This window comes from Thermaerobacter sp. PB12/4term, from assembly GCF_003403315.2.
Lineage (GTDB): Bacteria > Bacillota > Sulfobacillia > Thermaerobacterales > Thermaerobacteraceae > Thermaerobacter.
The window spans coordinates 1,554,346-1,785,031 of record NZ_CP048407.1; the positions used below are offsets into that span (position 1 = coordinate 1,554,346).

188 protein-coding genes, 2 pseudogenes and 2 riboswitches (2 of these 192 running past the window's edge) are annotated in these 230,686 nt (G+C 73.0%); of the genes and pseudogenes, 66 read left to right on the forward strand and 124 right to left on the reverse strand.

Annotation, left to right across the window (positions count from 1 at the left end; translation table 11 throughout):
- On the forward strand, window positions 1–58 hold the 3' end of the coding sequence (locus tag DYI95_RS06470; RefSeq protein WP_243149657.1) for an MFS transporter. It extends 1,361 nt beyond the left edge of the window; only the last 58 of its 1,419 coding nucleotides appear in the window; the start codon falls outside the window, past its left edge; it ends in the stop codon at window positions 56–58.
- A 339-nt stretch (window positions 59–397) separates the two neighbouring features.
- Entirely contained in the window at window positions 398–1,522 is a 1,125-nt protein-coding gene (locus DYI95_RS06475; RefSeq protein ID WP_006903846.1) for a citrate synthase, read from the forward strand.
- 251 nt (window positions 1,523–1,773) lie between these two features.
- On the opposite strand, the gene DYI95_RS06480 is transcribed toward DYI95_RS06475, so the two are convergent.
- From DYI95_RS06480 to DYI95_RS06495, 4 genes are all read right to left on the reverse strand, one after another.
- Window positions 1,774–2,622, reverse strand: a complete 849-nt coding sequence (locus DYI95_RS06480; RefSeq protein ID WP_116900594.1) for an ABC transporter ATP-binding protein — start codon at window positions 2,620–2,622, stop codon at window positions 1,774–1,776.
- A gap of 22 nt (window positions 2,623–2,644) precedes the next feature.
- Window positions 2,645–3,742: an iron ABC transporter permease gene (locus tag DYI95_RS06485; protein ID WP_116900657.1), complete on the reverse strand. Its 1,098-nt coding sequence runs from the start codon at window positions 3,740–3,742 to the stop codon at window positions 2,645–2,647.
- A gap of 389 nt (window positions 3,743–4,131) precedes the next feature.
- Window positions 4,132–5,181, reverse strand: a complete 1,050-nt coding sequence (locus DYI95_RS06490) for an ABC transporter substrate-binding protein (RefSeq protein WP_116900593.1) — start codon at window positions 5,179–5,181, stop codon at window positions 4,132–4,134.
- Between the two features lie 129 nt (window positions 5,182–5,310).
- Window positions 5,311–5,519: riboswitch (cobalamin riboswitch) on the reverse strand.
- 280 nt (window positions 5,520–5,799) lie between these two features.
- Complete coding sequence (locus DYI95_RS06495) at window positions 5,800–6,843, reverse strand: NADH:flavin oxidoreductase/NADH oxidase (protein ID WP_116900656.1); 1,044 nt, start codon at window positions 6,841–6,843, stop codon at window positions 5,800–5,802.
- A gap of 137 nt (window positions 6,844–6,980) precedes the next feature.
- On the opposite strand from DYI95_RS06495, the gene DYI95_RS06500 reads away from it, so the two are divergent.
- Both DYI95_RS06500 and DYI95_RS06505 read left to right on the forward strand, forming a co-directional pair.
- On the forward strand, window positions 6,981–8,234 hold the full coding sequence (locus tag DYI95_RS06500) for a M24 family metallopeptidase (RefSeq protein WP_243149658.1): 1,254 nt from the start codon (window positions 6,981–6,983) through the stop codon (window positions 8,232–8,234).
- Window positions 8,235–8,260: 26 nt separating this feature from the next.
- Window positions 8,261–9,049, forward strand: a complete 789-nt coding sequence (locus DYI95_RS06505) for an enoyl-ACP reductase (protein WP_116900590.1) — start codon at window positions 8,261–8,263, stop codon at window positions 9,047–9,049.
- 242 nt (window positions 9,050–9,291) lie between these two features.
- On the opposite strand, the gene DYI95_RS06510 is transcribed toward DYI95_RS06505, so the two are convergent.
- From DYI95_RS06510 to DYI95_RS06525, 4 genes are all read right to left on the reverse strand, one after another.
- Window positions 9,292–12,417, reverse strand: a complete 3,126-nt coding sequence (locus DYI95_RS06510; protein WP_116900563.1) for an efflux RND transporter permease subunit — start codon at window positions 12,415–12,417, stop codon at window positions 9,292–9,294.
- Complete coding sequence (locus tag DYI95_RS06515) at window positions 12,414–13,898, reverse strand: efflux RND transporter periplasmic adaptor subunit (protein WP_243149659.1); 1,485 nt, start codon at window positions 13,896–13,898, stop codon at window positions 12,414–12,416. Before DYI95_RS06515 ends, DYI95_RS06510 begins: the two co-directional genes overlap by 4 nt.
- 257 nt (window positions 13,899–14,155) lie before the next feature.
- Entirely contained in the window at window positions 14,156–14,890 is a 735-nt protein-coding gene (locus tag DYI95_RS06520; RefSeq protein ID WP_116900562.1) for a TetR/AcrR family transcriptional regulator, read from the reverse strand.
- A gap of 447 nt (window positions 14,891–15,337) precedes the next feature.
- Window positions 15,338–16,549 (reverse strand): NADH-quinone oxidoreductase subunit D, encoded by a 1,212-nt coding sequence (locus DYI95_RS06525; RefSeq protein ID WP_116900561.1) that lies wholly within the window; start codon window positions 16,547–16,549, stop codon window positions 15,338–15,340.
- A 304-nt stretch (window positions 16,550–16,853) separates the two neighbouring features.
- Between DYI95_RS06525 and DYI95_RS06530 the strand changes: the two genes are divergently transcribed.
- The 8 genes from DYI95_RS06530 to DYI95_RS06565 all read left to right on the forward strand — a co-directional run bounded on the left by DYI95_RS06530 (window position 16,854) and on the right by DYI95_RS06565 (window position 27,808).
- Complete coding sequence (locus DYI95_RS06530) at window positions 16,854–17,486, forward strand: DNA-3-methyladenine glycosylase (protein ID WP_116900560.1); 633 nt, start codon at window positions 16,854–16,856, stop codon at window positions 17,484–17,486.
- A 319-nt stretch (window positions 17,487–17,805) separates the two neighbouring features.
- Window positions 17,806–18,882 carry a BMP family protein gene (locus tag DYI95_RS06535; RefSeq protein WP_116900559.1) on the forward strand — a complete coding sequence of 359 codons (1,077 nt, stop codon included), beginning with the start codon at window positions 17,806–17,808 and terminating at the stop codon, window positions 18,880–18,882.
- Between the two features lie 141 nt (window positions 18,883–19,023).
- Window positions 19,024–20,553 carry an ABC transporter ATP-binding protein gene (locus tag DYI95_RS06540; RefSeq protein ID WP_116900558.1) on the forward strand — a complete coding sequence of 510 codons (1,530 nt, stop codon included), beginning with the start codon at window positions 19,024–19,026 and terminating at the stop codon, window positions 20,551–20,553.
- Window positions 20,550–21,794 carry an ABC transporter permease gene (locus tag DYI95_RS06545; protein WP_116900557.1) on the forward strand — a complete coding sequence of 415 codons (1,245 nt, stop codon included), beginning with the start codon at window positions 20,550–20,552 and terminating at the stop codon, window positions 21,792–21,794. Before DYI95_RS06540 ends, DYI95_RS06545 begins: the two co-directional genes overlap by 4 nt.
- Window positions 21,781–22,695 (forward strand): ABC transporter permease, encoded by a 915-nt coding sequence (locus DYI95_RS06550; RefSeq protein ID WP_006903831.1) that lies wholly within the window; start codon window positions 21,781–21,783, stop codon window positions 22,693–22,695. The genes DYI95_RS06545 and DYI95_RS06550 overlap by 14 nt, the downstream gene beginning before the upstream one ends.
- Window positions 22,696–23,062: 367 nt before the next feature.
- A complete protein-coding gene (locus DYI95_RS06555; protein WP_116900556.1) occupies window positions 23,063–24,814 on the forward strand; it encodes an ABC transporter ATP-binding protein in 1,752 nt (583 codons plus the stop codon).
- A gap of 117 nt (window positions 24,815–24,931) precedes the next feature.
- Window positions 24,932–27,115: an ABC transporter ATP-binding protein gene (locus DYI95_RS06560; RefSeq protein WP_116900555.1), complete on the forward strand. Its 2,184-nt coding sequence runs from the start codon at window positions 24,932–24,934 to the stop codon at window positions 27,113–27,115.
- Window positions 27,116–27,133: 18 nt separating this feature from the next.
- Window positions 27,134–27,808 carry a TIGR00725 family protein gene (locus DYI95_RS06565; protein ID WP_116900554.1) on the forward strand — a complete coding sequence of 225 codons (675 nt, stop codon included), beginning with the start codon at window positions 27,134–27,136 and terminating at the stop codon, window positions 27,806–27,808.
- A gap of 232 nt (window positions 27,809–28,040) precedes the next feature.
- Here DYI95_RS06565 and DYI95_RS06570 read toward each other — a convergent pair whose 3' ends face one another.
- Complete coding sequence (locus DYI95_RS06570) at window positions 28,041–28,379, reverse strand: hypothetical protein (protein WP_116900553.1); 339 nt, start codon at window positions 28,377–28,379, stop codon at window positions 28,041–28,043.
- Between the two features lie 188 nt (window positions 28,380–28,567).
- On the opposite strand from DYI95_RS06570, the gene DYI95_RS11960 reads away from it, so the two are divergent.
- A complete protein-coding gene (locus DYI95_RS11960) occupies window positions 28,568–29,371 on the forward strand; it encodes a methylated-DNA--[protein]-cysteine S-methyltransferase (protein WP_203530586.1) in 804 nt (267 codons plus the stop codon).
- Window positions 29,368–30,504 (forward strand): metallophosphoesterase, encoded by a 1,137-nt coding sequence (locus DYI95_RS06580; RefSeq protein ID WP_116900552.1) that lies wholly within the window; start codon window positions 29,368–29,370, stop codon window positions 30,502–30,504. Before DYI95_RS11960 ends, DYI95_RS06580 begins: the two co-directional genes overlap by 4 nt.
- Before the next feature lie 89 nt (window positions 30,505–30,593).
- Here DYI95_RS06580 and DYI95_RS06585 read toward each other — a convergent pair whose 3' ends face one another.
- The 4 genes from DYI95_RS06585 to DYI95_RS06600 form a co-directional block, all read right to left on the reverse strand.
- The gene (locus DYI95_RS06585) at window positions 30,594–31,247 is read right to left on the reverse strand and encodes a TenA family protein (protein WP_243149660.1); all 654 of its coding nucleotides are present in this window, start codon (window positions 31,245–31,247) and stop codon (window positions 30,594–30,596) included.
- A 139-nt stretch (window positions 31,248–31,386) separates the two neighbouring features.
- Complete coding sequence (locus DYI95_RS13085) at window positions 31,387–34,158, reverse strand: ATP-binding cassette domain-containing protein (protein WP_305849848.1); 2,772 nt, start codon at window positions 34,156–34,158, stop codon at window positions 31,387–31,389.
- Window positions 34,159–34,174: 16 nt separating this feature from the next.
- Entirely contained in the window at window positions 34,175–34,771 is a 597-nt protein-coding gene (locus DYI95_RS06595; RefSeq protein ID WP_116900549.1) for an ECF transporter S component, read from the reverse strand.
- A gap of 166 nt (window positions 34,772–34,937) precedes the next feature.
- A riboswitch (TPP riboswitch) is annotated at window positions 34,938–35,057 on the reverse strand.
- 264 nt (window positions 35,058–35,321) lie between these two features.
- Window positions 35,322–36,098: an SDR family oxidoreductase gene (locus tag DYI95_RS06600; RefSeq protein ID WP_006903821.1), complete on the reverse strand. Its 777-nt coding sequence runs from the start codon at window positions 36,096–36,098 to the stop codon at window positions 35,322–35,324.
- 178 nt (window positions 36,099–36,276) lie between these two features.
- Here DYI95_RS06600 and DYI95_RS06605 point away from each other — a divergent pair, with 178 nt between their 5' ends.
- The 3 genes from DYI95_RS06605 to DYI95_RS06615 all read left to right on the forward strand — a co-directional run bounded on the left by DYI95_RS06605 (window position 36,277) and on the right by DYI95_RS06615 (window position 39,173).
- Window positions 36,277–37,470 (forward strand): acyl-CoA dehydrogenase family protein, encoded by a 1,194-nt coding sequence (locus DYI95_RS06605; RefSeq protein WP_116900548.1) that lies wholly within the window; start codon window positions 36,277–36,279, stop codon window positions 37,468–37,470.
- Window positions 37,467–38,585 carry a phosphotransferase family protein gene (locus tag DYI95_RS06610; RefSeq protein WP_116900547.1) on the forward strand — a complete coding sequence of 373 codons (1,119 nt, stop codon included), beginning with the start codon at window positions 37,467–37,469 and terminating at the stop codon, window positions 38,583–38,585. The genes DYI95_RS06605 and DYI95_RS06610 overlap by 4 nt, the downstream gene beginning before the upstream one ends.
- A gap of 87 nt (window positions 38,586–38,672) precedes the next feature.
- Window positions 38,673–39,173 (forward strand): DinB family protein, encoded by a 501-nt coding sequence (locus DYI95_RS06615; protein WP_116900546.1) that lies wholly within the window; start codon window positions 38,673–38,675, stop codon window positions 39,171–39,173.
- 46 nt (window positions 39,174–39,219) lie between these two features.
- On the opposite strand, the gene DYI95_RS06620 is transcribed toward DYI95_RS06615, so the two are convergent.
- The 16 genes from DYI95_RS06620 to DYI95_RS06695 form a co-directional block, all read right to left on the reverse strand.
- On the reverse strand, window positions 39,220–40,251 hold the full coding sequence (locus DYI95_RS06620) for a biotin-dependent carboxyltransferase family protein (protein ID WP_116900545.1): 1,032 nt from the start codon (window positions 40,249–40,251) through the stop codon (window positions 39,220–39,222).
- Window positions 40,248–41,051, reverse strand: a complete 804-nt coding sequence (gene pxpB, locus DYI95_RS06625; protein ID WP_116900544.1) for a 5-oxoprolinase subunit PxpB — start codon at window positions 41,049–41,051, stop codon at window positions 40,248–40,250. Before pxpB ends, DYI95_RS06620 begins: the two co-directional genes overlap by 4 nt.
- 83 nt (window positions 41,052–41,134) lie before the next feature.
- A complete protein-coding gene (locus DYI95_RS06630; protein WP_116900543.1) occupies window positions 41,135–41,917 on the reverse strand; it encodes a LamB/YcsF family protein in 783 nt (260 codons plus the stop codon).
- Complete coding sequence (locus DYI95_RS06635) at window positions 41,914–45,612, reverse strand: M14 family metallopeptidase (RefSeq protein WP_116900542.1); 3,699 nt, start codon at window positions 45,610–45,612, stop codon at window positions 41,914–41,916. Before DYI95_RS06635 ends, DYI95_RS06630 begins: the two co-directional genes overlap by 4 nt.
- A gap of 113 nt (window positions 45,613–45,725) precedes the next feature.
- Window positions 45,726–46,625: an ABC transporter permease gene (locus DYI95_RS06640; protein ID WP_116900541.1), complete on the reverse strand. Its 900-nt coding sequence runs from the start codon at window positions 46,623–46,625 to the stop codon at window positions 45,726–45,728.
- Window positions 46,622–47,560 carry a nickel ABC transporter permease gene (gene nikB, locus DYI95_RS06645; protein WP_116900540.1) on the reverse strand — a complete coding sequence of 313 codons (939 nt, stop codon included), beginning with the start codon at window positions 47,558–47,560 and terminating at the stop codon, window positions 46,622–46,624. Before nikB ends, DYI95_RS06640 begins: the two co-directional genes overlap by 4 nt.
- A 99-nt stretch (window positions 47,561–47,659) precedes the next feature.
- Window positions 47,660–49,264 (reverse strand): ABC transporter substrate-binding protein, encoded by a 1,605-nt coding sequence (locus DYI95_RS06650; protein WP_116900588.1) that lies wholly within the window; start codon window positions 49,262–49,264, stop codon window positions 47,660–47,662.
- Window positions 49,265–49,392: 128 nt separating this feature from the next.
- Window positions 49,393–50,424: an ABC transporter ATP-binding protein gene (locus tag DYI95_RS06655; RefSeq protein ID WP_116900539.1), complete on the reverse strand. Its 1,032-nt coding sequence runs from the start codon at window positions 50,422–50,424 to the stop codon at window positions 49,393–49,395.
- Complete coding sequence (locus DYI95_RS06660; protein WP_116900538.1) at window positions 50,421–51,407, reverse strand: ABC transporter ATP-binding protein; 987 nt, start codon at window positions 51,405–51,407, stop codon at window positions 50,421–50,423. The genes DYI95_RS06655 and DYI95_RS06660 overlap by 4 nt, the downstream gene beginning before the upstream one ends.
- Window positions 51,382–52,278 (reverse strand): IclR family transcriptional regulator, encoded by an 897-nt coding sequence (locus DYI95_RS06665; RefSeq protein WP_243149662.1) that lies wholly within the window; start codon window positions 52,276–52,278, stop codon window positions 51,382–51,384. Before DYI95_RS06665 ends, DYI95_RS06660 begins: the two co-directional genes overlap by 26 nt.
- Before the next feature lie 245 nt (window positions 52,279–52,523).
- Window positions 52,524–54,167, reverse strand: coding sequence for a thiamine pyrophosphate-binding protein (locus DYI95_RS06670; protein WP_116900536.1), 1,644 nt, complete (start codon window positions 54,165–54,167; stop codon window positions 52,524–52,526).
- A 93-nt stretch (window positions 54,168–54,260) separates the two neighbouring features.
- Complete coding sequence (locus DYI95_RS06675; protein ID WP_116900535.1) at window positions 54,261–55,925, reverse strand: long-chain fatty acid--CoA ligase; 1,665 nt, start codon at window positions 55,923–55,925, stop codon at window positions 54,261–54,263.
- A gap of 87 nt (window positions 55,926–56,012) precedes the next feature.
- Window positions 56,013–56,819 carry a coenzyme F420-0:L-glutamate ligase gene (locus DYI95_RS06680; RefSeq protein ID WP_116900534.1) on the reverse strand — a complete coding sequence of 269 codons (807 nt, stop codon included), beginning with the start codon at window positions 56,817–56,819 and terminating at the stop codon, window positions 56,013–56,015.
- Window positions 56,807–57,619: a hypothetical protein gene (locus DYI95_RS06685; RefSeq protein ID WP_116900533.1), complete on the reverse strand. Its 813-nt coding sequence runs from the start codon at window positions 57,617–57,619 to the stop codon at window positions 56,807–56,809. Before DYI95_RS06685 ends, DYI95_RS06680 begins: the two co-directional genes overlap by 13 nt.
- 261 nt (window positions 57,620–57,880) lie before the next feature.
- Window positions 57,881–58,543 carry an N-acetylmuramoyl-L-alanine amidase gene (locus tag DYI95_RS12560; RefSeq protein ID WP_243149663.1) on the reverse strand — a complete coding sequence of 221 codons (663 nt, stop codon included), beginning with the start codon at window positions 58,541–58,543 and terminating at the stop codon, window positions 57,881–57,883.
- A 681-nt stretch (window positions 58,544–59,224) separates the two neighbouring features.
- Window positions 59,225–59,692, reverse strand: coding sequence for a pyruvoyl-dependent arginine decarboxylase (locus DYI95_RS06695; protein WP_116900531.1), 468 nt, complete (start codon window positions 59,690–59,692; stop codon window positions 59,225–59,227).
- 592 nt (window positions 59,693–60,284) lie between these two features.
- Here DYI95_RS06695 and DYI95_RS06700 point away from each other — a divergent pair.
- The 3 genes from DYI95_RS06700 to DYI95_RS06710 all read left to right on the forward strand — a co-directional run bounded on the left by DYI95_RS06700 (window position 60,285) and on the right by DYI95_RS06710 (window position 63,629).
- Window positions 60,285–60,515 carry an aspartyl-phosphate phosphatase Spo0E family protein gene (locus tag DYI95_RS06700; RefSeq protein ID WP_158556046.1) on the forward strand — a complete coding sequence of 77 codons (231 nt, stop codon included), beginning with the start codon at window positions 60,285–60,287 and terminating at the stop codon, window positions 60,513–60,515.
- Window positions 60,516–60,609: 94 nt separating this feature from the next.
- Window positions 60,610–61,476, forward strand: a complete 867-nt coding sequence (locus DYI95_RS06705) for an HAD hydrolase family protein (protein WP_243149664.1) — start codon at window positions 60,610–60,612, stop codon at window positions 61,474–61,476.
- Between the two features lie 65 nt (window positions 61,477–61,541).
- Window positions 61,542–63,629 (forward strand): adenine deaminase C-terminal domain-containing protein, encoded by a 2,088-nt coding sequence (locus DYI95_RS06710; RefSeq protein ID WP_116900528.1) that lies wholly within the window; start codon window positions 61,542–61,544, stop codon window positions 63,627–63,629.
- Here DYI95_RS06710 and DYI95_RS06715 read toward each other — a convergent pair.
- The 3 genes from DYI95_RS06715 to DYI95_RS06725 all read right to left on the reverse strand — a co-directional run bounded on the left by DYI95_RS06715 (window position 63,589) and on the right by DYI95_RS06725 (window position 67,595).
- Complete coding sequence (locus DYI95_RS06715; protein ID WP_116900587.1) at window positions 63,589–64,566, reverse strand: ketopantoate reductase family protein; 978 nt, start codon at window positions 64,564–64,566, stop codon at window positions 63,589–63,591. The genes DYI95_RS06710 and DYI95_RS06715 overlap by 41 nt on opposite strands.
- Window positions 64,567–64,736: 170 nt before the next feature.
- Entirely contained in the window at window positions 64,737–65,675 is a 939-nt protein-coding gene (locus DYI95_RS06720; protein ID WP_116900527.1) for a fumarylacetoacetate hydrolase family protein, read from the reverse strand.
- A gap of 330 nt (window positions 65,676–66,005) precedes the next feature.
- The gene (locus DYI95_RS06725) at window positions 66,006–67,595 is read right to left on the reverse strand and encodes a hypothetical protein (RefSeq protein WP_116900526.1); all 1,590 of its coding nucleotides are present in this window, start codon (window positions 67,593–67,595) and stop codon (window positions 66,006–66,008) included.
- A 430-nt stretch (window positions 67,596–68,025) separates the two neighbouring features.
- On the opposite strand from DYI95_RS06725, the gene DYI95_RS06730 reads away from it, so the two are divergent.
- Together DYI95_RS06730 and DYI95_RS06735 are read left to right on the forward strand one after the other, a co-directional pair.
- Window positions 68,026–69,219 (forward strand): YeeE/YedE family protein, encoded by a 1,194-nt coding sequence (locus DYI95_RS06730; RefSeq protein WP_116900525.1) that lies wholly within the window; start codon window positions 68,026–68,028, stop codon window positions 69,217–69,219.
- 32 nt (window positions 69,220–69,251) lie between these two features.
- On the forward strand, window positions 69,252–69,584 hold the full coding sequence (locus DYI95_RS06735; protein ID WP_006903794.1) for a sulfurtransferase TusA family protein: 333 nt from the start codon (window positions 69,252–69,254) through the stop codon (window positions 69,582–69,584).
- Between the two features lie 306 nt (window positions 69,585–69,890).
- Here the strand turns inward: DYI95_RS06735 and DYI95_RS06740 are convergent, their stop codons facing one another.
- The 3 genes from DYI95_RS06740 to DYI95_RS06750 form a co-directional block, all read right to left on the reverse strand.
- Window positions 69,891–71,456: a HAMP domain-containing sensor histidine kinase gene (locus tag DYI95_RS06740; RefSeq protein WP_116900524.1), complete on the reverse strand. Its 1,566-nt coding sequence runs from the start codon at window positions 71,454–71,456 to the stop codon at window positions 69,891–69,893.
- Between the two features lies 1 nt (window position 71,457).
- Window positions 71,458–72,156 (reverse strand): response regulator transcription factor, encoded by a 699-nt coding sequence (locus DYI95_RS06745; protein ID WP_116900523.1) that lies wholly within the window; start codon window positions 72,154–72,156, stop codon window positions 71,458–71,460.
- A gap of 296 nt (window positions 72,157–72,452) precedes the next feature.
- A complete protein-coding gene (locus tag DYI95_RS06750; protein ID WP_116900522.1) occupies window positions 72,453–73,037 on the reverse strand; it encodes a sulfite oxidase-like oxidoreductase in 585 nt (194 codons plus the stop codon).
- 163 nt (window positions 73,038–73,200) lie between these two features.
- On the opposite strand from DYI95_RS06750, the gene DYI95_RS06755 reads away from it, so the two are divergent.
- On the forward strand, window positions 73,201–73,989 hold the full coding sequence (locus DYI95_RS06755) for a CBS domain-containing protein (protein WP_116900521.1): 789 nt from the start codon (window positions 73,201–73,203) through the stop codon (window positions 73,987–73,989).
- A gap of 308 nt (window positions 73,990–74,297) precedes the next feature.
- On the opposite strand, the gene DYI95_RS06760 is transcribed toward DYI95_RS06755, so the two are convergent.
- From DYI95_RS06760 to DYI95_RS06775, 4 genes are all read right to left on the reverse strand, one after another.
- Window positions 74,298–74,603, reverse strand: a complete 306-nt coding sequence (locus DYI95_RS06760) for a hypothetical protein (protein WP_116900520.1) — start codon at window positions 74,601–74,603, stop codon at window positions 74,298–74,300.
- A 50-nt stretch (window positions 74,604–74,653) separates the two neighbouring features.
- A complete protein-coding gene (locus DYI95_RS06765; protein ID WP_116900519.1) occupies window positions 74,654–76,522 on the reverse strand; it encodes an AarF/ABC1/UbiB kinase family protein in 1,869 nt (622 codons plus the stop codon).
- Window positions 76,523–76,559: 37 nt separating this feature from the next.
- Window positions 76,560–77,462, reverse strand: coding sequence for an adenine nucleotide alpha hydrolase (locus DYI95_RS06770; protein WP_116900518.1), 903 nt, complete (start codon window positions 77,460–77,462; stop codon window positions 76,560–76,562).
- A 93-nt stretch (window positions 77,463–77,555) separates the two neighbouring features.
- On the reverse strand, window positions 77,556–78,854 hold the full coding sequence (locus DYI95_RS06775; RefSeq protein WP_116900517.1) for a M20 family metallopeptidase: 1,299 nt from the start codon (window positions 78,852–78,854) through the stop codon (window positions 77,556–77,558).
- Window positions 78,855–79,039: 185 nt separating this feature from the next.
- Between DYI95_RS06775 and bshA the strand changes: the two genes are divergently transcribed.
- The 4 genes from bshA to DYI95_RS06795 all read left to right on the forward strand — a co-directional run bounded on the left by bshA (window position 79,040) and on the right by DYI95_RS06795 (window position 83,117).
- Window positions 79,040–80,233, forward strand: a complete 1,194-nt coding sequence (gene bshA / locus DYI95_RS06780) for an N-acetyl-alpha-D-glucosaminyl L-malate synthase BshA (protein WP_116900516.1) — start codon at window positions 79,040–79,042, stop codon at window positions 80,231–80,233.
- Between the two features lie 31 nt (window positions 80,234–80,264).
- Window positions 80,265–80,627 (forward strand): S1 RNA-binding domain-containing protein, encoded by a 363-nt coding sequence (locus DYI95_RS06785; RefSeq protein ID WP_006903783.1) that lies wholly within the window; start codon window positions 80,265–80,267, stop codon window positions 80,625–80,627.
- Between the two features lie 254 nt (window positions 80,628–80,881).
- The gene (locus DYI95_RS06790; protein WP_116900515.1) at window positions 80,882–82,498 is read left to right on the forward strand and encodes an oligosaccharide flippase family protein; all 1,617 of its coding nucleotides are present in this window, start codon (window positions 80,882–80,884) and stop codon (window positions 82,496–82,498) included.
- A 193-nt stretch (window positions 82,499–82,691) separates the two neighbouring features.
- Window positions 82,692–83,117 carry a methylglyoxal synthase gene (locus DYI95_RS06795; RefSeq protein WP_116900514.1) on the forward strand — a complete coding sequence of 142 codons (426 nt, stop codon included), beginning with the start codon at window positions 82,692–82,694 and terminating at the stop codon, window positions 83,115–83,117.
- A 268-nt stretch (window positions 83,118–83,385) separates the two neighbouring features.
- On the opposite strand, the gene DYI95_RS06800 is transcribed toward DYI95_RS06795, so the two are convergent.
- Window positions 83,386–83,646, reverse strand: a complete 261-nt coding sequence (locus tag DYI95_RS06800) for an alpha/beta-type small acid-soluble spore protein (protein WP_006903780.1) — start codon at window positions 83,644–83,646, stop codon at window positions 83,386–83,388.
- Window positions 83,647–83,985: 339 nt separating this feature from the next.
- Here DYI95_RS06800 and DYI95_RS06805 point away from each other — a divergent pair, with 339 nt between their 5' ends.
- The 3 genes from DYI95_RS06805 (at window position 83,986) to DYI95_RS06815 (ending at window position 87,717) form a co-directional block, all read left to right on the forward strand.
- Complete coding sequence (locus DYI95_RS06805) at window positions 83,986–85,761, forward strand: 2-oxoacid:acceptor oxidoreductase subunit alpha (RefSeq protein ID WP_116900513.1); 1,776 nt, start codon at window positions 83,986–83,988, stop codon at window positions 85,759–85,761.
- A gap of 3 nt (window positions 85,762–85,764) precedes the next feature.
- Entirely contained in the window at window positions 85,765–86,643 is an 879-nt protein-coding gene (locus tag DYI95_RS06810; RefSeq protein ID WP_116900512.1) for a 2-oxoacid:ferredoxin oxidoreductase subunit beta, read from the forward strand.
- Between the two features lie 501 nt (window positions 86,644–87,144).
- On the forward strand, window positions 87,145–87,717 hold the full coding sequence (locus tag DYI95_RS06815) for a DinB family protein (protein ID WP_116900511.1): 573 nt from the start codon (window positions 87,145–87,147) through the stop codon (window positions 87,715–87,717).
- A 66-nt stretch (window positions 87,718–87,783) separates the two neighbouring features.
- On the opposite strand, the gene yjjX is transcribed toward DYI95_RS06815, so the two are convergent.
- From yjjX to DYI95_RS06840, 5 genes are all read right to left on the reverse strand, one after another.
- Window positions 87,784–88,341, reverse strand: a complete 558-nt coding sequence (gene yjjX, locus DYI95_RS06820; RefSeq protein WP_243149665.1) for an inosine/xanthosine triphosphatase — start codon at window positions 88,339–88,341, stop codon at window positions 87,784–87,786.
- A 66-nt stretch (window positions 88,342–88,407) separates the two neighbouring features.
- Window positions 88,408–89,226: a response regulator transcription factor gene (locus DYI95_RS06825; protein ID WP_116900510.1), complete on the reverse strand. Its 819-nt coding sequence runs from the start codon at window positions 89,224–89,226 to the stop codon at window positions 88,408–88,410.
- Complete coding sequence (locus DYI95_RS06830; RefSeq protein WP_116900585.1) at window positions 89,219–90,451, reverse strand: ATP-binding protein; 1,233 nt, start codon at window positions 90,449–90,451, stop codon at window positions 89,219–89,221. The genes DYI95_RS06825 and DYI95_RS06830 overlap by 8 nt, the downstream gene beginning before the upstream one ends.
- Before the next feature lie 355 nt (window positions 90,452–90,806).
- Window positions 90,807–91,133: an AzlD domain-containing protein gene (locus DYI95_RS06835; RefSeq protein ID WP_116900509.1), complete on the reverse strand. Its 327-nt coding sequence runs from the start codon at window positions 91,131–91,133 to the stop codon at window positions 90,807–90,809.
- The gene (locus DYI95_RS06840) at window positions 91,100–91,768 is read right to left on the reverse strand and encodes an AzlC family ABC transporter permease (RefSeq protein WP_243149666.1); all 669 of its coding nucleotides are present in this window, start codon (window positions 91,766–91,768) and stop codon (window positions 91,100–91,102) included. Before DYI95_RS06840 ends, DYI95_RS06835 begins: the two co-directional genes overlap by 34 nt.
- 451 nt (window positions 91,769–92,219) lie before the next feature.
- Between DYI95_RS06840 and DYI95_RS06845 the strand changes: the two genes are divergently transcribed.
- The 3 genes from DYI95_RS06845 (at window position 92,220) to DYI95_RS06855 (ending at window position 95,208) form a co-directional block, all read left to right on the forward strand.
- On the forward strand, window positions 92,220–93,011 hold the full coding sequence (locus DYI95_RS06845; RefSeq protein ID WP_116900507.1) for an NUDIX hydrolase: 792 nt from the start codon (window positions 92,220–92,222) through the stop codon (window positions 93,009–93,011).
- A 2-nt stretch (window positions 93,012–93,013) separates the two neighbouring features.
- Window positions 93,014–94,393 carry a M20/M25/M40 family metallo-hydrolase gene (locus DYI95_RS06850; RefSeq protein ID WP_203530776.1) on the forward strand — a complete coding sequence of 460 codons (1,380 nt, stop codon included), beginning with the start codon at window positions 93,014–93,016 and terminating at the stop codon, window positions 94,391–94,393.
- Window positions 94,394–94,497: 104 nt separating this feature from the next.
- Complete coding sequence (locus DYI95_RS06855) at window positions 94,498–95,208, forward strand: hypothetical protein (protein ID WP_116900505.1); 711 nt, start codon at window positions 94,498–94,500, stop codon at window positions 95,206–95,208.
- On the opposite strand, the gene DYI95_RS06860 is transcribed toward DYI95_RS06855, so the two are convergent.
- The 7 genes from DYI95_RS06860 to yfmH all read right to left on the reverse strand — a co-directional run bounded on the left by DYI95_RS06860 (window position 95,205) and on the right by yfmH (window position 101,104).
- On the reverse strand, window positions 95,205–95,756 hold the full coding sequence (locus tag DYI95_RS06860) for a hypothetical protein (RefSeq protein ID WP_116900504.1): 552 nt from the start codon (window positions 95,754–95,756) through the stop codon (window positions 95,205–95,207). The genes DYI95_RS06855 and DYI95_RS06860 overlap by 4 nt on opposite strands.
- Before the next feature lie 75 nt (window positions 95,757–95,831).
- Window positions 95,832–96,653, reverse strand: coding sequence for a PIG-L deacetylase family protein (locus tag DYI95_RS06865; RefSeq protein WP_116900503.1), 822 nt, complete (start codon window positions 96,651–96,653; stop codon window positions 95,832–95,834).
- Window positions 96,646–97,416, reverse strand: a complete 771-nt coding sequence (gene tatC / locus DYI95_RS06870; protein ID WP_116900502.1) for a twin-arginine translocase subunit TatC — start codon at window positions 97,414–97,416, stop codon at window positions 96,646–96,648. Before tatC ends, DYI95_RS06865 begins: the two co-directional genes overlap by 8 nt.
- 15 nt (window positions 97,417–97,431) lie before the next feature.
- Window positions 97,432–97,878 (reverse strand): twin-arginine translocase TatA/TatE family subunit, encoded by a 447-nt coding sequence (locus tag DYI95_RS13090; protein WP_116900501.1) that lies wholly within the window; start codon window positions 97,876–97,878, stop codon window positions 97,432–97,434.
- 214 nt (window positions 97,879–98,092) lie between these two features.
- Window positions 98,093–98,464, reverse strand: coding sequence for a hypothetical protein (locus DYI95_RS06880; protein ID WP_116900500.1), 372 nt, complete (start codon window positions 98,462–98,464; stop codon window positions 98,093–98,095).
- Window positions 98,451–99,806: an EF-P 5-aminopentanol modification-associated protein YfmF gene (yfmF, locus tag DYI95_RS06885; RefSeq protein ID WP_116900499.1), complete on the reverse strand. Its 1,356-nt coding sequence runs from the start codon at window positions 99,804–99,806 to the stop codon at window positions 98,451–98,453. The genes DYI95_RS06880 and yfmF overlap by 14 nt, the downstream gene beginning before the upstream one ends.
- Window positions 99,803–101,104 carry an EF-P 5-aminopentanol modification-associated protein YfmH gene (gene yfmH, locus DYI95_RS06890; RefSeq protein WP_116900498.1) on the reverse strand — a complete coding sequence of 434 codons (1,302 nt, stop codon included), beginning with the start codon at window positions 101,102–101,104 and terminating at the stop codon, window positions 99,803–99,805. The genes yfmF and yfmH overlap by 4 nt, the downstream gene beginning before the upstream one ends.
- A gap of 229 nt (window positions 101,105–101,333) precedes the next feature.
- On the opposite strand from yfmH, the gene DYI95_RS06895 reads away from it, so the two are divergent.
- The gene (locus DYI95_RS06895; protein ID WP_116900497.1) at window positions 101,334–101,597 is read left to right on the forward strand and encodes a DUF3243 domain-containing protein; all 264 of its coding nucleotides are present in this window, start codon (window positions 101,334–101,336) and stop codon (window positions 101,595–101,597) included.
- A gap of 243 nt (window positions 101,598–101,840) precedes the next feature.
- Here DYI95_RS06895 and DYI95_RS06900 read toward each other — a convergent pair whose 3' ends face one another.
- Window positions 101,841–102,704 (reverse strand): substrate-binding domain-containing protein, encoded by an 864-nt coding sequence (locus DYI95_RS06900; RefSeq protein ID WP_116900496.1) that lies wholly within the window; start codon window positions 102,702–102,704, stop codon window positions 101,841–101,843.
- Window positions 102,705–102,856: 152 nt separating this feature from the next.
- Between DYI95_RS06900 and DYI95_RS06905 the strand changes: the two genes are divergently transcribed.
- A complete protein-coding gene (locus DYI95_RS06905) occupies window positions 102,857–103,366 on the forward strand; it encodes an SH3 domain-containing protein (RefSeq protein WP_116900495.1) in 510 nt (169 codons plus the stop codon).
- Between the two features lie 286 nt (window positions 103,367–103,652).
- Here the strand turns inward: DYI95_RS06905 and DYI95_RS06910 are convergent, their stop codons facing one another.
- The 8 genes from DYI95_RS06910 to DYI95_RS06945 all read right to left on the reverse strand — a co-directional run bounded on the left by DYI95_RS06910 (window position 103,653) and on the right by DYI95_RS06945 (window position 110,926).
- A complete protein-coding gene (locus DYI95_RS06910; protein ID WP_006903756.1) occupies window positions 103,653–104,048 on the reverse strand; it encodes a response regulator in 396 nt (131 codons plus the stop codon).
- Between the two features lie 315 nt (window positions 104,049–104,363).
- Complete coding sequence (locus DYI95_RS06915) at window positions 104,364–105,860, reverse strand: acyl-CoA carboxylase subunit beta (RefSeq protein WP_116900584.1); 1,497 nt, start codon at window positions 105,858–105,860, stop codon at window positions 104,364–104,366.
- Window positions 105,861–105,944: 84 nt separating this feature from the next.
- Entirely contained in the window at window positions 105,945–106,157 is a 213-nt protein-coding gene (locus tag DYI95_RS06920; protein WP_116900494.1) for an acetyl-CoA carboxylase biotin carboxyl carrier protein subunit, read from the reverse strand.
- 92 nt (window positions 106,158–106,249) lie between these two features.
- Window positions 106,250–106,855: a 30S ribosomal protein S4 gene (rpsD, locus tag DYI95_RS06925; RefSeq protein WP_006903753.1), complete on the reverse strand. Its 606-nt coding sequence runs from the start codon at window positions 106,853–106,855 to the stop codon at window positions 106,250–106,252.
- A gap of 85 nt (window positions 106,856–106,940) precedes the next feature.
- On the reverse strand, window positions 106,941–108,749 hold the full coding sequence (locus tag DYI95_RS06930; RefSeq protein WP_116900493.1) for a PLP-dependent aspartate aminotransferase family protein: 1,809 nt from the start codon (window positions 108,747–108,749) through the stop codon (window positions 106,941–106,943).
- Between the two features lie 145 nt (window positions 108,750–108,894).
- A complete protein-coding gene (gene folE / locus DYI95_RS06935) occupies window positions 108,895–109,485 on the reverse strand; it encodes a GTP cyclohydrolase I FolE (protein WP_116900492.1) in 591 nt (196 codons plus the stop codon).
- Window positions 109,486–109,728: 243 nt separating this feature from the next.
- Window positions 109,729–110,196, reverse strand: a complete 468-nt coding sequence (locus DYI95_RS06940) for a CopD family protein (protein WP_116900491.1) — start codon at window positions 110,194–110,196, stop codon at window positions 109,729–109,731.
- Window positions 110,197–110,371: 175 nt separating this feature from the next.
- Window positions 110,372–110,926 carry a hypothetical protein gene (locus DYI95_RS06945; RefSeq protein WP_116900490.1) on the reverse strand — a complete coding sequence of 185 codons (555 nt, stop codon included), beginning with the start codon at window positions 110,924–110,926 and terminating at the stop codon, window positions 110,372–110,374.
- Between the two features lie 141 nt (window positions 110,927–111,067).
- On the opposite strand from DYI95_RS06945, the gene DYI95_RS06950 reads away from it, so the two are divergent.
- Window positions 111,068–111,925, forward strand: a complete 858-nt coding sequence (locus DYI95_RS06950) for a co-chaperone YbbN (protein ID WP_116900489.1) — start codon at window positions 111,068–111,070, stop codon at window positions 111,923–111,925.
- Window positions 111,926–112,123: 198 nt separating this feature from the next.
- Here DYI95_RS06950 and aceB read toward each other — a convergent pair whose 3' ends face one another.
- The 6 genes from aceB to DYI95_RS06980 all read right to left on the reverse strand — a co-directional run bounded on the left by aceB (window position 112,124) and on the right by DYI95_RS06980 (window position 122,092).
- Complete coding sequence (gene aceB, locus DYI95_RS06955) at window positions 112,124–113,719, reverse strand: malate synthase A (protein ID WP_116900488.1); 1,596 nt, start codon at window positions 113,717–113,719, stop codon at window positions 112,124–112,126.
- Between the two features lie 386 nt (window positions 113,720–114,105).
- Window positions 114,106–115,578 (reverse strand): Nramp family divalent metal transporter, encoded by a 1,473-nt coding sequence (locus DYI95_RS06960; protein WP_164581346.1) that lies wholly within the window; start codon window positions 115,576–115,578, stop codon window positions 114,106–114,108.
- Between the two features lie 421 nt (window positions 115,579–115,999).
- On the reverse strand, window positions 116,000–117,439 hold the full coding sequence (locus DYI95_RS06965; protein ID WP_116900487.1) for an FAD-binding oxidoreductase: 1,440 nt from the start codon (window positions 117,437–117,439) through the stop codon (window positions 116,000–116,002).
- Window positions 117,440–117,516: 77 nt separating this feature from the next.
- Window positions 117,517–118,908 carry a (Fe-S)-binding protein gene (locus tag DYI95_RS06970; protein ID WP_116900486.1) on the reverse strand — a complete coding sequence of 464 codons (1,392 nt, stop codon included), beginning with the start codon at window positions 118,906–118,908 and terminating at the stop codon, window positions 117,517–117,519.
- A 56-nt stretch (window positions 118,909–118,964) separates the two neighbouring features.
- A complete protein-coding gene (locus DYI95_RS06975; RefSeq protein ID WP_116900485.1) occupies window positions 118,965–120,527 on the reverse strand; it encodes an FAD-binding protein in 1,563 nt (520 codons plus the stop codon).
- Complete coding sequence (locus tag DYI95_RS06980; RefSeq protein WP_243149667.1) at window positions 120,524–122,092, reverse strand: FAD-binding oxidoreductase; 1,569 nt, start codon at window positions 122,090–122,092, stop codon at window positions 120,524–120,526. The genes DYI95_RS06975 and DYI95_RS06980 overlap by 4 nt, the downstream gene beginning before the upstream one ends.
- Before the next feature lie 206 nt (window positions 122,093–122,298).
- Between DYI95_RS06980 and DYI95_RS06985 the strand changes: the two genes are divergently transcribed.
- A complete protein-coding gene (locus tag DYI95_RS06985; RefSeq protein ID WP_116900483.1) occupies window positions 122,299–124,137 on the forward strand; it encodes a glycerophosphodiester phosphodiesterase family protein in 1,839 nt (612 codons plus the stop codon).
- Between the two features lie 259 nt (window positions 124,138–124,396).
- Window positions 124,397–125,575 (forward strand): lactate 2-monooxygenase, encoded by a 1,179-nt coding sequence (locus DYI95_RS06990; RefSeq protein WP_116900482.1) that lies wholly within the window; start codon window positions 124,397–124,399, stop codon window positions 125,573–125,575.
- Window positions 125,576–125,852: 277 nt separating this feature from the next.
- Here the strand turns inward: DYI95_RS06990 and DYI95_RS06995 are convergent, their stop codons facing one another.
- The 7 genes from DYI95_RS06995 to DYI95_RS07025 all read right to left on the reverse strand — a co-directional run bounded on the left by DYI95_RS06995 (window position 125,853) and on the right by DYI95_RS07025 (window position 132,949).
- On the reverse strand, window positions 125,853–126,752 hold the full coding sequence (locus DYI95_RS06995; protein ID WP_116900481.1) for an SDR family oxidoreductase: 900 nt from the start codon (window positions 126,750–126,752) through the stop codon (window positions 125,853–125,855).
- 116 nt (window positions 126,753–126,868) lie between these two features.
- The gene (locus tag DYI95_RS07000; protein WP_116900480.1) at window positions 126,869–128,065 is read right to left on the reverse strand and encodes a xanthine dehydrogenase family protein subunit M; all 1,197 of its coding nucleotides are present in this window, start codon (window positions 128,063–128,065) and stop codon (window positions 126,869–126,871) included.
- A complete protein-coding gene (locus DYI95_RS07005; RefSeq protein ID WP_116900479.1) occupies window positions 128,062–130,545 on the reverse strand; it encodes a xanthine dehydrogenase family protein molybdopterin-binding subunit in 2,484 nt (827 codons plus the stop codon). The genes DYI95_RS07000 and DYI95_RS07005 overlap by 4 nt, the downstream gene beginning before the upstream one ends.
- Window positions 130,529–131,188 carry a (2Fe-2S)-binding protein gene (locus tag DYI95_RS07010; protein WP_116900478.1) on the reverse strand — a complete coding sequence of 220 codons (660 nt, stop codon included), beginning with the start codon at window positions 131,186–131,188 and terminating at the stop codon, window positions 130,529–130,531. Before DYI95_RS07010 ends, DYI95_RS07005 begins: the two co-directional genes overlap by 17 nt.
- A 17-nt stretch (window positions 131,189–131,205) precedes the next feature.
- Window positions 131,206–132,006: an enoyl-CoA hydratase-related protein gene (locus DYI95_RS07015; protein WP_116900477.1), complete on the reverse strand. Its 801-nt coding sequence runs from the start codon at window positions 132,004–132,006 to the stop codon at window positions 131,206–131,208.
- A 366-nt stretch (window positions 132,007–132,372) separates the two neighbouring features.
- Window positions 132,373–132,591 (reverse strand): HEPN domain-containing protein, encoded by a 219-nt coding sequence (locus DYI95_RS13260; RefSeq protein WP_158556045.1) that lies wholly within the window; start codon window positions 132,589–132,591, stop codon window positions 132,373–132,375.
- Between the two features lie 58 nt (window positions 132,592–132,649).
- The gene (locus tag DYI95_RS07025; protein WP_158556044.1) at window positions 132,650–132,949 is read right to left on the reverse strand and encodes a nucleotidyltransferase domain-containing protein; all 300 of its coding nucleotides are present in this window, start codon (window positions 132,947–132,949) and stop codon (window positions 132,650–132,652) included.
- A gap of 426 nt (window positions 132,950–133,375) precedes the next feature.
- Here DYI95_RS07025 and DYI95_RS13095 point away from each other — a divergent pair, with 426 nt between their 5' ends.
- On the forward strand, window positions 133,376–135,412 hold the full coding sequence (locus DYI95_RS13095; protein ID WP_305849849.1) for a hypothetical protein: 2,037 nt from the start codon (window positions 133,376–133,378) through the stop codon (window positions 135,410–135,412).
- A 255-nt stretch (window positions 135,413–135,667) separates the two neighbouring features.
- Here the strand turns inward: DYI95_RS13095 and DYI95_RS07035 are convergent, their stop codons facing one another.
- The 5 genes from DYI95_RS07035 to DYI95_RS07055 all read right to left on the reverse strand — a co-directional run bounded on the left by DYI95_RS07035 (window position 135,668) and on the right by DYI95_RS07055 (window position 139,772).
- Window positions 135,668–136,018, reverse strand: coding sequence for a hypothetical protein (locus tag DYI95_RS07035; protein WP_116900473.1), 351 nt, complete (start codon window positions 136,016–136,018; stop codon window positions 135,668–135,670).
- Complete coding sequence (locus tag DYI95_RS07040) at window positions 135,978–136,835, reverse strand: cobalamin-binding protein (RefSeq protein ID WP_116900583.1); 858 nt, start codon at window positions 136,833–136,835, stop codon at window positions 135,978–135,980. The genes DYI95_RS07035 and DYI95_RS07040 overlap by 41 nt, the downstream gene beginning before the upstream one ends.
- Window positions 136,836–136,945: 110 nt before the next feature.
- Window positions 136,946–137,515, reverse strand: coding sequence for an HD domain-containing protein (locus DYI95_RS07045; protein ID WP_116900472.1), 570 nt, complete (start codon window positions 137,513–137,515; stop codon window positions 136,946–136,948).
- A gap of 170 nt (window positions 137,516–137,685) precedes the next feature.
- Window positions 137,686–138,768 carry a GTP 3',8-cyclase MoaA gene (moaA, locus tag DYI95_RS07050; RefSeq protein ID WP_116900471.1) on the reverse strand — a complete coding sequence of 361 codons (1,083 nt, stop codon included), beginning with the start codon at window positions 138,766–138,768 and terminating at the stop codon, window positions 137,686–137,688.
- A gap of 107 nt (window positions 138,769–138,875) precedes the next feature.
- Window positions 138,876–139,772, reverse strand: a complete 897-nt coding sequence (locus tag DYI95_RS07055) for a polysaccharide deacetylase family protein (protein WP_116900470.1) — start codon at window positions 139,770–139,772, stop codon at window positions 138,876–138,878.
- Between the two features lie 314 nt (window positions 139,773–140,086).
- Between DYI95_RS07055 and DYI95_RS07060 the strand changes: the two genes are divergently transcribed.
- The gene (locus tag DYI95_RS07060) at window positions 140,087–140,713 is read left to right on the forward strand and encodes a TetR/AcrR family transcriptional regulator (protein ID WP_116900469.1); all 627 of its coding nucleotides are present in this window, start codon (window positions 140,087–140,089) and stop codon (window positions 140,711–140,713) included.
- A gap of 69 nt (window positions 140,714–140,782) precedes the next feature.
- On the opposite strand, the gene DYI95_RS07065 is transcribed toward DYI95_RS07060, so the two are convergent.
- The 18 genes and pseudogenes from DYI95_RS07065 to purE form a co-directional block, all read right to left on the reverse strand.
- Entirely contained in the window at window positions 140,783–141,022 is a 240-nt protein-coding gene (locus DYI95_RS07065) for a hypothetical protein (protein ID WP_006903727.1), read from the reverse strand.
- A gap of 93 nt (window positions 141,023–141,115) precedes the next feature.
- Window positions 141,116–142,339, reverse strand: coding sequence for a Ger(x)C family spore germination protein (locus DYI95_RS07070; RefSeq protein WP_116900468.1), 1,224 nt, complete (start codon window positions 142,337–142,339; stop codon window positions 141,116–141,118).
- 3 nt (window positions 142,340–142,342) lie between these two features.
- Window positions 142,343–143,572: an endospore germination permease gene (locus DYI95_RS07075; RefSeq protein WP_116900467.1), complete on the reverse strand. Its 1,230-nt coding sequence runs from the start codon at window positions 143,570–143,572 to the stop codon at window positions 142,343–142,345.
- A gap of 22 nt (window positions 143,573–143,594) precedes the next feature.
- Window positions 143,595–145,169, reverse strand: coding sequence for a spore germination protein (locus DYI95_RS07080; RefSeq protein WP_116900466.1), 1,575 nt, complete (start codon window positions 145,167–145,169; stop codon window positions 143,595–143,597).
- Between the two features lie 149 nt (window positions 145,170–145,318).
- Window positions 145,319–145,792 (reverse strand): 6,7-dimethyl-8-ribityllumazine synthase, encoded by a 474-nt coding sequence (ribH, locus tag DYI95_RS07085; RefSeq protein WP_116900465.1) that lies wholly within the window; start codon window positions 145,790–145,792, stop codon window positions 145,319–145,321.
- Window positions 145,793–145,795: 3 nt separating this feature from the next.
- Window positions 145,796–147,835 (reverse strand): 3,4-dihydroxy-2-butanone-4-phosphate synthase, encoded by a 2,040-nt coding sequence (gene ribB, locus DYI95_RS13265; protein ID WP_116900464.1) that lies wholly within the window; start codon window positions 147,833–147,835, stop codon window positions 145,796–145,798.
- Between the two features lie 232 nt (window positions 147,836–148,067).
- Window positions 148,068–148,325, reverse strand: a pseudogene (locus tag DYI95_RS07095) (bifunctional diaminohydroxyphosphoribosylaminopyrimidine deaminase/5-amino-6-(5-phosphoribosylamino)uracil reductase RibD); the annotation flags it as partial.
- Between the two features lie 818 nt (window positions 148,326–149,143).
- Entirely contained in the window at window positions 149,144–150,442 is a 1,299-nt protein-coding gene (gene purD / locus DYI95_RS07100; protein ID WP_116900463.1) for a phosphoribosylamine--glycine ligase, read from the reverse strand.
- Window positions 150,443–150,530: 88 nt separating this feature from the next.
- A complete protein-coding gene (gene purH, locus DYI95_RS07105) occupies window positions 150,531–152,369 on the reverse strand; it encodes a bifunctional phosphoribosylaminoimidazolecarboxamide formyltransferase/IMP cyclohydrolase (protein ID WP_116900582.1) in 1,839 nt (612 codons plus the stop codon).
- Window positions 152,366–153,058 carry a phosphoribosylglycinamide formyltransferase gene (purN, locus tag DYI95_RS07110; protein ID WP_116900462.1) on the reverse strand — a complete coding sequence of 231 codons (693 nt, stop codon included), beginning with the start codon at window positions 153,056–153,058 and terminating at the stop codon, window positions 152,366–152,368. Before purN ends, purH begins: the two co-directional genes overlap by 4 nt.
- Window positions 153,043–154,170 carry a phosphoribosylformylglycinamidine cyclo-ligase gene (gene purM / locus DYI95_RS07115; protein ID WP_116900461.1) on the reverse strand — a complete coding sequence of 376 codons (1,128 nt, stop codon included), beginning with the start codon at window positions 154,168–154,170 and terminating at the stop codon, window positions 153,043–153,045. Before purM ends, purN begins: the two co-directional genes overlap by 16 nt.
- Before the next feature lie 143 nt (window positions 154,171–154,313).
- Entirely contained in the window at window positions 154,314–155,972 is a 1,659-nt protein-coding gene (locus tag DYI95_RS07120) for an amidophosphoribosyltransferase (RefSeq protein ID WP_243149668.1), read from the reverse strand.
- Window positions 155,973–156,106: 134 nt separating this feature from the next.
- Complete coding sequence (locus tag DYI95_RS07125; RefSeq protein ID WP_305849850.1) at window positions 156,107–158,815, reverse strand: AIR synthase related protein; 2,709 nt, start codon at window positions 158,813–158,815, stop codon at window positions 156,107–156,109.
- A 5-nt stretch (window positions 158,816–158,820) separates the two neighbouring features.
- Window positions 158,821–159,969 carry a phosphoribosylformylglycinamidine synthase I gene (gene purQ, locus DYI95_RS07130; RefSeq protein WP_243149669.1) on the reverse strand — a complete coding sequence of 383 codons (1,149 nt, stop codon included), beginning with the start codon at window positions 159,967–159,969 and terminating at the stop codon, window positions 158,821–158,823.
- Between the two features lie 77 nt (window positions 159,970–160,046).
- Window positions 160,047–160,664 (reverse strand): phosphoribosylformylglycinamidine synthase subunit PurS, encoded by a 618-nt coding sequence (gene purS, locus DYI95_RS12595; RefSeq protein WP_116900460.1) that lies wholly within the window; start codon window positions 160,662–160,664, stop codon window positions 160,047–160,049.
- Window positions 160,661–161,575: a phosphoribosylaminoimidazolesuccinocarboxamide synthase gene (locus DYI95_RS07140; RefSeq protein ID WP_116900459.1), complete on the reverse strand. Its 915-nt coding sequence runs from the start codon at window positions 161,573–161,575 to the stop codon at window positions 160,661–160,663. Before DYI95_RS07140 ends, purS begins: the two co-directional genes overlap by 4 nt.
- Before the next feature lie 27 nt (window positions 161,576–161,602).
- On the reverse strand, window positions 161,603–162,913 hold the full coding sequence (purB, locus tag DYI95_RS07145; protein ID WP_116900458.1) for an adenylosuccinate lyase: 1,311 nt from the start codon (window positions 162,911–162,913) through the stop codon (window positions 161,603–161,605).
- The gene (gene purE, locus DYI95_RS12600) at window positions 162,910–163,638 is read right to left on the reverse strand and encodes a 5-(carboxyamino)imidazole ribonucleotide mutase (protein ID WP_116900457.1); all 729 of its coding nucleotides are present in this window, start codon (window positions 163,636–163,638) and stop codon (window positions 162,910–162,912) included. Before purE ends, purB begins: the two co-directional genes overlap by 4 nt.
- A gap of 474 nt (window positions 163,639–164,112) precedes the next feature.
- Between purE and DYI95_RS07155 the strand changes: the two genes are divergently transcribed.
- From DYI95_RS07155 to cimA, 3 genes are all read left to right on the forward strand, one after another.
- Complete coding sequence (locus DYI95_RS07155) at window positions 164,113–164,460, forward strand: antibiotic biosynthesis monooxygenase (RefSeq protein ID WP_116900456.1); 348 nt, start codon at window positions 164,113–164,115, stop codon at window positions 164,458–164,460.
- Window positions 164,461–164,786: 326 nt separating this feature from the next.
- Entirely contained in the window at window positions 164,787–165,245 is a 459-nt protein-coding gene (locus DYI95_RS07160; RefSeq protein ID WP_116900455.1) for a DUF4395 domain-containing protein, read from the forward strand.
- A gap of 588 nt (window positions 165,246–165,833) precedes the next feature.
- Window positions 165,834–167,705, forward strand: coding sequence for a citramalate synthase (gene cimA, locus DYI95_RS07165; RefSeq protein ID WP_116900454.1), 1,872 nt, complete (start codon window positions 165,834–165,836; stop codon window positions 167,703–167,705).
- Between the two features lie 83 nt (window positions 167,706–167,788).
- Here cimA and erpA read toward each other — a convergent pair whose 3' ends face one another.
- From erpA to DYI95_RS07205, 8 genes are all read right to left on the reverse strand, one after another.
- Window positions 167,789–168,163, reverse strand: coding sequence for an iron-sulfur cluster insertion protein ErpA (erpA, locus tag DYI95_RS07170; protein WP_116900453.1), 375 nt, complete (start codon window positions 168,161–168,163; stop codon window positions 167,789–167,791).
- 371 nt (window positions 168,164–168,534) lie between these two features.
- Window positions 168,535–169,395 (reverse strand): 2-oxoacid:ferredoxin oxidoreductase subunit beta, encoded by an 861-nt coding sequence (locus DYI95_RS07175; RefSeq protein WP_116900452.1) that lies wholly within the window; start codon window positions 169,393–169,395, stop codon window positions 168,535–168,537.
- Window positions 169,388–171,181 (reverse strand): 2-oxoacid:acceptor oxidoreductase subunit alpha, encoded by a 1,794-nt coding sequence (locus DYI95_RS07180; protein ID WP_243149670.1) that lies wholly within the window; start codon window positions 171,179–171,181, stop codon window positions 169,388–169,390. Before DYI95_RS07180 ends, DYI95_RS07175 begins: the two co-directional genes overlap by 8 nt.
- Before the next feature lie 718 nt (window positions 171,182–171,899).
- Window positions 171,900–173,114 (reverse strand): NAD(P)/FAD-dependent oxidoreductase, encoded by a 1,215-nt coding sequence (locus DYI95_RS07185; protein ID WP_116900450.1) that lies wholly within the window; start codon window positions 173,112–173,114, stop codon window positions 171,900–171,902.
- Between the two features lie 283 nt (window positions 173,115–173,397).
- Window positions 173,398–174,126: an amino acid ABC transporter ATP-binding protein gene (locus DYI95_RS07190; protein ID WP_116900580.1), complete on the reverse strand. Its 729-nt coding sequence runs from the start codon at window positions 174,124–174,126 to the stop codon at window positions 173,398–173,400.
- A 298-nt stretch (window positions 174,127–174,424) separates the two neighbouring features.
- Window positions 174,425–175,552, reverse strand: a complete 1,128-nt coding sequence (locus tag DYI95_RS13100; protein ID WP_203530591.1) for an amino acid ABC transporter permease — start codon at window positions 175,550–175,552, stop codon at window positions 174,425–174,427.
- A complete protein-coding gene (locus tag DYI95_RS07200; protein WP_116900449.1) occupies window positions 175,553–176,731 on the reverse strand; it encodes an amino acid ABC transporter permease in 1,179 nt (392 codons plus the stop codon).
- Window positions 176,732–176,983: 252 nt separating this feature from the next.
- Entirely contained in the window at window positions 176,984–178,093 is a 1,110-nt protein-coding gene (locus DYI95_RS07205) for an amino acid ABC transporter substrate-binding protein (protein ID WP_243149671.1), read from the reverse strand.
- Between the two features lie 919 nt (window positions 178,094–179,012).
- Between DYI95_RS07205 and proC the strand changes: the two genes are divergently transcribed.
- The 4 genes from proC to DYI95_RS07225 all read left to right on the forward strand — a co-directional run bounded on the left by proC (window position 179,013) and on the right by DYI95_RS07225 (window position 182,579).
- Entirely contained in the window at window positions 179,013–179,966 is a 954-nt protein-coding gene (gene proC / locus DYI95_RS07210; RefSeq protein ID WP_116900447.1) for a pyrroline-5-carboxylate reductase, read from the forward strand.
- Between the two features lie 169 nt (window positions 179,967–180,135).
- The gene (locus tag DYI95_RS07215) at window positions 180,136–180,456 is read left to right on the forward strand and encodes a 4a-hydroxytetrahydrobiopterin dehydratase (protein WP_116900446.1); all 321 of its coding nucleotides are present in this window, start codon (window positions 180,136–180,138) and stop codon (window positions 180,454–180,456) included.
- On the forward strand, window positions 180,453–181,142 hold the full coding sequence (locus DYI95_RS07220; protein WP_116900445.1) for a PaaI family thioesterase: 690 nt from the start codon (window positions 180,453–180,455) through the stop codon (window positions 181,140–181,142). Before DYI95_RS07215 ends, DYI95_RS07220 begins: the two co-directional genes overlap by 4 nt.
- Before the next feature lie 153 nt (window positions 181,143–181,295).
- On the forward strand, window positions 181,296–182,579 hold the full coding sequence (locus DYI95_RS07225; protein ID WP_158556043.1) for a class I SAM-dependent rRNA methyltransferase: 1,284 nt from the start codon (window positions 181,296–181,298) through the stop codon (window positions 182,577–182,579).
- A gap of 77 nt (window positions 182,580–182,656) precedes the next feature.
- Here the strand turns inward: DYI95_RS07225 and DYI95_RS07230 are convergent, their stop codons facing one another.
- A complete protein-coding gene (locus DYI95_RS07230; protein WP_116900444.1) occupies window positions 182,657–183,631 on the reverse strand; it encodes a TIGR01777 family oxidoreductase in 975 nt (324 codons plus the stop codon).
- 433 nt (window positions 183,632–184,064) lie between these two features.
- Here DYI95_RS07230 and DYI95_RS07235 point away from each other — a divergent pair, with 433 nt between their 5' ends.
- From DYI95_RS07235 to DYI95_RS07250, 4 genes are all read left to right on the forward strand, one after another.
- Complete coding sequence (locus DYI95_RS07235; protein ID WP_116900443.1) at window positions 184,065–185,537, forward strand: MFS transporter; 1,473 nt, start codon at window positions 184,065–184,067, stop codon at window positions 185,535–185,537.
- Window positions 185,534–186,055 carry a DUF2089 domain-containing protein gene (locus DYI95_RS07240; protein WP_116900442.1) on the forward strand — a complete coding sequence of 174 codons (522 nt, stop codon included), beginning with the start codon at window positions 185,534–185,536 and terminating at the stop codon, window positions 186,053–186,055. Before DYI95_RS07235 ends, DYI95_RS07240 begins: the two co-directional genes overlap by 4 nt.
- Window positions 186,052–187,320 (forward strand): DUF4097 family beta strand repeat-containing protein, encoded by a 1,269-nt coding sequence (locus DYI95_RS07245; RefSeq protein WP_116900441.1) that lies wholly within the window; start codon window positions 186,052–186,054, stop codon window positions 187,318–187,320. Before DYI95_RS07240 ends, DYI95_RS07245 begins: the two co-directional genes overlap by 4 nt.
- A gap of 157 nt (window positions 187,321–187,477) precedes the next feature.
- On the forward strand, window positions 187,478–187,843 hold the full coding sequence (locus tag DYI95_RS07250) for a hypothetical protein (protein WP_116900440.1): 366 nt from the start codon (window positions 187,478–187,480) through the stop codon (window positions 187,841–187,843).
- Between the two features lie 106 nt (window positions 187,844–187,949).
- Here DYI95_RS07250 and DYI95_RS12610 read toward each other — a convergent pair whose 3' ends face one another.
- The 13 genes and pseudogenes from DYI95_RS12610 to fdhD all read right to left on the reverse strand — a co-directional run bounded on the left by DYI95_RS12610 (window position 187,950) and on the right by fdhD (window position 205,373).
- On the reverse strand, window positions 187,950–188,282 hold the full coding sequence (locus DYI95_RS12610; protein WP_243149672.1) for an SgrR family transcriptional regulator: 333 nt from the start codon (window positions 188,280–188,282) through the stop codon (window positions 187,950–187,952).
- Between the two features lie 219 nt (window positions 188,283–188,501).
- Complete coding sequence (locus DYI95_RS07260; protein ID WP_116900438.1) at window positions 188,502–188,966, reverse strand: ArsI/CadI family heavy metal resistance metalloenzyme; 465 nt, start codon at window positions 188,964–188,966, stop codon at window positions 188,502–188,504.
- Window positions 188,967–189,117: 151 nt separating this feature from the next.
- A complete protein-coding gene (gene trpA, locus DYI95_RS07265; protein ID WP_116900437.1) occupies window positions 189,118–190,056 on the reverse strand; it encodes a tryptophan synthase subunit alpha in 939 nt (312 codons plus the stop codon).
- Between the two features lie 254 nt (window positions 190,057–190,310).
- Window positions 190,311–191,540, reverse strand: a pseudogene (gene trpB / locus DYI95_RS07270) (tryptophan synthase subunit beta); the annotation flags it as partial.
- Between the two features lie 94 nt (window positions 191,541–191,634).
- Entirely contained in the window at window positions 191,635–192,531 is an 897-nt protein-coding gene (locus tag DYI95_RS07275) for a phosphoribosylanthranilate isomerase (protein WP_243149673.1), read from the reverse strand.
- Between the two features lie 148 nt (window positions 192,532–192,679).
- The gene (locus DYI95_RS07280; protein ID WP_116900435.1) at window positions 192,680–193,522 is read right to left on the reverse strand and encodes an indole-3-glycerol-phosphate synthase; all 843 of its coding nucleotides are present in this window, start codon (window positions 193,520–193,522) and stop codon (window positions 192,680–192,682) included.
- Window positions 193,519–194,574, reverse strand: coding sequence for an anthranilate phosphoribosyltransferase (trpD, locus tag DYI95_RS07285; protein ID WP_116900434.1), 1,056 nt, complete (start codon window positions 194,572–194,574; stop codon window positions 193,519–193,521). Before trpD ends, DYI95_RS07280 begins: the two co-directional genes overlap by 4 nt.
- Window positions 194,575–195,291, reverse strand: a complete 717-nt coding sequence (locus tag DYI95_RS07290) for an aminodeoxychorismate/anthranilate synthase component II (protein WP_116900433.1) — start codon at window positions 195,289–195,291, stop codon at window positions 194,575–194,577. It abuts the gene before it with no gap.
- The gene (locus DYI95_RS07295; protein WP_116900432.1) at window positions 195,288–197,081 is read right to left on the reverse strand and encodes an anthranilate synthase component I family protein; all 1,794 of its coding nucleotides are present in this window, start codon (window positions 197,079–197,081) and stop codon (window positions 195,288–195,290) included. The genes DYI95_RS07290 and DYI95_RS07295 overlap by 4 nt, the downstream gene beginning before the upstream one ends.
- 619 nt (window positions 197,082–197,700) lie before the next feature.
- Window positions 197,701–199,173, reverse strand: coding sequence for a S1C family serine protease (locus tag DYI95_RS07300; protein ID WP_116900576.1), 1,473 nt, complete (start codon window positions 199,171–199,173; stop codon window positions 197,701–197,703).
- Window positions 199,174–199,816: 643 nt separating this feature from the next.
- Window positions 199,817–202,168: an FdhF/YdeP family oxidoreductase gene (locus DYI95_RS07305; protein ID WP_116900430.1), complete on the reverse strand. Its 2,352-nt coding sequence runs from the start codon at window positions 202,166–202,168 to the stop codon at window positions 199,817–199,819.
- Window positions 202,152–204,392, reverse strand: a complete 2,241-nt coding sequence (locus DYI95_RS07310; RefSeq protein WP_116900429.1) for a molybdopterin-guanine dinucleotide biosynthesis protein MobB — start codon at window positions 204,390–204,392, stop codon at window positions 202,152–202,154. Before DYI95_RS07310 ends, DYI95_RS07305 begins: the two co-directional genes overlap by 17 nt.
- A 108-nt stretch (window positions 204,393–204,500) precedes the next feature.
- Window positions 204,501–205,373, reverse strand: coding sequence for a formate dehydrogenase accessory sulfurtransferase FdhD (gene fdhD, locus DYI95_RS07315; protein ID WP_116900428.1), 873 nt, complete (start codon window positions 205,371–205,373; stop codon window positions 204,501–204,503).
- A gap of 387 nt (window positions 205,374–205,760) precedes the next feature.
- Here fdhD and DYI95_RS07320 point away from each other — a divergent pair, with 387 nt between their 5' ends.
- The 13 genes from DYI95_RS07320 (at window position 205,761) to DYI95_RS07380 (ending at window position 220,191) form a co-directional block, all read left to right on the forward strand.
- Window positions 205,761–206,477 (forward strand): molybdenum cofactor guanylyltransferase, encoded by a 717-nt coding sequence (locus tag DYI95_RS07320; RefSeq protein ID WP_116900427.1) that lies wholly within the window; start codon window positions 205,761–205,763, stop codon window positions 206,475–206,477.
- A gap of 528 nt (window positions 206,478–207,005) precedes the next feature.
- On the forward strand, window positions 207,006–207,353 hold the full coding sequence (locus tag DYI95_RS07325) for a hypothetical protein (RefSeq protein WP_116900426.1): 348 nt from the start codon (window positions 207,006–207,008) through the stop codon (window positions 207,351–207,353).
- 507 nt (window positions 207,354–207,860) lie between these two features.
- Complete coding sequence (locus tag DYI95_RS07330) at window positions 207,861–209,186, forward strand: phenylacetate--CoA ligase family protein (protein ID WP_116900425.1); 1,326 nt, start codon at window positions 207,861–207,863, stop codon at window positions 209,184–209,186.
- Between the two features lie 68 nt (window positions 209,187–209,254).
- The gene (locus DYI95_RS07335; protein WP_116900575.1) at window positions 209,255–209,674 is read left to right on the forward strand and encodes a hotdog fold thioesterase; all 420 of its coding nucleotides are present in this window, start codon (window positions 209,255–209,257) and stop codon (window positions 209,672–209,674) included.
- 26 nt (window positions 209,675–209,700) lie between these two features.
- Window positions 209,701–210,684 (forward strand): NAD(P)H-quinone oxidoreductase, encoded by a 984-nt coding sequence (locus tag DYI95_RS07340; protein ID WP_116900424.1) that lies wholly within the window; start codon window positions 209,701–209,703, stop codon window positions 210,682–210,684.
- 250 nt (window positions 210,685–210,934) lie between these two features.
- A complete protein-coding gene (locus tag DYI95_RS07345; RefSeq protein ID WP_116900423.1) occupies window positions 210,935–211,777 on the forward strand; it encodes an IclR family transcriptional regulator in 843 nt (280 codons plus the stop codon).
- An 85-nt stretch (window positions 211,778–211,862) separates the two neighbouring features.
- The gene (locus DYI95_RS07350; RefSeq protein ID WP_116900422.1) at window positions 211,863–213,506 is read left to right on the forward strand and encodes an ABC transporter substrate-binding protein; all 1,644 of its coding nucleotides are present in this window, start codon (window positions 211,863–211,865) and stop codon (window positions 213,504–213,506) included.
- Window positions 213,507–213,655: 149 nt separating this feature from the next.
- Window positions 213,656–214,612 carry an ABC transporter permease gene (locus tag DYI95_RS07355; protein WP_116900421.1) on the forward strand — a complete coding sequence of 319 codons (957 nt, stop codon included), beginning with the start codon at window positions 213,656–213,658 and terminating at the stop codon, window positions 214,610–214,612.
- Entirely contained in the window at window positions 214,612–215,538 is a 927-nt protein-coding gene (locus tag DYI95_RS07360; protein WP_116900420.1) for an ABC transporter permease, read from the forward strand. Before DYI95_RS07355 ends, DYI95_RS07360 begins: the two co-directional genes overlap by 1 nt.
- 116 nt (window positions 215,539–215,654) lie before the next feature.
- On the forward strand, window positions 215,655–216,182 hold the full coding sequence (locus tag DYI95_RS07365) for a chromate transporter (protein ID WP_006903652.1): 528 nt from the start codon (window positions 215,655–215,657) through the stop codon (window positions 216,180–216,182).
- 57 nt (window positions 216,183–216,239) lie between these two features.
- On the forward strand, window positions 216,240–217,973 hold the full coding sequence (locus DYI95_RS07370; RefSeq protein ID WP_116900419.1) for a gamma-glutamyltransferase family protein: 1,734 nt from the start codon (window positions 216,240–216,242) through the stop codon (window positions 217,971–217,973).
- Window positions 217,974–218,008: 35 nt separating this feature from the next.
- On the forward strand, window positions 218,009–219,151 hold the full coding sequence (locus tag DYI95_RS07375) for an ABC transporter ATP-binding protein (protein ID WP_116900418.1): 1,143 nt from the start codon (window positions 218,009–218,011) through the stop codon (window positions 219,149–219,151).
- Entirely contained in the window at window positions 219,148–220,191 is a 1,044-nt protein-coding gene (locus tag DYI95_RS07380) for an ABC transporter ATP-binding protein (protein ID WP_371731859.1), read from the forward strand. The genes DYI95_RS07375 and DYI95_RS07380 overlap by 4 nt, the downstream gene beginning before the upstream one ends.
- 91 nt (window positions 220,192–220,282) lie before the next feature.
- On the opposite strand, the gene arcC is transcribed toward DYI95_RS07380, so the two are convergent.
- From arcC to DYI95_RS07400, 4 genes are all read right to left on the reverse strand, one after another.
- A complete protein-coding gene (gene arcC, locus DYI95_RS07385; RefSeq protein ID WP_243149674.1) occupies window positions 220,283–221,341 on the reverse strand; it encodes a carbamate kinase in 1,059 nt (352 codons plus the stop codon).
- A 59-nt stretch (window positions 221,342–221,400) separates the two neighbouring features.
- Window positions 221,401–222,198 (reverse strand): cyclase family protein, encoded by a 798-nt coding sequence (locus DYI95_RS07390; RefSeq protein ID WP_116900417.1) that lies wholly within the window; start codon window positions 222,196–222,198, stop codon window positions 221,401–221,403.
- A 105-nt stretch (window positions 222,199–222,303) separates the two neighbouring features.
- A complete protein-coding gene (locus tag DYI95_RS07395) occupies window positions 222,304–223,371 on the reverse strand; it encodes a DUF2877 domain-containing protein (protein WP_116900416.1) in 1,068 nt (355 codons plus the stop codon).
- 148 nt (window positions 223,372–223,519) lie between these two features.
- Entirely contained in the window at window positions 223,520–224,863 is a 1,344-nt protein-coding gene (locus tag DYI95_RS07400) for a uracil-xanthine permease family protein (protein ID WP_116900415.1), read from the reverse strand.
- Window positions 224,864–225,195: 332 nt separating this feature from the next.
- On the opposite strand from DYI95_RS07400, the gene DYI95_RS07405 reads away from it, so the two are divergent.
- Window positions 225,196–227,202 carry a protein FdrA gene (locus DYI95_RS07405; protein WP_116900414.1) on the forward strand — a complete coding sequence of 669 codons (2,007 nt, stop codon included), beginning with the start codon at window positions 225,196–225,198 and terminating at the stop codon, window positions 227,200–227,202.
- Window positions 227,203–227,329: 127 nt separating this feature from the next.
- Entirely contained in the window at window positions 227,330–228,613 is a 1,284-nt protein-coding gene (locus DYI95_RS07410; protein WP_116900413.1) for a DUF1116 domain-containing protein, read from the forward strand.
- Window positions 228,614–228,738: 125 nt separating this feature from the next.
- Here the strand turns inward: DYI95_RS07410 and DYI95_RS07415 are convergent, their stop codons facing one another.
- Window positions 228,739–230,686: the 3' portion of a xanthine dehydrogenase family protein molybdopterin-binding subunit gene (locus DYI95_RS07415; RefSeq protein WP_116900412.1), read on the reverse strand. The gene runs 404 nt beyond the window's last position; only the last 1,948 of its 2,352 coding nucleotides appear in the window; its start codon lies off the right edge, out of view — the gene reads right to left on this strand; it ends in the stop codon at window positions 228,739–228,741.

Sequence of the window (230,686 nt, forward strand, 5' to 3'; positions counted from 1 at the left end):
GCGCCGGCGGTCGAGCTCTCCCGTGCGCCAGCCGGGTGCCCACCGGGCCGGCGACTGAGGAGCCGGGCCCATGGGAGGAGAGCCGGCCGGCAAAACCGAATTGCCTGACGGGCGTCACCCTGCAGGTGACCCCACCCGGGCTTCCGGTGCCGGGTGCGAGGCGGCGGGCCCCCCTGCCGGTGGCCATCCTGGTGCGACAACCCGCACCCCCCGGCCGCGGCCGCCCCGCGGTGCCGCGGCGGCCGGGCACCGGCCGGGGCCGCGGCGGCCGGCTGCGACGCCGACCCGGCGACTCTCACCAGGCACCGCCATCCCGCCCCGGGCGCCGCCCGTGCCAGGGCTCCAGCCGGTTCGTCCCCGGGGCAGGTCCATCTTCATGGCAGGAAGGGGATGTGGCATGACCCAGCCGAATCCCGCCGGTCTGGAAGATGTGGTGGCGGGGACTTCGGAGATCTGCTTCATCGACGGCAAGGAGGGGCGGCTCCTCTACCGCGGCTACGACGTCCGCGACCTGGCCGAGCACGCCTCCTTCGAAGAGGTGGTCTACCTCCTCTGGCATGGCCGGCTGCCCAACCGGGCCCAGCTGGACGCCTTCGTCCAGCAGCTGCGGTCGGTCCAGGCGCTGCCCGGCCAGGTGCTGGACCTGATCCAGCGCATCCCGCCGGCCACCCATCCCATGGCCGCCCTGCGCACGGCCGTCTCCTACCTGGGGACCCTGGACCCCGATCAGGAAGACCAGTCCCAGGAGGCGAACCTGCGCCGGGCGACGCGGCTGGTGGCCCAGTTCCCCACCCTGGTGGCGGCCATCGAGCGGGTGCGCCAGGGCAAGGAACCGGTGGCGCCGCGGCGCGACCTGCCCCTGGCGGCCAACTTCCTGTACATGCTGCGGGGGGAGGAACCCAGCCCGCTGCACGCCGAGGTCATGAACGTGGCCCTGGTGCTCCACGCCGACCACGAGCTGAACGCCTCCACCTTCGCCGCGCGGGTGGTGGCCGCCACCCTGTCGGACATGTACTCGGCCATCACCGCCGCCGTCGGCGCCCTGAAGGGCCCGCTCCACGGCGGCGCCAACGAGCAGGTGATGCGCACCCTGCTGGCCATCGGTTCGCCCGACAAGGCGGAAGCTTGGGTCAAGGAGGCGCTGGCGGCCAAGAAGCGGATCATGGGCTTCGGTCACCGGGTGTACAAGACCGAAGACCCGCGGGCCACCATCCTGCGCCGGCTCTCCCGCAAAGTGGCCGAGGCGGCAGGCGACACCCGCTGGTTCGAGATCTCCCAGGCCGTGGAGAAGGTGGTGGCGGCGGAGAAGGGGCTCTACCCCAACGTCGACTTCTACAGCGCCTCCACCTACTACGTGATGGGCATCCCCTTCGAGCTGTACACGCCCATCTTCGCCGTCAGCCGCATCTCGGGCTGGACCGCCCACGTGCTGGAGCAGTTCGCCAACAACCGGCTGATCCGGCCCCGGGCCGAGTACACCGGGCCCACCCGCCGGGAGTGGGTGCCCCTGGACCAGCGCTAGCGCGGTCCATCCCGGACCCCGACGCGCGGGGGGCGGCACAGGACGGAAGACAGCAGGGGCGGGCGGTGCCGGGAGGATTCCGCAACCGCCCGCCCTTGTCTTGCCTCCAAGGGCGTTTGGCCTCCCCGGGGGAGGCGCCATCGCCCCACGACCCGGGCCACGCCGGCAGCAGGCTTCGGCTCAGGCGGGCCCGGGCTCTTCCGGGATCCCGCTGAGGCTTTCGCGCTCAGGTCCCGCTGAACCGTTCGCGCTCAGGCCCCCTGCGCCGCGGCTGGTTTGGCCGCCGGGGACGAACCGGCCCCCGGGCCGCCCGGCCCCCCGGGCAGCAAAGCCACCTGGGGCACTTCCAGCTGGGGGTGGGGCACCACCAGCACGGAGCAGCCATAGACCCGGCTCAGGATCTCGGGGCGCATGACCCGGGCCGGCTCGCCCGCCGCTGCCACCCGGCCGTCCTTCACCAGCACCAGGCGCTGGCAGTACAGGGCCGCCAGGTTCAGGTCGTGCAGCACGGCCACCAGGGTAAGCCCCAGGTGCCGGCGCAGGCGATCCAGAAGATCCATGATCTCCACCTGGTGCCGCAGGTCCAGGTGGCTGGTGGGCTCGTCCAGCAGCAGGACCACCGGTTCCTGGGCCAGGGCCCGGGCCAGCAACGCCTTCTGCCGCTGGCCGGCGCTCAGGGTGGCCAGGGGGCGGCCCGCCAGAGCCTCGAGGCCCACCCACGCCAGGGCCCGGGTCACCGCCTCCCGGTCCCGCGCGCTTTCCCAGGCCCAGAGGCCCTGCAGGTGGGGGGTCCGTCCCAGGGCCACGTACTCTTCCACCGTCAGCGACAGGGTCGAACCGGCCTCCACCCCGGCCACCGCCAGGCGCCGCGCCCGCCGGTCCGGCCGCCAGGCGCCAAGGGCCGTGCCGTCCAGCAGCACCTGCCCCGCCCAGGGTTTGAGGTACCCCGACAGGGTGCGCAGCAGCGTGGTCTTGCCCGACCCGTTGGGTCCGGCCACCCCCAGCCACTCGCCCCGCCGCACCTCCAGGGTCAGGCCGTCCAGCACGGGATCGGCGGCGTAGCCGACCCGGACCCCCCGCACCTCCAGGGCGAACCCCACGGCCCTGCACCTCCGTCCGGCGTCAATGGTCGCGGCCGGCAGCATGCCGGCGCAACAGCCAGAGAAACCACGGCGCACCCGCCAGGGCCGTCACCACCCCCACCGGCAGCTCGGCCGGCGCCACCACCACCCGGGCCACCGTGTCGCAAAGGATCAGGACCGTGGCGCCGGCCAGAACCGCGCCCGGCAGCAGGCGCCTGTGGTCGGCTCCAACCAGCATCCGCACGCCGTGGGGGACGATGAGTCCGACAAACCCGATGACACCGCTGACGCTGACGGCGGTGGCGGCCAGCAGGGCTCCAGCCGCCACCAGCCGGCGCTTCACGGCCTCCACGTCGACGCCCAGGTGGTGGGCCGGTTCTTCACCCAGCCAGAGGGCGTTGAGGGCGCGCACCTGGGCCGCCAGGACGCCCAGCCCCGCCGCCATGGCCACGGCCAGCACCAGCACGTCCTGCCAGCCCGCGCCGGACAGGCTGCCCAGCAACCAGAAGACCAGGGGGCGAAGGCGCTCGCCGCTCAGGAAGACCAGCAGGGAGACCAAGGCCCCCAGCAGGGAGGCCACCGCCACCCCCGCCAGCAGCAGGGTGCCCACCGCCAGGCGGCCCCCTACCCGGGCCAGCCGGCTCACCACCAGCACCGCCGCCACCGCGCCGGCGAAGGCGCAGGCCGGCACCAGCCCAAAGCCGGCGGCCCGGGACGCCGCCGCCGCCAGGCTCGACAGCCCGCCGCCGCCGGCCGGCCAGGAGCCCACCGGACCCCTACCTGATCCGCCGCCTGCGGCCAGCGCCAGGGCCAGGTGGGCTACCGCCGCCCCCAGCGCACCGCCGCTGGATACCCCCAGCACGTAGGGGTCCGCCATGGGGTTGCGGAAGAGGGTCTGGAAGGCGCTGCCCGCCGCCGCCAGGGAAGCGCCCACCATCCCCGCCAGCACCACCCGCGGCAAGCGGATCTGCAGCAGGATGCGGTCTGCGGCAGAGCCGGCACCGGCTCCACCGTCGGGCCAGCCGGCCACCGCGCCGGCCAGCACCCGCAGCACCTGCCCGGGCGGAACATGGACGGCCCCCAGCCCGGTGGCCACCACCAGCGACACGACCAGGGCCAGCCCGAGGAGCCCCAGCACGGCGGCCCCCCGCCGGGCAGGCCGGGCCGGGGCCCCGGGCCTGGAGCCCGCGGCGGCAGGCGAAACCTGGCGCCGGTCTTCTTCCCTGCGGGGACCAGCCGTCCCAGGGTCCGGCGGCACCCCGCTCCCGCCCCGCCGCCGGGCTGCGCCCGGGCCCGCCCCTGGAACGGCCCGGCGCTGCCGGCGAGCGGCCCCGGCGGGCCCCCCGCCGGGGTCAAGGCGGGTGGACCCGTCCCGGCCGGCGGCTTGGCCCGCCACCGGTTGGGCCGCAGCCGGTCCACCGGTCGCTGCCGCGCCAGCGGCCGCGCCGCCGGCGGGTTCGCCCGCAGCCAGCCGGCCGGGCGGCCGGGACCCCCAGGGCACGTCCGTCCCCCCCACCGGGCCTCCCCTCACTGGAACCGGTCGGGGTAGAACCAGCGGGCCAGCTGCTCCAGCCCCTCCACCAGGCGCGGCCCCGGCCGGCTGATCAGGTTGTCGTCGATCAGGTAGATCCGGCCTTCCTTCACCGCGGTGATGCCCTCCCAGCCCGGGCGGCTGCCCTCCTTGAGCTGATCATAGGAGCTCTTCAGGGAGTCGGGCACCACGATCACCTGCGGATCCTGCCGGACCACCTCTTCCAGGCTGATTTGCGGCCAGGGCTGGCTCGTGCCCTCGGCCACGTTGACCCCCCCGGCCGCCACGATGACGTCGTGGATGAACCCGCCCGGCCCGACGGTCATGAGCGGATCGTTCCATACCTCGTAGAAGACCCGCACCCGCTCCGCCTGGGGGATCGCCGCCACCTCCTGGCGCACGGCGTCGATGCGGGCCTTCATGTCGGCCACCACCTGCCGGGCGCCCGCCTGGGCGTCCACCAGCTCGCCGATGCGCTGGATGCGGTCCAGCACGTCGTCCAGGGTGGCGGGCTGGATCACGGCCACGGGAATTCCCAGCTCCTCCAGCTTCTTGACCTGCTCCTCGGTGCCCCCGATGGTCAGGGCCAGGTCAGGCTCCAGGGCGACGATCTGCTCGTAGTTGGTGTCCGTCAGGCCGCCCAGCTTGGGCAGGTCCTTGACCTCGGCGGGGTAGTCGCTGAAGGAGTCGACGCCCACCACCCGGTCCCCGGCGCCGATGGCGAAGAGGATCTCGGTGTTGCTGGGCGCTAGGGAGATGATGCGCTCGGGCCGGGCCTCCAGGGTGACCTGCCGCCCGGCGTCGTCGGTGAAGGTGTAGGGATAGGTCGTCGCAGCGGCCGCTTCGTGGTCCGCCCCTGCGCCGGACGAACCGGCCTGGGCGCCGGCCTGTCCCTGCTCCGTCCCGGCGGGCGCCTGGCCGGCGCCGCCGCAGCCGGACGCCAGCAGGGCCAGGATCAGCAGGGTGGCCAGCAGGGCCAGGCTGCGGCGACCGGCCCCGCGGGGCCGGGTTCGACCCCAAATCCTATGCAGGAAGATGCGACTCATGGCCCGATCTCCTCTCCCGGAATGGGTTGCGGCATCCATAAAAAGGAAACCCCGGCCTTGGCGTCAGCAGGCCGGGGCTCAGGTTCCCCTCCACGGGTGCACCCGGTACGTACCTCCTTTCCGCCGAAGGCGTACGTACACGGTCCAGGCAGGTCTCCTGGCTCCCGGATCATGGCCGCCGCCCGGCCTTCCCGCACCCCCACCCGCTGGGCGGGGGATCCGCAGTGGCACGCGAGGGGCTGCGACTACCCGGTCACAGTGGCGGGACCGCGCCGGATTCGCACCGGACTTCCCTATTCTCCCCCGTCTCCGGGGGCACCTGGACCGTCACGCAGATTCGGTTGTCCGCAACCATTCTAGCAGGGCCTGGCAGGGGGAACAACGGAAGCCGGCACCGAGGCCGCCGCGCCGGGGGCGGCCTCGGCTCCCGGATGGCCCGCGTCCAGGGCCCGGCACCGGGGGCACCCGCCGCCGCCGTCCGGCGGGTGCCCGGGGACGCCCGTGCCGCCCCTCCCGGGCCTGCCCGGGAAGGCCCACACCCCGTTCCCAGTGCCGGTGCCACCCGGGCCGGGGGCACCATGCCGGCGGCTCCAGCCCACGGCCCCCCGCCGCCGCGCCTCAGGTCCGGGCCCTCAGGTACTGGCGCGGCCAGGGCACCTCCACGCCCAGTTCCCTTGCGGCCCGCAGCGGCCAGTAGGGTTCCCGCAACAGTTGCCGGGCCAGCAGGACCACGTCGGCCTGGCCCGTGCGGATGATGTGGTCGGCCTGGGCAGGCTCGGTGATCAGCCCCACGGCCCCCGTGGCGACGCCCGCCCGCCGCCGCACCTCGGCGGCAAAGGCCGTCTGGTAGCCGGGGCCCTGGGGGATGGGCTCGGGCGGCACCACCACCCCGCCCGAGCTGCAGTCCACCAGGTCGACGCCGCGCTCCCGTAGCGCCCGGGCCACGGCCACGGTGTCCTCCAGGGTGATGCCGCCGGGGGCCCAGTCCACCGCCGAGAGCCGCACCCACAAGGGCCGGTCGGCAGGCCACGCGGACCGCACGGCCTCCACCACCTCCAGCAGCAGGCGCATGCGCCCGGCCAGATCGCCGCCGTAGCCGTCGGTGCGCCGGTTGCTGAGGGGCGAGAGGAACTGGTTGAGCAGGTACCCGTGGGCGGCGTGGATCTCGATCAGGTCGAACCCGGCCCGCTGGGCCCTGCGGGCGGCCGCCACGAAGGCCTCGACGATGCGGGGAACGTCCGCGGCGGCCAGCTCCTGGGGCACCGGCCAGCCTTCGGCGAAGGGGATGGCCGAGGGCGCCACCGCCGGCTCCGGTCCCACGCCCTTGTTGGGCGACCAGGCCTTGCGCCCGGCGTGGCCCAGCTGGATGCCCACCGGAACGCCGTGGGCATGGCAGAACTCGACGATCCGCGCCAGAGGTGCGACGTGGTCGTCCCGGTAGAGGCCGAGATCGGCGTCGCTGATCCGCCCGCGGCTCTCCACCGCGGTGGCCTCCACCACGATGAGGCCAACCCCGCCCACGGCCCGGGAGCCGTAGTGCACGAAGTGCCAGTCGTTGGCCAGGGCATCGGTGCCGGCGCTGTACTGGCACATGGGTGACATGACGATGCGGTTCTTCAAGGTGAGCCCGCGGAAGGTGATGGGATCGAACAAGCCGGGCATGGCATTCACCTCGACGGCGCCATTATCCACCTGCCGGCCCCAGGTCTCAAGGGTACCGCCGGGCGGTCCAGGGCCTCCACCATGGCGCGGGCAGGGATTCCTGCCGCCGGAAGGAAAACTAGGGTGTCGGAAGCGAGGTGGCATCGTTGTCCGAGTCAGGGGGTGCTTGGGGGACGACAGGCCCCGCACCGTACCGCCCCGCCGGGGCGCGGGGTCCGGGGATCGACCGGCCCGTCCTGCCGCCCGAGCTCTATCGCCGCCGGCAGGAGGCCCTGCGGGCCGCCGCCGCCCAGGCGGGCCTGGACGCGGTGCTGGCCGTGGGGCGGGCGTTCTACGAGCGGGGCGCCCCGGTCGCCTTCCTGTGCGGCCACCTGGCGCCCGCCCCCACGGCGGCTTCCGCGCCGGGCTACGAGGGGTGGGGCCAGTCGCTGTTGCTGGTGCCGTGCCGGGGACCGGTGGTCCTGATCGCCGACGCAGCCCGCGCAGAGACGGTGGTGGCCGACCAGATCGAGCTGACCGCCGCCCACCCGGCCGCCCTGGCCGGCTGGATCCGGCGCCTGGGGCTGGCCACGGGCCGGATCGGCGTGGCGGGATCGGATCTCTGGTCCTGGGCCGCCTTCCGGGCCGCAAGCCTGGCGGTCCCCGGAGCGGAGTGGGTGCCCGCCGACCAGCTGGTCAACCGGCCCCGCCGCCTGAAGGAACCGGAGGAACAGGCCCTCCTGGCCCGCGCGGCCGAGGCCGCCGACGTGGGCCTGGCGGCCGCCCTGGAGGTTCTCCGGCCCGGGCTCAGCGAACAGCAGCTGGGCGCCGCCGGCACCGCCGCCGCCCTGGCGGCGGGGGCCGACTTCGTCCGCTACTTCCGGGTGCACACCGGCGCCTGGTCGCTGTTAAGCTTCCGCTGGCCCCAGGCCACGGACCGGCGGGTCCGGGCAGGTGAAGCCGTCGCCCTGGACATCATCGGCGCCCGCGGCGGCTACCAGTTCGACGTGCTGCGGACCGCCCTGGTGGGGCCGGTTCCTCCGGAACTTGAGCGGCTGGCCGCGGCGGCGGCAGACTGCCTGGAAGCCGTCCTGGCCCGCTGCCGCCCGGGGGTGACGGTGGCCGAGCTGCTGGCTGCCGCGTCGGAGGCGGCGGCCCGCCACGGGTTCGGGGACTCCCTGGCACCGCTGCTGGGGCACGGCATCGGGCTTGAGACCGTGGAGGAACCGCTCCTGCTGCCCGGGGTCGACGACCGGCTGGAGGCCGGCATGGTGCTGTGCGTCGAGCCGGCCTTGCGGGTGCCCGGCCTGGGGGGTTACAGCATCGAAGAGATGATCGTGGTGGAAGAAGGGGGCCCGCGGATCCTGACGCGAACCCCGCGCCGGCCCGTGATCGACGCAGCCCCCTCGTAAGCTGGACAAGAGAAAGGGTGACGGTTGTGGCGGCGACCATTCCTGCCCAGCTCCTGGAGGGCAAGCGCGCCCTGGTCTTCGGGGTGGCCAACAAGAACAGCATCGCCTGGGCCATCGCCCGGGTCCTGGACGCGGCCGGCGCCCAGCTGGCCATCGCCTACCAGAACGAGCGGCTGGGGGAGCGGGTCCAGAAGCTGGTCCCCGAGCTGCGCCAGGAACCGCTGCTGGTGGAGTGCGACGTCAGCTACGACGAGCAGATCGAGCAGGCCTTCGCCACCATCAGCGACCGCTGGGACCGCCTGGACGTCCTGGTCCACAGCCTGGCCTACGCGCCCAAGGAGGCCCTGGAGAATCCTTTCGTCGAAACGACCCGGGACGACTTTCGCATCGCCCTGGATGTCAGCGCCTATTCCCTGGTGGCCCTGGCGCGGGCCGCCCGGCCGCTGATGACCGCCGGCGGGTCGATCCTGACCATGACCTACTACGGGGCGCAGAAAGCCGTGCCCAACTACAACGTGATGGGGGTGGCCAAGGCTGCCCTGGAGGCCTGCGTCCGCTACCTGGCGGCCGACCTCGGCCCCCAGGGCATCCGGGTCAACGCCATCTCCGCGGGGCCCATCAACACCCTGGCAGCCCGGGGCGTCCGCAACCTGACAGACTTCATCAAGACCCATGCCGAGCGCTCGGCGTTGAAGCGCAGCATCAGCCAGGAAGACGTCGCCCATGCGGCCCTGTTCCTGGCCAGCGACCTCTCGGCCAGCATCACGGGCGAGGTGCTCTTCGTCGACGCGGGTTACAACATGATGGGCGTGTAGCCGGGCGGCACGGCGCCCGGGGACACCGGGGGTGCCCCGCTGCGGGGCACCCCCGGTGTCCCCGGCGCCCTCGCGGCACCTTCGGGCTCCAGAACCCTGCGCCGCGCACCCACGGCCCAGACCCCGGGCCCGGCACCGCGAAACAAGCCCCAAACCCCAGCGCCGCGGCCCATACGACGCCGCTACCGCCAGCCCCCGCCGCGGAACCCATGCCCCGCTTCGAGCGGCCCCGCGCCGCGGAGCTACTGCCCCGCTCCCGCCAGCCCCGCACCGGTGACCGCCCCGTCCCGCCCGGCGTCCCGCCGGAAGACCCGGCCCAGCCGCCGCAGGGCATCGTCCAGCAGGCTGTAGGCCACGGGTACCAGCACCAGGGTCACCAGCGTGGACATCAACAGGCCGTAGATCACCACCACCGCCAGGGGCCGCAGCAGCTCGGACGACGGGCCCGGCAGGTAGGCGAAGGGCACCAGGCCCAGGTTGGTGGTCAGCATGGTCATCAGGATGGGGCGCAGGCGCACCGGGCCCGCCTGCAGCAACGCCTGTTCCCGGGGCATGCCGCGCCGCCGCAGGACGTTGGTGTAGTCCACCAGCACGATGGCGTTGTTCATCACCACGCCCACCAGCATCAGGAAGCCCAGCAGGGCGGTGACACCGATGGGCAGGCGGTGCAGGGCCATGCCCGCCACCGCCCCCACCACCGTGGGAGGGAGGCTGAACAGGATCACCAGCGGGTGGAAGAAGGACTCGAACTGGGCCGCCATGATCAGATAGACCAGCAGCACGGCCAGCACGATGGACAGGCCCAGGGAGCGGAAGGTCTCGTTCATCCGCTCGGCCTCCCCGGCCACCGTCCAGGTCATGCCGCCGGGCCAGTCCATGGACGCCAGCTCCCGCTGCAGGGCGGCGGAGACTTCGCCCAGAGGCCGGCTGCCGTCCAGGTGGACCGCCACGATCACCTGCCGGCGGCCGTCCTGGCGGGTGATGGCCGGGGGGGCCCGTTCCACCGTCACCTGGGCCACGTCGCCCAGCCGCACCACGCCACCCAGGGCGGACCGCAGGGGGAGGTCGTCCAGGGCGCCGTACCGCCTCTGCCAGTCCTGGGGCAACATCAGGCGCACGTCCCACTGGTCGGTGCCGGTCCGCACCCGGGCCACCGTCACGCCCCCCAGGGCCGCCCGGAGGGCCACCTCGACTTCCTGGACCGTCAGGCCGGCCCGCGCCAGGGCCTCCCGGTCGGGACGGATCACCACCTCCGGCCGGGTCTGGCGCAGGCTGTTGTCCGCCGCCGCCACACCGGGCAGGCGGCGGGCCCGGTCCACCACCTGGTCGGCCATGGCGGCCAGCAGGTCAGGGTCGTCGCCCGCCACCTGCACCTCCAGCTGCTGCAGCCCCCCTGCCATGACCGACGACGCCACCGTGGCCTGGATTTCAGCCCCAGGAATGGCCTCCAGCTCGGGCTGCAGGGCCTGCAGCACCTGGAACACCGAGCGGTCCCGCTGCTGGACCGGGACCAGCACCGCGGTGACGGCGGCCTCGTTGGCGGCGGCGGCGCCGGTAGTGAAGGTCCCCCCTGCGGCACCCACGGTGGTGACCACCCGGTCGGCTTCGGGCAGGGCCATCAGGAGCTCTTCCACCCGCCGCGCCACCGACGCCGTCTCTTCCAGGCGCGTGCCGGGCGGCGTGCGCACCGTCACCTGGATCTGCCCGCTGTCCGAAGGCGGCAGGAACTCGGACCCCAGCCAGGGCGCAGCCGCCAGGCTGGCCACGAAGCTCGCCAGGCCCGCCACCATCACCAGCCCTCGCCGGCGAAGGCTGCCGGCCAGCAGCCGCCGGTAGCCCTGCTCCAGCCGCTCGATGGCCCGGTGGAACCCGGCCAGCAGCCCCGACGGCTGGTAGTGGCTCCCCAGCACCCGGGCCGCCAGCATGGGCACGAAGGTGACCGCGCCGAACAGGGCCGCCACGTGGGAGAAGATCACCGCCAGCGCCAGCGGCGTGAACAGCTCCGCCGCCAGCCCGCCGGTGAGCATCATCGGGAAGAACACGGCCCCCTGGGCGATGGCCGACGCCGTCACCGCCGCCGCTACCTCCGCCGTCCCCTCCTCGGCACCCTGCAGGGGGGGCGTGCCCCGCATCCTGTAGCGGTGGATGCTCTCGATCACCACGATGGCGAAGTCGACCAGCGAGCCGATGCCGATCAGCAGGCCGCCCAGGGAGACGATGTTGAGGGTTTGGCCGGCGGCGGCCAGCATGGCGAAGGAGCCGACCACGGAGACGGGCAGCATCAGGCCCACCACCAGGGTGGTGCGCCAGTTGCCCAGGAACAGGTAGAGGACGGCCACCGCGATCAGGCCGCCCAGGACGCCGTGTTCGGCCACCGTCCGCACGGATTCCTGGATGAAGTCGCCCTGGTCCAGGATGGTGCGCAGCTCCACCCCCGGCGGCAACTGGGGTGCCAGCCGCTGCAGCGCCTGCTCCACGCCCCGGGACACGGCCAGGGTGTTCCCGTCGGTGGCCTTCAGCACCTGGAGCTGCACCACGGGCTTGCCGTCCAGGTAAGCCAGCTGCGCCGGGTCCGCCAGTGCCTCCTCCACGGTGGCGATGTCGGCGATGCGCACCGCCGCCCCGGCGGACGTGGTCACCACGGCCTCGGCCACGTCCCGGGCGCTGGTGTACTGGGCGTCGAGCCGCACCGAGAGGGCGGCGCTGCCGCGGTCGACGGAACCCGCCGTGGCCAGGGTCGCCCCGCCCCCCAGGGCCCGGGCCACCAGGGCGGGGCTCAGGCCGTACGCCTCAAGGCGCGCGGGATCGAGGATGACCCGCACCTCCCTGTGGCGCAGGCCCACCACGCCGACGGAGGCGACGCCGTCCACCTGCTCCAGCGCCGGCGCCACCCGGTCTTCCGCCAGGGCCTGGAGCTGCCCGGCGGGCAGGTCTCCCGTGACGCCCACGGTCACCACGGGCTCCGCCGACGGATCCAGGGTCAGCACCCGCGGGCTGCCGGCATCGTCCGGCAGAATGCCCCGCACCGCGTCGATGCGCTTCTGGACTTCCAGCACCGTGAAGTCCAGGTCGGTGCCCCAGTTCAGCTCGAGGATGACCAGGGCCGAGCCGGGCTGGGCGATGGAGCGGACCCCTTTGACCCCGTTGATGGTGCTGACCGCCTGCTCGAGGGGCTCGACCACCCGGGCCTCCAGCTCGGCGGGCGAGGCGCCGGGGTAGGAGGTGGCCACCACCACCACGGGCAGCTCCAGCTGGGGGAGGAGGTCGACGGGCATGGCGGGCAGCAGGAAGGCGCCCAGCAACACCAGGGCGATCACCAGCACCGTGACGAAGACCGGACGGTGGACGGAAAAGCGCGCGACGCTCACCGCGGACCGCCCTCTTCCACGATCCGGACCCGCTCGCCACCGGCCAGGCCCGCCGGCCCCCGGGTGATCACCCGGTCCCCCGGCCGCAGCCCCTCCAGGACCAGGGCCTGCCGGGAGGTGACGGCGCCGTATCGCACTTCCCGGCGGGCAGCGCGATCGCCCTCGACCACGAAGACCACGCCCTGGCCCGGCTCGTCCCCCTCCTGAAGGGCGTCCACGGGGATTACCACGCCCCGCGCTCCACCCCGAGGCGTGAACCGCAGGGTGGCCGGCTGCCCCGAAACGGGCCATGCGCGCCCGTCCTGGGCCAGGAGCTCCACGGTCACGGTGTAGGTTCCGGTGCGCGGGTCGGCCACCAGGGTCTTTTCGCTCACCCGGCCCTGCCAGGCGGTCGACCCGGCCGTCACCTCCACGGTGCCGCCCACCTCCACGGCGCCGTACAAACCGGCCGGCACCTGCACTTCGACCTGCGCGGGTCCCGGGTCCACCAGCACCACCAGGGGATCCACCGCCTGGGGCGACGCCAGGGCACCCACCTGGGCATGGATCGCCGCCACCACCCCGGCCACCGGGGCGGTCACCCGGGTCAGATCGAGCTGGTGGCGCGCCAGGGCCAGCGCCGCCTCGGCCTGCTCCACCTGGGCCCGGGCGGCCGCTGCCGGATCCCCTTGCCGCGCCAGGTCCCGGGCACGCCGGGCCGCATCGAGGCGCACCTGGGCCGCCTGCAGGTTGAACTCCGCCTGGCGCACCGCAGCCTGGGCCTCCGCCAGGGAAGCGGCCAGCGACTCGCAGCCCCCTTCCCCACCGGCTCCGGGTCCGCCCGTCCCGGTGCCGCCGGCCTGCGGGGCGCCGCCGGCCCAACCGGAGCTGCCGGTGCCGGCCAGCCCGCCGCCGGCCGCCGTGGCCGCCGGGCCGCTGCCGGCCGCACACCCCAGGGCCTGCCACTGGGCCTGCAAGGTTGCCAGCCTCTGCCGGGCACCGTCCAGCTGGACCCGGGCCCCTTCCCTTGCCAGCTCCGCCTGGCGCAGCTCGGCGTCGGCCTGCAGGATCTGGGCCTCCCGGGCCTGGGCGGCCTGCCGGGCGGCGGCCCGGGCGGCCGCCAGGGCCGCCTCCGCCTGATCGACCTGAGCCCGAGCCACGGTGGGATCGAGTTCGACCAGCAACTGGCCGACCTTGACCCGGTCGCCCACCCTCACGTGGACGGCGGTGATGGCACCGGCCGCCTGGGGCCGCACGGCGACCTCGGAACGGGCCCGGACCCGGCCGGCCAGTTCCACCGGCTCTGCGACCGTGCCCTCAACCGCCGTGACCACCTCCACCGGCACCACGGTCTCCAGGCTGGCGCCGCTGCCCGCCGCCTCCTTGCCCCCTTCCCCGCCGCCGCAGGCCGCCAGGAACAGGGTCCCAGCCACCAGCAGGGCGGTCAGGCGGGGCCGCCCCGGCCCTCTCCGCTTCTGGGGCTGCCGCCCCGACCGGGGCACCCCCGTCCCCGGATGCCGCAGCCAAGATGTCGGCCCGCCCGCTTCCCGGGTGCCGCGGCCGGGCGGCAGGGCCGCAGCCGCCGGCCGGCACCACGGGCGGACGACGCCGTGAAGGCCCGCAGGCGGTTCAGGGCGGTGCCCGGCGCGGGCGCGGTGTTCGGGATGCGCTTGAGGTTGAGGTCCGGTCTGGGATCCAGGTTGCGGCCCCGCCTCCGGCCCAGGCTGGGGCGCGGGGTGAAACTGGGGAAGCGCGTGGATCACGGCCCTCCGCTCTCCTTTCCCTTGGCCTGCGTACCTTCTGAGCCTTCAGAGGACGGCTGCGGACCCTGGCGGTTCGGGTCCGGCGGTGGGGGTGCCGGAACCGGACCCGGGCCGGCAGCGGGCAATGATCCGCCCGCCCGGCCGGCCGGCTCCTCCCTGAGGCCGGCTCCCGCCAGGTAGGTGTCGACGGCGGCCAGCAGGTGGGGCAGCAGTCCCGGCGGCGCCCCGCTGTGGTACCAGGCGGCCAGGCGGGCCAGGGCGATGCCCTCAATGTCCAGGGCCAGTTCTTCCGGCGGGCGGGAGTCTTGAAGCTCGCCCCACGCCTGGCCGCGGGCACAGAGGTCGGTGACCAGGCGGTGGAGCAAGCGCGATGCCGGCTCGTCCGCCCCGCGGCGCAGGTTCTCGATGCACCAAAGCCAGATCACGTCCGGGTGGACCTGTTGCGTCCACTCCACCAGCCTGGACAGCAGGTGGTGCAGGGCGGCGCGCAGCGGCATCGCGCCCGCGGCCTCCAGCTCGCGGCGCAGCGCTTCCAGGCGGGGCGGCAGAGCCGCCAGGGCCAGGTCTTCCTTGGTGGCGAAGTAGTTGTAGAACGTGCCCTTGGCGACGCCGGCGGCGCTGGCGATCTGGTCCACCGTGGTGGCAGCGAAGCCCTGGCGCGCCAGAAGGCGCATCCCTTCCCGGATGAGGGCCTGGCGCACCGCCTCTCGCTGGGCCTGGCGCAGGTTCACCTCCCATCCACCTCCGGCAGCTGGAATGACCATGGTCATAGTGTGACCGCGGTCACAGCCATCGTGCCCAGCGTAGGCAGGGCAGGCACCCGTTGTCAAGGGCAGGCGGGGTCGGGAAGCCAGCATGGCAAAGCTACAGGGAAGGCCAGCGAGACGAAGGCGGGGGTGTCCCGGCAGGCAGCTCCGGGGGGCCCGGCCAGGCCGGCACGAAACCCGGAAGATGGTCTTCCGACGACGCGCGAGGCGGGTCCGGCCGGCAGGGTAGTGGGCCGCCGCACCGGGGGACCGGCGGGCCGGAGGGCCTGCGGCCAGGCGGGCCGGCGGGCCCCAGCACTCGAGGCGGGGGCGCGGGTGCGGGGCCGGGGCCTCCGGTTGGAGCTACCACCGCGCCCTCCAGGTCTTGCGGGTGGGCGCAGGACCCCGCGTCGCAGCCCGGGGCCCCTGGTCCTAGCGGTCCACTTCGCACAGGACGATGTCGATGCTGCCGATGATGGCCGTCATGTCGGCCACCAGATGGCCGCGGGCCATGAGGGGGAGCAGCTGCAGGTGCACGAAGCAGGGTGAGCGCCAGTGGGCGCGATACGGCATGACGTCGCCCCCCGCCACCAGGTAGAGACCGATGACGCCCCGGGGCGATTCGATCTCGTGGTAGATCTCCCCCGTGGGGCGGAGAGCCCGGGGCAGCTTGGCCATCACCGGCCCCCCGGGCAGCCGGCGCAGGGCTTCCCGGGCCAGGCGCACGCTCTCCAGGATCTCCTGGATCCGGACCTGGTTGCGCGCCCACACGTCACCGCCTTCGGCCACCACGGGGCGAAAGCCCAGCTCCCGGTAGGGTACGCCCTGGTCCGAGGCCCGCAGGTCCCGCGGCACGCCGCAGCCCCGCAGCACAGGACCGCTGGCCTGCCAGGACACCGCCTGCCGGGGCGCCAGGACGCCGATGCCGCGGGTGCGGCGGACGTACATCTCGTTGTCGAACAGGAGCTTGACGTACTCCGGCCAGGCCTCCCTCTCCATGTGGTCGAGCCAGGCCAGGGCCCGCTCGACCCAACCGTCGGCGGTATCGTTGCGGAGCCCGCCGATGCGCATGAACTGGGGGAAGAGCCGGCCGCCCGAAAGTTCCTGGACGAGCATGTAGTACATCTCCCGGTCCCGCCAGGCGAACAGGAAGGGCGTCACCGCTCCCAGGTCCAGGCCCATGGTGCCCGCCCAGAGCACGTGGCTGGCGATCCGCTCCATCTCGCACAGGGCCAGCCGCAGCCACCGGGCCCGCTCGGGCACCTCCACGCCCAGCAGCCGCTCGATGGCCTCGCAAATCAGCCGCTCGTTATGGAAGGGTGCGATGTAGTCGTTGCGGTCCGCAAAGGGGACGTTCATAGCGTAGGTGCGGTACTCGGCCTGCTTCTCCCAGTTGCGGTGCATGAAGCCGATGTCCGGTTCGGCATGGACGATGGTCTCGCCCTCCAGGGTCAGCACCACCCGCAGCACGCCGTGGGTGCTGGGGTGCTGGGGCCCCATGCTGAGGACCATGTGCTGGCCCTCGTCGTCCAGGTAGCGCAGCTCCACGCGGGCGTCGCCGCGCGGATCGGGCAGCGACGCCGTGTAGGCCGGATCTCGCTCCAGCAGCGGGCTGCCCGCCCGGCCCGGCACCTTGTCCGCCATGGCGCCCCCGCCTCCCTTCCCGGGCTCCGGCCCACCGCCCGCCTTGCGGCGGGGCGGGCCGGCTGGTTCCACCCCCCTAACCTGTCCTGACCTGCCACCCCTTATCCGCACCCCGACCCGCCCGGGCGGGTCCCGGCTCGCCTCCGGCCGCGCCGGCCGCCGCGCGGCCGCCGGGTGCGCTACACTGTTGTCCATGGACGAGCGGCACGGCGTGCCTTCCAGCCAGCGTTCAGCGCGAGGTTCACTCCAGGGCCTCCAGGGCGCCGGGAACGTCCTGGCCGGGGGATCCCGGGAGGCGGGCGGCGTGGACGCGATCCCCCTGGGTCCCGTGGTGGAGGCCTCCTTCTACCGCCGGCCTGCGGCCGAGCTGGCACCGGCCCTTCTCGGCCTCGAGCTGGTGCACGAAACGCCGGAAGGCCTGGCCAGCGGCATCATCGTGGAGACCGAGGCCTACCAGGGACCGGAAGACCGGGGCGCCCACTCCTTCGGCGGCCGCCGCACGGCCCGCACGGAGGTGATGTTCGGCCCTGCCGGCCACGCCTACGTGTTTTCCATTTACGGCATGCACCACTGCTTCAACGTGGTGGCCGCCGAGCCCGGCGAGCCGCAGGCCGTCCTGGTGCGCGCCCTGGAGCCCCGGCGCGGCCTGGCTCTCATGGCCCGCCGCCGCGGCGCCGGCGGGCACCGGCCCGGGCGGCCCGGCGTCCTCACGGGCGGGCCCGGCCGGCTCTGCCAGGCGCTGGGCATCACCCGCGGGCAATACGGCCTGCCCCTCTTCGATCCGGCCTCCCCCCTGCGGATACACTACCCTCGCCCGCCCTTCATGGTGGCGGCCGTCGCGTGCGGGCCAAGGATCAACATCGACTACGCGGGCGAGTGGAAGGACGTGCCCTGGCGGTTCTGGGTGGCCGGCAACCCCCACGTGTCCCGCCCGTAGCCGGGTTCAAGGGGTCGGGACCGGGGCCAGGGGCATGGGAGGCCACCCTTGCGCCCGCCCCCGGGCGGGGACGGGGCGCGCCGGGGACGGGGGCTGGCCTTTCCTTCCGCCCCCACTTCTGTGATGGATCACCGCTCGGGGCTGTCATGGGGCACCAGCCGTTGTATTCTCCGCCACCCGCCCCAGAATGTTCTGGCGTGCGCAAACGGCATGGTGGCAGGAGTTTGGTTCGGCGCGGGGAACACGTCCATGGTTTGCGGCTTCGACATCCTTCGCGGAGCCGCTCGTCAGCATCAAAGCCTTCGACGGGGGGTTTTCTATGCGCGGGCGAGCCAGAGGCCGGACGCTGGGCCTGGCCCTCATGGTGGCGGGATCCCTCATTCTCTCCGCGTGCGGCGGGGGTGGAGGCGGTTCCCAGGACCAGGGTGGCAACGGCGGCGGTGGCGGCCAGGAAGCCAAGGTGCGCGTCGGCCTGGTGTACGACGTCGGCGGCCGGGGCGACCAGTCGTTCAACGACATGGCCTACGCCGGCCTGGAAAAGGCGATCCAGGAGTTCGGCGACAAGGTCGAGGCCCAGGACGCCGAACCCGACGCCGGCGGCCAGAACCGGGAAGACCTGCTGCGGACCTTTGCCGACCAGGGCTATGACCTGGTGATTGGCGTCGGCTTCCTCTTCACCGATGCCATCACCGCCGTGGCGAAGGAATATCCGGAGGTCAAGTTCGCCATCGTCGACTCCTGCCCCGAGGAGCCCCTGGACAACGTGGCCTGCCTGACCTTCAAGGAACATGAAGGCTCCTTCCTGGTCGGCGCGGCCGCGGCCCTGAAGACCCAGACCGGCACCATCGGCTTCGTGGGCGGCATGAAGACGCCTCTGATCGAGCGGTTCGAGGCCGGCTACCGGGCCGGTGCCAAGTACATCAACCCCGACATCAAGGTCCTGTCCGACTACGCCGGCACCACCGGCGAGGCGTTCAACAATCCCACCAAGGGCCGCGAGCTGGCCCTGGCCCAGATCCAGCAGGGCGCCGACGTGATCTACCACGCGGCCGGCGGCACCGGCAAGGGCGTCTTCGAGGCCGTCAAGCAGCAGGGCAAGCTAGCCATCGGCGTCGACGCCGACCAGTCGCTGACGGCGCCGGACTACGCCGATGTGATCTTGACCTCCATGGTGAAGCGGGTCGACGTGGCCGTCTACGATGTCATCCGCTCCGTGGTGGAAGACAACTTCAAGGCCGGCCTCCACGCCTACGGCCTGAAGGAAGATGGCGTCGGCTACGCCGTCAACGACAAGAACCGCTCCCTGATCGAGGACATCACCGCCCAGCTAGACGAGCTCAAGGAGAAGATCATCAGCGGCGAGATTCAGGTGCCCGAAACGCCGGGCGACGTGTGAGCGCAGCGGCCGCTACAGGCGTGCCGGGCACAGCGCGCTGCGGCCGGGGCAGGGAACCTCTGGCCGGATTCCACCGCAGGGGACGGCACGGGGCCGTCCCCTGCCCGTGCCCGGCGGCAGCGGCGCAGGGAGGTGCCGGTCGTGCCGGACGCGGAGTGGATGCTGGAGGTCCGCCACATCACCAAACGCTTCCCGGGCCTGGTGGCCAACGACGACATCAGCTTTGCCGTCCGCCGCGGTGAGATCCACGCCATCGTAGGCGAAAACGGCGCCGGCAAGTCGACCCTGATGAAGATCCTGGCCGGCCTGTACGAGCCCGATGCCGGGGAGGTGCTCCTCGAGGGGCGGCCGGTACGCCTGCGCGGCCCGCGCCATGCGGCCCAGCTGGGCATCGGCATGGTCCACCAGCACTTCATGCTGGTGCCGCGCTTCACCGTGACGGAGAACGTGGTGCTGGGCAGCGAGCCGGGATCCGCGGCCCGGCTGGACCTGGCGGCCGCCCGGGCCCGGGTGGCCGAGCTCGCCCGCCGCTACCATCTGGACGTGGACCCCGATGCCCGGGTAGCCGGGCTTTCCGTGGGCCAGCAGCAGCGGGTGGAGATCCTCAAGGTGCTCTACCGGGGCGCCCAGCTGCTCATCCTGGACGAGCCCACGGCGGTGCTGGTGCCCCAGGAGGTGGAGGAGCTCTTCCGCCACCTCAGGGAGCTGCGCCAGCAGGGGAAGACGGTGCTCTTCATCAGCCACAAGCTGGACGAGGTGCTGGCCATCGCCGACCGCATCACGGTGCTGCGCCGCGGCCGGGTGATCGGCACGGTGGAGGCCCGGGAAGCCACCAAGCCCCAGCTGGCCGAGATGATGGTGGGGCGCCCGGTGCTCTTCCACCTGGACCGGCCCGCGCCGCCGCCGCAGGAAGAACCGGCACCCCTCCTCTCCCTGCAGGACGTGACCTGCGTCGAGGGGTCGCGCACCGTGCTCGAGGACATCCGCATCACGGTGTACCCCGGCGAGATCTACGCCATCGCCGGGGTGGAGGGCAACGGCCAGGCGGAGCTGGTCCAGGTGGTGACTGGACTGCGCCCGGTCACCCGCGGGCGGGTTGAGATCTTCGGCCATGACGCCTCGGGGTGGAGCGTGGCCCGGCGCCGGGCCGAGGGCGTGGCGGTGATTCCCGAAGACCGCCACCGCCAGGCGCTGGTCTTGCCCATGACCCTGTGGGAAAACGCCATGCTGGGCAGCCACCGCGACCGCACCTGGCGCCGCGGCTGGTTCTACCACCCCGGCTCCATCCGGGAGCGGATCGCCCGGTACGTCGCCCGCTACGACGTGCGCACCCCTTCCCTCGACGTGCCCGCCGCCGCCCTCTCGGGGGGCAACCAGCAGAAGCTGATCCTGGCCCGGGAGCTGGAACGGCAGCCCCGGCTGATCGTGGCGGCCCAGCCCACCCGCGGCCTGGACGTGGGCGCCATCGAGTTCGTCTGGGGGCAGTTGCTGGCCGCCCGGGCCCGCGGGCTGGGGATCCTCTTGATCTCGGCGGACCTGGAGGAGATCCTGGCCCTGGCCGATCGCGTGGGCGTGCTGGTGCGGGGCCGGCTGGCGGGCGAGCTCGCCCGGGAAGAGGCCACGGCCGAGCGGCTGGGCCGGCTGATGCTGGCGGGGGGTGAAACGGCATGAAGGTAGCCCGCACGCTGCTCTACGCCGCAGTCCCCGTGGTGGCCCTGGTGCTGGCGGGGCTCATCGGGGCCGTGGTGGTGCTGCTGACGGGCGGCCATCCCCTGGAAGTCCTCCAGGTGATGCTGACCTACAACCTCTCCAGCGCCGACAGCATCGCCGGCGTCCTGTCGCGCATGACCCCCCTGATCCTGTCGGGCCTGGCCGTGGCCCTGAGCTTCCGCGCCGGCCTGTTCAACATCGGGGTGGAAGGCCAGTACCTCATCGCCGCCTTCACCGCCTCCCTGGCCGGCATCTACCTGGCAGGCCTGCCGGCGGTGCTGCACCTGCCCCTGACCGTTCTGGCGGGCGTGGCCGGCGGCGCCCTCTGGGCCTGGCTGCCTGCGGAGCTCAAGGTGCGGCGCGGGGTGCACGAGGTCATCAGCACCATCATGCTGAACTTCATCGCCACGTCGCTGCTGCTCTGGCTGATCGGGGACGTCTTCCGTGACCCCAGCCAGGCGGGCACCACGCGCGTCCGCATGCCCGAGATCGCCGCCACGGCCCGCATCCCGCGCATCCACGGGCTGGCCGAGGCGCTGGGCATCCACCTGCGCCCGTCGGTGGCTCTGGACTGGTTCTTCCCCGTGGCCCTGGCCATGGCCCTTGTGGTGTACTTGCTCCTCTGGCGGACCCCCCTGGGCTTCGAATTGCGGTCCGTGGGACTCAACCCCGAGGCCGCCCGGGCGGCCGGGATCCCCGTGCCCGCCGTGCAGCGCCGGGCCCTCCTGCTCAGCGGCGCGCTGGCCGGCCTGGTCGGCATGTCGGACCTGCTGGGCTACTTCGGTTACCTGGACATCGACTTCCCGCGCGGTTACGGCTTCACGGGGATCGCCGTAGCCCTTTTGGGAGCGAACCACCCTGCGGGCATCGTGCTGGCGTCGTTTCTCTTTGCGTTCCTGCAGCGGGGAGGCCTGGGCGTGCAGGCCCTGGCCGACGTGCCGCGCGAGGTCATTACGGTGATGGAAGGCGTCATCATCCTGACCATGCTGATCACCTCGGCCGTGGCGGGCCGCTGGCTGCGCCGCTGGGAGCGGGCTCGCATCCTGGCCAGCCAGGAACGGGGCGCCACCGGCGCGGGAGGAACCGGCTCCCTGGCCGCCGGCCCGCAGGCGGGGAGGCCCGGCGAAGCCCGGCCGCGCTCCGGCGGGGAGGCCCAGGCGGCCGCCGCCACGGGAGAGGAGGGACACCATGCCGGCGCCTGACGCGTCGTCCCCGGCCCTGCTGGTGGCTCTGGTGGCCCTCATCGCCGCCACCCTGCGCCTGGCCCTGCCCGTGCTGATCACCAGCGTGGGCGCCACCTTCACCGAGCTGGGCGGCGTGGTGAACATCGGCCTCGAGGGCATGATGCTGTTCGGAGCCTTCTGCTCCGCCTGGGTGGGCATCACCGCCGGGCCGCTGGCCGGTATCGTGGCCGGCGCCCTGGCGGGCGCCGCCCTGGCCGTGGTGCACGCCGTGGCCGCCGTCCGCTTCCGCATCGACCACATCGTCAGCGGCGTGGCGATCAACCTGCTGGCCGCGGGCCTGGTGCGCATCGGCAGCTACCGGGCCTTCGGCACGGCCACCACGTCCCCCCGGGTCGAAGGGCTGCCGGCGCTGCCCGTGCCCTACCTGGGGGACATCTCGCCGCTGGTCCCGGCGGGCCTGCTGTTGATCCTGCTGGTGTGGTACGTCCAGCAGCGGACCCCCTTCGGCCTGCGCCTGAGGGCGTGCGGCGAGAACCCCCTGGCGGCCGACACCCTGGGGGTCAACGTGGAGGCCATGCGCATCACCGGCGTGGTGCTGAGCGGCCTGTTCGCCGGGCTGGCCGGATCCTATCTGGTGGTCGAGCTCAACCACGTGTACGTGGAGGGGATGACCCAGGGCCGGGGTTTCGTCGCCCTGGCCGCCATGATCTTCGGCAACTGGTCCCCGGTGGGCGCCGCCCTGGCCTCCCTGCTGTTCGGCGCCGCCGAGGCGCTCTCTATCCAGGCCAACGTGGCCATTCCCTACCAGTTCCTCGAGATGGTGCCCTACGTGGTGACCCTGCTGGTGCTGGCCGGGGTGATGCGGCGGTCGACCCCGCCGGCGGCGGTGGGAACCCACTACAGCCGTGGCGAGGAGTAGGCCGGCCGCCGGCCCGCGCGGGCCGGCTCCCGTGCGACCGCTGCGGGACCGCCGCTACGGCGGGGCCCGCGGACCGGCAGGATGCGCCACCGCCCTCGAAACCGGGGCACAACCGAGAACGATGCGCGCGAAGGGGACCGCCGCCGGCGGCCCCCTTCGCGCGAGACAGGGGGAGTACCCTGGGGGGTGGACCATCGCAGCCGATGGGCCCGGCCGGGACGACCGGCCCCGGCCGCTTACCGATAACCTTCGCAGGACCGCCGGGCAATGAGGGGGTCGCCGCCCCGAAAGGGTCCGGTTCCTGTGCTATACTCATAGCTTGCCGGAATTTTCGGGAGCCGGGAGAACGGGAAAGGATGGAGCCCCCTTGGGCAAGCGCATGGCCTTCCTCCTTCGCCTCATCCGCCCCCACTGGCACCGCTATGCCCTGGGTGTGGGTGCCCTGCTGGCCACCGACGTCCTGCAGCTGGTGATTCCCCGGCTGGTGGGCGGCTTCACCGACGCCCTGGACCGCGGCGCCCTGGACATGGCGGGCGTCCTGCGCTACGCCGGGCTCATCGTCGGCCTGGCCATCGGCGTGGGAATCTTTCGCTATTTCTGGCGGATCTACGTGTTCGGGACCTCGTGGCGGATCGAGCGCGAGCTGCGGGAGCGCCTGTTCGGCCACCTGCTGGGCCTCTCCGCCAACTACTTCAATCATCACAAGACGGGCGACCTCATGGCCCACGCCACCAACGACCTGCAGGCGGTGCGCATGGCCGTGGGCCCCGGAGTGCTCATGCTGGCCGACTCGCTGATGATGAGCACCGGCACCCTGGCGGTGATGCTGCTGACCATCGACTGGCGGCTGACCCTGCTGGGCCTGTCCCCCCTGCCGCTGCTGGCCCTCTCCTCCTGGGGGCTGGGCCGGGCGATCCACGCCCGGTTCCGCCGGGTCCAGGACATCTTCAGCGACCTCACCGACCGGGTGCAGGAGAACCTCTCGGGCATCCGCGTGGTGAAAGCCTTCTCCCGCACCCAGGCGGAAGAACAGGCCTTCGAGCGGGTCAACCGGCGCTACCTGGAGGCCAACCTGCACCTCCACCGGGTGGATGCCGCCTTCGACCCCCTGATCGACTTCCTGGCCGGCCTGGGCTTCGTCATCGTGGTGGGTTACGGCGGGTCGCTGGTGCTGGACGGGATCATCAGCCTGGGCGACTTCGTCGCCTTCATCAGCTACCTGGGCATGCTGGTGTGGCCCATGCTGGCGGTGGGCTGGGTGGTCAACCTGCTGGAGCGCGGCGCCGCCTCCATGGAGCGGATCGATGCCATCCTGGCCGAGCGGCCCGAGATCACCGACGCTCCCCAGCCAGCCCCCGTGGAGCGCCTGGCCGGCCGCATCGAGATCCGCGGCCTCACCTTCCGGTACCGCCCCGAGCTGCCCCCGGCCCTGCAGGACCTGACGGTGACGGTCGAGCCCGGCCGCACCCTGGCTCTGATCGGGCGCACGGGCTCCGGCAAGACCACCCTGGCCAACCTGCTGGTCCGGGTCTACGACCCGCCCGCCGGCACGGTGTTCATCGACGGCGTCGACGTGCGCCAGATCCCGCTGGAGGTGCTGCGCCGGGACATCGGTTACGTGCCCCAGGATCACTTCCTTTTCTCGAAGACCATCGCGGAGAACATCGCCTTCGCCCCCGGCGAATGGTCCCGGGAGGCCGTGGTGGCGGCGGCCCGCGACGCCCAGGTGGAAGAGGACATCCGCGGTTTTCCCCGGGGCTTCGACACGCCGGTGGGCGAGCGCGGGGTCACCCTCTCCGGCGGCCAGCGCCAGCGGATCAGCATCGCCCGGGCGCTGCTCAAGGACCCGCCGATCCTGATCCTGGACGACTGCCTCTCCGCCGTGGACAGCCAGACGGAGAGCCGCATCCTGCAGCGGCTGCGGGAGATCATGGCCCGCCGCACCACCATCCTGATCTCCCACCGGGTCTCGACGGTCCAGCACGCCGACGAGATCCTGGTGCTGGACGGCGGGCGGGTCATCGAACGGGGCACCCATCAGGAGCTGCTGGCCCGCCGCGGCGAGTACTACCGGCTCTACCGCCGCCAGCGGCTGGAGGAACAGATCGCCGCGGAGTGACGGCACCCGCCCCGGCGGCCTGCCGGCGCCTGGACCTGCGGCCGGCGACGGGCAAGAGCCGCGGGTAGGAACCGGCCGCGGAGGGCATGGCAGCGAGAGAGGAGCCTTTGCGGCATCATGGAGGACTACCGGGAAGACGAGCATCTCGGCAAGATCTACGACGGTCGCCTGATGCGGCGCCTCCTGGGTTATGCGCGGCCGCACCTGGGGTGGATCCTGGTCAGCATCGGCCTGCTCCTTCTGGTGACGGCCGCCGACCTGGCGGGTCCGTTGCTCATCCGTACGGCCATCGACCACCACCTGCGGGCGGCCGACCGGCCGCGCATCGCCCTGGCCCCCGCGGCCCTGGAGCAGCTGCCCGAGGGCCTGCAGCGCGAGGCCGTGGCCTTCGAGGGCCGGTTCTTCCTGCGGGAAGACCGCCTGCCGGACGGCTTCCTGGGCCCCGCCCAGCGCGCCGCCGGCCGCTACCAGGTCCTGGAGGCCCAGGGCGGCCAGCACTACCTGGTCCAGGTCGGGGACGAACCGGTCACCGCACCGCCCGCCCGCCTCCAGGTAGCGGAGGCCGGCGGCCAGACGGTGATCCTCGCCCCCGCGGGGGCGGGAGACGGTCCAGGCGCGGCGCCCCGGGCCCTGCCGGCGCGGCTGCTCAGCCGGGCGGAGCTGCACCAGTTCCGCCAGCCCGAACGGGCCGCCGTGGCCCGCATCGCCGGGCTCTACCTGGCGCTGGCGGCCACGGCCTTCCTGCTGGCCTACACCCAGGGCTACCTGCTGCACCGGACGGCCCAGCGGATCGTGGCCGAGATCCGCCGCCAAGTCTTCGGCCACCTGCAGCGGATGCACCTGGGCTACTTCGACCGCAACCCCGTGGGGCGGCTGGTCACCCGGGTCACCAACGACGTGGAGACCCTCAACGAGATGTACACCAGCGTGGTGGTCAACCTCTTCCGCGACCTGTTCGTGCTCTTGGGCATCGCCGGCATCATGCTGGCCTACAACGCCCGCCTGGCCCTGACCGCCTTTGCCGTCCTGCCCCTGGTGGTGGCGGCGGCGGCCGTGTTCCGCACCCAGGCGCGGGCGGCCTACCGCCAGGTGCGGGTGCGGCTGGCCCGGATCAACGCCTTCCTGGCCGAGAACATCTCGGGGATGCGGATCATCCAGGTCTTCCGCCGCGAGCGGGAGCAGTTCGCCGAGTTCGACCAGATCAACCGGTCCTACTTCCAGGCCACCATGCGCCAAGTCACCATCTTCGCCGTGTTCCGCCCGGTGATCGACTTCCTGTCGTCCCTGGCCCTGGCCCTGGTGGTGGCCTACGGCGGCGCCCAGGTGCTGGGCCGGCAGCTGGAGCTGGGCGTCCTGGTGGCCTTCATCCAGTACGTGCAGCGGTTCTTCCGGCCCATCACCGAACTGGCCGAGAAGTTCAACATCCTGCAGTCCGCCATGGCCTCGGCGGAGCGCATCTTCGGGGTCCTGGACACGCCGCCGGCGGTGGTCGACCCCGCCCGTCCCCGGGTGCCGGCCCGGGTGCGGGGGGCCGTGGAGTTCGATCACGTCTGGTTCGCCTACCGGGATGAGGAGTGGGTGCTGCAGAACGTATCCTTCCGGGTCGAACCCGGCGAGACGGTGGCCTTCGTCGGCCACACGGGCGCCGGCAAGACGTCGATCCTCAGCCTGATGGCCCGCTTCTACGACGTCCAGCGGGGCGCCGTGCGGGTGGACGGCATCGATGTGCGGGAATGGCCCCAGGAGGAGCTGCGCCGCCACATCGCCGTGGTCCAGCAGGACGTGTTCCTTTTCACCGGAACCGTCCGCGACAACATCCGCCTCTGGAACCCGGCCATCTCCGACGCCGCCGTGGAGCGGGCCGCCCGGCTCACCAGGGCCGACGAGTTCATCCGGCGCCTGCCGCGGGGCTACGACGAGCCCGTGACGGAGCGGGGTTCGACCCTCTCGGCGGGCCAGCGCCAGCTCCTGGCCTTCGCCCGCGCCCTGGCGTACGATCCCACCATCCTGGTGCTGGACGAGGCCACGGCCAACATCGACACGGAGACGGAGCAGCTGATCCAGGAGGCGCTGCGGCAGCTGACCCGGGGCCGGACCACGCTGATCGTCGCCCACCGGCTCTCCACCATCCAGCACGCGGACCGCATCATCGTGCTGCACCGGGGACGCATCCGGGAGGTGGGCACCCACCGGGAGCTGCTGGCCCGGGGTGGCCTCTACCACCGCCTCTGGCTGCTGCAGCACGGCGAGCAGGAAGAACTGGCCGCCGGGGTCGAAGGGCGTGCCCGGCGCGAGGCCTGACGGCAAGGAGGGTTGCCCGTGGATCACCCTGCGGAGTACCGGCAGGACGACCTGCCCGCCCACCCTGGAGGCATGCCCCCCGCCCAGCCGCCGCTGCGGGTGGCGGTGATCGGCGACTCGGGAGCCATCCCGGCGGACCTCTACCGGGCGGCGGTGGAGACGGGGGCCGCCCTGGCCCGCCTGGGGGCGGTGGTGCTGACCGGAGGGCGCGACGGCGTGATGGCCGCCGTGTCCCGGGGCGCCTGGGAAGCCGGGGGCCTGACGGTGGGCATCCTGCCGGGTGACGACCCCCGGGAGGGGAACGCCTGGCTGGCCGTTCCCCTGACCACGGGGCTCGGCATGGAGTGGCGGAGCCTGGTCCTGATCCACAGCGCCGACGCAGTGCTCATGATGGGCGGCGGCAACGGCACCCTGGGCGAGCTGTCCGCTTCCTATCTGAACGGGCGCCCCGTGGTGGTCCTGGCCGGGACCGGCGGCTGGTCCGACCGGATCCGGACGGTGCTCACCGACGGCCGGTTCCTCGACCACCGCCGCACCATCCCCCTGGAATTCGCCGCCACGCCGGAAGAGGCGGCCCGGCGCGCCGTGCAGCTGGCACGCCGGTTCCGCCAGCGGTACTTCCCCGGACCGGCCCGGTGGCGCGGCCTGGGCGAGGCCGGCGGCGGGGCGGGCGACGTGGTGGCGCCGGCCTGAGCACCCCGCCGGAGCATCCTGGCGGGGCCGCCTTCGGCGCCGGCGCCACCGCGCCCCTCGCCCCTCGCCCCTTGTCCCCTGCCCGGCGGCTCCGCACCCGGCCCGCGTCCAGGACGGCCCGGCTGCTCAGGGCGGCGAGCGGGCCCTGGCCGCGACCCTCTCGGCGGCAGCGGGACGCGAAGGCTCCCGCACGGCGTGAGAGGGCTCCGGCCGGAACCCGGCACCGGCTGCCTCACCGCCGGCGGAACTCGAAGGTGCGCCGCATGGGGTTGTAGACAGGCCGCATGTGGGCGTAAAGTCCTGGCAGGGGCTGGGGTTCCGACATGGGCAGGACGGCACCGGCCAGCAGCAGCCGGCCCAGTTCTTCCATCCCGACCTGCCGTAGCTCGGGTCCCCCTTCCCAGAGGAAGTAGCGCCGTTCCCGGTCCTGCACGATGGTGACGTCGTTGCGGTGGAGGAACCGGTACACGGCGTAGTAGCGAGCGCGGAAAAAGGAGTCTTCCTCCGGCTCGGGCGGCAGGTACATGGCGCACCCCCAGGCGAAGAGTTTGTGCAGGATGGATTCGACCATGGTGGTGGATTCCGACCCCTCCAGGTTTTGACCCTGCGCCCAGGCGCCCGGGTTTCCGCAGGAAGGTTCGATTCCGGCAAGGCAGGTCCTGCCGCGGCCGGCCGCCTGGAGCCGGCCGCCTCCGGGCCAAGGGCCCGGGTGGCCCGGGTGGCCGGCCGCGGGGATCGCCGGGTGGGAGGGACCCCTTCATGGGCAAGAACGATAGCCAGGCATCCCGTCCCGCGGGAGAAGGCGACTTGCGGTATACGGTGGTTTCAACCCCCGTGGGCCCTGCCCGGGTGGTCTGGTCCCCGCGGGGCTTGCGGGCCCTGGAGCTGGAAGAACCCGGCCGCCCGGCCCGCGCCGGCGGCCGTACCGGCGGGCCCGTCCAGGAACCCTCCCCGGCCGGGGAACCGGCGCCCGGACCGGCCGGTGGCAGGCCCTGCGGGGCGGCCAGGCCCGCCCCGCGCACCGCTTCGGCGCGGGGCGGGTGGGCGGCCGGTGCCCGGCGGGACGACAGCCGCCGTCCCCACTGGCAAGCCTTGCTGGATGCGTGGTTTGCCGGCAAGCCCGTCCCGCTGACCCTCGATCTGGAGGGCGCCGGACTTTCTCCCTTCACCCGGAAGGTCCTGGAGGAGGTGCACCGCATTCCCCGGGGGCAGGTCCGCACCTACGGCGAGATCGCCCGGGCCGTGGGGCGCCCCGGCGCCGCGCGGGCCGTGGGCAACGCCGTGGCCGCCAACCCCATCGCCCTGCTCATCCCGTGCCACCGGGTGGTGGGCGCTGGGGGCCGGCTGGGGCAGTACTCGGGCGGAGGGCCCGGCGTGAAGGAGCGCCTTCTGCGCCTGGAGGGTGCCTGGCCCCCGGAAGGCACCCCGGGCGCAGGGCGCCCGCCCCGGGGAGAGTCCGGTCGCCTGGCGGGACGAGGAGAGAGGCGCCGTGAGGGGACGGGTGCCGGAGGGGCGAGCCTCCTGCAGGCCCCCGTCCCCGCTGGCGGGAGGAGCGCCGGGTGAGGGCACGGGGCATCCCCACCCGGGTGTCCCCAGCCTCGGCATGTCCCACCCCCGGGCCGCATCCCCGGACCATCCCCGCCCAGGGGATCCCGGGCCTGGGCATCCACGCCCTGGCGGTACCGGCCTTCTGGGCCGGCACCGCCTTGCCGGATCTGTTGCGGCTTCTGGCCGTGTTCGTCCTGGCGGTGGTCGCGTGGGGCTATCTGGTTGAGCCCCGCTGGCTCAGGGTCCGCGCCTACCGCCTCTCCCTGGGCGCCGCCGCCCGCGGCGGGCGGCCGGTACCCCTTCCGATCCCCCGGCCCCCAAAGCGGCCGGTGCGGCCCCGCAGCACACCGGCCGCTGGCCCGGCGGCCAAGGGCGCCCCTCCATCCCCTGCCGCCCGGCAGGGCGGCACCGCGTCGTCCGCCACCCTGCGGGCCGCGGCAGCGCGGCCGTCCCGGCTGCGCCTCGCCCACCTGACAGACCTCCATGCGCCGGTGTACCGGGTGTCCGAGGCGGCGCTCCTCCGCTGGATCGAGGCGTGGCAACCGGATGCCGTGGTCTTCACCGGCGACCTGGCCGAGGGCAAGGGGCTCCCTGCCCGGCGGGGGGTCGAGCTCCTGCGGCGGCTGGCGCGGCGGTGGCCCGTGTACCTGGTCCCCGGCAACCACGACCACCTGTACGGGTGGAGCCGCCTGCGCCGCGAGCTGGAGGGGACGGGGGTCCACCTCCTGGTCAACCAGGGAGCCCGCCTGGAACAGGGGCCTGCCGGGGTCTATCTGGCGGGGGTGGACGACCCCCACACCGGCCGGGACGACCTGGGGGCCGCTCTGGCCGGGGCGCCGCCGGGATGGCCTGTGGTCCTGCTGGCCCACGCGCCGGCCGGGGGCATCCGCCGGGCCGCCGCCGAGCTCGGCGCCGGGCTGGCCCTGGGCGGCCACACCCACGGCGGCCAGGTTCGCCTGCCGTTGCTGGGCGCCCTGTGGATTCCCGGGCAGGGCTGGTTCCCCACCTACGACCGGGGCTGGTTCCAGGTTGGCGGCACCTGGTGGTTCATCGCCGCGGGCCTGGGCACCCCCCGCCCCTGGATCCGGCTGCTCTGCCGACCCGAGCTGGTGCTGCTGGAACTGGTGCTGGGCGAAGAGGGGCGGTGAGGAGCAGGCGATGGGCCCCGCTCCGCCTCACCGCCTGCCCCCGGCGCGCCAGGCGCAGCCCGGCAACGCCCGGCCGGCCCGCCAGGCCGCTAGCCGGCGTGCCAGGCCGCATCGAAGAAGGCCCGTTCCAGCTCCATGGCCGTGCGGTAGAGGGGGGCCACCCCGGCCGGGCCGCCCGCTTCACCGTGCCACCGGTTGAGAACTCCCTCCAGCTGCGCGGCCAGCGCCGCGAAATCCGGGCTGCCGTAGGTTTCCACCCATTCCCGGTACGGGTTGCCGGGTGCGACCCGGCCCAGGAGGGACCGGCCGAGGAAGGCATAGAGCCGCATGCAGGGGGTCATGGCCGCCGCGATAGCCCCCACGCCCCGGGACCAGGCCACGTCCAGCAGGAAACCGGTGTAGGCCCGGGTGGCGAGGGAGGGTTCGGGATGGAGGACGGCTCCCCAGCGGGCGGCGTAGCCGTGGTGCAGCCGCAGCTCCTGCAGCACGCCCTGCAGCAAGCGGTGAAAGGTCACCATGGTCTCCCGGTCCGGCGCCTTGGCGATGGCCAGGGCATAGGCGCGGGCAAAGGACTCCAGGTAGGTCGCGTCCTGGCCCACGTACCAGATGAACTTGCTGCGGGGCAGGTCGCCCCGGGCGATGCCCTGGACGAAGGGATGGTCCAGGCAGCCGGCAGCCAGGTCCTGGTTCTGGCGCCAGAGCTCGGCCGCCAGGCCTGCGGGCTCGCCGGCACCCTGCTCCACGCCGGCGCGCTCTTGCTGGCGGCCTGATGGCGGGCCCGACGGCGGCTGACCCGGACCCCCTCCGGGACCCTGCCCTTTCCCTTGCTGCCCGTTGCGCCGGTTCATCAAAGCCCATCCCCCCTGTGACAAGCTCCCGTCCCTACGGCAAGCTCCCTTGCAGCCCGCGGGCGGCCATCAAGGCCGCCACACCGGCTCCCAGTAGCAGGGCGGCGTACCCCGCTTCCCGCCACCCTGCCGGCAGGGTGCGATAGTACGTGCGGTGGCGGCTGCCGTCGAAGCCCCGGGCCTGGAGGGCCACGGCCACTACCTCGGCCGTGCGGATGGCGTGGACCAGCAGAGCCAGGCTATACCGATAGAGGGCCCGCAGGCGCCCGGCGGGACCCCGCTCGAGCAGGCCCCGTACCCGGAAGGCCTGGCGCACCCGGCCGAGCTCTTCCTGAAACAGCGGCACGAAGCGCAGGGCCGCCAGGAGGCCGTAAGCCCAGCGGGGGCTCAGCCGCCACTGCTGGACCAGGCCCAGCACCAGCTCGCTGAGGCCGGTGGTACGGGCGTAGAGCACGCCCAGGGCACCCAGGGTGAGCAGGCGCAGGCCCACCACCAGCCCGTGTTCCAGTCCCTCGGCCGTGAACCGGTACCAGAGCACCTGCCCCACCACGTGCTCGCCTCGGCCGAAGGCGCCCAGCGTCCAGATGCGGGTGGCGGCCACCAGGACGAAGGGCGCCATGGACACCAGCCAGCGCCGGAGTCCCAGCCCGCCCAGAATCCAGCCCAGCAGCAAGGGCACCGCCAGCAGCAGGGCCAGCGCCGCCGGATCGCCCGTCGCCAGCACCAGGGCGGCAGCAGCCAGGTGGGCCGCCAGCTTCCACGCCGGATGAACCCGCCCCAGCCAGGACCGCCCACCGGCCCCGGGCAGCGCGCCCGGGGTCCCTGCGCCGGCCTCCGCCGGCCCGGGTTCCGGCGACCCCGCCGGCGGGCCCCCCGGCGAAGGTCGATCCGCCCGGGACGGGCCGGAGCCTGCCGCCGCGCGCCGGCCTGGGCAGGCCGGCGGCCGTCCCGGGGGCGCCACCCCGTCGCCGGGAACCGTCCCCGGGCCCGCCAGGCCCCTCAGCCCGGCGGCGGCCGCCGCGGCCGGGTCGTCCGCCAGGCCTGCCGGCGGGCCGTCATAGAGCAGCCGGCCCTGGCCGAAGACCAGCACCCGGGTCGCCACGGCCAGCGCCAGCTCCAGGTCGTGGGTGGCCATGACCAGGGTGGTTCCCTGCCGGTACACTTCCATGAGTTCCCCTAGGAGGGCGGCCGCCGTGCGGGCGTCCTGGCCGAAGGTGGGTTCGTCCAGGAAAAGCAGCGGCCGCGGCACCACCAGCATGCTGGCCACGCTGAGGCGCCGCTTCTGGCCCTGGGAGAGGGTGTAGGGATGAACGGCCTCCAGCCCCTCCAGCCCGAATCGCTGGATCAGGGCCTTCACCCGGGCTGCCAGCTCCGCCTCCGGCACACCTGCGAGCCGCCCGCCCAGGGCGATCTCGTCGTGCACGGTGTCCGTGACGAACTGGTGCTCGGGGTTCTGGAACACGAAGCCGATCCGGGCGGTCTCGCCGGGCCGCCCCTTGAGGGCCGGCCCGTGGACGACCCGGCCGGCGGCGGGCGGTTGCAGGCCCGCGGCCACCTGCAGGAAGGTCGACTTGCCGCTGCCGTTGGCGCCCAGTACGGCCACCCACTCCCCCGGCCGGAGGGTCAGGCTGACCCCCGACCAGACGGTGCGCGAGCCGTGGGCTGCGGTGACGCCCTCCATCCGCACCAGGGGCAGGGCGGACCGGCCCGGGAGCGCGCCGGGCCCGTTCCTCGCTCCGGGGAAGCCGGCCGCCGCCCCCGCGGAGCCTGGGCCAGAGCCTGGGGAGGCTGCCCCGTCCAGACTGGAAGGCACCTCCGCCTGCGGTGCGATGGCTGGGGCGCCCAGGGACTGCTCGCCCGCGCCGGTCCACTCCGTTCCCGCCGGCGCCGGGCCGGACGCCCGGCCGGAGGCGGCACCGGGTAGGGCGGCGGGCGGCGCGGACCGGCGGAACGCCTCTACCTGGGGTACCCAGAAGGGGCCCCAGGAGCGGGGCCGCCAGATGCCGAAGGCGTCCAGGGCGGCCCGCTGCTCAGCCAGGACCCGGTCCGGCGGGCCGTCGGCCAGGAGGGTGCCCGAGGGGCCGAGCAGCACCACGCGGTCGACCCAGTCCACCACCCCGTCCAGGTTGTGCTCGACCACCAGGACGGTGACCTGCCGCCCCAGGCCGTAGAGGTTTTCCAGCACCAGGGCCCGCCCTGCCGGATCCAGCTGGGCCGTGGGCTCATCCAGGATGAGCATGTCCGGCTCCAGCGCCAGCACTGCCGCCAGGGCCAGGCGCTGCTTCTGCCCGCCCGAGAGGGCGTGGATCGGGTGCCCGAAGGGAACGTCGAGGCCCGTGGCCGCCAGCGCCCGGGCCACCCGGGCCGGCATGGCCGCCGGCGGCACGCACCGGTTCTCGAGGCCGAACGCCACCTCTTCGTCCACGGTGAACAGGCAGAACTGGGCCTCGGGGTCCTGGAAGAGCACGCCGGCCTGCCGCGCCGGTTCCAGGATCCCCTTCACCTCGGCCTCCACCACGGCCGGGATCAACCCGGCCAGGGCCAGCGCCAGGGTGCTCTTACCGGAGCCGCTGGGGCCCAGGAGCAGCACCCGTTGCCCGGCGGGTATGGACAGGCTCACGCCCCGCAGGGCCGGGTCGCGCCGGTCCGGGTAGCGGATGGTCAGATCGCGGCAGGCAGCCGCCGCCCGCGACGGCTCCGGCAGCCCCTGGCCCGGGGACACCGGGTTCGGGGTCGAGCCGCCGGCCGGCCCAGGGGTGGCCGCTGGGGGGTTGGCCGCCGGGCCCGCCGGGGCGCCCGACCGCACCGCATGCCGCCCCATCTCAGCCCGCCAGCCCTGCGCCCCGGTCCCGCCGGTTCCTCACCACGGCAAAGCCGTTGAGGGCCCCGGTGCGGGCCAGGCCGTCGACCAGCACCTTGGTGAAGACACCGGCCACCACGGCGCCGCTGAGCAGCCGTACGGCCACCGCGCCCGCCAGCACGCCCGGCTGCATGCCGGTGAAGTACCCCGTGACGGCATCCAGCGGGATGCTGGCGACGGCGGCCAGGGCGCCGGACAGCGCCAGCACCGGCAGGTCGAACCGCCGGTAGCGGAGCAGGGCGAAGGCCGCCTCGGCCCCCAGCCCCTGCAGCCCACCGTACAGCAGCACCCAGAGCACGTCCGGGCTGCCCAGGACCAGCTCGCCCGCGGCCGCAGCCAGCTCCGCCACGAAGGCCACCCCCGGCTTCTGGATGATGTAGGCGGCCAGGGTGCTGGCGACAAACCAGATGCCGTAGGTGGTTTCGGCCAGGACGGGATGGACGGCCTGGGCCAGCGACCACAACCCCCAGGCGTTGATGAACACCACGGAACAGGCGGCCGCGATGAACGTGAGGATCACGATCTCGCGGAACTGCAGGTGACGGGACGAACCGGCCATGGCGAGCCCCCCTTGCGGTTCCGGGACGGAACCGGGGGCTCGCGGGGCCGGCGAGGCGCACCCCCCGGCCGGGATGGCAGGGAGAACCTGCCCGTTCCGGTCCGGCGGGAGGCAGAGGAAAGAAAACCCACCCCCGGCTGGAGGTGGGTCGCGTGAAGCCGCCCCAGGCGGTCATGCGGTACCTTCCTCACGCCGGTATGACCCGGATCGAGTCCGAAGGGTAGCGCGGTGCCGCGTCCCGGCTCCCGGCGCTTCTCAGCCCGTGAGGGCACCCCCGGTACCGACTTCCCGATGGTCTTGTTCACCCTGATCATAGGCCCGGGCACGGCGGGCGTCAACGGCGGCCAGGCTCCGGGCCGGGACGGGAAGTGGGGGCGGGCGGTCTGGAGCGGTCCCGGCCCTCCGGGCCCGTGTTCCTTGGCCCGCGTCCTCGCGGCCGTGCCCCTCCCGGGCGGTGCCGGCGGTGCGTGCCACCCGCCGCCGGGGACGCCGCCCGGGCCCCCCCGCCCACCGGGCTTTCAGGCCCGGCCGCCGCCGGCCGCCCGCGCCCTCAGACGGCCGTGATCCCCCCGTCGATGGCCAGGACCTGGCCCGTGATGTAGGACCCGGCCTCGGACGCGAACAGCAGCACCGCGCCCTGCAGGTCCCGCTCGCCGCCCAGCCGCCGCAGGGGAACGGACTGCTCGATGAGGGGCCGGTACTGGGCCAGGATGCCCCGGGTCATCTTGGTCGGGAAGAACCCGGGCGCGATGCAGTTCACCGTGATGCCGTATTCCGCCAGCTTGGCCGCCAGGTCGCGGGTGAAGTTGATCACCCCGGCCTTGGAGGTGTTGTAGGGCAGGGTCTGCATCACCCGCGGGTCGCTGCCCCGCAGGCCTGCCACCGAGGCGACGTTGATGATCCGGCCTCCCCGGCCCCGGTCCACCATCACCCGGGCCGCCTCGCGGCTCATGTAGAAGGTGCCGTGCAGGTTCGTCCGGATCACCTTGTCCCAGGCTTCCAGGGGGATCTCGAACAGGGGGGCGCCCCAGGTGGCCCCCGCGTTGTTGACCAGGATGTCCAGGCCACCCAGGGCTTCGACCACCTGGTTGACGGTGGCCACCACCTGGTCGTAGTCGGTCACGTCGCAGCGCAGGGCCAGGCACCGGATCCCCTGGGAGCGCAGCTGCTCCTCCGCTTCGCGCAGGCCCTCCTCCTTGCGGGCCGTGATCGCCACGGCCGCCCCGGCCTCCCCCAGACCCTGGGCGATCTGAAGGCCCAGGCCGCGGCTGCCTCCGGTGACCAGGGCCACTTTCCCGTCCAGCCGGAAACGATCGAGAACGCCCACGTGACGGCCGCCTCCTTCCACCCGGCCGGGCGGCCGGAGACGGGCCGCCACCCGGCCGGCGCCGGGCATGCAGGTATTTCCTTCTCGGCAGCGAAGCCAACTCCTACCGCCGGGCGGCCCGCCCGCCGGAAGGCGGCGGTTCGGGCGAGGGCCCGCTGCGCGAAGCGCCACCGGGGTGATGCTCGTGTACGATTTCCGGCCGACCCCCGAGCAGGAAGCCGTCCTGGAACGCACCCGCGCCATCATGGACGAGCACGTCTACCCGGCCGAGGCCGAGTTCTTCCGGACCGGCACGCTGCCCGAAGAGCGCATGAAGGCCATCCAGCAGGCGGTGAAGGAGGCGGGGCTCTGGGCCCCCCACATGCCCAGGGAGGCCGGGGGCCTGGGCATGGGCATGGTGACCCTGGCGCTGATGAACGAGATCCTGGGGCGGAGCCCCCTGGCGCCGCGGGCCTTCGGAACCAGCGCCCCGGACACCGGCAACCAGGAGATCCTCTGGATGTTCGGCACGCCCGAGCAGAAGGAACGGTTCCTCAAGCCCAACCTGGCCGGCGAGATCGATAGCTGCTTCGCCATGACCGAACCGGAGGTGTCGGGTTCCGATCCCACCACCATCCGGACCCGGGCGGTGCGCGACGGCGACCACTGGGTGATCAACGGCCACAAGTGGTTCATCACCAACGCCTCCCGGTCGGCCTTTGCCATCGTCATGGCCGTCACCGACCCCGGCGCGCCGCCCCACCAGCGGGCCACCATGATCATCGTGCCTACGGACACGCCTGGCTTCCGCATCGTCCGCCAGATCCCCGTGATGGACGATGGGGGTGGCCTGGGCACCCACGACGAGATCGTCCTCGAGGACTGCCGCGTGCCCGTGGAGAACACCCTGGGGCCCGTGGGAGAGGGCTTCCGCATCGCCCAGGCCCGCCTGGGCCCCGGGCGGATCACCCATGCCATGCGCTGGATCGGCGTGATGAACCGCAGCTTCGAGCTGATGGTGCGGCGGGCCCTGACCCGGGAGACCCGCGGCCAGAAGCTGGCAGAGTTCCAGACCATCCAGAACTTCGTGGCCGACTCCTACGCCGAGATCCAGGCGGCACGCCTCTTGACCCTGTATGCGGCCTGGCGCATGGATCAGGGGCTCGATGCCCGCAAGGAGATCTCGCTGATCAAGTTCTTCGGGGCCCAGGTCCTCCACCGCGTGGTGGACCGCGCCCTGCAGGTGCACGGAGCCCTGGGCTATTCCCGGGACACGCCCCTGGAGCTGTTCTACCGCGAGGCGCGGGCGGCCCGCATCTATGACGGCCCCGATGAGGTCCACCGGGTGGTGGTGGCCCGGCGGATCTTCAAGGAATTGGGAGGCCAGCCATGAGCCAGCCGGAAAGCCAGCGCCTGGCCGGTCCGGGTGGGGATGGGTTCCCGCCCGGCACCATTCCCGTGCGGCCGGGAGAGGAACTGGACCTGGATGCGGTGACGGCGTTCCTGGAGCGGGAGGTGCCCGCGTTTCCGGGACCTCCTGTGGAAGTACGGCAGTTCCCCGCAGGGGCGTCCAATCTGACCTACTGGTTGCGGGCCGGGGATTGGCAGGCCGTGCTGCGCCGGCCGCCCTTCGGCCCGCTGCCGCCCCGGGCCCACGACATGGTGCGGGAGGCCACCATCCTGCACCACCTGCACCCCGTCTTCCCCCTGGCCCCGCGGCCGCTGGCCGTCTGTCCCGACCCCTCCGTGCTGGGGGCGCCTTTCTATGTGATGGAATACCGGCCCGGCGTGGTGGTCGACGACCAGTTCCCCGGCGGTCGGACCCCGCCTCCCGAAACCTGCCGCCGCATCGCCCAGCGGGTGGTGGACACCCTGGCCGATCTCCATGCCGTGGACTACCGACAGGCGGGGCTGTCGGGGTTGGGGCGGCCGGAGGGGTTCGTCCGCCGGCAACTGGAGGGCTGGGCCGGCCGCTGGCGGCGGGTGGAGACGGAACCCATCCCCGCCCTGGCGTACCTGCTGCCCTGGCTGGAGGAACGGGTTCCCGAGCCGGCGGGCACCGCCCTGATCCACAACGACTTCAAGCTGAACAACATGATCCTCGACCCGTCCCTCGACAGGGTGGTGGCGGTGCTGGACTGGGAGATGGCCACGGTCGGGGATCCCCTGTTCGACCTGGGTGTCAGCCTGAGCTACTGGGTCCACCCCGACGATCCCGAGGTCCTGCGCAACGGCCTGCCTACGGTGACCACCTGCCCGGGTTTTCTGCGGCGCGGCGAGTTCGTCCACCGGTACGCCCTGCGCACCGGCCGCGACGTGAGCGGCATCGGCTGGTATCTGGTCTTCGCCTACTTCAAGCTGGCCGTCATCCTTCAGCAGATCTACTACCGGTGGAGGGCGGGGCAGACCCAGGACCCCCGTTTTGCCAGCTTCGGGTCCATGGCCCGCGGCCTCATCGAGCTGGCGGCGGAGGCGGCCGGCCGCGGGGCGGGCGCGGGGTTGCTTTAAGTCGAGCCCCGGCCCCTCCGGCCAGGCTGTCCCGGGGTCGTTCTCGGCAAGGGCAGGAGAAGAAACTGTTGACCGGGGGGAGGACGCATGGTAACGGCAGCGGCCACGGCGGGACGCCCGCTCACCGCGGCGGAGTTCTTTTTGCCCAACCTGCGCGGGTGGCGTCAGGTCCTCCTGCAGTGCACCGCGGCCATGGACGACCAGCAGCTTCACTGGGTGCCGCCGGGTGGGGTCAACTCCGCCGCCTGGTGCGTCCGCCATCTGGCCCAGTCCGAGGACTGGTTCGTCAACGCGGTGATCCTTCAGAAGAACATGCAGCCCCGGCGGTCGCGGGAGCTGGCCACCCGGGAGGCCCTCTTCGGCTATCTGCAGGCGGTGTGGGCCCACACCGACGCCCGGATGGCCGAGTGGGATATGGATTACCTGCTGCAGCCACGCACCATGCCGCCGGGCTTCCGGGGCACCCCGGCGGAACACCTGACCGTGCTGTGGGTCGTCAACCAGATGATCCAGCATTTCGCCTACCACACCGGCCAGGTGCGCATGCTGGCCCGGCTCATGGGCGTGGAGCCGGGCGGCCTGGGGTGAGGGTCCGGCCAGGTCACCCCGGCGCGGTCCTGACGGGGAGCGCCCGCTACGACAGCGGAGGTGCCGGGCCGGCGCCGGGCAGCCGACCCTCCCGGCGACCGGCGTCCGGAGCCGGCCCCTGGTCGCCCGTGGCAAGCCCCGGGACGATCACCCGCTGGCTGTGCAGCAGCCTCCACCAGTGGCGGTACAGTTCTTCCGCCCGCGAGCCGTCCATGGGGCGGAAGCGGATGCGGTCGCCCGGCCGCGCCTGGGCCAGCAGCGACAGGTCGGGGGTGACCACCACCCCCAGCTTGGGGTAGCCCCCCACGGTGGCCCTCCCCGCCAGCAGCACGATGGGCTGCCCGCTGGGCGGCACCTGGATGGCGCCCAGGGGCTGGCCTTCGGAGAGGACCTCCCCGGGAGGCCGGGGCACGGGGGGTCCCTCCAGCCGGATGCCCATGCGGTCCGACGCAGCGGTGACCGTATACTCGCTTTCCCAGAACACCTTCCAGGCCTCGGGCGGGAAGAACCCGGCCTGGGGGCCGGGCACCACCCGGGCCACAAAGGCGTCGGGAACGAAGGTCCACCGCACCCGCCGGCCGGCCAGGGTTTCCAGAGGAACCGCCGGCCGGCCCAGAGGGAGCCGGTCGCCCGCCTGCAGGGGCAGGCCGGGCCTCCCAGGCAGCCCGCCCAAGCGACCCAGGGGATCCGACGAGCGGCTGCCGGCCACCGGTTCCACCGCAATGCCGCCCGCTACGCACAGCATGGCCCGGCACCCCCGGGTACCGCCACGGAAGGCCAGCACGCCGCCGCGTTCCACCAGGACCACCTGGCCGGTGGGCAGCGGCCGCCCGTCGAGGGTGGGACCCAGGTCGGCCCCGGTGACCGCGATGGCCGCCGGCGCGTGGAACCGGATGGACGGGCCCAGCAGGGTGATTTCCAGAGCCGCCGCCCCTGGCTCGTTGCCCACCAGGCGATTGCCCAGGATCAGGGCGGCTACGTCGGCGGCCCCCTGCACCGGTACCCCCAGGTGCTGCAGGCCGGGGCGTCCCAGGTCCTGGATGGTGGTGTACAGGCCGGGGTTCAGGATCTCCATCATGCGCCGTCGTCCCGTTCCTCGTGCGGAGCCTCCCGCGGAACCCACTGGGGCCGGTACGCGCCGCGGGCCACGGCCAGCTCGATGCGGCGGTATTCGCCGGCGTCCACGGGCACGAACCGGACGAAGTGGCCCGGCCTGAGCAGGGCCGGGGGCGAGGCGGCCGGGTCAAACAGCCGCACCGGCGTGCGGCCGATCAGGTTCCACCCGCCCGGGCTCTCCACGGGGTAGACGCCCGTCTGCGCGCCCGCGATGCCCACCGAACCGGCCGGAACCCGCGTTCGGGGCACGGAGCGACGGGGGGTCGCCAGCCTGGGGTCAAGCCCCCCGAGGAAGGGAAATCCCGGGGCGAAGCCCAGAAAGTAGACGAAATAGTCGCGGCCCGCGTGCAGGCGCACCACCTCTGCGGGGGTCAGGCCGTGCTGCCGGGCCACCTCCTCCAGATCGGGCCCCCACTCGCCACCATACACCGTGGGCAGGAGGCAGACGCGTGCCGGTTCCGGGGGATTGTCGCCCGGGTCCTCCAGTTGCTCGCGGCACCGGCGCACCAGTTCCTCGAAGGTGACCGTCAAGGGGTCATAACGGATGTACAGGCTGGCGTAAGCCGGAACCAGGTCCACTACCCCCGGCCAGCGGCCGGACTGCACCGTGCGGGCCAGCCGGTGGACCTGCCGGTTTACGGCGGGGTCGATGACCTGGGTGAAGGTCACGTAAAGGCCGCAGTCACCCGCCCGGAGAAAGCGGGGTTCTTCCGCCCGCCCGCCCGCATCCCGGGCGGGCTCCCCGCCGGTCCCTGCGGTCATCCGGTTCCCCCCCAGCGGCCTGGCAGGCCTCATGGAAATCCTGTTTGGTCGACAAGGCGTCGTGACGTCCGGAAATGCCACCGCTACGCCTGGTGGCCCACGATGGCCCGCAGCGGCCGGATGGCCACGCCCGCCGCCTCAAGGCGCTGGCGGACGGCCCGGGCCAGGCTGACCGAGGCGGGGTTGTCCCCGTGGATGCAGAGGCTCTGCACCGTCAGGGTCACATCCCTGCCGTCGACGGCCCGGACCTTGCCTTCCCGCACCATGCGCAGGGCGCGCCCCGCCACCTCCGCGGGGTCGTGCAGCACGGCCCCGTCCTGGCGGCGGCTGACCAGGCTGCCGTCGGGGTTGTAGCCCCGGTCGGCGAAACCTTCCAGCGCCACCGGCAGCCCCGCCGCGACGGCCGCCCGGGCCAGCTGGCTCCCCGGCGGAGCCAGGACGATGAGCCGGCGGTCGAAGGCCGCGATCCCGGCGACGACCGCCTGGGCCAGCACGGCGTCGCGGGCGGCCTGGTTGTAGAGGGCGCCGTGGGGCTTGACGTGCTGCAGTTCCACACCGAGCGCCCGGCAAAAGGCGTACAGGGCCCCGATCTGGTAGATCACGTCGGTCCGGACTTCGCCGGCCGTGGCTTGGATTTCCCGCCGCCCGAAGCCTACCCGGTCGGGGTAACCCACGTGGGCGCCGATGCCGACCCCCAGTTCCGCAGCTCGCTCCACCGTACGCTCCATCACCCTCGGGTCGCCGCCGTGGAACCCGCAGGCGATGTTGGCGGAGGAAACCAGGGGCAGGACGGCGTCGTCCATGCCGATGCTGTAGGGCCCGAAGCTCTCGCCCAGGTCGCAGTTCAGGTCGATGGCGGCGTTCATGACATCACCCGTCCCTCGGAGGATCCACCGGCTCGCGCCGTATCCGCCGGCCCTCGGCACCCTGCTGACCATGGGCGCCGCCGCCGGCGCTCCCGGTGGACCGTTTCGCCCCAGGCTGTCACGGTTTCTTCGACCGTCACCGGTTGTCGCTTGAGCCAGGCCAGTATGGCCAGGTCCACGGCCAGGTGCGCCATGGCACAGGTTTCAAGATAGGGGCCCGTGGCGGTCTCGTCGGCTGCCTCGGTGATGAACTCCACCCCGGTGATCTCCGGATGGCGCTGCATCGCGTAGCGGCCGCCAGGATCGGGGCGCACGGGCCAGCGGTAGCACACGAAGTCCCGAACCATCTCGACCGTGAAGACCTCCGGGAGCCAGTCGGCGGCGTACTTGCGGTAGACCGCCAGCCAGCGGCGGTTCTCACGGGCGATGGCCGGCCAGTCCTCCAGGAACCGGGCGACGAACTCAGCCATTTCGTATTGCTTGGCGCCCCACCCGTCCCCATCTTCCGTGGCGAACACCGGCAGGATCCCGTAGATCAGAGCTCGCGGCAGCCAGTAGGAGGTGAACTTGCGACCTCCGCCGTGGGCGCCGAAGGGCTGAACCCACTCGTGGGACGGTACCCCGTGCTCATCCACCACGACGTCGGGCAACCACCGCGACCACAGGTCCGGGAACACCCGGGTCTCCGGTGCTCGCGGCCTGTCGCTGAAGTACTCCGCCGCGTACTCCTGCCCCAAGGCATTGTACCTGGCACTATGCAGGCTCCAACGCGGATTTTCCTGGCTCAACCGGCGGTGGAGCGCGGCGCCGTCGGTGTTCTCCAGGGGCATCATGACGCAGTTGATCCCAGCGGTGGCATCCAGGTGCCGCTCCACCAGCGCCAGCAATGCATTGGTACTCGACACCTCGTTCGCATGGTGCCGGGCCTTGAACAGTACGGTGGGCCGAAAGAGGGTGGCCTTTGCCGGGACCACCAGGATATCCGGGTCCCGCGCATCCGCCCCCTGCCCGGGCACCGTCGCAGGGATCCCTCCGTTCCCCGGGCCGACCGTAAACACGTGGTACAAGGGTCGCCCCTCGAAGGAATGTCCCGCCACGGACCAGCGAACGGAACGATTTCCACCCTTGGCCAACCACTGTCCCAGGGATTCGTCGTCGAAGAGGGTCCGTTGCCAGGACACAGCCGCCTCCCCGCCGGCGGGAGCTGAGTCCTGGGCCACACGTGCCCCGATGGCGCGGGCTGCCCGCTGGACGGCTTCGTCATAGTCCATTTCCGTCGCGTCCGTCGGGGCGGTGCCGCCGGCACGAGCCAGCGTCGCCCGCGCCCGCCCTGCGGCGTCGACGGTCACGCCGTAGACGTTCACGCGGGGCCGGCCCCCATCGGATGAGGCGGCTCCCAGGAGCCGGGCCCCGATACCCACGCCGGTGAGGCGAACCTTAGCCATGGTGCCCTTGCCAGGCCGGGCCCGGACGCGGGGTACCACTTTGCCCGGTGCCGTGAAGGGTGTTCCCGCCAGCTTCCTTCCCCACTCCTCGAAGAAATCCAGGGTATTGAAATAGACATCCTCGTGTAATCCCTCGGCCAAGCTCAGCGATTCCTGCCGAACACCCAAGGGCTCGTCGACCCGAGTATCCAGCTGGACGTCGACCTCCAGGGTCAGGAAGAAGGGTTGCTGATCGGCCCGCAGGTCCCCTCCCACAGCCTCCTCCAAGTGCCGGGCCACGAGAGGAAGGGCCTCAGCCTGGTAGCGATCCCAGAACAACTCGGCCCCCGTGGGCAGGAGCTCCTCAAAGACCGGCTGCCGCCCACCTCCGCTGCCGCGATCGCCCCGCTCCACACGACAAAGACCTGTCTCCACGTAGACGTGACCCAGGTGGGGGTTCACGTCCTGGTACGGCCGCCGGCGGGCTGCCACCCGGAACTCCCCTCGCCAGACCGCCTGGCCATCCCGATCGGCGACGGTGACGCGATACGTGGGCCCGAGTCCGCCAGCGGGCGCCATGGCCTTGAAGACAATCCGCTCCACAGGCAGGCCCGTGCGAGCCGCCAGCAATTCGTCCACGGGGTAAAGGGGCTGCAACCACCGAATGGGAAGGTCCAGATGCGGGACACCGGCATCCGACTCCCCGCCCGCCCGTACCTGGCCATCCTGGCCCATCCCGCTGCGGGCCGCGGGCTGGACGCGGGCAAACTCGATGATGACAGTGTGGGCCCCCGCATGCTGCGCCACGGCCGGCGGCACCACCTGCAGCAGCCAGAACAGCCCCTGGCGGAACGCGGGCAAGCCGCGTACGTGCACCCGGTCCGGCGCAAAGCCAAGTTGGGTCAGGCAGCGATGTACCTCAACAGCCACTTCCTCCAGCGTGTCGTCGGGCTGGTCGAGACGGAGGTCCACCCACACCTCATCGTCCGGCCGGCAGCGCGCCCGTATCGCCGGCAAGGCACGCTCGTACCAAACCTTCCGGAACCGCTCCCCCTCAGGCACGATGGCAGCCTCGAATAGAGGGCGGGGTACCTCCCTGGCTGCGACCTCCCGCCGGTGGCGGGCGGCTTCCCGCTCAAGGGCGACCACCGGGCTGTCAAGGGCAGGCCGCCGCGATCCAGCCGGCCGCAGGACCTCACTAGCGTGAGCGGTTGCGAGCCATTGGAGGGCGCGCCCGCGGCCGGCGGCATCCCCCGTGATCCAAAGCACTGCCCCGCCCGCCCGCCGGCAAAGCCGGATGCGACCCCGGCCGCCGGGTTCCCCACCACCATCCGGCGCCGATGGGGCTGCCAGTTTGACGAGGAAAGGCCGGCGAGGGGACCCGGCAGACGTCAGGGGAAAGGACATGCCCGTACTCTCGAGACCGAGCCGGAAGGCGAACATGATGAGCCCTGCCAGCTCTTCCGGATCCCAGGTCCCCGTGGCACCATCGGGTTCAATGTGCACCGCCACCCGGTCCGGCTGCAGGCCGTCGCTGCTGCCGAGAAAGCCTCGCGGCGTCCAGAGGTCATCGAGGGGCATGGCGGCCTCCTCAGGACCCAGGCCCTCCTCGCGGATGTCCCGGGAGTTGCCATCGCCCCGCGGTTGCCACGGCTCCCACTCGATACCCCGCAGCGCCACCTCGGCCAGGCGCCCCGAGGCATCAAGGCGTACAGCGGCTTGCCATGGCGCCGCCTCCCCCTCCCGGCCACGACCGCGGTCCCTGCTGCGGTCAGGAGCTAGGTCCCGGCAACGGTCCGAGCTGCCGGCACTGCCGCGCCCCGGCTCGCTGGCCGGGGCCAGAGGCCCGATCCCCACGGCAGCCAGCCAGGCAGCCAGCTTCCACAGGTCGCGGGTGCTGGCCGCGGACAGGCGCAGGCCGTACTCGGCACCGCCCAGTTGAGGGACCACCTCGACCCGCCCGTAGCCGGCGTCCGGCCCGGCCCGGCCGGACCGCGCGCTGGGGCGGCCTGCCCCGCCGGGCCCGGCCTGCAGGACGATGGGCACCGCCCCCGGGGCCGGGCGCTGGCCCGGCCGGACCACGAGGCGTTCCGGATCGCCGGCCTCGCATTCGTACCCCAGGCGCGCGGCCAGTTCGACCATGGCCAGCCCGGTCCACACGTCGTCCTCCCCGCTCAGGAGGAACTGGGCCCTGGGCAGCCTGGCCCCCGCCCGCCCGCTCCGGCCGGGAGCCAGCAACCCGCCCGGCGCAAAGAGATCCTCCAGTTTCAACGCAGATCCCTCCGTCGCAGTGCCGCGGCGGCCCAACCGTCCCGATCGGCTCCAGGCGGCAGGCATCACCCCTGCCCGCCCCCCGGAAACCCGCCGCCTGCGGCGGGCGCCGGCTAGGCGTCCAGCTTCGGATCCAGGACGTCCCGGAGCCAATCGCCCAGCAGGTTGAAGCCGAGCACGGTGAACATGATGGCGAGCCCCGGGAAGGTGGCGAACCACCACGCCGTGGTCACGTACTCCCGGCCGGAGGCCAGCATGCCGCCCCAGGACGGCGTCGAGGGGTCGACCCCCAGCCCCAGGAAGGTCAGGCCGGCCTCCAGCAGGATGTTGTTGGCGATGTTCAGCGTGGCCAGCACGACGACGGAGTTCATCACGTTCGGCAGGATGTGGCGCCGCAGGATCATCCACGGCGGGGTGCCGATACAGCGCGCGGCCTCCACGAACCCCATCTGCTTGACCACCATCACCTCGCCCCGCACCACCCGGGCATACTGGCCCCACTGGGCGATGGCCATCAGGACGATGACCTTCCACAACCCGGGACCCAGCACGGCCATGACGGTGATGGCCAGCAGGATGAAGGGGAAGGACAGCTGCAAGTCGACGAACCGCATGAGCAGGTCGTCGAGACGGCCGCCGGCATACCCGGCCACCAGGCCGAGCAACACGCCCACCACCACGGACAGGCCCACCGAACAGATGCCCACCAGCAGGGAGATCCGGGCCCCGTAGATGATGCGGCTCAAGAGGTCCCGCCCGACGGTGTCCGTGCCCAGCAGGAAGGGCGACGGCTGATCCGCCGCCCACGCGGGCGGCAGCAGCCGGTTCCCCAGCTCGCCCACCTCGGGGTCGAAGGGTGCCAGGTAGGGTGCCCCCAGGGCCGCCACCACCGCCACGGCGACCAGAAAGGCACCCAGCACCGGCATGGGGCGGAAGAAGGAATGGTACCAGCGCCGCTCCCGCGCCGTCGGCATCGCGGCGGGGGCCGCTGCCTGCCCTTGCGCGACGCTCACGAGGAGGCACCCCCTTCGACCTTCACCCGCGGGTCAAGCAGGCCATAGCTGAGGTCGACCAGCAGGTTGGTGAGCACCGTCACGGCGGCCAGCACCGTGACGACACCCTGCACGACGGGGTAGTCGCGGTAGCCCACGGCGTCCAGGGCCAGCTGCCCCAGGCCGGGCCAGGCGAACACCTTTTCCAGGATCACCGTCCCGCCCAGCAACGCCCCAAACTGGAGCCCGACGAAGGTGACGGTGGGGATCAGGGCGTTACGCAAGCCGTGGGCGACCACCACCCGCCATTCCGGGACGCCCTTGGCCCGCGCCGTCTCGATGTAGGGCTGGCCCAGGACCTCCAGCATGCTGGAGCGCACCAGGCGAACCAGGGTGGCCGACAGGATGATGCCCAGGGTAACCGCGGGCAGCACCAGGGACCGCCAGCCGTCAAAGCCTGATGGCGGGAACCACCCCAGGCGCACGGCAAAGATCAGCATAAACATGATGGCGAGCCAGAAGTTGGGAAAGGACAACCCGAACAGGCTTAGCAGGCGGCTGAACGAGTCGACCCATTGGCCGCGCCGGAGTGCAGCGGCCACCCCCAGCGGGAACGAGATCATGATGGCGACTGCCATGGCAGAGACAGCCAGCATCACCGTGGCCGGCAACCGCTCTACGATCATCGCCCAGACCGGCTGCCCTGTCCGGAAGGATGTGCCCATGTCGCCCTGCACCGCTCCGACGACGAAATCCGTGTATTGCTGCCAGAAGGGGCGATCGATGCCGAGGGCGGCACGCATCTGGGCCAACTGGTCGGGGGTGGGTGCGGAGCCGCCCTGGAACATGGCCACAGTGGGGTCGCCCGAGAGCCGTACCGCGTAAGCGACAAACAGGGTGGTCAGGAACAGGACCACGACTGCCCCCGTCAGGCGCCGGAGCACGTAACGCCACATGAGGACTCCTCTCCCCTCCGGCAGGGCGGGAGGGCCCGGCCTGGCCGGCCCCTCCCGCTCCGCGCCCCTCTGCCACGTGGCTCGGCCACCGTTGGCGCATCACTGGTCCGAGGCGATGGACGTTTCGAAGAACCAGTAGCGGGTATCGGGCGGCGGCACGAAGTCCTGAACCCGCCGGTTCACCGCCCACACGGTTACGTCCTGGTACAGCGGAACCGTCGGCACCAGTTCGTACAGGCGGCGGTCCAGCTGCTTGAAGATCTCCAATCGCTTGTCCTGGTCGTACGTGGAGCGCTCCGCCTCCAATAGGCGTTGCACTTCCTCGTCGTAGAAGGTGGGGTTCCAGAACTGGCCCTTTCCGTAGAGCAGGTACGCCGTATTGTCGAAGTCGAGGGTCCAGCCGCCCCAGCCTTCCTGATAGAGGTGGCCGGCCTGGGCATTGGGGATGATGTCGTTGTAGAAAGTGTTGGTCTCGTATGTCTTCAGCTCCACCTCGAGGCCCACGTTTTTCAGGTACGACTGGACCGCCTGGGCGATCTCTCCGAAGACGGTCGCGGTCCCGATATAGCTGAGGGTGAGTTTCGTACCCGGCTGCACACCCGCTTCCTGGAGCAACTTCTTGGCGGCCTCCGGATCATACGGATACGGCTCCAGGGACGGATCGTTACCGAAAGAAAGGCTGCTTTGGAACGTGGAGATACGCTTCCCGTAGCCCTTCAGGATCGTGTCGATGATGGCCTGGGCGTCAATGGCCTGGGCGATGGCCCTTCGCACCCGTACGTCGTCGACCGGCGCCTTGGAGACGTCAAAGCGCAATCCGTACACGGTGGGACTGTCGGCGGTGACGATTTCCAGGAAGGCCGAGTTCTTCACATTGTCCACCTGGCTGGGGCTGATGACGGCAATGTCCACCCGGCCCGTGGTCAACTCGGCGATCCGCGTGGCTTCCTCGGGGATGAACCGGTAGGTGATCTTCTCGATCTTCGGCTGGCCGCGCCAGTAGTCAGCGAAACGCTCGAGGATGATGTGGTCGTCCTGCTTGTATTCGACCACCTTGTACGGGCCGGTACCCACCGGGTGCTTGTCGAAGTACTCGTCGCCGTGTTCCTTGAGGTACCGGGGCGGAACAATGACGGCACCGTACCCGGCCAGCTTGGTCAGGATGACCGGGTCCTTGGTTTTCATATGGAAGTTGACCGTGTAGTCGTCGACCTTCTCGACCCGGTCGATGCTGGCGTAGTTACCCTGCTGCGGCCCCTTGGCACCTTCCTCCCCAAGGAGGCGCTCGAAGGTAAACACCACGGCGTCCGCGTTGAAGGGCTCTCCATTGTGGAAGGTAACGCCCTGCCGCAGCTTAAACTGCAACGTATCCTCGTCGATCCACTTCCACTCGGTCGCCAGGCCGGGCTGCAGCTTCAGATCGGGCCCCCGGAACACGAGCCCTTCAAAGACGTTGTTCGTCACGGAAGCCCAGGCAACGAAGAACGTATCGATGGGGTCCCAATTGCCCGGGTCCTGGGCTTGTGCCACGACCAGGTGGTTACCGCGTTCGCTGGCCGGGTTCGGCCCTTGTGCGCCCGGTGTCTCGCTGCCGGCGGTCCCGCCGCCGCTTCCCGACCCGCACGCCGAGAGCAGAAGGGCGGCAACCAGCATCAATCCGACGGCGATGCGGAGGACCGAACGGCGCGTCGAAGTCTGCTGCATCACTGGTCCAAACCCCCTTGGGTCGAAAATGGCATCTCGGCAGTGTCGTCAACTGCACCGCGGTGACACGTCGTACCCGGCCGCCCTGCAATGCCGGATCCTCCCGGCGGGACGTAGGACCGCCGGCGCTAGGCGACGGGCGGCGCCGCAGTCACCCCCCTCCCGGCGACCTCACCCTCGCCGGCCAGATGACAGGCCACCCAGTGCCCCGGAACAACCTCCCGCCACTCGGGCACCTCGGTTCGGCAACGATCCACCGCCAGCGGGCAGCGGGTATGGAACCTGCACCCGGCCGGCGGACGAGCCGGACTAGGCACTTCACCGCGCAAGACGATCCGCTCGCGCCGCGCCGCAGCCTCGGGGTCGGGAACGGGTACCGCGGAGATGAGGGCCCGGGTGTACGGGTGAAGCGGCCGCTCGAACAGCTCGTCCGCCCGTGCCAGTTCCACCAGGCGGCCCAGGTACATCACACCGATGCGGTCGCTGATGTTCTGTACCACGGCCAGGTCGTGGGCGATGAAAATATAGGTCAGCCCGAAGCGGTCCTGCAGGTCCTGCAGAAGGTTGAGGATCTGGGCCTGCACCGAGACGTCCAAAGCAGACACGGGCTCGTCGCACACCACCAGGCGCGGCTTGAGGGCCAGCGCCCGGGCAATGACGATTCGCTGGCGCTGGCCACCCGAGAACTCGTGGGGATACCGGCGGGCGTGTTCAGGCCGCAGCCCGACAGCCTCCAGCAGCTCTTCCACCTGCCGTTCCATCTGGCGCCCCCGGGCGACCCCGTGGACCAGCAGCGGCTCGCCGACGATCTCCCGCACCGTGAGACGGGGATTGAGGGAGGAATAGGGATCCTGAAAGACCATCTGCAGGTCCCGCCGCAACCTTCGCAGCTGGGAACCACCGGCGGCTACCACGTCCTGGCCGTCGAAGCGGATGGTGCCCGACGACGGTGTCAGAAGGCGCACAATGAGCCGCGCCAGGGTGGACTTGCCGCACCCCGACTCCCCCACCAGCCCTACGGTCTCCCCTGGATAGACATCGAAGCTGACACCGTCGACGGCCTTGACCGGCGGGCGGCGGCGGCCCGTCGGGAAATACTTCTTGACGTTCCGGACCTCGAGAATCGGCCGCACCATGCCGTCGCTGACGCCACCCATCATGCCACCCCCGAACCGGTGGTCTGCCCTGCCCACCAGCAAGCGACACGGTGCGTTTCCGACCGCAGTTCAAGGGGCGGAGGCTCCATGCGACACCGCTCGTCCGCCAGCGGGCAGCGCGGGTGAAAGCGGCAGCCGCCCGGCAACGCGGCCGGATCGGGCACGGCGCCGGGAATCGGCTGCAGCCGCCCTTTGCCCTGGCCGAGCCGGGGCACGGAGTGCAACAACCCCATGGTGTAGGGATGGGCTGGGCGCCGGAATATCTCGGCCACGGTGCCTTCCTCGACCACCCTGCCGGCGTACATCACTACCACCCGCTGGGCCACTTCGGCCACGACACCCAGGTCGTGGGTAATCATGAGGACGGCCATGCCGAACTCGGCCTGCAACTGGCGGATGAGTTCCAGAATCTGCGCCTGTACGGTGACGTCCAGGGCCGTGGTGGGTTCGTCCGCGATCAACAGCTGGGGACGGCACGCGAGGGCCATGGCAATCATCACCCGCTGGCGCATGCCCCCTGACAGCTGGTGAGGGTATTCGTGAACTCTGCGCTCCGGGTCGGCAATCTGGACCTTGCGCAGCAGGTCGATCGCTTCGGCCAGGGCACGGGAGCCCGTCAGGCCCCGATGGAGCCGTAAGGCCTCAACGATCTGGCGGCCCACGGTGTACACGGGGTTAAGGGACGTCATGGGCTCTTGGAACACCATGGCGATGGCGTTGCCCCGGATCCGGCGCATTTCCGCCTCGCCCAAGGACAGCAGGTCGCGTCCCTTGAAGACGATCCGGCCACCGGTGATGCGGCCCGGGGGCCGGATCAGCCGCAGGATGGACCGGGCAGTGACCGACTTGCCGCAGCCCGACTCGCCTACCAGCGCGACCGTTTCCCCGGCGCCCACGTGAAAGCTCACACCGTCGACCGCCGTGACGGCTTGCCCTCCCCTTGTGAACTGAACCTGGAGGTCACGGACTTCCAGAAGCGGCTCCACTGGCGTGGCTCCCCCCTTCCTGCCCTACCCGTGGCGAGGGTGAATGGCCCACTGAATGCCGGCCGGCCATCGGATCCACGTAGGGCCACGGGCCCCGGTAACCGAGGCGGCGAGACAGGTCTTCCGCCGCCGCCAGGAGCTCGTCCTTGAGCCCGGCGGCGGTAGCCGGATCACGGTAGCGCTCTTCGAAACCTGCCAGGCTCAGGGAGCCTATCACTCCCTGACCGTCGACGACCGGTGCCGCCATCTCTGCTGTGTGCTCGACCAGCTCTCCGAAGCTCACGGCATACCCTGTCCGGCGGATCTCAACCAGCCGGGCCAGGAGATCCCTGGGGTCCGTCGGCGTGTGCGGCGTGTAGGCCACCAGCGGACTTGCCAGGATCCGGCGGACGACCTCCTCCGGTTGCCACGCCAGCAAGAGCCGCGTCGACGCGCCGGCGTAGAGGGGGGCACGGCGGCCCCACGCAACGTACAGGTGCATGGGCGCCCGCGGCGGAACCACATGGGCGTAGATGGCGGAGTCCCCGCTGGCGACAACGAACTGGACCGATTCCCCGCACCGGTCTCGCAACCGCTCCATCGCGGCACGGATGATCCCGTCGGGATCCAGCGACCGAGCCGCCAGCCTCCCCAACTCCAGTAGCCGTAGACCGGGTGCGTAGCGGGCACCCCGCCCGCCTTCCACTCCCCGCTTGGTCAGCAGGCCCGCGGCCACCATCTGCTCCAGCAAGCGGTACGCCGTCGCCCTGGGCATCCCCGTCGCCCGGGCCGCCTCCGCGGCGCTGATGGAGAGCCGGGCCTCGTCGAAGAGGTCCAGCAAGGTGATCGCCTTGCCGACAGTCCCGCCTTGCCCGTCCCCCGGCATCGTCATCCCCCGGAAACACTTGGTCCATATATTGAAACAAACGTTCATTATTTGAGTTTGGCGGACAAGATTCGGCACCCAGCGTCAAATCCCTGCTGCCGGCGATGGGTTTGCGCACCCGGACGATCGACTTGCACACTCGCTGGTTGTTGAAGTCCGGCGGCGTTTGAGGGATCCGCAGGAGAGGAAAGCAAAGAAGGCCGGCCACCGCGCTTGCGGCTGCCGGCCTTCATGCACTCGCAGGCGAGATGTCAGACCGCGATGGCACCGGCCCGGAAATCACTGACCCCCATCTTCACGTTGACCAGGGCCGGCTTGCCCGAGGCCAGGGCCCGCTCGATGGCCGGGCGCACGTCCTCCGGCCGCTCGACCCACTCGCCGTGGCCACCCAGGGCCGCGACCACCTGGTCGTAGCGCGCGTAGCTGAGTTGGGTGGCGACGGCGCGGTCGGTGCCGAAAAGCTGGACCTGGAGCCGCCGGATCTGGGTCCAGGCGGCGTCGTTGCCCACCACCGCCACGAAGGGAAGATCCTGGCGCACGGCCGCCTCGTACTCCAGCAGGTCGAGGCCTGCGGCCCCGTCCCCCAGCAGCACCACCACCGGGTCGTCCGGGCGGAGCACCCGGGCGGCCAGGGCGAAGCCCATCCCGACGCCCAGGGTGCCCAGGGGCCCGGGGTCGAGCCAGCCGGCCGGATACCGGCGGGGCCGCACGATCTTGGCCGCGGTGCCGATGAAATCCCCGCCGTCGCCGATCACGGTGGCGGCCGGCGGGAGGGCGGCATCGATCTCGGCGCACAGCCGCAGGGGGTCGACGGGCACCGCGTTGCTGGTCAGGCCCGCCTGCATCCGGGCCGCCCGCCGGCCTTCTTCCTCCCGCAGGCGGTCCAGCCACTGGCGGCGCTCGGCGGGTTCGTCCGGACGGAGCCCTGCCTCGAGCAGCTGGTCCAATACCGTGGCCGTGTCGCCAGCGAGGCCCGCTTCCACGTCCCGGTTGCGGCCCAGCTCGCCGGGGTCCAGGTCGATCTGGACGATCCGGGCTTCCCGCCGGATGGCCTGGCCGTAGTCCAGGCGGAAATCCAGGGGCGTCCCCGCCACCAGGACCACGTCGGCTTCGGCCAGCGCCTGCTTGCGGCACAACTGGAAGAAGAAGGGGTCGCCCGCCGCCAGCACGCCGCGGGCCATGCCGTTGGTGAACACCGGCACCTGGGCCACCTCGGCGAAGCGGCTTACCGCCTGGGGATCAGGGGACCAGTGCACCTGGCTGCCCACCAGGGCCACGGGGCGGCGGGCCCGGCGCAGGACGGCGGCGGCCCGCTCCACCTCCCGGGGGTCGGCGGGCAGAGCGGAACGGCCGGGCACGGGGGCCGGAATGCGGACGCCGTCCAGATCGACCTGGGCGAAGACCACGTCCAGCGGAATCTCCACGTAGACCGGTCCGGGCACGCCGTGCAAGCTGCGCCGGAAGGCCAGATTGAGGATCTCCGGCAGCCGCTTGGGGTCCTGGACCTGCACCGCCCACTTGGTGATGGGCCGCACCACGCCCAGGTGGTCCATCTCCTGCAGGCTCCCCCGGCCGGCGTGCTCCAGGGGCCCCTGCCCGCCCAGGATCACCACCGGCGACTGGGCGCGGTGGGCGTTGGCGATGGCGGTGACGGCGTTCATCACCCCCGGCCCCGCCGTCACGGCCGCCACGCCGGGCCGCCGGGTGATGCGGGCATAGGCGTCGGCGGCATAGACGGCCGCCTGCTCGTGGCGTACGTCGACCACCCGGATCCCCTCGTCCAGGCAGCCGTCATAGATGGGCATGATATGCCCGCCGCAGAGGGTGAAGAGAGCCCTCACCCCTTCCCGGGCCAGGGCCTGGGCGATCACGCGCCCCGCATGCACGTGGGCCACGGCGACTCCCCCTGGATTCTGGCGTTGATTGCTGCCGGGCGGTGTTTCCCCGGCCCGCGCCACCGGCGCCGCCTGCAGGAGGCGCCGCCGGGCTCACGAGCCGCCGCCGGCCTCGCCCCCGGCGGGCTCCCCGGCCGCCGCCAGGCGGGCCCGTTCTTCCTCCACCAGCACCCGCCGCAGGACCTTGCCGACGGCCGTCTTGGGCAGCTCGCCGCGGAACTCGACCAGCTTCGGCACCTTGTAGGCCGCCAGCCGCCCGCGGCAGAAGGCCACGATCTCATCGGCGGTGACGGAGGCGCCGGGCTTCAGCACGATGTACGCCTTGACCGTCTCGCCCCGGTAGGGATCGGGCACGCCCGCCACGCAACACTCGGCGACCGCGGGGTGCTCGTAGAGCACCTCCTCGACCTCCCGCGGGTACACGTTGTACCCCGAGGCGATGATCATGTCCTTCTTGCGGTCGACGATGTAGAAGTAGCCGTCTTCGTCCATGGTGGCGATGTCGCCGGTATAGAGCCACCCGTCCCGCAGCGTCTCCGCCGTCTCCTCGGGCCGGTTCCAGTATCCCTTCATCACCTGCGGGCCGCGGATGCGCAGCTCGCCCGCCTCGCCCGGTCCCAGCACTCGGGTCCCCGTCTCCACGTCAACGATCTCCGCGTCGGTGTCGGGGTAGGGAATGCCGATGCTGCCCGCCTTGCGCAGGCCGTGGACGGGGTTGCAGTGGGTGACGGGCGAGGCCTCCGACAGCCCGTATCCCTCCAGCACCTGGGCCCCGAAACGGCGCTCGAAGGCATTCATGACCTCGACGGGCATGGCCGCGCCGCCGGAGTTGCAGAACTCGATGGCGCCCACCCCGTATTCCTCCGCGTTGGGGTAGTTGTTGACGGCCACGTACATCGTGGGCACGCCGGGGAAGAAGTTGGGCTGGGTCGCCCGGATGATCTCCATGACCTCGGGCAGCTCGAAACGGGGCACCAGGATCAGCTCATATCCGGACGCCAGGCCGTAGTTCATGCACACGGTCATGCCGTAGGAGTGGAAGAGGGGCAGGATGGTCAGGATGCGGCCCTCCCCCGGCCTCTTCCGCTCCTCGGCAGGGAACCAGTGCTGGACCTGGACCACGTTGGCCACCAGGTTGAAGTGGGTCAGCATGGCGCCCTTCGAGCGGCCCGTGGTGCCGCCGGTGTACTGGAGCACCGCCACGTCGTCCCGGGGGCTGATGTCCACCACCGGCGGCTCGCCGCCCGCCCCCGCCAGCAGTTCCTCGAAGGACCGGTCTTCGGGCCCCGGCCGGACATTGCCCAGCAGGCGCACGACCAGGATGTGTTCCAGCTCCAGGTCGGGCAGGGCCGCCTGGACCGCCGGATAGAGGGCGTCGCCCACGATCAGGACCTTGCTGCCGCTGTCCGTGACCAGGTAGGCGAGTTCGCGGGGCGTGTAGAGCGGGTTGACCTGGGCCACGATGGCCCCCAGCCGCAGCGTGGCGTAATAGCTGATGACGTACTGGGGGCAGTTGGGCAGCATGATGGCCACGCGGTCGCCCTTTTGCACCCCCAGGGAGGCCAGGGCCGCGGCGCAGCGGTTGACCCGCTCCCAGAGTTCGGCGTAGGTCATGCGGACCATGTAATACCGCAGGGCCGGCAAGTCCGGATGTTCCCGGACCGTCCGGGCCAGCAGCTCGTGAAGTGGTATTTCCGGATAGTCCAGGTGGGCCGGCACGTTGGCCGGGTAGTGCTTGAGCCACACCTTTCCCGCCATACTTAGGCCCCCTCCCGCACGAATGGCTCCGCAACCGCCACCCCGTTTACGGAATTCGCGGCTTGGGAGCAGAAACCTGCCCGCCTTTCATGCCCTCCCCTTCCCGGACCGCGGCGAGTTTGCGCGGCCGGGCGGCTCCCCTCCGGTCAGGGGCCCGCCCGCGGCGGCGCCGGTCTGGGCGCCGGGACCGGGCTCGTCCCGGCGGGGCCGGAGGATGGCCAGCGGCGCCTGCTGGTCCGTGTTGCCCCAGGGGTTGGAGCACATCACGGCCCGCACGGCGTCCCGGTCGACGCCCGGGCTCGCCCCCACCACCTCCGCCTTGCCCAGGTCGTTGGCATCGATGATGCAGGCGCCGATCCCGGGTCCCAGGGCCCGGGCCAGGCGGGCGGCCACCCCGTCGGGGTCCGCCGGCGGCAGGACGATGTGCTTGTCGAAGGGCGGCAGGGTGCCCATCACGTCGTCGATCACCCGGGCGTAGTAGCCGGCGATGCGGTAGAAGTCGCCGCTGCGGCGCAGCAGGAGCCGGCTCAGCCCGCCCACCAGGAAGGCTAGGGCGATCCGGAGGCGGCCCGTGCGCTCGATCACCGCCTGCAGCGAGTAGGGCGAGGAGCAACTTCCCTCCTGGTCGATGAACCGCGAGACCAGCCGGGCCAGGGTTCCCGGCCGGAGATCTTCCGGACGGAGCAGGCGCCCCTGGGTGATGGACACGATCTTGGTCGAAACGGCCACCACGTCCCCCGGCCGCAGCCGGTCGCGGGTATACCGCGTCACCACCTCCTCCAGGTCGTGGCGGGGGGTGATGATCTCCGTCCGGATCACCTCGACGTCAAAGCGGGACGAACCGGCCACCCCGGCGGCCCGGCGGCCGCCTGCCCTTCCCCTCACCGCGGCCATGGCGATCCCCTCCTCCCGGCCGCCGCAGCCCGGCCGGGCGCGACTCCGGGGCGGGCCGCGGCGTCCTCCCAAGGCCATGCCGGAGGCTGGACCGGGGACCGGGCCGGCGGCACCGGGGCGGGAGCGCGGCGGGCGATCACCGTCAGGGTGGGACGCGGCCGTCCCCGCCGGTCGCCGGGCGAGGTGGCACGCGAGGCGGCCCATCCGGTTCCACCGGTTTGGGCAGGTGACCGCCCGTCGACGACCGAACCCCAGGTCGCCGGCGGCTCTTTGGTCCCCCGGACGGGCTGCGGAGCCGTCGCCACCCCGCCCCCCGCAAGGGGCAGGTGCACGTCGGTGAGATACCAGCGCAAGGGGGTCCGCCCGATCACCCCGTGCCGGACCACCAGATCGAGCCGGTCCAGGCGAACCAGGCGGTCCAGGACCTCCTCGGGCCCGTAGGCCGTCAGCTCGATCTCCAGGGGGACCTCCTGGCCCGGGTTGAGCAAGGTGGCGCTCCAGTACCCGGTCTCCTGCACCCCGGGCCAGAAGAAGGCGACGGACCAGCGGGCCGGGGCGGCCCATCGCCCGGGGAACTCGGGCCGCACCAGGATCTCGTAGAGCATCCCCTTCTGCCGGCCCCGGTTGACCACCGGCAGGCGGAAGCGGACTTGCCAGCGGCCCGCGTCGCGGTGGGTGTCAAGGATCGTCACGCCGCGGGCGTCGACCCGCACGTCGGCGTCGCCCTGCCGGCGGATGTAGAGGGCCAGGGCCGCCGGACCGGCGGCCAGGCCGGCCAGGGTCCATGCCAGCCAGCGCAAGGTCGTTCCTCCCCTGCACCGCGCTCGGGCCGGGACACCGTGGGAACCTTGTGGGACATTCGCCCGGCGCGGCGCATCCGCACCATATGCAGGGGCCGGGGCGGCCGTCACGAGGGGTGCGGGCCGGGACCGAGGGGCTGCCGGCGACCGTCCGGGGACGGGCGGGTTGCTGGCAGGGTGCGGGCGGGCTCCTGGCCGGTTGGCGATCGCGCCCGCCGCGCGTAGGCCGCCGACCCGGACGGGCTGGCTTCCGGCGCCGGGTCAGCGGTCGCGCAAATCCGGGGCCGGTTCCGGCCCCGGCTCGCCACGGTGGTGGCGGATCACGCCGCGCACGATGGCCTCGGCCAGGGCCCGCCGCCGGGAGGGATCGTGCAGGATGGCGCGGTCGTGGGGGCTGTCCACGAAGCCGAGTTCGACCAGCACGCCGGGCATACGGGTCAGGCGCAGCACGCGGTAACGGCCCGTCTGGATCTCCCGGTAGTTGGCGGGGTCGACCTTCTTGAGCTCGTCCTGGACCAGCAGGGCAAGACGGCGGCTCTCCTCCCGCCCAGGGAAGTAGAAGGTCTGGGCCCCGAAGCAGGTGGGATCCGGGAACCAGTTGACGTGGATGCTGAGGAGGTAGTCCGCTCCGTTGGCGTTGGCGATCTCGATCCGCGGGTCCAGGTCCAGGTCTTCGTCGGTCGTCCGGGTGAGCAGCACGCGGGCGCCCTGCTGCCGCAAGAGGTCGCGTAGCAGAAAGGAGAACTCCAGGTTGATCTCGCTTTCGATGGTGTTCGACGGCAGGTGGCAGGCGCCCCGGTCGATGCCGCCGTGACCGGGGTCGACCACGATCAGGGTGCCCGCCAGCGGGCCCTGCCCGGGCGAGGCGGCCACTCCGGCCACCCGCCCCAGGACCAGGAGGAGAAGGCCGGCCAGGATGGCCACAGGGAGCCAGGGCAGGGGACGGAGCCCGTCCCGTCCCGGCCCGCCCGGGCCGGGACGCCCCTTTGCTCTCCACCGCCCGGTGGAGGGGCGGTCCCCTACCGGGCGCGCTGCGGATCCATGGCCCCGGGCGGGGGCTTGGGAGGCCTCCCCCTGGGCCCCGGCGGTCGCAAGGGCCCGCCGCAGCCAGAGGCCCCATCCCCGGGCTCCCGCTGCCAGACCGCCGCGGAGCCACGGAGACGAACCGGCCGCCGGGCCGGCCCTTTGCCGGGGCGGCGGGTCCCCGGCCAAAGGCGCCTCCCTGCAGGCCACCGGAGCCGGGGATTCGGGGCATCCCCGGCCGGCCGCCGCACCCTGTCGCCCCTCCCCGCCCGGAAGCCGGGGCGACAGGGCACCGGCTGCTCGCCTGCCCGGCGGCACGGGGTTCCTGGACGCGTGCCGGCGCTCCACCAGCCTGCTCCCCCCGGTGGGGAGCCCGCCCGGGGCGGGGCAGGCCGGACCATGAGCAAAGCGGTCCCGCCCGCCCCCGTCACCCGGCCCGCCCGTCGCCCCGTGGCACCACCCGTGCCGGTGCCGCCCGGTGGCGGCCCCGAATCCGGGCGCCAACGACAGCGGGTGGCGGCGGGCTGCCGGCCACGCCGGCCGGGGCGGCGCTTGCCGGCGGCCGGCCCGGCCGGGGAAGCGCTAGCCTCCGTACCAGAGGACACACCCGGCGAAGACGCAGCCACACCGCTCGACCACGTGCTCGACGGAACGCACCAGGATCTCCCTGGGGCGGCCCCCGCGAATGGTGAAGCTCTCCTCCACCATGCGGCGGATGGTCGCTTCCACCTCGCTGGCACTGGCATATGCCGTGTGCTCCATGATCATGCCGAATCGGCCGGGTTCGTCCCGTCCCACGGCGACGGCCGCCGCGATCCGGGTGCCGGGCTCGGCGGACACCAGCCGGCCGTAGGCGATGGGAACCAGGGCGCCCGGGGGGAGGACCAGTTCGGCCAGCGGTTCGGCGTGGGGCGGCAGGATGCTTGAGACCTTGATCAGGTTGACGTTGGCCACCCCGGCGTCGAGCAGCGCCGCATCGAAGGCGGTCAGGGGAGTCTCGCCCTCCGCCCGGCCCGTGACCAGGGCAAACCGGTTGGGAATCGGCAACATGCCAAACACCTCCCGGCCGTGGCGCCGGCCCCGGGACAGCCCCCGGGTCGCCGGGAGCTCGCCGGGCGAGCGGCCCAGCAGGATGGCCGGCGGGCACGGGGGACCGCCGGTGGCAGCCCGAGGCACCCGGCGGTCCCCGGCCTGCGGCCGCCCCGCCCACCCCGGCAGTGCCCCCTGGCCTGCCCCGACCCGGCACCTCCTTTGGGCCTTTGACCCTCCCCGGGACCGGCGCGATTCACGCCCATGGTATGGCGCCGGGCGGCCGGGGGTGCCGGTCCCTGCCGGGCCGCGGGCTCGGCCCCGGCCGGTATCCCGGCCGGCATCCCCGCCCCGGTATCCACTCCCCTATCCACAAAAAGGGGCTTGTCATCCCCAGATCCGGGGCAGGTTATCCCCATCCGGGCGGCCGATATCCCCAGGAATCGACAGTTGCCCACAGCTTGTCAACAAGGAGCGACAGCAGGGCGCAAGAATGGACAGGGCGGTAGCGGCCTGCACGCCGGGCTGGAGGCGCCCAGGGGGAGGGCGGGCGGCCTCCGGCCCGGTTCTGCAGCGTGCGGGCGGTGTTCCTCGCCCGTGGGAGGTGCTTCCCGTGGCTTCTCCTCTACCCGCCGGGTCGCGGCCGCGACCCCTGCGGCCGGCTCTTGCCCACCAGGCGGAGATCGAAGCCATGCGCCGGGAACTCTATCGGCTGGCCCGGCGACGGGGCTACGCCGATCCCCAGGTGGTCGAACTCAGCCGCCGCCTGGACGATCTGATCGTCGGCTGGCACCGGCGCTTTGGCAGGGGCCGGCCCCGGTCCGCGGCGGGCCCGCTGCCCTAGCCCGGCGGGTGCGCTGCCCTCGCCGTCCCGCGCCCCGCCTCGCCCCCCGGTTCCCCCGCCGTGGTAGAATCGGGACATGAGCGACGCCCAGAACATGCCAGAGCTTCCGGCCGGCATCGACTGGAACGCCTTCCGGCTGGTGGCGGTCGACCTGGACGGCACGGCTGCCGGCCCGGACGGGCGGGTGAGCCCCGAAGGGCTGCAAGCCCTGCAGGCCGCCGAGCAGGCCGGTCTTCACCCCGTGATCGTGACGGGCCGGGCGCTGCCCGCCGCCATGGGCGTGTGGCTGCGGGCCGGGCTGACCCGGCCGGTGATCGCTTGCGGCGGGGCCGTCATCGCCTGGCCCAGCGCCGGCCGGCCGCTGTGGGAGCGCCCGCTGGCACCCCGGGTGGTCGACCGGGCCCTGGAGCTGGCCCGCGAGCTCGATCTGATCCCCTTCCTGTACGGCGCCGGAGCCATCGTGACCGGTCGCCGCCACCCCTGGCGGGACCGGCTGGCCCATCTCAACGAGATCCCCATTCCCGTCATCGCGGAGGATCCGGCGGCCGCGGCGGGCCTGGCCGCCTGGGAGCGGGGCCGGGTCTTCAAGGTGGTGCTGGCCGGCGAGCCCCAGGCCGCGGAGGCCGCCCGCCCGGCGGTGGAACGCGGGCTGGCGGGCCTTCCCGCCGTCGCCGTGGCCACACTGCCCGGGCTGCTGGAGATCATCCGGCCCGACGCCACCAAGGAAGCGGCCCTGGCCGAACTCTGCCGCCTGCTGGACACCGGGCGGGAGCAGGTCATCGCCATCGGGGACGGCGAGAACGACCTGGGCATGATCCGCTGGGCGGGGCTGGGCGTGGCGGTCGCCAACGCCCGGCCCGAGGTGCGGGCGGCAGCCCGCCTGGTCATCGGCCACCACGCCGAGGAAGGGGTCGCCCGCTTCCTGCGCGCCGTGGTGGCGGCCCGGCGCCGCCAGGCCTGACCCGGGCGTCGGCCGGTGCTCCCCGGCCGGTGTTCCCTTGCGCAAGTTCGAAGGAGGTGGCGCGGGTGCAGACCGGTACCCGCCCGGCCCGCCCCGGCCGCGACTGGCGCCACGAGTCGCCGGACCTGCGGCAGGCGGCGGTGCGCGTCGCCCTGGGACACGAGCCGCCCGACGTGTGGTTCCGCGGGGGAACGATCCTGAACGTCTACACGGGCCGCTGGGAGCCGGCCGAGGTTTGGGTCGCGGGGCCGCGCATCGCCTACACGGGCCCCGACGAGCCCAAACCGGGGCCCGACACCCGCGTCGTCGACTGCCGGGGCCTCTACCTGGTACCGGGATACCTGGAGATCCACGCCCACCCCTTCCAGCTGTACTCGCCGCGGGCGCTGGGGGCGGCCATAGCGCCCCGCGGCACCACCACCCTGGTCAGCGACACGCTCCTGCTGGGCCAGATCATGGGCCCGCGCCTGGCCGAAGCCCTGGATGCCGGCCTGCTGGCACCCGTGCGGGACCTGTGGGGCCTGCGGGTCGCCCCCCAGACCATGACCCCCGGGCGGGCGGGGCCGGCCCCGGCCGCCGCGGCGGGCCCGGAGGGTGAGCCGGAGTCCCTGGCGCAGGACCAGCCCCCCACGGAGGACGGCTCCCCCGCGGGGGCCGCCGACTTCACCGCCGCCTACGGCATGACCGTGGAGCAGGGGATCGCCCTCCTGCATCATCCCCGGGTGGTGGAGATCTTCGAATGGACCAGCTGGGCGGGTACCCTCCGGCGGGGGGAACCGCTGCCTGCCCTGCTGGCCGCGGGCCTAGAGCACGGGCTGCCCGTGGACGGTCACGCTCCCGGCGCCTCGGCCCGAACCCTGGCCGCCCTGGCCGCTGCCGGGGTCGGGGACTGCCACGAGAGCATCCGGCCGGAGGAGGTCCTGGAGCGGGTGCGGGCGGGTCTCTTCGCCGTCCTGCGCCACAGTTCCCTGCGCCCCGACCTGCCGGAACTGGTGGCCGCCGCCCGCGAGGCCTTCGACCGCGGCTACGGCCACCGCCTGGCCCTGACCACCGACGGCCCCACCCCGGAGATGGTGGAGGAAGGGTTCCTCGACCTGGCGCTGCGGGTGGCCATGGAGGGGGGCCTGCCGCCGGAAGCGGCGTACCGGATGGTGACCGTCAACCCCGCCATGTACCTGGGACTCGACCGGTACCTGGGCGCCATCGCCCCGGGTCGGCTGGCCGACCTCAACTTGTTGTCCGAGCCGGGCAACCCCGTTCCCGTCGAGGTGTGGATCGACGGCCGGCGGGTGGCGCGGGACGGTCGCCTGCTGGACGAACCGGCCCCCCTGGACTGGGCCGCGCTGGGGCTGAGCCCGCGGCGGCTACCGGCCGGCGAAGACCTGGCCCGCCGCATCATCCTGCGCCCTGTGGCCAAGGCCCCCTCCCGGTCACCGGGCACCGGGGCCACCGGTTCACGCGGGCCCGCGACCCCCGGGCGACCTGCCGGGTCCGGCCGGGACGTGCTGCCCGGTGCCGGGGCGGGGGACCCCTCCGGCCGGGTCGCCCTTCCCGTGATCCGGCTGCTCAACGCGGTGATCAGCCGGCTGGAATGGCGGGAAGTGGCGCTGGACCCGCAGGGGATGCCCGTCCTGCCACCCGGCGAAGATCTGCTCTACGCGGTGCTGTTCCATCCCGGCGCCGGAGCCCCGGCGGGCGGGACCGTGACCCGGGCGCTGCTGGCGGGGTTCGGCGCCGGAATCCAGGGGCTCGCCACCACCTACACCATGTCGGGCGGGCTCCTGGTGCTGGGGCGGGATCCCCAGGCCATGGCCCGGGCCGCCGGGAGCGTAGCCGGCGGGGGCATGGCGCTGGTGGAAGGCGAGCGGATCCTGTTCCACCTGCCGCTGCCCATCGGCGGCTTTCTTTCGGACCTGGACGTATCCCAGCTGGCCCGGCGCTGCCGGGAGCTGGCAGCCCTGTTGCGGGAGCGGGGCCATCCCTTTCACGACCCCATCTATTCCCTGCTGTTCCTCTCCGCCGACCACCTGCCCGGCCCGCGGCTGACGCCCGCGGGCCTGTGGGACGTCAAGGGACACCGGCTGCTGGTTCCGGCCGAACCGGCGGGTGATCTCATGCCTCCGCACCGGCCCGCAGCCGGATGGCCGCGGTGATGGCCTGCTGGCAGGGCGTGTCGACTCCGTAACGCTGGCCGTAGCGGACCACGGCGCCGCAAAGGGCGTCCACTTCCACCGGCCGCCGCGCGGCCAGGTCCCGCTGGAGGGAAGAGGTCATGGCGGGATCCATGCCCAGGGTGGTGGCCATCACCTGCTCGAAGGCATCGGGCGGCAGTTCGACCCCGGCCGCCCGGGCCACGGCCACGGCCTCCTGCACCATGCGCTCGTACACCGCCCGGCCGTCGGGATCGCCCAGCACGGCCCCCAGGGGCCGGTTGGCCGCCGCCGTCATGCCGCCCATGGCCGAGATGAAGATCAGCTTCATCCACATGTCGGCCAGGATGCGGTCGGAGACCCGGTGGGGGATCCCGGCGGCGGCGAAGGCGGCGGCGATGCGCTCCACCCGGGGCGTGACCTGGCCGTCCAGCTCGCCGAAGGTGATGTCGCGGCGGGCGCTGGTCTGCCGGATCCTGCCGGGTTCGACCAGGGCCGTCTCGATGTGGCAAAGCCCTCCCAGGACCCGCTGGCGCCCAAACCGGCCGGCCAGGACCTCCAGGTGGTCGATCCCGTTCATCAGGGGCAGGATGGCCGTCTCGCTGCCCACCAGGGCGGCCATCTCGTCCAGCACCCCGGGCAGGCTGTAGGTCTTGACGGTGACCAGCACCAGATCGGCCCCCTGGCCGGGCGGCAAGGCCAGTTCCTCCGCCAGCCGCAGGCCCCGGTCGGTGGCAACGGGCCGGAGGCTGAAGCGCCCGTACACGCTCTCGATGTGCAGGCCACTGCGTCGCATGACCCGCAGGTGCCGCCCCCGGGCCAGGAACCCCACCCGTGCCCCGTGCAGGGCGGTACCGGGCTCGGCCCACTGGGCAGCCCGGGCCAGGAGAGCGCCGAAGTAGCCTCCCACGCCCCCGGCTCCGATCACGGCAATATGCATGGTGTTCACCCCCGTTCACGTCGGTTGTGGTGCACCGGTACCACCCCGCCCGGGGCGATGGCACTGGCCCTGGCCACCGGCGGGGCTTCGACCCCGCGCGCAGCAAGTCCCGCCGGTCAGATGGGCTGCAGGCGCCGAGGGGCGCCTCTCGGCGTCACCGGGCCACCGCTTCAGGCGTCACGGGGCCAACGGTCGACCACCGGGTTGCGCAGCCTGCCCAGCCCGGTGATCTCGATCTCGACCACGTCGCCCGCCCGCAGGAAGCGGGGTGGATCAAACCCCATGCCCACACCGCTGGGCGTTCCGGTGGCGATGATGTCGCCCGGTTCCAGGGTGATCCCGGCGGAGATGGTGGCCAGCAAGGTGGGAATGTCGAAGATGAAGTGCCGGGTGTTGGCCTCCTGGCGCAGCTCGCCGTTGACCCAAGTGCGGACGTCGACCTCCACGGGCCAGCCCACCGCATCCCGGTGCACCAGGTAGGGCCCGGTGGGGCAGAAGGTGTCCAGGCTCTTGCCCAGGTGCCACTGGCTGGTCCGCCGCTGCAGGTCCCGGGCCGTGACGTCGTTCAGGATCATGTAGCCAAAGATGTGCTCCCGGGCCCGCTCCCTGGGGATGGAGCGGCCCCGCCGCCCGATGACCACCGCCAGCTCGCCCTCGTAGTCGACGGCCTCCGTCACCCCTGGGTGGAGGTAGATCGGGTCGCCGGGTCCCTGCACCGCCGACGCCGCCTTGGTGAACACCACGGGGTGCTGGGGTACGTCCCGGCCGCTGATCTCGAACACATGATCCCGGTAGTTCAGGCCGATGGCCATGACGTTCTTGGGCGGCCGGGCGATGGGTGCCAGCAGGCGCACGCTGTCGCCGGGGTGCCAGAGGGAGCCGGCATCGTCCCCGGTGGCACCGGCAGCCCGATCCCACCAGCGTCTTGCGGCGGTCACGGCTTCGTCACCCAGGGCGATCCAGGCGACCATGTCCTGAGGAACCGGCGGGCCGCCCCAGCGCGCCTGGGCCGCCCCCAGGTCCAGGACCCGCCGCAGGCGCCCCTGCTCGTCCAGCTCGGCCAGCCCGATCTGCACCTGGCCGGCCCGCTCGAACCGGACAAACCGCAAACCTCATCCCTCCAGGGCCGGCACCGGGGGCCTTGCCGGACCACCGACCACATGCTACCCATCCGGGAAGGCCGGGCACCGGTGACCGGGGATTGGGCAGGTAACTCTAGGGAATTCCCTCCCTGCGGCAGCCAATCCTGCCACCGGTGCCGCGCCCTCCGGCGGGGCCCCATCGTCCCTGCACCCCCCGGCCCTGGGGCCACCCCCGGGCCCGCCCCCGCACACAGCCCGGTGGAGGCTGCGCCACAAAAGCCGGGCGGCAGGATGCCCCGGCTGGGCACCCTGCCGCCCGGAAGGACGCCTTGCATGGTTCCCCGCTGCGCCGGCTTCCTAACGCCCCGCGCCGGCGCCCCGGGCCGAACCGGCCCTTTCACCGTGGCGGGCCGAACCCTGGCCGCGTCCCGGCCGGTCCTCGCGCTCCCGCTGGACCGGGGCCTTTTCCCGCTCCTGGTCCTGGAGGGTGGCTGCGGCGGTCGTGGCTGCCTGCTCCTCGGCGCCGTCCTCCTGGAACTCTTCCTCGTCCTCTCCGGTGGCCGGTTCCTCCGGTTGGGACGAGCCTGGCGCCGTGACCTCGGTCTCCCGCGGGCCGGGCTGCTCCTCCCCGGCGTCGCCCGGCTCGGATTCACCGGGCGCGGTGTCTTCCGGCTCCCCCGCCGCGGGCGGCTGGACGGCCGGCCGGTGGGCGGCGGAGATCCAGCGGCCGGGCTTCAGATCCCGGCGGTGGATCCCGTAGAGGGCCAGAAGTTCGTTCAGCGTCCGGCCGAAGGCGTGCACCTTCACCGCCGGATTGGCGGCCACCCCCTGGGCCAGGGCCGTCCCTGCGGCGCCGGTGGCTTCCTCACCGGTCCCGGCCGATTCTTCTCCTGCGGGTGAACGGGGTTCTCCTTCCGGGGTGCCGGCGTCGCCGTCTTCCGTGGGCGAAGGGGTCCCGTCTTCCCCAAGAACCGGTTGGGGCTCGGCCGTGTCACCCTGGCCGCCGGCCAGGGAAGCGAGCCGGACCGCCACGTCCGCGGCCGTCACCTCCTCACCGGTGGCCTGGCGGATGGCCTGGGCGGTGGCGTACAGCAGGGCGATCTGCCCGTAACCGTAACCCTGATCCCGCAGGGCGGTGATCTCGGCGGGCTCCATCATGGCCACCGAGCCGGCCACCAGCTCGGCTTCCGCAGCGGCTTCCAGGGCCTGGTCCAGGGGATCCTGGGCGGCCTGGCCGCCGGTGCCCTCCGCCGCGGTCCCGGTACCGCCAGCTTCGGCGGTGTCCCCCGCCGGGCTCCCGTCAGAGCCCGCCTGCTCCGGGACCGCCTCGCCCTCCATTGGCTCCGCGGCCAGGGACTCCGCGGTCCCGGTCCCGCCGTCACCCTGGTCGCCGGCGGCCGGCGCCGCCTCGACGACGCCCTGGTCACGGTCCTGGCCTGCCGCCACCCGCTTCGGCAAGGCCTCCACCCGGGCCACGGCATCCTCCAGGGCGGTGATGGCCCGGTCCGTGGCAGCGCCTTCCGCCCGGGCCTGCACCAGCCGCTCTTGCGCCAGGCGCAGGTACCCCGCGATGTCGGCGGCCAGGCGCTCGAACCAGGCCGAGGCGGGCGCCAGCTCGGCGAGGCGGTCGGCCCTCCGCTCGGCAAAGGACGCCGCCAGCGCCGCGTCGCCGGCCGGGTCACGGCTGACCCAGAGGCGCACCTGCTCGGAGGCGTAACGGGCGTAGTAGCCCACAGCAAAGAGCCATCCCGGCTCCCCGGAGGAGCCCGCCGCATCCGCCGACACGCCGGCCGTGGCCGGAGAAGCCCCGGGCTGTCCGGCCACGGCACCATCACCCGACGAGGCCATGGCCGGTCCCGGCAGAGCCGTCATCATCAGCATGACCCAGAGCAGGGCGGCGGCCACCCGCCGGCTTGCCCCGCGCGGCCATGGGTCCCGTTCCACCATCGCGCCACCTCCCAAAGGATGCTTGCCGGAGAAGGAACCGCGCCCGGAAGGCTAGGCTTCAAGACCTCGGCAGGCTCCGGGCGGCGCCCATCGCGGCATCCTTCCCCGTTCCCTTCAATTTTTCGGACGAACCGGCGGTCTTTGCGGGCGCGGTGACGATCCGCGGCAACAAATGCACCCGCAGTCCTACCCTGATGGGCGTCCAGCAGGACTTGCGATCCAGGACCAGGGTCCTCCCGGGCCGGCGGGCGGGGGAACCAAATCCCGTGTTAGTTAATCGGTGTTATTGACATCGAAGCCGCGGCACCGGTACAATCGCCCTGAACCTGCAGGTTCGCCTTGCGCTGTTGGCCGGTTGCACCGGCCCTTCTGGGCCAGGCTCGGGACTCTGCGCCCTCCAGCACCCTCCAGCGAAGCGGGGGAGAACGCCATGGATCTGCACGGGCCGGCCTTCTTGCTCCTGGGCGCGGCCTTCGGTCTCGTCTACGGCTTCTTGCTCCAGCGCGGCGACTTCTGCTTCACGTCGGCCTTCCGCGATCTCTACGCCTTTCGCCACACCCGTGTGCTCCAGGGCATCGTCACGGCCGTGGCGGTGACCACCCTGGGCTGGGGGATCGCCCTGTCCGCCGGCTGGGCCACCCCCGACCGTCTCTGGGTACCGCCGGTGGGGTGGAACAGCCTGCTGGGCGGCTTCCTCTTCGGCATCGCCATGTACGTCGCCGGCGGCTGCGCCTCGGGTACCCTCTACCGGGCGGGAATGGGCTACGGGCAGTTCTGGCTCACCCTGCTCGGCATGGGTGCCGGCTACTACGCGTTCCTGCGCCTGTTCCCGGACGTGCTCCAGCCCTACTTCTTCAAGCCCCTGCAGATCACCGGCCCCGTCACCCTGTACCGCCTGCTGCCCTGGCCGCCTCTCTTGACGAGCCTGCTGGCGGTGGCCGTCCTGCTGCTGGGGGTCGTCCTGGTGGCCGGTCCCGGGGCCCTCGGCCGCAGCCTACGGGAGGTGGCCGCGTTCTTCCGCCAGGGTCCGGGAACCTTGCTGCGGCTGCGGTCCTGGGACACCCGGGCGGTGGGGCTCCTGCTGGGCCTGGTGTCGACGCTGCAGTTCAGCCTGTGGACCATCTGGGGCATCACCGGGCCCGAGACCCGGTGGGTGGCCGTGGCCTGGGCCGCCGTGGACGATCCGGCCCGCGTCGCGGCCAACCCGTACGTGGCGAGCCTGTTCCGCGGCTACCCCGGCCTGGTGCCCGGGCCGGAGGAAGTGCTGATCGCCGGCATCATCGCCGGCGCCGCCCTGTCGGCCCGGCTGAACGGCACCTTCCGCTGGCGCAGGCCGCGGCTGCGGCGGCTGCCCAACGCCGTGGCGGGAGGCTTCTTGCTGGCCTTCGCCTCCCGGCTCACCCCGGGGTGCAACATCGGCAACCTGCTGAGCGGCCTCCCCGCCCTCTCCCTGCACAGCCTGCTGGCTTCGGCGGGCATCGCGACGGGCATCTATACGGCGTGGAAGATCGCCCACCTGCGGCAGGCCGCCCTGTTGACCTCGTGCCGGGTGGAGCCGGCGACCGCCGGCACGGGGACCGGCACGCCGGCGAAGCCTGCGGCGGCACCGCCGGCGGGAATCTGAGGGCACGGGGAACGGCAAGGGAGGTGGATACCATGGCCCTGTTCAAGCGGCCCAACCTGGAGCAGGCGCGCCAGCGGCTGGCGGCCCTGGGCCAGGCCAATCTGGTGGACCGGACCGGCGCCGGCACCGCCGTCACCGCCGACCGGGAGATCGACGTCACGGGCGAGATCTGCCCCTACCCGGTGGACGCTGCCCTGGAGGCGCTGGCCCGGATGGCGCCGGGCCAGGTGCTGGCCGAGCTGACGGATCACACCATCTCCACCCACACCGTCCCCGCCGCGGTGGAGCGGTCGGGCCTGGGTGAGGTGCTGCGCATCGAGGAAAAGGAGCCGGGCCTTTACCGCATCCTGATCCGCCGGCGGTGACGCCCTCCGGGTGACAGGGGACTCCCGGCGGGTGGAGGCGCCGTGGCCCTGCCAGGGCTCCTGCGCCCCCGCCGGCCCGGGGCCGTCCCCCTGGGCCCGGCGGGCAGCCGGTCCGTGCTCTCGGCCGCTCGGATCGCAGGGCTAGGCAGGGTTCGGAGAGCTAAGCAGGGTCCTTCCGCCGTCCGGAGCGGCGCCGGCCGCTGTGCCGGCGGGTCGGCCGGCGGCCTGCCCCGGCCCACCGCCACGGCAGGCGCAGGTCCTTGTGCCCGCAGGCGATGCACCGGAAGCCTCCGGGTCCGTCCACCTTCAGCCACCGGGGGCTCCGGCCCCATCGCCGAGGGAGCCCGTGACGGCCCCGGACTCTTCCGCCCCCACGGGCCGTGCTTCCGCTCCCGGGGACCGCCCGCCCCGGGGTTCCGTTGCCCGGGACCCGCCCCGGGGTTCCGGCGCCCGGGGCAGGACGAACCAGAGACGCGTGCCCTGCCCGGGGGCGGACTCCACGCCCACCCGGCCCCCGTGGGCTTCCACCAGGGCCCGCACGATGCTGAGGCCCAGGCCCGCACCGCGGCTGCGGGCCGCCTCCCGCCCCCGGTAAAAGGGCTCAAAGATCCGCGGCAGGTCGGCGGGATCGATACCCGGGCCGTCGTCGGCCACCTGGACCCGGATCCCGCCGGGCACCCCCGCCGCGTCCAGCCTCACCTGGCCCTCCGGACCGGCGTGCCGGGCGGCGTTGTCCACCAGGTTGCCCAGCACCTGGGCCAGGCGGTGGGGGTCCGCTTCCAGCCACACCCCGGCCAGGCCCGGGTCGATCCGCACCTGCCAGCGGGCGCCCCGCTCCCGGACCAGCGCCTCCAGGGCCGTGGCCCGTTCCTCCAGCCACGGTCCCGCGGCAAAGCGCTCCAGCCGCAGGTCCAGCTGGCCCGTCTCGATCTGGGCCAGCTGGAAGAGGTCGTCGATCAGCCGGCCCAGCCGCTCGGCCTCGGCCACGATCTGCCCCGCCTGGCGGCGGGCGGCGGGTCCCGCTTCCACCAGCCCGTCCCTCAGGGCTTCCCCCAGCCCGCGGATCACCGTCACCGGGGTGCGCAGCTCATGGGAGATGGTGGCCAGCATGGCCCGCCGCAGGGCCTGGGAGCGGCGCAGCTCGCCCACCAGCCCCTCGATGCGCTCGGCCATGTGGTTGAACCCGGCCGCCAGGCCGGCGATCTCGTCCCGGCCGGCCACCCGCAGGCGCCGGGACAGCTCGCCCGCGGCCAGGGCCGCCGCCGCCTCCTGGATCGCCGCCAGCCGCCGCACCATCCGGTAGCCCACGGCCCAGCCCGCCGCCAGGGCCACGGCCACGGCCGCCCCGGTGCCCAGGGCGAGCCAGGTGCCGATCTCCCGGCGCACGCCACCCAGTTCCCGCAGGGGCCGGAAGACCACCACGGTGCCCAGGCTCCCCTGGCCGCCGGGCACGGGAATCGGGGCCACGGCCACCACCGCCGGCACGTTGGCCAGGATCTCCCGAACACCGTATCCCGGCGCCCGGATGCCCCGGATCACCTCGGGCGCCAGCTGCCAGCCCTCCAGATCGCCCACCAGGGTGGCGGAGTTCCAGCGGATCCGCCCGGCCGGATCGACCACCAGCACTTCCCCGTCCACATAAAGGCGCGACAGCCGCACCGCCGCCAGGTCGGCCAGATAGGTGGCGGGCAGCCCGGGGAACGCCTGCACGTCCAGAAGGGCCACCACGCTGCGGGCCTGGCGCAGCAGCACGGGCCCCAGGGCGTCCACCATGGCCCGCTCGGCCAGGGCGGGAGCGCCCACCAGAAGCAGCAGGGCCACCACCACCAGGATGGAGGCATAAACCAGCGCCATGCGCCAGGCCAGCCGCAAGTCAGCTCGCCTCGCCCTCGGGGTCGAACCGGTACCCCACGCTCCACACCGTCTTGAGATAGCGCGGGTGCTGGGGATCGGGCTCGATCTTCCGCCGCAGCCGCTGCACGTGGACGTCCACGGTGCGGGTATCGCCGGCATAGGAGAAGTCCCAGACCCGCTCCAGCAGCTGCTGGCGGGTGAAGACCCGGTGGGGGTGGGTGACGAACAGGGCCAGAAGGTCGAATTCCTTGGGGGTGCAGGCCACCTCCCGGCCGCCCACCCAGAGCCGCCGGGCGGCCAGGTCGACGGCGCACCGGCCGAACCGCACGGTCACCGGCGCCGGCTCCCTGGTGGCCCGGGCCCGGCGCAGTACGGCCCGGACCCGGGCCACCAACTCGCGGGGACTGAAGGGCTTGGTTACGTAATCGTCCGCGCCCAGTTCCAGGCCCAGCACCCGGTCCGTCTCGTCGGCCCGGGCGGTCAGGCAGACCACCGGAGTCCCGGCCTCCACCAGCTCCCGGCACAGGTCAAGGCCGCTGCCGTCGGGCAGCATCAGGTCCAGGACGACCAGCGCCGGCGCTTCGCCCCGCAGGGCGGCGCGGGCTCCCGCCAGGCTGGCCGCTTCCCGCACGGCGAACCCTTCCCGCTCCAGGTAGAGCCGGCAGACCTCCCGGATCCCCGGCTCGTCGTCCACCACCAGGATGCGCTCCCCCGGCACGCCCCGGCCCTCCCCGCCCTGCCGCCGTTGCAGCGGCCGTTGGTTTCAGGTTCCGCTCTGCCGTCCCCGGCTCCCCTGCCGCCGTCCTCCGCCCCGACCTGGGCCCCCGGCCTTGCACCCGGTGCCCGCCCCCCGGCGGCGCCGCCGGTCGGCGGCGAGGCGGGGGGCTCCGGGGCGCCCCAGGGGCTGCCGGCCGGGGAAGCCGGCACCGGCGCGGCCGCGCCGGCAGCCTCAGCCGGCAAGCCGGGCAGGCGGTGCTTCATCCTCAGCAGCCGGTGCCTCGTCCTTACTCGTCCTTAAAAGAAGCCGTACCGCTGCTCCTTCCAGGGGTCGGCCTCGTTGTGGTAGCCGCGTTCCTCCCAGTAGCCCGGCCGGTCCTCGGGGAGCAGTTCGAAGCCCCGCACCCACTTGGCGCTCTTCCAGAAGTACCGGTGGGGCACCAGGAGCCGCACCGGGTAGCCGTGTTCCGGCGCCAGGGGCCGGCCGTCGAACTCGAAGGCCAGAAGCACGTCGTCGCGGTACAGGTCGGCCAGGGGCAGGTTGGTGGTGTAGTCCGGGTCGGCGTGGACCAGGACGAACCGGGCCTCCGGCTTGACCCCGGCTTCCTCCAGTACCCGGGCCGCCGGGACGCCGCGCCAGCGGGTGCCCAGCTTGCTCCAGCGGGTCACGCAGTGGATGTCCACCACCACCTCGCGGGCAGGGAGGCGGCGGAACTCGTCCCAGGTCAGGGTGACGGGCCGCTCCACTTCACCGAAGACGTGAATACTCCAGTCGCTCAGGTCGTCCCGGTAGCGGGGCACCTCGCCCGTGTGAAGGACCGGAAACTTCTCGGTCACCACCTGGCCGGGCGGCACCCGGTCCCGTACGCTGGTTTCGGCCAACGCCTTCACCTCCGCTGCCTAGTCTCTCCAGACCGCCGGAGCCCGCCCCGCCGCAGGCGCCCCTGCCGGAGCCGGTTCCGCCAAGGCCGGGGGGTGCGCCAGGGCCCCGGACCGCAGGGGCCCGGCGGGGAACAATCAACCTGGCCGAAGGAGGTCGACGCCCATGCCCAGTACCCTCTGGCAGGCAGGTCGCATCGCCCGCCCCGCCCTTTATGCCCGGCCCCAGGACCCCGTGGGCCGGGTGCTGGCGGCGCTGCAGCAGGCCGGCTTCAGCCGGGCGCCCGTATGGGACGGCCGGCAGGTCACCGGGGCCCTGACCGCCCGCACCTGGCAGCGCCTGCTGGCGGAAGAACTCGATCCGGACCGGGTGACGGCCGCCCAGGTGCAGGAGCCGCCCCTGCCCCAGGTGACGCCCGCCGCCGGCCTGCTGGAGGTGCTGGACGGGCTCGCCCGCGCCCCCGCCGTGGTGGTGGCCGCCCCCGGCCGGCAACCCGGGATCATCACCTACGTCGACGTGGTCCGCGACGCGGCGCCCTACCTCTGGCTGCGGGAGCTGGAGCAGGTCCTGCGGGTCCTCCTGTACCGCCTCGAAGCCTCGGGTCCCCGGGGCGGCTGGCTCGCTCTGCTGCCGCCCGCCCAGGCCCGGCGGATCGAGGAGTACTGCCGCCGGGACGGCGGGTCGGACCCGCTGGATTACGTCGACCTCTACGACCTGCGCCAGCTGGTGGAAGCCGGTTGGGACCGGTGGTTCCGGTCCTGGCTGAGTCCCCTGGACCTGGGCGCGGCCCTGGACCTGCTCGACCGGCTGCGCCATGCCCGCAACGACGTGGCCCACATGCGGGACCTCTCTCCCGGCCAGCGCCAGGAGCTGGAGCAGGCCGTGCGCCGGCTCCGGGAGCCGGTGCGCCGGCGCCTGCTGGACGAACCGCCCACCCGGCCCGACCGGCGCTGAAGCCCGGCCGCTCCGGCGGCGGCCGGCGGCCCGGCGCCATGGCGGAGCCCGGCCGGAACGTCCCGCCCCCGCCGCCAGCCATTGGGCGGCGCGCCGCCGCCAGGACCGCAGCGGGCGCCATGCCGCACCCGGCGGGACCGTGGCGGGGCACGCGCTGCAGCCGGCAGCCCTGCGCCCGGTGCCTGCCACTACCGCCAGGCCTGCTGTCGCGGCGCCATGCTGCCGCCTGCTGGACCGGCGCCCCGCCCCCGCACCGGAGCCGGCGCCCCGGTGTCCGGGATCCCGGCGCCGCCGGGAGGCTGCGGGGTCTATCCCCCGGCGGGGTCCGGCCCGCCCGCCCGGCCCGGGCCCCTTTCTCCCCGGCGATCCCGCTGGCGATGCCGCTCCAGCTGCCGGCGAAGGAAGAGATAGGCCAGCCACAACACCGTGGCGTCATCCAGCCAGGAGGCGGGCGGCAGGCCCGGCAGCAGGTCCGCCGGCCAGAACAGGTACAGGGCCGCCAGCAGCACCGCCAGGCGCGAGGCGGTGCCCGCCTGGGGGTTCTTCAGCAGCCGGATGATCTCCACCCATTCCCGCCAGCCCGGCCGGGGGCGGGTGCCACGCCACCGCTGCACGGATCCACGGCTCCTTCCGGCTGGCCCGGGGGCCGCCCCGGTGCTGCGGCTCAAAGCCGCCCCGACCGCACGATGGCCCACAGCAGCGCCGCCGTGGCCAGGGCCAGCACCGCCACCCCCACCTCGAGGAAGGGGAAGCGCAGCACCGGCTCGCTGCGGCCCAGCAAGGCGCCCGCCACCACCAGCGCCGCCATCAAGATGGTAAAGGAAAGCAGGAGCACGCTGAAGGCCAGGCGGTTGACCAGCCGGCTCAGCCCCTGGTGGAACTCCTCCCGTTCCACCACCTCCACCTTGAAGACCGGGCGCCCCGCCCGGGCCTGCACCAGCAGGGCATGCAGCTGGGCGGGAAGGTCCAGCAGGGGCTCGGCCCGTTCTTCCCAGCGGTCCAGCCAGCGGCGGCCCACCTCGGCCGGTGAGAGGTAATGGCGCAGCAGGCGCCGCCCCAGGGGCCGCGCCAGGTCGAGCACCGCCAGGTCGGGATCGATGGCCCGTACCACCCCTTGCAAGGCCAGCAGGGTCTTGCCCACCAGGGCCAGATCGGCCGGAACCCGGATGCGGTAACGGCGCAGCAGGTCGAAGAAAACCGGCAGGATCTCCCCCAGGTCGAGCCGGCTCAGGGGAACGTCCAGGTACCGGTCGAGGAGCAGCTCCAGGTCCCGGCGCAGCAGGCGCCGGTCCGTACCCGGGGGAATCACGGCCAGGCCTTCCACCGCCTGCAGCAGCCCGCCCGCGTCGCCCCGCCAGAGGGCGATCACCATGGCGACCAGTCGCCGGCGGGTGATGCGGTCCAGCTGCCCGGTGATACCGAAATCCACCAGACCCACCCTGCCCCCGGGGAGCACCAGGATGTTGCCCGGGTGCGGGTCGGCGTGGAAGAACCCGGCCCGGAAGAGGGGGTCCAGCACCGCATCAACCAGGGTGCGGGCCAGGCGACGGGCCCCGGCGGGCTCCAGCCGCCCCGCCTCCGCCAGGCGGACGCCCTCCAGCCGTTCCAGGGTGAGGACCCGCGGCGTGGTGTACTCCCAGATCACCTGGGGAACCTGGATTCCCGGCCGGCTGGCCAGAAGCCGCGCCAGTCGCTGCGCGTTCCGCGCCTCCCGGACGAAATCCAGCTCGGCCCTCAGGCTGGCGGCCAGCTCCGCGGCGATGTCGCGGAAGGGGTAGAAGGCCGCCCAGGGGCTGTAGCGCTCGGCCAGTTCGGCCAGATCCATGAGCAGGGCCAGATCGGCTTCGACGGTGCGGCGGATCCCGGGCCGCTGGACCTTGACCACCACCGCCCGGCCGTCGGGCAGTTGGGCGGCGTGGACCTGGCCGATGGAGGCAGCGGCCAGGGGGCGCGGGTTGAAACGGCGAAACAGCTGGTGCAGAGGACGGCCCAGCTCCTGCTCGATCTGGGCGGCGGCCTCCTCGAAGGGAAAGGGCGGCACCCGGTCCTGCAGCCGCTCCAGCTCCCGCAGCACGTCGGGAGGCAAGAGGTCGGGGCGCGTGCTCAGCAGCTGCCCCAGCTTGACAAAGGTCGGTCCCAGCTCTTCCAGGGCCTGGCGCAGGTGAACGCCAAATCTGCGGCCTCCCTCTGCGGCCGCGGCCGCCCCTGCCGCGGCCGCGGCCGGAACCGTCCCGTCGCCGGCGGTTCCGGCCCCCGGCGCCCCCTGGGTGACGGATTCCCCTGCCCCTGGCCCGCCCCGCCCCCCCGGCCCCCCGGCCGGCGAGGCGGCCGCCCCTGCCGGCGGCACCGCCGCCGTGCCGTCGCGCCGGAGGCGCCACCGGCGCCGCAGCCAGGGCCAGCGGTCCCGCCGTCCCTGGCGGGGCAGGCCGGCCTGTTCCACCAGCACCGTCAGGCCGTGGCGGGCCAGGACGGCCGCAATCTCCCGGTACCGCCGCAGGTTGCGCAACCGCTGGTAACGGCTGGTCGCCGCCATCCCTCCGCCTCCTCGCCGGCCCCTGGGGCGGGGCGGGTCAAAGCGCCCTCCCCGGCGACCCGTCAGGTTCCCCTGGCGCCGCCGGCAGCAGATCCAGGTACCAGAAGCCGCCGCGCTCCACCCGCTCTCCGGGACGGAAGGCCACCGGCTCCCGAAAGGCGGGCCCGTCATAGACAAAGGTGTGGAACTCGCCCCGCTCGCCGCAAGGGTCCACGGTGGCCGGCAGCTCCGCGAGGAACCGGGCGTCATAGGGCCGGCCCAACCACCGGGGCCCCAGGTCGGGACCCGACGCCACCACCACCGCGCGGATCCCCGACGCCACCACCTCGCCCGCCAGTTCCCGGGTGTCTTTCCCCCACAGGGGAAACAGGGCGGTCATGCCCGCCCGGGCCAGTTGCCCTTCCCGGTAGGCGCGGATGTCGGCCAGGAAGAGGTCGCCGAAGGCGACGGCGCGGACACCCCGGCCTGCCAGCCGGGCAAGGGCGCGGGCCATCCGTTCTTCGTAGTCGGCGTTGGAACAGGGGTCGGGCAGGGGTACCCACCACAGGGGCAGGCCCAGGGCCCGGGCCTGGGCCTCCACCAGCGCCCGGCGGACCCCATGGATGCTGATCCGCCCCGTGACCTCGTTGCTGGTGGCCAGCAGGCCCACCACCCGGACCTGCGGGTCGGCGGCCAGGCGGGCCAGGGCCAGGGCCGAGTCCTTGCCACCGCTCCAGCTCAGGACCACGGGACGAACCGGCCCGGGTGCCGGTGGCGCCGCGGCGGCCCGCGCACCCACCGGCCCCGGCCGGGCGCCCCGCCAGCCGGGCCCCGCCCCCTTCGGGGCGTGGCCGGTCCCTCGGGCCTCCGCTCCGGCCACGGCCCGGGCGGCGCCATGCCTGGCCGCCGCCCGCAGCCCGGCACCGCCTGCCGCCTGGACACCTCCGGACGGCCTGTCCATCCTCACCCTCCCCCGTTTCATTGCAGGCATGGCCGGTCTGGCCCCCACGGGGCGCTTGGCGGCTCGGGGAGTGCCGGGCACCGGCCTGCCCCCTCACGCCGGCGATCCGGCGACGCCGAGCCACCCGGCAAAGGCCGCCGCATAGAAAAGGGCGCCCTGGGCCAGTTCGTCCACGGTGATGAACTCGCCGGGGGCATGGGCCAGATCGGGCCGGCCTGGTCCCGCGATCACCGTGGGAATGCCCGCGGCCACCAGGTAACGCATGTCCGTTACCGCCACCGTCCCGGCTTCGGGCAGGTCCTGGCCCGTGACCGCCTGCCCCGCGGCCCGGACGAGCTCCACGATGGCTGCATCCGCGGGAGTTTCGGCCGGCTCGGCCCATTGCCAGCGGGTGATGGTCGCCGTCACACCGGGATGGCGGGCCAGCACCTCGGCCACCACGGCCTCCACCTCCTGGCGCACCGACCCAGCGGTCTCCCCCGGCACCGCTCGCCGGTCGATCACCAGCTCGCAGCGCTCGGGGACCCGGTTGGGACTGTCGCCGCCGCGGATGCGGCCCACGCTGGCCGTGGGTGGGCCGAGCAGGGGGTGGAAGGCGTCCCAGACCCGCTCCTCCAGGGCCAGCACCAGCCGGGCAGCCGCTGCCACCGCGCTGGCCCCCAGGTGGGGCACGGCGGCATGGGCGGGCCGCCCGTGCAGGCGCAGGTGGATCCAGGCCGCCCCCCGCTGGGCCCGGACCAGGTGCAGGCGCGTCGGCTCGCCCACGATGGCGCCGTCGGCCCGCAGCAGCCCGCGCCGGGCCAGCCAGCCCGCGCCATGACGCCCCATGGTCTCCTCGTCGGCCACCAGCGCCAGCACCAGCTGGCCGCGCCGGGGGCCGCCCAGGCGGGCGATGGCTGCAGCCGCCGCCAGGGCAGCCGCCACCGGCCCCTTCATGTCCACCGCCCCGCGCCCGTAGATCCGGTCGCCGTCCAGAACCCCGGCGAAGGGAGGATGAGGCCAGGCGGCCGGGTCCCCCGCCTCGACCACGTCCAGGTGCCCGCACCAGAGCAGGGTGGGTCCGGGCTCGGCGCCCTGGCGGCGGGCGATCAGGCTGGTCCGCCCGGGACGGGGCTCGTAGGTTGCCACGTCAAAGCCGTGGCGCTCCAGCCAGGGGACGGCCACGGCCGCCGCCTGGGCCTCGCCACCCGGCGGGTTGACGGTCCGGGCGCGGATCAGCGCCTGGGCCAGCGGGACCAGCTCCTGCCGGGGAAGGGCCCCTTCCAGCCTTGGCAGGAGGGCCCGGATGGCGGCCGGGGCGGCGGCCCGCGGCGGCGCGGCGGTCCGGGCCGGGGTGGCCGCCGGAGCCGGCCCGCCGGAGGATGCCGGTTCGTCCCGCGGTGGTTCTTGCACCGTGCTCTCCCTCCCTTCGCCGCTGTCACGGGCGGCCCTTTCCGCCCCGCCGGGGCGACGGCAACGGTTGTTCGCAGGCCGCCTGCTGGTACAATGGCGGCGGAAACCCGCAACTCCCCCCACGGAGGGCCGGTCCCCGCACCGGGGTTCCTGCGGGCCAGGGTCAGGTCGGGAGGTGGGCGGCGTTGGCCCCCGGAGCGGCACGCTCCCTGCGCATCGGTATCAGCTGCTATCCCTCCTCCGGGGGCAGCGGCGTGGTGGCCACCGAACTGGGCCACCAGCTGGCCGCCCGGGGCCACCAGGTCCACTTCATCAGCCACGACGTGCCCTTCCGCCTGGACCTGACCCGGCCGGGGATCCACTTCCACCCCGTGGAGGTCCCCTCCTACCCGCTCTTCACCTACCCGCCCTACGACCTGGCCCTGGCCAGCCAGATGGCCGCGGTGGCCGAGGAACGGCGGCTGGACCTGCTCCACGTCCATTACGCCATTCCCCACGCCACCGCCGCTTACCTGGCGCGAGCCATGCTGGCCCCCCGGCGGCGCCTGCGGGTGGTGACGACCCTTCACGGCACCGACATTACCCTGCTGGGCACCCACCCGTCCTTCCAGCGGATCGTGGAGTTCAGCATCAACCAGTCCGACGCGGTGACGGTGGTATCCCACCACCTGCGGGAGGCCACCCTGGCCGCCTTCCGGGTGGAACGGGAGCTGGAGGTCATCCCCAACTTCGTGGATCCGGCCGTCTTCCATCCCCGGCGGCGCGGCGATCCGGCCCTGCGCCGCGGCCTGGCCGAGCCAGGGGAGCGGGTGCTGGTGCACATCTCCAACTTCCGCCCGGCCAAGGATGCCCCGGCGGTCATCGCGGTCTTCGCCCGGGTGTGCCGGGAGGTGCCGGCCCGCCTGCTGCTCATCGGCCACGGTCCCGACGTGGACCGCTGTGCCCACATGGCCCGGCGGCTGGGAATCGCAGACCGGGTGCGCTTTCTCGGCGAGCACACCGACGTGGCCCGCCTGCTGGCGGCCGCGGACCTCTTCCTGCTGCCGTCGCGCCAGGAGGCCTTCGGCCTTGCCGCCCTGGAGGCCATGGCGTGCGGCGTACCGGTCGTCGCCGCCCGCACCGGGGGCCTGCCCGAGGTGGTCGAACACGGCCGCACGGGCTACCTGCTGCCGCCCGGGGACGTGGAGGGCATGGCCCGCCGCGCCCTGGAACTGCTGCAGGATCCCGCCCGCCACGCGGCCTTCTCCCGCGCCGGCGCCCGGTCCGCCCACCGCCGTTTCGCGGCAGAGACCGTGATCCCGCGCTACGAAGCCCTTTACCGGCGCCTGCTGGGCGAGGATGGCCCCTCCCCTTCAGTTCCGCGCCCGGATGTGAGATAATAGGTCCATCCTGGCATCTAGGAGGCGCGGCATGGCGGAAGCATATTCGGTCGGGGACATCGTCGAGGGCACGGTGGACGGGATCACCGGCTTCGGCGCCTTTGTCAAGCTGCCCGATGGGCGGACCGGGCTGGTCCACATCTCGGAAGTCGCCCACGGGTGGGTTGAAAACGTCAGCGACCACCTTTCGGTGGGCGATACGGTGAAGGTCAAGATCCTGCGCATCGACGAGGCCAACAACAAGATCGCCCTGTCCATCAAGGCGACCCAGCCGGCGCCGGCTGACGGCGGCCGCCGGCCCCGGCGCGACAACCGCGACTTCGAGCGCAAGCTGGCCGACTTCCTGAAGCAGTCGGAGAAGAAGTTGCGCGACGCCCGGCTGGAGCGCTGGTAAGCCCGAGCGCCGGTCAGCGGGCGGCAGGCAGGCGACCGCCCCCGCAGGTAGCAAGACGTATTCCGTGAACGGCCACCTGTTGCGGAGCGGCTACCTGTCGCTCCCGTAACCCATGGTTCCATCACCCGCACCCGGACCGCCGGTTCGACCACCGGCGGTCTTGGTTTTCCGGCGGGCCTGGCCGGCCCGTCCTCGTGGGTTGAGCCCGTCCCCGGCGGCATAGGCATGGTGGCGTAAGAGGGGACGGGATCGGCATGGGGGGCATCCTGCGCTCCACCCTGTGGCTCACGGCGGGCAACCTGGCCAACCGGATCCTGGGCCTGCTTTACCGGCTCCTCTTGGGCCGGCTTCTCGATCCTGCTCGCCTGGGCCTGTTCCAGCTGGCCATGTCGCTGTACTTTTCCCTGCTGACCCCGGTGGTGGCCGGTTTGCCCGACGCCGTCGCCCGGGTGACGGCGCGCAGCGCCGGGCATCCGGCCCTTCCCCGGGTGATCACCCGCACCGCGGTCCTGGCGGTGGCCGGCGTGGCCCTGCCTGCCGCCTGGCTGCTGCTCACGGGCTGGACGCCGCCCGGCCCGGGCTGGGCGGAGGCCCGCCAGGCCGTGCCCCTGGTGCTGCTGCTCCCGGCCATCGCCCTGGCGGCGGCCTCGGCCGTGCTGCGAGGCCAGTTCCTCGGCGACGGGCGCTCGGCCTGGATCGTCATCGCCCAGCTGGTGGAACAGGTGGTGCGGGTGGGCGCCCTGGCCCTGGCGGTCCATCCCGGCGCCCGGCTGCCCTGGCCGCCCCTGGTGTTCCTCGTCGGTCTTCTGGTGGCGGGGGAGGCCGTGGGCTTCCTGTCCACCTGGCTCGCTTACCGGACCGTCGCGCCGCCACCGGACCGCGGCTCGCCGGCGGGGCCGGGCACGGTGGGGAATCCGCCGTCTCCTGCCGGCGGGCCGGGGACCGGGACGGCGGCTATCCGGCCGGCGGGCCGGTCCGGGCACGGCAGCGATCCGGCCCCCAGCCTGGGGGAAGTGCTGGCGCTGGCGGGCCCGGCCACGGTGGAGCGAATCCTGCTGTCTGCGGCACGGCTGCTGGAGGCCACCCTGATTCCCACCCGCCTGGTCCAGACCGGCCTGACGGTCACCCAGGCCCTGGCCGTGTACGGCGAACTGGGCGGGCTGGCCGCGCCCCTGCTCCTGCTGCCCACGGTCTTCAGCGGCGCCCTGGCCGCGGCCATCGTGCCGGCGGTGGCCCAGGCGGAACACGATCCCCGCAGGCTCCGGGACCAGGTACGGCGCGTGGTGGCGGTGGCGCTGCACCTGGGTGTGCTGGCCGCCGTGCTGTTTGCCCGGGAGGGAACCGCCCTGGCCGCCCTGCTCTTCCCCGGCACCGCCGGCGGCGACTACCCGGGAGCCGGGCGCCTGATCCACTGGGTCGCTCCGGCGGCGCTGCTGCTGTACGCCGACCAGGTGGCGGCGGCGGTGATGCGCGGCCTGGGCCGCCCCCTGGAACCCATGGTGGTCGACCTGGCCTCGGCGGGAGTGCGGATCGCCGTCATCGCCTGGGGCATCCGGCCGGGGATGCCGCCCGACGCGGCCGTGCGCGTGGTTTGCCTTTCCCTGGTCGCCGACGTGGTGGTGGCCGGCGGTGGCAACCTGGCCTGCGCCCTCTGGCGGACGGGCACGGCCCCGGACCTGGTGGGCTGGGTCGTCCTGCCGGCTTGCGCCGGGCTGGCCGCCCTGGGGATTCTGGACGGCCTGGCTCCCCTGCTGGGTTCCGGGCTGGCAGGCCGGCTGCTGAGCTGGAGCGCTGCCGGCGCGGCGGTGGCCGCTATCGCCTGGGTCGCCGCCGCGCCGCCCCGGCCACCCCGGACGGCGCTGCCGTCGTAAGCGCCCGCCGGAGGGAGGGTACGGGAGGTATGAAGGCACCCCTGGCCAGGACCGGGGGCACGGGACCCGGGGAGCGCGGCCGCCTCCTCCCGGCTCGCAGGGGCCCTGGAAGCGCGGCCGTCCCGCCGGCCCGCCGGCGCCTGGCCACGAGCCGGCCCGGCAGGGCATAATGGCAGCGGGGAGGCGGTTTCGCTTGAGGGTGGCACTCATTGCCCACGACAAGAAGAAGCCGGATCTGTTGCGGTTCGTCCAGCGATACCGCGAGGTGCTGGCCCGCCACCAGCTGGTGGCCACGGGCACGACGGGCCGCATGGTGGCCGAGGCGACGGGCCTGCCGGTGCATTGCTACCTCTCCGGGCCCCTGGGGGGCGACCAGCAAATCGGCAGCGAGATCGCCGCGGGCCGGATCGACGTGGTCTTCTTCCTGCGCGATCCGCTGACGGCCCATCCCCACGAGCCCGATGTCAGCGCCCTGCTGCGCCTGTGTGACGTCCACAACCTACCCATCGCCACCAACCTGGGCACCGCCGAGGCCGTGATGGCCCACCTGGCGCGCCAGGGCGCGAACGCGGCCGAAGCTTCCGGCGACGGGTCGGGGACGCCGCCCGCCCGGGGGTAGAACGGGGCCGCAGCCATCCTCGTCTTCTTCGACCTGCGCACTGGCGCAGTTGCGCTGGCGCGAGCCGCGAACCGGCGCGGGGGGTTGGCTAGAGCTCCTGCGGGGCGAGGTGATCCCGGCGCGGGCAGGATCCGGCGCGAAGGATCCGGCGCAACAGGAAGGAGGCGGGGACCTGAGCCCCCGCCTCATCGGGGTGTCCTTGGGCCGAGCCGGGAGCCGGTTCGTCCCGCGCTGATGCGGGCCCGTCACCCGACATGCTCATGCCCGCTTACCGGGTCTGCTGGCCGGGGATCTGCTGACTCACCGGCGGCAGCGTGCCCTGCTGCGCCAGCTGCTGCTCCGCCAGCGCGATCATGCGCCGCACCATGTGACCGCCCACGGCACCGGTCAGGCGGGTGGGCATGTCACCCCAGTAACCGTCCTGCGGGACCTGGATCCCCAGCTCCTGCGCCACCTCATACTTGAAGCGGTCCAGCGCCTGCTCCGCACCGCGGAAAAGGGCGCGGTTCCGCTGCTGACCCTGGGCCATTGTCGCACCTCCTTTTGCGGCTTCTTGAGGGCCGTCGTTGCCCGAGGCAGTCATAGCATGAGGACGGCCTTCCCCCTTCATGCTGCCAAGCTCAGGCTTCTTCACCGGCATCCGGTTCCGGCCGCCTCAAGAGCCGGCACGCGGCAAGGTGCGCGGGCGATCCGGCCCCCGACGCGCCACGCCGTCGGCGACGTTATGGAATGGAATGGCAGACATGCAGGAAACGTTGCGTTCCCCTGCAAAGTTGCATGGGCGGTTGCGGAGCGGTCGTAGTACAATGACGGTGCGGCAAAGAACGGATGGCGGCTTCCGCCGAATCCTTCTAAGGAGGCAGCGTCCGTGAGCAATGAGCTCACCTGGGTGGTAGGCGGCCAGCAGGGCGAGGGGATCGATACGACGGGTGAGATCCTGGCGTCGGCGCTGAACCGCCTCGGCTATTATATCTACGGTTATCGGACCTTCGGGTCCCGGATCAAAGGCGGGCATACGAACTACCGGATCCGCATCGCGCAGCGGCCGGTCTACGGCATTGCACCCCAGATCGACGTCCTCATCGCGTTCGATCAGGACAGCATCAACCGCCTCGCCGGCGAGATGGCCCCGGGAGGCGTCGTTGTTTTTAACGGCAAGGGCGGCCGGGGCAAGCTGCCGCCCGGTGTGGAAGGCGTCCGGCTGATCGAGGTCCCCATGGTCGACCTGGCCCGCGAGCTGGGGAACCCGATCATGAAGAACATGGTCGGCGTCGGCGTCTCCGCCGCGCTCCTGGGCCTGGCCCCCGAAGACATCGAGCCCATCATCGACGAGCGCTTCGCCGGGAAGGGCGGCAAGCTGGTGGAGGCCAACAAGACCGCCCTGCGCCGGGGTTATGATGCGGCCCTGCAAGCCCTGGGCGAGGCGGACGGCCACCTCCACCTGGCCCCGGCCGACGGCCGGCGCCGCTACCTGATGACCGGCGACGAGGCGGCGGCCTTCGGCGCGCTGGTGGCGGGCTGCCGTCTGGTGGCGGCCTATCCCATCACTCCGGCCTCGGAGATCATGCACTGGCTGGTCAAGAAGCTGCCCCAGTACGGCGGCGTGGTCGTCCAGTCCGAGGACGAGATCGCTGCCATCAGCACCGTCATCGGTGCCGGTTACGCCGGCGTGCGCGCCCTGACGTCCACCTCGGGCCCGGGCTTCTCCCTGATGCAGGAGGCCCTGGGCTACGCGGGGATGATCGAGGCGCCATGCGTCATCGTCAACGTGCAGCGCGCCGGTCCCAGCACGGGCATGCCCACCAAGCACGAGCAGTCCGACCTGTTCGAGATGGTGATGGGTTCCCACGGCGACCTGCCGCGCATCGTCCTGGCGCCGGTGACCATCGAAGACTGCTTCTACGGCGCCGTGGACGCCTTCAACCTGGCGGACCGCTACCAGACGCCGGTGATCCTGGCCCTGGACCTGGCCCTGGGCCTGGCGAAGCAGACGGTGGAAGGCATCGACTTCGAGAGGGTGCGCATCGACCGCGGCGCCGTGGCGCTGCCCGACGACCTGAACTGGGAAGGCGGCGACTTCAAGCGCTACCGGTTCACGGACACCGGGATCTCGCCCCGCTCCCTGCCGGGCATGCCGGGCGGCCTGCATCTGGCCACGGGCCTGGAGCACGACGAAACGGGCCACATCACCGAGGACCGCGGCAACCGCGTCCGCATGATGCAGAAGCGGCTGCGCAAGTTCACCCAGGTGGACGGGGTGGAGGCGGTGCGCTACGAGGGCCCCGAGCAGCCCGAGGTGCTGCTGGTCGGCTGGGGAGCCAGCTACGGCGCCCTGCGGGAGGCCCGGGAGATCCTGACGGAGCGCGGCGTTGCCACGGGCCACGCCCACATCCGGCTGCTGGCCCCCTTCCCCGCGGGGCCGGTGGCCGAACTGCTTGGCCGCGCCAGGCACGTGATCGTGGCCGAGAACAACGCCCAGGGCCAGCTGGCGGCCCTGATGCGCCAGCACATTGACAGCGCTGACAAGGCGCGCCTGCGGACCCTGAACAAGTACGACGGGACCCTGTTCCTGCCGGCGGAGATCGTGGAGCCGGTGCTGGCCGCGGTGTCGCCCATGGCGGCGTCGGCCAAGGAGGTTGGATGAGGCATGGCGACGGTCATCCGCACGCCCAAGGACTACCGGACGAACGCGGCGCCCTGGTGGTGCCCCGGCTGCGGCGACTTCGGCGTGCTGCGCGCGCTGCAGGAGGCGGCCGCCAAGCTCAACCTGGCGCCGGAGAACGTGGTCCTGGTGGCCGGCATCGGCTGCTCGGGCAAGATCGGAGACTATTTCCGGTCGTACAGCGTCCACACCGTCCACGGCCGCACCATGCCCGTGGCGATGGGCATCAAGCTGGCCAACCGGGACCTCACGGTGATCGCCGCGGGCGGTGACGGCGACGGCTACGGCATCGGCCTGAACCACTTCATCCACGCGGTGCGCCGGAACATCGACATCACCTACATCGTCATGGACAACCACATCTACGGGCTGACCAAGGGCCAGTTCTCGCCCACCAGCGCCCAGGGCTTCAAGACCACCTCGTCGCCCGCGGGCACGGCGGACCGGCCCATCAAGCCCCTGCAGCTGGCCCTCTCTGCCGGGGTCACCTATCTGGCCCAGGCCTTCTCGTCCCATCCCGACCACATGGCCGAGATCATCGCCGAGGCCATCCAGCACAAGGGCTTCTCGCTGGTGAACTGCATCAGCCCGTGCGTGACCTACAACAAGGTCAACACCTACGACTTCTACAAGGAGCGCCTGGTCAACCTGGACGAGGATCCGGACTACGACCCGCGCAACTACGACCTGGCCGTGGAGACGGTGCGCAAGTACGACGAGCTGGTCATCGGCCGGATCTACATCGACGACAGCCAGCCCTCGTACCAGGACCTTCTGCCGGGCTACGCGGAAGAGCCCCTGGTCAAGGCCCGGCTGGAATACGAGCCCGAGCACTGGCAGGCGATCCTCAAGGAGTTCGCCTGACCCGGGCGCCCCGGGCCCCTGCCCGCCGCGCTGACCGGCTGCCGCCGCCCGCCGGTCAGCGCGGCGGCAGCGACAGCGTGACGCTCCTGCAGGCCCCCGGAAGCACCCGGCCGCGGCACGGCCGGGTGCTTCCGGGGGCGCGTTCTTGGCGGGGCCTCCTGGCTCCGCCAACCCCGGCCCGCCCGGGACCGTAGAGGTGCCGGGAAAGCCACGGGGCAGCCGTTCCCGGGAGGGCCGTGTAGGCGCCTTGCTGACCCGCGGGCTCCGCCGTCAGGCGCCGCCTGGGCCGGCGCGCCCGGATGCCGCCGCCCGCTGGCCCGGCGCCACCGCTCACCGGCTTCCACCGGCCGCTGGCGGGCCGGGCCGCGCATGGACGCCGCTGCTTGGGTACAATACGAACAAACCTTACCAGGGACGGGTGCCGCGGAAGCCGTGCCGCCCTACCCTGGGGCTCCGGCCGCGGGCGGCGGCCGGCCCGGCGGCCAGTGGGAGGTGCCCGCCATGCCGGTGCACACCCTGGAGGATCTGCAAAGCTACCTGGACCACGCCCGGCGCAAGGTGCTGCGCCTGGCCGTGCAGGTGCCGCGACCCCTGTGGCACCAGCGCCCGGCCCCCGATCGCTGGTCGCTGCTGGACAACCTGGAGCACCTGGTGTTGACCGAGCGGTTTTGCGGGGATCTTCTGGAGCGCATGCTGGAGAGGGCCCGGCGCGAGGGCCGGATGAGCCGCGGCCTGCCCGTCCAGTGGGTCGATGCCCGCCCCGTCATGCTGGACGCCGAGGGCAAGACCTACAGCGCGCCCGTGTGGGCGGAGCCCCGGGGCCGCTGGCACGACGAGGAGGTGGCGGAGGAGCTGGCGGCCGGCCGCCGGCGCCTCGAAGCCATTCTCCATGACCTGCCGCGGTACGACGTGGAGCGGGTGATCGAGCCGCACCCTCTCTACGGCTGGCCCTTCAACGCCGCCCAGTGGATCCACTTCGTGGGCTTGCACGAGAACGTCCACGCCCGCCAGCTGGAACGCATCGCCCGCCACTGGGTCCAGCAGGGTGCCATGGACCCCTTCCTCAACGCCTAGGCTCCGATGGCATCAACCCATGGGCAGGCATCAGCCCACGGGCATGGATCGGATCCGGCGCCGGCATCACCCGGCCGGGGATGAGAACCAGTCCCACTGGGGCGTGAGCCAGGGCGCCAGGGCCCCGGCCACGGCCATTTGCCAGAGCTGGGTGCGGTCGACCAGCCCCCGGGTGAACAGGCCCACGGCTCCGGGGCCGCGCCCGATGCCGGCCACGCCGCCTAGCCGCTCCAGCAACGGGCCCAGTTCCTCCCCGTGGAGAACAGCCCGCACCACCACCGGCGGCAGGGGCATCCGCAGGCTCCAGGCCACGCTTTCCCGGCCCTTCCGGTCGCGGGCGCAGCAGGCGCTGAGGAGGAACCCGGCCGGATCGACCCCACCCTCCAAGCCGATCCCCAGATCCGCCGCCCCGCCCGCAGACTCCAGGGCCAGGCGGGCCCGCTGCCGCGCTCCCGCCTCCGTCTGGGCGGCTCCCAGCGGCTGGACCGGCACCCCGCTGGGCACCTGGTGGCCCGTCACCTCCACGCCCGGCCAGGCGGCCGTGATCACCCGACGCACGGCCTCCACCTTGGTGGGGTTGGTAGAACCCACGGCCACCCGGCGTGGCACCAGCGGCTCGTCCACCTCCAGCCCCCCGTCCCCGGAGCCTCCGCCCTCCGCCGGTTTCGGCTGCCCGCCGCCCCGGTCCCGTCAGTCGTCCAGGGAGATCAGGCCGTGGCGGATGGCGTACTTGGTGAGTTCCACGGCGTCATGCAGGTCCAGCTTCTCCATGATGTTGGAGCGGTGGGCCTGGACCGTCTTGATGCTGATGAACAGGCGGTCGGCGATCTCCTGGTTGGTCAGCCCCTGGGCGATCAGGGTCAGCACCTCGGTCTCCCGCTCCGTGAGGCCGTCCACCCGGCGGGGCACCCCCTCGCCGGCCCCCTCCCCCTTCTGGCGCCGGGCGGCGCCGCTCACCACCTTGGCCGCCACATCGGGGTGCAGGATGGTGTGTCCCTGCACCACCGCCCGCAGAGCCGACACCAGTTCGGTGGCCGCCGAGCGCTTGAGCACGTAGCCCGCCGCCCCCGCTTCCAGGATGGGGAAGATGTACTCCTCGTTGTCGTGCATGGAGAGGATCAGAACGCGGGTTTCGGGGCGCTGCTTGAGGATCGCCTGGGTCGCCTCGATGCCGTTCATCCCCGGCATGCCGATGTCCAGCAACACCACGTCGGGCTGCAGCCGCCGGGCCAGTTCCACCGCCTCGCGGCCGTCGGCCGCCTCCCCCACCACGGCGATGTCGGGGTGGGCCTCCAGCAGGGTGCGAATTCCGTCCCGCAGGATGGCATGGTCGTCGGCGACCAGCACCCGGATGGGTCGCTGGACCTCGTTGCCCGCGCCAGCCTCCTGGCCCCCCGGCTCCCGGCCGCCTGCCCCGCCAGCTACGGCCGGCCCCCCTGCCGGGTCCGTCCGGCGGCCCCCGGCGTCGCCCGCGCCGCCGGGGGCGGTCCGTCCTGCGAACTCAGACATGGCCCATGGCCGCCTCCTCCCGGGCATCTTCCCCGCCGCCACCGCCGGCGACGGTCACGGGTGCCGCCGGCCCCGCGAGGGAACCCGGTGCTCCGGGTGCATCCGGCGCTCCGGCAGGGCGCGTCCCGGCCCCCTCCCCGGGGGCCGCGGCTTCCCCGGCCGGGCGGCCCGGCGGGCCTTCCAGGGGTATCCAGACCCGCAGCCGGGTGCCCTGTCCCGGCCGGGAATGCAGTTCGATCCGGCCGCCCACCAGGGCGGCCCGCTCCCGCATGCCGAAGAGCCCCAGGCCACGTCCCGGATCGGGACCCGCGCCGGGAATCATCTGGCGGGGATTGAACCCGACCCCGTTGTCCCGGATCTCCGCCGACACGCCGCCGGGTTCCCGCCGCAGCATGACCTGGGCCCGGGTCGCGCGGGAATGCTTGAGGATGTTGGTCAGGGCTTCCTGGACGATGCGGAAGAGGGCCGTCTCGATCTCGTCCCGCAGGCGGCCGTTGAAACCGCTGGCGCTGAGTTCGACCTCGATGCCGGCCGGCTCCAGCACGTTCTGGACATACCATCGCACCGCGGGGACCAGCCCCAGGTCGTCCAGGATGGTCGGGCGCAGATCAAAGGTGAGGCGGCGGATCTCCTCCAGCGTGTCGCTGGTCAGCTGGCGGATGAAGGCCAGCTTGCGCTGGACGTCCTCGGGGGCGTCGCCGCCCAGCCGCTCCTTCAGGAGGTCCAGGTGGATGAGCAGGGAGGTCAGCACCTGGCTGGTCTGGTCGTGCAGCTCGCGGGCGATGCGCTTGCGCTCCTCTTCAAGTGCCCGCAGCACCTGGGAGGCCGTGGCCCGGCGGTAGTCGTCCAGCCGGTCCAGCATCTCGTTGAAGATGGCACCCATGGCCGCCACGTCCGGGTCGCCCACGATGGCCGGCGCCCGGGCGTGGAACTGGCCGGCCCGCACGTCGTCCATGATCTCCCGCAGCCGGAACAGGGGCAGGAAGGCCACCCGCAGGATGATCCAGTTGATCCCCAGGCTCACCATCAGCCCGGCGGTGAGGAAAGCCAGGATCACCACGGTCAGCGCCTGGTCCTGCAGCCACCGCTGGACCAGCGGCAGCTGCCGTACATGGGCCGCCAGCGCCGCCGCCCCGATCCCCGTGACCACCAGCAGGACCGCGTTGGCGATCAGGACCTTCTGGAAGATGTTCAAGCGATTGTGGATGGCGTAAATCCAGCGCATCCGCGGAGCCTCGCCCATGGCGGGGGTATGATACGGCCGCACCGCCCGCCCGTCCATCGGACGGGCAGCCGGAAGACGGCGGCGCCGGCTCCACCGGGCAGAGAGCCGACCGGCCGGCGCAACGGCCCTTAGACGACCCGGTGAAGACCCGGCTCCACCCGGTTCGGCACCCGATCCCGCCACCGCCAGCATAAGGCGCGGGGGGCGAGGGCGCAAGGCGCAAGGAACCAGGACCCAAGGCTCGGGACACCAAGCCGCCGCCGGGAAGAGGACGACACCGGGGGACAAGGCCCCCCGCGCGGCGCCCTGGGATGCCCCCGCGGCGGACAGGGACACTCAGGACCGGGACGCTCCCTTATCCCAGCGGCACGCCCCGCAACAACAGGGCGTAGGCCGCCACCCCCACCACCACCGTCCAGGCCATGTTGCGGGTCCACAGCGCGACGATGGCCGCCGGCACCGCCGCGGCCAGCCGGGGACCCAGGCCCCAGGGCGGCTGTCCCCAGGTGGCCGCCAGGTCCGGCGCCACCAGGGCAGCCATGACGGCAATGCCCACGTACCGCAGAGCATCTTCCACCAGCCGGGGCAGGCGCACCCGGCTAAGGCCCACCAGCGGCAGGCAACGGGGCAGGTAGGTGACGATGCCCATCAGGACGAAGGCCGCCACCACCGACTGGCGCACCGGTCCATCACCACCCCCACGGCGCTGCCTGCCACGGCGGCACCCAGGACGCGCCAGTGGGGCCAGCCTGCAGCGCCCAGAGCCAGGGACACGCCGGCCGCCACCAGGGCGACCACTAGGCCCCGGCCCATCCGCCCGCCCAGCTGGAGGGCGATCAGGGCCACAAACATGGCCGGCAGCGCGTAATCCAGCCCCCAGTCCCCCAGACCGGTCAGGGCGTCGCCGATCCAGGCCCCCAGCCAGGAGGCGCCGCACCAGGAGGCATAGGCGGCCACCTCCAGACCCAGCAGGTACGGCCAGGGCCGGGCAACGCCCTCCAGCGTCGCCTGGGCCACGGCGAACACCTCATCGGTCAAGCCGAAGGCCGCCACCGCCAGGCGGCCCCAGCGCCTCTCGGCCAGGCGCGGGGCCAGGGCGGCGCCGAACAGGACGTGGCGCAGGTTGATCAGGAAGGTGGTGGCCACCAGGGTGGCCGTGGCCGCGCCCGCTGCCATCATCCCCGCGGCGGCGAACTGGGCCGAACCCGCGAAGACCAGCACGGACATGGCCAGCGCCTCGAGGGGCGTCAGGCCCGCCTGGACGGCGACCACCCCGTAGGCCAGCCCGATGGGAAGGTAGCCGGCGACGATGGGCATGCCCGCCACCAGCCCGCGGGCGAAGGCCCCCCGCTCGCCGGAACCAGCCCATGCCGGGGCAGGAAGGATCCTGTTCATATTCTTTAAGGGGTACCACGTGCCCGGCCGGGCTCCTGCCGGCACCGGCGGGCGTCGAGGCGGGCGGGCACGGGAGCGGAACGCCGGCGGGAAGAGACGCGGGTGCGGCAGTCACGGCCATGGCGCCGGCTGACGCTGCCGGGGTGGGCATGGTGGTCCCAGGGCGGGCCCGCCCGGCCCGGCGGTGGCTAGACCGGGCCCTGCAGCGGCCATGGCGGCGGCCACCGAGAGGATCCGCCGAGGCTCGGGCGGCCGGGGGGAGGGCCGGCTCGCTGGGGACGGGTGCTATACTGGGGATAGCGGATAGGGCTGGCAGCCCCGCCGGAGCCGGCCAGAACCCCCATGGGAGACCGCCGGAGAGGAGTCCCGGGCCTTGTTCGACCCCGATTTCCCCGCAGAGGAGCTGGCCGCCGTGGAGGCCCGCCTGGGCCGGCCCCATTGCCTGCAGTGGACCGGCGAGGTGGGTCCCGAGGAGCTGGCACTGGTCCGGGCCAGCACCCGGCGCGGGCGTCACCATGACCTGACCTTCTTCGTCTTTGACCCCGCGGGACGGGTCGCCACCATCCGCAAGCCCTCTTTCCCCCCTGGCATCTACCGGGCGCCCAGCGGCGGTGCGCGGCCCGGCGAGCCGCTGTTGGAAGGCCTGCGGCGGGAGGCATGGGAGGAAACGGGGCTTGACATCGAACCCACGCGCTACCTGTTGCGCATCCATGCCCGGTTCACCTGCGGGGACCAGTGGGAGGACTGGGTAAGCCACGTCTTCGCGGCCCGCACCACGTCATCCCGGCTGGACCCCCACGACCCCGGGGAGATCGCCGAGGCGCGCTTCGTCACCCTGGAGGAACTGGCAGGGCCCATCCGCCAGCGGATGCTGGCCACCGGGCGAGGTCTCTTCCGCTATCGCGTCGCCCTGACCGATGCCGCCCTGGCCGCCCTGGCCGGAGAACCCACACCCTGGGGAGCCGGTTCGTCCCGTACCGCTCCGCAAGTTCCTTCCCCCTGGGTCGCTGCCTCCCGGGGCGGCATGGTCCCCTGCGGCCCGGACGGCGCGCCGGACGGGCCCGCCATCCGGGCGAACATCCCTCCCGGAACCCGTGGCGGGCCGGGCACCGGTCCGGGGGCTGCAGGGCCGGAAGGACGGGGGGAGCGTGACGGGCGCCCGTGAGCATGCCGCCGCCGACTCCCGCCCGCTCCGCCGGGGAAGCCGCCGCGGCCGCGGCGGCCGGCCAGCTGGTTCGGCAGGTCCTGCAGGATGCCGTCTGGCGCCACTCCTGGTCCTATCTCAGACGCCAGCTGGACCGCTATGTGGAGGAGATCGTCCGGATCACCCAGATCCCCGCTCCGACCTTTGCGGAAGAACCCCGCGCCCGCTACGTGGCGGCCCGCCTGGAAGGGCTGGGGCTGGCGGTCCGGCGGGACGAGGCGGGCAACGTGTGGGCGCCCTGGCCCGCACTCCGGCCGGACCCGGCACCGCGGGACCCCGCGGGGCGCGGCAGCGCAACCGGCAACGGCGCTGGGGACGGTGCCGGATCCCCGGCCCCGGTGGTGATCTCGGCCCACCTGGACACCGTCTTCCCGCCGGAGACCCCCCTGACCGTGCGCCGCCAGGGCCGGCGGCTATACGGGCCGGGAATCGGCGACAACTCGGCTTCGGTGGCGTGCCTGCTGCTGCTGGCCGAAGCCCTGGCCCACGCCGGCTTCGCGCCGCCCGTGCCGGTGGTCTGGCTGTTCAACACCGGGGAAGAAGGCCTGGGCAACCTGCGGGGGATGCGCGCCTTCCTGGACGGCTGCCCCGTCCCCCCGGCGGCCATGCTGGTGCTGGACGGGGGCCTGGGCATGCTGTGCTACCGGGGCATCGGCAGCCGGCGGCTGCGGGCCACCTTCACCGGCCCCGGCGGGCACAGCTGGAAGGACTTCGGCCAGCCCAGCGCCATCGTCGCCGCGGGCCGCGCCCTGGCCCGGCTGGCAAGCCTGCCGGTGCCCTCCGACCCCCGTACTACCTGGAACGCCGGCCGCATCAGCGGCGGCACGTCGGTCAACACCATCGCCTCCACCTGCCAGCTGGAGCTGGACCTGCGGTCGGAAGACGCCACCGCCCTGGCGCGCCTGGAACAGGCCGTGCGCCAGGTGCTGGCAGAGGCCGCCGGGGAAGAGGGAGTGGATGTGGACGTGGCGGTGGTCGGCGACCGGCCCCAGGGCGCCCTGGCGGCCGATCACCCCCTGGTGGCCCTGGTGCGGGAAGCCATGCGCACGTGCGGCGTCCCCGCCCACGACCTGCCGGCCAGCACCGACGCCAACCTGCCCCTGAGCCGCGGCATCCCTGCCGTGACCTTCGGCATCCGCCACGGGGACGGCGCCCACACCCTGGACGAGTACATCGATCGGTCCGGCCTGGACCGTGGCCTCCGGCTGGCGCTGCTGGCCCTGCTGGCCACCGTGGACTGGGCGCGGGCCGGCGGCGGGAGGGCAGCGGAGGCAGCGGCGGGCCCTTCCAGCGCGGCCTCTCCGGGACCCGCGGCATCGCAACCCTCCGGGCGGGAACAATAGGGCCGGACAAGGCGGCGGGCGGCCCGGCGCGCCAGGCGCCGGCAGCCTGCCCCAGCGGTGCACCGCCCTGCAAGGCGGTCCGCCGCCCGGAGGAGGCCCCCACGGTGACACGGTTTCTGCTCCAACCGGTGCCTTATGTCGTGCTCGGCATTCTGGGACTGGTAGCCCTGGCCGGCATGGTGGCGGGGGTCACCGCCATCGTCACCGGCCGCAGCAGCCTGTTCCGCCTGCGCAGCCATGCGGCGGGCTGGTTGACGGCGGCCGTCTCCCTGGCCGTGCTCTCCCTGGCGGTATGGGTCGGCTGGGAGCCTCACAGCGCCGGCCGGGCGGCGGTGTTCACCAAGCCGCGGTGGAACGAGGGCCCCCTGCTGAGCGCCGACCTCCAGGCGGCGGTGACCCCGTCCAACCGGGGCGAAAACCGCAAGGTCTTCGTCCAGCAAGGGCCCGAGGATCATCGCCGATCCCAGGCGGCCAGCACCACGCTGCTGGTCACCCTGCGGGCCGACCGGGCGACCTCCCGCGAGGCGCTGAAGGCCGCCATCCTTGAGGATTGCCGTCGGATCATGGACGTGGTCTTCGGCCGGCCGGAGTACGAGAAGTGGCAGGCCGTGTCGGTGGGAGCCACGTACCCCACCACCCGCGCCGGCGAGCAGATGGTGGCGGCGGTGACCCTCACCCGGGAGGAGTACCGGCAAGCCACCCGTGACGGCCGCCTGGACCCCCAGGAACTGGCCGAGATCGGTACGGTCACGTGGCTCCCGCCCCTGGCGCCGGGCGACACCCGGGGGGTCGGCGAGTTGCGCCTGGGCCGTTAAGCGCCCGATCCCCGGAGGAGATAGCGGGCGATGAGCTCCTCGAACTGCCGCTGGGTCTCCTCGATCACCTCCAGGCGGCGACCCGCGTAGTGGGGGCCTTCCATGGCCTTGACCTCGATGTTGCTCAGGATCACCGCCTCCAGGTCCCGCAGGAAGTCCGCCACCACCTCCGGCTCCACGGGTCCCCACTCGCCGGCGTCCAGTCGCTGCAGGAACTGCTCAAGATCGACGCCCTCCATGGATACCTCGTAATAAAGGTCCATCAGGGCCTCCGGATCGCTGAGGCCGGCGGCCGGTCCCGTGCCGCCTGGACCGGCCGGCGGCGCCGCGGCCGCGCCGGCGCCCTGGCCGGCATGGCCGCTGCCGGAGGAACCGGTCTGGCCCGCACCGGTCCCGGCGGGCCCGGCCGCCCCCGGGTCCCCGGCCTGCGGCCGCCCTTCGCCCCGGGGCGCCTCCTTCCCTGCGGGTTTCGCCTGCCCTGCGCCGGCTCCGGCGGCGCTTCCCCCTGCCCGCCCTGGCTCCGGCCGGTTCCGCTCCAGATCGTCCACGGTCTCGCCTCCTGGGTTGCTGGGATTGCTGCCGGCGCCGCCTCCATTACCGGCCCCGCCCGCCGGCTCCGCCCGCTAGCCGGCAGCCGCGGGGAAGAGGCCCCACTCCACCGCGCCGGCTACGGCCGGGCGCACCTCCTCGGGTGCCGCCGCGGCCGCGGCCACCGCCTCCGGGTGGGGCGGCAGGCCTGCCGGCAGGGGCGGCCATGCCCTGTAAAAGAATTCCCATCCCAGCCGCGGCGACGGTGGCGGCGGGAAGCCGCCGAAGGCCCGTTCCACCGACCGGTGCTGGGTGCGGTGACAGGCCAGGGCAGCCCGCTTGCGCTCCGCCCAGGGCCGGGCATCGACCGCGGTGGTGACGGTGGCGTCCAGCGGATGGGGCGGGCTTCCCAGCCCGTTCAGCCGGTAGACGGCGGCAGGCAGGGTAAAGTAGTAGAGCCGGGCCCGGCCCCCTGGCGCCAGCACTTGGCGGAAGGCCTGTTCCACCGCCCGGGACAGCACCCGGTGGTCGCCATGGCCGGAAATGCCCCCCGGCGGAAAGGTGAGCACCACGTCGGGCTGCAGCTGCTCCATCCAGCCGGCCAGGACCGCGACCAGCTCCGCCGGGGCCACCTGGGCCAGTCGCCCGTCCTCGTAGTCCAGCACATGGACCCGGGCCACCCCCAGCTCCCGGCAGGCGGCCCGCAGCTCCTGCTCCCGCACGCGGGGTAGCTCGGCCCGGCTGCAGAGGGGCGGGTCACCCGCCTTGCCGGCCTGGCCGCGGGTGGCGCACACTACCGTCACCTCCACCCCCTGGGCGGCGTACCGGGCCAGAGAGGCGCCCGGACTGAAGGACTCGTCATCGGGGTGGGCCGTCAGGCAGAGCAAGCGCCGCCCGCCCATCTCGGCCTCAGGCATCGGCAACCCCTCCCCCCTGGGGCGCGGGCCGCACCTGCGACGACCGCCGGCGGTGGATGAGCCAGCACAGGCCGTAACCGGCCTCGTACAGCACGGCCAGGGGCACGGTGAAGACCAGCTGGGTGATGATGTCGGTGGTCGGCGTGAGGAAGGCCGCCACCACCAGGGAGGCCAGCAGAGCGTACTTGCGCAGGTGCGCCATGTACGGCGGGGTGAGGAGTCCGATCTCCGTCAAGATCCCCACCACCACCGGCAACTCGAAGATGAAGCCGAAGGGCCAGACCAGGCCGGTGACGAAGTCAACGTAGGCCTGCACCGAGAGGGTGCGCTCGATGGGCCCGGCATTGAACCCCAGTAGAAAGTTCAGCGCCATGGGCGCCGCGACCAGGAGGCCGAAGGCCAGCCCCGCGGCGAAAAGGACCAGGGCCGGGAACGCATACCAGCGCACGTATCGGCGCTCCGCCTCGGTGAGCCCCGGCCAGATGAAGCGCAGGGCCTGGTAGACCATCACGGGCGACGCCAGGCCGAGGCCCAGCAGCACGGCGATGCGCAGGGTGACCAGGAAGGCTTCCGCGGGAGCCAGGGCCACCAGCTTGACCTCGGGGCCCCGCTGGATCAGCCACTCCAGCACCGGCCGGGCGTAGAAGAACCCCACCGCCACGCCGGCCAGGAGAGCCAGCCCGCAGTAGATCAGGCGCAGCCGCAGCTCGCTGAGGTGCTCGGCCAGGGAGGGCCAGATGCCGCTCCCTCCGGTCTCCCCCACCGCAGGGACCATCCTTCACCCGGCCGGTTCCTGGCGGCTCAGCTCGCCGGCCGGAGACCCTGCCGCCGGTGCGGACCCGCCCGCTCCGGCCGCCCCTGCAGCGCCGCCTCCCGGGCTCCCCGCCGCGGGGGAAGCCTGGGGCACGGCCTGGAGCGCCAGCTCCTGTTGCGCGCCTGGAGCGTCCGGCGGCTGCTGCGCGCCCGCCGCTCCCGCCGGCTCCGCACCGGCCGCCGCGCCGGCGGCCGCCGCCGCACCACCCGTCCCGGCGGTCGTGGCCGTGCCGGCCCGCCCGCGGGCCGGAGGGGCATCATCGTCACCGTCGTCCAGGGACCGGACCGCCGCGCGGAACTCGCGCATCGCCCGGCCCAGGGAGCGGCCCAGCTCGGGCAGTCGCGCCGGACCGAAGATGATCAAAGCGACCGCGCCGATCAGCAAGAGCTCTGGCAAGCCAATAGGTCCCACGGCTGGCACCTCCTCGGGCGGCTCCCGCATCCTCCGGGGCCGCCCCGCCGGCCGGCGGGGGCCGGCCTCGTCCCTCAGGGTTTCGCCGCTATTGTAGCGCACCGTTCCCCAGGGCGGGCACCCGGTTCGTCCCCGGGGACCCGCAGGCTCCCCGCAGGCTCCCCGGGCCACCGCTCGCCGGCGGGCCCCCCGGCCGCCTGCCCACCGCCCTCCCTCAGCCCCCAGCCAGCAGCCACAAGAGGAACAGCACCGCCCCCGCCAGCGCCAGCTGGACAAACAGCTCGTCCCGTCGGGCCAGTTCGTCCGGCGGGGGCTGGGGCTGGGCCGTGACCAGTTCGAGAAAGGTCCGCCGGCCCCACAAGAACCCGGAGTAATTCAGGGCCGACAGGAGGACCAGGGCCACCTCGGCAGCCAGGGCCCGGCCCAGGACCTCCCGCCGGAACGGCCCCGGCCAGAGGAACACGGCCAGGGCCGTCAGCGCGGCCAGGGCCAGCGCCGCGGCCACGGGTACCAGCCACCGGCCGGGACCCGCCCGCCGGCCCGGGGCTTCGGGTTCCAGGGAATGGGGTTTTTCAGGCCGTGCCATGGCCACCTTCACTGCCCTGGGTTCCGGGGCCGCCGTGCAGGAAATAGACGGTATCCAGCCCCACCTGCCGGGCCACCGCCTGGATGTCCGCCCGGCCCATGTTCTGCCAGGCGCGGATCAGCTCTTCCGGGTCGTCCCGGTGACCGTAGACCTCCGCTTCCAGGGCGGCACGGATCAGGGCACCGGGCTGATCCAGCTCCGCCCGCAGGCGTTCCACCAGCGAGCGGCGGGTGGCCTCCAGTTCCTCGTCACTGATGCGACCGGCCGCCATGTCTTCCACCTGGCGCAGCATGATGGCTTCGGCGTCCTGGCGGCGGCGGGGGTCGATGCCCGCCATGGCCAGGATCAGCCCCTTGCCGCGCACCAGGCGGGACCAGGCGGAGTAGGCCAGGCTGGCCCGCTCCCGCACATTGAGAAAGAGCTTGGAGTGGACGAACCCGCCCAGGATGCCGTTGTACATTTCCAGGGCCGGCCGCAGCGGGTGGTCGAAACCGATGGGGGCCCGCAGCCCCAGGACCAGCCATCCCTGTTCCATGGGCAAGGTCTCCTCCACCCGCCGGGGCTCGGGGCGGGGTCCCCGGATCACCGCCGGAGGCAGGGACAGGACCTCCCTGGGCCCGCCGCCCGCCCGCTCCCAGGCTGCGGCCACCGCCTCCACCAGGGGGCCGGGCTCGACCGGCCCGGCAACGAACAGGTCCAGGGGAGCCACGGCCCGCACCCGCCGGTGGAGGCGAAGCAGGTCCTCGCCGTCCAGCACGGCCAGGCGCTCCGGGTCCCCCAGCTCGCTGAGGCCGTAAGGCTCGCCGGCGCAAAGGTGCTCCAGGCAGTGACGCAAGGCATAGGTCGCCTTGTCGTTGACCAGGGCCCGGATGCGCTGGATCTGCGCCTCCTTTTCCTCCGCCACCCGGTCCGCCGGAAAGCTGGAGCCGTCCAGGTAGGGGTCGGTGAACACCTCCATCAACAGCCCGGCGGCGCGCGCCACCAGGCCGCCGGCGCCCTCCTCCCGGGCCCCGGGGACGAAGCGGCCCGCCGGCCACGTCAGCGTCAGGGTGGCCAGGTGCCGGTCGCCCATCTTTTCCACGCCCGCGCCCAGGCTGGCCCCGTAGAGGCCCGCCAGAGCCCGCTCCAGGGCCGGCAGGTCGGGATGACGCCGGGTCCCGCGGCGCAGCAACCGCGGAAGCAGGGCGAAGGGGCTGGCGGTGTCCGTAGCCAGGGGCATCTGCCAGGCCAGGACGGCCGCCACCCGCTTGAACCGGGGATCGGGCCGCACATGCACGCGCAGGCCGGGCAGGTCATGGCGGGTGAAGTCCGCCGCCCGGCGCAGATCCAGGCCGCCGTTCATGATGCCGCCTCCTTCCTCGGCAGCACCGCTGCCCGCACCGTGCGCCGGGGGTCGGCATGCTCCCGCAGCCAGCGGTTGGCCGCTTCCACATCGACCCGTTCCAGGATCTCCAGCCGCCGGTAGAAGTCCCACCCCAGGAAGCGGTCCGTGAGGAAGGCGTGGGCCAGGTCTTCCGGCGAATCCAGCACCGACAGGAACTCGCCCAGGGCCTTACGGCGCACCGCTTCAAAAAGGCCGGGGTCGAGCCCTCCGCTTAAGGCCTCCCCCAGGCGCTGGCTGCAGGCGGCGGCAAAGGCGTCGGGGTCGCCGGTCTCGCCGCCCACCTCCCAGTGGGCCGCGCCGGGCACCACCGACAGGCCAAACCAGTAGCGGTCGGTGATGATGTGACGGCGGTACTGCTCCTCATACCATGGGCTCAGGCGGCCGAACAGCGCCTCCGCCACCAGATCGCCCAGGACGGCATCGCGCAATCCCTCTTCCGCGGCCGGGAAGGCGCCAAACTTGATGCCCCATTGCACGTAGGGGCGGGATACGGCCATCTGCCGCTCCACCACGGGACGCGCCAGGTCGGGGCCCTCTTCGGGCACGGCCCGCCGCGGCCGGGGCCGCGCGGGGAAGTGGCGCCGGGCCAGGTCGGCGGCCACCATGTCCACCACCCGCCGGGGATCCACGTCCCCCACCACGCAGACGGTCATGTTGGCCGGGTGGTAGTACGTGCGGTGGATGGCCTCCAGCAACTCCGGCGTCAGGGTGGCGATGGATTCGGGCGATCCCAGGATCCAGTCACGCACGGGGTGCTCGCGGTACATGGCCTCGAGGAAGTCGTAGTAGAGCCGGTGCATCGGGTGGTCGTAGGCCGTGGCGATCTCCTGGCCGATGATCCCCTGCTCCTTCGCCACGCTTTCCGGGGTGAAGCGCGGGTCCTGCACGTAGTCGAGCAGCAGCTCAAAACAAGGCTCGAAGGCTTCCACCACCGAGAAGAGGTAGACGGTATAGAAGTGGCCCGTATAGGCATTCATGCTGGCGCCCAGCCGGGCAAAGCGCTCGAGGATGCTGCCCTCGGGCTTGTCGAACATCTTGTGTTCGAGGAAATGGGCCGCCCCGGGCGGGATCTCCATCCGGCGCCCCGTCTCCGGATCCTCCAGCACCCGGTCGATGCTGCCGTACCGGGTGGCATAGGTTGCGTATTTCTTCCCAAATCCCGGCTTGCGGATCACCACCACCTCGGTGCCCGGTTCCACCCGCGCTTCGTAGACCCGCTCGTCCAGGGCCGGCAGCACGCGCTCCTCGAGCTGCACGCCCTCACACCTCCTCCATCCGCCTGCGGCACCCCGCCCTCCGTCCCCTCGACGCTCTCCAGGCCGCCGGCCTTGGGCCGTCGGGCCGGGCCAGGCCGGTGCCCGGCCGGAGCGCGGCCGCGCCCTGCCCCTGGGTGGCCCCACGCCCTGGCCGGGTTCTTCCTTAGGAATACCGCCGCGGGGGTGCGCGGATACTACGCCCGACCTAACGGGAAGGAGGCTGTTCCGCATGCCCGTGACCGACCAGTTCCAGCAGTTCGCCAGGGAACTCTCCCAGCGCATCCAGGCCGCCCAGCAGGCCGGGATGTCCCAGCAGGACATCAAGGCGCGCGCCCAGCAGATCGGTGACTGGCTGGCGCAGGAGGTCGAACCCCGCACGCCCGAACAGCGGCTGCTCAAGGAGATGTGGCAGGTGGCCAACCAGCAGGAGCAGGAGGCCATCGCCAGCTCCCTGGTGAAGGTCATCCAGCGCCAGCCGGGCATCAGCGGCTGAGCGCCCGGGTCGAGCTTTCATCCGGTGGCCCGCTGGCCCGGAATGCCCGGCACCCAGGGCAGGCGGAGGCGCCACGGGGCACCATCGGCCATCGGGAGAGAACCCCGCCGGGGACCGGCACTGCCGGTCCGGCCCGAAGCCGGCGGGGTTTTCGTTGCTGGGGGCCCGGTTCCGGCCTCCCGCCGTTCCGGTGCCACCGGTTTGGACGGGTAGGGGACCCCCGCGGCCTCCGGCCTGGGGACTTCACCCGCCCGCCGCCCGCAGGCCGCAGGACTGGCGAATGATCAGGCGGGGGGCCAGGCGTTCGGGCTCCGCCCGTACGTCCCCTGCCCGCCGGCCGGCAGCGGCCCGCTGGGCCAGCACCGCAGCCGCCTGCCGGGCCAGCTCCTCAAGGGGCGGCACGACGGCCGTGAGCCGGGGCCGCACCGCCCGGGCCAGCATCCCGCCGCCGTACGCCACCAGGGCCACGTCCCCCGGAACGGTCTTGCCCAGCTCCTCCAGGGCCTCCACCGCCCAGGCCGCCAGCTGCGCCGAGGCCGCGAAGAGGGCCGTGGGGGCGGGTTCCTCGGACCACCAGCGCCGGCAGGCCTCCGTGACGGCGCCGGGGTCGGGCGGCACCTGGGCGACCCGCTGCGGCGGCAGCTGGCGGCCGTTATGGGCCAGGGCCTGGCGAAAACCCCGCAGCCGCTCGCCCGCCGCCGGCGACTCGCCCGCCGGGCCCAGGTACGCCACCTCCTGGTGCTTGAGATTCACCAGGTGCTTGCCGGCCAGGTATCCGGCCCGGTAGTTTTCCACCACCCACGTATCCAGCCGGCTGCCGGGAAGAACCCGGCCCGCGGCCACCGCCACCCGGCCTGCCACCAGCGCCCCCAGCTCCGGACCCGCGTCCCGGGCGGGCACCAGCAGCACAGGCTCGCCCGGGGGCAGGGCGGCCAGGCAGCGGATCTGCTCCGCCTCCCCGTCGGCCACGGGCCAGACGGCGACCCGCGGCCAGTGACGGCGCAGGGCGGCCACCAGGGCGGGCGGCAGGTCTTCCTCCTCACCCTCCAGGCCAGGGGTCACCAGGTGGACCACCGCGGCCTGGGCATCGGTTGCAGAGACCGTCAAGGCTCCCTTCCTCCAGCCCGGTCTTCCATCCCCATCGCTCCCAGGTTAGCCCACCCCGCCCCGGGGGACAACGGGCCGTCGCCGGGGCTGGACGGGCGGAATAATCGCTGACAGCCCCCCATATTCCTGTACCACGAGAGGAGGGTGCGGGTATGGAGCGACTCAATCGCCTCTGGGTCGTGGTCGCCGTCCTGGTGGTCGCCTTCATGGCCTACAGCGTCGGGGGCTGGCTCAACAACGTCCAGCAGACGATGACCACCGTCGACGACCTGATGGTGCGCATGACCCAGCTTGAAGCCCAGCAGGCCGAGATCTCCGCGGCTCTGGCGGGCGGTGGCGACCTGGCCGCCGGCTGGTCGGATCAGGGTAGCACCGGCGACGACCTGGCCGCCGGCGGGGACCAGACCGGCTCCACGGACGCCGGGGACCAGGCGGCCGAGCCGGCGGAACCCCAGGCCAGCACCGGCCAGACGGCCACCGTCACCACCCAGTACCTCAACGTCCGCGCCGAACCCACCCAGGACTCCACCCGGGTCGGTACCCTGGCCAAGGGGAGCACGGTCCAGATCCTGGAGGAGCAGGACGGCTGGGCCCGGGTGCGCTACCAGGCCAACGGCCGGACGTACGAGGGATGGGTGGACGCCCGCTACCTGCAGCGCTAAGCCACCCAGCCCCAAGCCGGACCCGGCCGTACCCCGGCCCATCCGCCCGCGGCGCCCACCCCGGGACGAACTCCGGCCCACCGGGACGGAACCCAGCACCAGCCCCAGCCCCATCTCCCGCGGCCTCGTTCGGAGGCCGCATTTTTTCGGGTCTTTCGTGCCCGGCCGGTGTGCAGCGGGAAAGGGCACCGGGGGGCGAGGCGGGCTTGCGCCCTGCCTGCCCCCCGGCTGGCCTCCCGTGAGGCTCCGCCGCCCGAACCGGCCTCCGGCCCGCACCGCAGGCGGGTCAGGCCGGTTCCACGGCAGAAAGCGCCTCTTCCAGGATCAGAAAGAGGTCGGTCACGCCGAAAGGTTTTTCCAAAATCCACTGCACACCGTAGCCGGCGGCAATCTCGTCCACGCCCACGCTGCCGGTCATGAGCACGACCGGAACCTGCTTCAGCCGCGGGTCTCGGCGCAGGGCCCGCAGCACCTGGGCCCCGTTCATCCGCGGCATCACCCAGTCCAGGAGGATCAGGTCCGGCTGAACCTCCCGGGCCATCTGCAGCGCGGTCTGACCGTCGCCGGCCAGCATGACCTGATAGCCCTGTTCGGCCAGGGCCAGCTGGAGAAAGGCGCGCACCGCGGGCACATCGTCCACCACGAGAACGCGGCGCCCGCCGCTGGGTTCTTCCGGCGGCACCCCCTCAACCTCCCCACCCGGCCCACCGTGGGTTGCGCGGGTCCCGGCCTCTCGCCGGGCCCGTCCAGCTCCGCTCCGGGCCGGGACGTATCTTCCCATACAAACAGGGATACCGCCTGCCCCGGGCCGTTCCTGCCGGTGTCGAACGAAAGACAGGTTTCGACACGCCGCCTGCAGGCGGCCTCCGCCCGGGCCGCCTGCCGCGACGCGGGGCGACCGGCCGGGACACCGGGTCCAGCGGCCGGGAGAGGCAGCCGGCTCCGGGCTACCGCTCCGACGCCGGGACGGCGCCGGCGGCCGCGGAGCCCCCGCGGCTCAGACCGGATGCACCGGGTTGTGGCGGGCGGGCCAATCCCGCCGGCGGTTTTCGTACAGGGCGAAGCGCCGCGCCAGTTCCTCGCGCAACCGGGCCGCCGGGATCACCTCGTCCACCACCAGGTCCGAGGCCATGCGGTAGATGTCGATGTCCCGGGCGTACTCCCGCCGCTTTTCGTCGATGAAGCGCTGGCGTTCCTCCCCCTCCAGCTGGGCGATGTGGTTGTAGTAGACGGCGTTCACCGCCGCCTCGGGTCCCATGACGGCGATCTGGGCCGTGGGCAGGGCCAGGCAGGCATCGGCGCCGAAGGCCGGGCCCGCCATGGCGTAGAGGCCGGCGCCGTAGGCCTTGCGCACGATGACCGAGATCTTGGGCACCTCGGCCTCGGAGACGGCGGCGATCATCTTGGCCCCGTGCCGGATGATGCCCTGCCGCTCCACCGCCGAGCCGATCATGAACCCCGGCACGTCGGCCAGGAACAGCAGGGGGATGTTGAAGGCGTTGCAGAGCCAGATGAAGCGGGCGGCCTTGTCGGCCGAGTCGACGAACAGCACGCCACCCCGCACCCTGGGCTGGTTCGCCACCACGCCGACGACCCGGCCCTCCAGGCGCGCCAGCCCGGTGATCAGCTCCGGTGCAAAGAGGCGCTTGATCTCGAAAAAGGAACCTTCGTCCACCAGGCGGTCGATGAGCCGGTACATGTCGAAGGGCACGTTGGCGCTGGCCGGGATGATGGTGTCGATGGCCGGTCCCGGCGCGGGAGGGCGCGGCTCCGCCCGGGGTGGCCGCTCTTCCCAGTGGCTCGGCATGTAGGAGAGGTAGGCCTGGGCGGCGGCGATGGCCTCCTCTTCGCCGGCGACCAGCACGTCGCCGCAGCCCGAGACGGTGCAGTGCATCCGGGCGCCGCCCATCTCCTCGAGGGTCACCTTCTCGCCGATGACCATCTCCGCCATGCGCGGCGAGCCCAGGTACATGCTGGCGTTGCCTTCCACCATGATCACCAGGTCGCAGAAGGCGGGGATGTAGGCGCCGCCGGCCGCCGAGGGGCCGAAGAGCAGGCAGATCTGGGGCACGACGCCCGACATGCGCACCTGGTTGTAGAAGATGCGCCCCGCGCCCCGCCGGCCGGGGAACATCTCCACCTGGTCGGTGATGCGCGCCCCCGCGCTGTCCACCAGGTAGAGCATGGGGATGCGCTGGCGCAGCGCCTGTTCCTGAATGCGCAGGATCTTCTCCACGGTGCGGGCGCCCCAGGAACCTGCCTTCACCGTGGAATCGTTGGCCATGACGGCCACCGGCCGGCCGGCGATGCGGCCGATGCCGGTGATCACCCCGTCGGCGGGCAGATCCCCCGCCAGCACGTTGGCCAGAGTGGCATCCTCCACCAGGCTGTCGGGGTCCAGCAACCGCCTGAGCCGTTCCCGGGCGAAGAGCTTGCCCTGCTCCCGGTTCCTGGCATGATAGCGTTCCGGGCCGCCGCGGCGCACGGCGGCCATCCGCTCCAGGAGCTGCCGGTCCAGCTCGCCGGTGCCGCCGGTCAATGGACTCCCCTCCCGCGCTCTACCGTGACCGCTGCCTTCTCAAGGATCCAGTTCGATGAGCACGTCACCCTGGTTGACGAAGTCGCCCGGCTGCACGCGCACCGCCCGGACGGTGCCCCCGGCAGGGCTGGCGACGGGGATCTGCATCTTCATCGATTCCAGGATCACCACGTCCTGGCCGGCTTCCACCGCCTGACCTTCCTGCACCAGGACCTCCTGGACGATCCCGGCCATTTCCGCCTGAATCCGCACGTGCCATCCCCTCCCGCTGGCCCGGCCGCCATGGCCGGCGAACTTCCCGGGAAAGAGCAAGGCCGGTGCCCGGGCACCGGCCTTGCCGTGCGTCAGCGCGAGTAGAACTCGACGATGAGGGATTCCTCGATATCGATGGGGATCTCGTCCCGGGCGGGCACCCGCAGCAGCGTGCCCTGGAACCTCTCGGGCTCGACGCTCAGATACTCCGGCGCCCGCTGGGCGTTCTCCAGGCTCTCCTGGATCAGGGGGATCCGGCGGCTCTTCTCCCGCACGGCGATCACATCGCCGGGACGAACCTGGTAGGACGGGCGGTCCACCTTGCGGCCGTTCACCTGGATGTGGCCGTGGACCACCAGCTGGCGCGCCGCCCAGATGGTCGGCGCAAAGCCCATCCGGTAGACCAGGTTGTCCAGCCGGGTCTCCAGCAGCTGCAGCAGCCGCTCCCCCGTGTTGCCCTTGGACCGCTGCGCCCGCTCGAAGTAGCGCCGGAACTGGCGTTCCAGCACCCCGTACATGAAGCGAAGCTTTTGCTTCTCCAGCAAGCGGCGGCCGTACTCGCTGAGCTTCTGCCGCCGGCCCGGACCGTGCTGTCCGGGCGGATAGGGCCGCTTCAGGGCGGGGCACTTGGGCGACCCGCAGAGCGGCCGGCCCACACGCCGGCACATGGCGTGCTTCGGGCCCGTGTAGCGTGCCATCCAACCGACCTCCCGAGTTGCCAGCAGCCAAAGGCTATTTTATCCCATCCGACCGGTCTGGAAAGGGGCAATTTGCAGCCTTCCTTCAGGAGGTGCCGCGGAAGGTGGCCACGTGGCCGCGCCAGCGCTGGGCCTCCTTGTAGATGCAGCGGTTCATCACCACGGCGAGGCCGCCTTCGGCCGCAATGCGCGCCGCCTCCGGGCTCACCACGCCCTCCTGCAGCCAGAACACCTGGGCGCCGCGGGCCACCGCCTCCCGGGCCACCGCCGGCGCGTGCTCGGGCGCGCGGAACACCACCACCACGTCCACCGGGCCGGGAACCGAGGCCAGGTCGGGGTAGGCCCGCTCGCCCAGGATCTCGCTGGCCCGCGGGTTCACGGGCACGATCTTGTAGCCCATCCGCTGCAGCTTGCGTGCCACCCGGTAGCTGGGCCGCCCCGGATCGGACGAGAGTCCCACCACCGCCACCACCCGGGCCCGGGGACCGCCGGGTCCGTCCACGGTGGCGCGGCCCACCACCTCGCGGATCACCCCTTCGTCGTTGAGCCGCAGGGTCGACACCGGGTCGCCGTCCCCCTGGGCCGGGGGCAATCCCGCGGCGGCCCGCAGGCCGCGGTCCAGGTCCGCCTGCAGGTCGGCCAGCCCCTCGATGCCCACCGACAGGCGCACCAGGTCATCGGGCACGCCGGCGGCCAGCCGCTGTTCGGAAGTCAGCTGCTGGTGGGTGGTGGACGCCGGGTGGATCACCAGGGACTTGGTGTCTCCCACGTTCGCCAGGTGGGACCAGAGCGACAGGTTGTCGATGAACCGGCGTCCCGCCTCCAGGCCGCCCTTGACGCCGAAGACGATCATGGAGCCGTACCGCCCGGGCCGCAGGTACTTCTGCGCCAGGTGGTGGGTGGGGTGGTCCGGCAGGCCGGGATAGGCCACCCACGCCACGGCGGGGTGCTCCTTCAGCCACAGGGCCAGGGCCAGGGCGTTCTCGCAGTGGCGGTCCATGCGCACGTGCAGGGTCTCAAGCCCCTGCAGGAACAGCCAGGCGTTGAAGGGGCTCAGGCTGGCGCCCACGTCGCGCAGCAGGTGGACGCGCAGCTTGGTGATGTAGGCCAGCGTGCCGAAGTCGTTCCAGTAGGAGATGCCGTGGTAGCCCGGGTCGGGTTCCACCAGCCTGGGGAACTTGCCGTTCCCCCAGTCGAACCGGCCGGAGTCCACCACCACCCCGCCGATGGAGGTGCCGTGGCCGCCGATCCACTTGGTGGCCGAGTGGACCACGATGTCGGCACCCCACTCGAAGGGCCGGCAAAGGTAGGGGGTGGCGAAGGTGTTGTCGACGATCAGCGGGATCCCGTGCTGGTGGGCGATCCGTGCCACGGCCTCCACGTCCAGCACGTCCAGCTTCGGGTTGCCGATGATCTCGGCGTAGATGCAGCGGGTGCGCTCGTTGATGGCCCGGCGAAAGTTCTCCGGGTCCGACGGGTCGACGAAGCGCACCGTGATCCCGAGGTCCTTGAAGGTGTTGGCGAACAGCTGGTAGGTGCCGCCGTAGAGGCTGGAGGAGGCCACCACCTCCTCGCCAGCGCGGGTGATGTTGGTGATGGCCAGCGTCGTCGCCGCCTGGCCGCTGGCCGTGGCCACGGCCGCCACGCCGCCCTCCAGGTAGGCCATGCGCTTCTCGAACACTTCCGTGGTCGGGTTGCTGATGCGGGTGTAGATGTTGCCGGGTTCGTCCAGGTTGAAGAGCTGGGCGGCGTGGTCGGTGTCCTGGAACACGAAGGACGTGGTCTGGTAGAGCGGCACGGCCCGCGAGCCCGTGGCGGGATCGGGCGCCTGGCCCGCATGCACCGCCAGGGTCTCGATGGAGTACTCGCGGAAGGGGTCGCGGCGGTCGGTCAAGGGGATCCCTCCTTCTCGATCGGCATTCCCGTTCCCCGCGCGGCCGCCGATTCCTGCCGGGACCCGGGGGGCGCCGGGCGTGGGCCGCCGCGGCCGCCGGCGGGACGAACCCGGCCTCGGGAGCGCCCGTCCGGGGCCGGCGCCCTCAGGGCCGCAGGTCGCTGCGGATCAGGGCGAAGACCTCGTGACGGCTGGCCACGTTTTCCCGGAAGAGCCCCCGGACGGCGGAGGTGACGGCATAGGAGCCGGGCTTCTGGATGCCCCGCATGGTCATGCACAGGTGTTCGGCTTCGATGACCACCACCACGCCCCGGGGGTTGAGGCGCTCTTCGATGGCGTCGGCGATCTGGACCGTCAGCCGCTCCTGGAGCTGGGGCCGGCGCGATGCCACCTCCACCGCCCGCGCCAGCTTGCTCAACCCCGTGATGCGGCCGTTGCGCGGCAGGTAGGCCACGTGGGCCCGTCCGTGGAAGGGCAGCAGGTGGTGCTCGCACATGGAGTAGAAGGGGATGTCCTTGACCAGGACCACCTCATCGTGGTCCGTCTCGAAGAACACGCTGAGCTCGTCGGCGGGATCGCGGCCCAGGCCGCTGAAGAGCTCCTGATACGCTTCCGCCACCCGCCGGGGGGTGTCCACCAGGCCTTCCCGCCGGGGGTCTTCTCCCACCGCTTCCAGGATCTCCAGCACCGCCCGCTGGATCCGCTCCAGGTCGAATTCTTCAGCCCGTCGTGGCATGGGGCGTCCCCTTTCCTAGGCGAAGTCGGCACGGCCGGGCTCGTCCGGCCCGGCCGCCGCGGTACGCCCCCATTGTAGCCCAACGGATGCCGGTCCCCGGCACCGGCGGCGCACCCCGGCACGTCGGGCCAGGCCGGCCCGGCGCCGGCGGCCCGCGCCGCCTCCTGGGGTCACCCGATCCCGGCGTCCCGCGGCGCCCGAGGCCAGGCCTTGCCGGCTTGATGGTCGCAGCACGACGCCGCCTCAGCCGCCGTGGATGCGCGCCACACACCACAGCACCACGGCCCCCAGGCCGGCCTCCAGGGCCAGCAGCAGGACCAGCCAGCGGGCCGCCAGAGGAAAGCGCTCCATGCCCTGGGGATCCTGCAGCATGGCCGTCACCCCGAAGGCCAGGGCCGCCCCGGTGATCAGCATGCCCGCCGCCCCTGCCATCTTGGCCAGCAGGAGGCGCCCGTACAGGGTTCCGGGCAGCTGGGCCAGGGGCCAGGGCAGGGCCAGCACCCGGGCCATGCCGCTGGCGACCACCGCTGCGGCCGCCAGGACCGCCACCCCGTGAAACCGGGCCACCAGCTGCAACCAGAGGCGCCGGCGCAAGAGGGGCGGCTGGCCGGCCAGGACGGGCGCCACCACCAGCAGCTGGTAGAGCACGCTGCCCAGCCACAGCACGGCACCCAGGTCATGCGCCCAGACCCACCACGCCTTGGGCCCCATGGCGGGACATCCCCCCGCTGCACCTTACGAAGCGGGTGCGGGGGGTAGAACCCGCGGGCCCGCGACGGCCTGACCCGGGCCGGCATCCTGCTCCGGGCTCTGTTCCGGGCCGTCCCGGGCGCCCGCTGCCCCACGGCCTGATGCGGCCTGCAGGCGCGGAAGCCCGGGGCCCCCGTCACGGCGCGGGGTGTGACGCGGCGGCCGGATCCTCTTCCCCGGCCTCTTCCGGCCGGGGAGGCCAGGGCCGGACCGTCAGTTCTTCCCGCTCGCCGTACCGGGCCAGGGCGATCCGCAGTACCGCTCGCCGGGCCTGCTCCTGCCCGCCTTCCCCGTACCAGTCCCTGACGAACTCATCCACCAGCGGGTCGATGTACACCTCGGCCGCCGGCGCTGGCGGCTCGGGCGACCCGGCCGGCGCGCCCGCCGCCCGGGCCGCCGCCTCCCCCCCGGCACCATCGCCCGCAGGGAGCGGCCGGCGGCCTGCGGCGAGGTCGCGGTCCGTTTCCCGACCCGGGCCGGCGGGCATGCCGCCGGGGACCACCAGGGGCACCGTCACGGCCCGGAAGTCACCGCTGGGCGGAGGCCCCAGGTGCACCTCGGGAGGCAGGTTCGCCGAACAGCAGCCCGAGACCAGGAAGGCTTCGACGGTCAAGGTGTAGTTCAGTTCCGGCCGCCGGGCCAGCTCGCGAGCTGCGAAGGCAGCGGCCTCCGGCGTCAACTGCACGCGCACGCTGTCACCTCCCCAGGGGAGCGGGGTCCTGTCGCAGGGCTCCGGGATCACGGCCCCGGCCGGCCGGAGGCCCTCCTCCTTGTAGTACAATGTTTCCTGGTAGTCATGTCGATTGCTCGGGACGAAGGAGCGTGCAGGGCGATGGCGACTGCGACCCCATCTCTCACCCGGCCCGTGGAGGTGCCCCGCGACCGTTTTGAGCAGGAGGTCCTGCAGCACAAGGGGCAGGTCCTGGTGGAATTGTGGCGGCCCGGGAAGGACACGGAGTTTTTCACCCGGGCCCTGGCCGAACAGGCCCAGCGGCATCCCGAGGTCAAGCTGGTCCGGATCAACGTGGACGAGTATGGCGACCTGATCCAGGAATACCACCGGCGCCGGGCCATCAACCAGACCTACGACCTGGCCCACGTGCCGGGTGTCGCCCTCTTCCGCAACGGCAAGCTGATCACCACCATGAAGCCGCTGATCGTCAACTCCGACCCCGAACTGATTGCGTACAACGTTCGCCGGCAGCTGGACGTGTTTCTGGCCAAGTTCGTCGAGGACGTGAAGACGTCCGTGCCCAGTGACGAATCCGATGCGCCGGGCGGGGCCGCGGAGGGCGCTGCCGGCGACAAGGACGCCAAGATCAAGGCCGCCCTGGAGAAGGCAGCCCGGCTCAAGGCTGAACGCGCGAAGCAGAAGGCCGCGGCCGGTGAAGGCGGGGGCGCCGGTGAGGCGGGGGCGGCCCAGGCCGCAGGGGCCGGTGGCGGTGAGGCGGGCGCGGCGGCTGCAGCCCGGCCGCGGGCTGCAGCCGCCGGCGACAGGGACGCGCGGGTGCAGGCGGCCCTTGAGAAGGCGGCCCGGCTGAAGGCGGAGCGGGCCAAGCAGCAGGCCGCGGCCCAGGACGCCCAGGACGGTGGGGCCGCCGCCGCGGGTGAGAAGCCCGCTGCGGCAGGGGCCGCCGAGGCCGGCACGGCCGGACCGGCGGGGGATGCCGGGAGCGACAAGTCCTCCTGACGTACCCGCAGGACACCACCGAACGCCAGGGACGGGGCGCCCGGGCGGGCAACGCGATCACCCGTCGGCCGAGCCAACAGCGCCCGGGGCGGGGACCGGCCGGTCCCCGCCCCGGGCTTGTTCGTCCGGCGGTGTCCCCCCAGGGTTTCCGCCAGGTTGTCCGCCCCATCCTGCCCGCCGGCCCGGTCCCGGCCAGGATCAATCGATCCGCTCGTACGCCGGCAGGGTGAGGAACTCGATGAACTCGGGGCTCAAGGCCACCAGCTCGAAGAGTTCCCGGGCCTCGTCGAACCGGCCCCCGCGGAAGAAGTCGTCCCCCACCGCCTGGCGGATGGCCTCCATCTCCTCGCCGGCCACCTGGCGCACCAGCTCCGCGGTGATGGCGGGACCGCCGTCGATCCGCGCCCCGTGGTGGGTCCACTGCCAGACCTGGGCGCGGGCGATCTCGGCGGTGGCCGCGTCCTCCATCAGGTTGAAGATGGCCGCCGCGCCGTTGCCCCGCAGCCACGACGCCAGGTACTGGATGCCCACGCTGACGTTGTTGCGCAGGCCCTCCTCGGTGATGCGCCCGCCGGGAACCCGGACGTCCAGCAGGTCCTGCGCCGATACCTGCACGTCGTCCCGCTGGCGTTCCACCTGGTTCGGCCGGCTTCCCAGGACCCCGTCGAAGACCTCCATGGCCACGGGCACCAGGTCCGGGTGCGCAACCCACGTGCCGTCGAAACCGTCTCCGGCCTCCCGGATCTTGTCTTCCCGCACCCTGGCCAGGGCCACCTCGTTCACCTGGGGGTCCTTGCGGCTGGGGATGAAGGCCGCCATGCCGCCGATGGCGTGGGCCCCGCGCCGGTGGCAGATCTTGACCAGCAGCTCGGTGTAGGCCCGCATGAAGGGCACGGTCATGGTCACCTGGGCCCGGTCGGGCAGGAGGAAGGCAGGGTCATGGCGGAACTTTTTGATCACGCTGAAGATGTAGTCCCAGCGCCCGGCATTGAGCCCGGCCGCATGATCCCGCAGCTCGTAGAGGATCTCGTCCATCTCGAAGGCGGCTAGGATGGTCTCGATCAGCACCGTGGCCTTGATGGTGCCCCGGGGGATGCCCAGGGCGTCCTGGGCCAGGTTGAACACGTCGTTCCAGAGCCGCGCCTCCAGATGGCTTTCCAGCTTGGGCAGGTAGAAGTAGGGGCCCGTCCCCTTCTCCAGAAGCCTCCGGGCGTTGTGGAAGAAGTAGAGGCCGAAGTCGAAGAGGCTGGCGGACATGGGCTCGCCGTCGACCAGCACGTGCTTCTCTTCCAGGTGCCAGCCCCGCGGGCGCACCACCAGGGTGGCCACCCGTTCACCCAGGCGGTAGTTCCGGCCGTCGGGGCTGGTGTACTCGATGGTCCCCGTCACGGCGTCGATCAGGTTGATCTGGCCCTGGATGCAGTTGTCCCAGGTGGGCGTGTTGGCGTCTTCGAAGTCGGCCATGAAGACCCGGGCCCCGGAGTTCAAGGCGTTGATCATCATCTTGCGGTCGACGGGTCCGGTGATCTCCACCCGGCGGTCCTGCAGGTCGGCGGGTACCGGCGCCACCCGCCAGTCGCCTTCCCGGACGGCACGGGTCGACTCCAGGAAGCCGGGCCGGGCCCCCGCGGCCAGCTCCTGCTGCCGCTCGGCGCGGCGGCGCAGCAGGTCCTTGCGCACGGGATTGAACTCCCGCTGCAGCCGCGCCACGAAGGCCAGCGCCTCCGGGGTCAGGACCTGGTCGTACCGCTCCCGGACTGGACCCCGCACTTCGATGCCGTCAAGGGACGCCATGCCCATACCTCCTTCTCGGTTCGCCGGCCACCCCGCCTCGCTTGCCGCCCTGCCCCATCCTCCCAGAGAGAACCCTCCCATCCGGCCGGTCCCGGGGGTTGCCGCTGGGCGCCCGGAGGCCGGGGCCCGCCTGGCCCGGAATCCGGTGCCGGGTTCGACCGGCTTGACGGTAGGGACCGGGCCGGGTGGTGGTTTTTGACATCGGCTCTTGTCTCCGCTTCGCGGCCGGTGACGGCCGTTCCTTCCCCCTGGCGCCAGGAGCCGCCGGCAGGGGGCGGGCGGCCGCCCCCGGGGGGTGAACGGCAGGGCGGCGGGGGAGGCGGCCACCCACCCGAGCGCCTCCCCCACCGGCCGAACCCCTGCCGCCAGCCCGTCCCGCTCCCCCGTCAGCCGCCGAAGAGCTGCCGCAAGACCTGCTGGCCCGTCTGGTACACGAAGAAGGCGTAAAAGGCCGAGAGCAACGCCAGGCCCAGGCGCGACGGCCAGCCGGGGCGCAACTCGGGCGGAAGCACCCGGGTGTTCAGCCACAGCAGCGTGAGCCCGCCGATCACGAAGGCAACGCCGGCCATGTTGGCCACCAGCAGCACCAGGGTCAGGGGGTTGTAGGCAAACAGGAAGGCGAGCCACACGGTGATCACGGCCATGATGATGTAGTAGACGACCCGGATGTCGTTGCGGGTCCAGCGCCCCAGGCCGGCGGACCACAGGGTGTCCGTCAGGTGCCGCACCACGGCGTCGGTGGCGCTGATCTGCGTACCCCACAGGACCCAGAAGCCGATCAGCAGCACCCAGACCCAGCCGAGCCCTCCGATCACCTGCGAGACCGCATGGGCCTGGATGGCTGCGACGTCGTAGTTCCCCTTGAGGGGCGTGCCCGGCTCGATGAGGCCCACCGCCAGCAGCACGCAGAGGTACATGCCCAGCAGGCAACCCCCGCAGTAGAGGGTCCACTGCTCCCAGCGGCTGTACCGGAGCCACTCGCGGAACCGCGCCAGGCTCTCGGCCGTCAGGTCGAAGATCTTGCCGGTGGGCGAGACCTCCACCTTGCGCCCGCCCACCAGGGCCGGGATGTAACCCACCTGGCTTCCCATGCCCCAGCCGCGGTCGCGCATCCAGTTGGAGGCGGCCATGTTCAGCACGCCGCCGGTGGCGGCGTAGGCAGCAAACCCACCAATGAGGGTCCAGTCGACCCCGCCGCCGGATCCCGACGGCAGGTAACCGAACTGGAAGAACCCGGCGGCCACGCGGCCCCACCACTCCAGGGGCACAAGCCACAGGTCGAGGATGACCAGGCTGGTGAAGATGAAGGCCACGGCAAAGGTCGAAACCCGGGTCAGGGTCCGCTCGACCCGGGAGCCGAAGGCCATCACCAGCATGACCAGCAGCATGGCCAGGATCCCGTAGATCAGAACCAGGCCCCGATCGGCATCCGTGGGTAAGCGCCCCAGGTGCAGGGCGGCCAGGGCCGTGGCCGACGACGCCGCCCACCCGGGCGACACCGAGAGCAGGCAGATGAGCGCCCACACCGGCCCCCACACCCACCGGCCGGGCCAGAGCCGCATCAGGCCGGGAATGATGGATTCGCCGGTGGCCAGCGTGTAGCGCTGGCACTCCAGGTTGAACACCGTCTGCAGCACGGTGGCCACGGTGGCGATCCACAAGAGCGCCGGGCCGTACTGGATCACCGAGCGCGGGCCCAGGAGCCACTCGCCGCTGCCGATGGAGATACTGATCAGGATGGCGCTGACCCCGATCATGCGGATGAAGTTTCGGAAGTTGAAGGGCGGCGGCGCCGGGAGCTCGCCGATCTCCATCGGCGGGCCGTAGCCCATGGGGACGGTACGAACAGCCTTCGCCACGGTTCACCCCTCCCTGGGCGGGGCATGCCGGTGCCTCAGGCACAGGGTTCCTGCCCCGCGCTGTGGTCCGCGGAGGCCGTCACCGGACACGGCCGGTGGCCGGGCTCCGCATCTTGGGCCGCCGGCCCATCCCCCAGCGGGCCGGCGCGAGCCCTTCGAGGCCGGCACGAGCTGTGCCGGCACGGTCCCGGTTCCTCCCCGTCCTGCCACCTCCCGCTCCTGGCGCCGGGCCCTGCGTGCCCCGGGTCGGCCCCTGCCACCGGCCCCGGCCTCCTGCCGGCAGTGGCACCACCCCTGCCCGGGGTACACCCTGCACCGCACCCGCCCGGCGGCCCGGCAACAAGCCCGGCTGCCGGGGGCGGCCGCTGGAGGAACCCGGCCCGGCATCCCCCCTTTCCCGGCATCGCCCGCCTGCTCACCCCTATGCCTGGCCGGCGGGCGCCACCACCTTGCCGGGGTTGAGGATCCCCAGCGGATCCAGCATCGCCTTCAGCGAGCGCATCCAGCGGACGCCCTCCTCCCCGTGCTCGGCCACCAGGTACCGGATCTTGCCCATGCCGACCCCGTGCTCGCCGGTACAGGTGCCACCCCGCGCCAGGGCGTCTTCCACGATGCGCCGGTTGACGGCCTCGGCACGGGCCACCTCCGCGGGGTTCTCGGGGTCGACCATGAACGTGACATGGTAGTTGCCGTCGCCCACGTGCCCCAGGACGGCGGCTTCCAGGCCGTGTTCTTCTGCCACCTGGCGGGCGAAGCGGATGCTGGCGGGCAGCTGGGAGAGGGGAACGCAGACGTCGGTGGCCATCATGCGCCGGCCCGGAGCGGCCGCAGCGATGGCCAGGGCCGCCTGGTGGCGGGCCTCCCAGAGCTTTTCCCGGGCCGCCGGGTCCGTCTCGAAGGTGAAGTCCACGGCGTCCTCGAGCGCCGCCAGCTCCCGGGCCAGGGCCACCTCCTCCCGGACGGCCGCCTCGGTCCCCGCGAACTCCAGAAACAGCGTGGGCCGCTCAGGGTAGGAGGTGCCCTTGTAGCCGTTGACCGCCCGGATGGTGGCGGCATCCACCAGTTCGACCCGGGCCACGGGCACGCCGGCCCGGATCAGGGCCACCGCCACCCGGGCCGACGCCTCCACGCTGGGGAAGCTGGCCCGGGCAGCCAGCACGAACTCGGGCAGCGGGTAGATGCGCAGGATGGCTTCGGTCACCACCCCCAGGGTGCCTTCCGACCCCACGAAGAGGGCGGTCAGGTTGTAACCGGCCGAGGACTTCACCGCCCGGCCCCCCGTCCGGAGGATCCGGCCCCCGGCCAGCACCACCTCCAGCCCCAGCACCTGGTGCTTCATGGCCCCGTACCGGACGGCGCTGGTCCCGCTGGCGTTGTTGGCGATCATCCCGCCGATGGTGGCGTCGGCCCCCGGATCCACGGGGAAGAACAGGCCTTCCCGGGCCAGGCGCTGGTTGAGCCGCGAGCGGGTGATGCCCGGCTGGACCCGGACCAGGAAGTCCTCGGGTCGCACCTCCAGGATGGCATCCATGCGGGTCATGTCCAGGCTGATGCCCCCGGCCAGGGGCACGGTGTGGCCTTCCAGGCTGCTGCCCACGCCGAAGGGCACCACCGCCACCCGGTGGCGGGCGGCCCATTCCAGGACCGCCTGGACGTCGGCCGTGGATTCGGGATAGACCACGGCGTCGGGCAAGTGGGGCGGGTGGTAGCTGAAGTCGTGGCTGTGGTGCTCGCGGGCCGCCCGGCCGGTGGCGACCTTGCGCGGATCCCCGAGCCGGGAGCGGAGCTCCTCCAGCTGCTCCGGGCCGGGCCGGTTCAGCGAGGGCTGTGACGGCGGTTGCGACGAAGGGGAATCGAACACGCCCCATCCTCCCTTCTCGTGCTCACCGGCCGGGAAGGCTTCTCGCCGGCCGCCGGTCCCGGGGGGCCGGGGCCGCCTTACAGTGCCGCCGGGAGCGCCTGGTACGCTTCGGCCAGCAGCTGGACGGTGTGGACCACCGGCACCGGGAGGCCCGCCCGTTCCAGCCCCTGGCGCAGCTGCACCAGGCAGCCGATGTTCCCTGTCGCCACGGCCGCGGCACCACTGCGGCGGATGCTGGCCACCTTGCGCTCCTGCAGGGCCCGGGCCACCTCCGGGTGCTCCAGGTTGTAGGTGCCGGCGGAGCCGCAGCAGAGGTCGGGTTCGTCCAGCTCCACCAGCTCCAGGTTGGGGATGGCCGCCAGCAGGCGGCGGGGGGCCGTGCGGATCCCCTGGCCGTGGGCCAGGTGGCAGGCGTCGTGGTAGGCCACCCGGCGGGCGGCCGGCAGGGGGCCCGGTTCCCGGGGTCCCAGCTCGTCGAGGAACTCGGCCACGTCCCGGACCCGCGCGGCCAGGCGGCGGGCGGCCTCCTCCTCGGGGTGCCCGGCGAAGAGGTGGCCGTACTCCTTCATGGCCGAGCCGCAACCGGCGGCATTGACCACGACGGCATCGACGTCGGCGGGAAAGGCCCGCAGGTTGACGGCGGCCAGGCGGCGGGCCCGTTCCAGCTCGCCGGCGTGCATGGCCAGCGCCCCGCAACAGCCCTGGGCGGCCGGGACCACCACCTCCACCCCGTTGGCGGCCAGCACCTGCGCGGTGGCCCGGTTGATCTCCGGCGCCAGCACCTGCTGCACGCAGCCCGCCAGCAAGGCGACCCGGGCCCGCCGGGGCCCGCGGGCCGGGATCACCGGCGGCAGCGGATCCGGCGGGGGCACGCGGGGCGGGGTGAGGGCCAGCAGGGCCGCCAGCCGGCGGGCCAGCCCCACGCCCCCGGGACTGGCAGGACGTCCGCCGTCCGGCTCGCCGGGTTCTCCCCCGGGTGCGGCCGGCGCCTCCCCCTCCGCCTGCTTCCCCGGCCTTGCCCGGCCCTCCAGCCAGGCCGCCAGCAGGGGCCGGGCGGCGGTCGCCAGCGCCACCGCCCGGCGGAAGCGGCGGGGATGGGTCAGGGTGGCCAGCAGGGCCTGGCGCAGCCGGCGCTGGATCCAGGGGCGAGGGGCCTGTTCCTCCCGCAGGGCGCGGAAGGGGGTCAAAAGCTGGCCGTACTGAACCCCCGACGGGCAGGCGCTGACGCAGGCCAGGCAGCCCAGGCACCGGTCCACGTGCTCGCTCACGCTGCCCGCCAGGGGCAGGTGGCCTTCCAAGGCTTCCTTCATCAGGTAGATCCGGCCCCGGGGCGAGTCCATCTCCTCCCCCAGCACCAGATAGGTGGGGCAGGCGCTCAGGCAGAAGCCGCAGTGGACGCAGGCATCGACGGCCGCCGCCATGGCCGGCCCGGCCGGTCCCAGTTGCTCCACGGGAATCTGGTGCTGCAACGGTCAGCCCCCCTTTGGCCGCAAGGCGCGCCCTGTGCCGAACCCGCCGCCGGGCGTCAGCCCGCCCGCCCCGGGCCGCCCGCCGGCGATTGGGCCCAGGGGAGGTCCAGAAACCGCCCGTGGGGGTCGAACACCTGCTTGAGGGCCCGGGCTACCGCCGTTCCTGCCGGTGGCACGGCGAAGGCCGGCGGCGGCTGACAGGCCCAGCCGCGGCCCCGCCAGCAGAGGGCCGGGATGCCGAGGCCGGCCAGTTCGGCCAGGAGCCGGGCCCGCTCGCCGGCGCCGGGCGCCCGCGGGAACAGGGCCCAGGCCGCCGTCCCCGCCTGGGTGTGCAGGACCACGGCCCCGTGCCGGCGCAGCAGGGCGTCGAGGGACGGCAGCAAGCCGGGCCGGGAATACAGCCGCAGCAGGTCGGGTCCCCGATGGGATCCCTCGGGACAGCCGTCCTCCGGTGGCCGCCCCGGCCCCGCGGGGCCGGCGGCCGGTGCCGGTCCGGCAGCCGGTGCCTGCCCGGCATCCGGTGCCGGCCCGGCGGCCGGTACCGGCGGACCGGGGTCGCCCTCTGCGGCGGTCCAGGCCAGTTCCCGCAGCATTTGCCACAGCCGCTGCTCCGGCTCCCCCTGCAAGATCTCGGCCCGGCGGGCCGCGGCGGCTCCGCCCACCACCGCCACCACCCGGTCGACCCAGGCGGACAGGATGGCGGCCGGCCCGCCCACCCGCACCAGCAGGGTATAGGCCTCGCCGAAGCCCTCCAGGCCCGCAGGAGCACCGGCGGCGCCTGCAGCGGCCTGCCGCATCATCACGCCGGGTCCGGCCACCTCCAGGGCGTGGGGCTCCAGCGGCGAGCGGTAGACGGCCGCCAGGGCCGCCGCCGCTTCCTCCGCCGAGGGGAAGGCGAAGCAGGCCGTGGCGAAGGCCTCGGGCCGCGGGAACACCTTGAAGGTGAGCTCCGCCAGGATGCCGAAACGCCCCAGGCTGCCGCACAGGAACTTGGGGAGGTCGTAGCCGGCGGCGTTCTTCACCACCCGCCCGCCGCCGCGGGCCACCTGGCCCCGGCCGTCCACCAGGGTCACGCCGAGCACGAAGTCCCGCACGCCGCCGTAGCGCATCCGGCAGGGACCCGAAACGCCCGTGGCCACGGTCCCGCCCAGGGTCGCTCCCGCGCGCACCAGCAGCGGGTCGAAGGGCAGGTATTGGCCGTGCCGGGCCAGAAGCACCTCGAGCACCGCCACCCGCGTTCCCGCGCGGGCCGTGACGGTCAACTCGGCCGGGTCGTAGTCCACCACCCCCGCCAGGCCCGTGGTGTCGACCACCAGGACGCCCGCGGGGTCCCGGCCGCCTTCCGGGCTCTGGTGCCGGTCGCCGGCCGGGCCGCCGAGCCCCTGCGCAGCCCGGACCGGCAGCCCGGCCGGACCTGGGGCCTCGGGGCCTGGGAAGGCGGGCAACCCGGGCGAGCTCTGGTCCTCGTCAGCTGAAAACGCCGGCTGGCCAGCCTTGGTCCCGCCGCCCCGGGGGAACACCCGGGCCGCCTCCCGCACCAGGGCCGCCAGCTCCTCCAGGGTGGACGGCCGCGCCACCGGCCCGCCCGCAGGCGCCGCAGCGGGAAGGGGCTCGCTCACCGAACATCCCTCCCCCGGCCCGCCGGCCCGGGCACCGCCGGCGGCTCGACCAGGGGCCCTGCCCCCGCCGGCACCGCCACCCCCGCCTGCCCCCAGGCCGCCGGCTCTCCCGCCGGGATGTCGACCGGCGGAGCCGGCTCGTCGGGAAAGACCTTGCCCCGGTTGGCCAGTTCCAGGGGATCGAAGGTGCGGCGAATGCGGCGCATCAGGTCCAGGGTCACGGGGTCGAACAGGCGGGGCAGGAAGCGGCGCTTCTCCAGCCCCACCCCGTGCTCGCCGGTGATGGAGCCGCCCAGCTCGATGCAGGTCTCGATAATGGCCGCCGCCAGCTCCTCGGCCCGCTCCACGGTCTCGGGGGAGCGGTCGTCGAAGAGGATCAAGGGGTGGAGGTTGCCGTCGCCGGCATGGAAGACGTTGGCCACCCGGAAGCCGTGGTGGGCGGCCAGCTCCTCGATCCGGGCCAGGGCCTCGCCCAGGCGGGTGCGGGGCACCACGCCGTCCTGCACCAGGTAGCCCAGGCTGATGTGGCCGACGGCGGAGAAGGCACTCTTGCGCCCCTTCCAGAGGCGCTGCCGCTCGGCTTCGTCCTCGGCCAGCCGCACTTCCGTCGGCCCGGACGCGGCGATGACCTCCATGAGGCGGCGGAAGTCGGCCTCCACCTCGCCGGCCGGCCCGTCCAGCTCCACGATCAGCAGGGCGCCGGCCTGGCGGGGGTAGCCGGCGCCCACCGCCGCCTCGGCCGCGTCCATGGCCAGCCGGTCCATGATCTCCATGGCGGCGGGCAGCAGCCCCGCCTTCACCACGGCACTGACGGCGTCGCCCGCCTGGTCCAGGCGGCGGTACGCGGCCAGCACCGTGCGCACCGCTTCCGGCCGCGGCAGCAGCCGGACCGTCACCTCCACCACCACCCCGAACTGGCCCTCGGCGCCGGTGAACAGCCCCGGCAGGTCGGGACCGGCCACGTCCAGGCTGCTGCCGCCGATGGTCACCGTCTCGCCGGTAGCCAGCACCACCTTCATGCCCAGCACGTGGTTGGCGGTCATGCCGTACTTCAGGCAGTGGGCCCCGCCGGAATTGAAGGACACGTTGCCGCCGATGGTGCAGATCACCTGGCTGGAGGGATCGGGGGCGTAGTAGAGGCCGTAGGGTGCGGCGGCCCGGCTGATCTGCAGGTTGACCACGCCGGGTTCCACCACCGCCAGGCGGTCGGCGGGATCCAGGTGGAGGATGCGGTTCATCCGGTTCAGGGCGATGACGATCCCGCCGGGGACGGGCACGGCACCCCCCGAGAGGCTGGTGCCGCTGCCCCGGGCCACGAAGGGAACGCCGTAATCCCGGCAGAGGCGCACCGTGGCTTCCACCTGCTCCCGCCGGGTGGGCAGGACCACCGCCACCGGCCGGGCCCGGAACACCGTCAGGCCGTCGCACTCATACGCCGCCAGCTGGGCCGGATCGGTATGCAGCGACCCCGGCGGGTAGATCCGGCTCAGGGCCGTGAGAAAGGAGCCCTTCTCCGCCTCCGCCGCCATGGCGATCCCCCCGCTTGCTGCCCCAGTGCCGATCATGGGGCCTTGGGCCCCGCCTCACCCTGCCGTCATGACGGGATGTCCGGACCGGATTCCGGATTCTTGCGCGGGAAGGTACTGGGATTCTTATTCACGACGCGCAGCCAAGTTCCTGGTTCCGTGAGCCGCCGGTAGGAACCAGGTCCGGCGGGCGCGAAATGTGCCCCATCCTACCCAAACCGTTGCGCCGGAACGGAGGCGGTGCGGTGTTCGACGGCAGCGGGGTCCTCTGGTTCCAGCAGGCGGCCCACCCGGTGCTGGACGCCGTGGCCCGGATCTTCACCTACCTGGGCAGCGAGTACTTCTACATGCTGATCCTGCCGCTGTGGTACTGGTGCGCCGACCGGCGGCGCGGCCACCAGCTGGCGTTCCTGTTCCTGGTTTCCATGTGGCTGAACGGCCTGCTCAAGGACGTGGCGAACATGCCCCGCCCGTCGGCCCTGCTGGACGGGGTGCAGGTGCTGGTGCGGGAGAGCAGCAACGGCTTCCCGTCAGGCCACGCCCAGGGTGCCATGACGGTGTTCGGGTACCTGTTCGCGGAATACCCGGTGGGCTGGTGGCGGGCCCTCTGCGCGGTGCTCATCGTGCTCATCGCCTTCTCGCGGCCGTACCTGGGCGTGCACTACCTTGGCGACACCCTGGGCGGGCTGCTGATCGGCCTGGCGGTGCTCGTCCTTTTCCGGTGGGGCTTCGCCCGAGGCCTGGGGGGAGCCTGGCCCCGGCGACGAAAGCTCCTGCTGGCGCTGGTGGTGCCTGTGATCCTGTTGCCCCTCTACGGCGAGCCCGTCGCCTACCAGACCCTGGGTTTCCTCATGGGCTTTTGGGCCGGCGACCTCTACGCCATGCAGGCCCTGCCCTACTCCACGCCGGCGCGGCCTGCCCTGGCCGCAGCCCGCCTGGGCGTGGGGCTGGCGGGGTTTGCCGTCCTCTACGTCCTGCATGGCGCGGTGATTCCCAACGGGCTGCCGGAACTGCCGGGCTATGCGCTGCTGGGCCTGTGGGTCACGGCGGGGGCGCCGTGGCTCTTCCGGCGGCTGGGCCTGGCCGGAGGAGGGCCCGGAACGGCTGGCGAGACGCCCGCGGCGGAGGGCCTGGTGGTGCCCGGTGGAACCGGGTCCGCCGCCCTGGCGGCGCCGGTTCGTCCCCTGCTGCGGCTGGCGGCAGGGTTCCTGGCCGCCACCGCGCTGGGTGCCGCCCTGGCTCAGCCTCCCGTGGACCGGGCCCAATACGGCCCCATGGCGGGAGAGCCGGCCCGCCGGCCGGTGCCCCTGGTCATCGCCCACCGCGGCGGCGACCAGCGGCCGGAAAACACCCTGGAGAGCTTCCGGTACGCGGCCTCCCTGGGCGCGGATTGGATCGAGCTGGACGTCCACCGCATCCGCGACGGGTCGCTGGTCGTCCTCCACGACGAGACGGTGGACCGGACCACCGGCGGCAGCGGGAACGTCCACGCCATGACGCTGGCCGAGGTCAAGGCGCTGGACGCCGGGTACTGGTGGACCCCCGACGGGGGCCGGACCTACCCCTACCGCGGTCGCGGCCTGACCGTCCCCACGCTGGAAGAGGTCCTTCAGGCCCTGCCCGGCCAGCGGCTGCTCCTCGAGCTCAAGGACGACGACCTGCAGCTGGCCGAGGCGGTGGCCCGGGTTCTGGAGGCACACGGCGCCACGGACCGGGTCATGGTGGCCTCCTTCCACGACCGGACCCTCCAGCACTTCCGCCGGGTGGCTCCTCATGTTCCCACCAGCCTGGCCAGCGGCGAAGCCCTGCGCTTCGTCATCCTGCAGCGGCTGGGGCTTACGCCCTACCACCGGCCGGCGGGCATCGCCCTGCAGGTGCCCGAATACCACGGGATGCTCAGGGTCTTCTCCGGGGGCCTGGTGCGACTCGCCCACGACCGCGGGGTCGAAGTCCACACGTGGACCGTCAACGACCCGCGCAAGATGGAGCAGATGTTCCTGGCCGGGGTCGACGGCATCGTCACCGACCGGCCCGATCTGGCCCTCCGGGTCCGGGCCAGCCTGTTCCCCCCCTCCCACCGGTAGAGCTTCCGGCGGGGCGCGGCGGCCGGGCCGGGCATCCAGGGTTCGGGACCGGATCCGGTGCAGCCGGGGGTCCGGGGTGCCGGCAGGGGCCGGCTCCGCGCCGGCCCCTGCAACGCCGCTCCTTTGCGCGCCCTATCGCGGTGAAGGGGCGGCCTGGTGCAAGGGGGTGGTCCGGGCGGGCGCACCCCGCGGGGGCAACCGGCCGGTGGCGGGCCGCCGGTGGCAGGCCACCCCCGGTGCGGCGAAAGGAGTGACGCGGATGAGCAGCCTTCCCTCATCCCAGGGGAACTTCGGCCTGCAGGCCCAGGTGGAGATCTACCTGTCGGCAGGGCAGGCCCAGCGGCTTCCGGTGAGCGTCGACCGGTGGCGGGAACAGGCCCGGGCCGTGCTGTCCGACGGGCCCTGGTGGTACGTGGAGGGCGGTGCGGGAAGCGGGGCCACCATGGCCGCCAACCGCCAGGCCTTCGACCGCTGGCGCCTGCGCCCGCGGATGCTGCGGGACGTGGCCCAGCGGGACCTGTCCACCGAACTCCTGGGCCGGCGCCTGCCGGCGCCGGTGCTGCTGGCACCCGTGGGCGTGCTCTCGGTGGTCCACGGCGAGGCGGAGCGGGCGCCCGCCCGGGCTGCGGCAAGGTTGGGCCTTCCCTTCATCGCCAGCACGGTCTCTTCCGTGACCCTGGAGGGCATCGCCGAGGCCATGGGCGACGGGCCGCGCTGGTTCCAGCTCTACCCGGCCCGGGACCGGGAGATCATGGCCAGCCTGATCCGGCGGGCCGAAGCTGCGGGCTACGAGGCGCTGGTGGTCACCGTCGACACCACCATGCTGGGCTGGCGGGAGCACGACCTGGAGAACGCCTACCTCCCCTTCCTGCTGGGGGAGGGGATCGCCAATTACCTGTCGGACCCGGCCTTCCGGGCCCGCCTGCCCCGGCCGCCGGAAGAGGACCGGGAGGGGGCCATCCTGCAGTTCCTCCAGGTCTTCGTCAACCCGTCCTTCACCTGGGACGAGCTGGCCTTCATTCGGAGCCAGAGCCGCCTGCCGGTCCTCGTCAAGGGGATCACCCACCCCGGCGACGCCCGCCAGGCGGTGGAGTGCGGGGTGCAGGGAATCATCGTCTCCAACCACGGCGGCCGGCAGGTGGATGGGGCCGTGGCCGCCCTGGACGCCCTGCCCGAGGTGGTGGAGGCGGTGGCCGGCCGGGTTCCCGTCCTGTTCGACAGCGGCATCCGGCGCGGGGCGGACGTCCTCAAGGCCCTGGCCCTGGGGGCCCGGGCGGTGCTGGTCGGCCGGCCCTACGTCTATGCCCTGGCCGCCGCCGGGGAAGCGGGGGTGGCCCGGCTGCTGCGGCACCTGCTGGCCGATCTGGACCTGACCATGGGCCTTTGCGGCGTCCGCTCCGTGGCCGAGATCGACGGGAGCCTGGTAACCCGGGTGTGACGAAAACCGGCCGGGTGCCGCGTCCGGCCACGCCCCGGCCCCGAAAGGGGCCGGCGGGGAGCGACCCCGCCGGCCCGGGACCGGTCCTGGGCACGGCAGGCGGTGCGGCCGGCGCAGGCAGGGTCTGAAGGCATCGGGACGCGACCTTGCCGGCCCTCGGCCAGCCCAGGACATGCATGCGCGCCCCGCCGGCCCAGGGACGGCCAAGGGCCCGCCGGGTCCCGCTCCGCCACCGCCGGACAGCCCGGCGACCACGGGTCACCCGGATGGTGCCCGGCTACCCTCGGGCCCGCCCCGGCGCACCGGTGCCCTGACCCGCGCTACGGCTCAGCATGCGGCGGACGGTGGCCAGGACCAGGCGGTCCCGCAGCCCTGCGGGCAGCCACCGGAGCAGGCGCACCTCCCGGGCCCGCTCCGGGGCGGCCACCAGGTAGCGGGCCCGGGGGCGGGCGGCCGTCAGCGCGTGGACGACCGCCCGGGCCACGGCCTCCGGCGGCAGGCCATGGCGGGCGTTGCGCTGGGCAACCCGGGTCATGGCAGCCACCGCCGCAGGGTAGACCGCTTCCGTGCCGGGCGGAGGCGGCAGCAGGTAGCCCTGGGCCGCCTCCGCCGACCGGGTCCAGATGGGCGTCACCACCGAGCCGGGTTCGATGATGCTCACCGCGATGCCCCAGGGGGCCAGCTCGATGCGCAGGGCGTCGGCCAGGGCCTCCAGGGCGAACTTGGAGGCGGAATAAGGACCCATGAAGGGCAGGGACACCAGGCCGGACACGGAGCCCATGAGCACGATCCGGCCGCGCCCCTGCCGCAGGGCCGGGAGCAGGGCCCGGGTGACGGCCACCACGCCGACCACGTTGACCTCGAGCTGCTGGCGCCAGACGGCCTCGGGGATCAGCTCCACCGGGCCGGCGGCGGCGATGCCGGCATTGTTGACCAGCCCCTGGAGACCCCTTTCGCCGGCGCGGCGCCGGACGGTCTCGGCCGCGGCCCGCACCCGTCCTTCGTCGGTCACGTCGAGGAGCAGCGGCTCCACCGCCGGCCCACCCGCCTCCCGCAGGGCCTCGCCGTCTTCCGGGCGGCGGACGCCGGCCAGCACCGTCCACCCGGCGCGGGCCAGGGCCAGGGCGCTGGCCCGCCCGATGCCGCTGCCCGCACCCGTGATCAGCACCAAGGGCATCCCCGTTCCTCCTCTGCCCACCCGGCGTGCCGCGGCCTCGGGCCCGCGCCATCCGGGCCCCCGCGCCATCCGGAGCCGCAACTTGCCAGGTGTCGCACCCTGCCGGGAGCGGAAACCTACCGGGCCACCGCCCGGGCACCGGCCCTTTCCTCCGCCAGCTCCAGCAGGGTATCGGCCACCAGCGCCCGGATCAGCTCGACCTTGTACTCGCTGCCCGGCAGGGGACGGGCGCCTTCCACGGCCAGGGCGCCCGCCTGCCGGGCCGCCTCCGGATCCAGCCGCCGCCCCTCCAGCCAGGCCTCCACATTCTCCAGCCGCCAGGGCTTGAGGGCGACCCCGCCCAGCGCCAGCCGGGCCGCCTGGACCCTCGGCGCGGTCCCCGGTTCACCGCCTTCGTCCCAGCGGATGGAGGCCGCCAGGCTCACCAGGGCAAACTGCCAGGCCCGCCGGTCGGTGAGCTTCCGGTAGGCGCTGGTCCACTCAGCTCCGCCACCGGTCGCCGGCAGGTCGATGGCCACCACCAGTTCTTCCGGTTCCCGGACCGTGAGGGCCGGCCGCCCGGCCGGCATCCGCCCCGTGAAGTACTCCCCGGCGGGCACCCGCCGGCGGCCAATCCCGCCCGCCTGCCACCGGGCCAGCTCCACCTCGGCCCCCAGGGCTACCAGGGCCACGGCGGGGTCCGAGGGGTGAACGGCCCCGCATCCTGCCCCGTCTTCGCCCGGACCGTGGCCGAAGACCGCCTGGAACGGACCCGAGGCACCGGGAGCGGCACAGGTGCAGTGGTCGTCCCCCGCCAGCCGGCAGGGCAGGCCGGTGCGGAAGTACCAGCAGCGCACCTGCTGCTCCAGGTTCCCTCCCAGGGTGGCCCGGTTGCGCAGGGCCGGCGTGGCCGAGGCGGCCGCCGCCTGGGCCAGGGCCCGGTAGGGTCCGGGCAGGGCACCCGGCCGGGCCAGGTCGGCCAGGGTGGTCAGGGCGCCGATGCGCCACCGCCCGTCGTCCAAGGGCCCCATGCCGCGGAGGCCGCCGATCCGGCGGATGTCCAGCAGCCACCGGGGCCGCGCCCGGCCCTGGTGCATCAGGGTGAGGAGGTCCGTCCCCCCGGCCAGGGCCACCGGCCGCTCGCCCTGGTGGGCAGCGGCCAGGGCCTTGAGGGCGTCCTCCAGGGTCACCGCCCGGCCATAGGCCGGGCCGGCCGCCGGCAGGTGCCCCTCGTCCCGGCGGGATCCTTCCGCCGATGCCGCCGGCGAGGCCGGCGGCGCCGCGCCACCGCTCGCAGCAGCGGAATTCCGTTCCTCTCCCCAGCGCTCTGTCACCGGAGATCACCTCCCCCCGCAGCCTGGGGCTGCCGCCGGCCGTCGGGGCCGATGCCGTGGCGGCGCAAGAGGGCCAGCACCCGCTGGCGGGTGAGGGGCAGTTCCCGCACGGGGATGCCCGTGGCGTGGTAGAAGGCGTTGGCGATGGCCGCCGCCGTGGGGATGATCGGCGGCTCCCCCGCCCCCTTGACCCCCAGGTTGTTGCCATGAGGATCGGGCTCTCCGGTGAAGGCCACGTGCAGCCGCGGGATGTCGGCCACCGTGGGCACCCGGTAGTTCTCCAGGTTGGGGTTGAGCACCCGGCCGCTCAGCGGGTCCATGACCCGTTCCTCCATGAGCGCGAACCCCAATCCCTGGATCATGCCGCCCTCCATCTGGGCCGCCGCCGTCAGGGGGTTCACCACCCGGCCGATGTCGTGGACGGCCCAGAGGTCGAGCACGCGTACCTCGCCGGTGGCCGGATCGACCTCCACCTCGGCGAACTGCGCGCCGAAGGTGTGGATGGCGTACTCGTCGGGGTTGGGGCCGCGGCTGCCGCGGCCGGTGATCACGTACTGGCCGAGGGTCTTGCCGAGCTCCTGGAAGGTGACCGCCCTGTCGGGAGCCCCCCTGACCTGCACCCGGCCTGGAGGAACCAGCTCCAGATCCCTCGGATCGGCCTCCAGAAGCCCGCCCGCCAGCTCCAGGATCTGGCGGGCGGCATCCGCCGCCGCCGACCGCACCGCCGGTCCCATGGAAGGTACCGTCATGCTGCCGGCGCTGATGGGGGCGTAAGGCCCGCCGTCGGTATCCCCCAGCTGCACCCGCACCCGCTCCAGGGGCAGGGCCAGTTCTTCCGCGGCGATCTGGGCCAGCACGGTGCGCGTGCCGGTTCCGATGTCCTGGCCCGCCGTCACCACCGTAGCCGTACCGTCCGGATGAACCCGCACCTCGGCCTGGGCCGGAGGACCGCCCGCGCCACCCCAGATCTGGCTGGCCATGCCGATGCCCCGCAGCCGGCGCCGGCGGCCGGCTCCGCCTTCCGCAACCGGGCCACCCGGTCCCTCCGTCGCGGGGGCCCCGGCACCGGTCCCGGTGGCGGTCCCGTCGCCGCCGGCCCCCTGAGCGGCGGCCTCAAGGGCGACAACGCCCGGCACACCCCATCCTCTTCCGCCGCGCTTGGCCTGCCAGCCCGCCATGGCGGCTCCCATGGCGTAGGCCTGCCGCAGCCCCTTGGAGGAGTAGGGCCGGCCGCTGGTGGGGTCGACCTCCGCGTAGTTGCGCAGCCGCAGCTCCAGGGGGTCCAGGACGAGCCGGCGGGCCAGCTCGTCCATCAGCACCTCCAGCGCCACCGTGCCCTCCACGTAGCCCGGCGCCCGGAAGGCGGCGGTGGGCCCGGTGTTGGTGTGGACCGGCACCTCCACCGTGCGCACGTTGGGAATGGCGTACAGCTGGCGGGCCGGGCCACCGATGCTGCCGGGGCTGCCCAGGACTCCCACGGCGGCATAGGCCTCCAGGTCCAGGGCCACCAGCCTGCCGTCGGCCCGGGCACCCAGCTTGAGCCGCTGCAGGGTGCTGTGGCGGTTGCCCGCCGCCAGGTTCTCCTCCTCCCGGTCCAGCACGCAGCGCACCGGCCGCCCCAGCTCCCGGCTGAGGATACCCGCCAGCACCGTGTACTTGTGCAGCCCGTTCTTGCTGCCGAAGCCGCCGCCCATGTGCTCCTTGACCACCCGCACCCGGTGCACGGGCAGCCCGAAGAGCTGGGCAAACCGATCCCGGACGCCGAACAGGTGCTGGGTGGAGTCGTAGATGGTCACCCGATCCTGCTGCCAGTCCACCACGCTGCCGTGGGTCTCCATGCAGTTGTGCAGCTGCACCGGGGTCCGGAAGGTGCCCTCGACCACCACCTCGGCCTCGCGAAAGCCGGCCTCCAGGTCCCCGCGGCTGTAGCGGGTGGCCCGGTCCCAGCGCACGTTGCCCTGGGGCCGCACGGGCGGGGCGTCGGGCTTCATGGCCTCTTCCAGGTCGACCACAAAGGGCAACGGCTCGTACTCCACCTCCAGGGCCGCCGCGGCGGCCCGGGCGGTCTCGAGGTCGCGGGCCGCCACCACCGCCACCTCATCCCCGTGGTAGCGCACCACCGGGTTGAGGACGCGATCCCCCTCGCGGCCCCAGGGAATGGGCGGGCAGTTCTCATGGGTCAAAACGGCCAGGACCCCCGGGATGGCCAGGGCCCGCTCCGCCCGGACAGAGCGGATCCGGGCGTGGGGATAAGGGCTCCGTACGACCATCGCATGGACCATGCCGGGCAGCCGCACGTCGTGGGTGTAGCGGGCGCGCCCGGTGACCTTCTCCCAGCCGTCCATCCGCGGCACGGGCCGGCCGATGTAACGCAGCTGGCCTTCCCCGGGCAGCGGCCCCGCGGGGTCGTCCTCGACCACCACGAACCGCTCCTGGACCCGGCCTTCGAATTCGAAGCGGGTCTTAACCAGCCGCGGCACCGGACACCCCTCCTCCGCCACCGGCCCCGCCCAGCGCCCCGGCAGCTCGCAGGGCGGCCTGCACGATCCGGGTGTAGGCCCCACACCGGCAGAGGTTGCCGGACAGCGCGGCCACCACCTGCTCCCTGGTGGGGTGGGGCTCCCCGTCCAGCAGGGCCTTGACGGCCATGATCTGCCCGGGCGTGCAGAAACCGCACTGCAGGGCGTCCTCCGCGATGAACGCTTCCTGGATGGGGTGCAGGCGATCGCCCCGGGCCAGCCCCTCCACGGTCTCCACCCGGCTGCCGTCGCAGGCGGCCACGGGCACCAGGCAGCTGTACACCAGCTCCCCGTCGACGATCACACTGCACGCCCCGCAATTGCCTTCCCCGCAGCCGATCTTGGTCCCCGTCAGGCCGAGCCGCTCGCGGAGGAACGCAGCCAGGGTGAGGCCCGCCGGAACGTCCCCCACCCAGGTCTCCCCGTTGACCACCAGGCGGACGGGAACCTGGGCGCGGAACGCCGGCAGGGTTGATCCTCCGGCTCCGGCTTCCGGTTCCCGGGAGCCGGGTTCGTCCCCGACCCCGGGGAAAGCGCCGCCGACAGGCTCGCCGCCTGGAAGTCCGCCGCGGCCCCCGTTCCCGCCGCTGCGATCCCTGGACAACGTGTCCCGTCGCCTCCTTACCGGCCCTTCCACTGGGGGGCCCGCTTCTCCAGAAAGGCCTGCATGCCTTCCTTCTGGTCTTCCGTGGCGAACAGGCTGTAGAACAGCCGCCGCTCGAACTCCAGCCCCGCCCCCAGGGGCGTCTCGTAAGCCTGCAGCACCGCCGCCTTGGCCATCTGCACCGCCAGCGGCGGCATGCCCGCAATGGCGTGGGCCAGCCGCACGGCCTCGGGCAGGCACTGCTCGTCGGGCACCACCCGCGTGACGAGCCCCCACGCCTCGGCTTCCCGGGCGGGGATCATCCGTCCCGTCAGGATGGCCTCCATGGCCTTGTACTTCCCGGCCACGCGGGTCAGCCGCTGGGTGCCGCCGGCGCCGGGGATCACGCCGATCTTGATCTCCGGCTGGCCGAACTGGGCCGACTCGCCTGCGATGATGATGTCGCAGCCCATGGCCAGCTCAAACCCGCCGCCCAGGCAGTAGCCCTGGACCGCGGCGATCACCGGCTTGCGAATGCGCCACAGGCGCTGCCAGGCGCCCAGCAGGTCGTCCCCGGTCACCTCGGCCAGGCCCTTGCCCGCCATCTCGGCGATGTCGGCGCCGGCGGCGAAAGCCCGCTCGTTGCCGGTTAGGACCATGCAGCGGATGTCCGGGTCGCGGTCGAACCCGGCCAGCGCCCCGGCCAGTTCTTCGATCAGGTCCCGCCGCAGGGCGTTGAGCACCTTCGGCCGGTTCAGACGGACGATCGCCACCGGCCCGTCGGTCTCCACCAGCAGGTACTCGTAACGGCGGTCCGCTCCATCCCCCGTTGCGGTCAAGCCCGGTCACCTCCGCCCATCCATTCGCCTGGGAGGAACCGGTTCCCTGCGGCGCCGGCGGGCTGCCCTGGATGCCCTGCCGGCCCGGGACCCCTGGTGCCGGAGCTGGGAGTTGCCCCCGGAGGGAACACCGCCCAGGTTGGTCAACTTCAAGGACCCCGGGTCGGACTCGGGACATTGTGGCCTGGTACTACTTGAGGGATGGTGTGGGAGGTACGCGACGTGGATGTAGCGGGTTATCATGGCATGCTCGGGCCGCCTCCGAGGGAGTGTGACGGCCTGACAAGGATCGCAATACAGGCGTTCAATACAAAAGGCTCGATGGATGACCATTAGTCATTCAAATACGCAATGAGTATTCGGAGGTCATCCAAGAACTCTTGGGCTTGTTCTAGTAGTTTGTATCAAGTGTCGATGAAATCCGGAACGAACTCCAGAGTGTTTTCGATAGGTAATCCCCTGTTCTCCAAACCAAGCCTGAACGGCGTAAAACGCGGCATAATAAAGCCGGACTACGCATGCGAAAAGCGAACCCTGATTGTAGAGTGTCCAAGCATCATGCAGGCTCTCCTCCGATTTTTCCACCAGTTCAGTACATATTTTCTACGCAATTCATCGGCTTCGCGACGCGATGTTCCATCGCTCACAACTGAACCCCCTCCAGATCGACGTTTTCCCGAAGGGCCGACACCGAATGAATACCGTGATTCCACGATTCTTCAGGAATGACGATGGTAGAAATGGTGGTTCCATAGCGTGCATTGATGTCCGTCACGACGCTGGTAATGACCTGGTGGCGCTCTCTGTGCTGTAACTCTCCTCGTGTTAACACGAGCACATCGATGTCAGATTCCTCGTCTCTGTCACCCCGGGCAGTTGACCCAAAAAGAACTAAGCGGCTAATGCGGCGGTCGGCAAGCAATCGTTGTTTCAGTTCATGCAACGCGCGATACTCCTCCCGCGTGAGGGGCAAATGATCAAGCCGCTGTGGCATTGTCCGGGCACCCCCGTTGAACGCTTTCGCTACCTAGTTTACCTTGGCTTGATTTTATGCTCACCCCATGCGCTCGCGGGCCTTGAGCCTCCCGCCACGGCCGTTCAGTGAGCCCGGGGGCCGCACCGGTATGGCCGGTCTCGCCCACACGCTGCCCATGCGGACCCCGGGGCCGCGCGGGCCCCCATGCGGCCGCCCGCCGGTCGGGCCGTCCGCCGCCGGGCAGCCGCCTCAGCCGTTGTGCGGCGGCTTTGCTATGATGAGCAGGGTGCCGCCCGCGGCACCAACCTTTGAACGGCCCTGTGGAGGAACGAGCCCGTGACCAGTAACGCCCACCCGCAACCCCGGCCGGGTGCCGGTCCGGAGGTCCGCACAGTGACCGGCACGGCCGCCCCTGACCCGGAGCCAGCCGGCGCCAGGCCGGCAGGCGCCAACGGGACTCCTGGGGCTCCGGCTGATGGCGCCCCCTCCACCGCACCGCCGGTGGCCTCGCCCCCGGCGGGTCCACCCGGCGGCAGGCCGGGCGACACCCCGAGGGGAGAGGACAGCGGCCTCAACCTCGCCGGGACCGGACCCCTGGCACCGTGGAGCCTTCTACCCCGTGCCTGGCTTGAACCGGCCGGCGGGCGCCCGGGCCCGTGGCGCCGGGAAGAGGCTCTGGCGCCGCGCCCGCTGACCCGCTATTCCGCCGCCCTGTGGCGGGAGGAGCTGCCGGACCTGACGGCGCGGATCAGCCGGGACCTATCGCTGCCCAGCGCCGGTGTCGACCTGACCGTGGACGAACACGGCCATCTCCTGGCCCGCCCCCTTCCGGCCGCCGCCTGGCCGGGGGCTCTGGCCTGGCGGGCCGCCCGCCACGGCTGGATCGCCGCCCGCCAGGCGGCCGAGCTGGTTCGCTGGTGGGACGAGCAGGGTGCCCGGACCCTGCTGGCCGACGTCGGCGAGCTGCGCCTGCGGGTGATCCCCCTGGAGCGGGCCGGGGGGACCCCCGGCGGGCCCGGCCGGTCCGGCGAGCCCGGGCGGCTCCAGGAATGGCGCCGGACCCTGGAACGCTGCCGGGACATCTGGCGGGCTCACCTGGACCGGCTCCTGCGGCTCGAAGCCCTGGCGACCCTTAGCCTCTGGCAGCTGGACGCCCTCTTGCAGGCCTTTCAGCTGCCCGGTGCCCCGCGGGCGGGCGACCTGGTGCCCGTTCCGGCGGTGGTGGCGGAGATGGGCCAGCGGCTCTGGCACATGGCCGCCCGCGGCCGGGAAGCAGGGGCGGTGGCGGCCGTCTTCCGGGAACCGCCCTACCATCCCCGGCTGTCGCGCCTTGCCCAGGGCGTCCCCGGTCCCGACGGAGGAGCGTCGCCGCAACACGGCGGGCCGGTGGCCGCCTTCCTGGAGCTGTGGGGCCAGTTCATCGAGCGGTACGGGTATGTGGCCTTGCCCGCGGCCGAGCTGGCGGAGCCCACCTGGGCGGAAGACCCCGAGCCCGCCCTGGCCTGGCTGGCCCGGTTCTTCCAGGACCGGGGGCTCAGCCCCATCGCCGCGGAGATCAACGCCCAGCGGCGCCAGCAGCAGCTGGAGGAGGTCATCCGCCAGCACCTGGCCCGGCGGCCCCTCGACCGGGGCCGCATCGAGGAGACCCGGCGGCTGGCCGAGGCCACCACCCGGGTGGCCGCGGAGATGGGCTACCACATGCTGGTCCTCAGGTCCTGGTGGCGGCGGGCGGTGCTGGGGGCCGGGAGAAACCTGGCCGCCGCCGGGCGGCTGGAGGTTCCCGCCGCCGTGTGGCAGCTTGCGCCCAGGGAGCTGGAAGCACTCCTGGGCAGAGGGCCCGGCGGGGGTCAGGCCTCGTCCCACGGCCCGGCCACCGCGACGGCCGGGCGCCACCCGGAGCGCCCCGGGGCCCCTTCCGGGACCCCAGGCCAGGTACGCCCCGCTGCCGCCGCCCCGGCGGCCCGCCCGGAGGGCGAGGAGGGGGCCGCCGCACGGGCCGGGGACCACCCCGGCAAGGGCCGCGGCGGGGCCCGTCGCGAGCACGAGCACCCGGACGAGAGCCGCGAGCGACCCGGCAGGGGCCATGACCAGCGGCGCAGCGAGCCAGCCGCTCCACCGGACGAGGAACGCCTCGAGCGGGCCCGCCAGCGGGCGCACCGCTTTTTCCGCTATGCCGGGATGGCGTACTTCGCCCTGCTGGCGCTGATCCCGCTGATCATGGCCCGCCAGGGCCTGCTCTGGTGGGGCCTGCGGGAGATGGCCCTCCTGGTCGTCGAGATCGTAGTGGTGCTGGCACCGCTCACCGCCGTCGCAGGGGCCGTCTACCTGCTGGCCCGGGGCCGGGGCCGGAAGCCGCGGCCCCGAGCCCGGACCCGGGACGAACGGGCAGCCGGCGCCGGGGAAGCGGCCGGGCCGGGCCAGCCCGGATAGCCGCCGGCCCGGGTCACCGCGGGCTCGGGCATCCCGCCTGGCGCCCGCCGCCCGCCGGCGGTCGGGAGCAGCGGGCCTCTGGGGGCGGGGTGCCCGCCGGTCACCGCCGGGCGGGCTTGGTCCCGGCCCTTTCACGGCCGGGCCACCGGGCCAGCGAGCCGGCAGCCGGCCGGCTTCACCCGTCCCGGCAGGATGCACGCCTGCCGGGGCGCCGCAAGCCCAGACCTCGCGGGCCTCGCGGGCCCCGCGCACCGGCTACGGCTGCCGGGCGGCCAGGTGCCCGCTGCGCTCCAGCCCCGCCCGCACCAGGTGGGCCAGGCTGTCTTCCTCCAGCCGGCCGATCATCTCTTCCAGGGTGGAACCGGAGCAGGCCCAGTTGTCCTTGGCCGAATCGTAGCAGTACAGCAGCCAGCCCTCCGGGCAGCGGTAGATCTCCACCTTGCCCGGTCGGGTGAAGGGTTCGATGCGGGCCACCAGATCGGCTTCGAAGCGCAGGCGATTGCCCTGCGGCTGCACCCCGGGCGCCACGCGCCGCACCTCGTTCACCACCGTCGCCGAGGCGGGGTCAGCGGCCGGGTGGGACAGCTGCACTTCCTGAAGATCCATCTTCGCCGGGCCCTCCTTCCCCTGCCTCCTCCTGGACGAACCCGGCCAGGAGGCCGGCCAGGCGCTCCAGCCCCTCGACCAGGCGGGGGCCGGGCCGGCCGAACAGGGCTTCGGGCAAGGGCACAATGCGCCCTCGGGCCACGGCCTCCAGCCGGCCCCAGCCCGGCCGGGCCGCCACCCGCGACGGGTCCATGTGCCCCTGCAGCGTCCCGCACCAGCACAGCAGGATCACGTCGGGCACCCGGGCCACCACCGCCTCCGGCTCGACGACGCCGCTGGTGCGGTCGAGATCGGCGAAGATATTCTGCCCTCCGGCCATCTCGGCCATGTCGGTGAACCAGCTCCGCCGGCCGGGTGTGATCAGCGGCCGCGGCCACCATTCGAGGTAAAGCCGCCAGGGCCGCCCCCGCCGGGCGGCCAGCCGCGCCATGCGTTGCCGGACCGCGGCGGCCCGGGCTTCCAGCTGCCGGACCAGCTCGCGGCCGCGTTCGTCCCGTCCGGTGGCGGTGGCCACCGCCTGGATGGAGGCCAGCACCTCGGGCCAGCGCTGGGGATTGAGCACCAGGTGGGGCAGGCCCCGGCGCCGGAGGGCTTCGACGTTGCGCTCCATGCCGGGAACGCTGAGGGAGGCCAGGACCAGGTCGGGCTCAAGGGCGGCCACCCGGTCGATGTCGATGGTCAGGTCCGGCCCCACGCGGGGCAGGCGCGCCACCTCCGGAGGGAAGTCGGAGTGGTCGTCGACCCCGACCACGAACTCCCCCAGGCCCAGGGCAAAGGCGATCTCCGTGTTGCTGGGGGCCAGGGAGACGATGCGCACGGCGAATCCCTCCCGCAGCCGGGCCTGCCGGCCCGGCCGGCCCCCGGCGGCAGCATGCCGGCACGGCCGGACCGCCGCCACCGGGCGGCCGTCCAGGGCGGGCGGCAGGCCTACCCGGCCAGCTCCAGCTGCGGCGCGATGCCCCGCAACGCCTCGATGACGTGGGCGATGTGCTGGTCCAGGGGGACGCCCAGGTCCTCCGCCCCGCGGATCACGTCCTCCCGGTTCACCCCGCGGGCGAAGGCCTTGTCCTTGAACTTCTTCTTCACCGACTGCACGGTCAGGTCGGCCAGGCCGGTGGGCCGGACCAGGGCACAGGCGATGACGAAGCCCGTCAGCTCGTCCACGGCGTAAAGGGCCTTCTCCATGAGGGTCTGCCGCGGCACGCCGGTGTGATCGCCGTGGGACAGGATGGCCCGCACGATCTCCTCGGGCCAGCCCCGCTGGCGCAGGATCTCGGCGCCGCGGAAGGGGTGGTCTTCCAGGGAGGGGTAGCGGTCATAGTCGAAGTCGTGGAGCAGGCCGGTGATCCCCCACTTCTCCTCGTCCTCGCCGAAGAGGCGGGCGTAGTAGCGCATGCACGCCTCCACCCCCAGGGCGTGCTTGATCAGGTGGGGGGACTGGGTAAACTCCGTCAACAGCTGCCAGGCGGCCTGGCGGTCGAAGGTTGCCTCGGCCATTGCCATCCCTCCAGTTGCCACCAGGATAGCGCGAAGGAGGGACGGGGGCCAGTCTTCCCGGCCGCCTCCGGCCGGCAGGCCCGGGCGGCACCCCCGGCTCGCGAAGCCACAGCAAGCCCCGCGGGCGCCGGGCCCGGCGTCCGCCCCGCCGGCCGGCCCCAGCGCCTGCTCTAGCCGCCGATGGCGTACATCGCCCGCTGGGGCTTAACGAAACCCTTCTGGTTGATCAGGTGGCCGGCCCACTTGACCCACACCGCCCGGCGGATGGCCGCCGCCACCGCCTCATCACCGGCCCCGCCGCGCAAAAGTTCCCGCAGGTCGAACTCCTCCACGGCGAACAGGCAGTTGCGGATCTTGCCGTCGGCCGTCAGCCGGATCCGGTCGCAGCTTGCGCAGAAGGGCTGGGAGACCGAAGCGATGATGCCGAAGGTGCCCCGGCCGTCGGCGAACCGGTACAGGCGGGCCGGGTCCGCGGGGTCGTTGTTCAGGGGCACCACGGGCGCAATGCGCTGGGCCTGCTGGAGGATCTCCTCCGCCGTGTACACCAGGTCCCGGGTCCAGACGTTGGACCCGTCCAGGGGCATGAACTCGATGAAGCGCAACGTCAGCTGGATGGGCTGCTCCCGCACCCAGCGCAGGAAGGCCTCGATCTCACCGTCGTTGATGCCCCGCATCACTACGGCGTTGATCTTGACGGGCTCCAGGCCCGCCGAGGCCGCGGCCGCGATCCCCTCCAGCACCCGGTCCAGCTCGTCCCGGCGGGTGAGCTGGCGGAACCGGTCCCGGTCCAGGGAGTCGAGGCTGATGTTGATGCCGCTCAGGCCCGCCGCCTTGAGGGCCCCGGCCTTTTCCCGCAGGAAGAAGCCGTTGGTCGTCATGCTGACCGACCGGATCCCCGGCACCCGCACCAGCCGCGCCACCAGCTCCTCCACGCCGGGGCGCAGCAGGGGCTCGCCGCCGGTCAGGCGGATCTTTTCCACCCCCATCCCGGCGACGATCCGCACCACCCGCTCGATCTCGGCAAAGGTCAGGATCTCGCCGGTGGGAATCCAGGGGATGTCCCCTTCGGGCATGCAGTAGACGCACCGAAAGTTGCAGCGGTCCGTCAGGGAGATGCGCAGCTTGCGCACCACCCGGCCAAAGCGGTCGACCAGCGGGCCGGTGGTGGGCATCCCCGGCGGCGCCGGATCGGTGACCCGGCTGATCACGGTCCGCACGACCACGGCGGCCGGCTCCGGCCCTCCCAGCGTCATGGCCTCACCCCCCAGCGGGTCCCGGCAGGCCGGGTTCGTCCGGCGGCCGAACCCGCCCCCTCCCGCGGCCCTTTCTCCTACCATTCGGGTGGGAGGCCAGGATTCCTTTAGGACCGGTTCCCGTCCCCGTTCCCGCCCCCGCCGCCTTCCGGCTCCCGGCCGGGGGACGGGGCCGGCGCCAGGCGCGGCGGGCCGGTGGGGATCTGGCGCCCGGTGTGATCGATGTAGTAGGGCCCCTTGTGCAGGAGCTGGGAGACGGGGACGATCTCGTACCCCTCGCCCTGGAGGCGGCGCAGGATCTCGGGCAGGGCCGCCGGCGTCGACTCCGCGTTGTTGTGGAAGAGCACGATGGAACCGGGGCGAACCAGCCGGGTCACCCGGTCCACGATCTGCTGCGGCGTCACGTCCATCCAGTCCAGGGAATCCACGTCCCACTGGATGGGGATGATGCCCATGCTCTCCACCACGGTGATCACCCGGTCGTCGTAGGCGCCGAAGGGCGGCCGGAACAGCCGGGCCTCAAAACCGGCGGTTTCCCGCACGGCCCGGAGGTTGTCTTCCAGCTCGCGCCGGATCTCGGCGTCGGAGAGGGTGCGGAAGTCGGGGTGGGTGGCGGAGTGCAGCCCGATCTCGTGCCCCTCCCGGGCGATCATGCGGGTCTCCTCGGGATACTTGCGGATCCACATGCTGACCAGGAAGAAGGTGGTCTTCACGTTGTACCGGCGCAGGATCTCCAGGATCTTCGGCGTCTTGTCGGCGCCCCAGGTGGCGTCGAAGGAGATGGCGATCCGCCTGGCGTCCGTCTGGACGCTGTAGATGGGCAGCTTCTTCTTGGCGGGAGCCGGCGGCTCCCCGGCGGCAAACCGCGGCACCACCGGCGCCGGGCCGGCGGGGGACACCATGTCGTCCGCCGGGGTGGGAGCGGCCATGCGCACCGCCAGGACCAGGACGAACAGGCCGGCCAGCAGCCCGGCCGCAAACCAGCGGCGTTCCTCCCCTGCCACGATGGTCCCTCCGTCCCTGCGCCCGCCGGGGCCGGGTTCGTCAAGGCTGCCGGACCGGGTTGCGGCATGCCGCGCCGGCCCGGGCCGGCGCCGGTGAGGCGGTCCGGGCGTCGGGATCCTCCGGCCGGGCCGGCCGGCAAGGTGCGCCGTTCCAGGGCGTTGGGCCGGGCCCCGGCGCCCCTTCATGCCTATGTCCGGGGGCAGACCGCCATGCTACAATGAACCAGTTGCGAGCCAGGTTCCGTGCGTCAGGTTCCGCACGTGATGCATGCAGGAGACCCGTGAGGCATACAGGAGGCCAAGGAGCCCGGATCATGGCCAAGCAGCCGCCCCTGGCGGGGCGCAACGACCCCCGCCTGCAGGAACGGTACGAGCAGTTGCTGGAAGCCGCCGCCGCGGAGTTCGCCACCCGGGGTTACCACCAGACCACGGTGAAGGACATCGTGGAGCGGGCCGGAGTGGCGACGGGGACCTTCTACCTGTACTTCGCCAACAAGGAGCAGTCGTGCATCGCCCTGATCGAGCGCCTGTACGGCCGGGTGCTGGCGGAGGTGGTGGCGGCCCGGGCCGGCATGGCCACGACGCTGGACAAGCTGGCGGCTTCCATCCGGGCGGCCCTGGGGGTCTTCGGCGCCCATCGCAACCTGGCCCACATCGCCCTGGTCCGGGCGCCGGGCGCCCATCCCCTCTTTGACGAGCTCCTGGCCCGCATCCACCGGGAGCTCTGGGACCTTGTCGCGGAAGACATCCGCGAGGCAGTGGAGGAGGGCCTGCTCCCTGACCAGCCGGCGGACATCGCCGCCCGCGCCCTGATCGGCGCCCTCTACGAGGTGGTGATCAGCTGGCTGCAGGCGGAGGTGCCGGCCGACCTGGCCGAAGCCGTAGAGCCGCTGGTGGGGTTCTGCCTGCGGGGGCTCGGGGCGACCTGGCCGGGCGCCTGAGCCAGCCTGTCCCTGCCCTCCACGGCCCGCCCGGCGGGCCCGATCCCCCAGCAGGGGGCAGGACGCCGGCTACCCGTGTTCTGCCAGGCCCCAGGGCACGATGCCGGTGATCAGCAGGACACCGATCACGCCGGCCAGGACCAGGTACGCCCAGCCCACCCGGCGGGCCAGCCGCCGGGCGGCGGGTCCCAGGTCCCCGGCCGTCGCTTCGAACCGCAAGAGGAACAGGCCGCTGCCCAGGAAGGCCAGAGCCGTCACGGGCTCCGCGGCCTCGGCCAAGAGGGCCACCACCGCCAGGATGGTGGACATGCCGGCACCTCCCTTGCCCCGTCCTGGTGCCCCTCCCGTGGGGACGGTCCCGCCTTGCGGCTGGGCCGGCCCCCCGGGCCCGCGGGCGCGGTTCTACCGGATGGTCAAGCCGGTGCGGCGCACCCGGACCACGACCTCTACCCGGGCCTCGATGCGCCCTGCGGCCTGGCGCGTAGCGCGGTCCGGTTGCCGCCAGAGGGACGGCTCCACCACCCGCAGGGCGCGCCCGATGCCAAAAGGGTCGGCTCCCAGGCCGCGGACGCGGGCAACGATCCGCTGCACCTGCTGTTGCAGGTCCCGCTGCGTACGGGCCTGGATCCGGTGCATGGTGGCGGTGTCCGTCAGGTCGACCCCGCCGGCCCGGTGCTCGACCACCCGCCCCTCCACCAGCAGGCGAAGCACCGCCTCACGGCTGTCCGGCGGCCCCTTGAGGTTGAGGCGCGAGTCCACGTGGAAGATGTCGAGCACCACGCCGCCCGATACGGGCTCCCGCACGGGGACGAACAGGGTGGTCCGCCGCGGGCTGCCCATGGCCCACATCAGGTACCATGCCTCGGGCGGCCGGATGATCGTCTGGAGGCGGTCGTCCCTGAACACCGCCAGGCCGGCCCAGTCGATGCCCGCTTCCGTTCCCGCCGCCCGCCGCAGCACGGAGGCCACCGGATCGACGCCGGGTTCCGAGACATCGGTGAGGAACCGCGACAGGTCCACGTTGGGGGCACGGCCGGTGCGGGTCAGATCGTCCAGCATCTGGCTCAGGTAAAGCCCCGCCGTGGCGTCCTGGGCCATGGTCCCGGTCAGGAAATCCCTGGCCCGGCCCTCCACCACGGCCAGGGGGATGAGCCGCCGGATCTCGGGGTTCTGCACCAGCATCTCCAGGTGCTGCAGGACCCCGGAGCGGGCTAGGTCTTCCCCGATGAGGACCACCCGCACGTGGCCGAGGAAGATGTCAAAGCGGGCGGCATCCCGAAGGTGCGCGATCGCCTCGTGGACCGTGGCTCCCGTAGCCGTAAGCACCACCTTGGTGCCCCCCTGGAGGCCGCCACGCTGCCCCGGCTGGCTGCCGCTGATGCCCGGCCGGGTGGCAGTGCCGCCGGGAATGGTCACCTCCAGGCTCACCTCAATGCGCCCGCCCCGGGCCCGGTCCAGGCCGACCCCCACCACGATGGCCCGATCTTCCACGTCCCGGGCGTCCCAGCACCCGCCCAGCACCAGGGCGGCCGCCACCAGCACCAGAACCAGCCGCCCGCCGGGGCGGCGGGAGGGACGCCGGTCCGCAGCCACCGCCCGCCGGGCGCCCTGGCAGCACCGGGCCACGGGCTACACCCCGCGCTCGGGGCCGGAGGCCGCCCCGGACCCGGCGGACGATCCAGCACCGGCGACCAGCCCGGGTCGACCCCCGGACGGACGGACCAGGGAGGAACCGGCCCCTGCGGCAGCCGCCGCCGCGGGGCCGCGGTGAGCCCGCTGCAGGCGCCGGCCCTTGATCGCCGCCACCGCCCAGAGCAGCAGGGGCACGGCCACCTCCAGGCCCAGGCTCACCCAGCCCAGCACGGTCATCAGCTGGCCCACGGCCGCGAAGTTGGCCGGCAGGAGCGCCACCACGTACATGAGGGGCAGGGCCATGGGGGCCAGGACCCGGTGCTCGTCGAGCTCGAACAGGGCCTGCAAGGCCTTGGCCGCGGCGAAGAGGGCCGGACCCACGGTGGTGAACACCGCCGTCACCCACACGGCCAGGAAGGCCGACTCCAGCCGCTCGAACACCCGGCCAGGGATCTGGGTCACCTTCACCAGCTCGATGGTGGGCCAGGTGATGCGCTGGACCTCCACCACCCCGAAGGTGCCCACCGCCGAAAACACCACCATGCTGTAGATCAGGCCCACCAGGCCTGCCACCAGCCAGGGCATGGCCCGGCGGGGCCGGGCTTCCAGCTCGGGCAGCAGGAAGAGGTACACCGCGAAACCTGAATAGGCAAACAGGGACGCCGCGGCGCCCTGGATGAGGGGTCCCGCGCCCAACGCCCACTGGGGCCGCACGTAGATGAGGTTGACCCGGCCCATAGTGGCCAGGGCCAGCAGCACCAGGGTCACCAGCAGCACGGGGAAGGTCAGCTCGATGGCCCGCATCATGGTGACGGTGCGGTGGTGGACCAGGAAGACCGCGGCGAGCAGCATCGGGATCATGATGGCCTCCACCGGCGTGTTGCGCAGCACGTTGGCGTTGACCACCTCGGCAAAGGCCCGGGCGATGACCGATGCCAGCACGCCAAAGTAGATCGCGTAGGCCACGAGCAGGATCCGGGCCGGCCAGCGCCCCACCAGCATTTCCAGCCCGTGCTGCAGCCGGCGCCGGTGCATCCATGGGGAGAGCCCGTTCAGAGCGGCCAGCACCACGGCCACCGGCAGGGCCCCCAGCAGGGTGGCCACCACGCTGTCGGGGCCGCTGCGGGCCGCCACCTCCCGGGGCAAGGTGAGGATGCCCACCCCGATCATGACGTTGACGATCACCGTCAGGGCCCCCCGTACGGTGACCGCCTGGCTGTTCTGCAACGGCGACACCTCCCCCGCCGGGCTACGGGCGGGTGGCACCCTCACCCCGCTGCACCGCGGGCAGGGGCGCCCGCACCAGGGTGTCCCTGAGTTCCTTCAGCGACCGGGGCGGGGTGAAGGGATACAGGTAGGGTAGTCCAAAGGATTCCAGGTCCGCCAGGTGGACGATGATCAGCAGGAGTCCGATGACCACCCCATAAAGGCCGAACACCGACGCGGCCAGCATCAGAGGATAGCGCAGGATGCGCAGGGCGATGGCCGCGCTGTAGTTGGGCGTCGCAAAGGAGCCGATGGTGGTCACGGCCACCACGATCACCATGGCGGGACTGACCAGGCCCGCCGAGACCGTCATCTCGCCGATGATCAGGCCGCCGACGATGCTGATGGCAGGACCAATGGGTCCGGGCAGCCGGATGCTGGCCTCGCGCAGGATCTCCACCGCCGTTTCCAGCAGCAGCGCCTCGCCGATGGCGGGAAAGGGCACGCCGCCGCGCATGGAAGCCAGCAGCACCGCCAGGGGCGTGGGGATCATCTCCGGATGGAAGGAAACGAAGGCAATGTACAGGGCCGGCACCAGCAGGGCCAGGGTCATGGACAGGACCCGGATCAGCCGGATCAGGGTGGAGATGATCCACCGCTGGTAGTAGTCCTCGGGCGACTGGTAGAACTGGCTGAACAGGGCAGGCGCCACCAGGGCGAAGGGGCTCCCGTCGGTAAAGAGCACGATGCGCCCGGCCAGCAGGTTGGCCACGGCCCGGTCCGGCCGCTCCGTCTCCATCAGCTGGGGGAAGGGCGACCACGGCCGGTCTTCCAGCCACTGTTCCAGCTGCCCCGAATCCAGCACCGCGTCGGAGCGGATGCGAGCCAACCGCCGCTCGACCTCCGACACCAGCTCCGCAGGAGCGATCCCTTCCAGGTAGACCATGCACACCCTGGTGCGGGCCACATCCCCCAGGCGGTAGGTCCTGAGCACCAGATTTGGGGTGACCAGGCGCTGGCGGATCAGGGCCACGTTGACCTCGACGTTCTCGACGAACCCGTCCCGGGGGCCCCGCACTAGCCGCTCCGCCTGGGGCTCGTCGACGGCCCGCTGCCGGAAGCTGCGCACCTCAAAGACCCAGACCCGCCGCTGCCCTTCCAGGCAGAGGACGGCGTGACCCGTGAGCAACCGGATCACCGCCTCGTCCAGCCCGGGCAGGGTCTCCACCTCGTCGCCCAGGCGCCACCAGGCCGGGTCCAGGGCCGCCTTGGCCGTTCCCTGGCGCAGGAACTTGTCCAGGTCTTCCACCAGCCCGCCCAGGCGCCGGGTGTCCACCAGGGGTTCAAGGAAGAGGAGGACGGCCACCGGCCGCCCGCGCCAGCGGAAGGTCCGCACGTTCAGGTCGGCCGTGTGGTGAAGGGCTGCCCGCAGCCGCTCCACATCCACGGCCACCACCCCGGTGAACTCGCTGGTGAACCCTGCCCGGTTGGCGGACTCGAGCTGCTGGACCAGATCACCCAGCCGCTCCGACAAAGCCGACGACAGCCGGGTCAGTTCCTTGACCTGGTGGGCCAGCTGGGCATGTTGCTGCCCGTCCCGCCAAGCGCAACGCACCATGAGCCCCACCCCCGGCACGGGTTCAGCATGTACCGGTGGCAGCGGCGCCATTCCAAGCCAGGCGGGGCCAGCATCATACAGGGGCGGTGGCCGGCCGTCCCGGGTACCGGACCATGCCTCCGGTCGACCGTCCCGAGCCGGACCGCCGGTCAGTCTCGCCCGGGGAGCTGCCGAAACAGGCTGGCCATCTCCAGGGCGGTCAGGGCCGCCTCGGCGCCCCGGTCGCCTGCCCGCAGGCCGGTCCGGTCCAGGGCTTGTTCAAGGGTTTCGCAGGTGACCACGCCGCAGACGACGGGCACGCCGCTCAGAAGGCCGGCCTGCATCAGCCCTTGGGTTGTCGCACCGGCCACGTATTCGAAATGGGCCGTGGCTCCTTTCAGCACCGCGCCCAGGGCGATCACCGCCTGATAGCGCCCTGTTTCTGCCAGGCGGCGTGCCGTCAGGGGGAGTTCGAAAGAGCCAGGCACCCAGACCACGTCCACGTTCTCATCCCCAACCCCGTGGCGCCGCAGCGCGTCCTGGGCTCCTGCCAACAAGGCAGCGGTGATCGGCCGGTTGTAACGGGCGACCACCACGGCCATCCGAAGTCCGCCGGCATCCAACCGCCCCTCGTACACGGGCACCGGTCATTCCCCCTCCCGTGCAGGCTCTCCGCTCACCCGGCGCCGCCCGTCCCCTTCAGAGGGGCCGGCCGGCACCGCGGCCTCCGCAGCAGGGAGCCAGTCCAAGGAATGTCCGAGACGGTCGCGCTTCGTCGTCAGGTAGTGGAGGTTCTCCGCATGGAAGGCGGCCGGAAGGGCGACCCGTTCTGCGACCTCGATGCCGTGACCCTGCAGTTGGGCGATCTTGTCCGGGTTGTTGGTCAGGAGCCGGATCCGGCGGAGCCCCAGGGAGCGCAGGATCTGGGCCGCCACTCCGTAATCCCTGGCGTCCGCAGGGAAGCCCAGGGCCAGGTTGGCATCCACCGTGTCCAACCCGCGGTCCTGCAAGGCGTACGCCTTGATCTTGGCCGCCAGCCCGATGCCGCGTCCTTCCTGGGCCAGGTAGACGAGGGCACCCCTGCCTTCGGAGCCGATCCGCTCCAGGGCGGCATGCAACTGGTCTCCGCAGTCGCAGCGCCAGGATGCCAGGGCATCTCCCGTCAGGCACTGGCTATGGACGCGGACCAGGACGGGCGTCGACCCGGCCGCCGCAGGACTCGGCCGAACCGCGCTTGACCTCGCCCGGTGGTGCCTGAAAGCCGGGCGGTCCAGGCCGCAGGTTAGGGCCAGGTGGACCGTGCCGTCCGGCATGTATTCGAAGGCCGTCAAGCGGAACTCGCCGTGGCGCGTGGGCAGCCGCGTTTCGGCCACCGCCCGCACCAGCGTCTCGTGGCGAAGGCGGTACGCCACCAGATCGCCGACGGTGACCCACGGCAGGCCGTTGGCCATGGCCCACGCGATGATCTCCGTTCCCCGCAGGGGCGTGCCGTCGCCACCAAGGATCTCGCAGATGGCCGCCACCGGTTCCATCCCTGCCAGGCGCGCCAGGTCCACGGCGGCCTCCGTGTGGCCCCGGCGTTCCATGACGCCCCATGGGCGGGCCCGCAACGGGAAGACGTGGCCGGGCCGGACCAGGTCCGCCGCCGTGCTGGCCGGATCTGCCAGCACCTGGAACGTCCGTGCCCGGTCGGCCGCCGAGATGCCGGTGGTGACACCGTGCCGGGCGTCGACGCTGATGGTGAAAGGTGTGCCCATGGGATCGGCGGGTGGATCCACCATCAGCGGCAGCCCCAGGGCCTGGCAGCGGTCCGCCGCCATGGCCGCACAGATCAGCCCGCGCCCATGAAGCAACATGAAATTGATGCGGTCCGGCGTCGCATGCTGCGCCGCCAGGACCAGATCCCCTTCGCCCTCGCGGCCGTCGTCGTCGAGGACCACCACCATGCCTCCCGCCCGCAATGCGGCCAGGGCCGTCCGGACCCGCTGGACCGGGTCGGGCTCCTGGGCGTGGAGGCCGGCGTCGTGCTTGGGCCGATCCAAAGGTGCAAGGGTCACGGCCGTTCCAGGCAAGCGGGCCGGCCGTTCCGGCACCGGGGCCCCCGTCGTCGCCGGGTGCCGGGCGGCATACCGGGCCAGCCAGTCAACCTCCAGATTGACCCGATCACCAGGCCGGTGCCGTCCCAACGTCGTGTGCTCGAGGGTGTGGGGGACCAGCGCGACGGTAAAGCGGCGACCCCGCACTTCGACCACCGTGAGGCTCACACCGTCCACCGTGATCGAGCCCTTCGGAGCGACAAAGGGGACCAGGTCTGCCGGCGCCTCGATCTCCATCAACACGCCGGCGTCCTGAGCCGACACCGCCATCACCGTGCCGGTGCCGTCCACGTGGCCCATCACCAGGTGTCCTCCTAAGGGACTGCCCCAGCGCAAGGCCGGTTCGACGTTGACCTCGTCGCCGGGTCGCAGGTCGCCCAGGGTGGTAACACGCAGGGTCTCGGGGACCACCGTGAAAGCCAGCCGGTTCCCTCGGATGGCGGCGACCGTCAGACATACCCCGTCCACGGCCACGCTGTCGCCGGGGCGGACCTGGCCGAGAAACGGAGCTTCGATCCAGATCTGCAGGCTTGAGCCCGTCGCCTTCAGGTCAACGCAACGGCCCCTGCCCTGAACGATACCGGTGAACATCACCAGGCCTCCCTCGTGCCCTTGCCCCACCCCGTGAGAGACCGAGACTGCTTCCGGACAGGAGGGCAGGACATATTAGTGGGTTCCCGCACTCTCTCCTGGAGTCGCCGGCCCCGGTGTACCGCCGGGAGCCCGGGGCGCAGGTGGCGGGCCTTCCCGACAGGCCGGCCGTTGATCGCAGACCAGAGCCGCGGGATCCCGAAGGTAGCCGCTGACCATCCAGTCCTCGCCGACCCGCCGCCAGAATGGCCTCGGTGCAGGGTGGCGTCCGGCCGTGGTGGCAACAGGGCTCCAGGGTGACATACATGGTCGCCCCCCGGGCCTGGTCTCTTGCCGACCGCAGGGCCTCAACCTCGGCGTGGGGCTCCCCCGCGCGCCGGTGGTACCCTTCGCCCACCACCACCCCGTCCCGGACGATGACGGCCCCCACCATGGGGTTGGGATGGGTCCGCCCGCCGGCTCTCGCCGCCAGGTCCAGAGCCCGCTTCATGAAGTGGCGGTCGGCCTCCCTGTCCACCGCCAGTCGGGCACGGCCGGCAACTGGAGCCGCCCCGCCAGCGGAGGGACGGGCCGGGCGGAATGTCCCGGGCGAGGACCCGGGCGCCAGATCGTCGCCCATCATGCAGCCAACCCCCTTCACAGCCGCCCCCACGGGCTGCCGGGCGATGGCCGGCGCCCTGCCTTGCCGATCGACCCCGACCCGGAACGTCCGGTGCGGGGTGAGGGAAGGCCGGCACCCGCCAGGACCAAGCCGGGACACGGACCGGAATCCGTGCCGGCGAGCCCTCGCCCCACGGGCAGGTGAAACCGTTGCCAGGGATGGGGGAAAAGGGAGAAGCAGGCCCCGGAGGCGGGGCGAGGGCAGGCGGACACCCGCCCGGCCTGGCGCCGGTCGAGAGGCGCACGAAACCCCATCGCCCCACCACGAAAAAGGCCCCAGCAGATGCCGGGGCGGGACGAGACAGGTCAACGGCAGGCCGCGGGAAAGGACAAACGTTCCACGGCCCGACGCCCTGCCCCCTTCTCCCATCCGGACTTTACCGTCGGCGCCGGGATCGCACCGGCTCCTGCCCTGCGGGGGTCACTGGATCCCCGCCACCGGGCTCGCGGGCTCGTCGCGGCACCGGGGGTGCCGCGCATCACCGCCGGTCGGGAATTGGCGCGCAGGAAGCAGCCTCGGCGGGCCGGTTCCTGGCCCTCACCCTGCCCCGAAGGAGACACGGCTCGGTTGTCCGCTACTTGTGATCCGTTTCACAATGGTTATTCAACAGAGAACGGCCGGGTCCTGCTATTCGCCGGGTCCTGCGCTTAATCGGTGAGGGAGTTGCCCGTTCCTTCCCCGTGGTTGAACAGAGCGATGTCCCTGCGGAACCGCAGCCCCGGGAAACGGATCTGCTCTACGGCGGCGTAGGCCTTCTGCCGCGCCTCCTCTAGGCGAGAGCCCAGGGCCGTCACCGCCACCACCCGGCCGCCCGCGGCGACCCAGCGGCCGCCCTCCCGCCGCGTGCCGGCGTGGTCGATGAACACCCCGGGAAGGCCCGCCGCCCGTTCCAGGCCGCTGATGGGCAGGCCCCGGGCGGGTTCGTCCGGGTAGCCGGGCGCCGCCAGCACCACGCACACCGCCGCCTCCGGTCGCCAGGCCGGCGGCTCCGCCGGAAGACGTCCCGTGGCCGCCTGCCAGGCCAGCTCCGCCAGGTCGCCGGCCAGCCGCGGCACCAGCACCTGGGTCTCCGGGTCGCCCAGCCGGCAGTTGAACTCCAGCACCCGGGGTCCCTCGGCCGTCAGCATGAGCCCCGCGTAGAGCACGCCCCGGAAGGGGCACCCCTCCGCCGCAAGGCCCGCCACCGCAGGCTCCACGATGGAGTGCCGGATGGCCTCGAGCAGGGCGGGCGAAACGCCCGGCACGGGGGAGAAGGCCCCCATGCCGCCGGTGTTGGGTCCGCGGTCGCCGTCTTCCAGGCGCTTGTAGTCGCGGGCCGGGGCCAGGAGGTGGGCCCGGCGGCCGTCGGTCACGGCCAGGACCGAGAGCTCCCGCCCCTCCAACCGCTCCTCGATCACCACCCGGCGGCCTGCGGCCCCCAGCACGCCCTTCCGCATGAGGCGCCGGACCGCTTCCAGGGACGCGGCGGCATCGTCGCACACCAGCACGCCCTTGCCCGCCGCCAGGCCGTCGGCCTTGACCACCCACGGGCCCGGGTGGCGGCGGATAAAGTCCTCCGCCGCCGCCGGGTCGTCGAAGACCCAGCCCGCGGCGGTGGGGATGCCGTGGCGAGCCATGAAGGCCTTGGCGAAAGCCTTGCTTCCTTCGATGCGGGCGGCCGCCTGGCTCGGTCCGAAGACGGCGATGCCGGCGGCCTCCAGCCGGCCGGCCAGCCCTGCCACCAGGGGAGCCTCGGGCCCGACCAGGGCCAGGTCGACCCGCCGGGCCTGAAGGCGCCGGGCGGTATCGTCAAGGTCCAGGGGATCGCCGCCCAGGCACTCGGCGCCCAGAGCGGCCATGCCGTCGTTGCCGGGCAGGGCCAGGACATGCTCCACCCGGGGACTCTGCATGAGCGCCCGCACCAGGGCGTGTTCCCGCCCGCCGCTGCCGATGACCGCTACCCGCATGCCCCTCCTCCCTCCCCTTGGGACCTCACGGCGTGCCGCCGGAGACGCCACCGGCCGGCCATGTCGCCGCACGACCGGGCGCGCCGCCTCAGTGCCGGAAATGCCGCCGGCCGGTGAAGACCATGGCGATGCCCGCCTGCTCGGCGGCGGCGATGACCTCCGCGTCACGCACCGACCCGCCCGGTTGCACGATGGCGGCAATCCCCGCCGCCGCCGCCCGTTCCACCGAATCGGGGAAGGGGAAGAACCCGTCGGAGGCCAGCACCGCCCCCCGGGCCGACTCGCCCGCCAGGGCCAGCGCCTGTTCCACCGCCCGCACCCGGCTGGTCTGGCCGGCGCCGATGCCCAGGGTGCGCCAGCCGCCGCCCGGCTGGGCGGCCGCCACCACGATGGCGTTAGAGCGGCAGGGCTTCACCGCCCGCCAGGCGAAGTCCAGGGCCTCCCACTGCCCGGGCGAGGGGGAGGCCCGGGTCACCACCTGCCAGCCGGTCCGGACGCCGGCGGGAAGGGGCGGGTCGGCCTCCTGGACGAGCCAGCAATCGCCCAGGCCGCGGACCTCCCAGGCCCCCCAGGACCCGCCGGTGCCCGTCGCCGCTGAGGCTCTTCCGCCTGTACCGGCGTGCCCCGGCCCGGGTGGGGGTGATCCGCCGGCGGCCGCCGCCGGGCCCGGCGCCTCCAGGATCCGAAGGTTCTTCCGCCCGGCGAGGAGGGCCAGCGCCTCCCGGCTGAAGCCCGGGGCGACGACCACCTCCAGGAAGATCTCCGCCAGCAGCCGGGCGGTGGCCTCGTCCACGGTGCGGTTGAAGGCGACGATGCCGCCGAAGATGGACTCGGGGTCGGCGTCGCGGGCCAGCCGGAAGGCGCCCGCCGGGGTCGGGGCGGCGCCGATGCCGCAGGGGGTGGCGTGCTTGACCGCCACCGCCGCCGGCAGGGCGAACTCCTGGACGGCCCGCCAGGCGGCCAGGGTGTCGAGCCAGTTGTTGTACGACATGGGCTTGCCGCCGCGCTGGACGAACCCGCCCGGCGGGAAGACCCCCGGCGGGAACAGCGGCCGGTACACGGCCGCCGCCTGGTGGGGGTTTTCACCGTAACGCAGGATGCTCTCCCGGCGCAGGGGCAGCACCAGCAGGGGAGGCCAGGCGCCATCCCCTGCCCGGGCCGGAGTGCCCTGGGCGGCCACTTCGGCGGCAGCCGGCCCCTCCCCGGCCGGGCGCTCCGTTCCAGCAGGCAACGCCTCCCCCGGCACCAGGTCCCCCGGCACAAAGTCTTCCGGCCGGGTCCCCGCCAGCACCTGGGCGATGACCGCATCGTAGGCGGCGGTGTGGGCGAAGGCCTTGACGGCCAGCCGGTGGCGCAGGGCCTCCGGCAGTCCGCCCTGCTCGAGGGCCGCGACGATCTCCGGGTAGTCGGCCGGATCGACCGCCACGGCGACGTGGGGCCAGTTCTTGGCGGCGGCCCGGATCAGCGCGGGCCCGCCGATGTCGATCTCTTCCAGCAGGTCGGTGCCGGCCACGCCGGCGGCGGCCGCTTGGGCGAAGGGGTAGAGGTTGACCACCACCAGGTCAACCGGCACGATGCCGTGGGCGGCCAGGGCCGCCATGTCGTCCGGCCGCCGGCGCCGGGCCAGGATGCCGGCGTGGAGGGCCGGGTGCAGGGTCTTCACCCGCCCCTCCAGCAGCTCGGGAAAGCCCGTCACCGCCTGGACGGGGGTCACCGGCAAGCCGGCTTCTTCCAGCACCCGGGCCGTCCCGCCGGTGGAGACCAGTTCCCAGCCCAGGCGGTGCAGGGCCCGGCCCAGCTCGGCGATCCCCTGCTTGTCGGCCACGCTCAGGACGGCCCGCCGCCGGGCCGGGCCCGACACCGTTCCCGGGGTGTTCACCTCGGCGGCAGGCGCCTGCCGGCCGCCGTTCTGTTCCTGCTCCGTCAACCCGCCACGCCTCCTTCCCGCGCCGGGGCCCCCGGCCACGGCCCGGCGCCCCGCCACCCCGAAGGTCCCTCCACGATCCGCACCCGCCGCCCCTCGAGCCGCACCCGCCCCGTGGCCACCAGCCGCACGGCCACCGGGTAGAGGCGGTGTTCCACCCGCTGGATCCGGCGGTGGAGGGTCTGGGGATCGTCGCCGTCCCGCACCGGCACCGCCGCCTGCAGCAGGATGGGGCCGGTGTCCACGCCCTCGTCGACGAAGTGGACGGTACAGCCCGTCACCTTGACGCCATGTTCCAGGGCCCGGCGGGGCGCGTCCTTGCCCGGGAAGGCCGGCAGCAGCGAGGGATGGATGTTGAGGATCCGGTTCCGGTACGCCGCCACCACCGCCGGCCCCAGCAGGCGCATGAACCCCGCCAGGAGCACCAGGTCCGGCTGCCAGCGGGCCAGCTCGTCCAGGACGGCCCGGTCCCAGTCCCCCGCCGGCCGGAGCAGTACCGCGGGCTTGCCCGCCGCCCGTGCCCGGTCGAGGGCCCCCGCGCCGGGGCGGTCGGACAGCACCGCCACGATCTGCCCGCCCAGGCGGCCCGCCGCCTCCGCGTCCAGCAGCGCCTGCAGGTTCGTCCCGGCCCCCGAGGCCATCACCACCATCCGGCACGGCCCCGGCCCGGCGGGCGCTACCCCCTGCGCCATGGCCCAGCGCCCCCCGGCGGGTTCGTCCCCGGCGGCGGCTCGAAGTCCACCCCGCGGGGCCCCGCCACCACCCGGCCGATCACCGGCACCTCGGTCCCCAGCACCTCCGCCGCCAGCCGGCGGGCCCCTTCCGCCTGGGCCGCCGGCACCACCACGGTCATGCCGATGCCCACGTTGAAGACCCGCACCATCTCGGCCCACGGCACCCCGCCCTGCCGGTGGAGCCAGTGGAAGACCGGCGGCACCGGCCAGCTTCCCCACGCCAGCACCGCCCGGCACCCCGCCGGCAGGGTCCGCGGCACGTTGCCCGGCAGGCCGCCTCCGGTAATGTGGGCCATGGCCCGCACATCAAAGGCCTCCCGCAGGCGCCGGGCGGCGGCTGCATAGAGCCGCGTGGGGGCCAGGACGGCATCGCCCAGGCTGACGGCGCTTCCGGGCAGCGGGTCGTCCCAGCGGGCGCCCGCCGCCGCGGCCACCCGCCGGATCAGGGCGAACCCGTTGCTGTGGGGACCGCTGGAGGGCAGGCCCAGGATCACGTCGCCGGGTCGCACCGCCCGCCCGTCAAGGGGCTCCCCGCCCGGCACGTGGCCTACGGCGAAGCCCGCCAGCTCCATGCCGCCGGGCGGCAGGAGGCCGGGCAACTCCGCCGTCTCGCCCCCCAGCAGGGCGCAGCCCGCCTCCCGGCAAGCCTCCGCCATGCCCTGGACGACCCGCGCCACCCGCTGGGGATCGAGCCGCCCCACCGCCACGTAGTCCAGGAAGAACAGCGGCTCGGCCCCGTGGACCACCAGGTCGTTGACGTTCATCGCCACCAGGTCCCAGCCGGCGGTCTCCAGGGCGTCCCGCTCCAGGGCCACGGCCAGCTTGGTCCCCACGCCGTCGCAGGTGGCGGCCAGGAGACCGCCCTCCGCCCCACCCCAGCGGAAGAACCCGGCAAAGGCGCCGATGCCGCCCACCACCTCGGGGCGGCGGGCCGTGGCCGCCACCCGGGCGATGGCCGCCACGGCCGCATCGGCGGCCTCCAGGTCGACCCCGGCCTCCCGGTAGGTGAGCCTGTTGCCCCCGGTCCCCATACCCCCGGGGACCACCTCCCCGGGTGCCCTGTCGCTCATCCCGCGGCCCTCCTTCCTCCCCCACCCTGCCCCGTCCGAACCGTATCCAGCCCTGCCTGGTTCTTCCCCTGCCCCGCCCGTTTCCGGGGAGCCATCGCCCCGCCGTCCGGCGGGTCCGACCGTCCTTACCCGTCCGTCCGGCCTTACCCGTCCCCCGCGCCGCAGCCGGAGCCTGCACGGCGCCCGGCCCGGCGCACCTTGCCTTCCGGATCCAGCGGGTAGCGCCCGGTGAAACAGCCCAGGCACAGGGACCCCGCGGACCGGCCGGTGGCCTCCACCACCTGATCGAGGGGCAGGAAGGCCAGGGAGTCGGCCCCCACGGCCCGGGCTATGGACTGCGGCGAGCGGCCGGCGGCCAAGAGCTCTTCGGCCCGGCCCGTGTCGACGCCGAAGTGGCAGGGGAAGCGGTAGGGTGGGGCGGTGATGCGCAGGTGCACCTCCCGGGCCCCCGCCTCCCGCAGGGCCGTGACCAGCCAGCGGGCGGTGGTGCCGCGGACCAGGGAGTCGTCGACCAGCACCACCCGCCGCCCCGCCAGGACGCCGGGCACGGGATGGAGCTTGAGGCGCACCGCCTCCTCCCGCTCCCGCGACCCCGGTCGGATGAAGGTGCGGCCGGTGTACCGGTTCTTCACCAGGCCCAGCTCATGGGGCAGCCCCGCCGCCTCGGCATAGCCCGCCGCGGCGGGGAGGCTGGAGTCGGGCACCCCCACCACCACGTCGGCGCTGGCGGGGTGGACCCGGGCCAGCCGCCGCCCCAGCTCCTTGCGCACGGCGTACACGCTCCGGCCGGCGAAGCAGCTGTCGGGCCGGGCGAAGTAGATGTATTCGAAGACGCAGAAGGCCTCCCGGGCAAGGCCGGCCCGGTCCCAGCCGGGCAGGGCGCCGCGGGCGGGTCCAGCGGCCTCCCCGCAGCCCAGCCACACCCAGCTGCCGGGCGGCAGTTCCTCCTCCACCCGGCCCCCCGCCGTCTCGAGGGCGCAGCTCTCCGAGGCCACGGCCCAGGCGTCGCCGATGCGGCCCAGGACCAGCGGCCGGATGCCCCAGGGATCGCGGGCCGCCAGGAGCCCGCGGGGTGTCAGGATGACCACGGCATACGCTCCGGGCACCGCCGCCAGCGCCTTGAGCAAGGGGGCCGGCGGGCCGCCGGCGGGGTTGGTCCCGCCCGGCCCGGGCGCCGCCGCCGTGCCGGCCGGCGGCGCCGCCGGCTGGACGGGGCAGGTCCCGGTAAGGGCGCTCCGGGACACGGGCAGGCGCGAGGCCAGGGCCGCGTGCCGCTGGGCGACCCGGCCGATGACCTCCGAATCGGCCGTGGTGGCCAGGGGGACGCCCAGGCGCTCGAGGACGGCCCGCCAGCGCTCGCCGCCCGCCAGCTGGCCGTTGTGGGCCAGGGCGAAGTCGCCGCCGAAGAGCAGGGGCTGGGCGTTGCGGGGACCCGGATCGCCGGCGGTGGCGTAGCGAACGTGGCCGATGGCCGCCGTGGCCCCCTCCCCCAGCCGCGCCAGGTGCGCCGGGCGGCCGAAGACCTGGCCGGCCAGGCCCGGGCCCCGGTGCACCCGCAGCCGCCCCGAGCCGTCCAGGACGGCGATCCCCGCGCTCTCCTGCCCGCGGTGCTGAAGGGCCACCAGCGCCCGCACGGTGCACGCCACCGCTTCGGGATGGCCCCAGATGCCGAAGATCCCGCAGGCCTCCCGGGGGCCGAAGGGCCCGGCCGGGGCCTCGCCACGACTTCCCGTGGGGCTGCCAACCGCCGCATGGCTTTCGCCCGCCGCCGGGGTGCCGCCCGCCGGCCGGTCTCCCCCCACCGCTACACCCCCACCCGACGCAAGGGAGCCGCTCCCCACCGTACGGCCGCCGCCCGCCACGAGGCCCGCCGCGAGGCCGGCGGAAAGGCCGCAGGCCGCCGTCGGGGGGCCCGCCGCCGCACGGGAGCCGGCCGTCAACCCGCCACTGACTGGGATTCCGGACCGTCCAGCCGGCACGGGAGTGCCTCCTCCCACAGGGTCCACAGGGAAGCCGCCGGTTCGTCGAGCCACAGCGCGCCGTCCAGCCGGACCCGGATGCGGCCGCCGGGTTCCCCCGTCAGGCCCAGGGGGTGAAGGGGGACGTGCAGGGCGGCCGCCCGCCGGGCCAGGGCGTCCCATGCCCCCGGCGGGACGGCCACCACTACCCGGGCCGGTCCTTCACCGAAGAGCAGGGCGTCCCGCCGCGGGGCGGGCGCACCCGGCTGCCGCCGGATGGCGATGTCAAGCCCCAGGGCCGCCCCTTCCGCCGTCTCGCCCGGCGGCAAGGGGCCGCCGGCAAAGGCCATCTCCACCAGGGTGACCAGCAGCCCGCCCCGGCCGGCCGGGCGGGCGGCCACCACCCAGCCCTGGGCCACCGCCTCCTGCAGAAGCCGCTGCAGCCGGCGCTGCAGCTCCCACGGCACCTGGGGCAGGGCCGCCTGGTCCCCGCCTAGTGCCACCCGGTCCCCGGGCCGCGGCACCTGGTCTCCAGACCGTGCCGCCGGGTCCCCGCCGCCCCGGGCCTGAGCCGCATGGCCGGCCAGGCCCGCGGGCCGGTCCGGCGAAGCGCAGGCCGCCCCGCCCCCCTTCACGTACTCGCTGCCCGCCAGGCGGCCAGCCAGAGGTCCCAGCAGGGCCACCCGGAGCCCCGGTTCGGAGAAGAACCCGGCCGCCCAGCGGCCCGGCGGGGGAATCACCCCGGCCACGCTCACCGCCACCGTGGGGTCGATGTCGTGCTCGCCCGTGGCGTTGTAGAGGCTGACGTTGCCGCCCGTCACCGGCAGGTCCAAGGCCCGGCAGGCCGCGGCCATGCCGTCGATCAGGCCGGCCAGCTGGGCGTAGACCGCCGGCCGTCCCGGGTCGCCCAGGTTGAGCCCGTTGGTCAGGCCGAGGGGAATACCGCCCACACAGCTGGCCCGTAGGGCCGCCTCGGCCACGGCCAGGGCGGCGGCCCGGAAGGGGTCCAGGGCCGCCTGCCGGCCCGTCCCGGCCATGGCCAGCACCAGCAGCCGGTCGCTGCCCGGTACCTCCAGGACCGCCGCCGGGCCCGCCCCCGGGCGCAGCCGGGTGCGGCCGCCCACCAGGTGGTCGAACTGGCTGTAGATCCAGCTCTTGCTGGCCAGGGCGGGCGATGCCAGCAGGCGGCGCAGGGTGCCGGCCACGGCCTGGGGGTCACGGAGGTCCGGGGGCTCCCCCCGGCCGTCCCCGGCCTCACCGGGGTCCAGCCGGCCCGCCGCCGCCCTGGTGACGCCGGGGCCGGCGCCGGGCTGCGGCGGGGCCCACCCCGGCCATGGACCGGCCGGGGTCTCGGCTGGCTGGGACCCGCCCCACCCCGCCGGGGCACGGTCCCGGCTTCCCGGGAGCACCGCCAGCGCCCCGGCGGCCACCGGCCCGCCACCGGGCCCGCCATCGCCCCCTCGGTCCTCGCCCGGCAGCCCCTCCCCCGGCGGCCCGTACACCGGCGCCTGGCGGGTCAAGAGGTCGACGGGCAGGTCCACCAGCCACCGGCCCCGGTGGCGGGCCCGGAAACGGCCGCCCCGGTCCCCGGCTTCCTCCAGCCGGCCCACCACGGCGGCGGGTAGGCCCCAGCGCCGGGTCACCCAGCGCAGCCGCGGCAGGTGGGCCGGTTCGACCACCGCCAGCATCCGCTCCTGAGACTCGGAGAGCAGGATGACCTCCGCGGGGAGGCCCGGCTCCCGCAGGGGCACCCGGTCCAGGTGCAGCGCCGCTCCCGTCCCCGCCCGGGACGCCAGCTCGGCCGCCGCCGCACCCAGGCCGCCGGCCCCCAGGTCCTGAAAGGCGGCCACCAGGCCTGCTTCCACCAGCTCCAGGCACGCTTCGATCAGCACTTTGCCGGCAAAGGGGTCGCCCACCTGCACCGCGGGCCGCCGGCCGGCGGCGTCGCCGGGGCCCAGGCTCGCCGAGGCGAAGGTGGCGCCATGGACGCCGTCGGCCCCGGTGGGCGGGCCGATAAGCACCAGCCGCGCACCGGGCCCTGCCGCCACGCCCTTGAGCAGCCGCTGGGCCGGCGCCACCCCGGCGCAGAGCACGTTGACCAGCGGGTTCGTCCGGTACCCCGGCTCGAACAGGACCCGGCCGCCCACCACCGGCACCCCGGTGCAGTTGCCGTAGGCGGCGATGCCCGCCACCACGCCCCGGACCAGCCGGCGGTCCCGGTCATCGCGGGGCTCCGCGAAGCAGAGAAAGTCCATCAGGGCGACGGGCCGGGCCCCGGCGGCCAGCACATCGCGCAGGATCCCGCCCACGCCCGTGGCGGCGCCCTGGAAGGGTTCCACGAAGGACGGGTGGTTGTGGGACTCGATGCGGAAGACCACCGCCGTCCCGTCGCCCAGGTCGACGGCGCCGGCGTTCTCCCCGGGCCCGAGCAGCACCTGGGACCCGCGGGTGGGAAGCCGGCGGAGCAGCGGCCGGGAGTGCTTGTAGGCGCAGTGCTCCGACCAGAGGACGCCGATCAGGCCGAGTTCGGCGGGACCGGGTTCCCGGCCGAGCAGCTGCAGGACCCGCCGGTACTCGGCGGCGGTCAGGCCGGCCGCCTGCCAGGGTTCCGCGGGCCGGCCCGCCGGACGGTCCGTGAGGTCCTGGGACGTCTGGGGTTCGGATCGGGGTTCGGATTGACGGACCATCGCTCTCACCCCCCGAAGAGGCCGGTCCTGCGCCCACGGCCCTGGCGTTCACCGGCCCGGCACGCGTTCCACCAGACCTCGGCAAAGGCCACCCAGCGGGCCAGCAAATCGAGCCCGTCCCAGTGATCGTGGAGATCACCGTCAGCGCCGGGGAACGCGCCGGCGAAGCCGCGGGGAGCGCCGGCGGAGCCGCGAGGAGCGCCGGCACGGCCCCAGGAAGCGTCGCGGGATGCAAAGGGAGTGCCGCCGGGGCTGTAGGGAACACCGCCGCGGCCGCAGGGCGCGCCATGGGGGTCGCCGAGAGCGACGTCATCCCTCAGGCCGCTCGCAGGACAGGGTGTGGCGCCATGTCTCGGGCCCCCGCCTTGGGCAACACCGTCCAGTGAAGTGGATCCAGCGCCACCACCCGGGGCGTAGGCTCCGGCACCAGCACCCGTTACCCGGGATCGGGCACCGGCGCCCAGGCTCCCGCCAGCCCGCGCAGACCGCGCGGCCCCTGACCCGGCCTGAGCGGCGCCCGGCCCTTCCGCCGGGCGCCGCTCAGGATGCGGCATCAGGCCCACCACGTTCCCCGCCGCGTTGCAGACCCCGGCCACGTTGTCGACAGACCCGTTGGGGTTGGCGTCCGGGTCGACCCGGCCCGCGGCGTCGCTATACCGCAGGATGATCCGGGCCCCCGGCCCCGGCACAAAGGCGCCTAGGGGCCCCTCGCCCACGTACGCCCCCTCGCCGTGGGCGATCTCCAGGCGGACGACCCAGCCCGGCGGCAACCCCGCCGTCAGGGCGGAGGGCCCCTCCACCCGCACCCAGACCGGCCGGCACTGGAACCGGCCCTGCCGGTTGGGCCGCAGGGCCCCGGGCAAAAGCCCCGCCTCGCACAGGATCTGAAAGCCGTTGCAGATCCCCAGCACCGGGCCGCCCGCGGCGGCGAAGTTTTGCACCGCCTCCATCACCGGCGTCCGGGCGGCCAGGGCGCCGGCCCGCAGGTAGTCGCCGAAGGCGAACCCGCCCGGCAGCACCACCCCCGCGAAGGGGCGCAGGTCCCGCCGGCGGTGGTCGATCACCTCCACCCGCTGGCCCAGCTCGCGGGCCAGCACCACGGCCACGTCGTGCTCGCAGTTCGAACCGGGAAAGCGCACCACGGCCAGGCGCACCGGCGATCCCCCATTCCCTGCGAGTCGCCCGCGTCCGGCCCGGAGCGAAGGTTCCTCCGGCCCGGATCGCAGGTGCCCTAGGCGCCGCGATCGGCGCCATGCTCCGCCGACACCCCGGCGGCGGCCGGGTCGAGGCCCCCTTCCACCCGCACCCGGTACACCTCCAGCACCGGGTTGGCCAGGAGCCGCTCGGCCATGGCCCGGGCCTGCTCCGCCGCCTCGCCCGCGTCCCGCGCCGCCAGGTCCAGCTCAATGCGCTTGCCCACCCGGACCGCGGCCACGCCCGGGTAACCGAGGGCCTGAAGGGCCGAGCGCACCGCCTCCCCCTGGGCATCCAGCGCCCCGGGGCGCAGGTTCACCTCCACCACCACCCGGAAGAACCGGCGCCCTGCCGGCCTCACGCCGGGGGCGGGCACGCCGAGGGGAGACCCTGGATCACCGCTTGTCGCCGCGATCGCGGCCCGGCCTTTCTCTCTCGACCGTCCCCGGGCCGGTTTCCCCTGCGGCCGGAGGGCTTCGCCCTGGCCGGACTTGCGGGAAGCCCCCGACGCCGGGTTGCCGCCGGTCCCCGAAGGCACCCGGCCTGCCACCGAGCGTCCGTGCCGGCCCGGAACGGGGGCCGCCGCCCCGGCGCCGTCCCGGGCCGGGCCGCGGCCCGCCGCCAGGCCTTCGCCGGCCTCGCACAGGCGACTCATCGCTGTCCCTCCAGCCGCCGCCACACCTCGGCGTAGGCGCCGGCCACGCCGCCCAGGTCCTGCCGGAAACGGTCCTTGTCCAGGGGCTCGCCCGTGACCCGGTCCCAAAGGCGGCAGGTGTCGGGGGAAATCTCGTCCGCCAGCAGTAAGGTGGAACCCGGCCCCGGGGTGCCCCGCGAGCCGGTGCCCGGGGCGGACCCGCCGCCCCCGTCCTGGCCCGGCGCGGGGCCGGTGCTCGGACCGGAGGGACCGGTCCCAGGTTCCGTGGGCGGGACCGCCCCCGCGCCTTCAGCCGGCACGGCGGCGGGGGCGGCGGCCGGCGGAGACGCCGGGGTCCATGCCCGCCCGAACTCCAGCTTGAAGTCGACCAGCACCAGATCGCGCTCCAGCAGGTAGGAGCGCAGCACGCGGTTCACGGTCAGGGCCATGGCCTCGATGCGGTCCACTTCCTCCGCGGTCGCCAGCCCCAGCAACCGGACGTGGTCGCGGTTGATCAGGGGATCGCCCAGATCGTCCCGCTTGTAGTAGAGCTCGGTGACCGGTTCGTCCAGCACGCGGCCCGGCTCCAGCCCCAGGCGGCGGGCCAGGCTGCCGGCCACCACGTTGCGTACCACCACCTCCAGCGGGATGATCTCCACCCGCCGGCACAGGAGCTCCCGCTCGCCCGCCTCGGCCACCAGGTGGGTGGGAACGCCGGCCGCCTCCACCACCCGCAAGAGGTGGGCGCTGATGCGGGCGTTGAGGCGTCCCTTGTCCCCGATGGTGCCGCGCTTGCGCCCGTCAAAGGCGGTGGCATCGTCTTTGAAGTAGATCCGCACCAGCCCCGGATCCGGGGTGGCAAAGACGACCTTGGCCTTTCCCTCGTAGAGCCGCTCCCCGCGCGGGGGCAGGGCCGGTTCCGCCATCGCCACGGCTGCTCCCCTCCCTGAAAAGCCGCGTCAGCCGTCCTCGCCGGGCTCCAGGCCGGCCCGGCGAAAGATGAAATCCACGTGGCGCAGGTCGTCCCGGGGGTCGAACAGGGCCTCGATCTCGCCGGGCGCCAGGACCCGCCGGATCCGGGGGTCGGCGGCCACCAGCTGCCGGAAGGGCGCCTCCCCCTGCCAGCCCCGCATGGCCAGCTCCTGGACGATGGCGTACGCCTCCTCCCGGCGCAGGCCGCGTTCGACCAGCGCCAGCAGCACCCGCTGGGAGTAGATCAGGCCGCCGGTCCGCTCCAGGTTGGCCGCCATGGCCTCGGGATAGACGTGCAGGTCGCGGACGATCTCCGCCAGCAGGGCCGTCATGTAATCGGCCAGGATCAGGGCGTCGGGCAGGATGATGCGCTCCACCGAAGAGTGGGAGATGTCCCGCTCGTGCCAGAGGGCCTGGTTTTCCAGGGCGCTGACCAGGTAACCGCGGAGGACCCGGGCCAGGCCGGAGATGCGCTCGCACTTCTCGGGGTTGCGCTTGTGGGGCATGGCCGAGGAGCCCTTCTGGCCGGCGCGGAAGGGCTCTTCCACCTCGCGCACCTCGGTCCGCTGGAGGTGGCGGATTTCCACGGCCATCTTGTCGTAGGTGCCGGCCAGGATGGCCAGGGCGGCCAGGAGCTCGGCATGGCGGTCCCGGGCCACGATCTGGCTGGAGACCGTCTCGGGCTCCAGGCCCAGGCGGCGGCATACGTAGGCTTCCACCCGCGGGTCGACCCGCGCGTAGGTGCCCACGGCCCCTGAGATCTTGCCCACCGCCACGGTGCGGCGGGCCCGCTCCAGGCGCTCCAGGTTGCGCCCCAGCTCGGCGTACCACAGGGCAAGCTTCAGGCCGAAGGTGATGGGTTCGGCGTGGACGCCGTGGGTGCGGCCGATCATCACCGTGTACTTGTGGCGCCGGGCCTGCTCCCCCACCGCCTGGCGCAGCGCCCGCACCTCGCCGCGCAGCAGGTCCACGGCCTGGACAAGGTTGACGGCCAGGGCCGTGTCGACCACATCGGAGGAGGTCAGGCCGTAGTGGACCCAGCGGGCGTCGTCGCCCACCTGCTCGGCGATGGCCGTGGTGAAGGCGATGACGTCGTGGTGCACCTGGCGCTCGATGGCCAGGATACGGTCGACGTCGATGCGGGCCCGCTGCCGGATGCGGGCCGCGGTGCCGCGGGGCACGGTGCCCAGCTCCTCCCAGGCCTCGACGGCCAGGAGCTCCACCTCCAGCCAGGTGGCGTACTTGTGCTCCAGGGTCCAGAGGCGGCCCATGGCGGGCCGGGTGTAGCGCTCGATCATGAGGCCACCGCCTGCCCTCCCGGCGTGGCCAGCCCGCCGCCGGACCGGGGCTGGGGCTGGCCCTCGGGCTGCGGCTCGGGCCCAGGACGGCGCTGCGCATGAGACGGGGGGTGGGGCACCGGCCGGGCCGGAGGCGGCGACGGGGGCTCGGAGGCCTGCCGAGGTTGGGCCGTGGCCCTCCCCAGCTCGGCCTGCAGCCGCCGGTCGGCCTCCTCCACCCGGGCCTGCATGCGCTGCCGGTAGGCCTCCAGGCGCCGGCGCAGCTGGGGATCCTTAAGGGCCAGGATGCGGGCCGCCAGCAGGGCGGCATTGGCCGCACCGTCCAGGGCGACGGTGGCCACCGGCACGCCCCGCGGCATCTGGGCCGTGGCCAGCAGGGCGTCCAGGCCCCCGGCTGCGCCGCCCTTGAGGGGCACGCCGACCACCGGCAGGAGGGTATGGGACGCCACCACGCCGGCCAGGTGGGCGGCGCTGCCCGCCGCGGCGATCAGGACCTCCAGGCCTCGCTCGGAAGCCGTGGTGGCGTAGTGGGCTACGCGCTCGGGGGTACGGTGGGCCGAGGCGACGGTGGCCTCGAAGGGGATGTCCAGCTCCTGCAGAACGGCGAAGGCCTCGCGAAGGGTGGGCAGGTCCGAATCGCTGCCCATCAGGATGCCGACCCGGGGCGCGGCGGCCCGCCCGCCCAGGGCTTCGGCCGGGCTGCCCGCCGGTTCGTCCCGTTCCACGGTGATCCCTCCCCGGTACGTGGATGGCAACGGGTTGCCGAACATTGTTCGGTTCTAAGGTGGGTACGTTCCTCGTCCATCTCCCATTTCAAGCGGATCATTATCGAATGTCAATCCCGCATTGTCGGGAAGAACGTTCGGATAATGGCGGAGGGCGGGACGGCAGGAGCCCTGCGGCCGCCCGGGGAACCCTGGGAAAGGGAGCCGCCCGCCGCCCACCCTGCACGCTACGGGGACGGCCCCCGGCGGAGCGGCCGCCGCCCGGCGCGACCCGTGCGGCCGGGCGGTCCTGGGGCAAGGCGCCGCCCGGGTGGCGCCAGTCGCCAGGGGGCCGCCGGCGTTCAACCGGCATTCGGCAGGCGCCTTTCGCCCCGGGGATCACCGGGCCCAGGGGCCGCCCGTCCCTGCCCCGGACCACCCCGCGCAGGGCGATGCCCCCGGGGCGCCCTGCACCGCAAGGAGGAGGTAGGTGCCATGCTGATCGTCATCAACCGCATCTGGCCCGAACCGGGCTCCGAGCAGCTCCTGGAGGAGGCCTTCTCCCGCTCCCCGGGCATGAAGGATGTCCCCGGCTGCCTGGGATTCGAGTTCTGGCGCAGGGAGGCGACCGGCCCGGCCGGTCATCCCGGGGCCGGTGCAGCGGATGCTGCGGCCGGCGCCGGCGGCCGCAGCGAGTACCTGGTGGTGACCCGCTGGGAGTCCCGGGAGGCGTTCGAGGCCTGGCGCCAGAGCGCCCACTTCCAGCATGCCCATCGCGACACCGGGGCCTCCGCCGGAGCCCGCAGCGAGCTGGCGGTTTACGAGGTACTGCGCCGGGTGTGAGCCGCACCGCTCGAGCCGCACCGCCGGCACCGGCCCTTTCCCGCGGCGGCCTGAGGCCCGGGTTTCGCCTTGCCTTGGGGACAGGAGGTCGGGCGACCTGGACGCCGGCGGCCATGGCGGCCGGGACGCCGGCCGGGACGGTGCCGGCGCGTCCGCTGCCGGCGGCACTTCGCCGGGGTCAAGGTGCCGTTGACGGGGATGACACTGGGGTCCCATAATCGGGCCAGGGAATATCAAGTAAGGCGATAGGGTTTCGAGGCAAGGTGTGAGCAGCCCCACTGCCTGCCCGATGGCCCCTGGCCGCCTACCCCGAGGAGGGACCCACCGTGCGCGACGGCATCCCGGTGCCCCTGGTGCGGGCCAACCAGACGTTCATCATCCTGGCCGCGGTGCTGAGCTTCGTGTTCCAGTTCCGCCCCGGCGCCCTGATCGGGCTGGCCGTGCTGGTTTTGCCCCTGGTCTTCGGTCCCCGGGCCCACCTGGTATTCCACCTGGCCCGGCCGCTGCTGGCCCGCCGCCTGCCCGGGGCCGAGCAGGAAGACGCCCACGTCCAGCGCTTCAACCAGGCCCTGGCCAGCCTGTTCTTCGGCGTCAGTGCCGCGGGCCTGTACCTGCTGGCGCCGGTGGCGCCCCTGTGGGGCGACATCGTGGGCTGGGGGGCGCTCCTGGTCGTGGCGACAGTGGCCTTCATCGCCACCCGTGGATTCTGCCTGGGCTGCACCATCTACTACCAGCTGGTGCGGCGCGGCTGGATCCGCAGGCCCGGGTCGACCCCGGCGGTATGAGGTGGGAGAAGAATCACCGGCCAAGGCCGGCTGCCCCCTTGACAGTTGGGCACCGGGGCCCCATAGTAATCGGCAAACCGTGGTAGCCCCGTGACAACGGCCGTTACCGGCCCCATCGTGCCCAACGGCGCCGGGAGGACGAGTACCCGGCGGCTGCCCGGCCAGAGAGCGGGACCTGAGCGCTGAAAGTCCCGTCCGGCGGCCCCGCGGGAAGATCCCCTCCCAGGCCGGTTCCTGCCCCTGCCGCGGCAGGGGCAGGAACCGGCCCGCCGCCGCCCGAACGGGTGGTTCCCTGCATCGCGTCCAGGTTCCACCTGCATCGCGTCCGGGTTCCACCCCAGTAGACGCGGCCGGGTTCTCCCGTTAACGGGACAGGGCATCGCCCCTTTCGGGCCGTGCCCGGCGAGAGGGCCGGCAGCCCTTGCTCCACCTCCTCCCGCGCCGGCTCCCACCGCCCAGCCCGGTGGGAGCGGCTCGGCGGGGCTGCAGGCCAATGAGGGTGGTACCGCGGATGGCATCGCAGAGGAAAGCCCCCGTCCCTCGGGACGGGGGCTTTTTGCACCCAGACCCCCCAGGAGGTGATTCCCCATGGGCGACGACAAGGCAGCCCGTCTCCCCCAGGCCGGCGGCGCCCCGCTTGAGGCGCGTTGCCCCGGCCGGACCCACCCGGTAGTGCGTCCAGGCCCCGGATCCCTCGCCGCGGGACCAGGGGCTGGGCCCCTTGACGTGGTGCTCTACGACACCACCCTGCGCGACGGCACCCAGCGGGCGGGCATCCACCTCACCCTGGCCGACAAGCTGCGCCTGGCGCGCCGCCTCGACGACTTCGGCGTCCCCTACATCGAGGGCGGCTGGCCGGGTTCGAACCCCAAGGACGCCGCCTTTTTCCGGGCCCTGGAGGACCAGCCCCTCCGGCGGTCCCGGCTGGTGGCCTTCACCAGCACCCGCCGCCCGGGCGTGGCGGTCCAGCACGACCCGGTCCTGGCGGCCGCCCTGGCCGCCGGCACGCCGGCGGTCTGCGTGGTGGGCAAGGCCTGGGACCGGCACGTGACCGTCGCCCTGGGCACCCGCCTGGAGGAAAACCTGGCCATGATCCGGGAGACGGTGGCATATTTCGTGGCCCGCGGGCGGGAAGTGATCTTCGATGCCGAGCACTTCTTCGACGGGTTTGCCGCCAACCCCGAGTATGCTCTGGCCGTGCTGGCCGCGGCGGAAGAAGCCGGCGCCAGCTGGCTCGTCCTGTGCGACACCAACGGCGGCTCCCTGCCGGACGCCGTGACCCGGGCCGTCCAGGCGGCGGCCGCCGCCACCCGGACTCCCCTGGGTATCCACTGCCACGACGACGCCGGCCTGGCCGTGGCCAACTCCCTGGCCGCCGTGGCAGCCGGGTGCCGCATGGTCCAGGGCACGGTCAACGGATACGGCGAGCGCTGCGGCAACGCGAACCTGCTCACCGTGGCCGCCAACCTGGAGCTCAAGCTGGGGTTGCGCTGCCTGCCCGCCGGGGCCCTGGTCGAACTGACCGCCGTGAGCCGCTACGCGAGCGAGGTGGCCAACCTCCCCCACCGGGAGGAGGCGCCCTACGTGGGGGCCAACGCCTTCGCCCACAAGGCGGGCATCCACGTCTCCGCCCTGCTCAAGGAGCCGGCCCTCTACGAGCACGTGGATCCGGCCCGGGTGGGGAACGACCGCCGGGTGCTGGTGTCGGAGCTGAGCGGCCGGGCCAACCTTCGCTATGTGCTGGGAGCGGAGCTGGACGAACCGGCCCTGGCCCGCCTGCTGGAGCGAATCAAGGAGCTGGAACACGGGGGCTACCAGTTCGAAGGCGCCGAGGGCACCCTGGCCCTGCTGGCCTGGGAAGTGCAGCAGGCGGCGGGCGGCGCCACCGGCACCCCGGGCGGGCAGGCGGCCTTCCCTGAAGCGCCCGTCCCGGAGGCGGCCGACCCCGGGTGGCCCTTCGTCCTGGAGTCCTACCGGGTCACCGCCCTGCACGACCCGGCGGCGGGGTCCCGGGTGGAGGCCACCATCAAGGTCCGGGTGGGCGAGCGGGTCGTCCATACGGCGGCCGAAGGCAACGGCCCGGTCAACGCCCTGGACGCCGCCCTGCGCAAGGCGCTGTCGGAGGTCTACCCCGATCTTGAGCAGGTGCGCCTGGTGGACTACAAGGTGCGGGTGCTGGAAGGGGATGCCGGCACCGGCGCCCGGGTGCGGGTGCTGGTGGAGTCCACCGACGGCCGGGCCCGCTGGGGGACGGTGGGCGTCTCCACCAACATCCTGGAGGCATCCTGGCAAGCTCTGGCCGACGGCTTGCGGTATTACCTTCTGGGGTTGGCCGCAGCCCCGGCCCCCGGCGGACCGGACCCGGGCCCGGAAGCCCGGCCCTCCGTACCCGCGCCGCCAGGCGCCGCTGCGAGGCAGGCAACGCAGGCGACGCAGGTGAGACAGGCGCGGCAGGCGTGAAGCGCGGCCCCACGACGGTGCCGGGCCCGCCATGCCGCCAAGAATGGGCCCCCAGTCCCCGGAGAGAGCAGGGGCGCCGCCCTTCAGAGGGCGGCGCCCGCTACGTCACAGGAGGCCGGCTGGCCGGCTTCATCCCGGGTGCGGAAGGACTGGCCGCAGCCGCAGGTGTGGACGGCGTTGGGGTTGTGGATGGCGAAGCCCGAACCCGACAGCGACTCGACGTAGTCCACCCGGGCACCCTTGAGGAACCGGGCGCTGGCGGAATCGACCACCACCCGCACCCCGTCCTGATCGATCACGGTGTCGTCGTCGTGAAGGTTGGAGTCCAGGGCCAGCCCGTAGTTGAAGCCGCTGCAGCCCCCGGGCTGGACGAAGACGCGCAGGGCCAGGTCGTCCCGCTGGCGCTCGGCCAGCAGTTCCTTGACCTTGGCCACCGCTTCCGGTGTCAGGGTGATCATGCCCTCACCTCCCTGGCCGGAGGCAAGCGAACCGGGCCGAGGCCGCCGGGCCGCCAGCCACCCGGGCCGGTTGCGCCGGCCCGGCCGTTCGCGCCCGCTGGGCGAGGCCGCCCGCCGGGCAAGCGGCGAGCCGGGCCTTGCCGCCCGCCCCCTTTTTCATACACCTTATCACAGCCACCCGATCCCACCGGCAGGGTCCGGATCGCGATGGGTGCAAGCTGCGGCACGGGGCGGTCAACCGGATGCGAGCCGCCGCTCGATGCGAGCCGCCGCTCGGCCCGCGACCCAGGCGTACCAAGGGACGGGGCCGGGCCCATCCCGCTGTGGACTGCCCGGCCCCCTTTGCCCTTCGGCAGCTTTGCCCCGAACCTTTACGCGAACTGGGCCTCCAGCTCCCGGTAGTCACCCTCATCCAGTGCCAGGTCCTGATATGCCAGGCCTTCCTCCGGAAAGCCGGGCAGCTGCTCTTCGAAGGTCGGCTTGTCGGTCTCGTAGACGACGCCGATCACCATGCCGCCCGTCTCCATGACCTTGCGCAGGGCGGCGGCCCGGTCGTGGCGGTCGTAGTCCGGATCTTCGTCCAGATTGACCAGCCGCTCCTTGAAGTAGTCATAGGTGTTCAGCTTGTTGAAGGTCACGCAAGGGCTGAAGACGTTGACCAGCGAGAACCCCTTGTGCTGGATGGCCTTCTTGAACACCTCGGCCATGTGGTTGATCTCGCCGGAGAAGGCCTGGGCGACGAAGCCGCAACCCTGGGCCAGCGCCAGTTCCAGCGGCCGGATGGGCTCCTCCACCGACCCGTAGGGGGACGTCTTGGTCTTCATGCCCTTGTCGCTGGTGGGCGCCAGCTGGCCCGTGGTGAGGCCGTAGATGTGGTTGTCCATCACGATGTAGGTCAGGTCCACGTTGCGCCGGATGGCGTGGATCACGTGACTCAGACCGATGCCGTACCCGTCCCCGTCGCCGCCGGCGGCGATGACCGTCAGCTCCCGGTTGGCCAGCTTGACGCCCTGGGCGATGGGCAACGCGCGGCCGTGGATGCCGTGGAACCCGTACCCGCCGAAGTACTGGGAGATCTTGCCCGAACAGCCGATGCCCGACACGACCACCACGTCCTCGGGCTCCAGCCCCAGGTCCGTCACCGCCCGCGTCAGGGCGTTGAGCACGCCGAAGTCGCCGCAACCCGGGCACCACGTGGGCCGGGCCGCCCGGAAATCCGCCACCTTAGCCATGGAGCAACACCTCACGCGCCCGGGAGTAGATCTCGCTGGCCAGGAAGGGGTCGCCGTCGTACTTGGTGCAGTTCCGGATCTTGTCGTGGAAGCCCACTTCCCGCGCCAGATACCCCGCCAGCTGGCCGGTGTAGTTGTTCTCCACCACCAGCACCCGGGGCGCCGCCTGCAGGTAGCCGCGAACCTTCGCCCGGGGGAAGGGGTGCAGGGCCCGCAGGTGCAGGTGGCCGATCTTGTAGCCGTCCCTCTCCAGGCGGGCTACCGCCTCCTGGATGCGGCCGATGGTGGATCCCCAGCCGACCAGCAGCAGGTCGACCCGATCCGCCGGTTCGTCCCCGTAGTAGTCGACGTAGTCGCTGAGATCCAGGCTGTCCAGCTTGCGCATGCGCTTCTTCATCTGGATCTCGCGGGTGGCGGTGTCCTCGATCTCCTCCGTACCCGCTTCATCGTGCTCGTTGCCCAGCGCCACGTAGCGCCCGTTGCGCATGCCCGGCAGGCTGCGCGGGGAGATGCCCGAGTCGGTGACCAGGTAGCGCTTGTAGGCCCCGCGCTCCATGGCGTCCAGCTCTTCCTGGGTGATCAGGGCGCCCCGGTCGATCCGCACCCGGCTGTAATCCAGGCCGTCGATGGACTGGCGCGACATGCCCAGGGACAGGTCGCTCACCAGGTAGACCGGGCACTGGTAGCGCTCCGCCATGTTGAAGGCCTCGACCGCCAGGTAGAAGCAGTCCTCCACCGTGGCCGGGGTCAGCACGATGCGCGGGATCTCGCCGTGGGTGCCGAAGATCAGCTCGTTCAGGTCGCTCTGCTCCGTCTTGGTGGGCAGGCCCGTGGAGGGGCCGCCCCGCATCACGTCGACGACGACCAGCGGCGTCTCCGACATCCCGGCCAGGCCCACGGCCTCCTGCATGAGGGAGATGCCCGGCCCCGAGGTGGAGGTCATGGCCCGGACGCCCGCATAGTTGGCGCCGATGGCCATGTTGACCGCAGCGATCTCGTCCTCGGCTTGGACCACCACGCCGCCATACTTGGGGAAGTTCTTGAGGAACCAGTACATGATCTCCGTGGCCGGCGTGATCGGATAGGCCGCCAGGAACCGGCAACCGGCCGCCAGGGCGCCGTAGGCGACGGCCTCGTTGCCGGAGATGAACAGGCGCCGCTGCACCTGGGGTCGCCGGGGCAGGGTGGCCACCTGGCCGATCTCCCGGGCGCCGTACTCGAACCCCCGGCGCAGGGCCTCCATGTTGAGCTCGACCACCTGGTCGCCCTTGCCGCCGAAGCGCGCCTCGATGGTGGGCCGGAACTCCTCCACGGGCAGGCCCACCAGGGCGGCGGTCACGCCCACGGCGACCATGTTCTTCATGATGGGGTTGCCCAGCTCCCGGGCGATCTTGGTCAGCGGCACGCCGTAGACCCGCACCGGCCGGCCTTCGGGGACCCGCGCCTTGAAGGTGTCGTCATAGACCACCACGCCGTCCCGGACCAGCTCGTGCAGGTTGTGGTCGATGGTCTTCTGGTCGAAGGCGATGAGGACGTGCAGCTCGTCCCCGTGATGCCGGATCAGATGGTCGGCGGCCCGCACCTTGTAGTTGGTGTGGCCACCCTTGATCAGGGACATGAAGTGCCGGTACTGGTAGACGTAATAGCCCAGGCGGTTGAGGGTCTGGGACACGATCTCGCCCGTGCTGTCGATGCCCTCACCCTGCTGCCCGCCCACCTTCCAGTTGAACTCGCCGGTCAAGGTCCTGGGTGCACCCGTTGCAGGGTCGTGCAACTCCCTGGCCACTGCCCTCACCCCTTTGCCTAACACCACTATACCACCAGTTGGCGATGATTCTAAGGCATCCTGCCGCTGCCATGCATTTCACCCCCGAGGGCCGACCGTTCACCCCCGGAGAACCACCGCTGGCGGTGCCCGGCTCGTTGCGGAAGAACCAGCCCTTGCCATGGCGGAACGACTTGAGCAGCGCGTCCGGGGACCTTCTCTGCAAGTGGGGAGCACCGAACTTGCACCGGCCGCAGGCCCAAGCAAGTTGGGTAAGCCGCCCCTTGCAGCCCACGGCTCCCAGGTGCCCGTCGCCGGCGCCGGGCAGCCGGGGGGCACCCGCCCGGGCACAGCGGGGATCGGCGCCCATCGGCTCGGGCATCAGGGGCGTTCGGCACGGGGACGGGGCGGCAGCGAGGGATCTCGCCAGCGGAGCGGCGGCCTGGGCCCGGAAGGGCGGCCCAGGCCGGTGGGAGGTGGCACGGCAGGGCGAGGCTGGCGGTGGAACGGCAGGGCGGGCCCGCCCGGGGCGGCCGGACCCGCGCGGGCGAGAGCAGCCGCCGGCGGGCTGAAAGGGCGGCACCGCCCGCGGGCGGGGCCGCACGGCAGGCAGGAGCCGCCATGCCCGGGGCGGCCGGGCACGGCGGGCATCGCCGTGCGGGCGACGGCTTGCTGCCCGCCGTGCCCCGACACCCCCTCCGGAGGTCCGGGGGTCCGTGGCGCGGGATGCGTTGCGGGATCAGGTCAGGGACAGGATCAGGCGGTTGGGATCGTCCACCGTCTCCCGCTGGGTGATCATGTCGACGATCTTCTTGCGCGCCCGCAGGTCGCCGATCAACACCGCCCCGACCAGCCGGCCGTCCAGGAAGAACAGGCGCTGGTACTGGCGGTTCTCCCAGTCGACGTGGGAGACGGCCTCCACCTCGGGGTGGTTCTCGGGGGTGGCGCCGATGGCCGTGATCTTCGAGTCGAACAGGCCGCTGGAATAGACGGGCACCTCGCGGTAGGGCCGGTTGGCCCCCACCATGTTGGCGCCCACCACACGGCCATGGGTCATGGCGTTGTTCCACGTGCCCATCTGGTTGTGCCGCCCGATGAACACGTCGAAGAAGCGGGCCACGTCCCCGGCGGCGTAGATCCCCGGCACGCTGGTCTCCAGCCGCTCGTTGGTCACCACGCCGCCCTGGACTTCGACCCCGCTGCCCTCAAGCAGCTCCGTGTAGAAGTCCAGGCCCAGGCCGCAGCCGACCATGTCGGCCTCGATGGTCTGCCCGCCGGTGGTGGTCACGGCCTTGACGGTGCCGCCGGCGGCGTGGACCTGGGCCACCTCTTCGCCGTAGAGGATCTCGATTCCGTGGTCCCGGGCCAGGAGGTCCACCAGCCGGCCGCCGTCCTCGTCCAGGATGCGGCGCAGCCAGCGGGGGCCGCGGATCAGCCACACCACCTCGAGGCCGCGGCGGCGGAACCCTTCGGCCAGCTCGTAGGCGATGAAGCTTCCCCCCACCACCACGGCCCGCCGGGCGGTGGCAAAGCGCTCGACGATCTGGCGGGTGTCGTCCAGGGTCTGAAAATAGTAGACGCCGGGAGTTTCGGCGCCCGGCGCGGGCAGGGGCCGCGGCCGGCCCCCGGTGGCGATCAGCAGCCGGTCATAGGGAAAGGTCTCGCCCGCCTCGGTCACCACGACCCTCTCGTCCGGGTGGACCGAAACCACCCGCGTCTCCAGGCGCAGGTCGATGCCCTTTTCGGCGTGCTGCTCCACCGACCGCATGAAGACCTTGTCTTCGGACACCGTGCCCTTGAGATAGTGGGGCAGGGAGACCCGGTTGTAGAGCGGGTAGGGCTCGGCCGCCAGCAGGGTGACCTGGCTCTGGGGCTCAAGCTTCTTGATGGTCTCGGCCGCCGTGGTGCCGGCGACACCGTTGCCTACGATGACATATCGCTTCGAGTCGGCCATCGACGCTCCTCCTCGCCGCCCCCGGCGGGCGCCGAGGGCGGCGCCCCGCGGGGCGGCCACCCGGGCTCCGCGGGACCGGCCACCTGGGGCCGGTTCGTCCCGCGCCCGTCACCCGGCGCGCCGGTATGCAGACCACATCCATTATGTTGGTCTGTCGTGGGCAGCGCAACCAATCGCCCGTCCCCTGTAGCCCTACGCCGCGGGATCCCGTGGCGGCCGCCTCCGCCATCCCCCTGCCCCCTGGCCCCCGGTTCCCGGTCAGGGCTGCAGGATCTTGAACCGGTCAGGGGTGCAGGATCTGGGACAGGAAGCGCCGGGCCCGCTCGTGGGCCGGCTCGCGGAAGAACCGGTCGGGCGGCGCTTCCTCGAGGAGCATGCCCTCGTCCATGAACACGATGCGGTCGGCCACCTCCCGCGCAAAGCCCACCTCGTGGGTGACCACCAGCATGGTCATGCCCGAGGCGGCCAGCTCCCGCATCACGTCCAGGACTTCTTTGATCATCTCCGGGTCCAGGGCGGAGGTGGGCTCGTCGAACAGCATGATGCGCGGCTGCATGGCCAGGGCCCGGGCGATGGCCACCCGCTGCTGCTGGCCGCCCGACAGCTGGGCGGGGTACTTGTGGGCATGGTCCGCCAGGCCCACCCGCGCCAGCAGCTCCCGAGCCAGTTCCTCCGCCCGGCGGCGGGGCCACTTGCGCACCCAGATGGGGCCCAGGGTCACGTTCTGCAACGCCGTCAGGTGGGGGAACAGGTTGAACTGCTGGAAGACCATGCCCACCTCCCGGCGCACCGCCTCGATCCGGTGCAGGTCGGGCCCCAGTTCGATGCCGTCCACGACGATGCGGCCGCGCTGGATGGGCTCTAGGGCATTGATGGTCCGGATCAGGGTCGACTTGCCCGAACCCGAGGGGCCCATGATCACCACCACCTCGCCGGGCTGGACCTGAAGGCTCACCCCTTTGAGCACGTGGACAATACCGAACCACTTGTGGACGTCTTCGCAGATCACCATGGGCTGGGCCCCGCCTGCCGGCGCCGTGCCACCCGCCGCGGCCGGCGTCGCCGTACCGCCGGTCTCCGCCGCCCGGCCCGTCGCCGGGAATGCGGTTCCGCCGCGTCCTTCCGGCCCCGTGGCACCCGGCCGGTCGCCGTTCCGGGCGCCCTCACTGGCCATGCCCTTGGGCATCACCCGTCTCGCCTCCCTCCCGGTCGCCGCCAGCGGCGGGCCCGCGCCCCTCCGGCCGGCGCCCCCGGCCTGCCGGGGCGACCCGCCGTCCTATGGGCGGGGGTCCTTGAACCCGCCGGGGGGCTCAGCGCTCCCCCACGCCCAGACGCCGCTCCAGCCGCCGGCTGGCCAGCGACATGCCGTAGCAGAAGACCCAGTACACCGCGGCCACGAAGGCGTACATCTCCACGTGCCGGCCCAGGTAGGAGGGGTTCGACAGCACGCTCTGGGCGACACCGACGAACTCCAGCAGGCCCCACACTGCTACCAGCGACGTGTCCTTGAACAGGCTGATGAACTGGCCCACCAGCGCGGGGATCACCGCCCGCAGGGCCTGGGGCAGGATGATCAGCAGCACCGCCTGGGTTCCCGTCAGGCCCAGGGCCTGGGCGGCCTCCACCTGCCCGCGGGGCACGCCTTGCAGGCCGCCGCGCACCGCCTCGGCCACGTACGCCGCGGTGAACAGCACGAGCCCGGCCGCCGCCCGGGTGACCAGGTCCGGCCGGACCGACGGCGGCAGGAACAGCGGCAGCGCCGTCATGGAGAAAAACAGCACCACCATGAGCGGCGTGCCGCGCACCAGCTCGATGTAGGCGATGGACAGCGCCCGGACCACGGGCAGGGAGCTGACGCGGCCCAGGGCCAGCAGCACCCCCAGCGGAAAGGACAGGGTGATGCCGGCCACCGCCAGCACCAGGGTCAGGATCAACCCGTACCCCGTGCCCGCGCCGCCTTGTCGCGGCACCGACAGCACCAGGACCATGGCCGCCGGCACCAGCACGACCCAGGCCGCCACCACCGGCATCTGGGCGCGCCGCCAGCGGGCCGGCCCGGCCCACGCCAGGCCGCTGACCACCGCCAGCACCGCCAGCAGCACCAGGGCGGCCACCACCCGCCACAGCTGGTCGCGGGGGTAGGCGCCCACCAGCAGGAGCAGCAGGTTGTCGGTCACCACGTCCCACCGGGCCCGGACCAAGGCCCAGGACAGGACCGCCCGGCCGGCCAGGGCCAGGATGGCCAGGGCCACCAGCGTGAGCAGGCCGTGATACCAGCTGGCCAGCAGGTTCTGGCGCGCCCAGGCGGCGGCCCGCTGCGGCCAGGGCGCCCGGGGCGGCGGCACCACCACCGTGGTTCCGGCAGGGCCGGCCTGCCCTGCCGCCGGCCGGCCCGGTGCCGGTTCGGGCAGGGCAGGACCCGTCGCGGGTTCGTCCATCTACGCCACCCCCCGCCGCAGCGACCGGTTGTACAGGTTCATCAGCAGGGACGTCAGCAGGCTGAAGGCCAGGTAGGTGGCGCCGACCAGCAGCAGCATCTCCAGGGTCCGGCCCGTCTGGTTGACGATGGTGCTGCTCACGTTCAGCAGGTCGGGGAACGCCACCGCCATGGCCAGACTGGAGTTCTTGATCAGGTTGAGGTACTGGCTGGTCAGGGGCGGCACGATGATCCGGAGGGCCTGGGGGAACACCACCAGGCGCTGCACCAAAAAAGGCGAGAGCCCCAGCGACCGGGCCGCCTCCCACTGGCCCCGGGGAACGGCCAGGACGCCGCCCCGCACCACCTCGGCGATGAAGGCTCCGGTGTAGATCACCAGCGCCAGCAGTAGGGCGGTAAACTCCGCGGACAGCATGAGGCCGCCCTGGAAGTTGAACCGGGCCAGCTGGGGCCGCTCCAGCACCAGGGCCGGGCCCGCGGGGAGGATCACGGCTGCCAGACCGCCCGCCGCCAGCAGGCCCAGGGCAACCAGGCCCGGCCTGGTTTCCCGGCCTTCCTCCAGCCGCTTGCGCAGGAGGATCCGGTACGCCGTCACCGCTGCCACCAGGGCCAGCCCCAGGATGGCCACCGCCGTAGGGAAGCCCGGACCGGGCCGCGGGGCCGGCAGCACCAGTCCCCGGTTCATCAGGAACACGGACCCCGGAAGGGCCAGGGCCTGGCTGGCCGGCGGGAGGGTGTAGACGATGGCGCCGTACCAGAAGAAGAGCTGCAGCAGCAGGGGCGTGTTGCGGGTCAACTCCACGTACAGGGAGGCCAGGAGCCGCACCAGCCCGTTGGCGGACAGGCGAGCCAGCCCCGCCACCACCCCCACCGCCGTCGCCAGGACGACCCCCAGCACGGCCACCCGCAGGGTGTTGACCAGGCCGGCCAGGAAAGCGCGGCCGTAGGGGTCCGTCGCCTGGTAGGGGATCGAGCTTTCCCCGATGGCAAAGGAGGCGGGATGGCGCAAGAAGTCGAAGCCGGGCGTGATGCCCAGTTGCTGCAGGTTGCGCTGGACGTTGCCGAAAAGGTAGACACCCGCTGCTACGGTAACCAGCACCACGGCCAGCTGAAGGAGCAGCCTCCGCAGGCGGATGTCACCCACCCCGGACCGCACCCGTCGGGTGGGCCGTGCCGTCATAAACCCCCCTCCTCTTGACCAGAAAACGCGGGATCTGCGGACGCCCCTGACGCCCGGCGGCGTGGCCCGGCGGCTCCGGGCCCGCGTCCTGGGCCGGCACCGCTGCTCGCCGCGGCGGCGGATCGGCCGAACCTCTGGGGGCCCGCAGCGCCGGGGCCAGCGGAACGGGCCCGAGGCGACCACGCCGGGCGCCTGCCCGGATGCCGCTGGCGGCGGGAACCGCCACGTTCCCGCCGCCAGCGGCCCGCGGCATCAGCGGAAGGGCGGCGAGTAGAGGAGACCACCGTTGGTCCAGAGCTCGTTGAGGCCCCGCTCCAGCTTGAAGGGCGTGTCGGGTCCCAGGTTGCGCTCGTAGATCTCGCCGTAGTTGCCCACGTGCTTGATCACCCGGTAGGCGAAGTCGTTGCTGATGCCCAGGCCCTTGCCCAGCTCGCCCTCGACACCCAGGAAGCGCCGAATGTCCGGGTTGTCGCTGTTCTTGAACTGGTCCACGTTCTGCGAGTTGATGCCGAACTCCTCGGCCTGGATGGTAGCGAAGACGATCCACTTCACCACGTCGAACCAGGTCGAGTCGTTGTTCTTGACGGCCGGTCCCAGCGGCTCCTTGGACAGCATCTCGTCCAGGATCACGTGGTTGTCAGGATCCGAGAGGACCGCCCGCCGCCCGGCCAGCTGCGACTTGTCGCTGGTCACCGCATCGCAGCCGCCCGATTCATAGGTAGCATAGAGCTGGTCCGCATCTTCGAAGGTCTTGGGCGTGAAGCTGGCGCCCAGGGCGCGCATCCGGTCGGTCAGCACCATCTCGTTGGTCGTGCCGCTCAGCACGCAGATGGTGGCGCCGTCCAGGTCCGCCAGGCTCTTGACGTTGCGGTCCTTGCGGACCATCACGCCCCCGCCGTCGTAGAAGGTGGTGGGCAGGAACTCCATGCCGTTGACGGTGTCCCGCCCCAGGGTCCAGGTGGTGTTGCGGATCAGGACGTCCACCTCGCCGGACTGGACGGCGGTGAACCGCTCCTGGGCGCTGAGGGGCCGGAACTCCACGGCGTTGGGATCATCAAACAGGGCCGCGGCGATGGCGCGGCAGAAGTCCGCATCGAAGCCCGTCATCTGGCCGCTGGGATCGAGGTAGCTAAACCCCGGCAGCTGGCCGTTGACCCCGCAGATCAGCTTGCCCCGGCTGAGCACCACCTGTAGCCGGCTCTGCCCCGCCTGGTCCCCCGTTCCCCCGCTGCCGCCGCTTCCGCCGCCGGACGAACCGGCCGGCTGCGAGCCGCCGCTGGAGCAGGCCGCCGCCACCAGGGCGACCGCCGCCACCAGTGCGGCGGTGGCCAGCCGAATGCGCCGTAACGACAAAAAGACCACCCCCAGGAAACTGGTGCGTTGAGGAATCCCGCGGGCCCAGGGACATCAATCGGCCCGCCGCCGCCGGAATTCGGCGATAGATCCTTGTTTTCGGCAGAAACCGGTCAAGCCCTGCTGCTGCCAGCAGCCGGGCGACTGTTTTCGGCCGCCCCTGGGCCGCCAGGCGGCGGTCCCGCGCCTGCAGCACAGGACCGGACAGGCACCCGCGGATGGCTGGTTCGGCGGATCGGCCCGGTTCGGCGGGACGGCGGCTTCCCGCAGGCTTGTAATCCAGCCGGCCGGCATGTATAAATATCCGAAAGCACCATATCCGGCTCTGGCGATGACGGGACCCGGAGGTACCCCCACGGCCGGGACAGAGAGCCGGCCCCGGCGGCTGCAAGGGCCGGCCCGGCCCGGTGCCTCGACCCACCCCTGAGCCGTGCGGCAACGGCCGTGTTCGCCTTGCAGGACGAACCGCCGCAGGAAGAACCGGCCCGAACCGCACCGGCGCCCGCCCGTTACGCGGGCCAGGGGATGGCGCCATCCCGCCATCCCTCAAGACCGGATGGCTGGCAGGTCAGGCGGCTGGCAGGCCTGCCGCCGGCGGCCGCCACGGGTGGTCGACCCCGGCCCGGATCGGGCGGGTCGTCGCAGTCGGCCCCCCTTCGCCCCGGCTCCGTCGCTCCTTCGCCATCGAGCCTGGCGGGGAGGGCGCGGCACGGATCGGACCACGCCCTGCCGCGACCGGCCGTCCGGTGAAGCAAGGTGGTACCGCGGTACCCCCGCCCTTGCAGGGCGGGGGTTTTTGATTCCCCGGAGCGGCGGCACCGGGACAGCCCCTGCGGGGCTTGCTGAACCTGGGGCGGCCGCCCGCCCGGACAAACCGAGGCGCGAAGCACACCCGAAGCAGCAAGCACATCCCAGGGAGGTGGCCTCCATGACCGGCCTTGACATCCCGGTGGCCCTCATCGGTGCCGGCAAGATGGCCGAATGCCTGATCGCCGGCTGGGTCGATGCCGGGTTCGACCCCAAGGCCCTGGCCGTGACCAACCGGCGAAACGACCAGCGGCTGGCCGAACTGGCGGCCCGGTACGGCGTCCGGGCGGAACGCGACAAGGGTGCCGTGCTGGCCGGCGCCCAGGTGGTGCTGATGGCGGTCAAGCCCGCCGACATGGCGGTGGCGCTGGAGCAGGTGGCGCCCTACCTGGATCCCGAGGCGGTGGTGGTGTCGGTGGCGGCGGGCATCCGGCTGGAGGACATGGCCCGCCGCTTGCCGGGTCGCCGGCACCTGGTGCGGGCGATGCCCAACACGGCCAGCCGCTTGCGCCAGTCGGTCACGGCCCTCTGCGCCGCGCCCGCGTGCAGCGAGGAAGCCTTTGCCAAGGCCCGGCGGCTCTTCGACCTGGTGGGGGCCACCGTCGAGGTGGACGAACCGGCCTTCGATGCCGTCACGGCCCTGAGCGGCAGCGGCCCCGCCTACGTCTACCTGCTGGTGGAGGCCATGCTGGCGGCCGCCCATGACCTGGGCCTCCCCGCCGAGGTGGCGCGCCAGCTGGCGGTCTGGACGGTGGTAGGGGCGGGCAGCATGCTGCGGGATACCGGCCTGCCGCCCGAGGAACTGCGCCGCCAGGTGACCTCCCCCAACGGCACCACCGCCGCCGCCCTGGCGGTGCTGGAAGAGATGGCGGTGCCCGACGCCGTGCGGCGGGCCGTCCACCGGGCCGCTGCCCGCTCGGCCGAACTGGCTGCCCTGATCGCGGCGGCCGGCCCGGCCGCGACGGTCGATGCCGCGGCATCCTTCGCCGGTGCTGCCGCCGGCCACCCCGGCCACCCGGGGGACCCCGGCCACGCCGGCCACGCCGGAACAGGCGGCGCCACCCGGGACCGTTGAAGCCCGGCCAGGCGGCGTGGTGTACCATGGAAGGGTGAACCCGGGCTCTCCAGGGAGACGGGCCTTCAGGACCGTGCTCCCATGGCGGTTCAGGGCCCGGACCGGATGGGGCGGCGGTGCGGCCTGGCCCGGGGTCTGGGCCGCAGCCTGGTCGGGGGGAGACATGGGAATGCCCCAGCGTCTTGACGAGCCGGCCATCCAGGAGCGGCTGGCGTCCCTGCCGGGGTGGGAGCGCCAGGGCCACACCCTCCGCCGGGTGTACCGGCTGGCTTCCTTCCGGGACGCCGTCTTCTTCGTGGGCGTGGTGGCCGGGCTGGCCGAAGGGATGAACCACCATCCCGACATCGACATCCGTTACCGGCAGGTCACCCTGGCCCTGACGACCCACAGCGCCGGGGGCCTCACCGATCTGGACTTCGCCCTGGCCGAGGCCATCGACCGCCACACCGCCCGCTGGCGGGGTGCGGCCGGGGAAGGATCGGGCCCATGACTCGCCGGGAAGTCCCGGTGCCGGGGGCCGCGGTACCGGGCGGGCAGCCCGGTGCACAGCGGGGCGAAACCCCTGGGGGCGGGGAGCCCCGTACACCCCAGGGCCGAACCCTTCCGGGCAGGGGGCCCGGAGCGCCCCAGGGCGGAACCCCTCCGGGCGGCGAGCCTGCGGGCGGCACCGGCGCGGACCCCGGTTCCGGCCACGGCGCCGATCCCGACGCTGCCGGTCTGCCAAACCCGGGCCATCCCGACGACGCCATCCCCTTCCGGCGCCACCTGGGCATCCAGGTGGTCCAGGCGGCGGCGGGGCGCGCCCTCCTGCGCCTGCCGGCCCGGCCCGAGATCGGCAACCGCTTCGGGAATGTCCACGGCGGGGCCCTGGCCACCCTGGTGGACGGTGCCATGAGCAACGCCATCCTGTCGCTGCTGCCGGCCGGCGACCGCATCGGCGGGACCATCGAGCTGTCCATCCGGTTCCTGGAGCCGGCCCGGGGCACCGTCATGGCCGAGGGACGGGTCCTGCGGCTGGGTGGCCGGATCGCCTTTGCCCAGGCCGACGTGCGGGATGGCGCCGGCCGCCTGGTGGCCACCGCCCAGGGCAGTTATGCCCTGCACCGGCACCGGGCGCCCGAGCGGTCCGGCCCCGCGCCCGGCCGGCCGGACCAGGCGGGACGCCGGTGGGCGTGACGGCTGCCGTACGCGGCGCGGGCCGAGCCCCCGGCGGCCCGCAGCCGGCCTGTGCCGCACCGGACGCGACGGCAGGCCGGGCTTGATGCGGCGACGAACCTGCCGGCTGGTACGGACGGAACGATTCCATTGCCTGATCTGGAGGGTCCAAGCTTGCCTCCAACCTCCTCGGACGCAGGGGACGCAGGACGAAGCGGCGCCGGCCCCGCCATGGCGAGCCTGCCGCGGGAACGGGCGACCCGGGTCCAGCTCAAGCCGGGGCGGGATGCCGCCCTGCGCCAGGGCCGGCTCTGGGTCTACCGCACCGACGTCTACACCGTCTCGGACGACGCCTACGACCCCGGGGACATCGTCCAGGTGGTGGACGCCCGGGGGCGGTTCGTAGGTAAGGGTTACATCAACCCCCGGTCCATGATCTTCGTCCGCCTGCTCACCGCCGACCCGGACGAAGCCATCGACCGCGCCTTCTTCCGCCGCCGCCTCGAGCGGGCCCTGGCCCTGCGCCAGCGCCTGCAGGCGGCCCAGCCCGACACCGACAGCTTCCGGCTGGTCTTCGCCGAGGCCGACCTGCTGCCCGCCCTGATCGTCGACCGGTTCGCCGGGGTGCTGGTGATCCAGACCCTGGCCCTGGGCATCGACCGCTGGCAGCCGCTGCTCGTCGAGCTGCTGGACGAGCTGGCGGCGCCCCAGGGAATCTACGAGCGCAACGACGTGCCGGTCCGGGAGCTGGAGGGGTTGCCCCAGCGGGCCGGGTTCCTCAGGGGCCGGTTCGACCCGCGGGTGGTGATCCGGGAAAACGGGCTGCCGCTGGTGGTGGACCTGGCCCGGGGGCATAAGACCGGCTACTTCCTGGACCAGCGGGACAACCGGGCCGCCCTGCGGCGTTACGTCAAGGGGGCCCGGGTCCTGGATGCCTTCTGCCACACCGGGGCCTTCACCTGCCACGCCCTGGCCTACGGCGCCCGGGAGGTGGTGGCGGTGGACATCCAGGAAGAGGTCCTGGCGGTGGCCCGCGAGAACGTGGAGCAGGTGCGCCGGCAGCTGGGCAGCGGCGAGGCCCGGGTGACCTTCCACCACGCCAACGCCTTCGACTTTCTGCGGGCTCGGGCGGCCGAGGGCGACCGCTACGACGTGATCATCCTCGATCCCCCGGCCTTCGCCAAGAACCGCCAGGCGCTGCCCGGTGCTTACCGCGGGTACAAGGAGGTCAACCTGCGGGCGATGAAGATGCTGCCGCCCGGCGGGATCCTGGTCACCTGCTCCTGCTCCTACCACATGACCCGCGACCTGTTCGAAGAGATGCTGCGCGACGCCGCCCGGGATGTGGGCCGGCGGGTCCGGATCCTGGAGCGGCGGGGTGCCGCCCCCGACCACCCCGTCCTGCTGGGGGCGGGGGAAAGCGACTACCTCAAGTGCTACATCGTCGAGGTATGGTAGAGGGGGCTTCCCGCCCAACAGGCACGGGTTGAACGGGCACGGGCTCGACCCGCACGGGCCGGGACCGCCCCCCGGTGCTAGCGGCCTAAGAGATCTTGCAGCGCCGGTTCGACCTCCGGGAACCGGAAGCGGAAGCCTGCTTCCCGGGCCCGGCGCGGCACGGCCCGCTGGCCGCTCAAGAGCAGGGCGTCGGCCATCTCCCCCAGGGCCAGGCGCAGGGCAACGGCCGGCGCCGGCAGCCAGGACGGCCGGCGCAGCACCCGCCCCAGGGCCCGGGCGAGGTCCCGGCTGGTCACCGGCTCAGGCGCCGTGCCGTTGAACGGGCCTTCCAGGTCCGGCGTTTCGATGAGGAAGGCGAACAGGGCCACCAGGTCGTCCAGGTGGATCCAGGGCATCCACTGCCGCCCATGACCCAGCGGTCCGCCGGCGCCCAGCCGGAAGGGAAGAACCAGCCGGGGCAGGGCGCCCCCCTCCCGGGCCAGGACGAGCCCCGTCCGCACCAGGACCACCCGCACGCCGGCCGCTCCGGCCTTGCGGGCCTCGGCTTCCCAATCCACGCAGACCCGGCTGAGGAAGTCGTCCCCCGGCGGCGCTTCCTCGTCGATCACCTCGTCGCCTCGGGGCCCGTAGTAGCCCACCGCCGACCCGCTCACCAGCACCGCCGGCCGGGGCTCGGCCGCCTCGATGGCCTGGACCAGCGCCCGGGTGGCCTGGATGCGGCTTTCCCGGATCCGCTCCTTCTGGCGCGGGGTCCAGCGGCCGGCGGCGATGGACTCCCCCGCCAGGTTGACCACCGCCCCCGCGCCGGCCACCGCCTCCCACCAGCCCGGCCGGGGGTCCCCGGACGCTACCGGTTTCGCCGTCCAGGACAGGTAGCGCAACGGCCCTCCGCCGCCATCCGCCCCCTCCCCGGCCGCCGGGCCGGCCGCCGTACCCGCGGGCCCGCCCTTGGCCCCCCGGGTGAGGATCACCACCTCATGCCCCTGCGCCTGCAGCCGGCGGGCGAGGGCCGATCCGATCAGGCCCGTGCCGCCGCTGATCACCACCCGCATGGTTGTCCCTCCCTCGCGGCCCCTGACCCTCTAGACGCCCTCTAACGTCGACCGATCCAAACGATCGTCGCGCCGAGATTCCCGCTTCCCACATAACGGCGCGGGTCGTCGCCACAGCCCTTTTAGGCCCGGCGGCTCACAGGCTGCTGCCGCAACTTCCCAATCCTTCCAGTTCACCGTCTGGACCGAGGGTCCCTGCTCCGCCGTTGCCGCGGCCACCGGGCGGGACCCTCCTCAGGGTACGTGCTGTCCCTTCGGAGCCGGCGGCGGGGTGCCCCCGGCCGGGCCATCCTCCGGGCACCTGCCAGCCCCTTGAGCCGCGGCGCGGCATCGGCAACGTAAATTAAAAATTTTTATTGTGTGATTGACATATTCGATTATCCCGTTCATCATCGTCATGGAAGCCTTCCCAGGAACGGGAGGAGGAATCCCCGTGTCCGCCAGCGGCACCCCCACCGGCGCCCCGGCCCGCGACGCCTCGCCGGCCGGGCCTCCGGCGCGCCAGGCAGCGCCTGCACCCTCAGCGCGTGGACCTTCCCTCTGGCGCCACCGCCCCTTTGTCGTGCTGTGGCTGGCCCGGATCGTCTCCGTGGCCGGCGGCATGGCCAGCATGATGGCCATCCAGTGGTGGGTCCTGGAGACCACCGGCTCGGCCCAGCGGATGGCCAGCGTCAACGCGGTGGCCGCCCTGGTCATGGCCGTGGCCGGCCTGCCCGCCGGCGTGCTGGTTGACCGCTGGCACCGCGGCCGGTTCTTCCTGGTTCTCGAGATCGGGCGCGGCCTGGTGATGGCCGCCCTGGCCGCCCTGCTTTTCACCGGACAGGCGAGCCTTCCCGCGGTCCTGGTGCTTCTCGCCGTGGACGCCGCGGGCCTGGCGCTCTTCATGCCCCTGAGCAGCGCCATCTGGCCAGAGCTGGTGCCGCCCCAGCAGCTGGCGGCGGCCAACGGCCTGGTGGCCACCGGCGAGAGCGTGGGCCGCATCGCCGGACCCGCCCTGGGCGGCATGCTGGCCAGCCGGCATGCGGGCTGGGCCGCCCTGGTCGACGCCGTCTCCTATGCCGTCTCGGCCGTGGCCATCCTGCTGGCGGGGGCCCTGGGCTGGAAGGCGCCTGCGGGGTCTTCGCCGGCCGAGGGCGCCGCCGGCCGGTCCGTAGCCCCATCGGAGGCCGGTGGTCCAGCGGCGCCCCGGGCAGGCCGTGACGCCGGCAGGCGCCCGGCGGGCCCGGCCGGGGGCCCCCACGGGTCCTTCGCCGGCCAGTTCCGGGAGGGGTTGGCGGCCGTCTTCGGGCGGCCCGACCTGGGCCCCTTCTTCATCCTGGTGTCGGTCCTCAACCTGGCGTTCGCCGCTTCCTTCGTCCTGATCCCCGTGGTGGTGCAGCGAGTGCTGCAAGGGGGACCGCAGGTTCTGGGGTGGATCCAGGCATCCTTTGCCGTGGGCGCCTTGACCGGCGGCCTGCTGGCGGGAACCGGGCGAGGGCCGCGCCGGGCCCGGGGCTGGATGCAACTGATCGTCCTCCAGGCCCTCCTTTGCACCGTCCTGGGCTCGAGCCGCTGGCTGCCCGCCAGCATCGCCGCCGGGTGGGTCTTCGGCGTGGTCAACGCCCTGGTCAACGTGGCCGCCACCACCATGCTCCAGCAGGCGGTGGCGCCCGGTCTCCGCGGCCGGGTGTTCGGCCTGCTCTACACCGTGGCCATGATCCTGCAACCCCTGGGCCAGATGGCCGGCGGCACCCTGGCGGACCGGGTTCCCGTCCCCAGCATCTTCGCCGCCACGGCGCTTTTCACCGTGCTCGCCCTGGCCGTAGCCTGGTGGCGGGCCCCGGCCATGCGCACCCTGCTGGATCGCCCCGCCGCCGGGAACGCCGCCGCGCCCCGGTCCGGGGCTGTGGAGGTGAATCTCGGATGAGACCGCCCTTTGAAGTTCCCGCCCGCTGCCCCCACTGCGGCCACGGCCTGGAGGTCCGGGAGGTGGTCTGCCCGGTGTGCGCGACCCAGATCCGGTCCCGGTACCGGCTGAGCCCCTTCGACCTCCTGGATCCGGAGCAGCGGCGGTTTGCCCTGCTCTTCCTGCGGGCGGCCGGCAACCTCCGGGAGATGGAGCGGCTGCTGGGGGTGTCGTACCCCACGGTGCGCAAGAAGCTGGACGAGATCATCGAGGCCCTGGGCGGCCCGGCCGCGGCGGGCTCCGGCGCAGGGGGAGCCGGTTCGCCCGGCGCCGATTCCCCCAGGGCACGAACCCGGCAGGCCATCCTGGAGCGGGTGCGGCGGGGCGAGCTGGCGGTGGACGAGGCGCTGGAACTGTTGAGCGGTGCGGGTCCGGCCAGCGGCCCGGGGCCCGGCTCCCGCCCGGCAGCCGGCTTCGCCGGCGGCCTGGACCTTGAGGAGCACCCTGTTCGGCCTGGGGAAGGGGAGGAACCGCAATGAAGGAGCACACGGCCGGGTCCCGGCTGGTGGAAGGCGTGCGCCGGGTGGAGGTCCACGGCGGGCGGCTGGCGGTGCGGGTTCGTCCGGGTCCCGGGCTGTACTGGGAGGGGCCGCCCTCGCTCGTGGCGGAGCGGGAGGGCGAGGCCCTGGTCCTGCGCACCCCCCACCCCCGCCGCTGGACGGGCTGGATCGGGCCCGAGGAGCAGCTCGGCCTGACCTTGCCGCCGGCGGTCGAGGCCCTTGTGGTGCGCTGCACGGGCGAGGTCGACCTGCGGGATCTGGACCTGGAGGCCGACCTGCACGTGCGGGCGGGTGATCTCAGGGCCTCAGGCTGCCGCGGCCGCTGGCGCATCCGCACGGGCGCGGGGGACGTCACCCTGGTGGGCCAGCAGGGGGACCTGGAGGTGCAGACGGGAGCCGGCGAGGTGGCGGTGCGGGGCGGCCGGCTGCGCAGGGTGCGCATCCGGACCGGAGCCGGCGACGTCTTCTTCGACGCGGAGGTGGAGGCGGAGGCCGAGGTCACCACCGGGGCCGGCTCCGTCGACCTGCGGCCCCGCAACCAGGGGGCGGCCCGGGTGCAGGCGCGGTCCGGGTTCGGCAACGTGGTCCTCGACCTGGCCGGCGTGCGGGGCGGGCGCCTGGAGCTGCAAACCGGGGCGGGGACGATCCACCTGCCCGGGGGGATCCACGTGGGCCGCCGGGGCGGTCTGGGCCAGCGGGTCGTGGACAGCCTGGGGCCCGGCGAGGGCACCGTGGAGATCACCACGGGAGCGGGGAACATCCGGGTGGTGGGCTACGGCGCGGCGGACCCCGCCGGCCGGGGTGAGGGCGCCGGATCGGTGCCGGGGCCCTCAACGGCTCCGCCCGCCGGACCGGCCCGGCCGGAGGATCCGGCCCCCAGACCCGGCCCGGCCGGAGCCGCCTCGCCGCCACCGGGAGCGGAATCCAGTCCTGGGCAGGCCGCGCCGGGGCATCCCGGCCCGGGCGGTGCTGCCATGGGCTTCGCCTCCGGCTCCGGCACCGGTGCGGCCGCCTCCGGCGGGACTCCGGCCCCCGCAGGAACCCCCGAGGCCCCGGGGGCCCGGGGCGACGCACCCGCACCGGCCAGGCCGTCGCCGCCTCCCAAGGGCGGCGGCCGCGGCCCCTACCACCACCCGCGCCAGGTGCTGGAGGCCCTGGCCCGAGGGGAGCTCACGGTGGAAGAGGCCGACCGCTGGCTCGAGGCCCTCGAGCGCGCCGGTAGGGGTGGCGAAAGAGAGGCCTGACGGCCCGGCCGCCTGCCGGTTCAGGACACGCACCGCGCCCCGCCTGCCGCCTGCGCCATGCATAGTCCTGGAAAGCCGTGGGCACCTTGGAACCGGCGCCCCACCACGGGAGCGGGTCACCCCTGCGGAGGGTGGGGCGCCGGGGAGGGTTCGTCCCGTGCACGTGCTGATGTTCGACCCGGCCAGCACCACCTGGCATTACGGGTACATTCCCGGCGCCTCCCGCACCCCCACCCAGGGCACCCTGCGACCGGTCAGCGCCACCCTCTGGTTCGGCATCGTGCTGTCGCTGCTGCGGGGGGCGGGGTACGCCCTGCCGTCGCCGCCCTCGGGGGAGGCGGCGTCGGCGCTGGTCAGCTGGGACCGGGAGGGCAACGCCTCCGTCTTTCCCCTGGGGAAGAACGCCGCCGACCGCTGGACGGAGCTCGGCCACGTCCTCCACCGCGTGGCCCAGTCGCTGATCGAGGATCCCGAGGCCTGGGAGACGGCCATCATCGAACCCGAGGGCGGGGGCAAGGGCTAGCCGGCCGTTCCCCCACCCCCGCGCCCCTTGTCGCGGGCCCCACGACCGGCTTGCCCTTGGCACACGGGTCCTCGGCAAACCGGCGATGCTGCCGCGGGCCCGCCTTTCATCCCCCGCAGCAGGCCCATCCGCTGGTGGCGGGCGGCAGCCCCAGCCGGATCCGGACCTCTGCCAGCAGGGAAGGCACCTGGGGGATACAGGGGCATTCCCTCAGGATTTCGGACAACCAGAACGCAGCTTCCGCCCACTGCTCGCGTTCCATGGCGACCGCCGCCCGGTCAAAATAGGCGTGGGCGGGATGGACCATCACCCGCAGGTGGGACCTTCCACCCCGGCCGGGTTGGGGCCGCCAGGCGACGAGGCCCCACCGGGCCAGGCGCCGCAGCATCTGCTGGGCGGCACGGCGAGAACATCCCCAGACTCGGGCGATCTCGTCCACGGTGACCAGTGCACCGAACGGCTCCCTTCCAAGCTGACCTTCACCGGCACCGGCGGTCTCGGCACCCCGCTGGCCCAACCAGTGGGCGAGCGTGATGAACCGGTCGAGGACAAGCCCGGTCTTGCCCGTCGTGCGGGCGGGGGGCTTATCTCGAGCCGCTTCCTTGCTCCGCGATTGATTGGGGCTCCGTAATGGATTGCGAGGTCGCGGATTCATCGCTCATCCCGCACAGCATCCGGCGCAACAGGCAGAGGCGCCGGCGGGCTCGCAGCAGCCGGAACCCGGCTCGTCGCTGCTGTAGCGTTCCGCTACGAAGAAGACTTCCCAGCGGTGACCGTCAGGGTCCTCCACCCAGAATTTTTCCTGCCGCGAGTAGCAACACAGGACATCCGTTTCGGCCTTCGCCTTCAGGCCGCTGTTTTGCACCCTTTGCAAGGCGGACCGGACGGCGGCGACCGATTCCACTTCGATCCCAAAGTGGTACCCTGGGGTGGCCGGTGGCGCCGCACCTTCGCCGGTTTCTGCCGCCTTCGTTGCGGTCAACGCAAGATTGAGGGCGGGCTCGTCCAGAAGAAACTGGGCGTAACCGGGTAGCACGCGGCTCGGCGACCGGCCCAGGAAGCGCCGGTAGAAGTCGACGGATGCCGCAAGGTCGGTGACGGGGAGGCCGACGTGAACCCGCATTCGGACCACCTCCGGGGGATTTCTGTTCCCATGGTGCAAGGCAACGGCCGCAGGGAAAAGTGAGAGTTCTGTTGCCCATCTTGCACGGTTTAGGACCCCCGGAGGCCTCCGGTGCGGTTGGGCTGCCGCTCGGCGTCCGGTCCCGCCCTCGTCAAGGCCGGTTCCCCGTCAGAGCCCGCCGAAGGGTCGTCACGAAGGCGGTCGCCGCATCCACCACCGCGCGAACCCTCGCCTGTTCGTCTGTGGACGAGCTATCCCGGGCCGCCTCCTCGATCCGCTCCACCAGGGCGGAGCCCACGATGACGCCGTCGGCATGGGCGGCCAGGGCCCGGGCCTGCTCCGGCCCCGAGACGCCAAAGCCGATGGCCACCGGCCGCGGCCCCGCCGACCGGACGCGGTCCAGCCACGCGGGCAGCTCCTCGGGCAGGTTCCTCCGCGCCCCCGTCACCCCCGTCACCGAGACGCAGTAGACGAACCCGCCCCGCCCGGCTGCGGCCCGCCGCACATGCTCGGGCGAGCTGGTGGGCGCCACCATGGGGATCAGGTGCAGTCCGGCCGCCCGGAAGGCGGCCTCGGCCCGGCCCCGCTCCACCATGGGCAGGTCGGGGACGATCACCCCGTCCAGGCCGGCGGCGGCCAGGGGGCCGGGGTCGTCCAGCAGGCCACGGACCAAGAGGGGGTTGGCGTAGGTCAGCAGCACCAGGGCCCCGTCCACGCCCTGGACCCGCAGGTCGCGCACCAGATCCAGGACCCCCGCCAGCCGCACCCCGCGGGCCAGGGCCTTCTGGGTCGACTGCTGGATGGTGGGCCCGTCGGCCAGGGGATCGGAAAAGGGCATCCCCACCTCCACCACGTCGGCGCCCGCGGCGAACAGCGCGGGCACCAGTTGCCGGGTGACCGCCAGGTCGGGGTGCCCAGCCGTGACGTACACGATCAGCGCCGCCCGCCCCTCGGAGCGGGCCCGGGCCAGAGCGCCGTCAAGGCGGTTGACCGGCTCGGCCACCTCCGCGCCGGCCGCCACCCCACCGGCCGCCGGCCCACCGGCCGCCGCTCCACCCCCTACCGCCCCACCGGCTACCGCTGGATCCACCGGCTCTCCCCCTTTCCCCGGGACCCCGCCGGGCGGGTGGTCCCGCAAGCCGCTGCAGGCGCCATGGGGCGCGCGGCCCCGGCCGCCGCCGCGGGCGCTCCGGCCGCGGCAGCCACCGGCGCCGCTCCGGGCATCCCACGCACCACAGGTCCCGCCGTGATCCCGGCTCCCGCTGGGGTGCCGGGCACGGGGCGGCCGGCGTCGTGGCTCGGCTTGCCGGCAGGACCGCTCCGGTTCACGGCTCGGCCAGCGCGGCCCCGCAGCCGCGCCACCTCGGCCACGTCCTTGTCGCCCCGCCCCGACAGGCTGACCACCACCACGCTACCCGCCGGCAGCTGGGGCAGCAGGCGCCGCAGGTAGGCGACGGCATGGGCGCTCTCCAGCGCCGGGACGATTCCCTCCGTCCGGCAGAGCAACTCGAAAGCTTCCAGCGCCTCCTCATCCGTCACCGCCTCGTACCGGGCCCGGCCGCTGGCCTTGAGGTAGGCGTGTTCGGGCCCGACGCCGGGGTAGTCCAGGCCGGCGGAGACGGAGTGGGCCGGCTGCACCTGGCCGTCCTCGTCCTGCAACAGGTAGCTCAGGGCCCCGTGGAGGATCCCCGGCCGCCCGGCCGTCAGGGAGGCCGCGTGGCGCCCCGTCTCCAGGCCCTCTCCCGCCGCCTCGACCCCGATCATGGCCACCTTCGCGTCGTCCACAAAGGGGTAGAACAGGCCCATGGCGTTGCTGCCCCCGCCCACGCAGGCCACCAGCACGTCGGGCAGCCGCCCCTCCTTCTCCAGGACCTGCGCCCGGGCCTCCCGCCCGATCACCGACTGGAAATCCCGAACCATGCGGGGATAGGGGTGGGGACCCACCACGGACCCGATGATGTAGTGGGTGTCCCGCACGTGGGTCACCCAGTGGCGGATGGCCTCGTTGGTGGCATCCTTGAGGGTGGCCGTTCCCGAGGTGACCGGCCGCACCCGGGCGCCCAGCAGCTCCATGCGGAAGACGTTCAGCTCCTGGCGGCGCATGTCCTCGGCGCCCATGAAGACCTCGCACTCCAGCCCCAGCACCGCCGCCGCCGTGGCCGTGGCCACGCCGTGCTGCCCTGCCCCCGTCTCGGCGATCACCCGCTGCTTGCCCATGCGCCGGGCCAGCAGCGCCTGGCCCAGAGCGTTGTTGATCTTGTGGGCCCCGGTGTGATTCAGGTCTTCCCGCTTGAGGTAGACCCGCACCCCCGGGTTGCCGCAGGCGGCCGCCAGCCGGTCCGCCCGGTAGAGGGGCGTCGGCCGGCCGCAGAACTCCGCCAGGTAGCCGTCCAGCTCCGCCCGGAAGGCCGGGTCCGCCGCGGCCTCCGCATAGGCCCGCTCCAGTTCTTCCAGGGCGGGGATCACCGTCTCCGGGACGAACCGGCCCCCAAAGGGCCCGAAGTAGCCCCGGGCGTCGGGCCCCGTCCCGGGGCCTCCCGGGGCCGCTGCCCGCTGCGCTGCGTGGTCGTGCATCGCCCTCTCCCTCTTTTCCTGCCCTGCTCGCTGGCGATAGTTTCCTTCCCTGCATGCTGGCGATGGTTGGTGCTGCCGCCGATCCAGGCGGCGGTCACCGCCACGGTCCCTTCCTATCCCGGGCCAGCCCATCTCTTGTCCCATGGCTTGCCGGCGGCTTGCCCCGAACCGGCTCGTGGCCGCCGCCGGCCGCAGCCCGGGCGGCGGCGATGAAGCGGGCGATCCGCTCGGGATCCTTGACCCCGCGGGCCCGTTCCACCCCGCTGGAGACGTCGACGCCCCAGGGGCGCACCACCCGCACCGCCTCGGCCACGTTCTCGGGGTCAAGCCCCCCGGCCAGGATCAGCGGCCGCCGGCGGGCCAGGCAGGCGGCTGCCGCCCAGTCGGCCCGCTGCCCCGTTCCCCCGCGCCGGCCGGGCACCGCCGCATCCAGCAGCACGCGGTCGGCCCGGGTGGCCAGGGCCTGCTGCAGGTCGGGGGGCCGCCCTTCCCTGGCCGTGGTCGTAGCTGCGCCGGGGCGTCCTTCCCCGCCGGCGCCGGCGGCTTCGCGGGGGCCCCCGGCTTCACCGCGGCCCGCGGCTGTCCCGACCGGGGCGTCCCTCGCCGCCGCCGCCACCGCCCGGATCACCCGCAGACCCTCGGCCTGGAGGGCAGCCACCAGGTCCTCCGGCTCGTCGCCGTGGAGCTGGACGTGGGTCAGCCCGGCCTGGCGGGCAGTGGACAGGATCTCGGCCAGCGAGGCGTTGACGAACACCCCCACCAGGGCAGGGCGCGGCCCGAAATCGCCGGCGGAACCGGCCTCGCCGGTCCCCGCCGGTACCCGCTCCCGCGGCAGCCCGGCCACGATACGGGCCACGGTGGCCGGGTCGACCTGGCGGGGGCTCGGAGCAAAGACGAAGCCTAGGGCGTCGGCGCCCGCCTCAAGGGCCGCCCGGGCGGTGGCCGCGTCCCGCAGGCCGCAGATCTTGATCCAGAGACCGGCCGTGCTCACCGCTCCCCACCTCCCGGCAGCGCCTTCGGGGCGCGGTCCCTCGCCGCGCCGGGCCACCGGCCCGGCGCCGCGTCCCGCAACCGGACCCGTGCCGCCTCCGGCCACCGGCCCCCGGCGCCCTCCGGCCGTAAGCCGCCGCGGCCGCGGCTCACGGAGCCTCACCCCCTGCCCCGGCCGCCAGCTGGCGAAGCCACCCGGCCGGATGGCCACTGCGCATCAGCGCCTCACCCACCAGCACGGCGTCGGCTCCCAGGGCGTGCAGCTCCCGGGCCCGCAGGGGGGTGGCGATGCCGCTGGCGGCCACCCGGATGGCCTCCTCCGGCAGGAGGGGCACCAGTTCCGCAAACCGGCCGGGGTCGAGGGTGAAGGTGTCCAGGTCCCGGTGGTTCACGCCGATCAGCCGCGCCCCCGCGGCGACGGCCGCCTCCACGTCCCGGCGGTCGTTGACCTCGACGAAGGGCTCGAGGCCCGCCTCTTCGGCCGCCCGCACCAGCCGGGCCAGCGACCGGGGCGGCACGATGCGGGCGATGAGCAGCACGGCGTCGGCCCCGGCCAGCACGGACTCCAGAAGCTGGTACCGGCTGACGATGAAATCCTTGCGCAGCACCGGCAGCCCCAGGGGCCGCACCCGCCCGAGATCCGCCACATCGCCCTGGAAGTGATCCGGTTCGGTCACCACGCTCAAGGCCGCCGCACCGCCTTCCACGTAAGCGCGGGCCTGCGCCTCGGGGTCAAAGCTCCCGCCCCCGGTGCCTGCCAGGCGCCCGGCCGCCGGCGAGGCCCGCTTGATCTCGGCGATCACCGCCGGCGCCGGCCGCCGGCGCCCTCCGGCCAGGGCCGCCGCCAGGCTGCGGCGGGGTTTCCGGGCCAGCACCTCTTCCACCGCCCGCTCCAGCACGGCCTCGGGCCGCCGGGCCTGCCGCTCCGCCAGGCGCCGCTCCACGCTGGCCACGATGGCGGCCAGCCGGCCCGCCAGGGCGCCCTGGGTCATCCCGCCACCTCCCCTGCCGGCCGGGGGGCCAGCGCCTGGGCCAGGCGCACCCACTCCTCCAGCTTGGCGGCCGCCGCACCGCTGTCCAGGAGCCGGGCCGCCTCGGCCACCCCTTCCCGCAGGTCGCCCACCCGGCCGGCGGCCAGCAGGGCGCCGGCGGCGTTGAGCAGCACCGCGTCCCGGTACGGCCCCCGGCGGCCCTCCAGGACCTGGCGGGCGATGGCCGCGTTGCGGGCGGGGTCGCCGCCGGCAATGGCCTCCAGGGGGTACACCGGCAGCCCGGCGGCGGCCGGTTCCACCGTCACGAGGGACACCTGCTGCCCGTCCACCCGGCCCACCAGCGTGGGACCGCACACGGACATCTCGTCGAGGCCCGGCGCCCCGTGGACCACCAGGGCCCGTTCCACCCCCAGCTCGGCCAGCACCCGGGCCACCGGCTCCACCAGCTCGGCCGCGTAGACGCCCAGCAGCTGGTAGCGGGCCCCGGCCGGGTTCGTCAGCGGGCCCAGCAGGTTGAAGATGGTCCGGATCCCCAGCTCCCGGCGGGGGCCGGCGGCATGGCGCATGGCCCCGTGGAGCCGGGGCGCGAAGAGGAAGGCGATGCCCACCTCGTCCAGGCAGCGGCCCAGGGCCGCCGGATCCAGGTCCAGGGGCACGCCCAGGGCCTCCAGCACGTCGGCGCTGCCGCAGCGGCTGGAAACGGACCGGTTGCCGTGCTTGGCCACAGGCACCCCCGCGGCCGCCGCCACGATGGCCGCCAGGGTGGAGATGTTGAAGGTGTGGCGGCCGTCGCCCCCGGTGCCGCAGGTGTCCATCACCCCTTGGCGCCGGGTGGGCACCGGGGTGGCGTGGCGCCGCATCGCCCGGGCCGAACCGGCGATCTCCGCCGGCGTCTCCCCCTTCATGCGCAGGGCCACCAGGTAGCCGGCCACCTGGGCCGGGGTGGCCGCCCCGGACATGATGACGTCCATGGCCGCTTCGGCCTCGGCGGCCGTCAGGTCGCGGCCCGAGAGCACCCGGGCCAGGGCCGCCTGCAGGGCGTTGCTCTCCATTCAGGACCCCTCCTCCACCCGTGGGGACGAACCGGCCGGCACCGCCTGCGGGTCCGCAGCCGCCGGCACCGCCGCCGGGCGGCCCTGGGGCCCCGGCGGCGTGGGCCGGGGCTGCACCCGGCGGCGCTCGGCCTGGAGCCGGCCGGCAATGGCGAGGAACTGCTGGAGAATGTCCCGGCCCTGGGGCGTCAGCACCGACTCGGGATGGAACTGCAGGCCGTAGACCGGCCGGTGCCGGTGCCGCAGGCCCATGATCAGGCCGTCGGCGGTCCAGGCGCAGGCCTCCAGCTCGGGGGGCAGGCTGGCGGGGTCGACCACCAGGGAGTGGTACCGGCCGGCCTCCAGGGGCGAGGGCAGGCCCGCCAGCAGTCCCGTGCCGTCGTGGAACACCGCCGACGCCATGCCGTGGACGGGCTCCGGGCCCCGCACCACCCGGCCCCCCAGGGCGGCGGCGATGGCCTGGTGCCCCAGGCACACCCCCAGCAGGGGGCGACGGGCATCCAGCCGGCGCACCACCTCCATGGAGCAGCCGGCCTCGTGGGGAGTGCAGGGCCCCGGGGAGAGGACCACCGCGTCGGGATCCCGGGCCTCCACCCCCTCCCCGTCGATGGCGTCGTTGCGGAAGACCTCCACCCGGGCACCCAGCTCGGCCAGCAGCTGGACCAGGTTGTAGGTAAAGGAGTCGTAGTTGTCGATCACCAGCACCCGCAGGCTCACGCGGGATGACCCCCTTCCCCTGCCGCCACCGCCGCGGCCGCGGGCCCGGCGGGCGCCCCCTTGGCGACGGGGCCGGGGGCAAGGGGCCCGGTGACCGGGCCGGAGCCACCGGCCGGGGACGAACCGGCGGCCGGGCCCCCGGCGGCCAGCCCCCGGCCGCCGCCGGCAACGCGGGCGGACGCCAGCGCCGGGCCGGGTTCGTCCGGCAGACGGGACGTTGCCTTGCCCAGGGCGGCCGCCAGGGCCAGGGCCCGCAGCCCCGAGCGGGCCTTGGCCTCCGTCTCGGCCCACTCGCCCTCCGGTTGCGAGCCGGCCACCACGCCGGCCCCGACCTGCAGGAACCCCCGGCCGGCATGGAGCACCAGGGTCCGGATGGCGATGCACATGTCCAGGTCGCCGTCGTAGCCCAGATACCCCACCGCCCCGCCGTAGGGGCCGCGGGCCACCGGTTCCAGCTCGTCGATGATCTCCATGGACCGCACCTTGGGTGCCCCGGTCAGGGTGCCGGCGGGAAAGCAGGCGGCCAGGGCGTCCACGGCGTCGCGGCCTTCCGCCAGCTCGCCGGCCACGTCGGAGGCCAGATGCATCACGTGGGAGTAGCGCTCCACCGCCATGAACCGCTCGACCCGCACGGTGCCCGGGCGGCACACCCGGCCCAGGTCGTTGCGGCCCAGGTCGACCAGCATGGTGTGCTCGGCCCGCTCCTTGGGATCGGCCAGGAGCTCACGCTCCAGGGCCCGGTCGTCCTCCTCGCCGGCGCCCCGGGGCCGGGTGCCCGCCAGCGGCCGGGTCAGGGCCCGCCGGCCCTCCACCCGCACCAGGAGCTCGGGCGAGGCGCCGAGCAGTGTGGTCTCCCCGTCAAAGCGCAGGAAGAACATGTAGGGGGAGGGCGAGATCGCCCGCAGGGCCCGGTAGAGGTCGAGATCCTCCGGGACCGCGCTGCCGGCACCGGCAGGTCCCGCCGCCGCCGGCACGCCCCCGGCGCCGGCGGGCCCGACCACCGCCGGCCCGTCTCCGGCGCCCGCTGCGGGAGGCCAGGCGAACTCAAGCCGGCGGGAGAGCACCACCTGGAACACGTCCCCGGCCCGGATGTACGCCTGGGCCTGGCGCACCGCGGCGAGGAAGTCCTCCGCCGCCATGTTGCTGTGCAGGCCGGCCGGGACCACGGCCTGCGACCCGGCGCCGCCGTCCAGGCGAAGAAGGGGCCGGGGCGGCAGGGGCGCTTCCAGGGCGGCCAGGGCTTCCTCCAGCCGGCGCCGGGCGGCCCGGCGCGCTTCTTCCTCGGACCGTCCGGGAAGGACCAGCACGGGCGCCATAAGGTAGAGCCGGTGGGTGCGGTGATCCAGCACCGCCAGCAGGGCGCACTCCATGAACCGGGCGACGGGGAGCAGGGGATCGGCGGGGGGCCGCCCCGGCAGCCGCTCGAGGAAGCGGACGGCATCGTAGCCCAGATATCCCACGGCTCCGCCGGCGAAGCGGAAGCCGGGGGCGACCGGGCGCCGGGGGACGAACCGGCGCAGGGCGGCGAAGGGGTCGGCCGGCCCGGGCGTGACGTCGAGGACGGTACCGCCGGGTTCGTCCCGGTGGTAGACCACCGACCCCGAGCCGGTGCAGACCAGTTCCCGGACCGGCCGGGCACCCACGTACGAATAGCGCCCCGACCGCTCGCCACCGCCCAGGCTTTCGAGGATGAATCCGGGCCCGTCGCCGGCCAGCCGCCGGAACAGGGTCACGGGCGTCTCCTGATCCAGGGCCAGCTCCAGAACCAGGGCCGCGGGTGCACTTGCCATGGCGGTCTCCTCTCCCTTCCCTTGGCGGCCGCCCGGTGATCGGGGGCCCGAAAACAAGCGGCGCCTTCCGTCCGGGGACGGAAGGCGCCGTTCCGTGGTGCCACCCCAATTAGGTCCACCGGGCGCGCACCCGCCTCGCGGCCGGCTGCCTCGACAGCGGCCGGGAGGCGGCAGGGTGCCTGTCGGGGACCGCGGTGCCGGCTGAAAGGACCGCGCCGGTGCCTGGGGGTGCCTGGGCAGCGCGATCCAGGCCGGCCCAAACAAAAAATCCCTTTCGCCTTCGGGGCGAAAGGGTGCTTCCGCGGTGCCACCCGAGTTAGGCCGGTGGGCCTCACTCGTTCGGGTACGGGCTTTACGCCGATACCCTCCCCCGGGTCACGGTGGGGGCTCCGGCAGGGCCTACTGGCGGCCGGGCAGGACGGGCGCCGCGTTCGGCCTGCGGCTTGCGGGTCCATTCAGCGTGCCCTGTGACGGACCGGCCTCGCACCATCCCGGATCCCCGGGTCGCCGGCTCGCTGGCCGCCGGTACACGCCTACTCGTCCCGCGCATTGCCTTTGGCGAGCTGAGCTGTTGCCTCGGATTGTAGAAGGACCCGCCGCAGATGTCAACTCAGTCGCCTCAGTCGCTGCCCAGCTCGTCGGGGAAAGCCCCCAGCACCACAAGGACCTGCAGCTCCTGCCCGTCCCGGTTGATCCGGAGGGTCACCCGGTCCCCCACCCGCTTCCGGTCCAGGTAGGCCACCAGATCGGGCACATCCCGCACGGCCTGCCCGTCCACGGCCAGGATCACGTCCCCGCCATAGGGGATCACCGTGCCGCCCAGGCGCCGGGGCTCGGCGGCCCGCAGGCCCGCCCGGTCCGCCGGGCCTCCCGGCACCACCTCGGCCACCTGGATGCCGTGGTCGACGGCCAGGCCGCGCTCCCGGTAGGAGGCCGGATCCACCGCCACGCCGCCGATGCCCAGCCACGGGTGCTGGACGGTGCCACCGGCCAGGAAGAGGTCCAGCTCGCGCTTGAGGATGTTGATCGGCACGGCGAACCCGATGCCGATGGACCCGGGCCGCGACTCCACGTTGGAGAGGATGGCGGTGTTGATCCCCACCACCTCGCCGCGGGCGTTGACCAGCGCTCCGCCCGAGTTGCCGGGGTTGATGGGCGCGTCGGTCTGGATCACCTCGCGGATGATCCGGCCGTTGGGCGCCTGCAGGTTGTTGCGGTGCAGGCCGCTGATCACCCCGGTGGTGGCCGTCTTGGGCAGGCCGAAGGGGTAGCCCACCGCCATGACGGGCTCGCCCACCGCCAGGGCATCGGAGTCGCCCAACCGGGCCGGGCGCACCTGGCCGGCGGGCAGGTCGGCCTGTAAAAGCGCCAGGTCGTGGCTGGGGTCCTGGGCCACCAGGCGCGCCTCCACCTGGGTGCCGTCGTCCAGCACGATCCAAAGCCGGGAGGCGTTTTCGACCACGTGGTAGTTGGTCACCACGTGGCCCTGGTCGTCGATCACCACCCCTGAGCCCGAGCTCTCCTCCTGGACGATGCCGAGCCAGGGGCTCACCCCTCGGGCGGTGCGCACCACCCGCACCACCGACGGCGCCACCTGGGCGTAGACCTGCGAAAAATCGACGACGGGCGCGCGGGGACCGCCGGACGGGGCAGGCTCCGTCACCGGGGTTTGCACGCCGGTGCCCGTCCCCGTTCCGCCGGACCCGGCTTCCGGAGCCCGGCCTGGCGCGGCCGCCAGGGGACCGGCCGTCACGGCATACAGGACGAGCCCGCCCCCCAGAAGGCCGCCCACCAGGGCGGTCACCAGCCGGGACCACCAGCCATGCCGCTCCTCGGGCCGATGCCGGGCGGCGACATCGCCAGTGTACGGGTCGTGACCGCCGCCGTCCCCGCTGCCCCCACCGTACCGGTCGCCGCTCCACCCGCCCGCCTGGGAGCGGGCCCAGGCGGGGCCGTCGCTGCCCGAGCGCTCATCGCCGCCGCCGGGTCCGGGCTGATCCGGCACCGCCGGCCGGGGTGACTCCGGGTCCGGCCCGGACCGGCCCGGCGGGTTCAGGGGACGGTAAAGCTGGCTGCCGTCGTTGAGATCCATGGCGTCCGGCTCCTTCCCGCGGGCAGCCTGCACTGGGCCGCCCGCCCAGCTTCCCATGCCATGCCACCGCAGCCGTCACCGAGGTCATTGTAACCCGGCGGCCCGGGCCGGCCGTTGCCGAATGGGCAAGAGGCTGTAAACGTTCTGTAAACGTGGAAGCCAGAGAAGACGATGGGGCCGGGCTTCCGCTCCGGGCCCCACCGCTGCGGGCCGCAGGGCCGGCAGGGCCAGGGCCGCGTGGCCGCCGGCCGGTCCGGCCCCACCGTCCCCTTCCTGTCTCGTCCGGTCCCGTACCTTCTCTAGCAGATGTCCCCGTCCGTCTCGTCAGGGCCGACGATCTGACGACGAACTCCCGCTCCTCCAACAACCTGCGCGGTTTCTGGCAGCCCATTACCGGCGGAATCAAGGAAGGCGAGACCTCGCGCGAGGCTTGCGTCCAGGAATCTATGAAGAAACGTCCCTGAGGGTGCGGGCTGAGGAGGTCCACCAAATTCAACCATCGTCTCCAGCCATTCTTCCGGGTGGCGGCCGCGCCCATCGATGGAGCCATTCAAGACGAACCGGCCCCAGGGCCCGGGGCACCCCGCCCCCGCCCGCGCGCCCGTTTCCGGTCACCACGGAGGCCGGGCGCCCCCGGCCCCTATCACGGTGCCGCCGGCGTTCCTGCCACCGGTGCCGCCGCCGCATCCCCCTGGTACAGCGGCACCAGCTCGCAGATGGCGTTGTAATCCGGCTCGCCGCAGTAGGGATCGCAGACGCCCATGGGGATCAACACGTTACCCTCAGGCCAGTGGACCTGCAGGTTGCCCGGCCGGATGCGGCTGATCCGCACCCGCCCGCGGAACTCGCCGTGGTCCGAACGCAGAAGGACCGGATCCCCGTCCTTCAGCCCCAGGCGCTCGGCGTCTTCCCGGGCCATGAACACCTGGTCGCGGCGGGCACCCGTCAGCGGGTCCACCTCGTCCCACACCATGCTGTTGAACTGCTTGCCCCGGCGGGTGCTGACGCGGAACCGGCCCTCCGGTACGTCCTGTTCGGGCAGCGGCGCCGCCACGAAGCGGGCCTTGCCGTCAGGGGTGTTGAACCGGTTCCCCGCGCAGAGCAGCGGCCCGCCCCACTGGAACTGGTCGCCCTTCTTCCGCAGGTGCTGGATGCCGTCGTACAGGGGCACCGTGCGGGCGATGTCCTCGCGGATCTGCTGGGGGCCTTCGTAACGAATGAGGTGCGCCCGCGCCGGGTCGACCCGCTCGGCGATGCGGACGGGGATCTCCCACTCGGGCCGGGCCTCGCCGATGCGGCGCCCGGGGATCTCCGGGCTGAAGATCACCCGCCGCTCGGTGGTGGTCTGGGTGACGCCCCCCGGCGTCTCGTAGCGGGTCGCCCCGGGCAGGATCACGTTCACGTCGGCCGGGTCCAGGAGCATCATGGGGTTGATCACGATGTCCTGGAAGACCCGCACCGGCACCCGCTCCAGGGCGGCCCGGACGTAGGCGGGGTCGGGCAGCGTCTCCAGGAAGTTGCCGCCCGCCGAGTAGAGCACGTCGATCTCCCCGCGGGACATGGCGTCGATGGCGGCGGTGGCCGTCAACCCGGGCCGGGCCGGCACCTCGAAGCCCCAGATGGCCTTCATCGCCTCCATGGTGGCCGGATCGCCCACGGGCCGGCCCATGCCGTAGCTGTTGGGCACGGCGCCCATCTCCGCCCCGCCCTGGACGCCCGAGTGCCCGCGGATGGGCACCAGGCCGCAGTGGGGCTTGCCGATCCGGCCCAGGGCCAGGGCCAGGTTGGAGATGGCCAGCACGTTGTGGGTGCCGTGGCGGTGCTGGGTGACGCCCATGCTCCAGACGGTGATGGAGGTGCGGGCCGCCGCGTAGAGTTCGGCGAAGCGGCGCATCTCCGCCACCGTCGTGCCCGCCGACTGCTCCAGTTCCTCCCAGGACAGCTCCCGCAAGAAGGCCGCCAGCTCGTCGAAGCCCGCGGTGTGCTCCCGGATGAAGGCGTGATCGAGACGGCCCGTCTCGACCAGGTGCTTGAGCGCCCCGTTGAAGAAGGCCACGTCCCCGCCCTGGTTGATCTGGAAGAACTCGTCCATGATGCGGGTGCCGAAGAGGGCGCTCTCCACGCTGGAGGGAACCCAGTAGCGCTCCAGCCCCTCCTCCCGGTAGGGGTTGACCACGGCCACCCGGGTCCCGGCCTTCTTGGCTTCGTAGAGGTACTTGGTGGTCACGGGCTGGTTGTTGGCCAGGTTCGTCCCCACCAGCACGATCAGGTCGCAGCCGATCCAGTCCTTGTAGGAGACGGTAGTGGCGCCGTAGCCGATGGTCTTGGCGAGGGCCGAGGTGCTGGGCGCGTGGCAGATGCGGGCGGCGTTGTCGATGTTGTTGGTTCCGAGGAACCGGGCCACCTTCTGGAACGCGAAGTAGGCCTCGTTGGGCATGCCGCGGGAGGTCATGTAGAAGTAGAGGCGGTCAGGGTCGCGATCGATGGTGCGCCGGATGCGGCCGGCCACCAGATCCAGGGCCTCGTCCCATGAGACCCGCCGGTAGCCCGGCTCGCCCTTGTGCCACACCATGGGGTAGGGCAGCCGTCCCAGTTGCCGCAGCTGGCGGCTGGTCAGCCGGCGCAGGGCGGCCGGGTCTTCCAGCACCCGCGGGTCCACGGCCGGCATGGTGTTGAGGCGCAACATCTTCAGCCGGATGGTGCACAGGTGGATGCCGTCGATGGTCCAGTCCCGCAGGCCGCTGGTGCCGAGAGAGCAGCCGTCGCAGCAGCCGTCCCGCAGGATCCGCCAGGCGTAGCCCAGCTGATCGCGGTTCTCCCAGATGGTCCTGAGGATCTCCAGGTAGTGGTTGGGCCGCTGCTGGCCCATGCCGTAGGGCACAAGCCCGGCCCAGTTCCTGCGGTCGAACCGGCGGCGCCGTCCCTGGCCGGCGCCCGGCCGCTGCTGGGGCTCCTGGCCGGCGGCACCGGAGGCAGGCTCAAGCTCCGCCGCCATGACCGTCCCTCCCTTCCCGGGGCCCCACCGGCCCCGTTCCATTGCCTGAAGCCGTTCCAACCCGTTCCGTCCCGTCCTGGGCTCCGCTGCGTGGCCCGGCGACCCCGGCCCCCGGCGGCAAGGCAGTGGCCGCCGTCCCCGACGGTAGAGCGGGGGCCGCCCTCCCCAACGGCAGGGCGGGGGCGCAGGTGGCGAGCCACCGTTCCAGAGCCGCTGCCGCCGCCACCAGCTCCGCGGAGCCGAATCCCGGTGGCAGCCGGGTGATCACCTCCCCTGCCGGTTCGGTCTTGGGGTCGCCGGTGACGATCTCGGGCCAGCCGGCTCCGGCGCCCCCTTCCACCAGCACCAGATCGGGCAGTTCCCCGGCCAGTTGCCGGTATGCCGCCACCAGCCGGGCAATCCAGCGGGTCCAGCCGGGGGCCGCTCCGGCCGGGCCACCCGGGGTTGCCGTCCCCGGGGCAGGCTGGCCGGCGCCGCCGGCCGGTCCGGCCTCGACGTCCGGGCCCGTGACGGTGCAGCCTGGGCCCGTGCCCTCAAGGCCCAGCAGCCGCAGGGCGGCCTCGCCGGGCCCCACCAGGGCCACGGCGGCGGCCCCCGCCTCCGCCAGCCGCTGGCTGTCGCTGCCGGGAACGTCCAGCGCGAAACCATGGGCTGCATGCTTCACCGCGAGGACCCGCAGGCCCCGGGCGGCCAGCAGGGCGATGAGCCCGGCCGCCGCCTGGGTCTTGCCGCTACCCGAGCGGCCGGTTACGGCCACCACCGGCGGCAGCGCGGGGGCGACGGGCCCGGCGGCAGGGGCGAGGGCTTGAGGGCGGTCCCGGCCCCCGGCGCTGCCGGGCCAGGCCCGGTGGTCGCGGCCCCCGGCACTGGCGGGCCGGGCCCGGTGGTCCCGGCTCGCCAGGAACCAGTCCGGCCAGCACCGGTCCTCGGGCGCCTCCAGATCCAGAGCCTCGACCCAATTCCCCGGCTCCGGCACCGGCTGCCCGGCCCGCCGGTACAGCAGGGCATTGGCCTGGCCCACACCCACCAGCCGCCCCCTGGCGGGCACCAGCGGCTCCACGGTCTCTGCCGCCCGGTCCAGCCGGGCCCACAGGACCCGGGTCCGGTCGCTTCCCCGGGGCCAGGGACCGGCCAGTTGCACCCCCACCACCGGGCGGGCGATGGCCCGCTGCCCGGCCAGGCGAAGCAAGAAGGGGCGCACCAGCACCTCGAAGACGGCCAGGCAGGCCGCGGGGCTGCCCGGCAACCCCACCGCCCACACCGGGCCCAGGCGCCCGGCGAAGAAGGGGCCACCGGGTTTGAGATCGATCCGGCCCAGCACCCGGCGGCAGCCCAGATCCAGCCAGGCGCGGGCCACCCGGTCCCGGGGCCCCACCGACACGCCGCCGGTGGTGATCACCACGTCGGCGCCCGCGGCGACCGCCCGCTCGAGGGCCGCCCGCAGGGCGGCCGGTTCGTCGGGAAGGATCCCGGCCGCCTCGACCAGAAAGCCCAGGGATTCCAGGGCGGCGGCCAGGGTGAGGAGGTTGCTGTTGGGCACGGCGGCGGGCTGGGCTGGGGGTGACCAGCGGCCCGCCGGCACCAGCTCGTCCCCGGTGGCGAAGAGCAACACCCGCGGCCGGCGGCGGACCTTCACCCAGCCCACACCGGCGGCGGCCAGCAGGCCCGCCAGCCGCGGGGTGATGCGCTCGCCCTCCGCGACCAGCAGCTGGCCGGGCAGCACGTCTTCCCCCGGCGGGGCCACGTGGCGGCCCGCCGGGAGCCAGGTGGCCACTTCCACGAATTCCCCCGCCCGGCAGGCCTGCTCGATGGGCACCACCACGTCCGCACCCCGCGGCAGCAGGGCGCCGGTGGACACCTGCCAGGCTTGGCCCGCCCCCACCTCCTGCCCGGCCACCGGACCTGCCGGCTCGTCCCCCGCTCCTTCGCCAGATCCAGCGGGCCCGGGTCCCGGCCCCGCATCCACGCCGGCCCAGCGGCGCCCGGCCAGCCGCATCCGGGCGGGCCGCCCGGGTGCCGCGCCCGCCAGGTCGGTGGCGCGGCAGGCAAAGCCGTCCATCATCACCCGCGGCGCCACCGGCACCGGCCAGGGCGCCTTGACGGGCTCGGCGGCGATGCGGCCCGCCGCCCGCACCACCGGCACCTGCTCGCCGGGCACGGGCACGGCGGCATTCAGCAGGATGGCGAAGGCCTGGTCCAGGGGGATCACGGTCACGCCTCCCACCGGTCCGCGGCCACCTACCGGCAGCCGGTTGTCCCGCCTGGCCCGGCAGACCCTGCCGGGCCGGCGGACCCGGCCAGCCCGGCCGGTCCGGCCGGTTCCGCCCCCGGCCTAGCCCGGGGTGGCGGCGGGATGGCCCACCCGGGCAGCGCCTGTGTAGACGTTGAACCGGTCGCCCCGGGCAAAGCCGATCAGGGTCAGGCCGAACTCGCGGGCCGCGTCGCAGGCCAGGCTGGACGGGGCGGAGACGGCCACCACCACCGGGATGCCGGCCACCACCGCCTTCTGGACGATCTCAAAGCTGGCCCGGCCGCTGACCATGAGGATGGTGTCTGCCAGGGGCGTCCGCCCCTGCAGGAAGAAGTGGCCGATGAGCTTGTCGGTGGCGTTGTGGCGGCCGACGTCTTCCCGCAGGGCCAGGAGCCGCCCGTCCAGGTCGAAGAGGGCTGCCGCGTGCAGTCCGCCCGTGCGATCGAACAGCGCCTGCTGCCGGCGCAGGGTCTCGCCCAGGGTGGCCAGGACCTCTGGCCGGACCATGGCGGCCCGGGGCTGCGGCAGGACGCAGGCCCCCCGGCTGTGGATGGCCTCCAGCGATGCCTTGCCGCAGACGCCGCAACTGGAGGTGGTGTAGAAGTTCCGTTGCAGGGTCCGTGGTTCGACGGTCACACCCGGCCGCAACCAGACGTTGACGATATTGTACTGCTGGTCGCCGTCCACGCCGGGATCGGTGCAATAGGTGATGGCTGCGATCTGGTGGGGGTCGTCCAGGAGTCCTTCGGTGAAGAGGAACCCGCCCGCCAGCTCGAAATCGTGCCCCGGCGTCCGCATGGTCACGGCCACCCGCACCGGTTCGTCCTGGCCGGCCGGGCGCAAGCGGATCTCCAGGGGCTCTTCCGTCACCAGCACGTCGTCGGCCCACCGGCAGCGGCCCTGCTGCCACCGCTGCACCCGCCGGCGGACCGTGCTGGCCCGCACCGCCTCCACCGCCGTTCCCCTCCCCCACAGGTGCACGCGGTGTTGCCAGGCATCATTCGACCAGGCCCTGGCACCTCAAGCCGGGCCGGGGCCGTGGGCCGCCCCCGCTCGGAAAGCGCCGCCCCGCGGTGGGAGCCGCTGGCCCGTGGTTTGAGCGGCCGCCCCGCTACGTTAGACTTGATTCTACCAGAAGGACCCAGGGGCGCAAGGTCCTGGCCCCGGGGGTGCCGGACGTCGAAGCCCGGCCGAAGGGTCGGGGGTCCGGCGGGCGGAGGATTGTCAGGGGATCAGGGGTTCGGGAGTCCGGGGGTCAGGGGTAGGGCGGTCCCGGTACCTGGTATGCCCAGGGAAACGGGCCCGAAGAGGAGCGGAACCGGACCAGGGGGAGAGAACTGGATGAACCGGCTCCACCCGCCGCATCCCGGCAGCCAGGAGGATAGGCCGCTGCCCACTGCCGGCGTCAAGGAGACGGGGCCGCTGCCCGCCGCCGGCGTCATCCTGGCCGGGGGCCTCAGCCGGCGCATGGGCCGGGACAAGGCCCTGCTCCCTACGCCGGACGGCCCCCTGATCCTCCGCATCGCAGGCATCCTGGCCTCGTTCTGCGCCCAGGTGCTGGTGGTCGACCGGCCCCCCGGCCGTTACGGTGGTCTGGGCCTGCCGCTGGTCCTGGACCGTTACTCGGGCCTGGGGCCCCTGGCCGGCCTCCACGCGGGCCTGGAGGCCATGGCCTACCCCTACGGCCTGTTCGTCGCCTGCGACATGCCCGGCCTGACCCCTGCCGTGGGTCGCTTCCTACTAGGTGAGGCGCTGGCGGCCGCTGCCGCCGGCGGCGCGCCCGACGCGGTGGTCCCCCTGCGGGATGGGCGCCCCGAACCGCTCCTGGCCGTCTACTCCCGGCGCCTGGCGCCGCGGGTCCGGCGCCGGCTGGAGCAAGGGGGCGGTCCCCTGCGGTCCCTGCTGAACGAACCCGACCTTCGGGTGCTCTGGGTGGCCGAAAACCGCCTGCGCCAGATCGATGCGGCCCTTTCCGCCCTGACGAACCTGAACACCCCGGACGACTGGGCCGCCTGGACCCGCCGGATGTCCCCTCCCGCCGGCTCGTCTACCCTGTGAGGGCCTAGTAGGGCCGTGGCGCCGCTACCAGGACCTGGGACATATTGGGAGGAGTGGGGCGGTTGCCGCAGATCCAACGAGTTGGTCGCTTGTTGCTGCAGTGATTGTGATGCAGCCCAAAGATGAGGTTCGGCGCCGGAACTTCCTGCTGGTTCAAATCTCGTCATATATCGACGGCCACATATTCTGCTGCCTCCTTGCCAGCCGACACCACCGTCGGAAAGACGCGCGTTCCATCCCGTAGAGCTCCGGTCCCGCGCTGGCCGGTATGACCTGCTCGGGCTTCGACCCGTACGGTTCCACAAGCTCCAAATCATAGTAGACAGCTTCCTTAGGTCATGTAGGAACGCCACAGCAGGTGGCGAAGGGGATTAGGGTAATCGGGGTCAGCCTCATGGCGCTAATGGAGACTGACAAGAAGGCAGCCGATAACCTGTGAACGGAAGGCGTGATGCCCTTGCAAACGATACAGTGAAGATGCATCGACGTAATCCCTTGCTGTACGGTCGCGCGCTAAGGAAGGGATGAATGGTGAAGAAGATGGTGGCCACGGTGATGATCGGAGCGGTCCTGGTCGGTATGGCCGGATGCACATGGGGCCGATTCGAATCATCGGTGTCGGAACAGCCTTCGGAGCAGGTTGCCGGTGGGAGCCACTCCGAAGAGTCCGAGGCGGTGGACGCCAAACCGCTGGAGCTTCCTATGTATGACGTTATCGACCAGGAAGAGATGAAGGTTCCCACCGCGAAGCTGGGCGAGGAGCTTCAGGTCGGGCCGGTGACAGTGATAGCACGGCTGCAATGGGCGACCAATTTCCCAATCGATGAAGACAAGCTTGCCCTATTCCAGATTCGTGTTCGCGTTGAGAATCTATGATGGGAAATGATCCCCCGATGCCGTGGATGTCGTTGAAACCAGGAAGTGCGGGGGGCCTCCTCCAGGAACGCGGGGAATTCCGAGCTGGGCACAACCTGATCCGCCAGTCCCGGGTGGTGCGTAGCGGGTCACCCATTCCATCCCGATGCGACTTCATGTGTGCAACGTCTCACCGGATGAGCCCGTTCCCACCATCCATCATCAAGTCAAGCTGTCTCTCCTCCCCTCCGCGCGAGCACGCGAACCGCCCGGCGCACCCCTATGGGCGGAAGGATGAGGGGAGTACAGGCAAAAACGTCGGGCCGAGCCCAGACATTAAGCACCCCCAGGCCGGGCTGCACCCCCCCGGTAGTCCACCCCACCAGTGCCCCGCCCTCGCCCCACGACGCCCGCCCGTCCCGCCCCGCCCCGGGCAGGGGCTACCGCCCCGGGCGTTGAAGTCCCCGCCGGGGATCGCCGCCCTCCGGCCTGGGGACGGCGGGCGGCAGCGTCACGGGAGGGATCGGCATGATCTGGGACCGGGATGGGGAGACCGCGTCCCGGGAGGCGTTGCGGCGCCTGCAGCTGGAGCGGCTCCGGGCCACGGTGGAGCGGGCGTACCAGCGGGTGGAGCTGGTACGCCGGCGCATGGACGAGCGGGGCCTCACGCCGGCCGACATCCGCCACCTGGAAGACCTGCCCCACCTGCCCTTCATGACCAAGCAGGACCTGCGGGACCACTACCCCTTCGGCCTCTTCGCCGAGCCCCTGGACCGGGTCGCCCGGATCCACGCCTCCTCGGGAACCCGGGGTAAGCCCACGGTGGTGGGCTACACCCGCCACGACCTGGAGGTCTGGGCCGAGTGCGTCGCCCGCTGCTTCTGCATGGCCGGCGGCGAGCCGGGCCACATCCTGCACAACGCCTACGGTTACGGCCTCTTCACCGGGGGCCTGGGCCTGCACGCAGGTGCCGAGCGGGTGGGCGCCACCGTGGTTCCCGCTTCGGGAGGCAACACCGCCCGGCAGGTTCTTCTGATCCGGGACCTGCAGCCCCACGGCATCGCCTGCACCCCCTCCTACCTGCTCAACCTGGCCGATTACATGGACGAACACGGCCTGGACGCCCGGGCCACCAGCCTGCGTTACGGCATCCTGGGCGCCGAGCCCTGGTCCGAGTCGCTGCGCCAGGCCCTGGAAGAGCGCCTGGGCATCGACGCCGTGGACATCTACGGGCTCAGCGAGGTGATCGGGCCAGGGGTCGCCTGCGAGTGCCGGGAGGCGAAGGACGGCCTGCACATCAACGAGGACCACTTTCTCCCCGAGGTGGTCGACCCCAGCACCGGCGAGCCCCTTCCCCCCGGCGAGTACGGGGAGCTGGTCTTCACCTCGCTGACCAAGGAAGCCTTCCCGGTGATCCGCTACCGCACGGGCGACATCGCCGCCCTCTACCCGGAACCCTGCCGTTGCGGCCGTACCCTGGTGCGCATGAGCCGCGTCAAGGGCCGGGTTGACGATATGCTGGTCGTGCGGGGGGTAAACGTCTTCCCGTCGGAGGTGGAGTACCAGCTCCTCCGGATTCCCGAGCTGGCCCCCCATTACCAGCTGGTCGTCGACCGGGGCCGCGCCCTGGACCGGATCGAGGTGTGGGTCGAACCGGCGCCCGCCGTCACGGCCGCCTGGGGCGGGTTCGACCCCGAGGCCGAGGCGGCCCGGCGGTTGCAGGAGCAGGTGGAAGACGTGCTGGGCGGAGCCCTGGGCCTGCAGGTGGCGGTCCGGCTGGTGGCGCCGGGGTCGGTTCCCCGCAGTGAAGGGAAGGCCGTCCGGGTGGTCGACCGCCGCCAGGTGAGCCGGTGAAGTCCGGACCCGCCGGGCCGGCCACGCCGCGGGGCCGGTCCCCCCGGCCGGGTCCGGGTGGGGCCCAGGTGCCCGCCGGGCTCTGGGACCGGATCGCCGACGATCCCTTCTGCCGGCGGCTGGGCATCCGGCTGGATGACTTGCGGCCGGGATACGCCCGGCTGTCCATGACCCTGGGGCCCGACATGGTGAACTTCCATGGGGTGGGCCACGGCGGCGCCGTCTTCGCCCTGGCCGACGCCGCCCATGCGGCGGCGTCCAACAGCCACGGCATTCCCGCCGTGGCCCTCCATGTGGCCCTTCACTACGTGGCGCCGGCCCGGCCGGGCGATCGCCTGGTGGCCGAGGCGTGGGAGGAGGACTGCGGCCGGCGGACGGCCCTTTACCGGCTGGAGGTTCGCCGGGCGCCGGACGGGCGACTGGTGGCGGCCGGACAGGGCCGGGTCTTCCGGCAAGGCGAGGAGGGCGATGCGGCCCGCCCGCAGTAGGAGAGGCAGCGTGGGGAGGTTCGGCAATGAAAGCCATCCTGGTGCGACAACCGGGCGGGGTGGAAAACCTGGTGATGGGAGAAGTGCCCGACCCCGAGCCCGGACCCGGCGAGCTGCTGGTGCGAGTGCGGGCGACGGCCCTGAACCGGGCCGACATCCTGCAGCGGAGGGGTCTGTACCCGCCACCCCCCGGGGCCAGCCCCCTTTTGGGCCTGGAGGCCGCCGGGGAGGTGGTGGCGCTGGGCACGGGTTCCGAGGGATGGCACCCCGGAGACGGGGTGTTCGCCCTGCTCCCGGGGGGCGGCTACGCCCAGTACGTCACCATTCCGGCTGCCATGGCCCTGCCCATCCCGCCCAACCTCAGCTTTGAAGAGGCGGCTGCCATTCCGGAGGCCTTCCTCACCGCTTACCAGTGCCTGTTCTGGATCGGCGGCTTGCAGGCGGGTGAATGGGTCCTCATTCATGCCGGTGCCAGCGGCGTGGGCACGGCCGCCATCCAGCTGGCCCGGGATGCGGGCGCCCGGGTGGCGGTGACGGCCGGCACCGAGCCGAAGCTGGAGGTCTGCCGGCAGCTGGGCGCCGAGGTCGCAGTGAACTACAAGCTCGGGCCCTTCGCGCCCGCCATACGCGAAGCGACGGGCCGGGCCGGGGTCCAGCTGATCCTGGACTTCGTCGGCGCACCCTACTGGGAGCAGAACCTGGACTGCCTGGGCATGGACGGGCGGCTGGTGCTCATCGCCACCATGGGCGGCGGGGTGATCGACCGCTTCGACCTGCGCCGGTTGATGGGCAAGCGCCTGCAGGTCACCGGCACCACGCTGCGCTCCCGCAGCCCGGAATACAAGGTGCAGCTGACCCGGGAGTTCGCCGGGCGGTACCTGCCCAAGCTGGCGTCCGGGGCGATCCGGCCGGTGATCGACCGAATCTTCCCCTGGGACCAGGTCCGCGAAGCCCACCGCTACATGGAGCGCAACCTCAACACGGGCAAGATCGTGCTGCGGGTCGAGTGAGGCACCGCCGGCAGGCGGCACGTCCCAAGGCGGGGTCCCCCGCACCCCTTTCCGCCGGGACCGTCCCGGCCCGGGCCGCGGCCCCGCGTTCTAGCGGTTCCCGCGCTGGGAACCGTCTTTTTTTGTCGAGAAACCGGGTGGACGAGCAGGAATCGCAGCGAAAGGCGCGAATAGGCGAATCCAATCTCCCGGGAGAGAAACATCGTTTCGTATTAGGAAACGAAAATCGCCACCGGGCGGTGGCGGGGAGGTGAGGGCCGCGCCACGCTCAACCATACAGTCGCTGGGGCGTGCCCTGCGCCTGCTGCAGCAGTTCTCCCCCTCGCACCCCGAGTGGAGCGTCGGGGAACTGGCGGCGGCCGCCGGGCTCCCCAAGGGCACGGTGTCGAAGATCCTGGCCACCTTTCAGGAGCATGGCTACCTGATCCAGGACCCGGTCACCCGCCGGTACCGGCTGGGCCCCGCCCTGCTGGTGGCCGGGCGGATGGCCGAGAACGGGCTCGACATCGCCCGGCTGGCCCTGCCCTTGCTGCGGCGGGTCACCGAAGCCAGCGGCGAAACGTCGATCCTGATGGTCCAGGCCGGATGGCGCAGCATCTGCCTGGCGAAGGTGGATAGCCCCCACCCCGTGCGAATGGCGGCGGAGGTAGGCCGGTTTGCGTCCCTGCACTCCGGGGCGTCCAACAAGCCCATCCTCGCCTATCTGCCCGAGGAGGCGATCGACGCCTACCTGCGCTCGCCCTACTTCGTGCGGCGGGGGCCCCGCACCATCACCGACCGGGAGCAGCTGCTGGCCAACCTGGCCGAGATTCGCCGGCGCGGCTATTCCGAGAGCGATTCCGAGGTGGAAGTAGACATCCAGGCTTTCGGAGCCGCCGTCTTCGATGCGTACGGGTGGGTGACCGGGGCCATCAGCATTGCCGGGCCCCGGCAGCGGCTGGCGCAGCGACCCGCGTCCGCCATGGTGGCCGCCGTTCAGGATGCCGCCCGGGAGCTGAGCCGCCTCCTGGGGTGGCAGGGAACCTGGCCGGCCCCCTGGCCACCGGCCCGGCCCGGGCAGCGGAGACGATCCTCGACCCCATCCTTGCCCTGACGTACCCAGCCCGGGCGGGCGGCGGCGCGGCAAACGCCGGCCGCCGTGAACCCCTAACGTCCTTGTCTGGAAAGGAGGCCCCTTCATGCCTCGGATAGCCCAGATGGTGAGATGGCTGGTGGGCCGTCGGATCCGGACCCTGCGCCAGGCGGCACGGGCCGGCGCGCACGCCCGCGCCCGGCAGCGGGTGCTGGCTCTCGCAGCGGCCGTACTGATACTGGCGGGATGCGGCGGCGGCGCCACCGGCGGTGGCGGCGAAGGCGCTTCCACGCCGCCGGCGCAGGGCGGCGCCGGCGGGCCGGTGACCATCACCATCGGCATCAACGCCGACCCGCCCAACCTGGACCCCGCCATGTCCAGCGCCCTGGTCGATCGTTACGTGCAGAACAGCATCTTCGACAAGCTGTACGATCTGGACGAAAACCTGCAGGTGGTGCCCGAACTGGCCGAGTCCCTGCCCGAGGTGTCGGAGGACGGCACGGTCTATACCATCAAGCTGCGCCAGGGCATCACCTTCCATGACGGCACGCCCTTCAACGCCGACGCCGTGGTGTTCAATCTGCAGCGGTACCTGAACCCGGATTCGGCCCGCTACAGCGAGCTGTCGGCCGTCGACCGGGTGGAAAAGGTGGACGACTACACCGTCCGCATCGTCCTGAAGCAGCCGTACAGCCCGCTGCTCTACACCCTGACAGACCGGGCCGGCATGATGGGCTCGCCCAAGGCCATCCAGGAGGCGGGCGACCAGTTCGGCCAGAACCCCGTGGGGACGGGCCCTTTCAAGTTTGAAAACCGGATCAAGGGCGACCAGATCGTCCTGGTCAAGAACCCGGACTACTGGCGGGAGGGCCTCCCCAAGGCCGACCGGATCGTGTGGAAGGTGGTCACCGACGACAACATCAAGGTGGTCAACCTGAAGGCCGGCCAGCTGGACATCATCGACACCGTCCCGGCCCAGTCCATCGCCGACCTCCGGTCGGTCCCCAACCTCAAGGTGGAGATCGGGCCCGGCCTGGGCTTCCAGGGCATCTACCTCAACACCGAGAAGGAGCCCTTCAACAACCCCTACCTGCGCCGCGCTGTGGACCTGGCCATCGACCGGTCCACCCTGGTGCAGGTGGTCTTCCAGGAGACGGCGGAACCCGGGTACGGTCCCTTCCCGCCGTCCAGTCCCGCCGCGGCCGCTTCCGGGGAACCGCCCCAGCGCGATCTGGACCAGGTCAAGGCCCTCCTGGCCCAGGGCGGCCACCCCGAGGGCTTCCAGTTCACCCTCAAGACGGCCACCGGCCCCGTGACCCAGCAGGTGGCCCAGGTCATCAAGGACATGCTGGCCGACGCGGGGATCCAGATGGAGATCCAGCAGGTCGAGTTCGGCAGCCTGCTGGACGACACCGATAACGGCAACTTCCAGGCTGCCGCCCTCGGCTGGAGCGGCCGCCCGGACCCTGACGGGAACATCTACCCGTGGCTGTACACCGGCGGCAGCCAGAACGACTCCCGCTACAGCAACCCCGGCGTCGACCGGTTGCTCGACGAGGCGCGGCGGGTCCTGGACATGAACCAGCGGGTGGAGCTGTACCGGCAGGTCATGAAACAGGTTCATCAGGACGCGCCGTACATCTACCTGTACTACCCGAAGAACGTCAAGGCTTACTCGGCCCAGATCCAGGGCTTCGTCAACTACCCCGACGGGATCATCCGCACGGAGAACCTGACCAAGGTGCGGTGACCGCGGCCCACGCCGACGCCGTCCCAACCGCCCGCGGCCCGGGCCCCGCAGGGCTGTCCCGGCTGCCCGGGCCATGGCGGTACTCCCAGCACCCGGAGTCGCCGGGGCGGGGCGACCTTCGCCCCGCCCCGGCGAGGGGAGGTGAACCTTTGCTTCAGTTTGTGGCTCGCCGGCTGCTGCTGAGCCTTCCCGTCCTCATCCTGGTCACCTTGCTGGTCTTCGTCCTGATCCATGTGGTGCCGGGCAACCCGGGCCGGGCCATCCTGGGTCCGGAAGCCTCGCCCGAAGCCGTCGCAGCCTTCAACCGTGCCCACGGCCTCGACCGGCCCCTACACGTCCAGTACCTCACCTGGCTGGCCGGGGTCCTGCGCGGGGATCTGGGCCGGTCCCTGGTCGACGGGACGCCCGTCACCACCCTGATCGCCCAGCGCCTTCCCGCCACGGTCGAACTGGCCGTGGGGGCCATGCTGGTGGCCACCCTGGTCGCCATACCGGCAGGGATCCTGGCCGCCACCCGCCAGGGTACGGCGGTGGACCACACGGGCACGGTGCTGGCGCTGGCCGGCCTGTCCATGCCCCAGTTCTGGCTCGGGCTGCTGCTGATCATCTTCTTCGCCGTGCGGATGAACTGGCTGCCGGCGTCCGGTTACGTGCCCATCACCGTGGATCCGGTGCAAAACCTGAAGACCATGCTCCTCCCCATCGTGGTCACCGGCCTGCGGGAGTCGGCGGTCCTCATGCGCATGATGCGCTCAAGCCTGCTCGAGGTCCTGCGGCTCGATTTCGTCCGCACCGCCCGGGCCAAGGGATTGGGCGGCTGGGGCGTGATCGTCCGCCATGCCGCCCGCAACGCGCTGGTCCCCGTGCTCACCGTCAGCGGACTGCAGCTGGCCGGGCTGCTGGGCGGGCTGGTGATCACCGAGCAGATCTTCGTGATCCCAGGCTTCGGCCGCCTGATCGTCGACAGCATCTACAGCCGCGACCTGATCACCCTCAAGGGAGCCGTCCTGGTGGCCGCCACGCTGGTGGTCCTGGTCAACCTGGTGGTCGACATCCTCTACGCATGGCTCGATCCGCGCATCAAGGTCACGGGAGGGAGCCGGTGATGAGCCTGCACCCCGAGCCCCTGCCGGTACCGGAACCCGGCGGTGCCTCCCCGGCGGCACCGGCGGCCCCCGCCAGCCGCCCGGTCGCCGGCTGGCGGCGGCTGCTGCGCCGGTTCGTCCGCCACCGCCTGGCCGCCCTGGGGGCCGTGGTCGTCGCCCTGCTGGTGGTGGTGGCCGTCCTGGCCCCGCTGCTGGCTCCTTACGACCCGGCTGAACCCGACTACGGGGCCATCCTCCAGCCGCCGTCGGCCCAGCACCCCCTGGGCACCGACGAGCTCGGCCGCGACATTCTGTCCAGGCTGATCTACGGCGCCCGGGTGTCGCTGCTGGCCGGGCTCATCTCCGTCGGGCTGGCCCTGGCCATCGGCCTGCCCATCGGCGTGGTGGCGGGCTACTTCCGCGGCTTCTGGGACGAGTGGTTCATCATGCGCCTGACGGATGCCTTGATGGCGTTCCCGTCCCTAGTCCTGGCGCTGGCCATCGCCGCCGTGCTGGGTCCGAGCTTCGGCAACGCCATGATCGCCATCGGCATCAGCCTCTCGCCCACCTTCATCCGGCTGGTCCGCGGGCAGGTGCTGGCCGTGCGGGAACTGGAATACGTGGAAGCGGGGAGGGCGGTGGGCGCCGGCCACCTGTGGCAGATCGGGCGCCACATCTTGCCGAACATCCTGAGCCCGGTACTGGTCCAGGCCACCTTGAGCCTGGCCGCCGCAGTGATCAGCGAGGCCAGCCTGAGCTACCTCGGCCTGGGTACCCAGCCGCCCGATCCCAGCTGGGGGTACGACCTGAGGACCGCCCAGGGGTACCTGCACGTGGCGCCGTGGATGGCGTACTGGCCCGGCCTGGCCATCTTCGTCACGGTGCTGGCGTTCAACCTGCTGGGCGACGGGCTGCGCGACCTGCTGGATCCGCGCCTCAGGTCCTGATCCGGTCCGGCCCGGTCCGGCGGCAAGGCCCGGACCACCGGAGGCACGCCGGGCGGTACACCCGCCCGGCCGCGCCGGGATGATAGCACGCAAGGATGGCACGAGGAGGGACCCCGGTGTCGTGGGAGCGATTATGGCAACTGGCCGTCGCCTTCGGGCAGAGCGGCCTTCTGGGATTCGGCGGCGGGCCGGGCGTGGTGCCGTTCATCAAGGAGCAGGTGGTCGATCGCTACCACTGGCTGGATGAAGCGGGCTTCGCCGAGACCCTGGCCCTGGGCAACGCCCTGCCGGGCCCCATCGCCACCAAGCTGGCCGCCTTCATCGGTTTCAAGGTCGCCGGGCTGCTGGGGCTTCTCGTGGCCGTCACGGCGGCGGTGGCCCCTACGGCCATCGCCATGATCGCCCTGGTAGGCGTCTTTCAGGCCTACCGCCACTCTCCTGCGGTGGCAGGAGCCCTCAATGCGGTCAAGCCGGTGGCGGTGGCCCTGATGTTGCAGGTGGCATGGGACCTGGGCACCCGCTCCTTCCCGGGTGTGGCCACATGGGTGGTCGGCGTCGCCAGCACCGTGCTGCTCTTCGCCGGCGTCAACCCGGCCCTGGTGGTGGCCCTGGCCCTGGTCGCCGGGGCCGTGTTCCGGATCTAGCGGCGCCTGCGCCGCAAAAGCCTTCCATAAACAACAGGCTTGGTGAGGTGAGCTCCCGTGATCGATCCCGCCCTCACGTCGGATCCCGGCCGGCCCGTGTGGGCGACCCGCGGCATGGTGGCGTCCGGCCAGCCCCTGGCCACCGCCGCCGGGCTGGAGATGCTGCTGCGGGGCGGCAACGCCGTGGACGCCGCCCTGGCCATGGCCGCCGTCACCAGCGTGACCATGCCCGAGATGTGCGGCCTGGGCGGTGACGCCTTTGCCCTGGTGTACGACGCCCGCACCCGCACCGTGACGGCCTTCAACGGGAGCGGCCCGGCCCCCCTGGCCGCCAGCGTGGAACGGTACCGGGCCGCCGGCTACACCGAGATGCCCTTCGAAGGCTGGTGGTCGGTGGCCGTTCCCGGTGCGGTGGGCGTCTACCTGGAGATGCACGCCCGGTACGGCTCGCTGCCCCTGGAAGAGGTCTGGGCGCCCGCCATCCGCTACGCCCGGGAAGGATTCCCCATCGACGCCCGGCTGGCCGCCAACATCGCCGCCGGGGCGGACAAGCTGGCGCAGGATCCCGCCGCAGCCGCCGTGTTCCTCGCCGCCGGTTCCCGCCCCCGGCCGGGTACCATCCTGAAGAACCCCGACCTGGCCCGCAGCTTCGAGCAGGTGCTGGCCGAAGGGGCCGAGGGCTTCTACAAGGGAACCCTGGCCCGCCGCATCGGCGAAGCGTCCCGCGCCGCCGGCGGCCTGCTGACCGCGGAGGACATGGCGGCCTTCGAGGTGGAGGTCTACCGGCCCCTGGTCACCACCTACCGGGGATACCGGGTCTTCGAAACGGCACCGCCGTCCCAGGGCCTGATCCTCCTGGAAATGCTGAACCTGGCGGAAGGCTTCGACCTGTCCGGCGGGTCGCCCACCGATCCCGACGTGGTGCACCTGCTGGTCGAGATCAAGAAGCTGGCCTTTGCGGACCGCAACGCCTACCTGGGCGACCCCCGCTTCGTGAAGGCGCCGGTGGAGAAGCTGATCAGCAAGGCCTACGCAGCCCGGCGCCGCCAGGATCTCGACCTCCGGCGGGCCAACAACGCCCCCTCGGGGGGCGACCTGGACGGGGACACCACGTCCTTCGTCGCCGTCGACGGGGAGGGGAACGCCGTCTCCTTCATCCACAGCATCTCCGCCCTCTGGGGTGCGGGCGTGATGGTGCCGGGCACCGGCTTTCTGATGAACAACCGGGCCGGGCGCGGCTTCGTCCTCAGCGAGGAACACCCCAACGGCCTCGCACCCGGCAAGCGGACCATGCACACCCTGAACACCTATCTGGTGACCCGGCCGCAATCCCCCGATCCGGAAGGCCCGGAGGGCGGTCACCCGCAGCCCGCCGCCGCCCCGGAGCAGGGTGCCGGCAGCTCCCGGCAGGATGCAGGGCGGCCTGCCGGCGACGGCGAGCTGGTCCTGGTGGGCAACACCCCCGGCGGGGACGGCCAGCCCCAGTGGAACCTCCAGGTGCTGGTCAACGTGCTGGACTTCGGGCTCAACGCCTACCAGGCGGTGGCGGCGCCCCGCTGGACCAGCTTCCCCGGGACCGATCCCATCAACCTCAAGGCGCCCCTTGAGCTGCGCCTTGAGTCCCGCTTCCCGGCCGAGACGGCCGCGGAGCTGCTGCAGCGCGGCCACGTCCTGCGCGGGATTGGCCCCTGGGCGGCCGGCGGCTCGGCCATGCTAATCCGGGTGCTGGAAGGCGGCGTCTACGAGGGCGCTGCGGACCCGCGGGACGGCGGGGTGGCCCTGGGCTTCTGACGGAACCAACCTGCACCGGAAGGAGGTGCGGCGGCATGAGGATGCAGGCGGGCCAGACCCCGCCGCCGGGCAGTGCGCCACCGGACCGGCCGGGCCGGGACACACCGGCCTCCGGAGGCGAGGACCGGCGCCGCGGGGATGCCGGCCGGGAGATAGCGGTGGAACGGCGGGCCGGTTCCACCGCCCCGGTGCTGGCGGTCGAAGATCTCTGGGTCCGCTTCCGGACCGAGGACGGCCCCTTTGATGCGGTGCGCGGCGTGACCTTCCATGTCAACCCCGGGGAAACGGTGGCCCTGGTGGGTGAGAGCGGGTGCGGCAAGAGCGTGACGGCCCTGTCCATCATGCGGCTCCTGCCCGAGCCGCAAGCGCAGATCCGGCGCGGCCGGATCCTCTTCGGCGGCCAGGACCTGGCCCGGGCCACCGAGCGGGCCATGCGCCAGATCCGGGGCAATCGCATCGCCATGATCTTCCAGGAGCCCATGACCAGCCTCAACCCCGTGTATACCTGCGGGGAGCAGGTGGCGGAGGCCATCCGCACCCACCGGCGCTGCAGCCGGAAGGAAGCCCGGGAACTGGCCCTGGAAGCGTTTCGTCAGGTGGGGATCACCGATCCCGAGCGGCGCCTGGACCAGTTCCCCCATGAGCTCTCGGGCGGGCTGCGGCAGCGGGTGATGATCGCCATGGCCATCGCGTGCCGGCCGCAGCTCATTATCGCCGACGAGCCCACCACGGCCCTCGATGTGACCATCCAGGCCCAGATCCTGGACCTGCTCCGGGACCTGCAGGCCCGGCTGGGGACCAGCATCCTGTTCATCACCCACGACCTGGGCGTGGTGGCCGAGATGGCCGACCGGGTGGTGGTGATGTACGCCGGCGAAGTGGTCGAGCAAGGTCCCGTGCAGGCCATCTTTCGCCGCCCGGGGCACCCCTACACCGCCGGTCTTTTCCGCTCCATCCCCCGGCGGGATACGCCGCGGAAGGCCCCCCTGCCGGCCATCGAAGGGGTGGTGCCCCACCCGTCCCGGAGGCCTCCGGGCTGCCCCTTCGCGCCGCGCTGCCCTGAAGCCCGCGGCGTGTGCCGGGAGCAACCGGCGCCCTGGGTGGAGCTGGGCGACGGCCACGGCGCGCGGTGCTGGGTTCATGTCCAGGAGGAGGCTCGGGAGGTGACGGCCCGGTGAACGCAGTGCTGGCCAGCGCGCCCCAGGAACAACGCTTGCAAGGCTTTGCTGACGGGGAACCGCTCCTCGAGGTGCGCGACCTGAAAAAGTACTACCCCATCCGGCGGGGGCTCTTCGGACGGGTCGAGGGCTTCATCCGGGCGGTGGACGGCGTCTCCTTCACCCTCCGCCAGGGGGAGACCCTGGGACTGGTCGGCGAGAGCGGCTGCGGCAAGACCACCCTGGGCCGGACCATCCTGCGCCTGCAGGAACCGACGGCCGGGCAGATCATCTACCGCGGCCAGGACCTGACCCGCCTGCCACCGGCGTCCATGCGCCGCTTGCGCCGGGAAATGCAGATCATCTTCCAGGACCCCTTCGGCTCCCTGGACCCGCGGATGACGGCGGGCCAGATCGTGGCCGAGCCCCTGGTGGTCCACGGGGTCCCCCGGGCCGAGCGCCAGCGGCGGGTGGCCGAGCTCCTGGAGCGGGTGGGCCTGTCGCCGCAGGACGCCCGCAGGCTGCCCCACGAGTTCTCGGGCGGCCAGCGCCAGCGGCTGGGCATCGCCCGGGCCCTGGCCCTCAACCCGCGCCTGGTCGTGTGCGACGAGCCCGTCAGCGCCCTGGACGTGTCGATCCAGTCCCAGATCCTCAACCTGCTCATGGAACTGCAGCGGGAGCTGGGGCTGACCTATCTGTTCATCGCCCACGACCTCAACGTGGTGCGCCACGTCAGCGACCGGGTGGGCGTGATGTACCTGGGGCGCCTGGTGGAACTGGCCGGCGCCGACGAGCTGTATGCCTGGCCGGCCCATCCCTACACCCAGGCCCTGCTGTCGGCCATCCCCGAGCCCGATCCCGAGCGGCGGCGGGAGCGGATCGTCCTCCAGGGGGACGTCCCCAGCCCGGCCAGGCCCCCCAGCGGCTGCCGCTTCCACACCCGCTGCCCGCTGGCCCGGGAGCATTGCCGACTGGAAGAACCGGCCTGGCGGGCCGTCCGGCCCGGCCACTGGGTGGCCTGCCACTTTGCCGAGGAGGCTCTCGGCCGGACAGCCGGGTGAGCCCCCGCCCTACCGGGAAGCGCCGCCCTGCCACCGCCGTGAGCTTTCGCCCGCAGGGACGGGCGGCAGTCGCGCCACCGGCCTTCGGGCCTCAGGCCACGGTGGCCGCCGTGGCCGGCACCACCTGGGTGCCGGCCCGCCCGTCCACCACGTCCATCGCCCGCTCCAGCGGCCCGATGGCCGCCCGGCGGCCCGTGGCCTCGACGAAGCGAAGCACCGCCTCCACCTTGGGGCCCATGCTGCCCGCCGCAAAGTGGCCTGCGTCGCGGAAGGCAGCCAGCTCGGAGGCGGTGATCCGCTGGAGCGGCCGGGCCCGGGGGGTTCCCCAGTCAAGGGCGACGTGCTCCACGTCCGTCAGGACGAACAGGCCCGTCGCATCCAGCGCCACCGCCAGCCGCGCCGCCGCCAGGTCCTTGTCGACCACTGCGTCCACCGGCTCGTCGCCCGCCACGGGCACCCCGCCACCGCCGGCGGCCACCACGGTGACACCGGCCGCCACCAGCTGGGCCACCACCGCCACCTCGGCAATGGCCACGGGGTCAGGCGACGGCACCCGGCGCCGCCAGCCCCGGCCGGCGTCTTCCGCCACCACCCAGCCCCGCTCGCGGGCCAGGGTCCGCGCCACGTCCTCGGGGTAGAAGGGGCCGATGGGCTTGTCCGGACGGGCGAAGGCCGGGTCGTCCCGATGGACCAGGGCCCGGGTCACCAGCACCGCCGTGGGCCGCCGGATGCCCCGCCGTGCCAGGGCACGCTCCAGCGCTTGCTGGAGCATGAACCCCAGCAGCCCCTGGGTCATGGCGCCACAGGCATGCAGGGGCAGGGGCGGGACGCGGGCCGCGGCCTCTTCCTGCTGGATCAGCAGGTTGCCCACCTGGGGGCCGTTGCCATGGGTGATGACCAGGCGGTCCCCCCGGGCGATCAGCGCGGCCAGCTGCCCGGCGGTCGCCGCCAGGTTGGCCGCCTGCTCTTCATAGGTGCCCCGCTGTCCATGCCGCAGGATGGCGTTTCCGCCCAGGGCCACCACCCAGAGGGGCCCCCCGGCCCCGCACCCGGCCCCACCGTCATCGCCCGGCTGCGGCGATTCCATGCCCTTGTCCGTGCCGGAGGCGGGTCCGGCTTCCCCGGCCTGCCTGCCCTTCACGCCTGCCACGCCCCTTCTCCTGCCACGCCCCTTCGTCACCCCGCGAGCCGTGCGGTTGCCGCCGGGTGCTACGCCCCATGCTTCTGCACGAAGGCCACCACCCGGCAGAAGGCCGCCTCCCCGCCCTCGAACTTCCACGGGAAGCAGCCGATCCAGACCCGCTGGTTCAACACCCGGTCGATGTCCCCGCCCACGTTCTCCACGTGGACCAGGTCATGGGGGAAGAGGAAGTTGTGCATCAGCTGGAACTCGCGGTCGGGGAAGATCTCGTCCAGCGGCCGCCCCAGCTTGCGCTCCGCCTCGCGGGCCAGGTCGGGCCGCAGCTTGCGGATGATGGTGTTCATCGGGTGGTCGGCCGAGCCGGCGTCGATGCCGATCCACCGCAGTTCCATGGACAGGGCCCACTCGGCAAATTCCCGGGTCGGGCCGGGGTGCTTACAGAAGTAGCGCTCCTCGTCGGGGCGGTCACCGTGGTTGTAGTAGTGGTGGTAGCCGGTGTGGATGATCAGGATGTCCCCCTTGCGCACCTCCACCTTGCGGATGATGTGTTCCGGGGTGTAGATGTCGTAGTCCCCCACCTCGTCGCTGATGTCGACCACCACGCCCGGGCCGAACAGGCGGTCCAGGGGCAGGCTGGCGATGTCCTTTCCCCCGGTGATGAAGTGGATCGGCGCATCCAGGTGGGTGCCCACGTGCAGGGTGGTCTCGATCTTCTGGCCGCCCACCCGGTCGAAGGCGGGCCGCTTGATCCACTTCACCACCGGGCCGTCGTAGCCGACGAAGGCCGGGGTGTCCACACCCCAGGGATGGGACAAATCGATGAGCTCGACGTGACTGAGATCCACGGGCACTACGGGCTGGTTCATCGGCGCGCCTCCTTTACCCGGTTCGGAGCTGGGTTAGGGTGACGGCGGGGTGAACCCTTTGTGCTGTGTTCACAAGGGACAAGCGGCGGGAATGGGTCGAGCTGACTATCTGCCGTTCTCGCCGTGGGCCGGGCCGGCACCCCCCTGGCGGGCGTGGTCCCCGCCGGCATCCCGGCGGGCGGCCATCCACAGCCCCCAGGCCAGGTCGACCCCCGAGGAGTGGCCGGTGCGGAACAGGCGGCGGGCTGCACGGGGGACGGCAGGGGCGTCGCCGGCCCAGAGGGCGGCCAGCAGGCCGGCGGCCGGTTCCGGCAGCTCGCCGTCCAGCGCGGCATCCAGCAGGGCACGGCTGACGGGACCCGTCCGGCGGGCCGCCTCGTTGCGGAGCCAGGCCGCCCAGCGGTGAAAGGCGGCGGCCCCGCCACCGCCGCCCGGTCCGCCGGCGGTGGCCGGTTTCCAGGTCGGGCTTCCCGGCGGATGGGCCGACCTCCCCGGCCGGGCGCCGGCCCGCCAGGCCCAGTAGGCGCTCCAGCCCGCCAGCCAGTCGTCGCCCGACGGGGTCAGCCCCGGCCCGGCGCCCAGCAGGGCCATGGCAGGTTGAGCCGCCTCTTCCCAGCGTCCCGCTGCCACCGCCCTCTCCAGACGCGCCACTGCTTGGGCCAGGGGCTTCCAGCCCGGTGGCGGTGCGACCGCCAGCAGGTGGCCCAGCACGGCCGCGGCTCGGCGCCGGGCCTTGGCCGCACCCCGCGCCCCCCCGGGGGGAGACCACCGCCGCCACAGGCCAGGCGGCGGAATGGCCACGGCCGCGGCGCCCCTGCCCGCCTGCCCACCCCCTCGCCCCCAGCGGACCGGGTCGCCTACGGCCAGCCACCGCCGCCAGCCGCCGTCATGGGGCGCCGCGCTGCTGCTGCCAAGGGCGGGCATGCGGCCCGGTCCCGAAGGCAAGCGCAGGTGCCACGGACCCGGCGGCAAGGAGCCGTCGCCCAGGGCGATGACCGTCACCGGGGCACAGGGGGCCGGGGCGGCCGGGGGAGCCGGGACCCAGGGGCCGGGGGCGGGTTCGTCCCATCCGGCGACGCCCTCGGCGTACACACCCTGCCGGTGCACCGCGACCACCCGGCCTGTGAAGCGAGGGGGCACCCGGCCGCCGGCTTCGGCTTTCCTGCCGTCCACCGCCCGGGCACCCCCTTGTCATAGTCCCTGACCGTACCCCGGGGATCGTACCCCGTCGCCAGTTCGGCCGCCTTCATTCGCCGGTCCGGCCGGCATTCATTGCCACAGCGCGCCGTCGGCCCGAAGGCCGCGCACCGCCCCGCCGCCTTCAGTCGTCGCCGCCTGCGGGCGAGGGCGCGGGTTCCGCTACACCCGCTTCCTGTCCCGCAGCGCGGTTCCGGTCGAAGGCGACGAAGATCAGGTTGAGCAGGATGCCCGCCACGGCCGCCGTGGCGATGGCCGGCAGCTTCATCCCCCAGATGGGAATGTTGCCGCCCTCGAAGGCGTTGCCGCCCAGGCCCACCACCAGGATCACCGCACCGATGGCCAGCTGCCGCGGGTCAAAGAGGTTCACGCGCTCGGACATCATCAGGGCGATGCCCTGCATGCCGATGACGCCGAAGAGATAGATGGCCAGCCCACCGGTGACGAACTCGGGCAGCGTGCCCACCAGGGCCGACAGCTTGCTGAAGAAGCCCAGGATCATGGCAATGGCGCCGGCCGCGATGAGCACCGCCGTGGAATAGTTCCTGGTGATGGCCATCAGGCTGTTGTTCTCGCCGTAATTGGTGCCCGACGACGCCCCCAGCATGCCATGCACGATGTCCGCCAGGCCGTCAAGGATCAGGTTCAGGCCGATCAGGTTCTTGATGCGCAGCGGGCGCTGCCGCTTCTCCTCGGCCAGGCGGTCGATGTACAGGCTGATCTGGTACAGGTGGGCCGTGCTCTCGGGAATGGTGGCGATGGCGATGGGTGCGATGGCCAGGATGGCCTGCCAGGCGCCGGGCGCCGTGAAGGCCGGCAGCTGGAACCTGGGCAGGGCGAACCACGGGGCCTCCAGCACCGGGGTGAAGTCCACGTGGCCGGTGGCAGCCGCCACCACGTAGCCGCAGGCGGCGCCCAGCAGAACGGGCAGCATGCCCAGGAGCCCCCGCCCCTGCAGGTACACGGAGAACAGGATGGTCAGGACCAGGGTCAGCAGGGCGATGCCCCAGTTCTTCGAGGCCATGTCCATGGCCGTCTTGGCCAGGGCGATGCCGATGACGATGGCCACCGCCCCCGTCACCGCCGGCGGCAGCACCCGGTCGAGCCGGGCTTTGCCGGCCCGCTGGATGAGCCACCCGCAGATGGCGTTCAGCACGCCCGTGGCCACCACGCCCACCTGGGCCACGGCGAGCCCCCAGGTCTGAGCCACCGACTGCACCGGGGCGATGTAGGCGAAACTGCCGCCGTAGTAGAGGGGGATCCGGCCCCGGGAACCCACCACGGCCACGATGGTGGCCAGGCCCGAGGCAAACAGCGTGACCCCCACGTCAAACCCCGTCAGGATGGCCACCAGCACGGTGGCCGGGAACATGGTCAGCACGTGTTGAAAGCCCAGGCTGACCAGTGCGCCGAAGGGCGGCCGGTCCTGGGGGAGATACCCCACCACCCGTTCCCGCTCTGCCGCCATTACGCAACGCCCCCCTGGGAGATGCCCGGCACCTCCCCTACATTATGGAAGAACCCGCCCGCCCCTGGGCCGCGCCCGCCGCGGGCGCGGCCCAGGGGCGCACTTCCGGCGCCATTCGGCACCGGGAGGTGACTTCCTCTTGGCGACCATGCGTTCGCCCCGAACGGTTCGCCGCCTTTGTTGCCGTTCCGCAATCACCTCCATGACAGTTTGTGTGGCTTTCACCAAAGATCGGACCGCTCCTCCGGGGAAAGGGGATCCCACCAGCCCCTGCGGAGGGCGGTCGCCGCGGCGCACCGCCCTCCGCAGGGGGGCACGGGAGGCGCGTCCCGATGACAACCCTGCCACCGCCCGGGCAGGCCGCGCTCGTCCGCAGCCTGGTCCGCCCGGGATCCTACTTCGACTCCATCACCCTGATGCAGCTGCAGCGGCGCTTGCGGGAGATGCCGGGCATCGAGGAAGCCGGAGCCGTCATGGCCACCGCGGCCAACAAGCAGCTTCTCGCCATGGCCGGCCTGCTGGACGAGGTGGGGGCCGCCGCGGGTCCCGGCGACCTGGTGGTCGCCGTCCGCGGCGCCGACCCGGACCGGCTGGAGGCGGCGCTGGGCCAGGTCGACACCCTGCTGGGGCAGCGCCCGGGTGCCTGGGGCGCCGCCGGCCGCCCGGCGCAGGCGGCCGGGTTGGTCCCGCCCGGCCCGGCGGGGGAGGCCACGGGAGTCATGGCCCGGGAACCCGCCGGCCCGCCGCCCCGCACCCTGCGCCAGGCCGTGGCCCTGCTGCCCGGCGCCAACCTGGCCCTGATCTCGGTGCCCGGCCGGTTCGCCCGATGGGTGGCGGAAGAGGCGCTGGATCTGGGCCTGCACGTTTTCTGTTTCTCGGACAACGTCCCCCTGGACGACGAGGTGGCCCTCAAGGCGCAGGCCGCCCGCCGGGGGCTGCTCTTCATGGGCCCCGACTGCGGGACCGCCCTGATCGCGGGGACGGGGTTGGGGTTCGCCAACGCCGTGCGGCCCGGACCCGTCGGCATCGTCGCCGCCTCGGGCACCGGCCTGCAGGAGGTGGCCTGCCAGCTGGATCGCCTGGGCGTGGGGGTGCGCCACGCCATCGGCACCGGCGGCCGCGACCTGCACGAGGCGGTGGGCGGTGCCACCTTCCGGGCCGCCGTGGCGGCCCTGGCCCGCGACCCCGGTACGCGGCTGATTGTGGCTCTATCTAAACCGCCGTCGCCGGCCGTCAAGCAGCAGGTGCTGGAGGCCCTAGCCACCTGCGGCAAGCCGGTGGTGGTTCACTTCCTGGGTGAGCCGGACCAGCCCTGCCCCACCCTGGCCGCCACGGCCCGGGCGGCGGCGGCCCTGGCGGCTCAGGACGCCCGGACGCGGGATCCGGCCCCCCGGGCCGCTGGCGGCTCGACGGAGTCGACCGGATCGCCCGGCGCCGGCCGGCAGGCGGAGATCGAAGCCGGGGAACTGCTGGCCCAGGCCCACCGGCTGGCCTCCCGGCTCCACCCGGACCAGCGCCGGGTCTGGGGCCTGTACGGCGGCGGAACCCTCTGTTACGAGGGACAAGGGCTGGTGGAGCGGCTGGCCGGGCCCGTGGCCTCCAACGCCCCTCTCCCCGGCCGGGCCGCCTACCGGCCCGGGGAGCCCGTCCCCGCCACCCACCTGCTGCTGGACCTGGGAGCCGACGAGTTCACCGCCGGCCGGCTCCACCCCATGCTGGACGCCGAGACCCGGCTGCGCTACCTGGCCATGGCCGCCCGGGATCCGTCCGTGGCCGTGGTCCTCCTGGATGTGGTCGTGGGCTACGGCGCCCATCCCGACCCCGCGGGCGAGCTGGCCCCGGCCATCGTGGACGCCCGGGCCGCGGCGGCAGCCTCGGGCCGCCACCTGGTGGTGGCCGTCGCCCTCTGCGGCACGGGCGCGGATCCCCAGGGCCTGGCGGAACAGGCCCGGCGCCTGGAGGCCGCCGGGGCCGTGGTCCTGCCTTCCCACGCCGAGGCCGCGCTGCTGGCGGGGTGTGTGGCGGCTCTGGCCGCCGGCAGGGCCATCGATCCGGCCGGCCTGCACCGCTGGCTGGTTCCCCGGGGGGATGCCGTCCTGCCGGCCGCCGCCGGACCGGGCAAGACCCCGCCCACCGGGACCGCCGCCGGCACCGGGACGGCTGGCGGGGACGACCCCTCCGGCGGCCTGCTGCAGGGCGTGGTGGCCGTCAACATCGGCGTGCCCCTCTTCGCCGAGAGCCTGGCCCAGCAGCAGGTGCCGGTGGTCCACGTGGACTGGCGCCCGCCGGCCGGGGGCAACCCGCGGCTGCTGGAAGCGCTGCGGCGACTGCGCAGCTGAGGAAGCCGGCCTGCCTGGTGCCGGTTCCCGCCTGCTGCGTTACCGCCGCGAGCCCCCGGCCGCCGGGGACCGGCCGCCACGGGCGTCCTGGGAACCTGCACGGACAATCCACGGGAAGGTGAGCGCCGTGTCGCAGGTCGATACTGCCAATGCCGAGGCCCTGCGCCGTATCCTGGAGGCTCACCCGGTGCTGGTGGGGGTAGCCCCTGCCGGCCGGGTGGTTCCCGGCCTGACGGAAGGCGTGATCCTCCACGCCGGCCCGCCCATCACCTGGGACCGGATGTCAGGCCCCCTGCGCGGTGCCGTGATCGGCGGCATCCTCTTCGAAGGCTGGGCCCGGACGGAGGCCGAGGCCGTCGCCCTGGCCGAAAGCGGCCAGATCCGCTTCGAGCCCTGCCACCACCACCAGGCGGTAGGGCCCATGGCCGGGGTCACCACCCCCTCCATGCCGGTGTGGGTGGTAGAAAACCGGACCTTCGGCAACCAGGCCTTCTGCAACCTGAACGAGGGGCTGGGCAAGGTCCTGCGCTACGGGGCCTACGGCGAGGAAGTGCTCCAGCGCCTCGCCTGGATGCGGGACGTGCTGGGCCCTGCCCTGGCGGCGGCCCTGGAGTCCCTGCCCGGCGGCCTGGACCTCAAGATGCTCATCGCCCAGGCCCTGCACATGGGGGATGAGGGCCATAACCGCAACAAAGCGGGATCGGCCCTGCTGCTGCGGGCCCTGGCGCCCGCCCTGGCCCGGAGCGCCGGGGCAGGCCGGCCGGGGCTCGGGGACCGGCTGGCGGAGGTGTTCGACTTTCTGGCTGCCAACGAGATGTTTGCCCTGAACCTGGTGATGGCCGCCTGCAAGGCCACCATGGACCCCGCCCACGGCATCCCGGCTTGCTCCCTGGTCACCGCCATGGCCCGGAACGGAACGGACTTCGGCATCCGGGTGAGCGGCCTGGGGGACCGGTGGTTCACCGCTCCCTCCCGCGTGCCCCGGGGCCTGTACTTCCCGGGCTTCAAGGCCGAGGACGCCAACCCCGACATCGGCGACAGCACCATCACCGAGACCGCCGGCCTGGGCGGTTTCGCCATGGCCGCCGCGCCGGCCATCGTCCAGTTCGTCGGCGGGAGCCCCCGGGACGCCCTGCAGGCGACCCTGGACATGTACGCCCTCACCGTTGGGGAAAACCCGGCCTTCGGCATCCCCGTGCTGGACTTCCGGGGCACCCCGACCGGCATCGACATCCGCAAGGTGGTGGAAACGGGCCTCCTGCCCCGCGTCAACACCGGCATCGCTCACAAGGAGGCAGGGGTCGGCCAGATCGGCGCGGGGCTCGTGGAGCCCCCCATGGAGTGTTTCGAGCAGGCCCTGCTCGCCCTGGCCGACAGCATCGACCCGGAGTCCCAGGCTACGGGATCCTGACGAATCCCTGGCTGGCTCGGAGGGACCGGCAGGTGAGTCGTCCGGTGGCGCCGGTACAGCAAGGGCGGCCCTGAGGGGCCGCCCTCCATGCTCGTCTGGGCAATCTAACATGCGGGTCCGGGCCTCTAACCCGCCTGTTCCGCTGGCGGCCTCTCGGCCCGCGCCTCCCGGATCCGCTCCGCCAGCCAGTTGGGGTCGATGGGCATGTGATCGACCCGGATTCCGAAGGGCTTCAGAGCATCTTCAATGGCGTCGGCGAACAGGGCCGGCACGGGGATCACCCCCGCCTCCCCCGCGCCCTTGATCCCCAGGGGGTTCAAGGGCGAGGGCGTTTCCACATGGGCCGTCTCGATGGGCGGGATCTCCGCAGCCGTGGGCAAGAGATAGTCCATGAAGGAGGCGTTGAGCAGCTGGCCGTGCTCGTCGTACATGAGCCGCTCGTAGAAGCAGCCGCCGATGCCCTGGGCTACGCCCCCGTGGATCTGCCCGTCCAGGACCAGGGGGTTGATCACCTTCCCGCAGTCGTGGACCACCACGTAACGCAGGAAGCGGGCCATGCCCGTTTCCGGATCGACCTCCACCAGCGCCGCGTGGCAGCCAGCGGCAAAGGTGCCGCGGGGCGGGGCGTAGTAGCCGGCGGCTTCCAGGCCGGGCCCCTCCCACTCCTCCGGAATGGTCCCCCGCAGGGGGTTGGCGGACCGGGCCACGTCCCCCAGGGCCACGGCCCGCTGGGGCGCCCCCTTGACCCGCACCTTCCCCTCCGCCAGCTCCAGGTCTTCCGGCCGGCACTCCAGAAGCCCCGCCGCCACCTGGAGGGCCTTCTCCCGGACCTTGACCGCCGCATTGTAACAGGCGTTGCCCGCCACCACCGCCCCGCGGCTGGCGAAGGTCCCCGTGCCCCAGCCGAACAGGGCCGTATCGCCGGTCACCACGGTGACGTCCGACGGATCGACCCCCAGCTGCTCGGCCACGATCTGGGCGAAGGTGGTGGCGTGGCTCTGTCCCTGGGTGCCCACGCCCGTGGCTACGAAGACCTTGCCGCTGGGTTCCACCGTTACCCGGGCGCCCTCGTAGGGGCCGATGCCCGTCCCCTCCACGTAGAAGGCCACGCCCAGGCCCACGTAGCGGCCCTCGGCCCGATACCGCTCCCGGACCTCCGGCCAGCGGTCGTATCCGATGAGCTCCAGGCACTTCTCCAGCACCGCGGGGTAGTTGCCGCTGTCGTAGACCAGGGGCGCGTTGTCCTGGTAGATCAGGCCCACATCGTAGGGGAACTCGTGGGGCTGGATGAAGTTCCGCCGCCGCACCTCGTTGGGGTCGAGGCCCAGGTGCTCGGCGATGCGCTTGATCACCCGCTCCATGACGAAGACCCCGTGGGGCCGCCCCGCCCCCCGGTAGGGGCTGGTCTGGGTCTTGTTGGTGTAGACCGCCTTGAACTCGGCCCGGTAGTGGGGGATCTTGTACGGCCCCGGCAGGGTGCACTCGGCCACGATGGGGATGATCAGGCCGTAGGCGGCATAGGCGCCGCAGTCGTGGAGGAACACGGTCTGGAGGGCCAGGATGCGCCCCTGGTCGTCAAAGCCCACCTCCACGTCGTGGATCTGCAGCCGCTCGTGGTTGGTGGCCACGAAGTGCTCCCGGCGGTCCTCGATCCACTTGACGGGCCGGCCCAGGCGCATGGCCGCCCAGGGGATCAGCACCTCTTCGGGGTAGAACATCATCACCTTGCAGCCGAAGCCGCCCCCCACGTCGGGGGCCACCACCCGCACCCGCTGCTGGGGCAGGCCCAGCGTCTCCGCCAGCCCGTTGCGGATGGGAATGGGGGCCTGGGTGGAGTCCCAGACCGTCAGGCTGCCTTCCTGGCGATCGAAGTGGGCCACCACGCCCCGGGTTTCCAGAGGGGAGGCGGCCCCCCGCTCCAGGGAAAAGCGGGCCCGGATGACGTGGGGCGCCCGGCGAATGGCGGCGGCGAAGTCGCCGCGTTCCTGCACGTAGTGGGCGGCTATGTTGTCCCCCAGTTCCGGGTAGATCAGCGGGGCACCGGGCCGCGTAGCCTCCTCCAGGTCGACCGCC

Excerpts from the sequence above, each read along its gene's own strand:
- moaA (WP_116900471.1), bottom strand. The coding sequence starts at position 138,768 with ATGACGCTGGGAGGGCCGGAGCCGGCCGCCGTGGTCGTGCGGACCGTG.
- pxpB (WP_116900544.1), bottom strand. The coding sequence starts at position 41,051 with ATGACCGCAGGGACCGGCGGGGAGCCCGCCCGGGATGCGGGCGGGCGG.
- DYI95_RS07280 (WP_116900435.1), bottom strand. The coding sequence starts at position 193,522 with ATGACCCAGGGCGCCCTGGCGGGCCGGCTGGCCGCCATCGTGGCCAGC.
- DYI95_RS06830 (WP_116900585.1), bottom strand. The coding sequence starts at position 90,451 with ATGCGCTGGATTTACGCCATCCACAATCGCTTGAACATCTTCCAGAAG.
- DYI95_RS07190 (WP_116900580.1), bottom strand. The coding sequence starts at position 174,126 with ATGGTGATCTGCGAAGACGTCCACAAGTGGTTCGGTATTGTCCACGTG.
- DYI95_RS07400 (WP_116900415.1), bottom strand. The coding sequence starts at position 224,863 with ATGGCGGCAGAGCGGGAACGGGTGGTGGGGTATCTCCCCCAGGACCGG.
- nikB (WP_116900540.1), bottom strand. The coding sequence starts at position 47,560 with ATGTGGCGTTACGTGCTCCGGCGCCTGACGGGGGCAGTCGTGGTCCTG.
- DYI95_RS07330 (WP_116900425.1), top strand. The coding sequence starts at position 207,861 with ATGATCTGGGACCGGGATGGGGAGACCGCGTCCCGGGAGGCGTTGCGG.
- DYI95_RS07220 (WP_116900445.1), top strand. The coding sequence starts at position 180,453 with ATGACTCGCCGGGAAGTCCCGGTGCCGGGGGCCGCGGTACCGGGCGGG.
- DYI95_RS06940 (WP_116900491.1), bottom strand. The coding sequence starts at position 110,196 with ATGGGGCCCAAGGCGTGGTGGGTCTGGGCGCATGACCTGGGTGCCGTG.
- DYI95_RS07060 (WP_116900469.1), top strand. The coding sequence starts at position 140,087 with ATGGCCAAGCAGCCGCCCCTGGCGGGGCGCAACGACCCCCGCCTGCAG.
- DYI95_RS07045 (WP_116900472.1), bottom strand. The coding sequence starts at position 137,515 with ATGGCCGAGGCAACCTTCGACCGCCAGGCCGCCTGGCAGCTGTTGACG.
- DYI95_RS06765 (WP_116900519.1), bottom strand. The coding sequence starts at position 76,522 with ATGGCGGCGACCAGCCGTTACCAGCGGTTGCGCAACCTGCGGCGGTAC.
- DYI95_RS06680 (WP_116900534.1), bottom strand. The coding sequence starts at position 56,819 with ATGGCCGCGGTGAGGGGAAGGGCAGGCGGCCGCCGGGCCGCCGGGGTG.
- DYI95_RS13100 (WP_203530591.1), bottom strand. The coding sequence starts at position 175,552 with ATGGACGAACCCGCGACGGGTCCTGCCCTGCCCGAACCGGCACCGGGC.
- DYI95_RS06725 (WP_116900526.1), bottom strand. The coding sequence starts at position 67,595 with ATGGTGGAACGGGACCCATGGCCGCGCGGGGCAAGCCGGCGGGTGGCC.
- cimA (WP_116900454.1), top strand. The coding sequence starts at position 165,834 with ATGGGCGACGACAAGGCAGCCCGTCTCCCCCAGGCCGGCGGCGCCCCG.
- DYI95_RS07175 (WP_116900452.1), bottom strand. The coding sequence starts at position 169,395 with ATGGCTAAGGTGGCGGATTTCCGGGCGGCCCGGCCCACGTGGTGCCCG.
- DYI95_RS06650 (WP_116900588.1), bottom strand. The coding sequence starts at position 49,264 with ATGCAGCAGACTTCGACGCGCCGTTCGGTCCTCCGCATCGCCGTCGGA.
- DYI95_RS06915 (WP_116900584.1), bottom strand. The coding sequence starts at position 105,860 with ATGGCCGCCGTGCGCCGCGGCGGCCCGGAACGCTATCATGCCAGGAAC.
- DYI95_RS07240 (WP_116900442.1), top strand. The coding sequence starts at position 185,534 with ATGAGACCGCCCTTTGAAGTTCCCGCCCGCTGCCCCCACTGCGGCCAC.
- DYI95_RS06990 (WP_116900482.1), top strand. The coding sequence starts at position 124,397 with ATGAGCAGCCTTCCCTCATCCCAGGGGAACTTCGGCCTGCAGGCCCAG.
- DYI95_RS06995 (WP_116900481.1), bottom strand. The coding sequence starts at position 126,752 with ATGCCCTTGGTGCTGATCACGGGTGCGGGCAGCGGCATCGGGCGGGCC.
- DYI95_RS06610 (WP_116900547.1), top strand. The coding sequence starts at position 37,467 with ATGAGCCAGCCGGAAAGCCAGCGCCTGGCCGGTCCGGGTGGGGATGGG.
- DYI95_RS06630 (WP_116900543.1), bottom strand. The coding sequence starts at position 41,917 with ATGAACGCCGCCATCGACCTGAACTGCGACCTGGGCGAGAGCTTCGGG.
- DYI95_RS06950 (WP_116900489.1), top strand. The coding sequence starts at position 111,068 with ATGGCGACTGCGACCCCATCTCTCACCCGGCCCGTGGAGGTGCCCCGC.
- DYI95_RS06790 (WP_116900515.1), top strand. The coding sequence starts at position 80,882 with ATGGGGGGCATCCTGCGCTCCACCCTGTGGCTCACGGCGGGCAACCTG.
- DYI95_RS06490 (WP_116900593.1), bottom strand. The coding sequence starts at position 5,181 with ATGAGTCGCATCTTCCTGCATAGGATTTGGGGTCGAACCCGGCCCCGC.
- DYI95_RS06850 (WP_203530776.1), top strand. The coding sequence starts at position 93,014 with ATGCCGCCGCCGACTCCCGCCCGCTCCGCCGGGGAAGCCGCCGCGGCC.
- DYI95_RS06615 (WP_116900546.1), top strand. The coding sequence starts at position 38,673 with ATGGTAACGGCAGCGGCCACGGCGGGACGCCCGCTCACCGCGGCGGAG.
- DYI95_RS07320 (WP_116900427.1), top strand. The coding sequence starts at position 205,761 with ATGAACCGGCTCCACCCGCCGCATCCCGGCAGCCAGGAGGATAGGCCG.
- rpsD (WP_006903753.1), bottom strand. The coding sequence starts at position 106,855 with ATGGCACGCTACACGGGCCCGAAGCACGCCATGTGCCGGCGTGTGGGC.
- DYI95_RS06605 (WP_116900548.1), top strand. The coding sequence starts at position 36,277 with ATGCTCGTGTACGATTTCCGGCCGACCCCCGAGCAGGAAGCCGTCCTG.
- DYI95_RS06755 (WP_116900521.1), top strand. The coding sequence starts at position 73,201 with ATGCCCAGTACCCTCTGGCAGGCAGGTCGCATCGCCCGCCCCGCCCTT.
- DYI95_RS07230 (WP_116900444.1), bottom strand. The coding sequence starts at position 183,631 with ATGCGGGTGGTGATCAGCGGCGGCACGGGCCTGATCGGATCGGCCCTC.
- DYI95_RS07325 (WP_116900426.1), top strand. The coding sequence starts at position 207,006 with ATGGTGAAGAAGATGGTGGCCACGGTGATGATCGGAGCGGTCCTGGTC.
- DYI95_RS06495 (WP_116900656.1), bottom strand. The coding sequence starts at position 6,843 with ATGCCCGGCTTGTTCGATCCCATCACCTTCCGCGGGCTCACCTTGAAG.
- folE (WP_116900492.1), bottom strand. The coding sequence starts at position 109,485 with ATGCCACGACGGGCTGAAGAATTCGACCTGGAGCGGATCCAGCGGGCG.
- DYI95_RS06475 (WP_006903846.1), top strand. The coding sequence starts at position 398 with ATGACCCAGCCGAATCCCGCCGGTCTGGAAGATGTGGTGGCGGGGACT.
- DYI95_RS06880 (WP_116900500.1), bottom strand. The coding sequence starts at position 98,464 with ATGGCACGGCCTGAAAAACCCCATTCCCTGGAACCCGAAGCCCCGGGC.
- DYI95_RS07185 (WP_116900450.1), bottom strand. The coding sequence starts at position 173,114 with ATGGCCGACTCGAAGCGATATGTCATCGTAGGCAACGGTGTCGCCGGC.
- DYI95_RS06810 (WP_116900512.1), top strand. The coding sequence starts at position 85,765 with ATGGCGACGGTCATCCGCACGCCCAAGGACTACCGGACGAACGCGGCG.
- purB (WP_116900458.1), bottom strand. The coding sequence starts at position 162,913 with ATGATCGAGCGCTACACCCGGCCCGCCATGGGCCGCCTCTGGACCCTG.
- purS (WP_116900460.1), bottom strand. The coding sequence starts at position 160,664 with ATGAGTCGCCTGTGCGAGGCCGGCGAAGGCCTGGCGGCGGGCCGCGGC.
- DYI95_RS07200 (WP_116900449.1), bottom strand. The coding sequence starts at position 176,731 with ATGACGGCACGGCCCACCCGACGGGTGCGGTCCGGGGTGGGTGACATC.
- DYI95_RS06695 (WP_116900531.1), bottom strand. The coding sequence starts at position 59,692 with ATGTTGCCGATTCCCAACCGGTTTGCCCTGGTCACGGGCCGGGCGGAG.
- DYI95_RS06800 (WP_006903780.1), bottom strand. The coding sequence starts at position 83,646 with ATGGCCCAGGGTCAGCAGCGGAACCGCGCCCTTTTCCGCGGTGCGGAG.
- DYI95_RS07390 (WP_116900417.1), bottom strand. The coding sequence starts at position 222,198 with ATGAACCAGCCCGTAGTGCCCGTGGATCTCAGTCACGTCGAGCTCATC.
- aceB (WP_116900488.1), bottom strand. The coding sequence starts at position 113,719 with ATGGCGTCCCTTGACGGCATCGAAGTGCGGGGTCCAGTCCGGGAGCGG.
- DYI95_RS07155 (WP_116900456.1), top strand. The coding sequence starts at position 164,113 with ATGCTGATCGTCATCAACCGCATCTGGCCCGAACCGGGCTCCGAGCAG.
- DYI95_RS06825 (WP_116900510.1), bottom strand. The coding sequence starts at position 89,226 with ATGTCTGAGTTCGCAGGACGGACCGCCCCCGGCGGCGCGGGCGACGCC.
- ribB (WP_116900464.1), bottom strand. The coding sequence starts at position 147,835 with ATGTTCACCGGTATCGTTCAGGGCAGGGGCCGTTGCGTTGACCTGAAG.
- DYI95_RS06665 (WP_243149662.1), bottom strand. The coding sequence starts at position 52,278 with ATGACGATGCCGGGGGACGGGCAAGGCGGGACTGTCGGCAAGGCGATC.
- DYI95_RS07405 (WP_116900414.1), top strand. The coding sequence starts at position 225,196 with ATGACAACCCTGCCACCGCCCGGGCAGGCCGCGCTCGTCCGCAGCCTG.
- DYI95_RS06715 (WP_116900587.1), bottom strand. The coding sequence starts at position 64,566 with ATGCATATTGCCGTGATCGGAGCCGGGGGCGTGGGAGGCTACTTCGGC.
- DYI95_RS06770 (WP_116900518.1), bottom strand. The coding sequence starts at position 77,462 with ATGGACAGGCCGTCCGGAGGTGTCCAGGCGGCAGGCGGTGCCGGGCTG.
- DYI95_RS07245 (WP_116900441.1), top strand. The coding sequence starts at position 186,052 with ATGAAGGAGCACACGGCCGGGTCCCGGCTGGTGGAAGGCGTGCGCCGG.
- DYI95_RS06535 (WP_116900559.1), top strand. The coding sequence starts at position 17,806 with ATGCGCGGGCGAGCCAGAGGCCGGACGCTGGGCCTGGCCCTCATGGTG.
- purD (WP_116900463.1), bottom strand. The coding sequence starts at position 150,442 with ATGCGGGTAGCGGTCATCGGCAGCGGCGGGCGGGAACACGCCCTGGTG.
- DYI95_RS06840 (WP_243149666.1), bottom strand. The coding sequence starts at position 91,768 with ATGCCCATCGTCGCCGGCTACCTTCCCATCGGGCTGGCCTACGGGGTG.
- DYI95_RS07065 (WP_006903727.1), bottom strand. The coding sequence starts at position 141,022 with ATGTCCACCATCCTGGCGGTGGTGGCCCTCTTGGCCGAGGCCGCGGAG.
- DYI95_RS06570 (WP_116900553.1), bottom strand. The coding sequence starts at position 28,379 with ATGGTCGAATCCATCCTGCACAAACTCTTCGCCTGGGGGTGCGCCATG.
- DYI95_RS06785 (WP_006903783.1), top strand. The coding sequence starts at position 80,265 with ATGGCGGAAGCATATTCGGTCGGGGACATCGTCGAGGGCACGGTGGAC.
- proC (WP_116900447.1), top strand. The coding sequence starts at position 179,013 with ATGACCGGCCTTGACATCCCGGTGGCCCTCATCGGTGCCGGCAAGATG.
- DYI95_RS06815 (WP_116900511.1), top strand. The coding sequence starts at position 87,145 with ATGCCGGTGCACACCCTGGAGGATCTGCAAAGCTACCTGGACCACGCC.
- DYI95_RS07125 (WP_305849850.1), bottom strand. The coding sequence starts at position 158,815 with ATGGTCCGTCAATCCGAACCCCGATCCGAACCCCAGACGTCCCAGGAC.
- DYI95_RS07375 (WP_116900418.1), top strand. The coding sequence starts at position 218,009 with ATGAGGATGCAGGCGGGCCAGACCCCGCCGCCGGGCAGTGCGCCACCG.
- DYI95_RS07305 (WP_116900430.1), bottom strand. The coding sequence starts at position 202,168 with ATGGCGGCGGAGCTTGAGCCTGCCTCCGGTGCCGCCGGCCAGGAGCCC.
- DYI95_RS06735 (WP_006903794.1), top strand. The coding sequence starts at position 69,252 with ATGGCCCTGTTCAAGCGGCCCAACCTGGAGCAGGCGCGCCAGCGGCTG.
- DYI95_RS06560 (WP_116900555.1), top strand. The coding sequence starts at position 24,932 with ATGGAGGACTACCGGGAAGACGAGCATCTCGGCAAGATCTACGACGGT.
- purN (WP_116900462.1), bottom strand. The coding sequence starts at position 153,058 with ATGGCGCAGGGGGTAGCGCCCGCCGGGCCGGGGCCGTGCCGGATGGTG.
- DYI95_RS06655 (WP_116900539.1), bottom strand. The coding sequence starts at position 50,424 with ATGATGGGTGGCGTCAGCGACGGCATGGTGCGGCCGATTCTCGAGGTC.
- DYI95_RS07295 (WP_116900432.1), bottom strand. The coding sequence starts at position 197,081 with ATGGCAAGTGCACCCGCGGCCCTGGTTCTGGAGCTGGCCCTGGATCAG.
- DYI95_RS06705 (WP_243149664.1), top strand. The coding sequence starts at position 60,610 with ATGCCAGAGCTTCCGGCCGGCATCGACTGGAACGCCTTCCGGCTGGTG.
- purM (WP_116900461.1), bottom strand. The coding sequence starts at position 154,170 with ATGAGCGACAGGGCACCCGGGGAGGTGGTCCCCGGGGGTATGGGGACC.
- DYI95_RS06525 (WP_116900561.1), bottom strand. The coding sequence starts at position 16,549 with ATGGCGGACAAGGTGCCGGGCCGGGCGGGCAGCCCGCTGCTGGAGCGA.
- DYI95_RS07215 (WP_116900446.1), top strand. The coding sequence starts at position 180,136 with ATGCCCCAGCGTCTTGACGAGCCGGCCATCCAGGAGCGGCTGGCGTCC.
- DYI95_RS06865 (WP_116900503.1), bottom strand. The coding sequence starts at position 96,653 with ATGCCTGAGGCCGAGATGGGCGGGCGGCGCTTGCTCTGCCTGACGGCC.
- DYI95_RS06675 (WP_116900535.1), bottom strand. The coding sequence starts at position 55,925 with ATGGCGGGAAAGGTGTGGCTCAAGCACTACCCGGCCAACGTGCCGGCC.
- DYI95_RS07260 (WP_116900438.1), bottom strand. The coding sequence starts at position 188,966 with ATGCGGGTTCACGTCGGCCTCCCCGTCACCGACCTTGCGGCATCCGTC.
- erpA (WP_116900453.1), bottom strand. The coding sequence starts at position 168,163 with ATGATCACCCTGACACCGGAAGCGGTGGCCAAGGTCAAGGAACTGCTG.
- DYI95_RS07340 (WP_116900424.1), top strand. The coding sequence starts at position 209,701 with ATGAAAGCCATCCTGGTGCGACAACCGGGCGGGGTGGAAAACCTGGTG.
- DYI95_RS06550 (WP_006903831.1), top strand. The coding sequence starts at position 21,781 with ATGCCGGCGCCTGACGCGTCGTCCCCGGCCCTGCTGGTGGCTCTGGTG.
- DYI95_RS07350 (WP_116900422.1), top strand. The coding sequence starts at position 211,863 with ATGCCTCGGATAGCCCAGATGGTGAGATGGCTGGTGGGCCGTCGGATC.
- DYI95_RS07300 (WP_116900576.1), bottom strand. The coding sequence starts at position 199,173 with ATGGATCTCAACGACGGCAGCCAGCTTTACCGTCCCCTGAACCCGCCG.
- yfmF (WP_116900499.1), bottom strand. The coding sequence starts at position 99,806 with ATGAACGGCGGCCTGGATCTGCGCCGGGCGGCGGACTTCACCCGCCAT.
- DYI95_RS06895 (WP_116900497.1), top strand. The coding sequence starts at position 101,334 with ATGCCCGTGACCGACCAGTTCCAGCAGTTCGCCAGGGAACTCTCCCAG.
- DYI95_RS06730 (WP_116900525.1), top strand. The coding sequence starts at position 68,026 with ATGGATCTGCACGGGCCGGCCTTCTTGCTCCTGGGCGCGGCCTTCGGT.
- DYI95_RS11960 (WP_203530586.1), top strand. The coding sequence starts at position 28,568 with ATGGGCAAGAACGATAGCCAGGCATCCCGTCCCGCGGGAGAAGGCGAC.
- DYI95_RS07360 (WP_116900420.1), top strand. The coding sequence starts at position 214,612 with ATGAGCCTGCACCCCGAGCCCCTGCCGGTACCGGAACCCGGCGGTGCC.
- DYI95_RS06595 (WP_116900549.1), bottom strand. The coding sequence starts at position 34,771 with ATGGCCGGTTCGTCCCGTCACCTGCAGTTCCGCGAGATCGTGATCCTC.
- DYI95_RS06620 (WP_116900545.1), bottom strand. The coding sequence starts at position 40,251 with ATGATGGAGATCCTGAACCCCGGCCTGTACACCACCATCCAGGACCTG.
- trpD (WP_116900434.1), bottom strand. The coding sequence starts at position 194,574 with ATGGAGAGCAACGCCCTGCAGGCGGCCCTGGCCCGGGTGCTCTCGGGC.
- DYI95_RS06905 (WP_116900495.1), top strand. The coding sequence starts at position 102,857 with ATGGAGCGACTCAATCGCCTCTGGGTCGTGGTCGCCGTCCTGGTGGTC.
- DYI95_RS06980 (WP_243149667.1), bottom strand. The coding sequence starts at position 122,092 with ATGATCGGCACTGGGGCAGCAAGCGGGGGGATCGCCATGGCGGCGGAG.
- DYI95_RS07080 (WP_116900466.1), bottom strand. The coding sequence starts at position 145,169 with ATGGTGCGTTGCGCTTGGCGGGACGGGCAGCAACATGCCCAGCTGGCC.
- DYI95_RS07035 (WP_116900473.1), bottom strand. The coding sequence starts at position 136,018 with ATGGATCTTCAGGAAGTGCAGCTGTCCCACCCGGCCGCTGACCCCGCC.
- DYI95_RS06545 (WP_116900557.1), top strand. The coding sequence starts at position 20,550 with ATGAAGGTAGCCCGCACGCTGCTCTACGCCGCAGTCCCCGTGGTGGCC.